This is a genomic window from Streptomyces sp. YJ-C3, from assembly GCF_053891275.1.
Window position 1 is genome coordinate 8,559,391 of the sequence record NZ_CM132685.1, and the last position, 223,668, is coordinate 8,783,058.

Annotated in this window: 212 protein-coding genes, 11 tRNA genes, 3 rRNA genes, 1 other RNA gene and 1 riboswitch (1 of these 228 only partly in view); of the genes, 98 read left to right on the forward strand and 129 right to left on the reverse strand. The window is 71.3% G+C overall.

The genetic code is table 11. From position 1 onward, the window contains the following. Together ACVHNB_RS38760 and ACVHNB_RS38765 are read left to right on the forward strand one after the other, a co-directional pair. A protein-coding gene (locus tag ACVHNB_RS38760) for an NAD(P)/FAD-dependent oxidoreductase (protein WP_428953904.1) crosses the window boundary here: on the forward strand, positions 1-611 show its 3' end. It extends 811 nt beyond the left edge of the window; only the last 611 of its 1,422 coding nucleotides appear in the window; its start codon lies off the left edge, out of view; its stop codon occupies positions 609-611. A 92-nt stretch (positions 612-703) separates the two neighbouring features. Next, positions 704-1,120: a nuclear transport factor 2 family protein gene (locus tag ACVHNB_RS38765; RefSeq protein WP_456226975.1), complete on the forward strand. Its 417-nt coding sequence runs from the start codon at positions 704-706 to the stop codon at positions 1,118-1,120. Between the two features lie 23 nt (positions 1,121-1,143). On the opposite strand, the gene ACVHNB_RS38770 is transcribed toward ACVHNB_RS38765, so the two are convergent. Continuing rightward, positions 1,144-1,217 (reverse strand) — tRNA-Thr (locus ACVHNB_RS38770). Between the two features lie 225 nt (positions 1,218-1,442). Here ACVHNB_RS38770 and ACVHNB_RS38775 point away from each other — a divergent pair. The 3 genes from ACVHNB_RS38775 to ACVHNB_RS38785 all read left to right on the forward strand — a co-directional run bounded on the left by ACVHNB_RS38775 (position 1,443) and on the right by ACVHNB_RS38785 (position 4,046). Continuing rightward, entirely contained in the window at positions 1,443-2,579 is a 1,137-nt protein-coding gene (locus tag ACVHNB_RS38775; protein ID WP_428953902.1) for an ABC transporter ATP-binding protein, read from the forward strand. 197 nt (positions 2,580-2,776) lie between these two features. Then, a complete protein-coding gene (locus ACVHNB_RS38780; RefSeq protein WP_428953901.1) occupies positions 2,777-3,235 on the forward strand; it encodes a hypothetical protein in 459 nt (152 codons plus the stop codon). A 55-nt stretch (positions 3,236-3,290) separates the two neighbouring features. Continuing rightward, a complete protein-coding gene (locus tag ACVHNB_RS38785) occupies positions 3,291-4,046 on the forward strand; it encodes a nucleotidyltransferase family protein (RefSeq protein ID WP_428953900.1) in 756 nt (251 codons plus the stop codon). Between the two features lie 74 nt (positions 4,047-4,120). Here ACVHNB_RS38785 and ACVHNB_RS38790 read toward each other — a convergent pair whose 3' ends face one another. The 11 genes from ACVHNB_RS38790 to ACVHNB_RS38840 form a co-directional block, all read right to left on the reverse strand. Then, positions 4,121-5,770 carry a DoxX family protein gene (locus ACVHNB_RS38790; RefSeq protein ID WP_456226976.1) on the reverse strand — a complete coding sequence of 550 codons (1,650 nt, stop codon included), beginning with the start codon at positions 5,768-5,770 and terminating at the stop codon, positions 4,121-4,123. Between the two features lie 93 nt (positions 5,771-5,863). Then, on the reverse strand, positions 5,864-6,814 hold the full coding sequence (gene rlmB, locus ACVHNB_RS38795) for a 23S rRNA (guanosine(2251)-2'-O)-methyltransferase RlmB (RefSeq protein ID WP_428953899.1): 951 nt from the start codon (positions 6,812-6,814) through the stop codon (positions 5,864-5,866). Between the two features lie 85 nt (positions 6,815-6,899). Continuing rightward, a complete protein-coding gene (cysS, locus tag ACVHNB_RS38800) occupies positions 6,900-8,300 on the reverse strand; it encodes a cysteine--tRNA ligase (protein WP_428953898.1) in 1,401 nt (466 codons plus the stop codon). A 46-nt stretch (positions 8,301-8,346) separates the two neighbouring features. Beyond that, entirely contained in the window at positions 8,347-8,751 is a 405-nt protein-coding gene (locus ACVHNB_RS38805; RefSeq protein ID WP_428953897.1) for a PPOX class F420-dependent oxidoreductase, read from the reverse strand. 4 nt (positions 8,752-8,755) lie between these two features. Further along, on the reverse strand, positions 8,756-10,015 hold the full coding sequence (locus ACVHNB_RS38810) for an MFS transporter (protein ID WP_428957626.1): 1,260 nt from the start codon (positions 10,013-10,015) through the stop codon (positions 8,756-8,758). A 53-nt stretch (positions 10,016-10,068) separates the two neighbouring features. Then, on the reverse strand, positions 10,069-11,829 hold the full coding sequence (locus ACVHNB_RS38815) for an ABC transporter permease subunit (RefSeq protein ID WP_456226977.1): 1,761 nt from the start codon (positions 11,827-11,829) through the stop codon (positions 10,069-10,071). Beyond that, positions 11,826-13,292: an ABC transporter substrate-binding protein gene (locus ACVHNB_RS38820; protein ID WP_456226978.1), complete on the reverse strand. Its 1,467-nt coding sequence runs from the start codon at positions 13,290-13,292 to the stop codon at positions 11,826-11,828. The genes ACVHNB_RS38815 and ACVHNB_RS38820 overlap by 4 nt, the downstream gene beginning before the upstream one ends. After that, positions 13,292-13,849, reverse strand: a complete 558-nt coding sequence (locus tag ACVHNB_RS38825) for a GNAT family N-acetyltransferase (RefSeq protein ID WP_428953894.1) — start codon at positions 13,847-13,849, stop codon at positions 13,292-13,294. Before ACVHNB_RS38825 ends, ACVHNB_RS38820 begins: the two co-directional genes overlap by 1 nt. A 76-nt stretch (positions 13,850-13,925) precedes the next feature. Next, the gene (ispF, locus tag ACVHNB_RS38830) at positions 13,926-14,414 is read right to left on the reverse strand and encodes a 2-C-methyl-D-erythritol 2,4-cyclodiphosphate synthase (protein WP_428953893.1); all 489 of its coding nucleotides are present in this window, start codon (positions 14,412-14,414) and stop codon (positions 13,926-13,928) included. 13 nt (positions 14,415-14,427) lie between these two features. Beyond that, positions 14,428-15,177 carry a 2-C-methyl-D-erythritol 4-phosphate cytidylyltransferase gene (gene ispD, locus ACVHNB_RS38835; RefSeq protein ID WP_428953892.1) on the reverse strand — a complete coding sequence of 250 codons (750 nt, stop codon included), beginning with the start codon at positions 15,175-15,177 and terminating at the stop codon, positions 14,428-14,430. 258 nt (positions 15,178-15,435) lie between these two features. Then, entirely contained in the window at positions 15,436-15,918 is a 483-nt protein-coding gene (locus ACVHNB_RS38840) for a CarD family transcriptional regulator (RefSeq protein ID WP_003953493.1), read from the reverse strand. 625 nt (positions 15,919-16,543) lie between these two features. On the opposite strand from ACVHNB_RS38840, the gene ACVHNB_RS38845 reads away from it, so the two are divergent. Further along, positions 16,544-17,209, forward strand: a complete 666-nt coding sequence (locus ACVHNB_RS38845; protein WP_456226979.1) for a DUF461 domain-containing protein — start codon at positions 16,544-16,546, stop codon at positions 17,207-17,209. 90 nt (positions 17,210-17,299) lie between these two features. Here ACVHNB_RS38845 and ACVHNB_RS38850 read toward each other — a convergent pair whose 3' ends face one another. Both ACVHNB_RS38850 and ACVHNB_RS38855 read right to left on the reverse strand, forming a co-directional pair. Continuing rightward, on the reverse strand, positions 17,300-17,980 hold the full coding sequence (locus ACVHNB_RS38850; RefSeq protein WP_018527980.1) for a response regulator transcription factor: 681 nt from the start codon (positions 17,978-17,980) through the stop codon (positions 17,300-17,302). After that, complete coding sequence (locus ACVHNB_RS38855) at positions 17,977-19,254, reverse strand: sensor histidine kinase (protein ID WP_428953889.1); 1,278 nt, start codon at positions 19,252-19,254, stop codon at positions 17,977-17,979. Before ACVHNB_RS38855 ends, ACVHNB_RS38850 begins: the two co-directional genes overlap by 4 nt. A gap of 187 nt (positions 19,255-19,441) precedes the next feature. Between ACVHNB_RS38855 and phoU the strand changes: the two genes are divergently transcribed. Further along, positions 19,442-20,122 carry a phosphate signaling complex protein PhoU gene (gene phoU / locus ACVHNB_RS38860; protein ID WP_428953888.1) on the forward strand — a complete coding sequence of 227 codons (681 nt, stop codon included), beginning with the start codon at positions 19,442-19,444 and terminating at the stop codon, positions 20,120-20,122. A 74-nt stretch (positions 20,123-20,196) separates the two neighbouring features. On the opposite strand, the gene ACVHNB_RS38865 is transcribed toward phoU, so the two are convergent. Next, positions 20,197-20,370 (reverse strand): hypothetical protein, encoded by a 174-nt coding sequence (locus tag ACVHNB_RS38865; RefSeq protein ID WP_428953887.1) that lies wholly within the window; start codon positions 20,368-20,370, stop codon positions 20,197-20,199. 219 nt (positions 20,371-20,589) lie between these two features. Here ACVHNB_RS38865 and cpt point away from each other — a divergent pair, with 219 nt between their 5' ends. Continuing rightward, positions 20,590-21,099: a chloramphenicol phosphotransferase CPT gene (gene cpt, locus ACVHNB_RS38870; protein WP_428957625.1), complete on the forward strand. Its 510-nt coding sequence runs from the start codon at positions 20,590-20,592 to the stop codon at positions 21,097-21,099. A 58-nt stretch (positions 21,100-21,157) separates the two neighbouring features. On the opposite strand, the gene ACVHNB_RS38875 is transcribed toward cpt, so the two are convergent. From ACVHNB_RS38875 to ACVHNB_RS38885, 3 genes are all read right to left on the reverse strand, one after another. Then, entirely contained in the window at positions 21,158-22,072 is a 915-nt protein-coding gene (locus ACVHNB_RS38875; protein ID WP_456226980.1) for a calcium-binding protein, read from the reverse strand. 232 nt (positions 22,073-22,304) lie between these two features. Continuing rightward, positions 22,305-22,658 carry a VOC family protein gene (locus ACVHNB_RS38880; protein WP_456226981.1) on the reverse strand — a complete coding sequence of 118 codons (354 nt, stop codon included), beginning with the start codon at positions 22,656-22,658 and terminating at the stop codon, positions 22,305-22,307. Then, positions 22,658-23,266 (reverse strand): TetR/AcrR family transcriptional regulator, encoded by a 609-nt coding sequence (locus ACVHNB_RS38885; protein ID WP_428953884.1) that lies wholly within the window; start codon positions 23,264-23,266, stop codon positions 22,658-22,660. The genes ACVHNB_RS38880 and ACVHNB_RS38885 overlap by 1 nt, the downstream gene beginning before the upstream one ends. Positions 23,267-23,338: 72 nt before the next feature. On the opposite strand from ACVHNB_RS38885, the gene ACVHNB_RS38890 reads away from it, so the two are divergent. Beyond that, complete coding sequence (locus ACVHNB_RS38890; protein WP_456226982.1) at positions 23,339-23,845, forward strand: GNAT family N-acetyltransferase; 507 nt, start codon at positions 23,339-23,341, stop codon at positions 23,843-23,845. Positions 23,846-24,060: 215 nt separating this feature from the next. Here ACVHNB_RS38890 and ACVHNB_RS38895 read toward each other — a convergent pair whose 3' ends face one another. Next, the gene (locus ACVHNB_RS38895; protein WP_428953881.1) at positions 24,061-24,261 is read right to left on the reverse strand and encodes an SCO3870 family protein; all 201 of its coding nucleotides are present in this window, start codon (positions 24,259-24,261) and stop codon (positions 24,061-24,063) included. A 124-nt stretch (positions 24,262-24,385) separates the two neighbouring features. Continuing rightward, on the reverse strand, positions 24,386-25,147 hold the full coding sequence (locus ACVHNB_RS38900) for a phosphoglyceromutase (RefSeq protein ID WP_428953875.1): 762 nt from the start codon (positions 25,145-25,147) through the stop codon (positions 24,386-24,388). 135 nt (positions 25,148-25,282) lie between these two features. Here ACVHNB_RS38900 and ACVHNB_RS38905 point away from each other — a divergent pair, with 135 nt between their 5' ends. The 3 genes from ACVHNB_RS38905 to ACVHNB_RS38915 all read left to right on the forward strand — a co-directional run bounded on the left by ACVHNB_RS38905 (position 25,283) and on the right by ACVHNB_RS38915 (position 27,096). Continuing rightward, the gene (locus tag ACVHNB_RS38905; RefSeq protein WP_428953874.1) at positions 25,283-26,539 is read left to right on the forward strand and encodes an MDR family MFS transporter; all 1,257 of its coding nucleotides are present in this window, start codon (positions 25,283-25,285) and stop codon (positions 26,537-26,539) included. A 30-nt stretch (positions 26,540-26,569) separates the two neighbouring features. Next, a complete protein-coding gene (locus tag ACVHNB_RS38910) occupies positions 26,570-26,836 on the forward strand; it encodes a hypothetical protein (RefSeq protein ID WP_428953873.1) in 267 nt (88 codons plus the stop codon). Positions 26,837-26,904: 68 nt separating this feature from the next. After that, positions 26,905-27,096 carry a hypothetical protein gene (locus tag ACVHNB_RS38915; protein WP_428953872.1) on the forward strand — a complete coding sequence of 64 codons (192 nt, stop codon included), beginning with the start codon at positions 26,905-26,907 and terminating at the stop codon, positions 27,094-27,096. Here the strand turns inward: ACVHNB_RS38915 and ACVHNB_RS38920 are convergent. The 3 genes from ACVHNB_RS38920 to mshA all read right to left on the reverse strand — a co-directional run bounded on the left by ACVHNB_RS38920 (position 27,093) and on the right by mshA (position 30,748). After that, entirely contained in the window at positions 27,093-28,748 is a 1,656-nt protein-coding gene (locus tag ACVHNB_RS38920; RefSeq protein WP_456226983.1) for a glycosyl hydrolase family 28-related protein, read from the reverse strand. The genes ACVHNB_RS38915 and ACVHNB_RS38920 overlap by 4 nt on opposite strands. A 151-nt stretch (positions 28,749-28,899) precedes the next feature. Further along, positions 28,900-29,412, reverse strand: coding sequence for a type III secretion system chaperone family protein (locus tag ACVHNB_RS38925; protein ID WP_428953870.1), 513 nt, complete (start codon positions 29,410-29,412; stop codon positions 28,900-28,902). Further along, the gene (gene mshA / locus ACVHNB_RS38930; RefSeq protein ID WP_428953869.1) at positions 29,405-30,748 is read right to left on the reverse strand and encodes a D-inositol-3-phosphate glycosyltransferase; all 1,344 of its coding nucleotides are present in this window, start codon (positions 30,746-30,748) and stop codon (positions 29,405-29,407) included. Before mshA ends, ACVHNB_RS38925 begins: the two co-directional genes overlap by 8 nt. A 180-nt stretch (positions 30,749-30,928) precedes the next feature. On the opposite strand from mshA, the gene ACVHNB_RS38935 reads away from it, so the two are divergent. The 3 genes from ACVHNB_RS38935 to ACVHNB_RS38945 all read left to right on the forward strand — a co-directional run bounded on the left by ACVHNB_RS38935 (position 30,929) and on the right by ACVHNB_RS38945 (position 34,561). Further along, positions 30,929-31,723, forward strand: a complete 795-nt coding sequence (locus ACVHNB_RS38935) for a methyltransferase domain-containing protein (RefSeq protein WP_428953868.1) — start codon at positions 30,929-30,931, stop codon at positions 31,721-31,723. A gap of 170 nt (positions 31,724-31,893) precedes the next feature. Beyond that, on the forward strand, positions 31,894-32,979 hold the full coding sequence (locus ACVHNB_RS38940; RefSeq protein WP_428953867.1) for a C40 family peptidase: 1,086 nt from the start codon (positions 31,894-31,896) through the stop codon (positions 32,977-32,979). Positions 32,980-33,253: 274 nt separating this feature from the next. Continuing rightward, entirely contained in the window at positions 33,254-34,561 is a 1,308-nt protein-coding gene (locus ACVHNB_RS38945) for a PP2C family protein-serine/threonine phosphatase (protein WP_428953866.1), read from the forward strand. A gap of 17 nt (positions 34,562-34,578) precedes the next feature. Here the strand turns inward: ACVHNB_RS38945 and ACVHNB_RS38950 are convergent, their stop codons facing one another. From ACVHNB_RS38950 to ACVHNB_RS38975, 6 genes are all read right to left on the reverse strand, one after another. Continuing rightward, the gene (locus ACVHNB_RS38950; protein WP_456226984.1) at positions 34,579-34,914 is read right to left on the reverse strand and encodes a DUF2516 family protein; all 336 of its coding nucleotides are present in this window, start codon (positions 34,912-34,914) and stop codon (positions 34,579-34,581) included. 114 nt (positions 34,915-35,028) lie between these two features. Further along, entirely contained in the window at positions 35,029-35,613 is a 585-nt protein-coding gene (locus ACVHNB_RS38955) for a hypothetical protein (RefSeq protein ID WP_428953864.1), read from the reverse strand. A gap of 23 nt (positions 35,614-35,636) precedes the next feature. Continuing rightward, entirely contained in the window at positions 35,637-36,035 is a 399-nt protein-coding gene (locus ACVHNB_RS38960; RefSeq protein WP_428953863.1) for a helix-turn-helix domain-containing protein, read from the reverse strand. 80 nt (positions 36,036-36,115) lie between these two features. After that, positions 36,116-36,745: a class I SAM-dependent methyltransferase gene (locus ACVHNB_RS38965; protein ID WP_428953862.1), complete on the reverse strand. Its 630-nt coding sequence runs from the start codon at positions 36,743-36,745 to the stop codon at positions 36,116-36,118. 223 nt (positions 36,746-36,968) lie between these two features. Then, entirely contained in the window at positions 36,969-37,418 is a 450-nt protein-coding gene (locus ACVHNB_RS38970) for a TIGR03618 family F420-dependent PPOX class oxidoreductase (RefSeq protein ID WP_428953861.1), read from the reverse strand. A gap of 55 nt (positions 37,419-37,473) precedes the next feature. Then, a complete protein-coding gene (locus tag ACVHNB_RS38975; RefSeq protein ID WP_456226985.1) occupies positions 37,474-38,955 on the reverse strand; it encodes an MFS transporter in 1,482 nt (493 codons plus the stop codon). A gap of 122 nt (positions 38,956-39,077) precedes the next feature. Between ACVHNB_RS38975 and ACVHNB_RS38980 the strand changes: the two genes are divergently transcribed. Further along, positions 39,078-39,569: a MarR family winged helix-turn-helix transcriptional regulator gene (locus ACVHNB_RS38980; RefSeq protein WP_456226986.1), complete on the forward strand. Its 492-nt coding sequence runs from the start codon at positions 39,078-39,080 to the stop codon at positions 39,567-39,569. Positions 39,570-39,609: 40 nt separating this feature from the next. Here ACVHNB_RS38980 and ACVHNB_RS38985 read toward each other — a convergent pair whose 3' ends face one another. From ACVHNB_RS38985 to ACVHNB_RS39015, 7 genes are all read right to left on the reverse strand, one after another. Then, the gene (locus ACVHNB_RS38985) at positions 39,610-41,673 is read right to left on the reverse strand and encodes a HelD family protein (protein ID WP_456226987.1); all 2,064 of its coding nucleotides are present in this window, start codon (positions 41,671-41,673) and stop codon (positions 39,610-39,612) included. Between the two features lie 66 nt (positions 41,674-41,739). Then, on the reverse strand, positions 41,740-42,372 hold the full coding sequence (locus tag ACVHNB_RS38990; RefSeq protein WP_428953857.1) for a TetR/AcrR family transcriptional regulator: 633 nt from the start codon (positions 42,370-42,372) through the stop codon (positions 41,740-41,742). Further along, a complete protein-coding gene (locus ACVHNB_RS38995) occupies positions 42,369-43,463 on the reverse strand; it encodes a phosphotransferase (RefSeq protein WP_428953856.1) in 1,095 nt (364 codons plus the stop codon). Before ACVHNB_RS38995 ends, ACVHNB_RS38990 begins: the two co-directional genes overlap by 4 nt. A 50-nt stretch (positions 43,464-43,513) precedes the next feature. Continuing rightward, the gene (locus tag ACVHNB_RS39000; RefSeq protein ID WP_428953855.1) at positions 43,514-44,647 is read right to left on the reverse strand and encodes a phosphotransferase; all 1,134 of its coding nucleotides are present in this window, start codon (positions 44,645-44,647) and stop codon (positions 43,514-43,516) included. Between the two features lie 132 nt (positions 44,648-44,779). After that, on the reverse strand, positions 44,780-45,664 hold the full coding sequence (locus ACVHNB_RS39005) for a winged helix-turn-helix domain-containing protein (protein WP_428953854.1): 885 nt from the start codon (positions 45,662-45,664) through the stop codon (positions 44,780-44,782). A 99-nt stretch (positions 45,665-45,763) separates the two neighbouring features. Continuing rightward, the gene (locus ACVHNB_RS39010) at positions 45,764-46,576 is read right to left on the reverse strand and encodes an HAD family hydrolase (RefSeq protein WP_428953853.1); all 813 of its coding nucleotides are present in this window, start codon (positions 46,574-46,576) and stop codon (positions 45,764-45,766) included. Beyond that, positions 46,525-47,418: a winged helix-turn-helix domain-containing protein gene (locus tag ACVHNB_RS39015; protein WP_428953852.1), complete on the reverse strand. Its 894-nt coding sequence runs from the start codon at positions 47,416-47,418 to the stop codon at positions 46,525-46,527. The genes ACVHNB_RS39010 and ACVHNB_RS39015 overlap by 52 nt, the downstream gene beginning before the upstream one ends. A gap of 230 nt (positions 47,419-47,648) precedes the next feature. On the opposite strand from ACVHNB_RS39015, the gene ACVHNB_RS39020 reads away from it, so the two are divergent. Then, positions 47,649-47,840: a hypothetical protein gene (locus ACVHNB_RS39020; RefSeq protein ID WP_428953851.1), complete on the forward strand. Its 192-nt coding sequence runs from the start codon at positions 47,649-47,651 to the stop codon at positions 47,838-47,840. 16 nt (positions 47,841-47,856) lie between these two features. Here the strand turns inward: ACVHNB_RS39020 and ACVHNB_RS39025 are convergent, their stop codons facing one another. After that, a complete protein-coding gene (locus tag ACVHNB_RS39025; RefSeq protein WP_428953850.1) occupies positions 47,857-48,783 on the reverse strand; it encodes a winged helix-turn-helix domain-containing protein in 927 nt (308 codons plus the stop codon). Positions 48,784-48,993: 210 nt separating this feature from the next. Between ACVHNB_RS39025 and ACVHNB_RS39030 the strand changes: the two genes are divergently transcribed. Continuing rightward, on the forward strand, positions 48,994-49,179 hold the full coding sequence (locus ACVHNB_RS39030; RefSeq protein WP_428953849.1) for a hypothetical protein: 186 nt from the start codon (positions 48,994-48,996) through the stop codon (positions 49,177-49,179). 55 nt (positions 49,180-49,234) lie between these two features. Here the strand turns inward: ACVHNB_RS39030 and ACVHNB_RS39035 are convergent, their stop codons facing one another. Both ACVHNB_RS39035 and ACVHNB_RS39040 read right to left on the reverse strand, forming a co-directional pair. Then, positions 49,235-50,515, reverse strand: coding sequence for a GNAT family N-acetyltransferase (locus ACVHNB_RS39035; RefSeq protein WP_456226988.1), 1,281 nt, complete (start codon positions 50,513-50,515; stop codon positions 49,235-49,237). A gap of 128 nt (positions 50,516-50,643) precedes the next feature. Beyond that, on the reverse strand, positions 50,644-51,177 hold the full coding sequence (locus tag ACVHNB_RS39040; protein WP_456229000.1) for an RsiG family protein: 534 nt from the start codon (positions 51,175-51,177) through the stop codon (positions 50,644-50,646). Positions 51,178-51,414: 237 nt separating this feature from the next. On the opposite strand from ACVHNB_RS39040, the gene dtd reads away from it, so the two are divergent. Beyond that, positions 51,415-51,840 carry a D-aminoacyl-tRNA deacylase gene (dtd, locus tag ACVHNB_RS39045; RefSeq protein WP_456226989.1) on the forward strand — a complete coding sequence of 142 codons (426 nt, stop codon included), beginning with the start codon at positions 51,415-51,417 and terminating at the stop codon, positions 51,838-51,840. 12 nt (positions 51,841-51,852) lie between these two features. Here dtd and ygfZ read toward each other — a convergent pair whose 3' ends face one another. The 18 genes from ygfZ to ACVHNB_RS39135 form a co-directional block, all read right to left on the reverse strand. Beyond that, on the reverse strand, positions 51,853-52,818 hold the full coding sequence (gene ygfZ / locus ACVHNB_RS39050) for a CAF17-like 4Fe-4S cluster assembly/insertion protein YgfZ (protein ID WP_428953845.1): 966 nt from the start codon (positions 52,816-52,818) through the stop codon (positions 51,853-51,855). 34 nt (positions 52,819-52,852) lie between these two features. Beyond that, the gene (locus ACVHNB_RS39055) at positions 52,853-53,326 is read right to left on the reverse strand and encodes a Fur family transcriptional regulator (protein WP_428953844.1); all 474 of its coding nucleotides are present in this window, start codon (positions 53,324-53,326) and stop codon (positions 52,853-52,855) included. 41 nt (positions 53,327-53,367) lie between these two features. Next, positions 53,368-53,940 (reverse strand): FABP family protein, encoded by a 573-nt coding sequence (locus tag ACVHNB_RS39060; RefSeq protein ID WP_428953843.1) that lies wholly within the window; start codon positions 53,938-53,940, stop codon positions 53,368-53,370. Between the two features lie 227 nt (positions 53,941-54,167). Then, positions 54,168-55,061, reverse strand: a complete 894-nt coding sequence (locus ACVHNB_RS39065; protein WP_456226990.1) for a hypothetical protein — start codon at positions 55,059-55,061, stop codon at positions 54,168-54,170. Then, positions 55,058-55,858 (reverse strand): hypothetical protein, encoded by an 801-nt coding sequence (locus ACVHNB_RS39070; RefSeq protein ID WP_456226991.1) that lies wholly within the window; start codon positions 55,856-55,858, stop codon positions 55,058-55,060. Before ACVHNB_RS39070 ends, ACVHNB_RS39065 begins: the two co-directional genes overlap by 4 nt. Next, complete coding sequence (locus ACVHNB_RS39075; RefSeq protein WP_428953840.1) at positions 55,855-56,577, reverse strand: hypothetical protein; 723 nt, start codon at positions 56,575-56,577, stop codon at positions 55,855-55,857. The genes ACVHNB_RS39070 and ACVHNB_RS39075 overlap by 4 nt, the downstream gene beginning before the upstream one ends. A 172-nt stretch (positions 56,578-56,749) precedes the next feature. After that, positions 56,750-57,130 carry a hypothetical protein gene (locus ACVHNB_RS39080; protein WP_428953839.1) on the reverse strand — a complete coding sequence of 127 codons (381 nt, stop codon included), beginning with the start codon at positions 57,128-57,130 and terminating at the stop codon, positions 56,750-56,752. A 52-nt stretch (positions 57,131-57,182) separates the two neighbouring features. Next, positions 57,183-57,647 carry a protease inhibitor I42 family protein gene (locus tag ACVHNB_RS39085; RefSeq protein WP_456226992.1) on the reverse strand — a complete coding sequence of 155 codons (465 nt, stop codon included), beginning with the start codon at positions 57,645-57,647 and terminating at the stop codon, positions 57,183-57,185. Positions 57,648-57,671: 24 nt separating this feature from the next. Next, positions 57,672-59,243, reverse strand: coding sequence for a peptidoglycan-binding protein (locus ACVHNB_RS39090; RefSeq protein ID WP_456226993.1), 1,572 nt, complete (start codon positions 59,241-59,243; stop codon positions 57,672-57,674). A gap of 17 nt (positions 59,244-59,260) precedes the next feature. Next, positions 59,261-59,635 (reverse strand): type VII secretion target, encoded by a 375-nt coding sequence (locus tag ACVHNB_RS39095; RefSeq protein WP_428953836.1) that lies wholly within the window; start codon positions 59,633-59,635, stop codon positions 59,261-59,263. Positions 59,636-59,772: 137 nt separating this feature from the next. Continuing rightward, positions 59,773-60,036: a DUF3099 domain-containing protein gene (locus tag ACVHNB_RS39100; RefSeq protein ID WP_428953835.1), complete on the reverse strand. Its 264-nt coding sequence runs from the start codon at positions 60,034-60,036 to the stop codon at positions 59,773-59,775. A 123-nt stretch (positions 60,037-60,159) separates the two neighbouring features. After that, entirely contained in the window at positions 60,160-60,447 is a 288-nt protein-coding gene (locus tag ACVHNB_RS39105) for a DUF1416 domain-containing protein (RefSeq protein ID WP_127832476.1), read from the reverse strand. A gap of 53 nt (positions 60,448-60,500) precedes the next feature. Then, complete coding sequence (locus ACVHNB_RS39110; protein WP_428953834.1) at positions 60,501-61,346, reverse strand: sulfurtransferase; 846 nt, start codon at positions 61,344-61,346, stop codon at positions 60,501-60,503. A gap of 147 nt (positions 61,347-61,493) precedes the next feature. Next, positions 61,494-61,574: a putative leader peptide gene (locus tag ACVHNB_RS39115; RefSeq protein WP_350203226.1), complete on the reverse strand. Its 81-nt coding sequence runs from the start codon at positions 61,572-61,574 to the stop codon at positions 61,494-61,496. A 192-nt stretch (positions 61,575-61,766) separates the two neighbouring features. After that, on the reverse strand, positions 61,767-62,495 hold the full coding sequence (locus tag ACVHNB_RS39120; protein WP_456226994.1) for an LmeA family phospholipid-binding protein: 729 nt from the start codon (positions 62,493-62,495) through the stop codon (positions 61,767-61,769). Between the two features lie 240 nt (positions 62,496-62,735). Then, positions 62,736-63,953 (reverse strand): hypothetical protein, encoded by a 1,218-nt coding sequence (locus tag ACVHNB_RS39125; RefSeq protein ID WP_456226995.1) that lies wholly within the window; start codon positions 63,951-63,953, stop codon positions 62,736-62,738. Between the two features lie 5 nt (positions 63,954-63,958). Continuing rightward, entirely contained in the window at positions 63,959-64,213 is a 255-nt protein-coding gene (locus ACVHNB_RS39130; RefSeq protein ID WP_428953831.1) for a MoaD/ThiS family protein, read from the reverse strand. A gap of 33 nt (positions 64,214-64,246) precedes the next feature. Next, complete coding sequence (locus ACVHNB_RS39135; RefSeq protein WP_456226996.1) at positions 64,247-65,083, reverse strand: alpha/beta hydrolase; 837 nt, start codon at positions 65,081-65,083, stop codon at positions 64,247-64,249. Positions 65,084-65,315: 232 nt separating this feature from the next. Between ACVHNB_RS39135 and ACVHNB_RS39140 the strand changes: the two genes are divergently transcribed. Both ACVHNB_RS39140 and ACVHNB_RS39145 read left to right on the forward strand, forming a co-directional pair. After that, positions 65,316-66,110, forward strand: coding sequence for a winged helix-turn-helix transcriptional regulator (locus ACVHNB_RS39140; protein ID WP_456226997.1), 795 nt, complete (start codon positions 65,316-65,318; stop codon positions 66,108-66,110). 53 nt (positions 66,111-66,163) lie between these two features. Then, positions 66,164-67,186 carry a LacI family DNA-binding transcriptional regulator gene (locus ACVHNB_RS39145; protein ID WP_428953828.1) on the forward strand — a complete coding sequence of 341 codons (1,023 nt, stop codon included), beginning with the start codon at positions 66,164-66,166 and terminating at the stop codon, positions 67,184-67,186. 42 nt (positions 67,187-67,228) lie between these two features. On the opposite strand, the gene ACVHNB_RS39150 is transcribed toward ACVHNB_RS39145, so the two are convergent. Next, positions 67,229-68,983 carry a trypsin-like serine protease gene (locus tag ACVHNB_RS39150; RefSeq protein WP_428953827.1) on the reverse strand — a complete coding sequence of 585 codons (1,755 nt, stop codon included), beginning with the start codon at positions 68,981-68,983 and terminating at the stop codon, positions 67,229-67,231. Between the two features lie 234 nt (positions 68,984-69,217). Between ACVHNB_RS39150 and ACVHNB_RS39155 the strand changes: the two genes are divergently transcribed. The 4 genes from ACVHNB_RS39155 to ACVHNB_RS39170 are packed head-to-tail and all read left to right on the forward strand — an operon-like array spanning position 69,218 to position 72,819. Then, entirely contained in the window at positions 69,218-70,390 is a 1,173-nt protein-coding gene (locus ACVHNB_RS39155; RefSeq protein ID WP_428953826.1) for a S1C family serine protease, read from the forward strand. Between the two features lie 26 nt (positions 70,391-70,416). Next, positions 70,417-70,602: a hypothetical protein gene (locus ACVHNB_RS39160; RefSeq protein WP_428953825.1), complete on the forward strand. Its 186-nt coding sequence runs from the start codon at positions 70,417-70,419 to the stop codon at positions 70,600-70,602. A 40-nt stretch (positions 70,603-70,642) separates the two neighbouring features. Then, on the forward strand, positions 70,643-71,380 hold the full coding sequence (locus ACVHNB_RS39165) for a response regulator transcription factor (RefSeq protein WP_428953824.1): 738 nt from the start codon (positions 70,643-70,645) through the stop codon (positions 71,378-71,380). Next, complete coding sequence (locus ACVHNB_RS39170) at positions 71,377-72,819, forward strand: HAMP domain-containing sensor histidine kinase (protein ID WP_456226998.1); 1,443 nt, start codon at positions 71,377-71,379, stop codon at positions 72,817-72,819. Before ACVHNB_RS39165 ends, ACVHNB_RS39170 begins: the two co-directional genes overlap by 4 nt. A gap of 9 nt (positions 72,820-72,828) precedes the next feature. Here the strand turns inward: ACVHNB_RS39170 and ACVHNB_RS39175 are convergent, their stop codons facing one another. Beyond that, positions 72,829-74,082 carry an LmeA family phospholipid-binding protein gene (locus tag ACVHNB_RS39175; RefSeq protein WP_428953822.1) on the reverse strand — a complete coding sequence of 418 codons (1,254 nt, stop codon included), beginning with the start codon at positions 74,080-74,082 and terminating at the stop codon, positions 72,829-72,831. A gap of 105 nt (positions 74,083-74,187) precedes the next feature. Between ACVHNB_RS39175 and ACVHNB_RS39180 the strand changes: the two genes are divergently transcribed. After that, complete coding sequence (locus tag ACVHNB_RS39180; protein WP_456226999.1) at positions 74,188-74,655, forward strand: hypothetical protein; 468 nt, start codon at positions 74,188-74,190, stop codon at positions 74,653-74,655. Here the strand turns inward: ACVHNB_RS39180 and ACVHNB_RS39185 are convergent. After that, entirely contained in the window at positions 74,580-76,391 is a 1,812-nt protein-coding gene (locus ACVHNB_RS39185; protein ID WP_456227000.1) for a bifunctional metallophosphatase/5'-nucleotidase, read from the reverse strand. The two genes, ACVHNB_RS39180 and ACVHNB_RS39185, sit on opposite strands and share 76 nt — an antisense overlap. Before the next feature lie 185 nt (positions 76,392-76,576). Between ACVHNB_RS39185 and mshD the strand changes: the two genes are divergently transcribed. The 14 genes from mshD (at position 76,577) to pstB (ending at position 90,266) form a co-directional block, all read left to right on the forward strand. Beyond that, complete coding sequence (mshD, locus tag ACVHNB_RS39190; RefSeq protein ID WP_456227001.1) at positions 76,577-77,512, forward strand: mycothiol synthase; 936 nt, start codon at positions 76,577-76,579, stop codon at positions 77,510-77,512. Positions 77,513-77,660: 148 nt separating this feature from the next. Next, positions 77,661-78,056 (forward strand): GntR family transcriptional regulator, encoded by a 396-nt coding sequence (locus ACVHNB_RS39195; RefSeq protein WP_428957624.1) that lies wholly within the window; start codon positions 77,661-77,663, stop codon positions 78,054-78,056. Beyond that, on the forward strand, positions 78,053-78,949 hold the full coding sequence (locus tag ACVHNB_RS39200; RefSeq protein WP_456227002.1) for an ABC transporter ATP-binding protein: 897 nt from the start codon (positions 78,053-78,055) through the stop codon (positions 78,947-78,949). The genes ACVHNB_RS39195 and ACVHNB_RS39200 overlap by 4 nt, the downstream gene beginning before the upstream one ends. Continuing rightward, positions 78,946-79,929 (forward strand): hypothetical protein, encoded by a 984-nt coding sequence (locus ACVHNB_RS39205; protein ID WP_456227003.1) that lies wholly within the window; start codon positions 78,946-78,948, stop codon positions 79,927-79,929. The genes ACVHNB_RS39200 and ACVHNB_RS39205 overlap by 4 nt, the downstream gene beginning before the upstream one ends. Next, positions 79,926-80,870, forward strand: a complete 945-nt coding sequence (locus tag ACVHNB_RS39210; RefSeq protein WP_456227004.1) for an ABC transporter permease — start codon at positions 79,926-79,928, stop codon at positions 80,868-80,870. The genes ACVHNB_RS39205 and ACVHNB_RS39210 overlap by 4 nt, the downstream gene beginning before the upstream one ends. Next, positions 80,867-81,031: a hypothetical protein gene (locus ACVHNB_RS39215; protein WP_456227005.1), complete on the forward strand. Its 165-nt coding sequence runs from the start codon at positions 80,867-80,869 to the stop codon at positions 81,029-81,031. Before ACVHNB_RS39210 ends, ACVHNB_RS39215 begins: the two co-directional genes overlap by 4 nt. Then, positions 81,028-82,002: a hypothetical protein gene (locus tag ACVHNB_RS39220; RefSeq protein WP_456227006.1), complete on the forward strand. Its 975-nt coding sequence runs from the start codon at positions 81,028-81,030 to the stop codon at positions 82,000-82,002. The genes ACVHNB_RS39215 and ACVHNB_RS39220 overlap by 4 nt, the downstream gene beginning before the upstream one ends. A 99-nt stretch (positions 82,003-82,101) precedes the next feature. Then, complete coding sequence (locus tag ACVHNB_RS39225) at positions 82,102-84,513, forward strand: RNA degradosome polyphosphate kinase (protein WP_428953812.1); 2,412 nt, start codon at positions 82,102-82,104, stop codon at positions 84,511-84,513. Next, positions 84,494-85,441 carry a CHAD domain-containing protein gene (locus ACVHNB_RS39230; protein WP_428953811.1) on the forward strand — a complete coding sequence of 316 codons (948 nt, stop codon included), beginning with the start codon at positions 84,494-84,496 and terminating at the stop codon, positions 85,439-85,441. Before ACVHNB_RS39225 ends, ACVHNB_RS39230 begins: the two co-directional genes overlap by 20 nt. After that, the gene (locus ACVHNB_RS39235; RefSeq protein WP_428953810.1) at positions 85,438-85,869 is read left to right on the forward strand and encodes an NUDIX hydrolase; all 432 of its coding nucleotides are present in this window, start codon (positions 85,438-85,440) and stop codon (positions 85,867-85,869) included. Before ACVHNB_RS39230 ends, ACVHNB_RS39235 begins: the two co-directional genes overlap by 4 nt. A gap of 257 nt (positions 85,870-86,126) precedes the next feature. Beyond that, a complete protein-coding gene (gene pstS, locus ACVHNB_RS39240) occupies positions 86,127-87,257 on the forward strand; it encodes a phosphate ABC transporter substrate-binding protein PstS (protein ID WP_428953809.1) in 1,131 nt (376 codons plus the stop codon). A gap of 118 nt (positions 87,258-87,375) precedes the next feature. After that, positions 87,376-88,383, forward strand: coding sequence for a phosphate ABC transporter permease subunit PstC (gene pstC / locus ACVHNB_RS39245; RefSeq protein WP_428953808.1), 1,008 nt, complete (start codon positions 87,376-87,378; stop codon positions 88,381-88,383). After that, positions 88,380-89,450, forward strand: coding sequence for a phosphate ABC transporter permease PstA (gene pstA / locus ACVHNB_RS39250; RefSeq protein WP_428953807.1), 1,071 nt, complete (start codon positions 88,380-88,382; stop codon positions 89,448-89,450). The genes pstC and pstA overlap by 4 nt, the downstream gene beginning before the upstream one ends. A gap of 39 nt (positions 89,451-89,489) precedes the next feature. Next, positions 89,490-90,266: a phosphate ABC transporter ATP-binding protein PstB gene (pstB, locus tag ACVHNB_RS39255; protein ID WP_428953806.1), complete on the forward strand. Its 777-nt coding sequence runs from the start codon at positions 89,490-89,492 to the stop codon at positions 90,264-90,266. A 172-nt stretch (positions 90,267-90,438) separates the two neighbouring features. Here the strand turns inward: pstB and ACVHNB_RS39260 are convergent, their stop codons facing one another. Together ACVHNB_RS39260 and ACVHNB_RS39265 are read right to left on the reverse strand one after the other, a co-directional pair. After that, the gene (locus ACVHNB_RS39260) at positions 90,439-91,437 is read right to left on the reverse strand and encodes an inorganic phosphate transporter (protein ID WP_428953805.1); all 999 of its coding nucleotides are present in this window, start codon (positions 91,435-91,437) and stop codon (positions 90,439-90,441) included. 9 nt (positions 91,438-91,446) lie between these two features. Then, positions 91,447-92,067, reverse strand: a complete 621-nt coding sequence (locus tag ACVHNB_RS39265; protein ID WP_111665497.1) for a DUF47 domain-containing protein — start codon at positions 92,065-92,067, stop codon at positions 91,447-91,449. A 199-nt stretch (positions 92,068-92,266) separates the two neighbouring features. Here ACVHNB_RS39265 and ACVHNB_RS39270 point away from each other — a divergent pair, with 199 nt between their 5' ends. After that, on the forward strand, positions 92,267-92,611 hold the full coding sequence (locus ACVHNB_RS39270) for a metal-sensitive transcriptional regulator (protein WP_428953804.1): 345 nt from the start codon (positions 92,267-92,269) through the stop codon (positions 92,609-92,611). Positions 92,612-92,657: 46 nt separating this feature from the next. Here the strand turns inward: ACVHNB_RS39270 and ACVHNB_RS39275 are convergent, their stop codons facing one another. Together ACVHNB_RS39275 and ACVHNB_RS39280 are read right to left on the reverse strand one after the other, a co-directional pair. Further along, a complete protein-coding gene (locus tag ACVHNB_RS39275; RefSeq protein WP_428953803.1) occupies positions 92,658-92,843 on the reverse strand; it encodes a hypothetical protein in 186 nt (61 codons plus the stop codon). Positions 92,844-92,943: 100 nt separating this feature from the next. Beyond that, positions 92,944-93,750, reverse strand: a complete 807-nt coding sequence (locus ACVHNB_RS39280) for a hypothetical protein (protein WP_456227007.1) — start codon at positions 93,748-93,750, stop codon at positions 92,944-92,946. A 373-nt stretch (positions 93,751-94,123) separates the two neighbouring features. Between ACVHNB_RS39280 and ACVHNB_RS39285 the strand changes: the two genes are divergently transcribed. Next, on the forward strand, positions 94,124-95,692 hold the full coding sequence (locus tag ACVHNB_RS39285) for an FAD-binding oxidoreductase (protein ID WP_456227008.1): 1,569 nt from the start codon (positions 94,124-94,126) through the stop codon (positions 95,690-95,692). 293 nt (positions 95,693-95,985) lie between these two features. Here the strand turns inward: ACVHNB_RS39285 and ACVHNB_RS39290 are convergent, their stop codons facing one another. Both ACVHNB_RS39290 and ACVHNB_RS39295 read right to left on the reverse strand, forming a co-directional pair. Beyond that, entirely contained in the window at positions 95,986-96,705 is a 720-nt protein-coding gene (locus ACVHNB_RS39290) for a phosphatase PAP2 family protein (protein WP_428953800.1), read from the reverse strand. A 177-nt stretch (positions 96,706-96,882) separates the two neighbouring features. After that, positions 96,883-97,893 carry a C40 family peptidase gene (locus ACVHNB_RS39295; RefSeq protein ID WP_428953799.1) on the reverse strand — a complete coding sequence of 337 codons (1,011 nt, stop codon included), beginning with the start codon at positions 97,891-97,893 and terminating at the stop codon, positions 96,883-96,885. Between the two features lie 333 nt (positions 97,894-98,226). Here ACVHNB_RS39295 and ACVHNB_RS39300 point away from each other — a divergent pair, with 333 nt between their 5' ends. The 6 genes from ACVHNB_RS39300 to ACVHNB_RS39325 all read left to right on the forward strand — a co-directional run bounded on the left by ACVHNB_RS39300 (position 98,227) and on the right by ACVHNB_RS39325 (position 105,476). Continuing rightward, positions 98,227-98,535: a hypothetical protein gene (locus ACVHNB_RS39300; RefSeq protein ID WP_188337772.1), complete on the forward strand. Its 309-nt coding sequence runs from the start codon at positions 98,227-98,229 to the stop codon at positions 98,533-98,535. Positions 98,536-98,777: 242 nt separating this feature from the next. Continuing rightward, on the forward strand, positions 98,778-99,593 hold the full coding sequence (locus ACVHNB_RS39305) for a hypothetical protein (RefSeq protein ID WP_428957623.1): 816 nt from the start codon (positions 98,778-98,780) through the stop codon (positions 99,591-99,593). After that, the gene (locus ACVHNB_RS39310; RefSeq protein WP_428953798.1) at positions 99,583-100,944 is read left to right on the forward strand and encodes a hypothetical protein; all 1,362 of its coding nucleotides are present in this window, start codon (positions 99,583-99,585) and stop codon (positions 100,942-100,944) included. Before ACVHNB_RS39305 ends, ACVHNB_RS39310 begins: the two co-directional genes overlap by 11 nt. Beyond that, a complete protein-coding gene (locus ACVHNB_RS39315; RefSeq protein ID WP_428953797.1) occupies positions 100,941-102,500 on the forward strand; it encodes an SCO6880 family protein in 1,560 nt (519 codons plus the stop codon). The genes ACVHNB_RS39310 and ACVHNB_RS39315 overlap by 4 nt, the downstream gene beginning before the upstream one ends. A 37-nt stretch (positions 102,501-102,537) precedes the next feature. Next, positions 102,538-103,953: an ATP-binding protein gene (locus tag ACVHNB_RS39320; protein ID WP_428953796.1), complete on the forward strand. Its 1,416-nt coding sequence runs from the start codon at positions 102,538-102,540 to the stop codon at positions 103,951-103,953. A gap of 2 nt (positions 103,954-103,955) precedes the next feature. Continuing rightward, the gene (locus tag ACVHNB_RS39325) at positions 103,956-105,476 is read left to right on the forward strand and encodes a type IV secretory system conjugative DNA transfer family protein (RefSeq protein ID WP_428957622.1); all 1,521 of its coding nucleotides are present in this window, start codon (positions 103,956-103,958) and stop codon (positions 105,474-105,476) included. Here ACVHNB_RS39325 and ACVHNB_RS39330 read toward each other — a convergent pair. Next, positions 105,473-106,132 carry a TetR/AcrR family transcriptional regulator gene (locus ACVHNB_RS39330; RefSeq protein WP_456227009.1) on the reverse strand — a complete coding sequence of 220 codons (660 nt, stop codon included), beginning with the start codon at positions 106,130-106,132 and terminating at the stop codon, positions 105,473-105,475. The genes ACVHNB_RS39325 and ACVHNB_RS39330 overlap by 4 nt on opposite strands. An 89-nt stretch (positions 106,133-106,221) precedes the next feature. Here ACVHNB_RS39330 and ACVHNB_RS39335 point away from each other — a divergent pair, with 89 nt between their 5' ends. Beyond that, complete coding sequence (locus ACVHNB_RS39335; RefSeq protein ID WP_456227010.1) at positions 106,222-107,742, forward strand: MFS transporter; 1,521 nt, start codon at positions 106,222-106,224, stop codon at positions 107,740-107,742. Positions 107,743-107,837: 95 nt separating this feature from the next. Further along, positions 107,838-108,425 (forward strand): NADPH-dependent FMN reductase, encoded by a 588-nt coding sequence (locus ACVHNB_RS39340; protein ID WP_428953793.1) that lies wholly within the window; start codon positions 107,838-107,840, stop codon positions 108,423-108,425. Here the strand turns inward: ACVHNB_RS39340 and ACVHNB_RS39345 are convergent. Then, on the reverse strand, positions 108,416-108,982 hold the full coding sequence (locus ACVHNB_RS39345) for a GNAT family N-acetyltransferase (protein WP_456227011.1): 567 nt from the start codon (positions 108,980-108,982) through the stop codon (positions 108,416-108,418). The genes ACVHNB_RS39340 and ACVHNB_RS39345 overlap by 10 nt on opposite strands. Before the next feature lie 106 nt (positions 108,983-109,088). Between ACVHNB_RS39345 and ACVHNB_RS39350 the strand changes: the two genes are divergently transcribed. The 4 genes from ACVHNB_RS39350 (at position 109,089) to ACVHNB_RS39365 (ending at position 112,744) form a co-directional block, all read left to right on the forward strand. Next, a complete protein-coding gene (locus ACVHNB_RS39350; protein ID WP_428953791.1) occupies positions 109,089-110,012 on the forward strand; it encodes an ATP-binding cassette domain-containing protein in 924 nt (307 codons plus the stop codon). Beyond that, entirely contained in the window at positions 110,009-110,782 is a 774-nt protein-coding gene (locus ACVHNB_RS39355) for an ABC transporter permease (protein WP_428953790.1), read from the forward strand. Before ACVHNB_RS39350 ends, ACVHNB_RS39355 begins: the two co-directional genes overlap by 4 nt. Before the next feature lie 13 nt (positions 110,783-110,795). Further along, on the forward strand, positions 110,796-112,034 hold the full coding sequence (locus tag ACVHNB_RS39360) for a sensor histidine kinase (protein ID WP_456227012.1): 1,239 nt from the start codon (positions 110,796-110,798) through the stop codon (positions 112,032-112,034). A 71-nt stretch (positions 112,035-112,105) separates the two neighbouring features. After that, a complete protein-coding gene (locus ACVHNB_RS39365) occupies positions 112,106-112,744 on the forward strand; it encodes a response regulator (RefSeq protein WP_456229001.1) in 639 nt (212 codons plus the stop codon). A gap of 51 nt (positions 112,745-112,795) precedes the next feature. Here ACVHNB_RS39365 and rrf read toward each other — a convergent pair. The 4 genes from rrf to ACVHNB_RS39385 form a co-directional block, all read right to left on the reverse strand. Further along, a 5S ribosomal RNA gene (gene rrf / locus ACVHNB_RS39370) occupies positions 112,796-112,912 on the reverse strand. An 89-nt stretch (positions 112,913-113,001) separates the two neighbouring features. After that, a 23S ribosomal RNA gene (locus ACVHNB_RS39375) occupies positions 113,002-116,122 on the reverse strand. 314 nt (positions 116,123-116,436) lie between these two features. Continuing rightward, positions 116,437-117,962 (reverse strand): 16S ribosomal RNA (locus ACVHNB_RS39380). Together the 16S, 23S and 5S rRNA genes form the textbook arrangement of a ribosomal RNA operon. Positions 117,963-118,637: 675 nt before the next feature. Continuing rightward, positions 118,638-119,192 (reverse strand): MarR family winged helix-turn-helix transcriptional regulator, encoded by a 555-nt coding sequence (locus ACVHNB_RS39385; protein ID WP_428953787.1) that lies wholly within the window; start codon positions 119,190-119,192, stop codon positions 118,638-118,640. Between the two features lie 177 nt (positions 119,193-119,369). On the opposite strand from ACVHNB_RS39385, the gene ACVHNB_RS39390 reads away from it, so the two are divergent. After that, a complete protein-coding gene (locus ACVHNB_RS39390) occupies positions 119,370-120,641 on the forward strand; it encodes an MFS transporter (RefSeq protein ID WP_428957621.1) in 1,272 nt (423 codons plus the stop codon). Between the two features lie 73 nt (positions 120,642-120,714). Here ACVHNB_RS39390 and ACVHNB_RS39395 read toward each other — a convergent pair whose 3' ends face one another. The 3 genes from ACVHNB_RS39395 to ACVHNB_RS39405 form a co-directional block, all read right to left on the reverse strand. After that, a complete protein-coding gene (locus ACVHNB_RS39395; RefSeq protein WP_456227013.1) occupies positions 120,715-121,548 on the reverse strand; it encodes a class I SAM-dependent methyltransferase in 834 nt (277 codons plus the stop codon). A 70-nt stretch (positions 121,549-121,618) separates the two neighbouring features. Beyond that, positions 121,619-123,265: an ATP-binding SpoIIE family protein phosphatase gene (locus ACVHNB_RS39400; RefSeq protein ID WP_456227014.1), complete on the reverse strand. Its 1,647-nt coding sequence runs from the start codon at positions 123,263-123,265 to the stop codon at positions 121,619-121,621. A 180-nt stretch (positions 123,266-123,445) separates the two neighbouring features. Continuing rightward, a complete protein-coding gene (locus ACVHNB_RS39405; RefSeq protein WP_428953784.1) occupies positions 123,446-124,849 on the reverse strand; it encodes an NAD(P)/FAD-dependent oxidoreductase in 1,404 nt (467 codons plus the stop codon). Positions 124,850-125,211: 362 nt separating this feature from the next. Between ACVHNB_RS39405 and ACVHNB_RS39410 the strand changes: the two genes are divergently transcribed. Continuing rightward, entirely contained in the window at positions 125,212-125,976 is a 765-nt protein-coding gene (locus tag ACVHNB_RS39410; RefSeq protein ID WP_428953783.1) for a TetR/AcrR family transcriptional regulator, read from the forward strand. A 259-nt stretch (positions 125,977-126,235) separates the two neighbouring features. After that, a complete protein-coding gene (locus ACVHNB_RS39415) occupies positions 126,236-128,173 on the forward strand; it encodes a sigma-70 family RNA polymerase sigma factor (protein ID WP_456227015.1) in 1,938 nt (645 codons plus the stop codon). Positions 128,174-128,193: 20 nt separating this feature from the next. Here ACVHNB_RS39415 and ACVHNB_RS39420 read toward each other — a convergent pair whose 3' ends face one another. Beyond that, complete coding sequence (locus ACVHNB_RS39420) at positions 128,194-131,511, reverse strand: ATP-binding protein (RefSeq protein WP_456227016.1); 3,318 nt, start codon at positions 131,509-131,511, stop codon at positions 128,194-128,196. A 1,119-nt stretch (positions 131,512-132,630) separates the two neighbouring features. Further along, a complete protein-coding gene (locus ACVHNB_RS39425; protein ID WP_428953780.1) occupies positions 132,631-134,727 on the reverse strand; it encodes an asparagine synthase-related protein in 2,097 nt (698 codons plus the stop codon). Positions 134,728-135,335: 608 nt separating this feature from the next. Between ACVHNB_RS39425 and ACVHNB_RS39430 the strand changes: the two genes are divergently transcribed. The 4 genes from ACVHNB_RS39430 (at position 135,336) to ACVHNB_RS39445 (ending at position 140,296) form a co-directional block, all read left to right on the forward strand. After that, positions 135,336-136,757, forward strand: a complete 1,422-nt coding sequence (locus tag ACVHNB_RS39430; RefSeq protein ID WP_428953779.1) for an MFS transporter — start codon at positions 135,336-135,338, stop codon at positions 136,755-136,757. 53 nt (positions 136,758-136,810) lie between these two features. Next, positions 136,811-138,034: an L-2-hydroxyglutarate oxidase gene (gene lhgO / locus ACVHNB_RS39435; protein WP_428953778.1), complete on the forward strand. Its 1,224-nt coding sequence runs from the start codon at positions 136,811-136,813 to the stop codon at positions 138,032-138,034. A 68-nt stretch (positions 138,035-138,102) separates the two neighbouring features. Continuing rightward, positions 138,103-138,876, forward strand: a complete 774-nt coding sequence (gene trmB, locus ACVHNB_RS39440; protein WP_428953777.1) for a tRNA (guanosine(46)-N7)-methyltransferase TrmB — start codon at positions 138,103-138,105, stop codon at positions 138,874-138,876. An 85-nt stretch (positions 138,877-138,961) separates the two neighbouring features. Further along, positions 138,962-140,296: a PrsW family intramembrane metalloprotease gene (locus tag ACVHNB_RS39445; protein ID WP_428953776.1), complete on the forward strand. Its 1,335-nt coding sequence runs from the start codon at positions 138,962-138,964 to the stop codon at positions 140,294-140,296. 13 nt (positions 140,297-140,309) lie between these two features. Here ACVHNB_RS39445 and ACVHNB_RS39450 read toward each other — a convergent pair whose 3' ends face one another. The 8 genes from ACVHNB_RS39450 to ACVHNB_RS39485 all read right to left on the reverse strand — a co-directional run bounded on the left by ACVHNB_RS39450 (position 140,310) and on the right by ACVHNB_RS39485 (position 148,274). Continuing rightward, positions 140,310-141,266, reverse strand: coding sequence for an aldo/keto reductase (locus tag ACVHNB_RS39450; protein ID WP_428953775.1), 957 nt, complete (start codon positions 141,264-141,266; stop codon positions 140,310-140,312). Between the two features lie 183 nt (positions 141,267-141,449). Further along, positions 141,450-142,490, reverse strand: a complete 1,041-nt coding sequence (locus tag ACVHNB_RS39455) for a M23 family metallopeptidase (RefSeq protein ID WP_428953774.1) — start codon at positions 142,488-142,490, stop codon at positions 141,450-141,452. Positions 142,491-142,501: 11 nt separating this feature from the next. Continuing rightward, positions 142,502-142,660, reverse strand: a riboswitch (cyclic di-AMP (ydaO/yuaA leader). A 244-nt stretch (positions 142,661-142,904) separates the two neighbouring features. Continuing rightward, positions 142,905-144,008 carry a PP2C family protein-serine/threonine phosphatase gene (locus tag ACVHNB_RS39460; protein ID WP_428953773.1) on the reverse strand — a complete coding sequence of 368 codons (1,104 nt, stop codon included), beginning with the start codon at positions 144,006-144,008 and terminating at the stop codon, positions 142,905-142,907. A 167-nt stretch (positions 144,009-144,175) separates the two neighbouring features. Further along, positions 144,176-145,414 carry an MFS transporter gene (locus ACVHNB_RS39465; RefSeq protein WP_428953772.1) on the reverse strand — a complete coding sequence of 413 codons (1,239 nt, stop codon included), beginning with the start codon at positions 145,412-145,414 and terminating at the stop codon, positions 144,176-144,178. Further along, a complete protein-coding gene (locus ACVHNB_RS39470) occupies positions 145,414-146,469 on the reverse strand; it encodes a PLP-dependent cysteine synthase family protein (RefSeq protein ID WP_428953771.1) in 1,056 nt (351 codons plus the stop codon). Before ACVHNB_RS39470 ends, ACVHNB_RS39465 begins: the two co-directional genes overlap by 1 nt. A gap of 55 nt (positions 146,470-146,524) precedes the next feature. Further along, positions 146,525-146,869, reverse strand: coding sequence for a hypothetical protein (locus tag ACVHNB_RS39475; protein ID WP_428953770.1), 345 nt, complete (start codon positions 146,867-146,869; stop codon positions 146,525-146,527). Positions 146,870-146,957: 88 nt separating this feature from the next. Next, positions 146,958-147,031: transfer RNA gene (locus tag ACVHNB_RS39480), tRNA-Met, on the reverse strand. Between the two features lie 73 nt (positions 147,032-147,104). After that, the gene (locus tag ACVHNB_RS39485; RefSeq protein ID WP_456227017.1) at positions 147,105-148,274 is read right to left on the reverse strand and encodes an alginate lyase family protein; all 1,170 of its coding nucleotides are present in this window, start codon (positions 148,272-148,274) and stop codon (positions 147,105-147,107) included. A 297-nt stretch (positions 148,275-148,571) separates the two neighbouring features. Between ACVHNB_RS39485 and ACVHNB_RS39490 the strand changes: the two genes are divergently transcribed. Then, on the forward strand, positions 148,572-148,862 hold the full coding sequence (locus ACVHNB_RS39490; protein WP_428953768.1) for a hypothetical protein: 291 nt from the start codon (positions 148,572-148,574) through the stop codon (positions 148,860-148,862). A 133-nt stretch (positions 148,863-148,995) separates the two neighbouring features. On the opposite strand, the gene ACVHNB_RS39495 is transcribed toward ACVHNB_RS39490, so the two are convergent. Both ACVHNB_RS39495 and ACVHNB_RS39500 read right to left on the reverse strand, forming a co-directional pair. Further along, on the reverse strand, positions 148,996-149,403 hold the full coding sequence (locus ACVHNB_RS39495) for a rodlin (protein ID WP_428953767.1): 408 nt from the start codon (positions 149,401-149,403) through the stop codon (positions 148,996-148,998). Between the two features lie 108 nt (positions 149,404-149,511). After that, positions 149,512-150,513: an LCP family protein gene (locus tag ACVHNB_RS39500; RefSeq protein WP_428953766.1), complete on the reverse strand. Its 1,002-nt coding sequence runs from the start codon at positions 150,511-150,513 to the stop codon at positions 149,512-149,514. Between the two features lie 264 nt (positions 150,514-150,777). Here ACVHNB_RS39500 and ACVHNB_RS39505 point away from each other — a divergent pair, with 264 nt between their 5' ends. Then, the gene (locus tag ACVHNB_RS39505) at positions 150,778-150,972 is read left to right on the forward strand and encodes a hypothetical protein (RefSeq protein ID WP_428953765.1); all 195 of its coding nucleotides are present in this window, start codon (positions 150,778-150,780) and stop codon (positions 150,970-150,972) included. A 53-nt stretch (positions 150,973-151,025) separates the two neighbouring features. Here the strand turns inward: ACVHNB_RS39505 and ACVHNB_RS39510 are convergent, their stop codons facing one another. Beyond that, positions 151,026-151,436: a rodlin gene (locus ACVHNB_RS39510; protein WP_456227018.1), complete on the reverse strand. Its 411-nt coding sequence runs from the start codon at positions 151,434-151,436 to the stop codon at positions 151,026-151,028. 283 nt (positions 151,437-151,719) lie between these two features. Between ACVHNB_RS39510 and ACVHNB_RS39515 the strand changes: the two genes are divergently transcribed. From ACVHNB_RS39515 to ACVHNB_RS39525, 3 genes are all read left to right on the forward strand, one after another. After that, entirely contained in the window at positions 151,720-152,130 is a 411-nt protein-coding gene (locus tag ACVHNB_RS39515) for a rodlin (protein ID WP_428953763.1), read from the forward strand. A gap of 271 nt (positions 152,131-152,401) precedes the next feature. Continuing rightward, positions 152,402-152,635 carry a chaplin gene (locus tag ACVHNB_RS39520; RefSeq protein ID WP_428953762.1) on the forward strand — a complete coding sequence of 78 codons (234 nt, stop codon included), beginning with the start codon at positions 152,402-152,404 and terminating at the stop codon, positions 152,633-152,635. 118 nt (positions 152,636-152,753) lie between these two features. After that, the gene (locus ACVHNB_RS39525; RefSeq protein WP_428953761.1) at positions 152,754-153,518 is read left to right on the forward strand and encodes a chaplin; all 765 of its coding nucleotides are present in this window, start codon (positions 152,754-152,756) and stop codon (positions 153,516-153,518) included. A gap of 229 nt (positions 153,519-153,747) precedes the next feature. On the opposite strand, the gene ACVHNB_RS39530 is transcribed toward ACVHNB_RS39525, so the two are convergent. Next, the gene (locus ACVHNB_RS39530) at positions 153,748-155,022 is read right to left on the reverse strand and encodes an NAD(P)-binding domain-containing protein (protein ID WP_428953760.1); all 1,275 of its coding nucleotides are present in this window, start codon (positions 155,020-155,022) and stop codon (positions 153,748-153,750) included. Next, positions 155,022-156,302 carry a carboxylate--amine ligase gene (locus ACVHNB_RS39535; protein WP_456227019.1) on the reverse strand — a complete coding sequence of 427 codons (1,281 nt, stop codon included), beginning with the start codon at positions 156,300-156,302 and terminating at the stop codon, positions 155,022-155,024. The genes ACVHNB_RS39530 and ACVHNB_RS39535 overlap by 1 nt, the downstream gene beginning before the upstream one ends. A gap of 132 nt (positions 156,303-156,434) precedes the next feature. Here ACVHNB_RS39535 and ACVHNB_RS39540 point away from each other — a divergent pair, with 132 nt between their 5' ends. Next, on the forward strand, positions 156,435-157,805 hold the full coding sequence (locus tag ACVHNB_RS39540) for a glycosyl hydrolase (RefSeq protein WP_456227020.1): 1,371 nt from the start codon (positions 156,435-156,437) through the stop codon (positions 157,803-157,805). Positions 157,806-157,842: 37 nt separating this feature from the next. Here the strand turns inward: ACVHNB_RS39540 and ACVHNB_RS39545 are convergent, their stop codons facing one another. From ACVHNB_RS39545 to ACVHNB_RS39585, 9 genes are all read right to left on the reverse strand, one after another. Next, positions 157,843-158,967 (reverse strand): GNAT family N-acetyltransferase, encoded by a 1,125-nt coding sequence (locus ACVHNB_RS39545; RefSeq protein ID WP_456227021.1) that lies wholly within the window; start codon positions 158,965-158,967, stop codon positions 157,843-157,845. After that, positions 158,967-159,629: a YveK family protein gene (locus ACVHNB_RS39550; protein ID WP_428953756.1), complete on the reverse strand. Its 663-nt coding sequence runs from the start codon at positions 159,627-159,629 to the stop codon at positions 158,967-158,969. The genes ACVHNB_RS39545 and ACVHNB_RS39550 overlap by 1 nt, the downstream gene beginning before the upstream one ends. Then, complete coding sequence (locus ACVHNB_RS39555) at positions 159,629-160,771, reverse strand: glycosyltransferase (protein WP_428953755.1); 1,143 nt, start codon at positions 160,769-160,771, stop codon at positions 159,629-159,631. Before ACVHNB_RS39555 ends, ACVHNB_RS39550 begins: the two co-directional genes overlap by 1 nt. After that, a complete protein-coding gene (locus ACVHNB_RS39560) occupies positions 160,768-161,469 on the reverse strand; it encodes a polysaccharide deacetylase family protein (RefSeq protein ID WP_428953754.1) in 702 nt (233 codons plus the stop codon). The genes ACVHNB_RS39555 and ACVHNB_RS39560 overlap by 4 nt, the downstream gene beginning before the upstream one ends. Before the next feature lie 70 nt (positions 161,470-161,539). Further along, the gene (gene murJ, locus ACVHNB_RS39565) at positions 161,540-163,201 is read right to left on the reverse strand and encodes a murein biosynthesis integral membrane protein MurJ (protein WP_428953753.1); all 1,662 of its coding nucleotides are present in this window, start codon (positions 163,199-163,201) and stop codon (positions 161,540-161,542) included. Further along, positions 163,198-164,553 carry an O-antigen ligase family protein gene (locus tag ACVHNB_RS39570; protein WP_456227022.1) on the reverse strand — a complete coding sequence of 452 codons (1,356 nt, stop codon included), beginning with the start codon at positions 164,551-164,553 and terminating at the stop codon, positions 163,198-163,200. The genes murJ and ACVHNB_RS39570 overlap by 4 nt, the downstream gene beginning before the upstream one ends. Before the next feature lie 4 nt (positions 164,554-164,557). Further along, a complete protein-coding gene (locus ACVHNB_RS39575) occupies positions 164,558-166,024 on the reverse strand; it encodes a sugar transferase (protein ID WP_428953751.1) in 1,467 nt (488 codons plus the stop codon). Then, a complete protein-coding gene (locus tag ACVHNB_RS39580; protein WP_428953750.1) occupies positions 166,021-167,181 on the reverse strand; it encodes a glycosyltransferase family 4 protein in 1,161 nt (386 codons plus the stop codon). Before ACVHNB_RS39580 ends, ACVHNB_RS39575 begins: the two co-directional genes overlap by 4 nt. 20 nt (positions 167,182-167,201) lie before the next feature. Then, positions 167,202-168,299, reverse strand: coding sequence for a DUF3344 domain-containing protein (locus ACVHNB_RS39585; RefSeq protein WP_456227023.1), 1,098 nt, complete (start codon positions 168,297-168,299; stop codon positions 167,202-167,204). Positions 168,300-168,630: 331 nt separating this feature from the next. Between ACVHNB_RS39585 and ACVHNB_RS39590 the strand changes: the two genes are divergently transcribed. From ACVHNB_RS39590 to ACVHNB_RS39610, 5 genes are all read left to right on the forward strand, one after another. Continuing rightward, a complete protein-coding gene (locus tag ACVHNB_RS39590; protein ID WP_428953748.1) occupies positions 168,631-168,870 on the forward strand; it encodes a chaplin in 240 nt (79 codons plus the stop codon). A gap of 241 nt (positions 168,871-169,111) precedes the next feature. Beyond that, complete coding sequence (locus tag ACVHNB_RS39595; protein WP_428953747.1) at positions 169,112-169,807, forward strand: hypothetical protein; 696 nt, start codon at positions 169,112-169,114, stop codon at positions 169,805-169,807. 293 nt (positions 169,808-170,100) lie between these two features. Continuing rightward, positions 170,101-170,385, forward strand: a complete 285-nt coding sequence (locus ACVHNB_RS39600; protein WP_428953746.1) for a hypothetical protein — start codon at positions 170,101-170,103, stop codon at positions 170,383-170,385. 117 nt (positions 170,386-170,502) lie between these two features. Further along, positions 170,503-170,748, forward strand: coding sequence for a chaplin (locus tag ACVHNB_RS39605; protein WP_428953745.1), 246 nt, complete (start codon positions 170,503-170,505; stop codon positions 170,746-170,748). Positions 170,749-170,962: 214 nt separating this feature from the next. Next, positions 170,963-171,466: a DUF5949 family protein gene (locus ACVHNB_RS39610; protein ID WP_428953744.1), complete on the forward strand. Its 504-nt coding sequence runs from the start codon at positions 170,963-170,965 to the stop codon at positions 171,464-171,466. Positions 171,467-171,558: 92 nt separating this feature from the next. Here the strand turns inward: ACVHNB_RS39610 and ACVHNB_RS39615 are convergent, their stop codons facing one another. Beyond that, on the reverse strand, positions 171,559-171,768 hold the full coding sequence (locus ACVHNB_RS39615) for a hypothetical protein (protein ID WP_428953743.1): 210 nt from the start codon (positions 171,766-171,768) through the stop codon (positions 171,559-171,561). 100 nt (positions 171,769-171,868) lie between these two features. On the opposite strand from ACVHNB_RS39615, the gene ACVHNB_RS39620 reads away from it, so the two are divergent. Beyond that, positions 171,869-172,558 (forward strand): vitamin K epoxide reductase family protein, encoded by a 690-nt coding sequence (locus tag ACVHNB_RS39620; RefSeq protein ID WP_456227024.1) that lies wholly within the window; start codon positions 171,869-171,871, stop codon positions 172,556-172,558. Positions 172,559-172,565: 7 nt separating this feature from the next. Here the strand turns inward: ACVHNB_RS39620 and ACVHNB_RS39625 are convergent, their stop codons facing one another. Continuing rightward, positions 172,566-172,973 (reverse strand): response regulator, encoded by a 408-nt coding sequence (locus ACVHNB_RS39625; RefSeq protein ID WP_428953741.1) that lies wholly within the window; start codon positions 172,971-172,973, stop codon positions 172,566-172,568. 224 nt (positions 172,974-173,197) lie between these two features. Here ACVHNB_RS39625 and ACVHNB_RS39630 point away from each other — a divergent pair, with 224 nt between their 5' ends. The 3 genes from ACVHNB_RS39630 to ACVHNB_RS39640 all read left to right on the forward strand — a co-directional run bounded on the left by ACVHNB_RS39630 (position 173,198) and on the right by ACVHNB_RS39640 (position 175,118). After that, a complete protein-coding gene (locus ACVHNB_RS39630) occupies positions 173,198-173,710 on the forward strand; it encodes a hypothetical protein (protein WP_428953740.1) in 513 nt (170 codons plus the stop codon). Positions 173,711-173,792: 82 nt separating this feature from the next. Continuing rightward, positions 173,793-174,242: a tyrosinase cofactor gene (locus ACVHNB_RS39635; protein WP_428953739.1), complete on the forward strand. Its 450-nt coding sequence runs from the start codon at positions 173,793-173,795 to the stop codon at positions 174,240-174,242. 6 nt (positions 174,243-174,248) lie between these two features. Continuing rightward, positions 174,249-175,118, forward strand: coding sequence for a tyrosinase family protein (locus ACVHNB_RS39640; RefSeq protein ID WP_428953738.1), 870 nt, complete (start codon positions 174,249-174,251; stop codon positions 175,116-175,118). 116 nt (positions 175,119-175,234) lie between these two features. Here ACVHNB_RS39640 and ACVHNB_RS39645 read toward each other — a convergent pair whose 3' ends face one another. Next, on the reverse strand, positions 175,235-175,501 hold the full coding sequence (locus tag ACVHNB_RS39645) for a chaplin (RefSeq protein ID WP_428953737.1): 267 nt from the start codon (positions 175,499-175,501) through the stop codon (positions 175,235-175,237). 217 nt (positions 175,502-175,718) lie between these two features. Further along, complete coding sequence (locus tag ACVHNB_RS39650; protein ID WP_428953736.1) at positions 175,719-176,114, reverse strand: hypothetical protein; 396 nt, start codon at positions 176,112-176,114, stop codon at positions 175,719-175,721. 264 nt (positions 176,115-176,378) lie between these two features. Here ACVHNB_RS39650 and ACVHNB_RS39655 point away from each other — a divergent pair, with 264 nt between their 5' ends. Together ACVHNB_RS39655 and ACVHNB_RS39660 are read left to right on the forward strand one after the other, a co-directional pair. After that, positions 176,379-177,581, forward strand: a complete 1,203-nt coding sequence (locus tag ACVHNB_RS39655) for an FAD-dependent monooxygenase (protein ID WP_428953735.1) — start codon at positions 176,379-176,381, stop codon at positions 177,579-177,581. A gap of 415 nt (positions 177,582-177,996) precedes the next feature. After that, a complete protein-coding gene (locus ACVHNB_RS39660; RefSeq protein ID WP_428953734.1) occupies positions 177,997-178,248 on the forward strand; it encodes a chaplin in 252 nt (83 codons plus the stop codon). A 99-nt stretch (positions 178,249-178,347) separates the two neighbouring features. Here ACVHNB_RS39660 and ACVHNB_RS39665 read toward each other — a convergent pair. From ACVHNB_RS39665 to ACVHNB_RS39680, 4 genes are all read right to left on the reverse strand, one after another. After that, positions 178,348-178,420 (reverse strand) — tRNA-Lys (locus ACVHNB_RS39665). Positions 178,421-178,826: 406 nt separating this feature from the next. After that, positions 178,827-180,974, reverse strand: a complete 2,148-nt coding sequence (locus ACVHNB_RS39670; RefSeq protein WP_428953733.1) for a DEAD/DEAH box helicase — start codon at positions 180,972-180,974, stop codon at positions 178,827-178,829. Positions 180,975-181,215: 241 nt separating this feature from the next. Continuing rightward, positions 181,216-181,731: a hypothetical protein gene (locus ACVHNB_RS39675; RefSeq protein ID WP_428953732.1), complete on the reverse strand. Its 516-nt coding sequence runs from the start codon at positions 181,729-181,731 to the stop codon at positions 181,216-181,218. Between the two features lie 118 nt (positions 181,732-181,849). Beyond that, positions 181,850-182,200, reverse strand: a complete 351-nt coding sequence (locus ACVHNB_RS39680; protein ID WP_428953731.1) for a metallopeptidase family protein — start codon at positions 182,198-182,200, stop codon at positions 181,850-181,852. Positions 182,201-182,260: 60 nt separating this feature from the next. Between ACVHNB_RS39680 and ACVHNB_RS39685 the strand changes: the two genes are divergently transcribed. The 4 genes from ACVHNB_RS39685 to ACVHNB_RS39700 all read left to right on the forward strand — a co-directional run bounded on the left by ACVHNB_RS39685 (position 182,261) and on the right by ACVHNB_RS39700 (position 184,218). After that, positions 182,261-183,856, forward strand: a complete 1,596-nt coding sequence (locus ACVHNB_RS39685) for a metallophosphoesterase family protein (RefSeq protein WP_428953730.1) — start codon at positions 182,261-182,263, stop codon at positions 183,854-183,856. Positions 183,857-183,936: 80 nt separating this feature from the next. After that, a tRNA-Glu gene (locus ACVHNB_RS39690) sits at positions 183,937-184,009 on the forward strand. 37 nt (positions 184,010-184,046) lie between these two features. Next, positions 184,047-184,121, forward strand: a tRNA-Asp gene (locus ACVHNB_RS39695). 23 nt (positions 184,122-184,144) lie between these two features. Then, positions 184,145-184,218 (forward strand) — tRNA-Phe (locus ACVHNB_RS39700). A gap of 99 nt (positions 184,219-184,317) precedes the next feature. Here the strand turns inward: ACVHNB_RS39700 and ACVHNB_RS39705 are convergent. Next, positions 184,318-185,412: an ABC transporter permease gene (locus ACVHNB_RS39705; protein ID WP_428953725.1), complete on the reverse strand. Its 1,095-nt coding sequence runs from the start codon at positions 185,410-185,412 to the stop codon at positions 184,318-184,320. Between the two features lie 115 nt (positions 185,413-185,527). On the opposite strand from ACVHNB_RS39705, the gene hrpA reads away from it, so the two are divergent. The 3 genes from hrpA to ACVHNB_RS39720 all read left to right on the forward strand — a co-directional run bounded on the left by hrpA (position 185,528) and on the right by ACVHNB_RS39720 (position 190,027). Continuing rightward, complete coding sequence (hrpA, locus tag ACVHNB_RS39710) at positions 185,528-189,532, forward strand: ATP-dependent RNA helicase HrpA (protein WP_456227025.1); 4,005 nt, start codon at positions 185,528-185,530, stop codon at positions 189,530-189,532. Positions 189,533-189,627: 95 nt separating this feature from the next. Next, positions 189,628-189,702: transfer RNA gene (locus ACVHNB_RS39715), tRNA-Asp, on the forward strand. A gap of 121 nt (positions 189,703-189,823) precedes the next feature. Continuing rightward, on the forward strand, positions 189,824-190,027 hold the full coding sequence (locus ACVHNB_RS39720; protein WP_456227026.1) for a DUF6274 family protein: 204 nt from the start codon (positions 189,824-189,826) through the stop codon (positions 190,025-190,027). A 503-nt stretch (positions 190,028-190,530) separates the two neighbouring features. On the opposite strand, the gene bldC is transcribed toward ACVHNB_RS39720, so the two are convergent. Next, positions 190,531-190,737 (reverse strand): developmental transcriptional regulator BldC, encoded by a 207-nt coding sequence (gene bldC / locus ACVHNB_RS39725; RefSeq protein WP_003949541.1) that lies wholly within the window; start codon positions 190,735-190,737, stop codon positions 190,531-190,533. Positions 190,738-191,213: 476 nt separating this feature from the next. Next, complete coding sequence (locus ACVHNB_RS39730) at positions 191,214-192,062, reverse strand: hypothetical protein (protein WP_456227027.1); 849 nt, start codon at positions 192,060-192,062, stop codon at positions 191,214-191,216. Between the two features lie 240 nt (positions 192,063-192,302). On the opposite strand from ACVHNB_RS39730, the gene ACVHNB_RS39735 reads away from it, so the two are divergent. Together ACVHNB_RS39735 and ACVHNB_RS39740 are read left to right on the forward strand one after the other, a co-directional pair. Then, positions 192,303-193,424 (forward strand): Leu/Phe/Val dehydrogenase, encoded by a 1,122-nt coding sequence (locus tag ACVHNB_RS39735; RefSeq protein ID WP_428953721.1) that lies wholly within the window; start codon positions 192,303-192,305, stop codon positions 193,422-193,424. A 263-nt stretch (positions 193,425-193,687) separates the two neighbouring features. After that, entirely contained in the window at positions 193,688-193,954 is a 267-nt protein-coding gene (locus tag ACVHNB_RS39740) for a DUF3073 domain-containing protein (RefSeq protein WP_428953720.1), read from the forward strand. 128 nt (positions 193,955-194,082) lie between these two features. Here ACVHNB_RS39740 and purM read toward each other — a convergent pair whose 3' ends face one another. Continuing rightward, complete coding sequence (purM, locus tag ACVHNB_RS39745) at positions 194,083-195,150, reverse strand: phosphoribosylformylglycinamidine cyclo-ligase (RefSeq protein WP_428953719.1); 1,068 nt, start codon at positions 195,148-195,150, stop codon at positions 194,083-194,085. Between the two features lie 45 nt (positions 195,151-195,195). Continuing rightward, the gene (purF, locus tag ACVHNB_RS39750) at positions 195,196-196,722 is read right to left on the reverse strand and encodes an amidophosphoribosyltransferase (protein WP_428953718.1); all 1,527 of its coding nucleotides are present in this window, start codon (positions 196,720-196,722) and stop codon (positions 195,196-195,198) included. Positions 196,723-197,134: 412 nt separating this feature from the next. Here purF and ACVHNB_RS39755 point away from each other — a divergent pair, with 412 nt between their 5' ends. Next, positions 197,135-197,227: a putative leader peptide gene (locus ACVHNB_RS39755; protein ID WP_456227028.1), complete on the forward strand. Its 93-nt coding sequence runs from the start codon at positions 197,135-197,137 to the stop codon at positions 197,225-197,227. A 181-nt stretch (positions 197,228-197,408) separates the two neighbouring features. Beyond that, entirely contained in the window at positions 197,409-198,857 is a 1,449-nt protein-coding gene (locus ACVHNB_RS39760) for a sulfatase family protein (RefSeq protein WP_456227029.1), read from the forward strand. A 25-nt stretch (positions 198,858-198,882) separates the two neighbouring features. Here ACVHNB_RS39760 and ACVHNB_RS39765 read toward each other — a convergent pair whose 3' ends face one another. The 7 genes from ACVHNB_RS39765 to purS all read right to left on the reverse strand — a co-directional run bounded on the left by ACVHNB_RS39765 (position 198,883) and on the right by purS (position 205,438). Continuing rightward, the gene (locus ACVHNB_RS39765) at positions 198,883-199,698 is read right to left on the reverse strand and encodes an META domain-containing protein (RefSeq protein ID WP_456227030.1); all 816 of its coding nucleotides are present in this window, start codon (positions 199,696-199,698) and stop codon (positions 198,883-198,885) included. Between the two features lie 50 nt (positions 199,699-199,748). After that, positions 199,749-200,555 (reverse strand): sterol carrier family protein, encoded by an 807-nt coding sequence (locus ACVHNB_RS39770; protein WP_456227031.1) that lies wholly within the window; start codon positions 200,553-200,555, stop codon positions 199,749-199,751. A 151-nt stretch (positions 200,556-200,706) separates the two neighbouring features. Next, positions 200,707-201,561: a M23 family metallopeptidase gene (locus tag ACVHNB_RS39775; protein WP_428953713.1), complete on the reverse strand. Its 855-nt coding sequence runs from the start codon at positions 201,559-201,561 to the stop codon at positions 200,707-200,709. Positions 201,562-201,613: 52 nt separating this feature from the next. Next, positions 201,614-202,111 (reverse strand): ArsR family transcriptional regulator, encoded by a 498-nt coding sequence (locus ACVHNB_RS39780; RefSeq protein ID WP_428953712.1) that lies wholly within the window; start codon positions 202,109-202,111, stop codon positions 201,614-201,616. Between the two features lie 113 nt (positions 202,112-202,224). Continuing rightward, positions 202,225-204,486 (reverse strand): phosphoribosylformylglycinamidine synthase subunit PurL, encoded by a 2,262-nt coding sequence (gene purL / locus ACVHNB_RS39785; protein ID WP_456227032.1) that lies wholly within the window; start codon positions 204,484-204,486, stop codon positions 202,225-202,227. Next, on the reverse strand, positions 204,483-205,166 hold the full coding sequence (gene purQ / locus ACVHNB_RS39790) for a phosphoribosylformylglycinamidine synthase subunit PurQ (RefSeq protein WP_428953710.1): 684 nt from the start codon (positions 205,164-205,166) through the stop codon (positions 204,483-204,485). Before purQ ends, purL begins: the two co-directional genes overlap by 4 nt. Continuing rightward, entirely contained in the window at positions 205,163-205,438 is a 276-nt protein-coding gene (purS, locus tag ACVHNB_RS39795; RefSeq protein WP_428953709.1) for a phosphoribosylformylglycinamidine synthase subunit PurS, read from the reverse strand. Before purS ends, purQ begins: the two co-directional genes overlap by 4 nt. 348 nt (positions 205,439-205,786) lie before the next feature. On the opposite strand from purS, the gene ACVHNB_RS39800 reads away from it, so the two are divergent. The 8 genes from ACVHNB_RS39800 to ACVHNB_RS39835 all read left to right on the forward strand — a co-directional run bounded on the left by ACVHNB_RS39800 (position 205,787) and on the right by ACVHNB_RS39835 (position 210,327). Continuing rightward, positions 205,787-206,107 carry a histone-like nucleoid-structuring protein Lsr2 gene (locus ACVHNB_RS39800; RefSeq protein WP_428953708.1) on the forward strand — a complete coding sequence of 107 codons (321 nt, stop codon included), beginning with the start codon at positions 205,787-205,789 and terminating at the stop codon, positions 206,105-206,107. A 125-nt stretch (positions 206,108-206,232) separates the two neighbouring features. Continuing rightward, a tRNA-Gly gene (locus ACVHNB_RS39805) sits at positions 206,233-206,304 on the forward strand. A 79-nt stretch (positions 206,305-206,383) separates the two neighbouring features. Continuing rightward, positions 206,384-206,459 (forward strand) — tRNA-Gly (locus tag ACVHNB_RS39810). 128 nt (positions 206,460-206,587) lie between these two features. Continuing rightward, a complete protein-coding gene (locus ACVHNB_RS39815; protein ID WP_456227033.1) occupies positions 206,588-207,559 on the forward strand; it encodes an ABC transporter ATP-binding protein in 972 nt (323 codons plus the stop codon). Continuing rightward, positions 207,556-208,338: an ABC transporter permease gene (locus ACVHNB_RS39820; protein WP_428953706.1), complete on the forward strand. Its 783-nt coding sequence runs from the start codon at positions 207,556-207,558 to the stop codon at positions 208,336-208,338. The genes ACVHNB_RS39815 and ACVHNB_RS39820 overlap by 4 nt, the downstream gene beginning before the upstream one ends. A 14-nt stretch (positions 208,339-208,352) precedes the next feature. Continuing rightward, a complete protein-coding gene (locus ACVHNB_RS39825) occupies positions 208,353-209,603 on the forward strand; it encodes a sensor histidine kinase (protein ID WP_456227034.1) in 1,251 nt (416 codons plus the stop codon). Next, positions 209,600-210,208 carry a response regulator gene (locus tag ACVHNB_RS39830; protein ID WP_428953704.1) on the forward strand — a complete coding sequence of 203 codons (609 nt, stop codon included), beginning with the start codon at positions 209,600-209,602 and terminating at the stop codon, positions 210,206-210,208. Before ACVHNB_RS39825 ends, ACVHNB_RS39830 begins: the two co-directional genes overlap by 4 nt. A 46-nt stretch (positions 210,209-210,254) precedes the next feature. After that, positions 210,255-210,327, forward strand: a tRNA-Gly gene (locus ACVHNB_RS39835). Between the two features lie 40 nt (positions 210,328-210,367). Here ACVHNB_RS39835 and ACVHNB_RS39840 read toward each other — a convergent pair. The 6 genes from ACVHNB_RS39840 to ffs all read right to left on the reverse strand — a co-directional run bounded on the left by ACVHNB_RS39840 (position 210,368) and on the right by ffs (position 218,938). After that, positions 210,368-211,270: a phosphoribosylaminoimidazolesuccinocarboxamide synthase gene (locus tag ACVHNB_RS39840; RefSeq protein ID WP_428953703.1), complete on the reverse strand. Its 903-nt coding sequence runs from the start codon at positions 211,268-211,270 to the stop codon at positions 210,368-210,370. 102 nt (positions 211,271-211,372) lie between these two features. Beyond that, positions 211,373-212,815 (reverse strand): N,N-dimethylformamidase beta subunit family domain-containing protein, encoded by a 1,443-nt coding sequence (locus tag ACVHNB_RS39845; protein ID WP_428957620.1) that lies wholly within the window; start codon positions 212,813-212,815, stop codon positions 211,373-211,375. A 255-nt stretch (positions 212,816-213,070) separates the two neighbouring features. Then, on the reverse strand, positions 213,071-214,813 hold the full coding sequence (locus ACVHNB_RS39850) for a hypothetical protein (protein ID WP_456227035.1): 1,743 nt from the start codon (positions 214,811-214,813) through the stop codon (positions 213,071-213,073). A gap of 414 nt (positions 214,814-215,227) precedes the next feature. After that, positions 215,228-216,487, reverse strand: a complete 1,260-nt coding sequence (gene purD, locus ACVHNB_RS39855; RefSeq protein WP_456227036.1) for a phosphoribosylamine--glycine ligase — start codon at positions 216,485-216,487, stop codon at positions 215,228-215,230. Positions 216,488-216,585: 98 nt separating this feature from the next. After that, positions 216,586-218,790, reverse strand: a complete 2,205-nt coding sequence (locus tag ACVHNB_RS39860) for a DNA polymerase III subunit gamma and tau (RefSeq protein ID WP_456227037.1) — start codon at positions 218,788-218,790, stop codon at positions 216,586-216,588. Between the two features lie 53 nt (positions 218,791-218,843). Beyond that, an RNA gene (gene ffs, locus ACVHNB_RS39865) (signal recognition particle sRNA small type) lies at positions 218,844-218,938 on the reverse strand. 131 nt (positions 218,939-219,069) lie between these two features. On the opposite strand from ffs, the gene ACVHNB_RS39870 reads away from it, so the two are divergent. Further along, positions 219,070-219,154, forward strand: a tRNA-Ser gene (locus ACVHNB_RS39870). 63 nt (positions 219,155-219,217) lie between these two features. Here the strand turns inward: ACVHNB_RS39870 and ACVHNB_RS39875 are convergent. The 4 genes from ACVHNB_RS39875 to ACVHNB_RS39890 all read right to left on the reverse strand — a co-directional run bounded on the left by ACVHNB_RS39875 (position 219,218) and on the right by ACVHNB_RS39890 (position 223,619). Beyond that, complete coding sequence (locus ACVHNB_RS39875; protein ID WP_456227038.1) at positions 219,218-220,501, reverse strand: tyrosine-type recombinase/integrase; 1,284 nt, start codon at positions 220,499-220,501, stop codon at positions 219,218-219,220. Continuing rightward, positions 220,498-220,758 carry an excisionase family DNA-binding protein gene (locus tag ACVHNB_RS39880; RefSeq protein ID WP_456227039.1) on the reverse strand — a complete coding sequence of 87 codons (261 nt, stop codon included), beginning with the start codon at positions 220,756-220,758 and terminating at the stop codon, positions 220,498-220,500. Before ACVHNB_RS39880 ends, ACVHNB_RS39875 begins: the two co-directional genes overlap by 4 nt. Positions 220,759-221,280: 522 nt before the next feature. Then, positions 221,281-222,756 (reverse strand): ATP-binding protein, encoded by a 1,476-nt coding sequence (locus tag ACVHNB_RS39885; protein ID WP_456227040.1) that lies wholly within the window; start codon positions 222,754-222,756, stop codon positions 221,281-221,283. Positions 222,757-222,758: 2 nt separating this feature from the next. After that, complete coding sequence (locus tag ACVHNB_RS39890; protein WP_456227041.1) at positions 222,759-223,619, reverse strand: bifunctional DNA primase/polymerase; 861 nt, start codon at positions 223,617-223,619, stop codon at positions 222,759-222,761. Positions 223,620-223,668: the final 49 nt, after the last annotated feature.

The following is a 223,668-nucleotide window of genomic DNA, read 5'->3' on the forward strand; positions in this document are numbered from 1 at the left end:
CGCTGACGGCGGCCCAGTGGGAGTCGATCGGCTGGGAGGGCCGGGAGACCCTGGGCGACATGGCCCACGCCTACATGTACGCGCAGCGCACCGCGGACGACCGCATCGCGCTCGGCGGCCGCGGCTTCCCCTACCGCTTCGCCTCCCGCACGGACAGCGACGGCCGCACCCAGCCCCAGACGATCGAGGCCCTCACCGAGATCCTGACCCGCTTCTTCCCGCAGCTCACCGGGGTCGGGATCGCCCACGCCTGGTCCGGCGTCCTGGGCGTCCCGCGCGACTGGTGCGCCACGGTCACCCTGGACCGCTCGACGGGCCTCGGCTGGGCGGGCGGCTACGTCGGCTCGGGCGTCGCCACCACGAACCTGGCCGCCCGCACCCTGCGCGACCTGGTCCAGCAGGACTCCGGCCAGTCGGGCTCCACGGACCTCACCACCCTGCCCTGGGTCAACCACAAGGTCCGCAAGTGGGAGCCGGAGCCCTTCCGCTGGCTCGGCGTCCACGGCATGTACGCCACGTACTACGCGGCCGACCGCCGCGAACTCACCACGCACACCGCGGACTCCTCCCGCCTCGCGAAGGTCGCGGACCGGATCGCGGGACGCCACTGAAACCGCCTGCCACCTCCCGCGACAACCCCAAGTTGTCGCGGGGGTACGGCAGTTGTTGGCCGCCCCGCCCCCGCGGGCGCTTGACTGCGGGCATGAACACAGACCTCACCCCCAAGGCCGTCGTCATCCGCTACGTCGAAGCCGTCGCCGCCGGCGACCTGGCCGTCATCACCGACTCGTTCGCCGAGGACGCCGTCTGGATCTACCCCGGCCACGACCTGCCGCTCACCGGCACCTGGAAGGGCCGCGACACGATCATCGAGGACTTCCTCGGCAAGGCCACCGGCACCCTCTTCGCCCCCGGCTCCACCCCCACCGTCACCCTCACCGGCGTCATCGCCGAGGGCGACAAGGTCGTCGCCGAATGGCACGCCGAGGGCGACGCGGCCACCGGCAGGCGCTACGACAACCGCTGCCTCGGCGTCTACACCGTGCGCGACGGAAAGATCACCGAGGTACGGGAGTACGCGGACACCCGGCACGTGGGAGAGGTCCTGTTCGGCCTGTGACCGCCCGGGCGGGGAAGAAAGAGAGCCCCCTGTCGGATTCGAACCGACGACCTACGCATTACAAGTGCGTTGCTCTGGCCATCTGAGCTAAGGAGGCAGCCCGAGCAGTGTAACCAACCCGGAACCCTGCCCCTCGAAAATTTCGGCGAATCTCACAGGTCCCGACCTACTGACAGACCGGCCACCCCCCGGGTACGGTCCGATCAGTTCACCCGCGTGGACTAAACCAGTGCTTCACGCCGCTGCGGCAGCAGCCGTGGCGGCCCCACCTTTACAACGGATCGTCCGGCACGTTCCTGCCGGTGAAGGGGGCTTCACAGCCATGGCTTCTGTCACGTTCGACAAGGCGACCCGCGTCTACCCGGGTTCCACCAAGCCCGCGGTCGACGGCCTGGACATCGAGATCGAGGACGGCGAGTTCCTCGTCCTCGTCGGTCCCTCCGGCTGCGGAAAGTCGACCTCCCTGCGCATGCTCGCGGGTCTCGAGGACGTCAACGGCGGAGCGATCCGCATCGGTGACCGCGACGTCACGCACCTGCCGCCGAAGGACCGGGACATCGCCATGGTGTTCCAGAACTACGCGCTCTACCCGCACATGTCCGTCGCCGACAACATGGGCTTCGCGCTCAAGATCGCCGGTGTGAACAAGGCGGAGATCCGGCAGAAGGTCGAGGAGGCCGCGAAGATCCTCGACCTCACCGAGTACCTGGACCGCAAGCCGAAGGCCCTCTCCGGCGGTCAGCGCCAGCGTGTGGCGATGGGCCGCGCCATCGTGCGTGAGCCGCAGGTGTTCCTCATGGACGAGCCGCTGTCGAACCTCGACGCCAAGCTCCGTGTGTCCACCCGTACGCAGATCGCGTCGCTGCAGCGCCGCCTCGGCATCACCACCGTCTACGTCACCCACGACCAGGTCGAGGCCATGACGATGGGCGACCGCGTGGCGGTCCTCAAGGACGGTCTGCTCCAGCAGGTCGACTCGCCGCGCAACATGTACGACCGCCCGGCCAACCTCTTCGTCGCCGGCTTCATCGGCTCTCCCGCCATGAACCTGGTCGAGGTCCCGATCACCGACGGCGGCGTGAAGTTCGGCAACTCGGTCGTCCCGGTCAGCCGTGAGGCCCTCAAGGCCGCCTCCGACAAGGGCGACACGACCGTCACGGTCGGCGTCCGCCCGGAGCACTTCGACATCGTCGAGCACGGTGGCGAGGCCGCGAAGACCCTCACCAAGGACGCCAGCGACGCCCCGGCGGGCCTCGCGGTCTCCGTGAACGTGGTGGAGGAGCTCGGCGCCGACGGCTACGTCTACGGTGCCGCGCAGGTCGGCGGCGAGCACAAGGACCTGGTCGTCCGGGTCAACGGCCGCCAGGTGCCGGAGAAGGGCGCCCAGCTGCACGTCGTGCCGCGTCCGGGCGAGACCCACGTGTTCTCGACGTCGACGGGCGAGCGCCTCTCCGACTGACACCTCCGAAGTCGCCCGCAGGGCCCCGCGCTTCGGCGCGGGGCCCTGTGCGTACGCCCACGTTGTCGACAAATACCCCGGCAAATAAGACATTTAGGCCAGTGGCGTCAACGCCTAGGCAAAGAAACGTAGTTGTCCGTCGCTCGGTCGAGTGACTAAATGTCGCCAAATCATCACCGACCGCTACGCTCACTCGCGTGACGCACTCCGCTAACTACACCCAGAAGCCGCGCCGAGCCCGGGGCCGGGGCCCCGCCCGCCGCGCCGCCCGCACGCTCGCGTTCGTCCTGCCGGTGATGCTGGTGCTCTCCGGGACGCTCGCGGTCACCCGAGTCAACTGGTCCGGGAGCTCCTCGGACTCCATCCTCACGGCTTCCTCACAAGATGTCTCCGCGCGCGCCAAGTCGCGCGCCCCCCAGGACATCCTGCGCGACCGTCTCCTCCAGGAACTCCAGGAGGAGAACCCCGGCGTCGCGCTGACCCATCTCCAGCAGGAGATCGACCGCCGTCCCTCGCTCGCCAAGCACTGCATGTCGATCGCGAAGGCCCTGGGCCGCGCCGCCGTGCAGGCGTACGGACCGGCCCGCGCGCAGGGGTACGCCCGCCCGGTGTGCGACACCTCCTTCGCCTCGGGGGTGGCCGGCTTCCGCGCCTGAGCGCCCATGAGCTCGCGACAGCCCCGGCGGGCCGTGCGCACGTACAGTTCCGGTCATGACGACCGCTGAACCGGCCGCGCACGGCCCGCACTCGTATCCGCACCGCCCCACGCAGGCCGTCGTCCTGGCGGGCGGCCAGGGCTCGCGCCTGCGCCCGTACACCGACGACCGGCCGAAGCCCATGGTGGAGATCCCCGGCACGGGGACGCCGATCATCGGCCACCAGCTGACCTGGCTCGCCGAGGAGGGCGTCACCGACGCGGTCGTCTCCTGCGGCCATCTCGCCGAGGTCCTCCAGGAGTGGCTGGAGGAGGCCGAGCTGCCGCTGCGCGTCACGACGGTCGTCGAGAAGGAGCCGCTGGGCCGCGGCGGCGGCCTGAAGTTCGCGGCCGCGCACCTCCCCCACCAGGACCGCCCCTGGTACGCGACGAACGGTGACATCTGGACCCGGTTCTCGCTGCGCGAGATGGCCGACTTCCACCACGAGCGCGAGGCCACCGCGACCCTGGCACTGGCCCGGCCGCGCATCCCCTGGGGAGCCGTCGAGACGGACGCGTTCGGCCACATCACCGACTTCGTCGAGGCCCCGCCGTCGCCGTTCCTCATCAACGCCGGCCTGTACGTCTTCTCCCCCGAGTTCGCGTCCCTGCTCCCGGACCTCGGCGACCACGAACGCACCACGTTCCCCCGCCTGGCCCGCGCCAAGAGCCTGGCCGGCTTCCCGATCCCGCAGGGCGCGTACTGGCGGGCGATCGACACGGCGAAGGACCTCAGAGAGGCCGCCAAGGAGCTGTCCGCGCTGGGGCGTTGACCTCCGAGACGCATACGGCGACGGGGCCCGCACAAGAATCGTGCGGGCCCCGTCGCCGTACGGGAGGAACCGGATCAGCCGAGGATGCCGCCCACCAGGCCCGGCTTCTTGTCGGCGCCACCGTCGGAACCGCCGGACGACGAGCCGCCGTCCGAGGTGCCGCCGGTGCCCGTACCGCCGGACGTCGGCGCGCCACCGGTGCTGGCCGGGGGCTGCTGCGGCGTCGTCTGCTGCGGCGGGGCCTGACCGGCCGTGGTGCCCTGCGTCTGGCTGGGCGTGGTGCCCGCGCCGGTGGTGCCGGCGGTCTCCCGGGCGGCACCGCCGGGCGCACTCGGCGCGCCGGACGGGCTCGCCGTGGTGCCCTGCGTCGGGGACGACTCGGCCGCCGACGGGCTCGTGGACTGGCGCTGCTTCTTGCCGGGCTCCGAGGGAAGCGGGGAGCCGGGCAGCTCGTTGCGCGGGGCGTCGCCGGGGCCGGGCGCGGTGACCCGGTCGGCGTCGCGGACGGCACCGCCGAGCAGCGAGCCGATGAGCAGCGTGCCACCGATGACGAGCGTCGCGATGACCGTGCCGCGGCGCAGCACGTAACGGCGCAGGTCCCACAGGGCGGTGCGCGGTCCGAGCCGCCGCCAGGCACCGCCCGCGAGCCGTCCGTCGATCGAGTAGACCGGGGCACCGGCGATGATCAGCGGCGACCAGGCGGCGAGGTAGATGATGTCGGGCGCGTCGTAGACGGGGACGGTCTTCCAGCTGACGGTGAGCAGCAGCGCGGCCGAGAGCAGCGCGCCGAACACGGCGGCGACCCGCTGCCACAGGCCCAGGACGGTGAGCACACCGACGATGACCTGCAGGAACGCGATGACGAGTCCGGCGCCGACCGGGTGCTGGAGCGCCCAGTCGCGCATCGGCTCGGCGAGCGCCCACGGGTGCAGCGAATTGAGCCACTTGACCATGGAGCCGCGCTCGCCGCCGTCGAAGTAGACGGGGTCGCAGAGCTTGCCCATGCCCGCGTAGATGGAGATGAATCCGAGGAAGACGCGCAGCGGAAGGAGGACGACGCCGAGGTTCATCCGGCGTCCGGGGTAGTAGGCGTGCCGGACGGGGCCGTAGCGCCGGGCGGCGGTGGTCTCCTGCTCCGACTCGTCGTCGGGTCCGTCGAACTCCTCGTCGTCGTAGGGGAGCCGGTCGAGCTCGCCGGTCTCCTCGAAAGCGCTGCCCGCCTGCCGCATCTGCTGCGGCAGGATCCGGGGGCCGTCGCCGCCCTGCCCGACGACGGGCGTCTGCGCGGTGGGCTCACCGTCGTACAGATCGAGGTCGTCGGCGAGGTCGCGGTCGAGGTCGACGCGCGGGATGACCTGCGTGGCACCGCCGTCGTCCGGCTCGCCCGCGCGCCGCGCGGACTGCAGGAGGCCGCTGGCGGCGAGGTCCCCGCCGCTCATGACGACGCGGCGCCGCCGGGCACCCGGGGTGCCCGCGGCCGTGATGACAGGGACGCGCGTGGTCGCCGCGTCGGCTCCGGAAACGCGCAGGGCGTTCATGTGCCGTGCGATGCGCGGGAGTTGCGTCTGCTGCGCCCTGGGAAGCTGCACGCGGAAACTCGCGTGGTTGACGATGACCTGCGCCGGGTCGCACGGAACCTTCACCATGCTCAGCGCGGGAGCGTCGTCGAATCCCGACGAGCGGTCCCCCGAGGGTGTGCGGGGCGTTCTGGTGTCCACACTCATCTAACCGAGTGATGTGTGTTTAGGACACTGCCTTGACCGCACCGAAATGTCCGGGCCCCGTCAAGGTCATGGGGCCCGGACCGGACGGAGGGCTCAGGCGCGGCGGCGCGCCGCCTCGTACAGCACGACTCCCGCCGCGACACCGGCGTTCAGCGACTCGGCGCCGCCCGGCATCGGAATGCGGACCCGGAAGTCGCACGTCTCGCCGACCAGGCGGGACAGGCCCTTGCCCTCGCTGCCGACCACGATGACGACCGGGCCGCTGAGTGCCTCCAGGTCACCGATCTCGTGGTCGCCGTCCGCGGCCAGGCCCACGATGGCGACGCCGGCCTTCTTGTACTGCTCCAGGGCGCGCGTCAGGTTCGTCGCGCGCGCCACCGGAGTGCGCGCGGCGGTGCCCGCCGACGTCTTCCAGGCGCCCGCGGTCATCCCGGCCGCGCGGCGCTCGGGCACGACGACCCCGTGCCCGCCGAACGCGGAGACGGAACGGACGACCGCGCCGAGGTTGCGCGGGTCGGTGACCCCGTCGAGCGCGACGATCAGCGGGTCCTGGCCCTCGTCGTAGGCGGCGGCGACCAGGTCCTCCGGGTGCGCGTACTCGTACGGCGGGACCTGGAGGACGAGGCCCTGGTGGTTGAGCCCGTTGGTCATGCGGTCGAGCTCGGGGCGGGGGGCCTCCATCAGGTGGATGCCGCCGCGCTCACCGGCGAGCTGCAGCGCCTCGCGCACGCGCTCGTCGTTGTCGATGAACTGCTGCACGTACAGGGTGCTCGCGGGCACGCCCTCGCGCAGCGCCTCGACGACCGGGTTGCGGCCCACGACCATCTCGGAGGCCGACTTGCCGCGCGGGCCGCCGGTGCGGCTGGAGGGGCGGCGGGCGGCCTGCTTGGCCTGGGCATTGGCGATGCGGTTCTTCTTGTGGCCCTTGCGTGCCTCGGCGGGCGGGGTCGGGCCCTTGCCCTCCAGGCCCTTGCGCCGCTGGCCGCCACTGCCGACCTGCGCGCCCTTCTTGCCGGACATGCGGCGGTTGTTGTTGGCGGCCATGACCTACCTGTCTCTTACGTGAATGTGTCGGTGTACGTCTATGAAGTGTGCCGCCCGATCGCGCGGGCGGCACATTCACCGGATGTCAGCGCGGTCCGAGGGACCAGCGCGGCCCCGACGGGCTGTCCTCGATGACCAGGCCGGACTGGCCGAGCTGGTCGCGGATGGCGTCGGCGGTGGCCCAGTCCTTGCGGGCGCGGGCCGACTCGCGCTGGTCGAGCACGAGCCGGACGAGCGTGTCGACGACGCCGTGCAGGTCCTCGCCGCGGTCGCCCTCGCCGGCCCAGTGCGGGTCGAGCGGGTCGAGGCCGAGGACGCCGAGCATGGCGCGCACCTCGGCGAGGCGGGCGACGGCGGCTTCCTTGTCGTCGGCCGCGAGCGCCGAGTTCCCCTGCCGGACCGTGGTGTGCACGATGGCCAGGGCCTGCGGGACACCCAGGTCGTCGTCCATCGCCTCGGCGAACGCGGGCGGCACCTCGTCGGCCGGGTCGACGACCCCGCCGGCCTTCTCCGCCACGCGCTGGATGAAGCCCTCGATGCGCGCGAACGCCGACTCGGCCTCGCGCAGCGCTTCCTCGCTGTACTCGATGGTGGAGCGGTAGTGCGGGGTGCCCAGGTAGTACCGGAGCACGATGGGCCGCCAGTGCTTGACCATCTCGGAGACGAGCACCGAGTTGCCCAGCGACTTGGACATCTTCTCGCCGGACATCGTGACCCACGAGTTGTGCACCCAGTACTTCGCGAACTCGTCGCCGAAGGCCTTGGCCTGCGCGATCTCGTTGTCGTGGTGCGGGAAGATCAGGTCGATGCCGCCGCCGTGGATGTCGAAGGCGGAGCCCAGGTACTTGTGGGCCATCGCCGAGCACTCCAGGTGCCAGCCGGGCCGGCCCCGGCCCCACGGCGTCTCCCAGCTCGGCTCGCCCGGCTTCGCGGACTTCCACATGGCGAAGTCGCGCGGGTCGCGCTTGCCGGTCTCGCCCTCGCTCTCGGGCTGCAGCAGGTTGTCCAGCTCCTGGTTCGACAGCTCCAGGTAGCCGGGGAAGGACCGCACGTCGAAGTAGACGTTCCCGTCGGCCTCGTACGCGTGGCCGCGCTCGATGAGGCCGCGCATCATCTCGACCATCTCGGTGACGTGGCCGGTGGCGCGCGGCTCGTACGTCGGCGGCAGGCAACCGAGCGCCGTGTAGGCGTCGTTGAACGCCCGCTCGTTCTCGTACCCGATCGACCACCACGGCCGGTTCTGCTCGGCCGCCTTCTTGATGATCTTGTCGTCGATGTCCGTCACGTTGCGCACGAACGTCACGTCGTAGCCGCGGTACGTGAACCAGCGGCGCATGATGTCGAAGTTCAGTCCCGACCGGATGTGCCCGATGTGCGGGGCCGCCTGGACGGTAGCGCCACACAGGTAGATCGAGACACAGCCCGGCGTGAGCGGGGTGAAGTCACGGATCTGCCGGGCGCTGGTGTCGTACAGGCGAATAGTCACCCCTCCAGGGTAGTGGGCCCGGAGGGGTGCCATGGGCCCGCCGGTGTCACAGCCTGCCGACGACCTTGCGTGCCCTCACCCGTACGACGACCCGCTGGGCGTCGTCGGCGGACGTCGGGTTGAACTCGGCGTACTTCTTGCCGGTGTACTTGAGGGACAGCTCGTCGATGAGCTCCTGGCCGCCTTCGGTGGTGATGTCGGCGGTGCCGCGGATCTCGGCGTACGTGTACGGGTTGTCGGCGGGCTGCACCAGGACCGTCACGCGCGGGTCGCGGCGCAGGTTCTTCTCCTTGCGGCGGTCGACGGTCGTGGAGAACAGGACGTCGTCGCCGTCGCGCTTGACCCACACCGGGGAGACCTGGGGGCTTCCGTCGGGCTGGATGGTGGCGACGTTGATGAAGACCTTGCTGTCGAGCAGTGCCTTGAGCTCGTCGGACAGCTGGGCGGACATGTGCTCACTCCTTCTCGGAGGACTTCTCGGGGGTCGGTTGACGCGTACCCGATCCTGCGGGAACACCCCGGGGCGCCGCGGCATTTCGCCGCCGATTGCGCGCGGGTGTCACCCACCGGGACAGGACCGCCGAGGCCAGCGGAACCGCCGCGAGCGCCGACCAGAGCGCGGGCGCGGGCAGGGTGAGCAGCGCGCCCGTGGCGGCGCTGCCGGCGAGCACGGCGAGCCCGGAGACGGAGGAGAGCGCGCCGGTGGCGAGGCCGAGGTGCCGTTCGTCGACGAGGTCGGGGACGAGGCCGCGGGCCGCGGGGACCAGGAGCATCTGGCCGAGCGTGAGCAGGACGACCAGGGCGCAGGCGGGCGCCAGGGCGTACGCGCCGTGCCGCGGGAGCCAGGCGGCGCTCGCCGCGACCGCCGCGAATCCGGCGGCGACGAGGACGAGTCCCCGGGTCAGCGCGGTGCGCGGGGCGAGGCGGCCCGCCGACCAGCGGGTGACGGGCAGCTGGGCGCCGACCACGAGCAGGGAGGAGAGGGCGAACAGCGGGCCCACCGCGTCCTGCGAGCCGGTGGTGCGGGTGAGCTCGACGGGCAGGGCCAGGTAGAGCTGGTTGTAGGCGATGAGGTAGCCGCTGTACGCGAGGCAGAGCGCGAGGAAGCGGGGGCGCGTGAAGAGGCCGCGGACGGCCCCGGCAGCGGCGGCGGGCCGGGCGCGTTCGGGCTGCCGGCGCGGCATGAGGCGGGCGTGCCCGGCCAGGACGGCGACGAAGACCAGGGCGCCCGCCAGGCACGCGGCGCGGAACCCGGCGAACAGCAGGGCCGTGCCGAGCAGCGGTCCGAGGAACGCGCCGGCCTGCCCGGCGGCCGAGAAGACACCGAGGACGTGGGCGCGCGGGAGGCCGGTGGCGCGCTCGTGGCGGACGGCCTCGCGGGCCGTCTCCGACTCGACGGCCGGGGAGAACAGGGCGGCGGCGAACCCGACGAGGACGACCGCCGCGACCACGGTGGCCGTGGTCGCGGCGAACGCGAGCCAGACGAATCCGGCGATGCGCAGGGCGCAGCCCGCGAGCACCACCGGGCGCGGGCCGAACCGGTCGGTGAGCGCGCCGCCCACGACGAAGAGGCCCTGCTGGCTGAAGGTCCGCAGGCCCAGGACCAGGCCGACCGCCCAGCCCGCGAGCCCGATGCCGTCGGTGAGGTGGGTGGCGAGGTAGGGCAGGACGGCGTAGAAGCCGAGGTTGAAGCAGAGTTGGGTGACGGTCAGCATCAACAGGTAGGCGTTCAGGTCGCCGATGCGCAGCCGTCTCGAGTGGGCCCGGTTCACGGGCGGTTCGCCGTGGCGGGTCCGGTCGTCCGCCGGGTGCGGCGCCGTCGTGGCCTGCCGCGCCGGTCCCCGCGCCCCTGGGGAGCCGATGCCAGCGCCACCATCGCGCCGACGCACGCCAGCGCCGCCGCAGGGGCCAGGACCGACCACGGCGCCCGTTCCGCGTACGGCAGGTTCTCCATCAGGAGGCGGCCCCATTCGGGGGCGGGCGGCTGGGTGCCGAGGCCGAGGAAGCTGAGGGAGGCGAGGGCCAGGGTCGTGGGGGCCAGGCGCAGTGCCGCGTGCCGGGCGACCGGCGGCAGCACCCCGGTCAGGACGTGGTGGCGCAGGATGTGCCACGGCCCGGCGCCGTGCACGAGGGCGGCCTCGACGTGGCCGGAGGCCCGCTCCGTCTCGGCGAGGGCCGCGGTGTGCGCGGCGAGCGGCGCCCAGCCGACCGCGGCGACGGCGACGGCCGCCCCGGTCATGCCCGCGCCGAAGAGACCGGTGACCAGGAGCCCGGCGAGGATCGCGGGCAGCGCGTTGGCGACCTCGGTGAGACCCGCGGTCCAGCGGGCCAGGCCCAGGGCCACCCCGGCGACGAAGCACGCCGCGCACACCGCCGCCGCGACGGCGAGGGTGCGCAGGGCGCCGTGCCCGAGCCGGGCGAGCACGTCCCGGCCGAGCGCGTCCGTGCCGAAGGGGTGCGCGCCGGACGGCGGGGCGAGCCGCGCGGCCAGGTCGACCTGGAGCGGGTCGCGGGTCAGCCCCCACACGATCACCGCGAGGAGCGCGACGGCCAGGGCCCCGGCCGCGTACCGCCGTGCGGGCCCGCCGCCGCGCTGCGGGGCCAGGCCGGGCAGCGCCCCCGCCTTCAGGGCCGGGCCGAGCAGGCGCCGCCGGACGAGCCCGACGACGACGGCGGCCGTCACCCCGAGCGCGAGGAGGACGATCAGGCAGCCCTGCAGGAGCGGCAGGTCCAGGTCGAGGGCCGCGGCGACGGCGGTGCCGCCGAGCCCCGGGATCGCGTAGACGGCCTCGACGGCGGCCGCGGCGCCGGTCAGGCCGACCACGGTGAGGCCCGCCTGCGGCAGCACCGCGGGCAGGGCGCGGCGCGCCGCGTGCCGGGCGATGCGCGCGCGGGGCATGCCGTTCGCCCGCCAGGTCCGCACCCAGGGTTCGGCGAACGCGGCGGGCAGCGCGTCCTGCCCGAGCCTCCCGAGGACGGCGCCCGCGGGGATGCCGAGGGCGAGCGCCGGCAGCACGGCCGAGGCGGGCGACTGCCAGCCCTGCGCGGGGAACCAGCCGAGCCGTACGGCGAAGAGCGTCGCGAGGACGGAGGCGAGCAGGAACTCGGGGAGCGCGGCGAGGATCCCGGCGCCCACCCCGTTCGGCGGCCGGGTGGCGCCGCGGCGCAGCGCCGGCAGGCACAGGGCGACGGCCACGACGACGGCGACCACCATCGCGTACGCCATCAGCGACACCGACACCCCGAAGGCGGCGGACACGTCGGCGCCGACGTCGGCGCCGGTCACCCAGGAGGCGCCGAGGTCGCCGTGCGCCAGGCCGCGCAGCCACTGCCCGAGGAAGGTGAACGGGCCCTCCCCCAGGCCCAGCTGATCGCGCACCTCGGCGAGCTGCCGCGGGGTCGTGGGCGCGTCGCCGTAGCGCGCGTGCAGCACGGTCAGCGCCGGGTCGGTGCGGGTCAGCCAGGGCAGCAGCGCGGTGACGGCGAGGAGTCCGCCCGCGGCGAGGACCCGTCCGATCGCGGTCTTCATGCGGAGCGCGTCTCCAGACCGACGAACTGTCGCTCGTAGGGGTCGAGGACGACTCCGCGCACCCCGGCGCCGACGCCCTGCAGATGTTCCTCGTGGACGACCGGCACGGCCGCGTCGGTGCGCAGGATCGCGGCCTCGGCGGCGAGCACGGCCCGCTGCCGTTCGGTCCCGGCGAGCCCGGCGGCCGCGCGCACGGCGGTGTCCACGGCCGGATCGCGCAGCTGGGAGATGTTGAAGCTGCCGCCGCTCGTGAAGTCGGAGGCGAGGTACGAGACCGGGTCGCCGGTGTCGAGCGCGGTGGAGCGCGACATCAGGAACGCGTCGTAGTCCCCGTCGAGCGCCCCGGCCTCCAGGCGCGCGTAGTCCTTGACGACGAGCCGCACCCGGAACCCGGCCCGCTCCAGCTGCTGCTGGAGCGCGGCGGCGACCTCGGGCAGCTCGGCCCGGTTGGTGTACGTGGCGAGGGTGAGGCGCTGCCCGCGCGGCGTCGCCGCCTTCGCGCGGCCGGTGACCGGGAGCTGCTTGCCGTCGGCCCAGGCGAACCCGGGGCCGAGCAGGCCGGTGGCGCGCTCGGCGTACCCCTCGTAGACGCTGCGCGCGAGCGCCGAGGTGTCCATGGCCTCGCGCACGGCGGCCCGCAGCCCGGCGTCGGCGAGCGGCCCGGTCCGCGTGTTCAGGTACAGGGTGGTGGTGCGCACGGTGGCGACCTTGCGGGCCCGGTCGCCGAGGACCAGGGCCTGCGCGGCGGGCACGAACTCGGCGAGCTCGATCTGGCCCGAACGCAGCGCGTTGGCGCGGGCGTTGTTGTCGGCGACGAAGGTGACGTCGACGCCGCGCGCCGCCGCCTTCCCGGCCCAGTGCCCGTCGAACCGGTCGAGCGTCGCGGACACCGCGCCGTTCAGCCGCGTCAGCGCGAACGGGCCGGTGGCGTGGCCGACGGGGTCGACCGCGCCGTCCTTCCCGTACGCGGCCGGGGAGAAGACGGCGAGGGACGGGTTGGCGAGCCGTGCGGGCAGCAGCGGATCGGCGGCGCCGGTGCTGATCCGCACGGTCCGCTCCCCCACCGCGCTCGCGGTCAGCTCCACGTCGCTGAGCACGCGCGGCCGCACCTCGGCCCGCCCGGCGGCCCGCAGCGCGCCGACGACGGCCGGCGCGGTGACGTCCCGGCCGTCCTGGAACCGCGCGCGGCGCAGCGTGAACTCCCAGGTCCTGGAGCCCGTACGGGTCCACTTCGCGGCCAGCGCCGGATGGATCACCCCGTCGGTGTCCATGCGGGTGAGCCCGTCGACGACGGCGAGCCGGCTGAGCAGTAGCCCGTCGTCGCCGTACGGGGACAGGCCCTGGGTGGGCGCGAAGGCGAGGTCGACGGCGATCCGGCCGCCGCGCGCGGTGCCGGTGAACGAACCGCAGGCACTGGTGAGCCCGATCCCGGCCGCCGCCAGCAGAAAGCCGCGGCGGCGCATCAGGCGACGGGCACGGGGACCGGCGCGGGCAGCGGCAGTTCGAAGTGGACGATGCCCTGGCCGCCGCCGGGCAGCTCGCGCTCGTCGCAGACCTCGTGGGCGAGGGCCCGCCAGAACGGTTCGGCGCCGGTCACGGCCGGGTCGGTGTGCAGGTAGAGCCGCTCGTATCCGCCGACGGCCGCGGCGAAGTCGGTCAGCTCGCGCACGAGGGCGCGGGCCAGTCCGTGCCGCCGGTGCTCGGGGCGTACGTAGATGCGGCACAGCTGGGCGGTGCTGCCGGACGGGAAGCGGTCGGCGACCCACTGCGGGTTGGGCGGCGCGGCCGGGCCGCGGTCGCGCACCCCGCCGGTGGCGACGATCTCCCCGCTCGGCACGTGCTCGGCGACGAGCAGGGTGCACCGCTCGGGGCGCAGATAGGCGGTGGCCGGGTCGATGATGTCGGCGTGCCAGCGCGGCACGTACCCGGACCTCAGATCGCGGTACACGGTGTCCAGCATGACGGCCCGGGCCCCGTCCACATCGCCGTCACCGGCCACGCGGATCACGTATTCACCCATTGCCTGACACTGCCTCACCACGACCGGACACCTGCCCAGCCATGCTAACTGCAACCGATGTGCAGCAAGCCGCCGGTCAGGAGCCGGCCGGGGTCCGCACCACCAGCGCGGTCGCGATCGCCATCAGGCCCTCGTCCCGGCCGGGGAAGCCGAGCCCGTCGGTGGTCGCGCCGGACACGGAGACCGGCGCCCCGGCCGCCTCCGACAGCACCTTCTGCGCCTCGTCGCGCCGCTTGCCGATCTTGGGGCGGGGGCCGACGACCTGCACCGCGACATTGCCGACGGTGAACCCGGCCTCGCGCACGATGCGCGCGGCCTCGGCCAGCAGGGTCAGCCCGCCGGCGCCGGCCCACTCGGGCCGTCCGGTCCCGAAGTGCTGCCCGAGGTCACCGAGCCCGGCGGCCGAGAACAGGGCGTTGCAGGCGGCGTGCGCGACGACGTCGGCGTCGGAGTGCCCGGCGAGCCCGGGCCCCTGGCCCTCCCACTTCAGCCCGGCGCACCACAGCTCACGGCCTTCCTCGAAGGCGTGGATGTCGGTCCCGATGCCGACCTGCGGAAGGACCATGTGGCCAGAGTGGTCAGAACCCATCGTTGGCCCTCCTGCGGGCGAGTACGGCCTCGGCGAGGACCAGGTCGAGCGGTCGCGTCACCTTGAACGCCTCCTCGTGCCCAGGTACGAGCACGACCTGCAGCCCGAGCCGCTCGACCATGCTGGCGTCGTCGGTGACGTCGTCGGTGACGGTCTCGTGGGCGCGCACGAGCGTGGCGTGGTCGAAGCCCTGGGGCGTCTGCACGGCGCGCAGCCGGGCCCGCACGGGCGTCGCGACGACGGGCTCGGGCGAGCCGTCGGCCGTCGGCACGACCTCCTTGACGGTGTCCGCGAGCGGCAGCGCGGGCACGACGGCCGGTGCCCCGTCGCGGACGGCCTCGATGACCGCGTCGACCGTGTCGACCGGGACCAGCGGCCGGGCCGCGTCGTGCACGAGCACGATGTCGATGCCGGGCGGCAGCGCGTCGAGCCCGAGCTTCACGGACTCCTGGCGCGACTCGCCGCCCGGTACGACGGCGAAGTCGGTCCGCTCGGGCAGGGCGTGGTCGGCGAGCAGGCTCTTGACCTCGGCGGCGCCGTCCGGCGGCGCGACGACCACGACGAGGGAGACGGAGCGGGACGCCGCCATGGCGCGGACGGCGTGGATCAGCATCGGGGTGCCATTGAGCGCGCGGAGCGCTTTGGGGGCGCCCGGACCGAGGCGTACGCCCCGTCCGGCGGCCGGAATCACGACCGCGGTGCGGGCGCCACCGGCAACGGGACGCGTTTCGTCAGACATCGCTTCCGTTCAGGTTTGTACGCTCGGGGGTGGTGGGTATGGCCACATCGTGTCGGGCGCGACTTCTTGACCGGACCCTTCCGTGACACTGGTCGAGCCAGCTGCCCGGGCCCGGCACACCCAAAGCGGGCGTTCCCGCCAGGGATATCCGGCAGGAATATGCGGGGGATGTGCGGGTACGAACATGCCGCAGCGCCCGGCGACACGATCAGCGTCAGCGGGCACCACGGCATTGTTCCTACGCGGCGGCAGCGCGTATCAGGACGCGAGAACCTCGTCGAGCAGGGCCTCGGCCTTGTCCTCGTTCGTGTTCTCCGCGAGAGCGAGCTCGCTCACCAGGATCTGGCGAGCCTTGGCGAGCATGCGCTTCTCACCCGCGGACAGTCCGCGCTCGCGCTCGCGACGCCACAGGTCACGCACGACTTCCGCGACCTTGATGACATCGCCCGAAGCGAGCTTCTCCAGGTTTGCCTTGTAACGGCGCGACCAGTTCGTGGGCTCCTCGGCGTACGGCGCGCGCAGTACCTCGAAGACCCGGTCGAGCCCGTCCTGACCGACCACATCACGCACGCCGACGAACTCCGCATTGTCCGCTGGCACACGTACCGTCAGGTCGCCCTGGGCGACCTTCAGCACCAAGTAGGTCTTGTCCACGCCTTTGATCTGGCGAGTTTCGATAGCCTCGATCAGCGCGGCCCCGTGATGGGGATAGACCACGGTGTCGCCAACCTTGAACGTCATGTGACAGGTACCCCTTCCGTGGCTATCCAGGGTAACACGGAAACGGCGGGTTCTGAATGGCGTTTTCGCAGGTCAGGGCATATCTCGGGGCTTGACAACAACAACAGGAACGTGCTGCGGAGGGGTAGCGGAGCACGGTATTCGCAGGTCGGAGCGGCTCTCCGGCGGAGCCGAAACACGTACGTTACGGCTGGCCGAACAGGGCCTCAAGGGGTCGAACGTCCCGGTTTGCGTAGTTCGAAGCGATGAACTTCCGCTACTCCGTTCGTGGACCCGGAGGTCCGTTCGAGACGAATCCGGAATTGATCACCGCGATTCCCGGCTCCGAGTGATCGTTTTTCCGGACCGTCATGCATTCCTCACCGGAAATCCGCACGAGCCGCTGGACTGCGGTTATGTGAATGATGAACAGGGTGCCAATGGTGACCGTGGGGAGTGCGGGGAGCACGGGGTGTTCCGCTGCCGTCCGGCGGTGCTCCGCACGCCGTGAAGGGGTCTTGGGGCGGGTCGGGTGCGATGACCTCGGAACGGCTCGGTAGCCTAAGGCCGCTGACAGTCCCTTAGGACGGCTTTACACACCTTGGATGCCGTCCGCTCCGCCCACGTTCAAGGAGATGCCGCCGCCGTGAGCAGCAGCCTTCGACGCGGCGCCCTCGCCGCCGCCGCCATCGCGTTCTCGATCGCCTCGCTCGCTGCGTGCGGTGCCGGCAGCAACGCCCAGACGCTCGAGGTCAAGCCGGACAACGCCGCGACCTCGGTCGGTGACATCAAGATCCAGAACGCCACCGTCATCACGCAGCCGGACCGTACGTCCAAGGGCCCGGCCGTGATCACCGCGACGCTCTTCAACAACGGCACCACGAACCAGACCCTCGACTCGGTCACGGTCGACGGTGTCGGCAAGACCGCGAAGCTGACGGGCGCCAAGGGTGGCTCGACCATCACGGTCCCGGCCGGCGGTTCGGTCGTCCTCGGCGGCAAGGGCAACGCCTCCGCCGAGCTGCCCAACAGCCGGACCGCGGTCCTCGACGGGAACGCCCAGGCGATCACGTTCGGGTTCAGCAAGACCGGTGACGTGAAGATGAAGGCGTTCGTGGTCCCGGCCGAGAGCTACTTCGAGAAGTGGGGGCCGAGCGAGATGCCGGCGACGCCGAGCACCTCGGCCTCGCCGTCCACCTCCGCCTCCGAGTCCGCGTCGGGCTCGCCGTCCCCGTCGGGCTCGGCTTCGGACACCGCGTCGCCGAACGCGGGCGCCACGGCGTCGGCCTCGCACAGCACCGCGGGCCACTGAGCCGGTAGCCACGCGTACAACGCCTGAGGGCGGACCCCGAGCGATCGGGGTCCGCCCTCAGGCGTTGTACGGGGCCGCGCAGGCGGCGGCCTACGGCTCGAACTTGTAGCCCAGGCCGCGCACCGTCACGAGGTAGCGCGGGGCCCCCGGGTCCGGCTCGATCTTGGCGCGCAGGCGCTTCACGTGGACGTCCAGGGTCTTGGTGTCGCCGACGTAGTCCGCGCCCCAGACCCGGTCGATGAGCTGCATACGGGTCAGGACGCGGCCCGCGTTGCGCAGCAGCATCTCCAGGAGGTCGAACTCCTTCAGCGGGAGGTCGACCTTGGAGCCGGAGACCGTGACGACGTGGCGGTCCACGTCCATCCGGACCGGGCCCGCCTCCAGGGCCTGCGGGGCGACCTCCTCGGGCTCGCCGCGGCGGCGCAGGACGGCCCGGATGCGGGCGACCAGTTCGCGGGAGGAGAAGGGCTTGGTGACGTAGTCGTCGGCTCCTATTTCGAGACCGACGACCTTGTCGATCTCGCTGTCCTTGGCGGTCACCATGATGACCGGGACGTTCGAGCGGCCGCGCAGCTGGCGGCAGACCTCCGTGCCGGGCAGGCCGGGCAGCATCAGGTCGAGCAGGACGAGGTCGGCGCCGTTGCGCTCGAACTCGTCGAGGCCGTCGGGCCCGGTGGCCGCGATGGCGACCTCGAAACCCTCCTTGCGGAGCATGTACGACAGGGCGTCGGAGAAGGACTCCTCGTCCTCTACGACGAGCACTCGGGTCACGGAAGGACCTCCGGGGCGGCAGGAATGGATTCGTATGCGGTTGTGTGGTCGGGCCCGTGTGCGTCGTCTTCGTCGCGTACGTCTCCGGGGCCTGTGGCTCGAAGGGTCTTCTGGGGACCGCGGGTGGCGGCCGCCTCGGGCAGCCGCAGCGTGAAGGTGGAGCCCTGTCCCTCGGAGCTCCACACCGTGACCTCGCCGCCGTGCGAGGCGGCCACGTGCTTGACGATGGCGAGGCCGAGGCCGGTGCCGCCGGTGGCCCGGGAGCGGGCCGGGTCGACGCGGTAGAAGCGCTCGAAGATGCGCTCCTTGTCCTTGTCGGAGATGCCGATGCCCTGGTCGGTGACGGCCACCTCTATGAGGTCCCCGCCGGGTGCGGTCACCCGGCGCGCGGCTATGCCCACGCGCGTGCGGGCCGGCGAGTAGTTGACCGCGTTCTCCACCAGGTTCCCGAGGGCGGCGGCGAGCTGGCCGCGGTTGCCCCAGATCTGCAGGTCGGCGGTGCCTCCCGCGGCCATGGTGATCTGTTTGGTGGCGGCGGGCTGGCGGCAGCGGTCGATGGCCTCGGCGACGAGCTCGTCGACGCGGACCGGTTCGGCGTCCTCCAGCGGGTCGTCGTTCTGCACCCGGGAGAGGTCGATGAGCTCCTGGACCAGGCTGGTCAGGCGGGTCGCCTCGATCTGCATGCGGCCGGCGAAGCGCTCGACGGCCTCGGGGTCGTCGGAGGCGTCCATGACCGCCTCGGAGAGCAGGGAGAGGGCGCCGACCGGGGTCTTCAGCTCATGGCTCACGTTGGCGACGAAGTCGCGCCGTACGGCCTCGATGCGCCGGGCCTCGGTGAGGTCCTCGACCAGCAGCAGCACGAGCCGGGAGCCGAGCGGGGCGACGCGGGCCGACACGGCCAGGGCGTCGCCGCGGCCCGTGCCGCGCCGGGGCAGGTCCAGCTCGACCTGGCGTATCTCGCCGTCGCGCCGGGTGTCGCGGGCCATCTGCAGCATCGGCTCGACCGCGAGCTTCCCGCCGCGGACGAGCCCGAGGGCATACGCCGCCGAGCTGGCCTTGACCACGCTGTCGCCCTCGTCGAGGACGACGGCGGAGGAGCGCAGGACCGAGAGGACCGTGTCGACACCGGGCGGAAGGACCGGGTCCGTGTGCAGGGAGGTGCGGGTGGGGCGCTTCTGGTCGCGTTCGCTCCAGCGGAACGCCAGCATGGCGATGACACCGGTGCACACTCCGGCGATCGCTGCTGCTGCGGCGACCGCCGCGTTCACGTCCATGTCTTCAGGTTATGCGGGGTGAGCCGGTCCTCCACAGCCGTCCGGGTGGTAGCTCGAACACTCGTCGCCCAGAGTTCACCTTGGATACGGGGTTGGTTCACTTGGGGTGCCGGATTCGGACGCGTACAGGGCCGAACGTGGGACCGTGGGGCTGATCCGGCCGCACGGAGAGAGAGGGAACGTTCGTATGCGTGACGCGTACCACGAGGAACTTGACTCGATCGGCGAGGGCCTGGTCGAGATGGCCCGCCTTGTCGGGTCGGCGATCGGGCGCGCCACCACGGCCATGCTCGACGCCGACCTGAAGCTCGCCGAGAGCGTGATCGCCGCCGATCAGAAGGTCGACGATCTGCAGCACGACCTGGAGGCGCGGGCCATAGCCCTGCTGGCGCGGCAGCAGCCGGTGGCGACCGATCTGCGGATCGTGGTCACCTCGCTGCGGATGAGCGCCGATCTGGAGCGGAGCGGGGACCTGGCGCAGCACGTCGCCAAGCTGGCGCGGCTGCGGTTCCCCGAGCGGGCCGTGCCGCACGACCTGCACGCGACCATCCTGGAGATGGGCCAGCTCGCGCAGCGTCTGATGGCGAAGGCCGCCGAGGTGATCATCACCAAGGACGTCGATCTGGCGATGCAGCTGGAGCAGGACGACGACGAGATGGACCAGCTGCACCGCACGCTCTTCCAGCACCTGATGGACGAGAAGTGGAAGCACGGCATCGAGACGGCCGTGGACGTGACGCTGCTGGGCCGCTACTACGAGCGGTTCGCCGACCACGCGGTCTCGGTCGCCAAGCGCGTCGTGTACCTGGTGACGGGTGAGCACGCGGACGAGGTGCAGGCGTCGGCCGCGGCCGTCGAGACCGCCTGACGGCACCTTCCGGTCCGTACGCCGGGGCCCCGCACCCCTGCCGGGTGCGGGGCCCCGCGGTGTCCGCCGGCGGGTCAGCCGCAGCAGCCGCCGCACTGGCACGGCGATCCCGACTGGCAGCCGCAGCCGCAGCCCGAGCCGCAGCCGCAGGCCCCGAGCAGCACCAACTGCGGGACGGGACGGCTCACTTGGACGGCGGCGACCGGCGCTTCGGGTGTCCGGTCGGGCCTGGGGGACTCGGCAGCCATGGGTTCCCTCCTCGGTGGCCTCCGCGGTGGAGTACCTCCCCCATTGCATGCCCAGCCGGACGGGCGCATCAACGGCGCATACGAGCGCGGCAGTTGACCACTGTGTGTCCAGCGGTGCCGATGGGGAGCAGGACGAGCACCGTTGCGGGTGCGAGTGCTTCGGCCGTCTTGGGCTGGCCGTCCGTTCGTCGCGGGCCCTACGGTGCGACGGTGACCCATGTGATCGTCCTCAACGGTGGCTCCAGCTCCGGCAAGTCGGGCATCGCCCGCTGCCTCCAGTCCCTGCTCCCCGGGCCCTGGCTCACGCTCGGCACCGACACTCTCGTCGACGCGCTGCCGTCGTCCGGCGCGGGCATCGACTTCGGGGCCGACGGCTCGGTGACCGTCGGGCCCGCGTTCCGCGAGGTGGAGGCCGCGTGGATCGCCGGGGTCGCCGCGATGGCGGCGGCCGGGGCGCGGGTCGTCGTGGACGAGGTGTTCCTGGGCGGCCCCGCCTCCCAGGACCGCTGGCGGACGGCCCTGCGGGGCCTGGACGTGCTGTGGGTCGGAGTGCGCTGCGACGCCGGGGTCGCGGCGGGCCGGGAGGTGGCCCGGGGCGACCGGGTCGCCGGGATGGCGGCGGCGCAGGCGGAGCTGGTGCACGAGGGCGTGACGTACGACGTCGTCGTCGACACGACGCGGACCGAGGCGCTGGAGTGTGCGCGGGAGATCGCGCGTCGCGTCGGCTGACGGCGACGGTCCCGGTACCGGTACCGGGACCAGGATTTCGGTACCGGTGGGGCCGGGGTCAGTCCTGGTGGACGACGTTCGTCCCCGGGCCGCCGGAGAGCGTGTCCCTGCCGGGGCCGCCGTACAGCCTGTCGTTGCCGCTGTTCCCGTACAGGGTGTCGTCGCCGCTGTTGCCGTACAGGACGTCGGCGCCCTTGCCGCCGTACAGGAAGTCGTTGCCGGTTCCGCCGTGGATCAGGTCGTCGCCGTCGTCGCCGGACAGGTTCTGGTCGGCCGCGCCCCCGTGGATGACGTCGTCGCCCGCGTCGCCGTGCACGGAGCTCGCGTCGCCGTCGGCGGTGAGCGCGTCGTCGCCCGCGCCGCCCTGCACGACGGCCCCGCCGCCGGCGGCGTGCACCGTGTCGGCGCCGTCGCCGCCGAGGACCACCGCGGCGGCGCCCACCGTGATGTCGTCGTCGCCCGCGCCGCCGAGCACGGCGTTGCCGTCGACGGTGCCGGTGTCGGTCAGCCGGTCGGCGCCTTCGCCGAGGCTGATCGAGGCGAAGTTGTAGGTCTGGCCGGTGGCGTTGTCGTAGCTGACGACGTCGTCGCCGTCGCCGAGGTCCAACTTCAGGGTGGCGTACGGGTCCTGGCTCTCCAGCGTGGTGACCGTGCAGGAGACCTTGGTGCGGTCCGCGCCGTCCGGGTACGCGCAGCCGGTCCCGGCGTCGACGGGGACGACGTCGTCGATCACATAGGTGATGTCCGCGGAGCCCTCGGTCCTGGAAGCCGTGACGGCCGCCTGGTTGGTCTGCCCGGCGGCGGCGGTGTAGACGGCGAAGTGGCCGCTGGAGTCGAGCGCGGCGGTGGCCGACGGGGTCGCGGCGGCGGCCGGGCCGCCGAGGACGGCCGGGGCGGCGAGCCCCGCGCCGAGAGCGAGGGTCAGCGTGGACGCGGCACGTAACGTCCGGCGGCCGATGAGGTGAGCGAGCATGACGAGCCTCCGTGGGGAGTGTGTGTCTCCGACGACCACAAGTGACTCGCCGAGGCGCCCCTTGGTTGCACCCCGCACATACGCCGCCGCGAGCTGCCCGCGCATGCTCTGACCTGTGCCGATGGGTGAATCTATGGCGGCAGTACATCTACTGGCCGGGCATGCTTCGACGGAAGTTCACGGGGCGTCGTGCTGCTCGGCCTACGCCCATGACGACTGCCCCGCCGGGTGCTTACTGGGAGCGGCGGCCGAGCACACAGAACTCGTTGCCCTCGGGGTCCGCCATGACCACCCACGGCTGCTCCCCCTGGCCGATGTCCACACGCCGGGCGCCGAGACCTTCGAGGCGGGCCACCTCGGCGTCCTGGTCGTCGGGCACGAAGTCGAGGTGCAGCCGGCTCTTGGACTTCTTGCTCTCCTCCAGCAGGACGAACTCCAGCCCCGGCCGGCGATCCTGCTCCGGGCGGATCGCGAACTCCACGTCAGAGGTGTGGACGACAACCCAACCCAGCGCGTCGGCCCACCACTTGCCCAGGGCCTCCGGGTCCTCGGCGTGAACGATCACGTTGTGCCATTCCAAGGTCATCAGCCGAGCCTAGGCTCACCGGGGCCGTCCGCGCAGCGCAGTATTGCCAGTTGATGCCGGACCGCGGCGGTCACCCTGCGTTCGTCGTCGGTGGCGAGCAGGTCGAGCAGGGCCCCGCGCAGGACCGCCAGCGTCAGGGTGCGGCGGGCGGCACCGTCCTCTCCCCCGCGTTCCGGCTGCGGTTGGCAGGCGGCCAGCACGTCGAGCCAGTCGTCCACGGTGGCCTTGGCGAACCCGGCCCAGGGGCCGTCGGGCTCGACGAGGGAGCGGGCGTACGCCTCGGCCCACAGCCGCAGCAGCGGGCGGTGCTCCTCGGCACTGAGCCATCCCCACACCTGCTCGGCCGCGGGAACCAGGCCGACCGGGCCGTCGGCCGGGCGCAGGCTCGCGAGGAGCGCCAGTTCGTCGGTGCGGGCCCGCTCCAGCAGCGCTCGCACGAGTCCGTCCTTGTTGCCGAAGAGGAACATCAGCACGCGGGTGCTGGAGCCGATGGCCTCGGCCAGCGGGCGCAGCGACAGATCGGCCAGGCCGTGCGCGAGCGCGTACTCGTAGGCGGCTTCGAGCAACTGGGTCTGGCGTGCGGACGGGTTTGCCGTCTTCGGGGGCATGGTCCTAGCCTAAGCCAACTGACACAGTCGTGTCAGTAATGTAGAGCAACACATGGTTCCGGAGAGTGCGCAATGCCCAAGGAAGCCCCTCAGCGGCAGGCCGTGATCCGCCGCGCCGACCGTCCTGGCGACCTGGGCTGGGTGGTGATGGCCCACGGCGAGCTGTACGCGCGGCAGTTCGGCTTCAGCACCGATTTCGAGGCTCTGGTGGCCAAGATCGTCGGCGACTACGCGGCCAAGCACTCCCCGGCCGGCGAGGCGGCCTGGATCGCCGAGGTCGACGGCGAACGCGCGGGCTGCGTCTTCCTGGTCGCCGACGACCGGCCGCGAGTGGCCAAGCTGCGCGTCCTGCTCGTCACCCCGGCCGCCCGGGGACTCGGCCTCGGCACCCGCCTCGTCGAACAGTCCCTCGCCTTCGCCCGCGAGGCCGGCTACCGGCAGGTGACCCTGTGGACCACCGACAACCTGGTCTCGGCCCGCCGGATCTACGAGCACTTCGGCTTCACCCTCACGACCGAGGAACCCCACGCCGGTTTCGGCCGCGCTCTCGTGGGCCAGCACTGGGATCTCGACCTCTGAGGCGACCCTGGGAGCTGCTCCTGCTGAGGGCTTGCCGGATGCGCGCGCCACCGCGGCATCACATCCCCTCCCCACCACGCATGTCGAAGGCCCCTGACCGATGGTGCTGGTCAGGGGCCTTCAACACGCGCGGTGCCCGTCGATGGCGGCCGTTCCCCGCCGGGCCCTGGTCTACCGGGCACGGATGCGGCACGGTCGCCCCTCGCGGGCGCAGCTCAATTCGTGTGAGTCCGACCGTCGCGGACCCACGTCACCATGGTCAGGGCCGCGGTGACGAACATGAGAACGCTGAAGGTGGCGACGGATTGGACGTACTGCTCATAGCCGTTTGCACGGAGCTGGAGCGCGAGGGAACCGAGTGCGGTTCCGAGCATGGCGGTCACGGCGGCCATGGCGACGAACGGGCCCTTCGTCATTGGTACTTCCCCCAAGCCAAGAGACGACTGATCACCCTTGAGGCTACCTGTCCCCATGCCGGGAGTACCTGCCAAAGCCCCCGCCCCGCGAAGAACTCGCAGGTCGGGGGCTTTGGGTGTCGGGCTACTTCTTCTTGCCCTGATTCTTGACCGCCTCGATCGCCGCCGCGGCCGCGTCCGGGTCCAGGTACGTGCCGCCCGGCTTCACCGGCTTGAAGTCGGCGTCGAGCTCGTAGGAGAGCGGGATGCCCGTCGGGATGTTCAGGCCGGCGATGTCCGCGTCGGAGATGCCGTCGAGGTGCTTGACCAGGGCGCGGAGCGAGTTGCCGTGGGCCGCGACCAGGACCGTCTTGCCGGTGAGGAGGTCGGGGACGATGCCGTCGAACCAGTACGGGAGCATGCGGACGACGACGTCCTTGAGGCACTCCGTCTGCGGGCGCAGCTCCGGCGGGAGGGTCGCGTAGCGCGGGTCCTCGAACTGGGAGTACTCGGCGTCGCGGTCGAGCGGCGGCGGCGGGGTGTCGTAGGAGCGGCGCCACAGCATGAACTGCTCCTCGCCGAACTCGGCGAGGGTCTGCGCCTTGTCCTTGCCCTGCAGGGCGCCGTAGTGGCGCTCGTTCAGGCGCCAGCTGCGGTGGACGGGGATCCAGTGGCGGTCGGCGGACTCCAGCGCCAGCTGGGCCGTGCGGATCGCGCGCTTCTGGAGCGAGGTGTGGACCACGTCGGGGAGCAGGCCGGCGTCCTTGAGCAGCTCACCGCCGCGGACCGCCTCCTTCTCGCCCTTCTCGTTCAGGTTGACGTCCACCCAGCCGGTGAACAGGTTCTTCGCGTTCCATTCGCTCTCGCCGTGGCGGAGGAGGATCAGCTTGTACGGTGCGTCGGCCATGGTGCCGAGCCTAATCGACCGCCCTCGTCGCCGCCGATTGACGGTGGTCGTCAATTGAGTGGCCCCCTCACATACCCCGGTCGTAAGTTACGTATGCCTGCCACACCGCTTACATAGACCCCGGGGGATGCACCCATGTCAGTCGCCGCGCTCAGACGTGCCGCCAAGGACTCTGTCGCCGGGCTCCCCCGCGAGTTCTGGTGGCTGTGGACCAGCACGCTGGTCAACCGGCTCGGCGGCTTCGTCCTGACCTTCCTCGCGCTGTACCTGACCGCGCAGCGCGGCTTCTCGGCGGCGTACGCGGGGCTCGTCGCCTCGCTCATCGGGCTCGGCGGCGTCATCGCCTCGATGCTGGGCGGGGTGCTCGCCGACCGGCTCGGGCGGCGGCCGACCCTGCTCGGCGCCCAGCTCGCCACCGCCGTGACCGTCGCCGTCCTGGCCTTCGTGCGCGACCCGGTCGGCATCGCCGTCACGGGCTTCGTGCTCGGTCTCGCCTCGAACGCGTCGCGGCCCGCGATCCAGGCGATGATGGCCGACATCGTGCGTCCCGAGGACCGGGTGCGGGCGTTCTCCCTGAACTACTGGGCGATCAACCTCGGGTTCGCGGTCTCCTCGGTCTACGCCGGTTTCCTCGTCGCCCAGAGCTACACCTTCGGGTTCCTCGTCGAGGCCGGGATGACCCTCGCGTGCGCCTGCGTCGTCTTCGCGAAGGTCAAGGAGTCGCGGCCGGAGCGCACCGCGGTGTCCGGCGTTCCCGCGCCGCCCGTCACCATGGGCACGGTGCTGCGCGACGGCCGCTTCATGCTGATGGTCGGCCTGTCCTTCCTCGTCGCCGTCGTCTTCACGCAGAGCTCGGTGGGGCTGCCGATCGTCATGGGCGAGACCGGGTTCTCCAGTGCGGACGTGGGGCTCGTCGCCGCGGTCAACGGCGTCGTGATCGTCGCCCTGCAGATCCCGCTCACCCGGTTCATCGAGCGGCGCGACCCCGGCCGGCTGCTCGCCGTCTCCTCGCTCCTCATCGGCTACGGCTTCGCCCTCACCGCCTTCGCCGGGTCGCTGGCCGCGTACGCGCTGACCGTCGTGGTGTGGACCCTGGGCGAGATGATCAACGCGCCGACCCAGTCCGGCCTCGTCGCCCGGCTCGCGCCCGCCGAGGGCCGGGGCCGCTACCAGGGCGTCTACACGATGTCGTGGTCGGCGGCCGCGCTGGTCGCCCCGCTGGCCGGCGGCTGGGTGCTCGACTCCGCCGGGGCCGGCTGGCTGTGGGCGGGGTGCGCGGCGCTCGGCACGGTGACCGCGTTCGGGTACTGGATGCTGATGCGGGGCCTGCCCGCGCAGGAGTCCGCGCAGGTCGCGGCGGTGCCCCGGATCGTGGAGAACGCCCCGGCTTGACGCGGCAGTCGGGCGGGTACGGAACCGTACATGTCCGAAGTCTCCAGGACCGACGAAGCGCCCAGAACCCTCGTGGGCGGCGTCGAAGTCGACGTGCCCAACAGCATTCCCGCGATCCGTGCGGCGCTCCCCACGCGGCGCCGCACGGAGTTCGACAAGGCCATCAACGCGGCCGGGGTCGACGAGATCCACGCCGTCATGCGGCACTGGATGCTGGAGGCCGTGCCCGACCCCGAGGCCGACGCGATCCTGGCCCGGCTCGCCCGCGACGAGGCGGAGAGGCGGGGCCCGGCTTGAGCCGTCGCCGCAGGCGCAGTGCCTGCCGAATCGCGTACGCCCCGCCCGCCGACGACACGCTGGCCAAGATGAGAGACGCCGACGCGTTCCGCACCGAGATGGCCCGCACCCTCGCCCACGACCCGTACGGGCACGGCTCCAGCTCGGTGGCCGGTGAGCGCGACCGCCGCGAGGCGACGATCGGCGGGGCGATCGTCCTGTACTACGTCTCGGGGACCGTGCTCACCGTGACCGTCGTGCGGATGGTCGCGCTCGGCTAGCCCAGCGGGAGCTCGCGTTGGGCCTCGTACAGGTTGCGCGGGCGGACCACGTCCGTCGTCCCGTACAGCTCCAGGCGGGAGCCCAGGTCACCCGTGAAGTCGGGGACGTCGGTCTGGTCGAACTCGCGGACCGTGTTGATGCCGACCGTCGCGCTCCACGGCGCGAGTTCGTCGATCCGCATCAGTCCCGCCCGCTCATTGGTGACCCTGATGTTCCAGTGGGTGAAGCGCGCCCCGAACAGCGGACCGGCGGACGCGTCGCCGCCGTGCCGGCCGTTGTTGTTCACGGTGATGTCCGTGCGGACGCATCCGAACGGCATGCCGCGGTGCGAGTCGAAGGTCCCCATCTCCATCACGCCGCGCGACCAGACGTTGTACGAGGACAGGCCCTCCACGTTGATGCCGTGCAGCTGTGTGCCGGAGGGGGCCGGGACCGTGCGGTCGGCGACGGTGAAGTCCTCGATCAGGTTGTCGTGCGCGCCCTCGCGGCAGAAGTACGGGTGGTGCGCGCCGCGTCCGCCGACCTTCGTGCGGCGCAGGGTCGAGGCCGAGGCGGCGACGAGGCCGAAGCCGTTGTCGACGTTCCACACCGTGACGTCGTCGACCCAGCAGTCGTACGTGCACTGGAGCGTGACGCCGTTGTAGCCCTTGTCGAGCAGGTGCGGCGCCTGCGGGGTCTCGACGGCTTCGAGGGTCAGGCCTTCAACTCCCGCGCCGGTCAGGGCCGTTACGTGGGTGGTGATCCGCGGGTCCCACTCGGGGCGTACGTCGAGGGGCAGCGGGCGCTCGAAGGTGACCCGGCTCCCCCGCACCGAGGCGATCCGCACCGGCCACTCGTAGGGGACGTACGAGGTCAGCTTGGTCTTGTCGTCCCAGTAGTAGGCCTCGGGGCCCGGGCCGCCGCCCGCCATGTGCTCCAGGAGCGTGTGGTCCGCGTCGTCGGCGAGCCGGAGCAGGACCAGGTCGCCCTTGCGCAGTTCCCCGGCGTCCGCGACCGTCACCGACCAGGAGCCGCGCCGGGCCGGTGCGACGGTCGTCAGGGTCCGCCACTCGTCGCGCTTGTTGCCGGTCCAGCCCTCGAAGGGCCAGGCCTTCGCCCTGATGGCGTCCGTGAGCGTACGGAACCGGTCCTCGGGGCAGAGCCAGACCAGGCCGCCCGCCCAGGACCAGGAGGACTTGTCGCCGCCGTAGCGGGAACCGTAGACGCCGATGAGTTCGGTGAGGTTCCTGGTCGCGTGGAGCTTCGTGCGGTCGCTGCACGCGCCCTTGAGGACCACGTCGTCGTGGCCGATGTGGATCAGGCCGTCGATGCGGTACGTGCCCGGACTCAGGAGCACCGTGCCCCCGCCGGCCCTTCCGGCAGCGGCGAGGGCACGGTTGATCGCGGGGGCGCAGTCGGTCGTGCCGTCGGCGACCGCGCCGTAGGACTCGGCCCGCAGGACGCGGCCCGGGCGTGCGAGGCGGCGGCCCGTGCGGTGTCCGGCGCGGCCGACGTACGGGATCTGCGGGTGGGTGAAGGGAGCCTTGGTGAACTCGCGCCAGATGGGCGGGACGTGGCCCTGGCCGGCGGTGCCGCCCGCGCTCGCGGCGGAGGGGCCGGCTCCGATTCCGGTGACGGCGGTGGCCGCCACCGCGATCGCCCCGCCCAGCACGCCGCGTCTCCTGAGGTCCCGCACCGCTGCCACCCTTCACCGACGTACAGATATATGAACGACGTTCACGTGAGTGCCGGGCGCGAGCATGCCACGTGGGCCGCGGGCGCGGAAGAGGTCGGACGGCAGTCGATCGGGGTGGCGGGTCGGGCTACTTGGAAGGGCGCTCGATCAGATGCGTGAACGCGTCCAGGTTGCGCGTGGATTCGCCGCGCGAGACCCGCCACGCGTACTCCCTGCGGATCGCGGTCGCGAAACCGAGCTCCAGGAGGGTGTTGAACGCGCCGTCGGCCGCTTCGAGTACCGAGCCGAGCAGCCGGTCGAGCTCGTCGGGCGTGACGGCGGCGAGCGGGAGCTTGCCGGTCAAGTAGACGTCGCCGAGCTGGTCGACCGCGTAACTCACGCCGTACAGGCGGAGGTTGCGCTCCAGGAGCCAGCGGTGGACGCCGGCCTCGTTCTCGTCCGGGTGGCGGATCACGAAGGCGTTCAGGGACAGGCTGTGACGGCCCAGGCGCAGCGAGAGCGTCGTGGAGAGCTTGCGGGTGCCGGGCAGCTTGACGACGTACGAGCCCTGCTCCGGGCTCTCCCACTCCAGCTCGGCGTCCTTGAGCGTGGCCTCGACGATCTCGGCGGCGGTGGGGTGGTCAGCCAGGTGGTCAGCCATGGTGCGAGGGTACGTGACGGCGGTGTTCCTGCATGGCGGCGGTGTACACGTCGGCCGTCGCGGACGCGGCCGTGTCCCAGCCGAAGGACTGGGCGTGCCGGGCGGCCGCGGCCCCCATGCTGTCCACCAGGTGGGGGTGGTCGGCGAACTCGCGCAGCACGCGCGCGTAGCGGGCAGGTTCGTGGCCGTCGACCAGGAAGCCGGTCGTCTCGTGCCGCACGGCTACGGGCAGACCGCCCACGGACGCGGCCAGGACGGGCGTCCCGGCGGCCTGCGCCTCGATCGCGACGAGCCCGAACGACTCGTTGTAGGACGGCATCACCAGGAGGGAGGCGGCGCGGAACCAGTCCGCGAGCTGGTCCTGGCCGACCGGCGGGTGGAAGCGGACGACGTCCGCGATGCCGAGCCGGGCGGCGAGCTTCTGCAGGGCGGCGGGCTTGGCGAGGCCGCTGCCGCTGGGGCCGCCGACCACCGGGACGACGATCCGCGAGCGCAGCTCGGGCCGCTCGTCGAGCAGGACGGCGACGGCCTTGAGCAGGATGTCGGGAGCCTTGAGCGGCTGGATGCGGCCCGCGAAGAGGGGCACGAGCGCGTCCTGGGGCAGGCCGAGGCGGGCCCGGGCGGCGGCCCGTCCGTCGCCGATCCTGAACCGCTCCAGGTTCACGCCGGGGTGGACGACCGCGACCTTGCCGGGGTCGGCCTCGTAGTGGCGGACGAGCTCGTCGGCCTCTTCGGCGGTGTTCGCGATGAGCCGGTCGGCGGCGCGCACGATCTGGGTCTCGCCGATCACGCGGGCGGCGGGCTCGGGGGTGTCGCCCTCGGCCAGCGCCGCGTTCTTGACCTTGGCCATGGTGTGCATGGCGTGCACGAGCGGCACGCCCCAGCGCTCGGCGGCCAGCCAGCCGACGTGCCCGGACAGCCAGTAGTGCGAGTGCACGAGGTCGTAGTGCCCGGGGCGGTGGCCCGCCCACGCCTGCATCACGCCATGGGTGAAGGCGCACAGCTGGGCCGGCAGCTCCTCCTTGGCGAGGCCCTCGTAGGGGCCCGCGTCCACGTGGCGGACCAGGACGCCGGGGGCGAGCTCGACCTCGGGAGGCAGCCCGCCCGTGGTGGCGCGCGTGAAGATCTCGACTTCCACGTTGATCGCGGCGAGGCGCTTGGCCAGCTCCACGATGTAGACGTTCATCCCGCCCGCGTCGCCCGTGCCGGGCTGGTGCAGCGGTGAGGTGTGCACGCTGAGCATGGCGATCCGGCGGGGGCGCCGGTGGCCACCGGGAAACCTCAGCCGGGCCGGAGCCGCCCCGGAGCGGCGGAACCTGGTCACGTACTGGCTCACGTGGCGGGCCCTCCTTGGTAGGGCGAACAAGCGGTACAGCGGGCACGGCTCGAAGAGGGCGCAGGCCCTCTTCCAAGGGCGGCAACGCCGGAGGACGCCCCTCCATTTCCAGTTTGCCGAATCATTACCGTTCGGGCCTCAACCAAAGTCGCTCCCCGCGCAGCGCATACCCTCGTATCCATGGCCCCGCGTACCCCCTCTCGCCCCGTGGGAACAGTGACGCGAGGCACCACCAACCCCAACCGGCTCCGCCGCATGGACCGCTGGATCGCGGCCGTGCACGGGGCCGCGCTGCGGCGCGCGGACGACCCGGTGGCGGTCGACCTCGGCTACGGGGCGGCGCCCTGGACGGCCGTGGAGCTGCTGGCCCGGCTGCGCGGGGCCGCGCCCCGCACCCGCGTGGTCGGCATCGAGATCGAACCGGCCCGGGTCGCGGCCGCGAAGCCGTACGAGAGGGAGGGGCTCACCTTCCGGCACGGCGGCTTCGAGCTGCCCCTGGCGGCGCCGCCGGTGCTGATCCGCGCCGCGAACGTGCTGCGCCAGTACGACGAGGAGCAGGTCGCCGGGGTCTGGGAGCGGCTGTGCGGGCGGCTCGCGCCGGACGGCCTGCTGGTGGAGGGCACCTGCGACGAGATCGGGCGGCGGCACGTGTGGGTGGCGCTGGGTCCGCGGGGTCCGCGCACGGTGACGTTCGCGACCCGCCTCGGCTCCCTGCACACCCCGTCCGATCTGGCCGAGCGCCTGCCGAAGGCGCTGATCCACCGCAATGTCCCCGGCGAGCCGGTGCACGCGTTCCTGCGGGACTTCGACCGCGCGTGGGCGGCGGCCGCGCCCTACGCCTCCTACGGGGCACGGCAGCGCTGGATCCGTACGGCACGGGCTCTGACGGCCGACTGGCCGGTGGTGGACGGCCCCGCGCGGTGGCGCCAGGGCGAACTGACGCTGACCTGGGACGCGTTGGCGCCCCGCGCGTAGTTCACCCACCGATGGGCAGTCGGTAACCGCTCGCCGGGAACGATCACAGGGCGCCGTTCGTCACATCGTGCGGGGTCTGTCGTATTCGGCGCGCACGTGGCACCATCCCGGAAGCGCACGCATGTTACTGACGGTAAATCAGGTTTGTCTCGGCTGTGGGGGCGGAGCGGATGAGCAAGCGGAGCACGACGACGATGGCGGCCGTGGCGCTGGTGTGTGCCGTGACCGTGCTGACGGCGCCGGCCGTGGCCTACGCGGCACCGTCTCCCGAGCCGTCCCCTTCGGGCTCCCCCTCGGCCACCGCGTCAAGTGCGCCCGAGAACAAGGATCTTGAGGCTGTCCGCAAGAAGATCGAGAAGCTGTACCACGACGCGGCGGTCGCCACCGACGAGTACAACGCGGCGGAGGAGAAGGCCGACAAGCAGTCCGTCGAGATCGTGAAGCTGGCCCAGCGGATCGCGGCGGGGCAGAAGAAGCTGGAGCGCCTGCAGAGCAGCGCGGGCGCGGCGGCCCGCGAGCAGTACCGCACGGGCGGGATCCCGCGCGAGGCGCAGTTCATGCTCTCCGGCGACCCGCAGCAGTTCCTCGACAACGCGGGCCGGGCGTACCAGGGCCAGCAGGCCACGAAGAACCTGCTGGCCGAGCTGAAGCAGACGCAGGAGGATCTCGCGCAGTACGCCGAGGACGCCTCCGCCAAGTGGAAGGACCTGGAGGCGGGCCGCAAGAAGAAGGCCGCCGCCAAGAAGAAGATCGAGAAGCAGATCAAGGAAGCGCAGGCGCTGGAGAGCACGCTCGAGAAGAAGGAGCGCGAGCGGCTGCGCAAGCTGGAGGAGGAGGCCGAGCAGAAGGCGCAGACGGCCTGGCTCTCCTCCGGCGTCCTGAAGGAGATCAACGGGCGGGCGACGAAGGCGGGCAAGGCGGCCGTGGAGTTCGCCACCGCCCAGCTGGGCAAGCCGTACGTATGGGGCGCCGAGGGCCCGAAGTCGTACGACTGTTCGGGGCTGACCTCGCAGGCGTGGGCGGCGGCCGGGCAGCCGATCCCGCGCACGTCGCAGGAGCAGTGGAAGCAGCTCAAGCACATCGACATCCAGGACATGCGCCCGGGCGACCTGATCATTTATCACGACGACGCCAGCCATGTCGGGATGTACATCGGCGATGGCGCGATCATCCACGCGCCCCGCCCCGGGCGGACCGTGACGGTCGCCGGAGCCGGTTCGATGGCGATACTCGGAGTCGTCCGGCCGGACGCCTGAGGCCCGCTCCCCGGCCCGGGGGCGGTGACCTGCGACACGTGACCCAGGGCACTCGTGCGACTGCGGTTCCGCCGCTCCGGCGTGATGTTCGTCATCCCTCGACGGACCGCACCCGGCCCGAACCTGCCCAATTCCGGTGCCGCTTGCGGCATATGACTCTGGCCGTTCGCCGTTCACCATTCCGTTGAAGCGCCGGGTACCGCTAAGGTCCCCGTCTGGTGGACGAGGACCTTCGTCCCACCGCGCCCTCGGGGGGAGGGAAGGAAACCAAGCGATGCCCGTACCCGTACCGCGGCAGAGAGCGATCCCGGCCGTGGAAGGTGGTCAGGCTCACGCTGCGCCGACTACAGCGACCACGCAGGCCGCGGAACTGCCCCGGCAGACGACCGACCACACCGCGCCGGCACCCGGCCCGTCCGGACTGACGCTCCTGGTCATCGAGGACGACCCGGCCGGGTCCCTCAGCATCCCGGAGATGCCCGACGCCGCGGGCAAGCCGATCCGGGTGCGCACCGCCCGCAACCTCACCGAGGCCGAGCGGCTGCTCACCCATGACGTCAACTGCATCCTGCTCGACCTCGCGCTGCCCGGCGCGAAGGGGGACGACCCCGACGCCGACGAACTGGCGACCCTGCGGCACGTGCTGCGCCTCGCGCCCCGGCACGCCGTCCTGGTGCTGACCGCGTCCGGCGACGCCGAGCGCGGCGCCGAGGCGGTGCGCGTGGGCGCCCAGGACTACCTGTTCCGCGACGAACTGGACGCGCGCCTGCTGGGCCGGGCCGTCCGCTACGCCGTCGAGCGCAAGCGCGCCGACACCGCCCAGCGCAAGCTCACCGAGTCCCGTATCCGCGCCCAGGAGAACGCCCGCCTGGAGCGCGGCCTGCTGCCGACGCCGCTGCTCGACGGCTCCTCGCTGCGCTTCGCGGCGCGCTACCGCCCGGGGCGCTCCCGGGCGCTGCTCGGCGGCGACTTCTACGACACGGTGCGCACGTCCGACGGCACGGTCCACGCGATGATCGGCGACGTCTGCGGGCACGGCCCCGACGAGGCCGCCCTCGGCGTCGAACTGCGCATCGCCTGGCGGGCGCTGACCTTCGCGGGTCTGTGCGGCGACGAACTGCTCTCGACCCTCCAGCAGGTCCTGGAGCACGAGCGGGAGAGCGACGAGATCTTCGCGACCCTGTGCACGGTGGACATAGCGCCCGACGGCCGGCGCGCGGGCCTGTGCCTGGCCGGCCACCCTTCGCCGCTGATCGCGAGCCCGGGGCGCCCGGCGACCCTGCTCCCGTACGAGAACAGCGGCCCGGCCCTCGGGCTGCTGCCGAAGGCCCGCTGGCCGCGGATGCAGGTGGAGCTGGGGGCGTCCTGGAGCCTGATGCTCTACACGGACGGTCTGATCGAGGGCCGGATCGGCGAGGGCAACCAGCGCCTCGGCCAGGAGGGCATGGTGGAGATGATCCGCCGCCGCCGGGCCGACGGCCTGCGCGGCGAGGAACTCCTCGAAGCGTCCATGAACGAGGTCCGTGACCTCAACGGCGGCGACCTGACGGACGACGTGGCGGTGCTGCTGCTGGACCGCTGACGGCTCGCGGAACGGGGTCAGCGACCGCCGTTGTACGGACCGTACGGGCCGTCGCTGCTGGAGCCCCCGCCGCGACGGCCGCCACCGGTGACCTGCTTGAGCGCGGGCCGCACGTCCACGAAGAACACGATCGACGCGACGAGCCCCGCCAGCTGCAGGAACAGCATCGGCACCAGCAGGTTCACCGCGACGGCGATCCCGAGGATGATCATCCAGAACGGCTTGGTCTGCTTGCTCGCGGCGCGGTAGGCGTCCTCGCGGGCCAGGGCGGCCAGCACGAAGGCCGCGACGGCGATCACCAGCATGGCGAGGTACAGCAGTCCGATCAGGCTGTTGAATCCTGACATCAGCACAACGCCTCACCACCCAATCCCGTCGTCCGGTCGCCCGGCACGTCCCGTATGCGGGCCACCGTACCCGCACAACGAGCCGGGCACGCGCTACGTGCCCGGCTCGTGATGCACGCCTTACTTGCCGGGCGGCGTCGACCCCGTGCTCTTCTTCGCGGGCGCCGTCTTCTTGGCGGCCGGCGCCTTCTTCGCGGCGGGCTTCTTCGCGGGCGCGGGCTTCTCGGCGACCGGGGTCTCCTTGACCTCGGGCTCCGGCTCGACGGCCACGGCGATCTCGGTGATCTCCTCGGCGGCCTCGCCGCGCCAGGCCTTCACGGCCTCCTCGCCGTGCTCGGCGACCTTCTCGTACGTCTCACGCGCCTTGACGGCGGCCTCGGCGGCGAGGCCGACACCGCGCAGCGCGAGGTCCTGAGCGGTCTCGCCGAACTTCTTCAGGTCGGTGTCGAGGGCGGCGACGAACTCGTTCACTTTCGTCGTGACGGTCGCCTGGGCCTCCTTCGCCCGGGCGGCCGCCTTGTCCTGCACGTCCTTGGGGTCGGTGTTGCGCACGGCCTCGAAGCGCGCGGGCGCCTCGGTCCGCAGCTGCTCGACCAGCCCCGGCACCTTCTTGGCCTGCTGGTACGCCAACTCGGCTGTACCGGCGGCGAAGTAGAGCGGGGTCGGGTCGGAGAAGGTCTTGCGCAGGTCGTCCTTGATGGCCATGGCGTGGTCCTCCCGGATCACATCTACTGCTTGCTCGAGGGCTCGGCATCGCCTCCGGCGCTGCCGCTGTCGCCGGTCCCGTTCTCGTTCCTGAAGGACTCGTAGATCTGCAACAGGACTTGCTTCTGGCGCTCGTTGAGGGAGGGGTCGGCGAGGATCACCGCACGTGTCTCCACCTCGTCCCGCTCCCGCTCCGCGTCGAGGATGCCGGCGCGCACGTACAGCGTCTCCGCAGAGATCCGCAGCGCCTTGGCGACCTGCTGCAGCACCTCCGCGCTCGGCTTGCGCAGCCCGCGCTCGATCTGGCTGAGGTACGGGTTGGACACCCCGGCGGCATCGGCGAGCTGACGGAGCGACAGCTGCGCGTTGCGACGCTGCTCGCGCAGGTACTCGCCGAGACTTCCGACGTTGAGCGATGCCATGCCCCGATACTGCCGCACCGGCGCTAACTATTGCAAGCGACTGCTTGCAAAAGTGTTCCATGCCACCGCCGGGCTCGCCGCTAACGCAAGCGGGCCAGCACATGGGCGTCGAGGAAGCCCCGTTCGGAGGCCGGATCGTGGAGCAGCCGGGCGAACGGGTCCAGCCCGGCCGCGGTCAGCAGTTCGGCGAGGCGGTCCACGGGCCAGCTGTAGGCAGGCGCCACCTTGTGGTCGAAGCGGACCGGCTCGGGCCCCTCGGTCCCGAAGAACGAGACCAGGAGCAGGCCTCCCGGCGCCAGGACGCGGACCTGCTCGGCGAGCAGCGCGGGCAGTCCTTCGGGCGGGGTGTGGATCATCGAGTAGTGGGCCAGCACACCGCCGAGGGCGTGGTCCTCGACCGGCAGCGCCTCCATGCGCGCCTCGTCGAACTTCAGCGCCGGATGCGCCCGCCCGGCGTGCTCGACCATGCCGGGCGAGAGGTCGAACCCGACGGCGTCGAGACCCAGTTCGTGCAGCATGGCCGTCAGATGTCCGGGCCCGCAGCCGACGTCGGCCGCCCGCGGATTCCCCGTCGCGCGCACCAGCTCGGCGAAGGTGCCGATCATGGCCCGCGCGAAAGGCTGCGTCTCCAGCCGGTCGGCGAACATCGACGCGTACAGGTCGACGACCCCGTCGTAGGCCGCCCTGGTCTCACCGTGATGCTCCGCCACGGGCCGACGCTAACACTCGCGCAGGCACGCAGTCGTTCCCGGATCAGGGCCGGCCGAGAACCCGCCGCTGCCGGCCGCCACCGCCTCGTGCGCACGGATCCTCTCCCCCTCCGCGAGGACCGTGACGTCGTGCGCCGCGGGCGCGCCGAGCCGCCGGGCCCCTACCTCCCGGCGGTCGGCGACCACGTCGCCGTCGAGGGACGCGTCGGCGCAGGCGCCCCCGCTACGCCACGTCGAGCGCCGTGCCGTACAGCCGCGTCACCCTGATCCGGATGACGACGCGGCGCTCGGCGACCATCTCCGCCAGGAACGCCTCCTCGCCGTCGGCGTCGACGAAGTTCCGTGCCACGGAGAGGAGTTCGCGTCCGACCGCGTCCCCGGGGCGCTCGCTCGGCCCGGTGACCTCGGCGTCCCCCTCGGCGACGGCGAAGGCGAAGTCGTCCCGACGGACGTGCAGCGCGGCATGCGGATCGGCGCGGAAGTGGCGGGGTTTGAGGCGCCCCTCGGTCGTGGAGACGCGCAGCAGGTTCTCGTCCGGGCTCCAGTCGTACAGGACCGTGGACAGGTGCGGGTGGCCCGTGCCGCGGACGCTGGCGAGGGTGCCGAAGCGCCCTTCCTGGAGGATCTGCCGGAGCTCGGGCTCGGTGAGGGGACGAGGGGCGGGGCCGGACATGGAGGTTCTCCTTCTGTTCGTACGCGGGGAAGGGCGAAGGGGCGGGGCCGGCCGGTCAGGCCGCTGCCGCCGGGGCGGCGGCCGTCGAGGCGGGTCCGGGTGTCCCCGGCACGGGGCGCCGAAGCATCAGCAGCGCGACCACGAACGCCGCCGCGATCAGCCCGGCCCCGACGGCGAACGCGAGGCGGTAGCCGCCGGTGAGTGCCGCCGCCCGTGCAGCGCCGTCCGCGATCAGGGAGTCGGTGCGGGTCGCGGCGAGCGTGGACAGGGCGGCGACGCCGAGGGCCATGCCGATCTGCTGGGTGGTGTTGAACAGGCCGGAGGCGAGCCCGGCGTCCTCCTCGTCCGCGGCGGACATGCCGAGCCCGGCGAGCATCGGCAGGACGAGCCCGCCGCCGGAGACCAGCAGCATCACGGGCAGCAGATCGGGGACGTACGCCCCCTGCACGGGCACCCGGGCGAGATACCCGAGGGCGCCCGCGAGCAGCACGAGCCCGGCGAGGAGCACCCGCCGCTCCCCGAACCGGGCCGCGAGCCGCGCCGAGACGCCGAGCGAGACCGCCCCGATCATGACGGCGGCGGGCAGCATGGCGAGGCCGGTCCCCAGTGCCCCGTACCCGAGCACCTGCTGCATGTAGAGCGCGGCGAGCACCTGAAAGGCGAACATCGCGGCGAGCGTGAGGACCTGCGTGACGTTGGCGGCGACGACGGTGCGCGAGCGCAGGACGCGCAGCGGCATGAGCGGGGTACGCGCCCGGGCCTGCCGCACGACGAACGCGGCGACCAGGACGAACGAGCCGCCGATCAGCCCGACGGTCCGGCCCGAGCCCACCCCGTACTCCTCGATCTGGACGACGCCGTAGATCCCGAGCATCAGCCCGCCGGTGATCAGCAGCGCGCCCCACGCGTCGGCCCCGGCGCGCAGTCCGAGTCCTCGGTCGGCGGGGAGCGCGGGCACGGCGAGGGCGAGGACGGCGGCGCCGACGGGCAGGTTGATGAAGAAGATCCAGTGCCAGTCGAGGACATCGGTCAGGACGCCGCCGAGCACCTGCCCGATCGAGGCCCCGGCGGCCCCGGTGAAGCTGAACACCCCTATGGCACGGGCCCGTTCGTGCGGGTCGGTGAAGAGGGTGACGAGGATGCCGAGGCCGACCGCGGCGGCCATCGCGCTGCCGACGCCCTGCAGGAAACGGGCGGCGAGGAGCACGCCGGAGCTGGTGGCGAGCCCCGCGAGGAGGGAGGCGGCGGTGAACACGGCGGTGCCCGCAAGGAACATCCGCTTGCGGCCGAGGAGGTCGCCGAGCCGCCCGGCGAGCAGCAGCAGGCTGCCGAAGGCGATGAGGTAGGCGTTCACCACCCAACTCAGCTGTGTGGGGCTGAAGTCGAGATCGTCCTGGATGGCCGGCAGGGCGACGGTGACGATCGATCCGTCGAGGATGATCATCAGGGCCCCGGTGGCGATGACACCGAGGGCGAGCCAGCGCGAGCGGCTCCGGGGAGCGACGGGTACGGCAGAGGCGTCGGATACGGCGGACACGGCAGCGGTCCTCCCGAGTCGGGCCACCACCCCCACCGGGCGGCGACGACAGCACGACCGTAACAGATAGTTCCGTTGCAGACTATCTATCTCGGGATCAGCTGTGGACTACCCTGGACGCCATGACCGCCATGACGCCCGCGCCGACCCGGACCAGGCCGGACCTCTCCTACCTCCTGGACCACACCAGCCATGTGCTGCGCACCCGGATGGCCGCGGCGCTCGCCGAGATCGGTCTGACGGCGCGGATGCACTGCGTGCTCGTGCACGCGCTGGAGGAGGAGCGCACCCAGAACCAGCTGGCCGAGATCGGCGACATGGACAAGACGACGATGGTGGTGACCGTCGACGCCCTGGAGAAAGCGGGCCTCGCCGAGCGCCGCCCGTCCAGCACGGACCGGCGGGCGCGGATCATCGCGGTGACGCAGGAGGGCGCGCGGACGGCGGCGCGCAGCCAGGAGATCGTGGACCGCGTCCACGAGGAGGCGCTGGCGGCGTTCCCGCCGGGCGACCGGGAGACGTTCCTGCGCCTGATGCATCACCTGGCGGACGGCCACCTGAGCACGCCGGCTCCGAGTCCGGCCCCGGCGCGGCGGCCCCGGCAGCGGAGCTAGCGCACCGACGGCTCCGGCCAGGGCGACGGGGTCCCGCCGCTCAACCGCCGCGGGTGCTCGATGCGCCCGGCCCGAACGGCAGCGGCCGGCTGTGCACCACGTCCAGCCGGGACACGGCCCGGGTCAGGACGACGTACAGCCGCTCCATGCCGCGCGCCTCGGCCTCCGTGATGGCGGCCGGCTCGACGGCGACCACGTGGTCGTACTCCAGCCCCTTCGCGACGGTCGCGGCGAGCACGGCGACCCGGGCCCCGAGCTCCTCCGGACCGGCCGCCTCGACACCCTCGGCAGCCAGCGCCTCGCGCAGCCGCGGCACGTCCGGCTCGGCGGCGATCACCCCCACCGACCCCTCGTGCGCGAGGGCCCGCCGCACGGCCGCGACCGCACCCCGCACCGCGTCGTCGACCCGCTCCACCCTCAACTCCCCGTCCCCGCGCAGGGAACGAGCGGCGGGGACGTCCACGTCGATCCGCTCCAGCACCTGGTTGGCCAGCGCGACGACGGCGGCCGGCACCCGGAACCCGGTCGTCAGCGGCACCACCGGCGTCTCCGGCTTCCCCAGGTGCCCGAGCAGTTCACCCCAACTGCGGGCCGCCCACGGCGTGGTGCCCTGCGCCAGGTCACCGAGCACGGTCAGCGAACCGAAGGCCGCCCGCCGCGCGACGGCCCGCGCCTGCATCGGCGACAGGTCCTGCGCCTCGTCGACGACGATGTGCCCGTACCCCTCGGGGTGGTCGAGCAGCCCGGCGATCTCGTCGAGCAGCACGAGGTCGGCGGCGGACCACTTCGCGGACTTGTACGAGCGCGGGGGCCGGGCCCAGAGCACGGCCCGCCGCTCGTCGGCATCCAGCACCCCGTCGGCGGCCCGCGCCAACTCCGCGCTGTCGGACAGCAGTCGGCACAGCACTTCCTCCGGCCGCACCCGGGGCCAGACGCCGTCCACGTACGCGCTCATCGCCCGTGACCGCCCGATCCTCTGCAGCCAGAGCCTGGTCGCCGTCACGCCCCGCCGCTCGGCCCGCTCCTGGACGTACCGCACGGCCCGGCTGCGCACGCGCTCGCGCCCGACGGCGTAGGGCGGGTCCTCGTCGCGTACGGTCTCCACGATCCGGCGCAGCTCGCCGAGCGGCACCCGCCACCGGTACGAGCCGTCCGGCACGGCGAGGGCGTCGGTGACCCCGTCCGCCGAGACCCGCGCGTACAGCGCGCGCCGCACCACCCGGGCCATCCGGACGTCGTGCTTGACGACGGCCGCGGCCTCCTCGTCGTGGCCCCGCACCTCGCCGTGCGCGACGAGTTCCTCGACGGTCGACCGGCGCACCCCGGTCTCGCCGAGCGCGGGCAGCACGGCGGAGATGTAGGAGAGGAAGGTCCGGTTGGGTCCGAGGACCAGCAGGCCGCCCCGCTGGATGCGCTGCGGGAACGTATAGAGCAGGTACGCGGCCCGGTGCAGGCCCACCGCGGTCTTCCCGGTGCCGGGCGCGCCCTGCACGCACAGGGAGGTGGCGAGCCCCGCGCGCACCAGGTCGTCCTGCTCGGGCTGGATGGTGGCGGCGATGTCGCGCATCGGCCCGACCCGGGGCCGCTCGATCTCCCCGGCGAGGATCCGGCTGCCGGCGCCGTCCTCCCCGGCGGCCAGCCGCTCGTCCTCCAGGCTGGTCAGATCCGCGGACTCGCCGAGGCTCCCCGGCGCCCATCCGAACCGCCGCCGTACGTCCACACCCTGTGGATCCTTGGCGCCGGCCTGGTAGAACGCCCGCGAGACCGGTGCCCGCCAGTCGACCACGAGGGGCGGTGCGGCCGGGTGCTCCGTGATGCGCAGCCGCCCCACGTGATAGCTCTGCCCGGCGTGCTCGCCGAAGGCCCCGAAGTCGAGCCGGCCGAAGAAGAGGGGCGCCTGCGGCAGTTCCCGGAGCCCCTTGGCGTGACTGCGCAGCTGGTACCCGAGGACCTCGGCGTCGGCACCGGAGGCGGAGGCGTTCTCACCGATCACGACCTGCTCGTCGGCGCCCTCGACCATGGCGGCGAGGGCGGCGCGGCAGGTGTCGTGGAAGCGGCGTTCGGCGTCGAGGGCAGGGGCGGGCGCGGGCTCGGCGGAGGTCATCCACCCAAGATAACGCAACCGAGTAACATTTCTTACTGAGTAAAAATCTCAGTGTCCCCGCCCGCGCTACGCGTACCGCGCCCCGATCCCCTCCTCCAGCTGCCGGAACCCCAGCCCGGCGGCGCGCACCGCGTCCGCCTCGACCTCGTCGGCGGACTCACCGGCCGCGATCCGCCGCCCGTTCTCCTGCGCCAGGATCCGCTGCACCGCCACGATCTGCCCGGCCGCGAGCCGCGCCTCGCCCGCCGGCCCGCCCAGCGCGTCGGCCAGCGCCCGCTCCGACCGCTCCTGGTACCCGTACAGCCGTGCCACCAGCGAGGGCGTGCCGTACAGCAGCCGCTGGTACGCGAGCACCGCCGGGTGGTCGCACAGCCCGGTCACCGGGTCCCGCCGCTCCAGCCCCGCCAGGAAGTGCCGCCGCAGCGCCCCGAGCGCCGGCTCCCCGTCCGCCCGCCCCGCCACGACCCGGGCCGCCTCGTCCTCGTGGTCGGCGAACCGGTCCAGGACGAGGTCCTCCTTGGCCGGGAAGTACCGGAACAGGGTCGGCTTGGACACCTCCGCCGCGGCGGCGACCTCCGCGACGGACACCTTGTCGTACCCCTTCTCCAGAAAGAGCCGGATGGCGGTCTCGGAGAGGGTCTGCCGGGTGCGCTGCTTCTTGCGTTCGCGGAGGCCGGGGGTGGAGGCGGGGGTGGTCATGGTTGTGCAGGGTAGCCGCGGTACCAGTCCGTGAGCGCGGCGCGGACGGCCCGCACGGACGGCACGCCCTCAAGGGCCAGCGGTACGGCGCCGCGCGCCAGCACCCCGTGCAGCCCGGCCGCCGTACGCCACAGCCCGGCCGCGTCGGGCACACCGTCCGCCCGCAGCGCGAATCCGCACCGGATCACGTCGGTGAACACCGACTGCGCGCGCTTGAAGCCGAGCAGCAGCGGCAGGTCGCGGCGCCAGCCGGCCGAGGTGCCCGGCCTGACCGCCTCCACGGCCTCGCACCACAGCCGGGTCACCTCGCGCTCCTGCGGCACCGGGTACCGCATCAGGTGCAGATGGGTGGCCAGGTCGTACAACGGATCGCCGAACATGGCCAACTCCCAGTCGATGACCCAGAGTTCGCCCCCTGAGTCGACGATCAGGTTCTCCCGGTGCAGGTCCCCGTGCACCAGGCAGAACGGCCGCTCGCACAGCCCCGCCACGAAGCGCCGCAGCCGGCGGAAGGCGTCCTCGTCGACACCGAGGGCACGGAACAGCCCGCCGAACTCGTCGGTGTGGGCCGCGTAGACGCTCTCCTCCACGAAAGTGATGAGGCCGTCCAGACAGGCCGCCGTGTCCTCCTCGGCCCCCCGGCCGACCGGAGTGTGGCCGCGCTCGATGCGCACGGCGCGGTCGTGGATCGCGACCAGTTCCCGGAACACGTCGACGATCTGCTCCACCAGGCGCCCGGGCACGGGCTCCCCCGCCGGACGCAGCCGGGCCAGGGTCTCCCCCTCGATGAAGCGCTGCAGTCCCGCGCCGCCGACCTCGATGAACTCCGGGACCCGGGGCACGCGCGGGCTCACCGCACGCACGACGTCCGCCTCCGAGGCGAAGCACCGGCGGTCGAACCGGACGAGACCCCCGCGGGCCGCCCGGCTCTTCCAGCGGACCGGCCGGGCCCCCTGGCCCGTGCCCAGCGGAAAGACATAGGTCTCGTGGTGCGAGCCCGTCAGCGGACCCTCGACCGCCGAGGCGTCACCGCAGAGTTCCACCGCCGACCGCCAGGCCGCACTCGTGCTGCCGTTCGAGAAGACCCGCATGAGAGCTCAGCATCAACGGCGCACCGGGCCGCCGCAACGGTGAACCCCTCTCACGGCTCATCCGTTGCGCGAGTGGGCCGGTTTTCGTGCCAGCGGCGCAGCGCCTCGACGGCCGCCGCCGGGTCCGGGCCCTCGCCCTCCAGGCTCAGCGGCTTCCAGGCCCGCTCCATCGCGCGGCACACCCGGCGCCCGGCCGCGGCGAAGTCGGACTCCGTCGGCGTCTCCCCCAGCGCGAGGGCCGCCCGCATCACGTCCGGGAACACCGACTGCACGTACTCGAAGTCCAGATAGTGGGAGAGGTCGGTCTCCATGCCGCGCGTCATCTTCTCGAGCCCGGCGTCGCGCATGGCCCCGGCCCAGAAATCGATCATGGCGCGGCGCTCGGCGTCGTCGTAGTCCATCCGCACCAGATGGGTCGCCAGGTCGTGCAACGGATCGCCGTACGAGGCGAGTTCCCAGTCGATGACGCACAGCCGCTCCAGCCCGTCGGGGGCCGGCGCGACGAGCACGTTGCCCCGGTGGATGTCGGTGTGCAGCAAGGCGAAAGGGCGGTCCGTCAGACCGTCCGTCAGACGTTCCATGAACGACTCGATCGCGTCGTCCGGCACCCCGACGGCGCGGAAGAGATCCCCGAAGCGCTCCTCGTTGACCCGGTGCACCTTGTCGTCGGCGAACTTGGCCAGCCAGCCCAGGAACTGGCGGCTGCTGCCCCGCTCGGGCCAGAAGCTCTCGGGCAGCTCCGGCAGCGCCTCGACCGGTACGGACGCCAGCCGCGCGAAGAAGCCCGCGAGAGCCTTCAGCCGCTCCTCGCCCACGGGGCCGTCGGGCCGGACGGCCGAGAGCGGCTCTCCCACCACGTACGAGTGCAGGGACCATTCTCCGAAGTCGGCCAGGCACCGCGGGACCTGGGGAACCCAGCCGGTCACCGCGCGCAGCACGTCCGATTCGCGGCGCCACAGCCGCGGCACCACTTCCACGGTCTTCACCGGGGTGCGGAACTTGCCCCGCACCCCGAACGCCCAGAGCCCCACGCCGAGCAGTACGGCCAGCGGAAATCCCAACGGCACGATCACATTGATGTTGTGATGGCCCGTCACCACCTCGCCGCCCTCGGCGCGACGCCGTGCCTCTGCGAGCCTGCGGATCAGCGCCTGGAGCGCTCTGCGGTGCAGGGGTGACGACATGAGCGCACAGAGTAGCGTCTGAGGCGCTCGATCTCACAGCGTGTCACTATCTGGACGGCATCGTTTCTTGCCGCCTGACGCCTTCGCTTCCTGCCTGACGCGATGCCGCATCCCGCCCGTTCCGGCACCGGTTCAGTCCAGCGGCCGGGCCACGTACTCCCAGACCCGGTCGAACATCAGCTGTTCGGCGTCCACCAGAGCCTGCCCCTGGCCGCCCCTGGCCGACTCGAAGGCGAACATCTCGGTCTCCGCGCCCTCCACGTCGCGCAGCCACAGCGTCTCCCTGAAGTCGCCCACTTCGACGTCCCGCAGGTACCGGCCGGGGACGTAGTGCCCCATCAGGAGTTCCTGCCGGTTCAGCAGGTACACCTTGCGCGTCGGCGTTCCGCGCAGCGTCCGGAACTCCACGCTCACGTCGACACCGGCGTCCTTGCGCAGCTTCTTGAGCACCCCTTGGAGGATGGTGCGGTGGGAACGGCCCTGCAGTCGGTTGCGCTGGTCGATGACCGCGTCGAGTTCGGCGTCGTGGCCCCAGCCCTTCTCCGGGGCCGGGTAGTCGAGGCGCTCGTCGGCGCGGGGCAGCATCACGCGCACCCGCACCGACCGCGGCACGACGGCCTGCTCGTAGATCTCGCGCAGCGGCTGCCCCAGACAGAGCACCAGCGTCTCCGCGGTCAGGCTCACCACGTCCAGGCGGACGTCCTTCGCGCCGAAGGCCCGCACGAGACGGGGCCCCAGAATGCTGCGCGCCGACTGCGCGGTGTGGGTCGAGGGGATGGTGCCCGCCGCCACCAGCGGCGGACTTCCCTTGGTCACGTTCGACAGCAGGCCGTCCGCCTGCAGCCGCTGCAGCGCCTGACGCACCACGCCGCGCTCCACGCCGAACTCCTCGGCGAGCGCGGCCTGCGTGGGCAGCCGGTCCCCCGCCTTGAGCTCACCGGAGCGGATCCGGCGGCGCAGGATGTCGGCGATCTCTTCGGAGGTGGTTCTGGGAGCGGGTCCGGTCTTGTCGTTCATCACGACCTCCTCCCCTTGCGCCGTGCCAAGTTCCCTCAACTCTACGTCGGTTGGCAGCCAACTCCTCCGGGCTTTCCGGCCGACGCGGGAACGAGCAGGTCAGGGGTGCTGACGCAGAAGCTTCAGGATCGGCTCCAGGTCGTACACGACATGCCCGGCCCCCGCCTTCCGCAACCGCTTCTCCTTCTCCTCATTGCGCGCGTAGCCAAGAAACGCGACACCGGCGGCCGCCGCCGCGGCGCAGTCCGAGGAGGCGTCGCCGATCATCAGGGCCTGGCCGGGGGCGGCCCCCATGGCGCTCAGGGCCCGGTTCAGGCAGTACGGGTCGGGCTTGAGGAGGTTCAGGTCCTGCGTCCGACCGTAGATGTGCGGCTCGAAGCACACGGAGAGCTCACGGCCGGCGAGGTACCGCCGGACCGCCTCGGGCGAGTTGTTGGTCGTGATGGCCAGCCGGGCGCCCACGGCGGACCAGGTCCGGACGAGCGGATCCGCCCACGGTGTGGGCCACGCCGTGGGGACCGCCGCCAGCTCCTGCTCGGTGAGACGTTTCTCCATCTCCTGCACAAGGTCGCTGCCCGGCTGCTGCCGCGCCAGCCGGGCGAGGACGGCGTGCGGGTCCTGGACCGACCGGTCCTCCTCCGTCAGCAGCTCTCCCAGCCCGTGCGCCTCCAGCCACTCCTCCTGCCCCTGCGCGATCTCCGTCGCCGGGCGCCCCGCGAACAGCCGGCAGATCGGCCCGTCGAAGTCGAAGAGCACATACCGCGCTCCCCGGACGAGGCCGGCCACCGCGTCGCTCAATTCCCGGTGGGGTTCGCTCTCTTCGGCCACCGGAACAGTCTCCTTGGTCGCATCTGAAGTCACTAGGAGAGTGTCAGGTCGGACGTGATGGTTTCCCAGAGGGCGGTGAACCACTTCTGCGACTCCTCCACGAACGCGCGGTCCCGGTGGCCCGCGCGCTTCTCGAAGGAGAACAGCAGGGCCTGGGTGCCCGTGGCGGCGTACATCTCCAGCTTGGTGCCGCTGTCGATCTCCTCCTCGCGGCGCGTGACCATGTAGTACGAGAGGAGTGCCTCCGCGTCGTTGAGCAGGTAGAGCTTGACCGGGGGCGTGAACGGCAGGGCGCGGAAGGTGACCTGGACGTCGATGCCGTGGGAGGAGCGCAGGGAGCGGAGGTTGTGCCGCAGGACCTGGCCCTGGGCGTTGCGGGTGGCGAGCCAGCGCCGGTGGACCGCCTCGTCGTCGCTCCCGTGGGTTCCGCTCGCGGCGTCGGGGTCCGGGACCGGCACCGGGAAGGCCAGGTCGATGTCGCGGCTGGGCAGCAGGATGCGTACGTCGATGGACTCGGGGCGCATCCGGCCCTCGTGGATGAGGCGCAGCGGCTCGCCGAGGGCCAGCATCAGCGTCTCGGAGGTCATGCAGACGGCGTCGATGTGCACCTTGGGCGAGGTGAAGGCCTCCACCAGGCGGGGGGCCAGCGCGACCATGCTGGGCTGCGGTTCGTCGCGGCCGGGTGACGCCGTGGCGATGCGCGGCGGGCTGCCCTTGCTGACATTGCTCAACAGGCCGTCGGTCTGCAGGAGTTGGAGCGCCTGACGGACGGTGCCGCGCTCCACGCCGAACTCCTCGGCGAGCGTGGCCTGGGTGGGCAGCCGGTCGCCCGCCTTCAGGCGGCCGGACCTGATCCGTTCCCGCAGGTCGTCAGCGATCTCCTGGGGCGAGAGCTTTCTGCTGCCGTTCAGTGTCGCGTCTGCCATGTCTGCCACGCTCTCCTGGGTCACAACCAAACGCTACAACTTCCGTTTATTTGGCGGGAGTTGTTGATGGCTTGTTTATTACTGGCGACCAAGTGGGGACAACCATAATGCAGTTGGTTGCCAACTTGGCGCAAGGTGGCCAGGGGTGGCAGCCGGTCGGACCAGCCGATCAGCAGTATCTGGCTTCATCCAGCTCCACCGATGCCGTAGCCGATGAAGGAGGAAACGTCATGCCTTTCCTGAGCCTCCTCTCCGCGGTGTTCGTGATCACCTTCGAGCAGCTCGTCCAGTGGCACTACGGGCCGGCCGGGATCGCCGGTCTGCTCCTGCTGACCGTCGGCGTCAAGACCAGGAACGCCACGTGCAGTTCCGTGGGCGCCGTCCTGCTCGCGATCATGGTGGCCGGCCCCGCGCTCCACTGAACCACCTGTCAGGCCTTCAGGAACTGAGCGTCAGCTCCGAACTGATCGTGTTCCAGAGGCTGTTGAACCAGAGGTGGGACTGCTCCACGAACGTCGTGTCGCGCAGTCCCGTCCCCTGTTCGAACGCGAAGAGCATCTGCTGGGTTCCCTGCGCGTCGTAGACGTCCACCCGCTCGTGGTCGAGTTGCTCGCCGCGCCGGGTCAGCGTGTAGTACGCGAGCAAGGCCTGGGTGTTGTTGAGCAGATACAGCTTGACCGGCGGCGTGAACGGCAGCGCCCGGAACGAGACCTGGACGTCGATGCCGTGCGTGGCGCGCAGGGCCAGCAGATGGTGCCGCAGCACCTGGCCCTGCGCGTTGCGCTGCTCCAGCCAGTTGCGCCGCAGCAGGCCGCCCGTCACTCCATCGGCTTCCACCGCGGCGTCGGCGGGCGCGGGGAAGGCGATCTCGATGTTCCGGCTGGGCATGAGCACGCGCACGCGGACCTTGGCCGGTTTTATACGGCCCGCGTGGATCTGGCGCAACGGCTCTCCCAGCGCGAGCGTCAGCGAGACCGACGTCAGGCACAGGGCGTCGATCTCCACGTCCTGCTGCCGGAACGCGGCCCCGACCCGCTGGGACAGCGCGACCATCGTCGGCTGCGGGGCCGCGCCGGGACCGCCGAACGCGGCCTGCGGGTTCTCCGCGACGGTGGCCGGACTGCCCTTCGACACGTTGGCCAGCAGATGTTCGGACTGGAGGATGCGCAGCGCCTGACGTACGGCGGAGCGCTCCACCCCGAAGTCGTCCGCCAACTGAGCCTGTGTGGGCATCCGTTGGCCGGGACGAAGAAGCCCGTTGCGAATCCGGGCGCGCAGCTCATCAGCCACGTCGCGGTACGTCCACTGCGTCCGCTGCGGCTGGGACCGTCCATTGACGGCGGCATAGTCCCCACTCACAACCAAACACTACAACTTCCCGCCATCTTCGGGGAGTTGAGAAGAAGGTGGTTATGAGACGGACTGAAGCGGAGATAAGTATCAGTGAGTTGGTGACCAACTTCAGCGACATGGTCGGACAATCTCGGGGGTTGGCGTCGATCAGTCAGGTTGGTCTACGTCACCGCGATGCCGCGGGAGTTGGTCACCACTCGGACCCGAAGGAGGTACGTCCCCATGCCGGTCCTCGCCATCCTCGTCGCCGCTCTCGCCATCGGATTCGAGCAGCTCATCCAGTGGAAGTACGGCCCGATGGGCATCATCGCCTTCGTCGTGCTGTCCATCGGGCTCAAGGCCAAGAACACCATGATCAGCAGTATCGGGGCCGTCGTCCTCGTCATGCTGCTGGCCCAGAACGGCTGACCGGGCTTCCTTCCGGAGGGGAGCCGGGAGCCCGGTCGGTCTTCGACCACGTACGTCAGAACACGTCGGGGCACCACGGTCGCCGCGGCGTACGCAACAGGGCGTCGGCCACCGCGGCGGCGCCCGCCTCCTCCTCCGTCAACCGGCCCAGGGCGGCCAGCCGCACCGCGGACGCGTCGCCCAGCCACAGCGCCCCCAGCTCACCGATGTCGAGCGTGAGGTGGGGAGCCGCGGCGCTCGGCTCACAGACCGCTCCGTCGGGCGCCGCCACCAGCCGGAACCGTCCGCCGGCGAGCCCGGCCCGGTCCCGCACCTCCAGGACGAGCTCCCCGCTCGCCTCGTACGACCGTGCCTCCAGGGCCCGTACGACATCCAGGATCCGCACCCACAGGAAGTCGGCCTGCGTCACGACGCGGGCCGCGCGCGGGTCGGGCAGCAGGTGCGGGACCAGGTCGTCGGGGGCCCGGCCGCCGGTCCTGACCGCGGTGACCCAGTCGATCGAGCAGACGTGGTGCCACAGCGCCCGCTCGGCGGCCGGCGTGACGCCCGTCAGCTTCAGCACGGTCGCCGTGTTCCCCGGCATCTTGGCGTCGCCCCAGTGCCCGTCGGCCTTGAAGACGACCAGCCCGTCCACCTCACCGCGCGCGTTGCGGTACACGGCGTGGAACGGCTCGGTCCAGGTGTCCTCCGGCGTCGGCCACAGGCCGGTCTCGTACTGCCACCAGAAGTCGTCGCGGGAGACGACACCGGCGACCCGGGCGGACAGCCGCTCGTGCAGCTCGGGCCCGATCTTGCGCACCTCGTCGGCGTCGGCCGGGTCGATCCGGCCGCCGTCGTCCGGACCCGACCAGCGCGGGTCGAGACCGGCCCGCGGCACATCGATCTCCCACTCCGTGGTGGTGGTCGCGGGCCCGAACCCGTACCGCCCGTAGATCCGGTACTCGGCGGCGATCAGCGTCGCCGCGACGTCGCCGCGCTCCTTGGCCTCGGCGAGGTCGGCGGCCATCATGCGGCTGAGCAGGCCACGACGGCGGTGGGTCGGGCTGACCGTGACGTTCGTGACCGCATCGGTGGGGACCGTGGCCCCGCCGGGGACGCTGAGGCGCTGCGCGAAGGAGCGGAACGTGGCGACCTGCCGGATGCCGTCACCGCCGCCCGCCGGGGCGAAGGCGGCGCGGGTGCGGGCGAGGTCGAAGTGGGCGCGGCGCTTGGCGACCGTCTCCGGGGACGTGGCCGGCGAGCGCAGGAATCCGGTGTTGAGGGCGCGGCACCAGGCGGGCAGCTCGTCCTCGGTGAGGGGGCGTACGTCGATGTCTTCGGCGGCGCGGGTGGTCATGGGAGCCACGTTAGGCGGGGCCGGCGCCGTGCGTCGCGGGGATTTCCGCCGTGGCTGCGCCGGTCCGGCGGCAGGGGGCGGGCAGGCGGTGGCCCACCGGCCGGCTCCGCCCGCACCCGCCCGGCCCGTCAGCCGTCCAGCAGGTCGTCGACCTGGGCCTCGCCGTCCCGGTAGCGGCGCGCGATCTCCGCGCTGCAGTCGTCCGCGGTGCGCTGCAGGTGCTGCCGGCGCCGCGAGACCTGCTGCTCGTAGCGGACGAGCCGGCCCATCGCCGCGTGCAGCTCGTCGTCGGTGCGGGCCGCGAGGTCGGACAGCTCGACCTCGGAGAGCATCTCGGCGGCCAGCCGCCGGAACTCCTCGCTGTGCGGCGTGCCGAGCGTGACGTGCCGGGCCGACGAGCGGTGCTGGGTCGGCTGGTCGCGCAGGATCTCCGAGAGCCGGTCCAGGACCGGTGACTCGGGGTCGCGGCGGCCGGCCAGCTCGGCCCGCAGGATGTCGATGCGGCCCTGCAGCAGCCGGCGCACGTAACTGAGGTCCGCCTCGTCCTGCTGGGACTCACGGCGCACTCGGCGCAGCTCGGGCAGGCGCAGGCCCGGCAGATCGTGCTCCGGAACGGCCGGCAGCTCCGGGCTGTCGGTGCGCTGCACGGGCGGCCGGGCCATCGGGGCGGCCCGCCCGGTGTGGGCCGGGGAGACGGGCTCCCCGGGCAGGCCCGTACTCGGTGTGTGGCTCACTGCCTGAGCATCCATGGTTCGCTAACCGTCCCCTCGACCGGACTGACGCCGCACGCCACCGGCGCACCACGTGTGAGCATCGTGCCACTCCCGGTGCCCGCTCTGTGCGCGAGTACCCCATATCCGCCCCGGATGGGCGGTTCGGGAGCACGGCATGATGGCCGTATGCGTGCAGTAGTACAAAGAGTGGACGGCGCGAGCGTCGTCGTGGACGAAGAAGTGGTCGGCGAGATCAAGGGCGAGGGCCTGTGCGTCCTCGTCGGGGTCACGCACGAGGACACGAAGGAGAAGGCGGCCCAACTGGCCCGCAAACTCTGGTCGGTGCGGATGCTCGCCGACGAGAAGTCGTGCAGCGACATCGACGCGCCGCTGCTCGTGATCAGCCAGTTCACGCTCTACGGCGACGCGCGCAAGGGCCGCCGCCCCACCTGGAACGCGGCGGCGCCCGGTGACGTCGCCGAGCCGCTGGTCGACGAGGTCGTGGCGCAGCTGCGGGCGCTCGGCGCGACCGTGGCCACGGGCCGGTTCGGGGCGCAGATGCGGGTGTCCCTGACGAACGACGGCCCGTTCACGGTGCTGCTGGAGATGTAGCCCCGGAAGGAATCAGGGCTCTACGACGACCTCCTGCGCCGCCGCCGTGGTCTGTGCCATCAGCTCGGCGTCCACCGGCACGTTCCGCTTCACCAGCGCGAGCGCGATCGGGCCGAGCTCGTGGTGGCGCACGGACGTCGTCACGAAGCCGATCTTCCGGCCCTCGGGGCCGTCCGCCGCGAGCCGCACCTCGGCGCCCTGCGGGGGCAGGTGCACCTCGCTGCCGTCCAGGTGCAGGAAGACGAGCCGCCGCGGCGGCTTGCCCAGGTTCTGCACCCGGGCGACGGTCTCCTGCCCGCGGTAGCAGCCCTTCTGCAGGTGGACGGCCGAGCCGATCCAGCCCAGCTCGTGCGGGATCGTGCGGTGGTCGGTCTCGAAGCCGAGCCGCGGCCGGTGCTGCTCGACGCGCAGCGCCTCGTACGCGAGCAGCCCGACCGCCGGGCCGTGCTCCGTCACGTACGACTCCAGGTCACCGCGCGGCAGGAACAGGTCCCGCCCGTACGCGGTCTCGCGCACGGCCGCTCCGTCCGGCACCGGCGCGATGGATCCGGCGGGCAGGTGCACGACGGCGAACTCGCCGGTGACGTCGGCCACGTCGACCCGGTAGAAGAACTTCATCGACTCCAGGTACGCGAGGAGCGCCTCCTGCGTGCCCGGCTCGACGTGCGCCCACGTCGTCGTGCCGTCGTCGACGAGGTACAGGGCGTGCTCGATGTGGCCGTTGGCGGAGAGGATCAGCGCCTCGGTCGCCTGCCCCGGCGGCAGGTCGGTGACGTGCTGGGTCAGCAGCAGGTGCAGCCAGCTCAGCCGGTCGTCGCCGGTGACCGTGAGCACGCCGCGGTGCGAGAGGTCGACGACGCCCGCCCCGTCGGCGAGGGAGCGCTGCTCGCGGAACAGGTCGCCGTAGTGCGCGGCGACGCCTTCGTCCACGCCTTCACCGGGGACGGCACCGGGCAGGGTCAGCAGGGGGCTCTTCATGTTCACAGAGACTACGACGAGCGGGCGGACGCGCTTATTCCTGCGCGGCTGTTCCTGCCGGCTGTTCCTGACCGGCCGCACGGTCCTCGGCGCAGTTCTCGCAGCGGCCGAAGATCGCGAAGTGCTTGAGGTCGGTGTCGAAGCCGAACTGCGAGCGCAGCTTCGCGGTGAACTCCCCGGCCACGTCGACATCGGCCTCGATGACGTTCGTGCAGTCCCGGCACACCATGTGGATGTGGTGGTGCCGGTCGGCGAGGTGGTACGTGGGCGCCCCGTGCCCCAGGTGCGCGTGGCTGACGAGCCCGAGCTCCTCCAGGAGCTCCAGGGTCCGGTACACCGTGGAAATGTTGATCCCCGACGCCGTCCTGCGCACTTCGCACAGGATGTCGTCGGGGGTCGCGTGCTCCAGGGCGTCCACGGCCTCGAGAACAAGCTGACGCTGGGGCGTCAGCCGGTAGCCGCGCCGCCGCAGATCACTCTTCCAGTCGGTTCCCTCGGTGCTCACCACACCGTCGAGTCTAGAACCACCCGGAGGGAGCGCGGCTTCGGCTACTTGAAGAAGGCGATGCCGTCGTCGGGCATGTCCGGGAGGTTGCGCGCCATCTCGGCGACCTCCTCCGGCGAGACGACCTTCTTGAGCTGGGCCGACATGTAGGGGCGCAGCGGGACCTCGGGGGTCTGCTTCTCGCCGACCCACATGAGGTCGCTCTTCACATAGCCGTAGAGGCGCTTGCCGCCGCTGTACGGGCCGGAGGCCGCGGTCCGGGCGACCGCGTCGGTGGCCAGGTCGATCTGCGGCTTCTTGTCGGCCAGCTCGCCGTACCAGACCTCGACGACGCCGTCGTCGCGGACCATGACGACCTCGACCTTGCGGTCCTTGCCGACCCGCCAGTAGCCGGCCTCGGACTCCAGCGGCTTGACCTTGTTGCCGTCGCTGTCGAGGACCCAGCTGTGCGAGTGGTACTCCAGGAAGTCCCGCCCGTCGTGGGTGAAGGAGACCTCCTGGCCGAAGTTGGCCTTCTCGGCGCCCGGGAAGTCGGTGACGCCGGCGCCCGCCCAGTTGCCCAGGAGGAACGCGAGCGGGACGAGATCGGGGTGCAGGTCGGACGGGATCTGGATCATGATCTGGGATTCCTAGAGGGAGGTCAGCGCTGGCCCTGGTACAGCTTCTTCACGGTCAGACCGGCGAAGGCGAGCACGCCGACGCAGACCAGGACAAGGAGGGCGGAGAAGAAGGCCTCAAGCACGGGTGCTCCTCGGTGAGCGGCACTAGCGGAGCTAGCGGAACGTATGCGGACACAGAGCCGGACCCCACTGTAGTCGCGTGGGGTCCGGCGCTCTCGGTGAGGTCAGCCGAGCAGCTGATTCTGCAGGACGACGGTCTGCTGGAAGGGGATCTTCGGGGCACCGCCCTTGCGGGACTGCACGACGAGGGCGAGCACGTCACCGGACTGGATGTAGGCCTGGCGGACCTGCTCCTCGCCGTAGGGGCGGGTCTCCTCGTAGAGGTTCAGCTTCGTGTACCGCACGAAGGTGCCGATGTCCCCGGTCCAGGAGAAGTCCTCCTCGGTGGTATCGGCGCCGATCACCGCGTCGGTGCTGCCCGTGGCGTTCGCGGTGTACTCGCGCGCGAAGGCGCCCGTGTTGAAGCGCAGCAGGTAGATGCGGGTGCGTGTGCCGTCGGGCATGGTCCAGCCACGGGCGGCGACATGCCGCAGGCCGCCGTCCTTCAGCGCCTGCGCGAGATCACCGCGGGCGTCCTTCTCGTAGGCCTTCAGGTACGTCGCCGTGGGCAGCCAGCCCTTCTTGCCGGCCAGCGCCTTGTCCTCGGTAGCGCCCGCGGGCGCGGGCAGGACCAGGTCGCGCAGGTCCGCGAAGTGCTCCTCGCGGGCGTTCCGGTCGGCGAAGGCGGCCGGGGCGCCCGAGGGCAGCGGCGGCTTCTCGATCACCGGGTAGTCCCAGCGGCCGTCGCTCTCGGTGGCCAGGCCCGGCAGATCGCCGCGGGTCTGCTGCGTGACGCCGTACGCGGCCCCCGCGCCGACCGCCGCGAACACGACGACGGCCGCGGTCCAGCGCAGGGCGGCACGCAGCACGCGGCGGTCCTTCTGCACCGGGGCCGGAGCCTGATCCGCATCCGGAGCCGGAGCCGGAGCCGGAGCCGGGATCAGGGCCTGCGGCGGTTCGGCCGTGAGCTGCGTCGTCGGCTCGGGCACCGACCGGGGCGGCTGTGGTGGCTGGGTCATACGAGCTCCCCCCGCGACGAGATGTGGTCGAGCTGCTGCGCCAGAAGCGTGGCGACCGCCTTGCTGTCGATCGACTTGGGGCCGTACGCGGTGGCGGTGACCAGGAGGTCGTCCTCGTACGCGCTGCACAGCAGCAGATCGAGTTTGGTGTCCTTGTCGCGGGGCGCCCGGAAGCAGTCCGCCGTGCGGTGACCCTTGATCTTCGGACCCTTGGTGAAGCCGCCGAACGAGCGCAGGAACTCCGACCGGAACGACGTGAGGTCGCGGCCCGCCTGCCGGTTCTGCAGCTGGGCGAGCTGGATCTCGACGACGTAGTTCTCGTCGTAGTCGGCGTAGGGGCTGGTGTTGTCGGAGGCGTAGCTGCGCATCGCCAGGCCCTTGAGCTTCAGCTTGTCGATGGACCTGCGCTGGGCGTCGCGCTGGCGGGCGGGCAGGTCGTCCGCGCTCTTCTTGAAACGGGCCACGGCTTCCGGCCCGGTGATCGCCTTGTCGTTGCCGAACTCGTCGATGTCGGGTCCGGGGACGTAGCCCTCGGGCATCGGCAGCAGGCGCGCGATGAGGTCGCCCTTGGCGCCGGACTCACCGCCGGCCCGCTGCTTCTGCTGCTGCGGATCGCCCCACACCTTGGTGGAAACGGTGCGGTCGGCGTCGTTCACCTTCATCACGGTGAAGCCGGTGCCGCCCGCGACGGCGAGCAGGACGGCGCAGGCGATCACGGCGGCGGGCCAGCGGCGCCCGCGGACCGGCGCGGAAGCGGGGTCCGGGGCGGGGGCAGGGGCCGGGAACTGGTCGCTCACAGGCGCTCCAACTGCCGCTCGGCGAGGTTCATCGCGGTCTTCTTCGGGATCGGCTTGGTGTCGTAGAACCAGATGTCCATGACGATGTCGCCGCGCGAGGCGAGCGCTCTGGCCCGGTACCAGGGCAGATAGCCGGGCTTGGTCTGCGGGCGGTCGAAGACGTAGACGCGGCCGTCGGTGCTGCCGGGGATCGGCTCACCGTCGTTGCCCGCCCATTCCCGCTCGCCCATGTAGCTCTGCTGGCTGCTGAGGAACTCGCGGGAGCCGAGCTGCTCCGCGTCGCGGAACTGGACGAGGTGGACCTCGGTCGCGGACCGGCCCTTCTCCCAGGCGATCAGGGCGGCCCGGCGGAAGGAGCCGTCGGACAGCTCGCTGAACATGTAGTCCGGCTCCTCGAAGTCGTTCGCGTAGCCGTACTGGTTGCGCCAGCCCTGCACGGAGTCCGACTTCTGGGTGCCCGCGGGCCGCGCGACGAGCAGTTTGCGCAGGTCGCCGTCGGTGCGGACGCGGTGGTCACCGGTGGCGGCGAACACCTGCCGCGCCGTGCCCCCGGCCTGCGTGACCTTCTTCTGGGCGAGCGGCGGCAGCGGGTCGGGCGCGCGGCCGGCCTGCACGACGAAGCCGGTGCACACTCCCGCGACGGCACCGAGCACGGCGGCGCAGGCGATCAGCAGGGTGGTCCGGCCGCGTCTGCGCGCCGGACGCGGTGCCTCGGGCACCGGCTGCGGCTCCGCGGGCTGCGCCTCCGGCACCGTTTGCGGAGCTTGTACGTAATCCAACGGGTCCCCCCACGGAACTCGAAACGCGGATTCCGTATCCGCGCGCACAGGAGACCCACAAGGACCCGTGCTGGTTGCACGGATGTTGATAACGAAAGCGCTTCGGGCGGTCCTACCGGCCGCGCCGCAGCCGCAGCAGTCGTGCGACGGCGTCCAGCCAGCGGGCCGCGTCCGCCTCGGCCACGGGCGTGGCCGAGGTCTGCGCCGCGCTCTCCAGCCAGGCGCGCAGGAGCGCGGACGCCTCCGGGGACGGCAGGGGTTCGGGCAGCGCGGCCGCGTACCCGAGGCCGCCCGCGCGGACGATCTTCGCGATGTACTCCACGGAACGCGGCCGCACACCGAGCCGCCCGAGGGTGACGGCGGCGGCGACCGCACCGTCGCCGAAGAGGGCGGTGCGGAAGGCGTCCTGGGTGAGCCCGTAGCGGAGCAGGGCGGACACGTCGGTGGCGGCGAGCACCTCGTCGTCGGTGCGCGGCGCGCGGTCGTCGGGCATGGTCGCTTCCGTTTCCGTTCCTGTTCCGTTCCTGCTCTGTCCGGGGTCCGGGTCAGCGGACGGTGATCGTGTACTCGTAGTAGGCGGCTTCCTGGTCGGACGTGTCCGGGGCGGCGGTGGCCGTCGGCACCGGGCTCGCGCTCACGTCCGCGGCGCTGTGGCACCGGCCGTAGGGGCAGAACAGCAGCTTCACCGTGGTCCTGCCGGTCCCGGCCGCCTCGAAGTCGAAGAACTGGGCCCCGTCACCGCTGCCGATGAGGTCCTCGTCGCCGCCGTCCTCGTCCTCGCGTCTGCCCCGGTACGTGACGACGCCGCTGTCCGGGCGCGGGTGGGCCAGGTACCAGTTCTGGCCGAGGGCGGGGCTGGCCGGGACTTCCAGGGAGAACGTCTCGCCGCTGTCGACGGTGATGCTCCGCTCCCCCGGGCCATGGGCGGCGGGCCCGGCGGAACCGCCGCACCCGGCGAGGGCGAGGAGGGCCGCGGCCACGGCGGGCGTCGCGCGTACTGCGTTTGTCATCTGCACGATCGGTCTCAGTCCTGCTCAGTCCTGCTGGATGTAGACGCGGTTCACGTCGCCCTTGTTGGCCTTGGAGTAGCGGTCGTCGGTGGCCGCCTCCAGATCACCGTTGACGAAGTCGTCCTCGCTGATCCAGGTGGTGGTGCCCCACGGGTTGTAGACCTGGAGCATGCCGTCCTCCTGCCCGATGATCATCAGGCTGTGACCGTGGCGGTTGCCGTCGGAGTCCTCGCGCGTGATGTTGATCGGCACGGGCTTGCCGTCGGCGACGGACCTCTCGATGTCGGGGAGCAGGTCGCGGCGGTCGTCGGCGCTGCCCGTCTCCTGGGTGTCGTACGTGTCGCCGGTGCGCGGGCCGAGCTCCTTGTCGGAGATCTCCTCCTGCCCGTCGGCGTCCATGCCGGCCGGATGGCGGTCCCACCACCAGCCCGAGTAGTCGCCGTCGCCCTCGTCGTTCATCCGGAACTGCTCGTCGTGCAGGCGCTCGCGGAAGCGGTCGGGGTCGTCGTCCGTGCCGTCGGGCCCGCCGGTGAGCTCCAGGGCGTACACCGGGTCGACGAGGGCGCGGGCGGTGACCGTCGAGGACGGGACGCAGGTCTCGTCGTCCTGCGACCAGTGCTCGTCGCCGTACTTCTGGTCCTCCTGGCCGGAGTCGGAGGTGGTGGCGATCGGCGTCAGGTGCGTCTGGAGCCAGGCCGGGTCCTTGCCGTGGATCTTCCCGCCGAAGTCCTCGACCTCGTCGACGCCGTACCCGGCCGCGAGGGCCTTCATCAGGTACGCCTTCTCCTGCGGCGACGTGGCGTCCGCCAACAGCCGCTCCATGCGCGCCCGTTCGGCCGGTGACATGTTCTCCATGGCGCGGCCGGAGCGTTCGAGGTCGTTGGCGGTGAGGATCTCGTTCAGCTCGGGGTCGCCGGTGGCGTTGCTCGTGTCGGCGAGGACCAGGCGGTCGGCGGCGGACAGCTCGTCGGTGGCCATGTGCCCCGCCCGCGCCTCGGCCGCGTACTTGTCGAGGTCACGGGCCGCCTTGCGGGCGGCGTCGTCGGCCTTGGCGGCGGCCGCCTGCAGGTCCTCGACGCCCTCGGTGGCCAGTGCGCGGGCCCGCTTGCGCGCCGACTCCTCACCGTCGTCCTCGTGCAGGTCGTCGAACCAGCCGTCCTTGTCGCCGAGCATGCCGCGCGCCCGGTGCAGCTTGCCGCGGCCCTGGGCGTCGCGCCTCTGGGCGACGGTCAGCGCGTCGGAGAGCGTGCTCAGGGCGCGGCCGCCGGCCCGGAACGCCTCGATCATCTGCTGGGCGTCGCGCGCGGCGGCGGTCACCACCTGGGCGGCGGTCACGCTCGTGTCGCCGAGCCACACCTGCGGCAGGCCCTTGCGGGCGACGGCGTCGATCCGGTCGTGCGCCTTGTCGGCCTCGTCGGTCTGCCCGCTGTACCGGCGGCCGAGCGCGTCGAGAACGGCCGGGTCGCCGACCGGCGCGAGCACGCCGAGCGCGTCGTCGACGGCGTCGATCAGATCGTTCTTGCTGTCCGCGGAGGAGACCTTGGAGTGCAGCTCCGCGAGGCGGCTGCGCCGGTCGGTGGTGGATTCCGTCGTCATGCGTGCGGCCCGCCCCGTCAGTAGTCGCTCAGCGCGGAGGGCCGCGCGGCGTGGGCCGGCTGCGTGGAGAGGCGGCTGTCCCCGGCGGGCACGGCCCGCGCCTTGTCCCGTACGTCGATGTCGGAGCCCCGGTACGCGCGGCTGGACAGCCGCACCTTGTCGGCCAGTTCGTGCAGCGCCGCCTCCAGGACCTCGGTCTCGGCCTGCCAGGCCGCGGCGAACGCGTTGAAGGCGGGCCCCGAGTCGGCCCCGCCGAGGGTGTCCTGCGGGTAGCACATCGTGCTCTCGACGGCCCGGCCTATCGCGCCGACGTCGTCACCCGCCCCGTCCAACTCCTTGGCCTGCCCGGCCATTGCGCCGTGCTGAACCTGATAGCCCTCCGCAGAGGTCACCGGCCCTCCCCCGTGTCCGTGCCTCAACAGCCGTGCGGCGACGCGCTGTTACCGCATGTCGCTGACGTCCCGGAAGCTAGCACAGGCGTACGCACCCGCCCCTCGGACAGCACAGAGCCCACACATCAGCGGCCCGCTCAGGGGCCCCGCCGCTTCTTCCCGTCCAGCTCGTCCCACCACTCGTCGGACTTCTGGTCGCCGGAGGGGTCGTCCCACCAGCGGTCCTCGGGGCCGCGCCGGTTCGCGACGACGGCGGCGACGGGCGGGATGACCATGGCGACGACGCACATGGCGACGGCGGCGGGCACGGACCAGAGCCGTACGACGCCCCACGCCAGGACGAAGAGGGCGATGCAGACGCCCATCATGGCGAAGTAGACGTGCTTTCGCCGCGCGTACATGTCTCCAGCGTAATCCCGTGAGAAGGGCTCACGGCAAGCCGAAGGACCGCACCCCGTACCAGTGGCGTCCAACCCCCGGGGGTGCGGCCCTTCAGCCGTTCGGTGCGCGTCGCGGCGCCGCCGTCACACGGCGATCGCGACCTCCGCGAGCCCGCCTGTCTGGGCGACGACCGTACGGTCCGCCGTGCCGCCCGGCACCAGCGCACGCAGCGTCCACGTGCCCTCGGCCGCGTAGAAACGGAACTGGCCCGTGGCCGAGGTCGGGACCTCGGCGGTGAACTCGCCGGTCGAGTCCAGCAGACGGACGTAGCCCGTCACCGGCTCGCCGTCGCGGGTCACCTGACCCTGGATCGTGGTCTCACCGGGCTTGATCGTCGAGGCGTCGGGGCCGCCGGCCTTCGCTCCACACATACGTAACTCCTAGGAAGGAAAGGTCAGTTGACCTTGAAGACTGGACTCTTGGCTTACTTGTTGGCGCCGAGCTCGATCGGCACGCCGACGAGGGAGCCGTACTCGGTCCACGAACCGTCGTAGTTCTTGACGTTCTCGACACCGAGCAGCTCGTGCAGCACGAACCAGGTCAGCGCGGAACGCTCACCGATGCGGCAGTACGCGATGGAGTCCTTGGCCAGGTCGACCTGCTCCTCGGCGTACAGCGCCTTGAGGTCGTCGTCCGACTTGAAGGTGCCGTCGTCGTTGGCGTTCTTCGACCACGGGATGTTGCGCGCGGACGGGACGTGGCCCGGGCGCTGCGACTGCTCCTGCGGGAGGTGGGCCGGGGCGAGCAGCTTGCCGGAGAACTCGTCGGGCGAGCGCACGTCGACCAGGTTCTGCGAGCCGATCGCGTTCACGACGTCGTCGCGGAAGGCGCGGATCGAGGTGTCCTGGGCCTTGGCCTTGTACTGCGTGGCCGGGCGGCTGGGGACCTGCGAGCCGTCGACCAGGTCGCGGGAGTCGAGCTCCCACTTCTTGCGGCCGCCGTCGAGGAGCTTGACGTCGCTGTGGCCGTAGAGCTTGAAGTACCAGTAGGCGTAGGAAGCGAACCAGTTGTTGTTGCCGCCGTAGAGGACGACGGTCGTGTCGTTGCCGATGCCCTTCTTCGACAGCAGCTCCTCGAAGCCGGCCTGGTCGATGAAGTCACGGCGGACCGGGTCCTGGAGGTCCTTGGTCCAGTCGATGCGGATCGCGTTCTTGATGTGGTTCTTGTCGTACGCCGACGTGTCCTCGTCGACCTCGACGATCGCCACGTTCTCGTTGTCGAGGTTGGCCTCGACCCAGTCGGCGTCTACCAGGACGTCACTGCGGCTCATGCTGTCTTCCTCCGGGGCAGTTGCGGCGGTTGCGGCAGGCATGCGGGATGCCATGAGGGGTGCGCGGATCTGGCGCGCGGGTGACCCCGAGTGGCCTCGAGGGGTCGGCGGAAAGCGGGAGTCGCCTCGCGGCGGAGACCGTCCCGCTCAGACGGTGCGACAGAGCATGGCGGCGACGCGGCACAGGTCTACTGCCCGCCGCTTCGTGAGATCCGCCTGTCGCTTCATGCGTCCGATCGTAAGGACGCATCGGCGGCCGTGTCACCGGCATGTCGAATACTGAGACGCAATCATCCGGATTATGAGAATGATCGCGCCCCGGAGCCGCTCCCGCCGGGCCCCGGGGCCGCCGCGGCTCCGCCGATCTCTACTGTGCGGACAGTGCCGTCTCGCAGTGCGGACGGGCCGTCCTCCGAGTCCCTACCCGACGAGGTCGAGGTTCGAACCCTTCACCGTGATCTCGACGCCGTCCTTGACGGCCTGGACGTTGTCCAGCTCGATGCCCGCGGGCAGGTTGTCGATCGCCTGCTGGAAGTCGGTGACGGCGCGGATCCGGCCCTCCGCCAGTTCGAGGGCGCCGGTCTTGGGCAGGCTGTCGGCGCGGGCCGAGACCTTGCCGTCGGTGACCTTGATCGAGCTGATGACGGTCGGGTGCAGCGTGAGCACCGGCGTCTTCACGGTGACCGCCACCTTGACCTTGTCGCCGCCGCCGTAGGAGAGGCCGTCGATCTCGGCGGTGACGCCCGGCGCGACCTGGGCCGCCTCCTGCTTCTTCACGGCCTTCAGAAGCTCGTCGTAGGAGATCCGGGCGGTGCCGGTGGCCGACTCGGCGGTGGCGGAGCTGTAGCTGCTGTCGAACTTCACGCCGTGCATCTCGGCGTCCAGGTCGGCGATGCGGATGCTGTCGCCGCCGCTCTTCGCGTCGTAGTCCTTGATGCCGATCTCGACGTCGTCCAAGGTGCCGTCGGCGACCTGGGTCAGGAACGGGAAGCCCTTGATGGACACGTCGGGCGTACTGGCCAGGCCCTCGCTGGTGCGCAGCTTGTCGGCGGCCTTGTCCTCGGCGAAGTTGACCGCGACCCGGTCGGCGATCACGAACAGGCCGCCCACGATGACGACGAAGATCAGCAGTATTCGCAGTGCGCGCATGGCGTCGAGGCTCCCCCACGTCCGTTGTCCCCCGGCGCCCTGTGTCCCCCCGCCGGAGATGATTCGCTGCGGCGAGCGTACGTGGCCGCGTCCGCGGAGGGCGGGGACGGGCGGGGTTGTTCCCAAGTTGTCGATCAGTGCGGCGCCGTCGTGGCTGCTCGCGCAGTTCCCCGCGCCCCTGAGAGGCGCACCGCGCGACCAGCCCCCACGCACCCGCAGCCGAACAGGAACAGGCCCGGGTCAGCCCAGGGCCCGGCCCAGCAGATAGACAGCCGGTGCCGCCGCGGCGAGCGGAAGCGCGACGCCCGCCGTCATGTGCACGAACCGCGACGGATAGTCGTACGACGCGACCCGGTGCCCGATCAGCGCGCAGACACCCGCCCCGAGACCGAGCAGCGCCCCGCCCGGACCGAGATCCGTGAGGCCGCCGAAGGCGATGCCCGCCCCGGCGGCCGCGAGCAGCGCGACCACGACGGACGCGGGGGTCGGCAGCGGCAGCGCGCGGGCCAGGACCGCGACGGCCACGGCGGCCGCGCCGACGGTGACCGCGTCCGGCTCGGCCGCCAGATGGCCGGTCGCCACGATGGCCAGCGCGGCCGAGGTGACGGTCGCCATCAGCCCGTACATCCGCTCGTCCGGGTCGGCGTGCGAACGCAGCTGGAGGACGAGGGTGAGCAGGACCCAGACGCCGAGCGTGCCCAGGATCGCGGCGGGCCCGTGCTCGCGGCCGGCCGCGAGCAGGGCGATGTCGGCGACGACGCCGCCGAGGAAGGCGAGCGCGATGCCCTGCCGGGCGGGCCACATGCCGTTGAGCCGGAACCAGCCCGCGGCCGTGACCGCCTGCAGGAGCAGCAGCGGGACGAGCAGCCCGTACGGGCCGATCGCGGCGCCGCCCGCGAGCAGCAGGCCGAGCGCGGCGGTGAGCGCGGCCGGCTGGATGCCCGGCTCGATGATCGGGGAGCGGCCCTCGGCGCGGGCGCGCTGGGCGTCGGTGACACGGGAGTTGCCGGTGGTGGTGGCCGGACCGTACGAGGGGCCGTCGGAGCCCGCTGCGCCCTCGGAGCCCGCGGCCTCGGCCGTCACCGGCCGGGGCGCCGGTTCCGGGGCGGGCGTCGTGTCGTACGCCGCCCACTCCTGCTGCTGGGGCGGCAGCGGCCGGCCCTCGGAGCCGTGCTCGTACTCATGGCTCTGCGGCGGCAGATACGGCTGCGGCGCGGGCTGCACCTGCGTGTCCCACGTCTGCGCCTGCCACTGCTGCGTCAGCGGGGCCTCGTCGTACTGCTGTTGCTGCCCGTACTGCTGCTGTCCGTACTGCTGCTGTTGCCCGTACTGCTGCTGTTGCCCGTACTGCTGCCGGCCGTAGGCGTCCTGGCCCTGGCCCTGCTGCCCGTACGGCTGTCCGTACTGGTCGTACTGGTCGTACGAGGGCTGCTGCGGATACTGCTGGTCGTTGCTCATCGGGGTCACCCTCCTGCGAACGGCGGGAGCACCTCGACCGTGCCGCCCTCGGCAAGCCGTACCGTCTCATGACCGCGGGTGCCCACGGGGTTCCCGTCGATCAGGAACGAGGAACGCTGCAGCACCCGCACCAGGTCCCCCGGGTGCCGGGTGCGGGCCGCCGCGAGGGCCGCGGCCAGGGTGTCGGCGTCGTACGGTTCCTCCGCGACGCCGGCGGCCGCCTTGGCCGCCGCCCAGTAGCGGATCGTGCCGTTGGCCATGGTGCGGCTCCTCTCTGAGATCCGGTCGGCGTCCTATTGTGCGGCACCCGCCGCCGCGGCCCACGTCCCGATCCGGTCCAGCAGCGCGTCGCTCGCCGCGTGCTCCGCGTGCCCCATGCCGGGCTCCAGCCACAACTCGGCGCCGGCACCGCCCTGTGAACGGGCCGCTTCGGCCAGCATCCGGGGATGGTCGACGGGAAAGTACGGGTCCCGGTCGCCGTGCACCACGAGCAGCGGCGTCGGCGCGATCAGCGGGACCGACTCGACCGGCGACAGCGGGACCGGGTCCCAGTCGTACGGGTGGATGCGCGTGCGCAGCCCGAGCCGGCCGACCATCCGGCCCGTCGGCCGGGTCACCACCCAGTGCAGCCGCCGCATCGGGGCCGTCCCGCGGTAGAACCACCGCGCCGGAGCACTGACGGCGACGACGGCGTCCGTGCGCGCTTCCGTGCGCCCCCTGTGCGACGCCGCGTGCCGCAGCACCACGGAACCACCCATCGAAAATCCGACCGTCACCACGCGCGCGTGCCCGAGCGAACGCGCCCACTCCACGGCCGCCGCGAGATCGAGCACCTCCCGGTCGCCGACCGTCGAGCGTCCGCCGGACCATCCGTGCCCCCGGAAGGAGAACGTGACCACCGCCGCATGCTGGGCGAACACCGCTGCCGCGCGCCGCACGTGGGGCCGCTCCAGATCGCCGGTGAAGCCGTGCGCGAGCACGATCGCCACGTTGCCGCCGGGCGTCCGGCCCGGGTCGTACGCCGCGTCGATCGCGACCCCGTCCTGTGCCCGCAGCGTCGCGCGCAGTGTTCGTTCAGTGATCGGCCGCACAGAAGATCCGCTCTCTTCACCTGCCGGATCCCAACTCATGTGGGCTATTCTGCTGGGCAGAGGACTCGGGCAATGCAGCCCCCGGGTCCTTTTGTGCTTTCAAGAGCGTTGTATACGAAGGCACCAGGGCCCAGGGCGCGGGCCCGCACAACGCAACAACCGCAGTACGAAGCAGTGCCGCAAACGTCCTCGCAGGGACCGAGGAGGAACCAGACGTTATGGGCGAGCGAAACGTGCACGAACGTATGACGACCCTGGCAGGTGGGGCGCGATGAGTTCTCTGCTGCTCCTGACCAATGCCCTTCAGCCGTCGACGGAGGTGCTCCCCGCCCTCGGCCTGCTCCTGCACAACGTGCGGGTGGCCCCCGCGGAGGGCCCGGCCCTCGTCGACACCCCGGGCGCCGATGTCATCCTCATCGACGGCCGCCGCGACCTCCCGCAGGTCCGCAGCCTCTGTCAGCTGCTCCGCTCCACCGGGCCCGGCTGTCCGCTGGTGCTCGTCGTGACCGAGGGCGGCCTCGCCGCCGTCACCGCCGACTGGGGCATCGACGACGTCCTCCTCGACACGGCCGGACCGGCCGAGGTCGAGGCCCGGCTGCGGCTCGCGATGGGCCGCCAGCAGATCGTCGCCGACGACTCCCCCATGGAGATCCGCAACGGCGACCTGTCGGTCGACGAGGCAACGTACAGCGCGAAGCTCAAGGGCCGGGTCCTCGACCTGACCTTCAAGGAGTTCGAACTCCTCAAGTACCTGGCACAGCACCCGGGCCGCGTCTTCACCCGCGCCCAGCTGCTCCAGGAGGTCTGGGGCTACGACTACTTCGGCGGCACCCGGACCGTGGACGTGCACGTCCGACGGCTGCGCGCCAAGCTCGGCCCCGAGCACGAGTCGCTCATCGGCACCGTGCGCAACGTCGGCTACCGCTTCGTCACCCCGGAGAAGCCGGAGAAGAGCGCCGAGAAGAGCGCCCGGCCGGGCGATAAGGCACCGCAGTCCGACACCAAGACGGACGAAGCGGACACCCCCGCGCCGGTGCGTGCGGAGGCGGTCACGGCGGAGCCCTAGGAAGGGCCTTTACGCCCTGCCCACAAGCAGGTCCATCCGCGTAGACTCCGCGCGTGGCCAAGGTGACTCGGGACGACGTTGCGCGACTGGCGGGTACTTCTACCGCCGTCGTGTCCTACGTGATCAACAACGGACCCCGGCCGGTCGCCCCGGCCACGCGCGAGCGCGTTCTCGCCGCGATCAAGGAGCTGGGGTACCGGCCCGACCGTGTCGCCCAGGCGATGGCCTCGCGCCGCACGGACCTCATAGGAATGATCGTCCCGGACTCGCGCCAGCCGTTCTTCGCGGAGATGGCGCACGCCGTGGAACAGGCCGCGTCCGAGCGCGGGAAGATGGTCCTCGTCGGCAACTCCGACTACGTGAGCGACCGCGAGGTCCACTATCTGCGCGCGTTCCTCGGCATGCGGGTCTCCGGTCTGATCCTGGTCAGTCACGGGCTCAACGACCTGGCGGCGACCGAGATCGAGGCCTGGGACGCGCGCGTCGTGCTGCTGCACGAGCGGCCCGAGGCGATCGACGACGTCGCGGTGGTGACGGACGACCTCGGCGGCGCCCAGCTCGCCACCCGGCACCTGCTGGAGCACGGCTACGCGTACGTCGCCTGCCTCGGCGGCACCGCCGACACCCCGTCCGTCGGCGACCCGGTCTCCGACCACGTCGAGGGCTGGCGCCGCGCGATGCAGGAAGCGGGCCGCGACACCGAGGGCCGGCTGTTCGAGGCGCCCTACAACCGCTACGACGCGTACAAGGTGGCGCTCGACCTGCTGGCCGGGCCGCACCGGCCGCCCGCGATCTTCTGCTCCACCGACGACCAGGCCATCGGTGTGCTGCGGGCCGCGCGCGAGCTGCGCATCGACGTGCCGGGCGAGCTGGCCGTGGCCGGGTTCGACGACGTGAAGGAGGCGGGTCTCACCGATCCGCCGCTGACCACCGTCGCCTCGGACCGCTCGGCGATGGCGCGGGCCGCGGTCGACCTGGTGCTCGACGACTCGCTGCGGGTCGCGGGGTCGCGGCGCGAGCGGATGAAGCTGTTCCCGTCCCGGCTGGTCGTCCGCCAGTCCTGCGGCTGCGCGTGAGCCCGCGGGCCGGCACGCGCCGGCCCGCGGACCCCGGGGAGATCAGAACAGCAGGTTGTACTGGTTGAAGCCGGTGCCCAGGCTCCTGCGGGATGCGAAGAGGTCGCTGGACGCCTTGTTGGTGCCGGCGTACAGCCAGAGCGTGCCGCCCGAGTCGCGGGCCATGACGTCGGCGATGCCGTCGCCGGTCACGTCGCCGTCGGTCACGTACGACGTGAAGTTCCAGCCGGTACGGGCCTGGATGCGGGCCGCGAACGGGGTGTGCTCGACCTGCGTGCCCCGGTACAGGTACAGGACGCCGGAGCCGTTGCGGACCAGCAGGTCGGCCTTGCCGTCGCCGGTCAGGTCGCCGCGGCCGAAGACCTTGACGCCCTTCCATGCCTTGTCGACGACCTTGACCTTGCCGTAGAACTCCCCGTTGCCCTTGCCCGGGTAGAGGTACGTCGAGCCGTCGGTGTCGACCGCGACGAGGTCGGGGCGGGAGTCACCGGTCAGGTCGCCGGGGATGGCGTACGACGTGTAGCCGCCCCACACCGAGGTGACCGGCATCCACGCGAAGTCGCCCGCCGCGTGGTCGAAGTAGCTGCGGTACAGCTTGCCGTCGGCCTTGTCGCGGACGATCAGGTCCTGGTAGAAGTCCCGGTCCAGGTCGGCCTGGAGGATCCAGCTCGCCGTCTGCCAGCCGTTGCCCTGGTAGGCACGCGTCGCCAGCGAGGTGCCCTTGCTGTCCTGCTGGAAGAGGCCGCCGGAGGGCGTGCGGGCGAGCAGGTCGGCGCGGCCGTCGAAGCTCAGGTCCGTGTCGTCGATGCGCGGCTGGGCCGCCCACACGTACGAGGACACCTTGGTGAACACCGGGTAGGCGCCCCGCGCGGTGCAGCCGGCCACACCCCACGAGACGATGCCGACGACCCGGCCGCCGACGATCACCGGGCCGCCGGAGTCGCCGTTGCAGGGACTCGTGGTGCCCTCGTCGGTGCCGGTCGCGGGGGTGCCCGCGCAGAACATCGAGCCCTCGGCGAAGTCGTCCTCGCCGAGCACCGTCTTCATCGCGCTGTCGCAGGTGGCGTCGGCGACCAGCGGCAGGCTCGCCTTGCGCAGGGTCGCCGACAGCTCGGCGCCGTCGGCACCCGAGGTCAGGCCCCAGCCGTAGACGGTGGCCTGGGTACCGGCCTTGTAGGACGCGCTGTCGTTGCTCTGGACGAGCTTCGTCCACTGCTGTTCCAGCGGCCGGTCCAGGGTGAGGACGGCGATGTCGTTCCGGGTCGTCGCGGCGTCGTACTTCGGGTGGTTCCACTGGCGCCAGACACCCGCGACGGTGCCGTTGGTGTCGTCGAGCAGGCCGGTGGCGCCGGCCACGACCGCGCCCTTGGCCGTCCAGTCCAGACCGGCGACGCAGTGGGCGGCGGTGAGGACCTTGTTCGGGGCGACGAGGGTGCCGCCGCAGAAGTAGCCGTCGCCGGTCGCGCTGTCGTAGTACGAGAGCTGGACCATCCACGGCGCCGACGCGATCGACGTCTCGCTGCCGCCGATGACGAACGGCGTCTTCTTCGGCCGGGTCGCGGGGACGGCCTGCGTCCTGGCGGCCTCGACGGCACGGTGGCGCAGTTGGGCGTCGGAGGCGGTGGGCGCCGGGTTCACGGTCCGGGCCACGCTCGCGTCGGGCAGTCCGGGAGGGGTGTCGGCCGCGGTGGCGGGGTGCGCCGCGAAGGCGCCGGCGCCGGTCAGCGCCAGCGCGAGAGCGGCCGTGGGCAGCGCGGTGACGGTGCGTCTCCAGCGGCCGCGTGGGGCAGGTATCACTCAGGGCTCCTGGTGTGGTGATGGTCTCGGAGGCGGGGATCGTAGGCCCCGCGCGGCCCCGCGCACCCGGTGTTCGCACCGGCCCGGAGAGTGTTGGCCCGGCCCCCTCCGCAGCATCACTCGCCCGCAACCCGCCGTTTCCCCGGGCGTCTTTATTTCGGGCAAACAGGGTTCTGCCGGGACTCTCAGGGCACACTCAGGTGACTCTCATGTCCGCGCCACACGCTGGTCCACATGACCGAGACCTTCCGCCGCAGCGGCGAGTACCCCCAGGGCAGCACCTTCGACCAGCCGTCCCACCCGTACTCCGAGAACGCCTCCGCGCAGGGCGCCTACCCGCCCCCGCCGGCCCACGAGCCGGCGCAGCCGCTGAGCGTCGCCCCGGGCACCACGGTGTGGCCGGGCAGCGGCGACGGCGGCCACGGCGACGGCCACACCGCGCAGTTCGCGGCCTACGGCGCCGAGCCGCCGGCCGGCGGCGGGGGCCCGGGGCTCGCCGTGGCCGAGCCCGCGCCGCGCAAGAAGCGGCTGCGCGGCCCGGTCGGGCTGCTCGCGGCCGTGGCGATCGCGGCGGCGGCCGTCGGCGGCGGCACCGCGTACGCCTTCCAGGAGCTGACCGGCTCGGACACCACCGCCTCCAGCGCCACCAGCACCAACGTCGTGCCCAGCAGCCAGAAGGGCACCGTCTCCGGGGTCGCCACGGCGGTCAGCCCGTCGATCGTCGAGGTCAACGCGTCGCTGAGCTCGGGCTCCTCCACCGGCTCCGGCGTGATCCTCACCAGCGACGGCGAGATCCTCACCAACAACCACGTCATCTCCGGCGCCTCCTCGATCAAGGTGCGGACGAGCGACGGCACGTCGTACACCGCCGAGGTCGTCGGCACCGACGCCAAGAAGGACCTGGCGCTCATCAAGTTGCGGAACGCCTCGGGCCTGAAGGCCGCCACGCTCGGCGACTCCTCCGGCGTCAAGGTCGGCGACCAGGTCGTCGCCATCGGCTCCCCCGAGGGCCTGACCGGCACCGTCACCAGCGGCATCGTCTCCGCCCTGAACCGTGACGTCACCGTCTCCACCGACGAGGGCCAGCAGCAACAGCAGCAGGGCGGCGGCAGCGGCCAGTGGCCGTTCGAGTTCGGCGGCCAGGAGTTCAACGGCGACACCGGCTCGTCCACCACGACGTACAAGGCCCTCCAGACCGACGCGTCCCTCAACCCCGGCAACTCCGGCGGCGCCCTCATCGACATGAACGGCAACGTCATCGGCATCAACTCGGCTATGTACTCGGCCGGTTCGGACTCCTCGTCGTCCTCGTCGAGCGCGGGCAGCGTCGGCCTCGGCTTCGCCATCCCGATCAACACCGTCAAGGCCGACCTCGACACGCTGCGCGCCGGCGGCGCCGACAGCTGACCGTCCCCGACCCGGGAGGACCCGTCATGACCACCGTGACCAGCACGAACAGCACCGTTCACCGTCACTCCGAGGCCGCCGGCCCGGCCGACCTCGGCCTCGCCCTCACCGTCGCCTCGGCGCTGCACCCGCCCGTCACGCGCGCGCCCGAAGTGGTGCCGACGGCGAAGCGCCGCGCCGCACGCGGCCGCCGCGCGGCCGTGCGAGGCTGAGAACCGCCCGCCCGTACCGATCCGTTAGGAAGCGCAGCCCATGAGCCCCGCCGAAGGCGACCGCGACGCCCAGCACCGCATCCTCATCGTGGACGACGAGCCCGCGGTGCGCGAGGCCCTCCAGCGCTCCCTCGCCTTCGAGGGCTACGCCACCGAGGTCGCCGTCGACGGCGCCGACGCGCTGGAGAAGGCCGCCGCGTACCAGCCTGACCTGGTCGTCCTCGACATCCAGATGCCCCGCATGGACGGCCTGACCGCCGCCCGCCGGCTCCGCGCCACCGGCTCCACGACCCCGATCCTGATGCTCACCGCGCGCGACACCGTCGGGGACCGGGTCACCGGGCTCGACGCGGGCGCCGACGACTACCTGGTCAAGCCGTTCGAACTGGACGAGCTGTTCGCGCGGGTCCGGGCGCTGCTGCGGCGCAGCTCCTACGCTGCCGCCGCCGGCTCCGCCGTGGACGACTCCGATGTGCTGTCCTTCGCCGACCTGCGCATGGATCTGGCGACCCGTGAGGTGACCCGGGGCGACCGTACGGTCGAGCTGACCCGTACCGAGTTCACGCTCCTCGAGATGTTCCTGGCCCACCCGCGCCAGGTCCTCACCCGCGAACAGATCCTGAAGGCCGTGTGGGGCTTCGACTTCGAGCCGTCGTCCAACTCCCTGGACGTGTACGTGATGTACCTCCGGCGGAAGACCGAGAGCGGGGGCGAGCCGCGGCTCGTTCATACGGTGCGGGGTGTGGGGTACGTGCTGCGGTCCGGCGGCGCGGAGTGAGCGCAGTGCTTCGCCGGTTGCGGGGGTTGCCGTTGCGGTCGCGGCTGGCCGTACTGACCGCGGCTGCCGTGGCGTTCGCCGTCGCGGCGGTGGCGGTGACCTGCTGGTTCATCGTGCGGGGCCAGCTGTACCGGCAGGTCGACGATGACCTGCGCGACTCCGTCAGCAACATCTCGCCCTCGGACTACGCCACGGTCGTCGCCACCTGTTCGCCGTCGCCCTCGACGGACAACCGGCCGCGCCCGGCCCAGATCTACTACGTCCAGGTCGTCAAGAGCGACGGCACCGTGTGCGTGTGGCCCAACTCCGTCGGCAGCGTGAAGACGACCGACGGGGACCAGGAGATCGCCGCCAGCAGCGACCCCACCCCGCGGTTCCGCAACGGCACGGCGGGCGACGGCACTTCCGTGCGCGTGATGACCCGGGCAGCCGTCACCGCCGGACCCGTACGCGGCGTGGTCCGGGATCTCGCCATCACCAGCGCGGTGCCGCTCGACGACACCACCCACACCCTCAACCGGCTCGCCCTCGTACTGCTCCTGATCGGCGGCATCGGCGTGATCGGCTCGGGCGCCGCCGGCCTCTGGATCGCCCGTACCGGCCTGCGCCCCGTCGACCAGCTCACCGAGACCGTCGAGCACGTGGCCCGCACCGAGGACCTCACCGTCCGCATCCCTGTCGAGGGCGACGACGAGATCGCCCGGCTGTCCGCCTCGTTCAACTCGATGACGGCCTCGCTGGCGTCGTCCCGCGAGCTCCAGCAGCAGCTGATCGCCGACGCGGGGCACGAGCTGCGCACCCCGCTGACCTCGATGCGGACGAACATCGAACTGCTCACCCGCAGCGAGGAGACGGGCCGCGCCATCCCCCCGGACGACCGCAAGGCGCTGATGGCCTCCGTGAAGGCGCAGATGACCGAACTGGCCGCGCTGATCGGGGACCTGCAGGAGCTGTCGCGCACCGGGCTGGCCGGGAGCGACGGCCCCCTCAAGGTCGTCTCGCTGCACGAGACCGTCCGCACCGCCGTCGAACGCGTCCGGCTGCGCGGCCCCGAGCTGACCCTCGACGCCGAGCTGGCCCCCTGGTACGTACGGGCCGAGCCGGCGGCGCTGGAACGGGCGGTGGTGAACCTGCTCGACAACGCCGTGAAGTTCAGCCCGCCGAAGGGGACCGTCGAGGTCCGGCTGATGCGCGGCACGCTCACCGTGCGGGACCACGGCCCCGGCATCCCCGCCGATGAACTCCCGTACGTCTTCGACCGGTTCTGGCGCTCGCCCACGGCCCGCGCGCTGCCGGGGTCGGGGCTCGGCCTGTCGATCGTGGCCCGCACGGTCGAGGCGAGCGGCGGCGAGGTCGCGCTCGCGGCGGCGGACGGCGGCGGCACGGTCGCCACGCTGAAACTGCCGGGCGCGCCGACCCCGCCGCCGGAGATCCCCTGAGCCGGGGCGTCAGCCGCCGACCTGGAGCCCGGCGCCCGACAGGTCCACGCGGATACCCTCCTTCTCCACGGTCACGTCGCGCAGCCGTACGTACCCGTGGTCGCCCGGCAGCTTCGGCAGCCGGAAGGCGAGGGAGAGCTGGTCGGCGAGCTGCGGCCGGGTGAGCTGGGAGAGGCCGTTGAGCAGCGACGGGTCCAGGCCCAGCTTCTCCAGGAGCCAGGGGTGGTCGATCGCGATGTCGATCAGGTTCATCCCCATCAGACTCTTCACGAAGCGGGGCGTGCCGGTCAGCTCGCTCACCTTCTTGTCGCCGCGCAGCGCCTGGCGGACGGCCGAGTCGGGGACCCCGGCGCGGTGCACGATGGCGGGGATCGACAGCAGCCGCTTGGCCTTGTCGGTCTCCTCGGTGATCCGCCGCACCGACTTGGCGGTCAGGTGCAGGCCCTCGTCGGCGCCCGTGCCGGGCCGGTAGGTGGCGAGGTCGCCGATGTCCAGGCGCATGCCGTCGATGTCGGTGGAGATGCCGGTTCCGCCGAGCCGCCGGATCGTGGCGTCGGCCCGCACCTTCACCTCGTGCCCGGCGACCGGCAGGGTGCCGCGGGCCAGCACCCCGTCGTGGCCGTGGCCGGTGAAGGTGACCTGGGAGGCACCCAGCTCCCGGTTCATGTCGGCGAAGCTGAGCAGCACCTCGCCGTGCATCGCGTCGACGTACGCGCCGCTGACGTCGGTGAGGCCGGAGCCCTCGATGCGTACGTCCTTCGCGGTCGCCTCGACCTTGGCGAGGGTGACGCGGTCCGCGGCGACGTCGGGGACGGTGACCTTCATCTCGTCGACGCGGCGGTCGGCGAGCTGGGTGAGGAAGGGGAAACCGCCGATCTCGACCTCGGGGGCCGCCGTCAGCTTCAGCTCCTTCTTGAGCTGCTGGGCGGCGCGGTGCTCCGTGTAGAGGACGGCCCAGCGGTCGGCGAGGGTGAGGAACGCGGCGAGGACGAGGACCCCGACGACGCCCTTGACCACGAGCGGCAGTCCGGCGAAGCGGTTGCGGCGGCGGCTGCCGCGCCGGTGGTTGGGCGGCAGCCAGTCGTCGTCAACGTGGTCGGGCCCGTGCGGGTCCTCGTGCAGGAACTCGTCGAGCGGGTTGTCCGCGAGCGCGGCCAGCTCCTCGTACGGGTTGGCCGTCCGCACGGGCTCCGGTGGAACCGCTGCGTCCGGCCAACCATCGGACGAGGTACGGGCGTTGGATATGCGGTGGGGGGTGCGCATCGGGAGATTCCACCACATACCCCGACCTGTCCCGCAAGCCTTACTCCCAGTAGGCGGGTAAACGTGCTGTTTCGCACGCCTCAGCGTCGCCGCAGCCGCCAGGCCGTGAGCGCCGCGCCCGCCGCCACCAGGAGCGCGGCCGCGAGCGCCGGCCAGGCCACCGAACCGAACCCGGCACCGGTCTGTGCCAGTTCACCGTCCCCGGGCGGGGCCGGCGGCACGGACGGCTGCGGCACACCCGGCGTGGCCGTCGGAGCAGGCGGCGTGACGGTCGGCGTCGGCGGTGTGACCGTCGGCGTCGGAGTCGGTGTCGGAGTCGTGACCGCCCGGTCCGTGTTCACGACCGTACAGGTCACCGCCGCCCCGGCCGCAACCGCCACCTTCCCGTCGGTCACCGGCACCGCGCCGCTGGAGGACTCGCATGCCCAGTCCCCCGCGTCATATGCCCCCGGCTCTTCCGGGCCGCCCGACTCGACGACGAGCGTGCCCGCGGACGGTCACTTCACGATCGTGATCCGGTCCGCCTTCGGCGGCTCGATCGGGTCCGCCGCCGACGAATTGGCGGTCAGGTAGTCGTTGAACGCCTTCAGGTCGTCCGCGCCGACCAGCGGGTTCTTGCCCTGCCCGAGCGCCGTGAAGCCGTCGCCGCCGCCCGCGAGGAAGGAGTTCATCGCGACGCGGTAGGTGGCGGCCGGGTCGATCGCGGCCCCGTCCAGCCTGATCGAGTCGACGACGACCCGGGCCGCGCCCGCCTTCGTCATGTCGAGCGTGTACGTGAGCCCGGCCGACGGCTGCAGGATCTTCGGCGAGGCCTCGTTCGGACCGCTGACCTGCTGCTGCAGCGCCTGGATCAGCTGCGCGCCGGTGAGGTCGACGAGATTGACCGTGTTGCTGAACGGCTGCACGGTGAACGCCTCGCCGTACGTCACGACCCCGTCGCCCTCGCTGCCGCTCGCCTTGAACACCAGGTCGGAGCGGACCCCGCCCGGGTTCATCAGAGCCAGACCCGCCTTGGGGTCGAGGGACTTGGCGTGCGCGAGCTGCGCGTCCGCGATCAGGTCGCCGAGCGGCTCCTCGGGCGTACCGGCGCCACGGCCCGGGATGTCCGCGGAGATGTGACCGACGGCCTGGTTCGCGACGGGCGCGGCGAGCTTGTTCCACCGGCCGATCAGCTCGGTCATGTCGGGCGCCTTGGCCTGGGTGCGGGCCACCACGTGGTTCGCGGACTTCACCGACGTACGGACGATGTCCTTGGTGCGGCGGTCGTAGGTGAGCGTGGTGTCCGTGTAGAGCTTCCCGTACGAGGACGCCGACGTGACCATGCGCGGCTTGCCGGACGGATCGGGGATCGTGCACACGTACGCGTTGTGCGTGTGGCCGGTGACCAGGGCGTCGACCTTCGGCGTGATGCCCTTGGCGATGTCGACGATCGGGCCGGAGACGCCGGCGCCCGCGCCCGGGGAGTCGCAGTCGTAGTTGTACGCGGACGAGGCCGGGGCGCCGCCCTCGTGGATGAGGGCGACGATCGACTTCACGCCCTGCTTGTCGAGGATCTTCGCGTACTTGTTGACCGTCTCGATCTCGTCGTGGAACTTCAGGCCCTTGACGCCGTCGGCGGACACGATGTTCGGCGTGCCCTCCAGCGTGACGCCGATGAAGCCGACCTTCACGCCCTTGTTCTTCCACACCCAGTACGGCTTGAGGACCGGCTTGCCGGTCTTCTCGTCCGTCACGTTGGCCGCGAGGTAGGGGTAGTCCGCGCCCTTGAACGTGCGGCCCTTCTCGTAGCAGCCGTCCTCGGGATGGCAGCCGCCGTTCTGGATGCGCGCCAACTCCGCCGCGCCCTCGTCGAATTCGTGGTTGCCGACGCTGGTGACGTCCAGGTCCAGCTTGTTCATGGCCTCGACGGTCGGCTCGTCGTGGAAGAGGCCGGACAGCAGCGGGCTCGCGCCGATCAGGTCGCCGGCGGCCGCCGTGACGCTGTACGGGTGCCCCTTGCGGGCCGTGCGCAAGGACGTGGCCAGGTACTCGGCGCCGCCCGCGTCGACCTGCTTCGTGGTGCCGTCGGCCTGCTTCTCGGTGACCTGCCCGGACGACCCGGCCGGCGGCTCCAGGTTCCCGTGGAAATCGTTGAACGACAGCAGCTGTACGTCCTGGTAGCGGCCCTGGCCGTGGTGTCCGCCTCCGTGCCGGTCCTGGGCGGCGCCCGCGGGCAGCGCGGCGATCAGCGCACCGGCGGTGGTGAGGGTCGCGACGGCGCCGAGCGCCGCTCTCAGACGGCGACCTGGCCGACGGGTCGTTCCGGGCATGCAATCCCCCCTGGGGTGATCTGCGATGACTTCGACTGCGGCGAAAGCCTAGGGTCAACGCGCGTAGCACAACAGAGGTTTGCGGGTTACGAGCAGGTTGCCGTCCGTCGCCCGGGGCCGCGCCCGGACCGTGCCCCGACCCCGCCGGCCGCTCCCCGCCGGGGTCGCGCCGTACCCTCGTACCCATGACCACCGACCCCGCCTCCGCCAGCGATCCGGCCGCCTCTGGGCGCCAGATCGACACCCTCTCCGCCCTGTCCGACGCGCAGTCCGCCGCCGTGCTCGCGCTGCTGACCGACGCCGCCCGCACCGACGGGCAGCAGGCCGTGTCGGAGCAGGGGCGGCTGCAGCTGCGGGGCGGGGAGCGGGAGGGCGTCCGGCATCTTCTGCTCACCGTCGGCGGCGAGCTGATCGGGTACGCGCAGCTGGAGGACACCGACCCGGTCGAGGCACCGGCCGCCGAGCTGGTCGTGCACCCGGCGCGCCGCGGGCGCGGGCACGGGCGGGCGCTCGGCGCGGCGCTGCTGGCCGCCTCCGGGAAGCGGCTGCGGGTGTGGGCGCACGGCGGGCACGGCGCGGCCCGGCATCTCGCGCAGGTGCTCGGCCTGACCCTGTTCCGTGAACTGCGCCAGATGCGGCGGTCGTTGACCGATCTGGAGCTGCCCGAGCCGGCGCTGCCCGCGGGGGTCCGCATCCGTACGTTCGTCCCCGGCCAGGACGACGCGGCCTGGCTCGCGGTGAACGCGGCGGCGTTCGCGCACCACCCCGAGCAGGGCGCCCTCACCCAGCGCGACCTGGACGACCGCAAGGCCGAGCCGTGGTTCGACCCGGCGGGCTTCTTCCTCGCGTTCAGGAACGACGAGCTGGTCGGCTTCCACTGGACGAAGGTGCACGCCGAGGAGGGGCTCGGCGAGGTGTACGTGGTGGGCGTCGCGCCCGGCAACCAGGGCGGCGGCCTCGGCAAGGCGCTGACCACGACGGGCCTGCGCCACCTGGCCGCGGCCGGGCTGCCGACGGCGATGCTGTACGTCGACGCCGACAACAAGGCGGCGGTGAGCGTGTACGAGCGCCTCGGGTTCAGCACGTTCGAAACGGACCTGATGTATCGCACCGAGTCCTGACCTGCGCTTTTCGCGGGTTCGAGCGGGTCACAGGGGACTTCGGGGACTTCGAGGGGGCGGCGTCGCTTGACGCCGCCCCCTCTCTTGCATCACCCTTTCACTACTTGATTAGTGAAAGGGGGGTACGCCAGTGGGCGAGCGCGAGTACGTGATCGAGTTCCGGATCGACCGCCACAGCGGCGTCGCCACCTACCTCCAGATCGTCCACCAGACCGAGCAGGCCCTGCGCATGGGCATGCTCGAGCCGGGCGACAAGCTGCCCACGGCCCGCGAGGTCGTCGAGGCGACGGCCATCAACCCGAACACCGTGCTCAAGGCGTACCGCGAGCTGGAGCGGGCCGGGCTCGTCGAGGCCCGCCGGGGTCTGGGCACGTTCGTCCGCAGATCCCTCGGATCCGCCCCGGCCGACTCGCCGCTCAAGGCGGAGCTCGACGACTGGACGAGACGGGCGACGGAGGCGGGGCTCGACCGCGAGGACGTGGCGGCCCTGTTCGGCAACGCGTTGGAAGCACACTTCAGCACCACCACCAGGGGGACCCCATGAGCACGGCCATCGAGGCCACCGGCCTCGTCAAGCGGTACGGCCGGCACGGCGCCGCGGCGCTCGACGACTGCTCCTTCCGACTGCCCGAGGGCCGGATCAGCGCCCTCGTCGGGCCCAACGGAGCGGGCAAGTCCACCCTGTTGGCGATCGCCGCGGGCCTGCTGCGGCAGACCTCGGGCCGGATCGACGTCCTGGGCGGCGCGCCCGGCGAGACCCGCGCCAAGGTCGCCTACCTCTCGCAGGACAAGCCCCTGCACCCCCAGCTGTCCGTCGCGGACACGCTGCGCCTGGGCGCCGAGCTGAACCCAGGCCGGTGGGACGCGGCGTACGCGGCGAAGATCGTCGAGCAGGGGGACCTCTCCCCCACGGCGCGGGTCCGCTCGCTCTCCGGCGGCCAGCGCACCCGCGTCGCCCTCGCCCTGGCCCTCGGCAAGCGGCCCGAGCTGATGCTCCTGGACGAGCCGATGGCCGACCTGGACCCGCTCGCCCGGCACGAGCTGATGGGCACCCTGATGGCGGACGCCGCCGAGCACGGCACGACCGTGCTGATGTCCTCGCACATCGTGGCCGAGCTCGCCGACGCCTGCGACCACCTGCTGCTCCTGGGCGGCGGCCGGATCCGGCTCGGCGGCGGCATCGACGACCTGCTCGGCGCGCACAGCCTGGTCACCGGCCGCGGCGATCTGTCCGGCCACACGGTCGTCGAGTCCCGCGCCTCGGGCCGCGGCACCACCGCCCTGATCCGCCGCGACGGCCCGCTCGACGACGGCTGGCAGGTCCAGGAGCCCTCCCTGGAGGAGCTGCTGCTGGCCCATCTGCGCGCCCCCGATGCCCCGGCCCTCGTCACCCCGGGCACCTCCGCCCGCACGTCCGGCACGGCGGTGTCCGCATGAGCGCCCCGACCCTCGACCGGCCCGCCCCGCAGGCCCCGGTGCGGCGCACCCTGCCGGGCGCCGACGGCCTGGTGTGGACCGTGCTGCGGCTGCACCGCACCGCTCTGTGGGTGTGGGTGGCCTACGTCGCGATCAGCCTGGCCCTGCTGCTGTGGCTGTGGGGACCGGGCTCGTCCGCCGCGCAGCAGGCGTTCGACGCGTTCGGGTACGCGGGAGCGCAGGACGACGCCTGGAAGGGCCTGACCGCGGGCATCCCCTTCGTCGGCTCCTTCGACTCCCTCTTCTACGAGCCCGCCTCGCTGATCCGGATCGCCATGGTCGCGATCGCGGTCTTCGCCGCGGGCCCGCTGATCGGGCGTGAACTGGAGTCCGGCACCGCACAGTTGGCGTGGACGCAGTCCGTGTCGCCGGCCCGCTGGCTCGCCGCCAAGCTGGCCGTGCCCGCGGTGTTCCTCACCGTCGGCACCGCTCTGATCGTCGCCCTGTACTGGGTGGTGTGGGACGCGCACAACCATCTGCTCGTCGCCGGCATCGGGCCGCGCTCCTTCGTCTTCTCGACCGGCCCGGCGACCGTCGCGAACGCCCTGTTCGGGCTCGCGCTCGGCGTGCTCGCCGCGCTGGTGCTGCGCCGCACCCTGCCCGCGATCGCGGTGGCCGGGATCGCACAGTTCCTGGCCGGCGCGCTGCGCCTCAACTCCTGGCCGTTCCAGGGGAATCGTCAGCAGCCCGAGCTCCCCGTGCACAGCAAGGCCCTCACGTCCACCGGCGCCGAGGTCCGCGACCCCGGCTGCTATCTGGACCAGAACTGCCTCGACCAGCACCACATCACCGGCTTCACCCGGCACTACCTGCCCTCCCCCGACTTCTGGCCCCGCCAGCTCGCGGAGACCGGCATCCTGCTCGGCCTCACCGCGCTCGCCGTGGTCGCGGCTTTCCTGGTGCTGCGCCGGTTCCAGCCCAAGAAGGGGGCGACCGCATGAGCCTGGCACTGACCCGGCCGACCGGCCTGACCTGGACGGTGCTGCGCCTGCACCGCATCGCCCTGTGGCTGTGGGTCGCCTACGTCGTCGTCGCGGCGGGCGTCCTGGTGTGGCTGTGGGGGCCGGGCACCGCGGGGCTCGACATCACCGGGCACTGCGTGGCGGGCATCGGCAACTCCTGCTCCGCGCACGGCCCGACCGAGAACATGTACTTCCACGCGCTCGACGCCGTCCAGGCGTCCGTGGGCGTCGTCCCCCTGGTCGTCGCGGTGTTCACCGGCGGCGTGCTCATCGGCCGCGAACTGGAGAGCGGCACCGCCCAGTTGGCCTGGACGCAGTCCGTGTCGCCGGCCCGCTGGTTCACCGCGAAGCTGGCGCTGCCCGCCCTGTTCCTCACCGTCGGCACCGGCCTCCTGGTGGTGCTGCGCCACGCGGTCGCCGCGCAGGCCCCGATGCTCCCCGCGAACCAGTGGTACGCGTCGGGCACCTTCGATGTCCTCGGCACGACGGCCGTGGCGCTGCCCCTGCTCGGCCTGGCGTGCGGAGCCCTCGGCGCCTTCTGGCAGCGCAAGGCCCTGTCCGCGGCGGTCTTCTCCGGCGTGCTCCTGCTCCTGATGATCCTGCTCGCGCAGGTGGTGCGCCCGTATCTGTGGCCCGCCGTCACCCGGACAGGCAGCCTCGACAAGGGCTATCCCGGCTTCACCGGCGACGTCCTGGACGAGGGCGCGATCACCGGCTCGGGCGCCCATGTCAAGGACCCCCTGTGCATCGACGACCGCGCCTGCCTCACCGACCACGACATCACCGGCTTCTACACCAAGGGCCACCCGCCGTCGCACTTCTGGCCGCTGCAGCTCATGGAGACGGCCCTGCTGCTCGCCCTGTCCGCTCTCATGGCGGCGGCCGCGTACCGCATCCTGAAGAAGAGAGTCGCCGCATGAACCCGTCGTCCCCCACCCGGCTGCTCGCGAGGCCGCTCGTCCGGCTGACGTCCGCGGCCCTCGCCGCCTCCACGGCACTCCAGTTCTGGACGCAGGGGACGACAGAGCCGACCCCGTCCCCCCGCCCGGAGCAGACCCACGGGAAGAGATCCGGCTCATGACGTACACCCTCCCGGCCCCCGCGCGCGGCCTGCGCCCGGCCGGCACTGTGTGGACGGCGCTGCGCCTGCACCGCACGGCGCTGCGGATCTGGGTGGCGTTCGTGCTCCTCACCGGCATCACCCTGGTGTGGATGTGCGGGCCCGGGGTGGGCGCCGCCCGGCGGTACTACGAGGCGCACTGCACGGGCACGGACGTGTGCGACTCCGCCGGAGCGCTGGGGCGGTACACCCTGCTGACGGATCTCGTCGGCGGGGCGCTCACGGTCGTCCCCTTCGCCGTCGCCGCGTACGCCGCCGCCGTGCTGGTCGGTCGGGAGCTGGAGCGGGGCACGGCCGCCGTGCTGTGGACGCAGTCGGTCACCCCGGCGCGCTGGCTGGCCACGACGCTGGCCGCCCCCGCGGCGCTGATCGTCGCGGGCCTGACCCCGCTCACGGTCCTCAGCCGTTCGGCGTGGGCCGGCTCCCGCGACTTCCTGAACACCGAGTGGTACGAGGACGGTGTCTTCGCCTCCACCGGACTGCTCCCGGTCGCGTACGCCTTCCTCGGCCTCGCCCTGGGCGCGCTCGCGGCCCTGCTGACCCGAAGCTCCCTCAAGGGCACGGCGGGCGCGGTCGCCGCGCTGTTCGCGGTGTCCACCGTCGTCGGGCGCTACCGCGTCAGCCTGTGGCCGACGGTCACCGACACCGGCACCAAGGCACTCAATGTGCCTCCTCAAGCACAGGAGTTGACACACGGCGCGGTCACGTCGGACGGCGCGCGCATCGCGAACGACTGGGCGTGCGTCGACTCCGACCACCCCGCCGACATACGGCGCTGCATGGACCGCTCCGGCCTGAGCGACTTCTGGGCCACGTACCACCCCGCGTCCCACTACTGGCCCCTCCAACTTGCGGAATCGTTCACCGTCCTTACGATGGCCGCGGCCGCCACCGCCGCCGCCTTCTGGCTGTTGAAACGCCGTACCGCCTGACACGGGCCGGGCCCGTGGACGCCGGGGGGCCGCCCGCCCATAGCCCGCACGTCATGTCTCCGTAACCAGCGATTCAGACGGGCTTGCGACCCTCACGGAATGCAGCCCCCCGCGCCCGACCCCTCGAAGGCCCCGCCGGAGCCCGCCCCTCAGGGCAGGCTCCGTCTCGCGCCCGCGCCCTCCGACGTCGTCGACGCGCCCGAGACGCCCTCCGCGCGGAAGAATGGGGCCATGAGCCAGCCGAACGCCGCACAGGACCCGACCGCCCCGGCCCCCTCGGCCCCGCAGCCCCAGCCGTCCGTGGGCTCCCTCGCCGCGCACCGCCCGCATCCCGTGGCGGCCGGCGACTTCGACAGCAAGCTCGCCGGGATCGTCGCCGACATCGACGCGGATCCCGACGACTACGAGGACGAGTACGCGGGACGGGACGGCGCGGAGCTCCCGCAGGGCCGCTTCCTGGACCGCGAGCGCAGCTGGCTGGCGTTCAACGAGCGGGTCCTGGAACTGGCCGAGGACCCGAACACCCCCCTCCTGGAGCGCGCGAACTTCCTGGCGATCTTCGCCTCGAACCTCGACGAGTTCTTCATGGTCCGCGTGGCCGGCCTCAAGCGGCGCATCGCGACCGGCGTCGCCACCCGTTCGGCCTCGGGACTGCAGCCCCGCGAGGTCCTGGAGCTGATCTGGAACCGCTCCCGCGAGCTCATGGCCCGGCACGCCGCCTGCTACCAGGAGGAGGTCGCCCCGGCCCTGGCCGACGAGGGCATCCACGTCGTGCGCTGGAACGAGCTCACGGAGAAGGAACAGGCCCGGCTCTACACGCTGTTCATGCACCAGATCTTCCCGGTCCTGACCCCGCTGGCCGTCGACCCCGCGCACCCGTTCCCGTACATCTCGGGCCTCTCCCTCAACCTCGCGGTCGTGGTGTCGAACCCGGTCTCCGGCCACCGCCACTTCGCCCGCGTCAAGGTGCCGCCGCTGCTGTCCCGCTTCCTGGAGGCCGCCCCGCAGCGCTACGTCCCCATCGAGGACGTCATCGCCGCGCCCCGGCACCTGAGCGAGCTGTTCCCCGGCATGACGATCGAGGAGCACCACATGTTCCGCGTCACGCGGAACGAGGACCTGGAGGTCGAGGAGGACGACGCCGAGAACCTCCTCAAGGCGCTGGAGAAGGAGCTCATGCGGCGCCGCTTCGGTCCGCCGGTGCGCCTGGAGGTCGAGGAGAGCATCGACTCCGAGGTACTCAGCCTGCTGGTACGGGAGTTGAAGATCAGCGAGGCCGAGGTGTACCCGCTGCCCGGCCCCCTCGACCTCACGGGCCTGTTCTCCATAGCGGGCCTGGACCGGCCCGAGCTGAAGTACCCGAAGTTCGTCGCGGGCACCCACCGCGACCTCGCCGAGGTCGAGTCGTCCTCCGCGCCCGACATCTTCGCCGCCCTGCGCAGCCACGACGTGCTGCTGCACCACCCGTACGACAGCTTCTCCACCTCCGTACAGGCCTTCCTGGAACAGGCGGCCAACGACCCGGACGTGCTGGCCATCAAGCAGACGCTGTACCGGACGTCGGGCGACTCGCCGATCGTGGACGCGCTGATAGACGCCGCGGAGTCCGGCAAGCAGGTCCTCGTCCTGGTGGAGATCAAGGCGCGCTTCGACGAGCAGGCCAACATCAAGTGGGCGCGGAAGCTGGAGGAGGCCGGCTGCCATGTCGTCTACGGTCTCGTCGGCCTGAAGACGCACTGCAAGCTGTCGCTCGTCGTCCGGCAGGAGGGCGACCAGCTCGTCCGCTACTCGCACGTCGGCACCGGCAACTACCACCCCAAGACGGCCCGCCTGTACGAGGACCTGGGGCTCCTGACGGCCAACCAGGAAGTCGGGGCCGACCTCTCCGACCTCTTCAACCGGCTGTCCGGGTACTCGCGCCGCGAGACCTACCGCCGTCTCCTCGTCGCCCCCAAGTCCCTGCGCACGGGCCTGGTCACGCGGATCGAGAAGGAGGTCCAGCACCACCGTGCGGGCCGCCCCGCACACGTCCGCATCAAGGTGAACTCGATGGTCGACGAGGCCGTCATCGACGCCCTGTACCGGGCGTCGCAGGCCGGTGTGCCGGTGGACGTGTGGGTGCGCGGCATCTGCGCGGTGCGGCCCGGGGTCGCCGGCCTGTCCGAGAACATCCAGGTCCGCTCGGTGCTCGGCCGCTTCCTGGAGCACTCCCGCGTCTTCGCCTTCGGCAACGGCGGGGAGCCCGAGGTGTGGATCGGCAGCGCCGACATGATGCACCGCAACCTCGACCGCCGCATCGAGGCCCTGGTCCGCGTCGAGGACCCGGCCCACCGCGCGGCCCTCAGCCGGCTGCTCGAAACGGGGATGTCCGACGCCACCGCCTCCTGGCACCTGGGCCCGGACGGCAACTGGACACGGCACGCGCTCGACGCGGACGGACGCCCCCTGCGGAACGTACAGGAGATGCTCATAGACGCCCGGAGGCGCCGGCGTGGCACAGCAACACCTTGAGTCCGGCACGGCGAACGACGTACTGGCGTCCTATCTGCGGGCCCAGGCGACGGAGTTCCTGCGCGCACTGCGCCAGCACCGCGAGAGCGGCGCGGCCGGGGACACGGCGGGCGCGGCCCGCGCCCTGCGCCGCGCCGCCCGCCGCATCAGCGGCACGCTGCACACGTTCCGCCCGCTCCTGGACGCCGAGTGGTCCGACGCCCTGCGCCCCGAACTGGCCTGGCTGTCGGGCACGCTGGCGCAGGAGCACGCGTACGGGGACCGGCTGATCCGCCTGAACGAGGCCCTGCACCGGCTGACCACGTCCGGTACCACACCCGGCGCCGGCCGGCTGCCCCAACAGGCGGGCGGCGGAACCACGTTGACGCTCGGCGCGGCCAAGGCCGCGGCCCTGCTCGACCGCCAGCTGACGCTCGCCAAGACCCGGGCCCACAGCACGGCCCTGCAGAGCCTCGGCTCGTCCCGGTTCCACGCGGTGGCGGACAACGTCGCCGTGCTGGCCAGCGAGGTGCCGCTGTGCGGCGCGGAGACGGAGCTGAAGAAGCTCGCCGTGGCCGCCGAGACCCGGCTCACCGAGGCGGTCGCCGCCCTGCACCACACCGGCCACCCCTACAACGCGGACGCCGACACCCCCTGGCACCACGTACGGCTGCTGCTGCGCCTGCACCGCTACGCCCAGGAGGTCGCCGCGGACCTGCCCTCCACCGACGTACGCCGCCGGGAGGGCGAGGCGGCGCACGCCCTGAACGCGCACCGCGACGCGGCCGAGGCGGCCGGCGCGGCCGCGCACGCGGCCCGCACCCCGCGCATCGCCCCGGCGACGGCCTACGCCCTGGGCGTGCTCCACGCCGACCAGCGCCACCAGGTGGAGGCCGCAAGGATCGCGTTCGGAAAGGCTTGGCAACGAGAGGCGGTGGGAACCCCGTGACCGTGCACGACAACGACGACACGAACACCATCCGCGCGGCGGGCTGCGTCCTGTGGCGCCGCTCCCCCTTCGACGGCGGCCTGGAGATCTGCCTCGTCCACCGCCCCAAGTACGACGACTGGTCGCACCCCAAGGGCAAGCTGAAGCGCGGCGAGGACCCGCTCGTCGGCGCGCTGCGCGAGGTGCGGGAGGAGACCGGGCACGCGTGCGCCCCCGGCGCCACGCTGCCCACGGTCCGCTACGTCGCGAACGGCCGCCCCAAGACGGTCGACTACTGGGCGGCGGAGGTCGGCTCCGGCGGTTTCACGCCGAACCGCGAGGTCGACCGCATCGTCTGGCTGTCGCCGGCCGCGGCCCGCAACCGCCTGACCCAGCCCCGCGACCGCCGGCTCGTGGACGCACTCCTCGACGCGCTGCACCTGGCCTGAGCGGAACCGCGCCCACCGAATGACGTCGGTCGACGACCCGATGTGACCGCGCCGTGACCTAACCACACCGCCCGCTTAGGTTCACCCTCCGTTCACTCACGGCCGTCTGCCGCTTCACCTGATCTGCCTAATTTCAGCCGTGGACGGTGAGCCCCCGAGACGGGGATCAGCCTCATCGTTCACCTGAAACATCCGCAGACTTCGCACGCCGCCACAGAAGACAAGAGGCCGGCGGCTCCTGGAAGGAACATCCGAAGGTGAAGCTTCAGCGCAAGAACCGGCTCCGCGCCCTCTCCCTCGGCGCTCTCGCCGTCTCCGGCGCCCTGGCCCTCACGGCGTGCGGCTCCGACGACACCAACTCCACCGGCGGTGGCGGCGCCAGCTCGTCCGCCAAGGCCGGCAACATCAAGTGCGACGACGCCAAGGGCCAGCTCCTGGGCATCGGCTCCTCGGCCCAGGCCAACGCGATCGACGCCTGGCGCCAGGCCTACTCGCAGGCCTGCTCGGGTGTGCAGATCAACTACAAGCCCGACGGTTCCGGCGCCGGTGTCACCGCGTTCAACCAGGGCCAGGTCGCCTTCGCCGGTTCGGACTCGGCGCTGAAGCCCGAAGAGGTCACCGCCTCCAAGAAGGTCTGCTCCGGCGGCCAGGGCATCGACCTGCCGATGGTCGGCGGCCCGATCGCCGTGGCGTACAACGTCTCGGGCGTCGACAACCTCGTCCTGGACGCGCCGACCCTCGCCAAGATCTTCGACTCGAAGATCACGACGTGGAACGACCCGGCCATCAAGAAGCTGAACCCGGACGCGAAGCTGCCGTCCACGAAGATCCAGGCGTACCACCGCTCGGACGAGTCCGGCACCACGGACAACTTCACCAAGTACCTGAAGGCCACCGCCCCGAGCGACTGGAAGTACGAGGGCGGCAAGGCCTGGCAGGCCAAGGGCGGCCAGTCCGCGCAGGGCTCCTCCGGCCTGGCCCAGCAGGTCAAGCAGACCGACGGCGCCATCTCCTACTTCGAGCTGTCCTACGCCAAGGACGGCGTGAAGACCGTCGACATCGACACGGGCGCCTCGGCCCCGGTGAAGGCCACGACGGACAACGCCTCCAAGGCGATCGCCGACGCCAAGATCATCGGCTCCGGCAAGGACCTCGCCCTGGAGCTGAACTACGCGACCAAGGCCGACGGCGCCTACCCGATCACCCTGGTCACGTACGAGATCGTCTGCGACAAGGGCAACAAGGCGGACACCCTGGCCGCCACCAAGTCCTTCCTGACCTACACGGCCTCCGACGAGGGCCAGGCCGCCCTCGCCGACCTGGGCTACGCCCCGATCCCGGCCGAGATCAACGCGAAGGTCCGCGAGGCCGTCGCGAGCATCAGCTAGCCAAGCGTGCGGGCCACCCGACCGAACCCGGGTGGCCCGCACCGTCCGGTGCACCGCCGCCAGAAGTCCCGTACGCAACCCCCGTACACCCAAGGGACTTCGCAGACCGGAGAACCCCATGGACATAACCACGCAAGCACCCGCGCCACCGGCGCCCGCCGATCGCCCGAACCCAGCCCAGCAGAAGCGCGCCGCCCGCGGCGCCACCCGCCCCGGTGACCGCATCTTCCTCGGTCTCTCGCGCGGCTCGGGCATCCTGCTGCTGGTGATCATGGCCGCGATCGCGGTCTTCCTGACCTACCGCGCCTCGCTGGTCCTCTCGAAGAACGAGGGCAACTTCCTCACCACCTTCGAGTGGAACGCGACCGCGACCCCGCCCGTCTTCGGCATCGCTGTCCTCGCCTTCGGCACGATCGTCACCTCGATCATCGCCATGCTGATCGCGGTCCCCGTGGCCGTCGGCATCGCCCTCTTCATCACGCACTACGCGCCGAAGAAGCTGGGCGGCCCCATCGCCTACGTCATCGACCTGCTGGCCGCCGTGCCGTCCATCGTGTACGGCCTGTGGGGCGCCCTCTTCCTGGTGCCGCACATGCAGGGCCTGTTCGGCTGGCTCGACGACTACTTCGGCTGGACCGGGATCTTCGCCTGGCAGGGCGGCGCCCCGCGCACCCTGCTCACCGTCGGCATCCTGCTGGCGATCATGATCCTGCCGATCATCACGAACGTCTCCCGCGAGGTCTTCCGACAGGCCCCCCTGATGCACCAGGAGGCGGCCCTCGCGCTCGGCGCGACCCGCTGGGAAGTCATCCGCATGTCGGTCATCCCGTTCGGCCGCTCCGGTGTGATCTCCGCGTCGATGCTCGGCCTCGGCCGCGCGCTCGGCGAGACGATGGCCGTCGCCACGGTCCTCTCCCCCGACTTCCTGATCCACGCCAGCCTGCTCGACCCGGGCGGCGGCACCTTCGCGCAGAACATCGCCGCGAAGTTCTCCGAGGCCAACGACCAGGGCCGCGACGCCCTGATCGCCTCGGGTCTGGTCCTCTTCGTCATCACCCTGCTGGTCAACGGCGCCGCCCGGCTGATCATCGCCCGCCGCAAGGAGTACTCGGGGGCCAACGCATGAGCCACGCGACCGCACCTGCACCCGTGAAGCGCCCCTCGTCCCTGAGCGCCGCCCGCCTGCCCCGCTGGTCCCCCTGGGCCATCGCGGTCGGCTCGGTCGCCGCCGGCTGCGCGATCGGCCTCGGCGCCGGACTCGACAGCAAGATCCAGTGGGGCCTGCTCGCGGCGCTCCTGTTCGTCCTCGCCACCTACGCGCTCGGCGCCAAGGTCGAGGGCCGGCGCCAGGCCAAGGACCGGGTCGCGACCAGCATCGTCTGGGTCGCCTTCGTCCTGGCCGTGATCCCGCTCGCCTCCCTCGTCTACGAGACGGTCAAGCGCGGCATCAAGGTCCTCGACCCGTACTTCCTGACCCACTCGATGGGCTTCGTCACCGCGTACCAGCCCGGCGGCGGCATCTACCACGCGATCCTCGGCACCCTGGAGCAGGTCGGCCTCGCCACCCTGATCTCGGTCCCGATCGGCCTGCTCACGGCGATCTACCTGGTGGAGTACGGCCGCGGCAAGCTCGCGAAGGCGGTGACCTTCTTCGTCGACGTCATGACGGGCATCCCGTCGATCGTCGCGGGCCTGTTCATCCTCAGCTTCTGGATCCTGATCCTCGGCTTCGGCTTCTCCGGCTTCGCCGGCTCGATGGCCCTGTCGATCCTGATGATCCCGGTCGTGGTCCGCTCCACCGAGGAGATGCTCAAGCTCGTCCCGAACGAGCTGCGCGAGGCGTCCCTGGCCCTCGGCGTCCCGAAGTGGCGCACCATCCTCAAGGTCGTCCTGCCGACGTCGATCGGCGGCATCACGACCGGCGTGATGCTGGCGGTCGCCCGTATCGCGGGCGAGACAGCCCCGGTGCTGCTGCTGGTCTTCGGCAACCCGCTGATCAACGGCAACCCCTTCGACGGCCCGCAGGCCTCGCTGCCGCTGTACATCTACCAGCAGTACGCGAGCAGCGGCGGCAGCCAGGCGGCGTACGACCGCGCCTGGGCCGCGGCCCTGGTCCTCATCGCCTTCATCATGATCCTCAATCTCGTGGCCCGCGGCATCGCCCGCTGGAAGGCCCCGAAGTCCGGTCGCTGACGCGGCCATACGTAGCGACGTATCGGAAGTGAACTAGTTATGGCCAAGCGAATCGACGTCAGTGGGCTCACCGCCTACTACGGCTCCCACAAGGCGATCGAAGACATCTCGATGACGGTCGAGCCCCGCTCGGTGACGGCCTTCATCGGCCCGTCGGGCTGCGGCAAGTCGACGTTCCTGCGCACCCTCAACCGGATGCACGAGGTCACCCCCGGCGGCCGCGTCGAGGGCAAGGTCCTGCTGGACGACGAGGACCTGTACGGCAGCCACATCGACCCGGTCGCCGTGCGCCGCACGGTCGGCATGGTCTTCCAGCGCCCGAACCCCTTCCCCACGATGTCGATCTTCGACAACGTGGCGGCGGGCCTGAAGCTCAACGGCAAGTACAAGAAGTCCGAGCTGAACGACGTGGTGGAGAAGTCGCTCAAGGGCGCCAACCTCTGGAACGAGGTCAAGGACCGTCTGAACAAGCCCGGCTCGGGCCTGTCCGGCGGTCAGCAGCAGCGGCTGTGCATCGCCCGCGCCATCGCGGTCGAGCCCGACGTCCTGCTGATGGACGAGCCCTGCTCGGCCCTCGACCCGATCTCCACGCTCGCCATCGAGGACCTGATCGGCGAGCTCAAGGAGCGCTTCACGATCGTCATCGTGACGCACAACATGCAGCAGGCGGCCCGCGTCTCGGACCGCACCGCGTTCTTCAACCTCGCGGCGGTCGGCCAGCCCGGCAAGCTCATCGAGATCGACGAGACGGAACGCATCTTCTCCAACCCGTCGGTCCAGGCCACCGAGGACTACATCTCGGGCCGCTTCGGCTAGCCCGACACCCCCACCGACCCCTCGTGGCGCTGCATGGCGGTGCCGCCACGAGGCAAGAGAAAAGGCCCGCCCCCGAGAGGGGGCGGGCCTTTTCAGTGCCTGGGCCGGGTGGGCCTGTCTTTCAGGGGCGCGGGGAACTGCGCGACCAGCCCCACCGGCGGTGAGCCGAAACTCAGCCGAAGGCCAGATAGACGATGCCGTAGCTCGCCGCGGCGACCAGCGCCGCCGCCGGCATCGTGATGAACCATCCGATGACGATGTTCTTGGCGACACCCCAGCGCACGGCGTTCACCCGCTTCGTCGCACCGACACCCATGATCGCCGAGGTGATGACGTGCGTCGTGGAGATCGGCGCGTGGAACAGGAACGCCGAGCCGAACATGATCGAGGCGCCCGTGGTCTCCGCGGCGAACCCCTGCGGCGGGTCCAGCTCGATGATCTTGCGACCCAGGGTCCGCATGATCCGCCAGCCACCGGCGTACGTACCGGCCGACAGCATCACGGCACACACGATCTTGACCCAGACCGGAATCGGGTCCTCGAACGTCTCGTGGCCGCCGATGACGAGCGCCATGACCACGATGCCCATGGTCTTCTGCGCGTCCTGCAGACCGTGCCCGAGCGCCATGCCGGCCGCCGAGACGGTCTGCGCGATACGGAATCCGCGCTTCGCCTTGTGCGGGTTGGAGCGCCGGAACAGCCACATGATGAGCGTCATCACCAGGTAACCGGCGACGAGACCGATCACCGGCGACGTGAACATCGGGATGACGATCTTCTCGAGCACGCCGGACCAGTACACGGTGGTCCCACCGGCCAGGGCCGCGCCGACCATGCCGCCGAACAGCGCGTGCGACGACGACGAGGGCAGCCCGAAGTACCAGGTGATGAGGTTCCACACGATCGCGCCCGCGAGGGCGGCGAACAGGATGCCCATGCCCTTCTGGCCCTCGGGCGTCGCGATGATGCCCTCACTGACCGTCTTGGCGACACCGCTGCCGAGGAAGGCACCGGCCAGGTTCATCACCGCGGCCATGGCCAGTGCCGCACGAGGCGTCAGCGCACGGGTGGATACGGATGTGGCGATCGCGTTCGCGGAGTCGTGGAAGCCGTTCGTGTACGTGAATCCGAGCGCGACGCCGATCGTCACGATCAGTGTGAAGGTGTCCATGAGCCGGCCTCAGGACTCCTTCACGGCGATGGTCTCCACCGTGTTGGCCACGTGCTCGAAGGCGTCAGCGGCCTCTTCCAGCACATCGACGATCTGCTTGAGCTTCAGCACCTCGATGGCGTCGTACTTGCCGTTGAAGAGCGTCGCGAGCAGCTTGCGGTGGATCTGGTCGGCCTGGTTCTCCAGACGGTTGACCTCGATCCAGTACTCGGTGAGGTTGTCCATGGTGCGCAGGTTCGGCATGGCCTCGGCGGTCAGCTCGGCCGCCCGCGCCAGCACCTCGATCTGCTGCTCCACACCCTTGGGGAGCTCCTCGACCTGGTACAGGACGACCAGGTCGACGGCCTCCTCCATGAAGTCCATGATGTCGTCGAGGGACGACGCGAGGTTGTAGATGTCCTCGCGGTCGAACGGCGTGATGAAGGAGGAGTTCAGCTGGTGGAAGATCGCGTGGGTGGCGTCGTCACCGGCGTGTTCGGCTGCCCGCATCCGCTCCGCGATCTCGGCCCGGGCGGAGGAATCCGCCCCGAGCAGTTCCATCAGGAGCTTCGAGCCCGTGACGATGTTGTCCGCGGACGCGGCAAACATGTCGTAGAAGCTCGTCTCCCTGGGGGTCAGACGAAAGCGCACGTGGGGTCCTCGGGGTGCTCTGGATTCGGTCAGGCTGATGCTAGGCGCATCATCCGGCCACGGCTAACCGGCGTTCCCCCAGTGTCGCCCATCAGGCACAGTGATCAGCACTGGGTCCCGTGAACGGCCCGGACCCTGGGAAAATTCGGTACCATATACCCACCGGGGGTATATGGATCACAACGGGAGGTCGGACACGATGACCACGGACGCGACAGAAGCGGAACCCACGGCCGAGATCGTGACCGACCACGACCGCGGCATCCACGGGTACCACCATCAGAAGGACGAACACCTCAAGCGCCTGCGCCGGATCGAGGGCCAGATCCGCGGGCTGCAGCGGATGGTCGACGAGGACGTCTACTGCATCGACATACTCACCCAGGTCTCGGCCTCCACGAAGGCCCTGCAGTCCTTCGCGCTCCAGCTCCTGGAGGAGCACCTGCGGCACTGCGTGGCCGACGCCGCGGTCAAGGGCGGCGACGAGATCGACGCCAAGGTCGAGGAGGCCACGAAGGCGATCGCGCGACTGCTGCGCACCTGATGAGTTCCCAGGCGGGGGCCTGGCCCGGGACTCTTGTTCTGCGGGTTCAGTCCTCGCCGTCCGAGCCGCCGGGCAACGCCTCGGCGACCTGCAGCACCTCGTCGATCCGGTCCGCGCTGAGCCGCCCCTCGGCGACCGCGGACGCCGCGATGATCAATTCACCGCACAGCTCGATCTCGGCGAGGGCGACGTGGTCCTGAACCGCTGTACCACCAACGGGAGCCACGTTCATCACCTCTTCCAGCCATCGGGGGTCGACTTCCCAGAGTAGGGAGCGCTCTACTCACCGCGCATGGCACGGAAGAACCATTTACGGCCCCCCACAGGACCCCCTACTTCTCGGCGACCTCACCCGCGAAGATGTCCCCCTTCTGAGGCAGCCGGACGCTCGCGGGCTTCCCGAACCCGTACAACAGGGTCGTCGACGCCACCGCGACGTCCTTCTTCTGCTGCGTGTTGGCGAAGCTGAAGCGGTGCCGGACCTTGCGGATCAGACCGTCGTCGTCGAGGTACACGTCGAACGGCACCGGCCCCTTGCCGAACCCTTTCGCCGCCGCGGCGAGCGCCCCCTTGTTCCCCGCGGACGCGGCCTTCGCGGCGGCGCCGAGATCGAGAGTCCCCTTGTAGTGCCGCGTCGGCACCCCGGCCACGTCGGTCTCCCCCTCGTACGTCGCCCTGCGCACGCCCCGCAGCAGTTCCACCGCGGCGAGCGGATCGGTGGCGCCGCCCGTGACGAGATTGCCGTCGGTCAGCGACGCGGTGTCGACCCGCACCCACTTGTCGGCGGGCACACCCGCGCCCCGGTTCTTCATGAAGAGGGCGCCGGGGGCGAGGAGTTCGGTGATCGGCCGGTGCTCCTGGGCGCCGGCCGCGTCCTGCGGCAGCTGCACCTTCAGCTCGCCCAGGCCCTTGCGGTAGTCGTAGACGCCCGAGCCCCGGATGGTGATCCGGGTGCCGCCGCTGGCCATCTCCATCGACGTACGCGCCTGGGAACTGCCCTCGCGCACCAGCCGGTCGGCGGCCTGGCGCACGGCCTGGGCCGGATCGGCGGTCCGGTCCCCCGCCTCGGCGCCACCGCCGCATCCGCCGGCACCGGCCACGATCCCCGCCGCGGCGACGGCCGCCGCCGCTCTTCTCATCGGGCGCCCGTGCTGCTGCACCACCATCGCTTGTCTACCCCCAAGCCTGTCCGTGCGTCTGCGGCCCCGCTGTTGCCCGGGTTAACGACGAGTAGGGTCGACCGTCACGCGAACGGGGGGTTTACATGAGCCCGCTACCGTGGCCGGGTGGCACAACAGCAGCAGGATCATGCGACGACGGTCGTGGAGCAGGGCCGGTTCTGCCTGGCCCGGTGCACCTGCGGCTGGCGCGGCCCCGCGAGACGCGCGCGCAGCAAGGCCCGTTCGGATGCGGAGGAGCACGCCCGGGCCGCATAGCAGCCGGCGGGAACCCACGGCTCCCGGATCTCGTCTCGTACCCCGGGAAGCAACGGGTGGCCGAGGGAGACACGGCATGCAGCGGCGTACGTTCATAGCGGCCTCGGCGGCCGCACTCACCGCGGGCGCGACCGCCGCCTGCGACGCGGGCGACAGCCCCGCGCCGGCGTCCTCGTCGTCCTCGGCGTCGGCCCCGGTGCGCTCCACGAGCGCGAGCGCCACGGTCCGCGCCGCGGCCGACCTGGACGCGCTGGCCAAGGACCTCGACGGCTCCCTGGTCCGCCCCGGCCAGTCGGCGTGGGCGGCGGCCCGTCAGCTCTACAACACCCGCTACGACACGCTGAAGCCCAGCGCGGTGGCGTACGCCGCCGGGCCCGACGACCTCCGTACGGCCCTCGCGTACGCCCGCGCCCGCAAGGTCCCGGTCGCCATCCGCAACGGCGGCCACTCGTACGCGGGCTGGTCCTCGGGCGACGGCCGGCTGATCCTCGACGTGTCCCGCATGAAGAGCGTCCGCGTCACCGGCGGCGAGGCGGTCGTCGGCGCGGGCGCGAAACTCATCGACGTCTACCGGGCGTTGGCCGCGAAGGGCGTCACCATCCCGGCGGGCTCGTGCCCCACGGTCGGCGTCTCGGGCCTCACCCTCGGCGGCGGCCACGGAGTGGTGTCCCGGGCGTACGGCCTGACCTGCGACAGCCTCACGCGGGCCACTCTGATCACGGCGGACGGCAAGGAGCTGACCGCGGACTCCTCGACGAACAAGGACCTGTTCTGGGCGCTCCGCGGCGCGGGCAACGGCCAGTTCGGCGTCGTCACGGAGCTCCGCTTCAAGACGCACCCCGCGCCGCAGGGCGTGTCCGCGTACATGACGTGGCCCTGGTCGAAGGCGGCGACGGTCCTCAAGGCCTGGCAGAAGTGGGGCCCGGACCAGCCCGACGAGATCTGGTCGTCGCTGCACGTGGCGAACGCGGCGGGCGGCCGCCCCACCATCTCCGTGTCGGCGTTCTCGCTCGGCACGTACACCGAGCTCCAGAACGCCGTCGACCGGCTCGCCGACGGCCCCGGCGGCCCGGGGCCGGCCACCTCGGTCTCGCTCAAGCGCCGCTCGTACGAGGAGTCGATGGAGGTCTACGCGGGCTGCTCCGCCTTCTCCTCCGACGCCCAGTGCCACCTCCCCGGCGCCACTCCCGGCCGCTCCCCGCAGGGCGCGCTGCAGCGCGAGACGTACGCGGCGCACTCGGACTTCTTCGACGCCTCGCTGTCGGACGCGGGGGTGCGCGCCCTGCTCAGGCAGCTGGAGACGGTGTCGGCGGGCGCGGGCTCGGTCGCGCTGACGGCGCTCGGCGGCGCGATCAACCGGGTCGACCCGACCGCCACGGCGTTCGTCCACCGCCGCTCGCGGATGCTCGCGCAGTACATCGTGTCGTGGCGCCCCGGCACGTCCGGCACGACGGCCCGGGGCTGGCTGAAAAAGGCGCACGACGCGATGCGCCCGTACGCGTCCGGGGCGGCGTACCAGAACTACACGGACGCGACCCTGACGGACTGGAAGAAGGCCTACTACGGCGACGCGGCCGGCCGGCTGACGAAGGTGAAGCGCAGGTACGACCCGTCGGGGTTCTTCAGCTTCCCGCAGGCGCTGTAGTCACGCCCGGTCCCGGAGGGGCCGGACCGGGGAACCCCCACCCCGTATGGAGCACGCGACACGCCCTCGGGTGGCCCAGACCCCCGGGCGGGGTTGCGCTGAATTCATGAACACTCCCCGAATAGTCGCCGCCACCGCGGCCACCGCCGCCGTCCTCACCCTGGGTGCCGCCACGGCGGCCGCTCTTGACGGCGGATCAGCCCACCCGGAGGCGGGTCCGCTCGCGGCGGCGTCCGCCACGGTCGCCCTGGCGGCCGGCGCCACCGGACTCGCCCTCGGCCGCGGCGAGACCGCTACGCGGCCAGGTCCCGCTCCTCGGCGGAGCCGGACGACCCTCGCGCCTCAGGAAGCTCCACCGCTCCCCGAGCCGGTGTCGCAGCCCTAGGCGACCAGACCAGCCACGCGGCACGGGACCGCCCGATCGCCCTGGCCAGCGGCGTCAGCAGCGCCGAGGCGAGCGGCGAGAGCAGCAGCGCGACGGCGGTGCCGAGCGCGAACCCGCCGACGACATCGGTCGGGTAGTGCACGCCCATGAAGACCCGGCAGAACCCTTCGAGGACGGCGAGCCCGATCCCGGCCAGGCCGAGCTTGCGGTGGGCGACGAAGAGCGCGGCGCCCATGGCCATGGCGAGGGTGGCGTGGTCGCTGACGAACGAGAAGTCGTTCTTCCCGTGGACCAGGAGCGTGAGCCCTTCGTGGTCCTTGAAGGGCCGCGGCCGCTCGACGAATGACCGGATCGGCACGTTCACCAGAACGGCGACGGCCGCGGCGAGCGGCGCCCACACGACGGCGGCGACGGACGAGGCGGCGTCCTCGAGCGCGTTCCGCTTGCGCGCGCCCCACCAGCACCACAGGACCACGAGCACCAGCCCGAGCAGGATCCCGTACTCGCCGACGAACGCCATGGCGCGGTCGAACCAGCCCGGAGTGTCGTCCGTCAGCCCGTTGATGTCGTAGAGCAGGGAGACGTCAGGGTTCGACCCGGAACTCTCGATCGCCTCGAGTCCAGCCATGATTCAGCGGCCCCTTCGTCTTCAGCCACCCCCGTGGTCGTTTTCCGGTTCAGCAAGAGGAACGCACGGTCCCACCGCCTACGTTCCACACTCCACCGAATGATCACGCAGACGTTATCGAAGAGAGACAGAAACCCGCAGCTCAGGGCCAGGCCTTAACGGAGAGTTCCAGCCACGTCACACTTCGGGCGACTTGCTCGGCAGCGCCTTGGCACCGTCCTCGGTGACCCGCGTCGCCCCGAAGTAGTCCGGGGTGTCGACCGGGTCGAAGCGGATGACCGCCCCGGTCCGCGGCGCGTCGATCATGTACCCGCCCCCCACATAGATCCCCACGTGCCGGATGGCCCGGCTGTTGGTGAGGTCGTCGGAGAAGAAGACCAGGTCCCCCGGCAGCAACTCGTCCCGCTTCGGGTGCGGCCCGGCGTTGTACTGGTCATTGGCGACACGCGGCAGCGTGACGCCCACGCTCTCGTACGCGGCCTTCGTCAGCCCGGAGCAGTCGAACCGCCCGCCCTGGTCGGCCGTCCCGTTCCCGCCCCACAGATAAGGGGTCCCCAGCTTCTTCTGCGCGTAGTAGATGGCGCTCGCGGCCTGCTGCGAGGGCTGCACCCGCCCCACGGGCCGCGCGAAGCTCTTCTCCAGGGTCGTGATGGTCTTCACGTAGTTCTGCGTCTCGCGGTACGGCGGCACGCCCTTGTACTTGATGACGGCGTACGCCCCCGCGTTGTACGCGGCCAGCATGTTCTTCGTCGGGTCGCCGGGCGCGTCCTTCACGTACGAGGCGAGCTTGCAGTCGTAACTGGCGGCCGACGGGATCGCGTCGTTCGGGTCCCAGATGTCGCGGTCCCCGTCCCCGTCCCCGTCGACGCCGTGCGCGGCCCAGGTCCCGGAGATGAACTGCGCGATGCCGTACGCCTTCGCCGGCGACGTGGCCTTCGGGTTGAAGCCGCTCTCCTGGTAGAGCTGCGCGGCGAGCAGCGCCGGGTTGATCGCGGGGCACAGATTGCCCCACTTCTGCACGAGCGACTGGTAGGCGACCGGCACGGCCCCCTTGGCGAGGCCTACGGCGCCCTGCCCGACCCCGTTCGTCAGGCTCCCGGCGGCCATATAGGTGCCGACGACGAGCAGCGTCACGAACCCGGTTCCCCCCGCGACGGCCGACCCTGCGACGATCCACGCCTTACGCACCGTCAACCGCCCTTCGCCGCACGGGAGTCCACCGACGTCACAGTCTAGAGGGGCTCCGGCCGCCCGGCCGGGAGTTCCCCGGGCGACCCTCGGAGAGGGACACCACGAACCGTCATTGCCCGGCGTGACCAGGCGTGATACACAGAGTGACCATACGTTCCCTCGTATACGGAACCGCCCGTGAGGCGGCCCGGCGACCGCGGGACCGTAGGAACTCGGCCAACGAATGGCGCCAAGTGTGCAGGCATCCGCGCCAATCTGAGCAAGAATGGGCCTGACCTCTGCGCTGCGGCGGGGGCGACAGAACTACCCACATGGGGCGGTGAGTTACACATGCTGCTGGCAGCCGAAAAGGGCGACATCACGACCATCATCGGCGGGATCGCCCCCGACTGGGGCCCGTTCGGAACTCTGGGCAACGAGGCACGCGTGATGATCGAGGTGGTGATGGCGGTAGCCATCCTGCTCTGCCTCGGCATCGCGATCTGGGGCGCGGCCAAGCAACGGATCGGGGCCACGGCCCTGCGCGACACCTTCAGCGCCGAGCAGGGCAAGGGCCTGATCATCGCGGGCCTGACCGGGGTCTTCATCATCGGCTCGCTCGGGACGCTCTTCACGATCGTGTACGGCATGGCCGTCTAGCCCGGCGACGCCCGGTCCCTTCGCCGTACGTCCTGCGGCGAACGTACCGTCAGTTTCGGTCCGGTCCCACCCGGTTACCTGTCCTAGGCCTTCTACCCCACCTGTCCTGTCGTGCCCACCGGCTGAGGTTACGTCTCCCTGATGTCGAGTCACCACACCGCGCCCGCGCGGGAACCAGCACGGCTACCGTCGTATCCGGTGGATGCGGCGGTTCAGCAAGAGGTTGAGGGGGCGTGCCCGCGATGAGTCTCGACGACCGGCACGACGACACCTACGGCGGCACCGGGCAGACCCGGACCCGGCTGCCCGAGGGGTCGGGCGGCGACGTGTACGGAGGCGCGCGCAGACCCGGCCGCTCCTCGTCCCGTTCCCTGGTCACGGTGGTCGGCGTCGTGGTGCTCCTGATCGCGGCGATCGCCTTCGCGAACAGGGGCGGCGACGACGACGATGCCTCCGGCGGGAGCGGAAGTACGGGCTCCGGCGCGAAGTCCTCCCCCACGTCCCCGACCGGCACGAAGCCGGTGGGGTCGGGGTTCGCACACGATGAGCAGGGGGTTCAGTCGGCGGCGGCGAATTATGCGGTTCAGTTGGGCGGGGACGGCATGTTCAGCGCGGACCGACGGCACGCCATCGTGGACGGCATCTACACGCCCGCAGCGGCGGCGAAGCTCAAGGGCCCCATGGACAAGGCCTACTCCGCCGAGTTCCTGAACAAGCTCGGCCTCGACGCGAACGGCAACCCGCCCCAGGGCAGCACGTTCGTCTCCCGGACCGTCCCGGTGGGCACCAAGACGCTGCAGTACAGCGACGGCACCGCCAAGGTGTCGGTCTGGTACATGGGGCTCCTCGGCATCTCCGGGACCGGCTCGACCAACCCCGTCACCACGTCCTGGCAGACCTGGACCTTCACCCTCCAATGGTCCGGTGACGACTGGAAGATCACCTCGGACTCCCAGAAGAGCGGCCCGACGCCCGTCCCCGGCGACGAACGTGCCTCCAACTCCGACGACATCAGCAAGGCGATCGAGGAGTACGGAGGGTTCTCCTATGCCCGGTAGTCCACGCCTGGCGCTCAGGCTCACCGCGACGGTCGCTGCCGTACAGGCCGTGGCCGTGCTGACGGCCACCCGCGTCTTCGCGGCGCCGGACCCCGACCCGTCGAGCGACCCCTGCGACCTTCTGATCGGCCCCGCCAAGAAGTACTGCTCGCGCGACGACAGCGGCAGCGGGAGCACCGGAGGCGGCGGCGACATGCCGCCGGGCACCACCAACCCCCTCGACCCCCTCTCCAGCCTCGCCAAGGGCTGTGCCGACGCCGCGTCCTGGACCGTCGACAAGCTCAGTGAAGCCGTGCAGAAGACGGCCACGGTCGACTTCACCAATCAGAAGTTCCTGCAGCAGTACGCCGTCGTGTTCGCCGCGTCGACCATCCTCACGCTCCTGCTGTGGCTGCTCGCCGTCGCGAAGCGGGCCGTGCGCGGCGTGCCGCTGAGCACGGCGATCTCGGAGGCCATCGGGTTCCTCTGGCTGACCGTCCTCGCCTCGGCCTTCACGCCGCTCATCCTGTACACCGTCGTGTCCGCGGCGGACGGCGTCACCGACGTCCTGGCGAAGGCGACGGGGAATCAGACGGACACGTTCTTCGGGACGTTCTCCGAGGCCCTGAAGAAGGGCGACGACATCGGCGGCGGCCCGATCATGCTGATCGTCGTGTCGCTGGTGTCCATCGTCGCGGCCGGCGTGCTCTACCTGGAGCTGTATCTGCGTGCCGTGCTGCTGTACGTCGGCGCCCTGCTCGGCGTCGTCGTGTACTCGGGGCTCGTCGACAAGAACCTGTGGGGCCATGTCCGCCGCTGGGTCGGGATCATGGTCGCCGTCATCCTCGTCAAACCGGTCATCGTGATCGTGCTGGGCCTCGCGGGCGCCCTGTCCAGCAGCGGCGACGGGCCCGACTCGCTGGCCGCGGTCGTCTCCGGCCTCGCCATCGTGCTGCTCGCCATCTTCGCGAGCGGCATGATCTACCGCTTCGTCCCGGGCTTCGGCGACGAGATGGCCAACGTACGGAAGAACCGCATCATGCAGGGCGCCGAGGGCAAGGCAGCCGCCGCGTTCACCTCGCCCGCCGCACTCGTCTCGCAGGGCATCAAGACCCACAGCGCCCGCGCGGACAGCGGAGGTCAGGGCGGCGGTGCCAGCCAGGCCCGGCCCGCCAACCCCGCGTCCGGCGGCGTGGCCGCGCACAGCACGCGCCCGGCCGCCTCAGGGAGCGGCGGCGGAACTGTCCCCTCCGCCGCACCTCCGCCCCGTACGAGCCCCACGAACACTCCGCACGCGGGCAGCCGCGGTAGCGGTGGTGGCAATTCCGGCATCAACAGCAACGGCAAACCGCAAGGAGGTGCAGGGCGTTGACGACCCAGTCCCATGTGTCCCCTCCGGTCACGCCCCGCCGTACATATCTGATCGGCCGCGCCCGGCCGAACGCGATCGTCGGCAGGAACCGCGAGTCCGGCGAGATCGCCCTGATCATCGGCGGGGCGTTCCTCGGCATGATGTGCGGGCTGCTCGTCCCTGTTCTGTCCCTGCGGATCGTGCTGCTGATGGGTTTCCCGCTCGTCGCGCTCGCCGCGGTCTACGTGCCGTACAAGAACCGCACCTTCTACAAGTGGTTCGAGATCAACCGGAGCTACAAGCGTTCGCTGAAGCGCGGCACCGCCTACCGCTCGCGGGCGATGGAGGCCGGGGTCCGGTTCGACGGGCGTGAGGTCGAGGTCGGGCCGCCGCCGGGCATCGGCCGGCTGACGTGGCTCGCCGCGCCGTTCGGCCCGGACGAGATCGCCGTGCTCCTGCACGCCGACCGGCGTACCGTCACCGCCGCCATCGAGATCGAGGGCCCGGGCGTCGGGCTGCGCGACTCGGAGGACCAGGAGGCGCTGGTCGACCGGTTCGGCACCCTGCTGAAGCACGTGGCCAACGGCGACGGGTTCGTGACCCGCCTGCAGATGCTGGCCCGCACCCTGCCCGCCGACCCGGACGCGCACGCCAAGGACGTGGCCGTTCGCGGCGACGGCCGTTCCCTGGGCTGGCTGCAGGAGTCGTACGACCAGCTGCAGTCCATGGTGTCGACCAGCAGCGAGCAGCACCGCGCCTACCTCGTGGCCTGCATGCACTACACGCGCGAGCTGGCCGCCGAGGCGAACGCGATGGCGCGGGCCACCCGCCCGAAGGCCGGCAAGAAGGTCGACCGGGACGCGGGCCTCGCCGTCGTCATGGCGCGCGAGCTGACCGACATCTGCTCGCGCCTCCAGGAGGCCGACATCCGCGTTCGGCAGCCGCTGGGACAGGGGCGGCTCGCCTCGCTCATCCACTCCATGTACGACCCGGACCACCCCATCGACCACATCCAGGCGATGACGAAGCGCAACGCCTGGCCCGCCGAGCTCGACGCGATGGAGCCGACGTACCTGCAGGCGAAGACCCGGGAGTCGTCGACGCGCGCGCCCTGGTGCCACGCCACCGCCTGGGTCAAGGAGTGGCCGATGACGCCGGTCGGCGTCAACTTCCTCGCGCCGCTGCTCGTCCACACCCCGGACGTCATCCGGACCGTCGCCGTCACGATGGACCTGGAGCCGACGGAGGTCGCGATCGAGCGCATGCTGACCGAGAAGACGAACGACGAGGCGGACGCGTCCCGCGCCGCCAAGATGAACCGGACCGTCGACCCCCGCGACATCGCCGCCCACGGCCGCCTCGACCAGCGCGGCGAGGACCTGGCCAGCGGCGCGGCGGGGGTCAACCTCGTCGGCTACATCACGGTCTCGTCCCGCAACCCGGACGCGCTCGCCCGCGACAAGCGCACTATCCGGGCTTCGGCCGGGAAGTCGTACCTGAAGCTGGAGTGGTGCGACCGGGAGCACCACCGGGCATTCGTGAACACCTTGCCGTTCGCCACCGGCATCCGACGGTAGTCCCGTACTCCCCCAAGGCCAGAAGGTAGGCACGCTCATGCGGGATCCGTTGTCGCTCCTCACGGACGCCTTCACCTCCTTCCTGTTCGGGAAGGTGGAGACGACCCGGCTGCCGGTGCGTACGTCGACGGGGCAGGCGCAGGCCGTCTACCTGCCGACCGCCGCGCCCGGCCTCGGCGACTCGGGCGTGATCATCGGCCGCGAGGTGTACTCCGGCAAGGGCTACATCTACGACCCCTTCCAGCTGTACGGGCAGCAGCTGCCGGCCCCGCACTGGCTGGTCCTCGGCGAGTCCGGCAACGGCAAGTCGGCCCTGGAGAAGACGTACGTCCTGCGGCAGTTGAGGTTCCGGGACCGGCAGGTCGTCGTCCTCGACGCGCAGGGCGAGGACGGGGTCGGCGAATGGAACCTGATCGCGCAGGAGCTGGGGATAACTCCCATCCGGCTCGACCCGACGGCCGCGCTCGACATGGGCATCCGGCTGAACCCGCTGGACCCGGCGATCACCACGACGGGGCAGCTCGCGCTGCTCCGCACGATCATCGAGGTCGCGATGGGGCACGGCCTCGACGAGCGGTCCGGGTTCGCGCTCAAGGTCGCGCACGCGTACGTGAACGAGACGATCGTCGAGCGCCAGCCGGTGCTGACCGACATCGTCGAGCAGCTCCGGCACCCGGAGCCGGAGTCGGCCGAGGCCATGAACGTGGCCATAGAGGACGTACGGGCGTGGGGTCTCGATGTCGCGCTGGTGATCGACCGGCTCGTCGACGGTGACCTGCGGGGCATGTTCGACGGCCCGACGACCGTGGGCATCGACCTGGACGCCCCGCTGATCGTCTTCGACCTCTCGCACATCGACCGGAACTCGATCGCGATGCCGATCCTGATGGCGATCGTCGGCGTGTGGCTGGAGCACACCTGGATCCGGCCCGACCGGAAGAAGCGCATCTTCCTGGTCGAGGAGGCCTGGCACATCATCAACTCGCCTTTCGTGGCGCAGCTGTTCCAGCGTCTGCTGAAGTTCGGGCGGCGGCTCGGCCTGTCCTTCGTGGCGGTCGTGCACCACCTGAGCGACGTGGTCGACGGGGCGGCGGCCAAGGAGGCGGCGGCGATCCTCAAGATGGCGTCGACACGGACCATTTATGCGCAGAAGGCAGACGAGGCCAGAGCCACCGGCCGGGTCCTCGGTCTGCCGCGCTGGGCGGTCGAGATCATCCCGACCCTCACCCCCGGCATCGCGGTCTGGGACGTCAACGGCAATGTCCAGGTGGTCAAACACCTGGTCACCGAGACGGAACGCCCGTTGGTCTTCACCGACCGCGCCATGACCGAGTCGTCCAGCGACACGACCGGCGACGACGCCCTGTACGCCGCCGAGCTGGAGGCCGAGGAGCGGGCGGCGGCCTTCGTCGAGCAGCGCCTCAGCGACTCCTCCGAGTCCACGGTGGCGTGACGATGCGGGACGAGCGGCGGTACCGCGACGAGCGCGGCCGGGGCATCCCCGACGGTCTCCTGCTCGGCGTCCTGGCGTTCCTGCTGGGCATGACGATCATGGTGTGGTCGGCGACGGGCCTGGCGGGTCTGTTCGCCAAGGGCGCCTGGCCGTCGCAGGTGACGTTCGGTCATACGCCGCTGGCCATGCGCTACTTGATCGCCAAGCCTCATGACATGCCGGGCGCCTGGCCGAACACCCCGAAGGCGGAGCTCTCCGGGTACGGCCTCTTCTGGGGGCTGTTCATCGGGCAGTTGATGATCCTGGTGGTGCTGACGATCTTCGTGGCGGGCACGGTGGCCCGGTGGCGGGCGGTGCGGGCGAACCGCACCGCGGCCGCCGAGCGGGCCCCGGCGCCCCGCCAGGAGCGCGAGGCGGTGGCCACCGGCGCCGCCGCCGAGCCCGTACCGGCGCCGCCGGCCGTCACGCCCGTGCCGCCGCCGGCCCTGACGAAGGAGACGCCCCCGGCCGCGCCGGCACCCGCGCCCCTGCCCGTCGAGCAGGCACCGTCGGAGCCTCTCGTCGAACCGGCGGTCCCCGCCGCCCTGCCCGCTCCCCGCGGCCCCGTCCTCCTGGGCCCCCCGGCCGACCGCCACCCCTTGGCCGTCCAGGCGATCCGCGACGCCGAGGGCCCGGCCCTGGTCATCACCTCCGCTCCCGAGGTGTGGGCGGAGACGAAGGACGCCCGGGCCAAGCTCGGTCCGGTCCTCCTGTACGACCCGACGCACCGCTGCGACACCCCGGCCCGCATGCACTGGAACCCCGCGTCGGGCTGCGCGGACAAGGCCACGGCGGCCGGCCGCGCGACGGCGCTCCTCGCCCCGATAAGACCGACGGCCAGACTCGACTCGGCGGTGGCCGAGACCGCCGACACGCTGCTGCGCAGCTACCTGCACGCGGCCGCGGTCGACGGCAAGCCGTTCCGGCTCGTCCACCGCTGGGCGCAGGGCAGCCAGGTCCAGGACGCCGTACGCATCCTGCGCACGAACCCGAAGGCGGCCGCGGGCTCCGCGGGTGAGCTGGAGGCGGCGCTCACCTCGCATCCCGAACGCCGCGACATGGCACAGGAGTTGACGGCCCGCGCACTGTCCTCCCTCTTCTCGGTCCACATCCGCGAGGCGTGCAACCCCAACCGAACTGATGCGCTCACCCTGGATTCCTTCGTCGACGAAGGGGGCACCCTTTATGTGGTGGGTGAAGCAATCGAGGACCCCAAGGGGAATCCCGGCGCGATGCCCCTGTTGACGGCCCTCGCCTCCAGCGTGGTCGAGCACGGCCGCCGCATGGCCGAAAGGTCACCTGCCGGCCGGCTCGACCCACCAATGACGCTCGTCCTGGACGACGTCGCGGCGGTGGCTCCACTTCCCCAGCTACCGGAGCTGCTGGCCACCGGAGCGGACCGGGGGTTGCCGACCCTGGCCCTGCTCCGGTCCCGGGAACAGGGCCGAAGCCGCTGGCCGGACGCCGAACTCCCGACCTTCTAGGCCGCTTTCGGGTTCGCGTACAGCCGCAGGAAGACATCCACACCGCGCTCCACCCGCGCGTCGACCTCCGCGTCGGACATCGGCACGACCCCGAAGAACGTGTCCACGGTGACCGATCCGGCGGTCAGGAGCAGGAAGTACCGCGCCGCTTCAAGGGAGTTGGCCGCGTCGACGGCCAACAGGCCCTGCGCGCCGAGCTCGGCGAACCGCTCGCGCACCGCCTCCGCGACCGCCCGCGGCCCGATCCGCTGCCACTCCTCGACGACATCGGTGGGCAGGTGCGAGCCCTCCGAGATGATCTGCCGGACGAGCAGCATGTGCGGGCCGTGCTCACCGCGCCGCCCCAGCCATTCCCGCGCGAGCGAGCGGACGTCCTTCTCGACGTCCGTCACCTTGCCCAAGTGCCGCTCGATGAGCGCGACATGGGCCGCCGTGACGCTGGCGGCGCTGTCCATCAGCACCTCGCGGAACAGGTTCTCCTTGCCGCCGAAGTGGTTGTAGAGGGTGCGCGTCGAGACCCCGGCCTCGGCCGCGATCTCGTCGATGCCCGCGCGGGTGTACCCCTCTCGCCCGAACACCGTGCGCGCGCCGCGCAGCAGCGCCTGCCGCTTCTCGACCGTGCCCTTGCGCGGGCCCTGCCCGTGCTGATCCGCCATCCCGTACCTCCGTCCCGTCCAGCCTAGGCACAGCGACCTAGGTACAACGACCGTTGCACTTACTACAACCACGGTTGTACTTTATCGCCATGGCAACCGACCCCCAGGCATCGGCGGCCCCCGCGTCCGGCGGCCGCCGCCCCACCTTCACCCTGATCGTCGTCCTCCTCGGCATGCTCACGCTCCCGATGGCCATGTCCGGGACCACGGTGGCCCTGCCCCGTATCGGCGCCGACCTCGACGCATCGGGCGCCGCCCTGCAGTGGGTGGTCGTCGGCTACTTCCTCGCCGCGTCCTCGTTCATGCTGGTCGCGGGGTCACTCGGCGACCTCTACGGCCGCCGCCGGATCCTCACGCTCGGCGCCGCGCTCTACACGGCCGGCACCCTGGCCTCGGCGCTCGTCCAGCACATCCTGCTCCTGGACGCGGCCCGCCTGGTCTCCGGCATCGGCGCCGCGGGCGTCATGGCCAGCGGCGGCTCGCTGCTCGCCGCGACCTTCACCGGCCCCGCCCGCACCCGCGTCTTCGCCTCGCTCGGCACCACGTCGGGCCTCGGCCTCGCTTTCGGCCCGACCTTCTCCGGCTGGCTCGTCGACGCGCTCGGCTGGCGCGCCACCTTCCTGTCCTACGTCGCCGTGGGCCTCGTCGTCCTCGTCGGCACCCGCCTGATGAGCGAGTCCCGGGCCGCGACCCGGCCGCGCGTGGACAAGGCGGGCGCGGCGGCGTTCATCGCGGGCCTCGCGCTCGCCCTCTTCGCGGTCACCCAGGGCGCCAAGTCCGGCTGGACATCGGCCGCGACGCTGCTCCCGGCCGCCCTCGCCCCGGCCCTCCTCCTCATCTTCGTACGCGTCGAACAGCGCATCGTCCGCACCGGCTCGGGCCGCCCGATCCTCGATCTGCGGCTCACCCGCAACCCGGCGTTCCTCGGCTGGGCCGTCGGCTCCTTCGGCCTCGGCGCGGGCACCACCGGCGCCCTCACCTTCCTGCCCACCTACCTCCAGGGCGCGAGCGGCACGACGGCCCGCGCGGCCGGCCTGACGCTCCTGCTGATGACGGTGCCGATCCTCGCCCTGCCCCCGCTCGGCGCCCGGCTCGTCAACCGGGGCGTCCCCGCCCGCCACCTGCTGGTGCTGTCCCTGCTGCTGATCGCCGCGGGCAACGCCTGGCTCACCACCCTGCACCCCGGCATCACCGCCGGCGCACTCGCGGGCCCGCTGCTCACCATCGGCGCAGGCCAGGGCCTGTCCATCGGCATCATCGACGCCCAGGCCCTGTCGATGGTCGCCCCGTCCGAGGTCGGCATGGCCTCCGGCTTCCTCAACACGGTCCGCGGCGGCATCGGCGCCGTCATGCTCACGGTCTTCGGCGCGCTGCTGCTCGCCGCCGTCACATCACGGGTCGGGTCGGGCCCGCTCGCCGCCCATGTGACCGCGGGCTCCGGCGGCCACGCCCAGGAGTTCACGGCCGCGTGGCGCGTGACGCTGTGGACCGTGACGGGCCTGATGGCGGCGCTGGCGGCCGTCACGTACACCCTGCTGCGCCCCGGACGCCGGGGCGCACAGCCTCAGACACCGAGCACGGACAAGGCCCTCACCACGACAGCTGCGTAGATCCACCAGGGCCTCGGTGACCCGCCAGGCCTCTCGTGGACCCGCCAGGTCCTCTCTTGCCCACCACCATCCACCGCCCCCAAGGAGAACCCGCCATGTCCGTCAACAGCCCCCTCCGCGTCGCCGTCGTCGTCGGCTCCACCCGCGACGGCCGCCTGGCCCCCACCGTCGGCACCTGGTTCACCGGCCAGGCCAGGACCCACGCCCCCGACACCCACTTCGACGTCATCGACCTGGCCGACCTGACGCTGCCCGACACCCACCCGGCCTGGGGCCACCCGCACACCCCGGAGCAGGCCGAGCTGGCCGCACGGGTGGACGCCGCCGACGCCTACGTGATCGTCACGCCCGAGTACAACCACAGCTTCCCGGCCCACCTGAAGCACTTCATCGACCTGCACCACCAGGAGTGGAAGGCCAAGCCGGTCGGCTTCGTCTCGTACGGCGGCGTCGGCGGCGGCCTGCGCGCGGTGGAACAACTCCGTCTGGTCTTCGCCGAGTTGCACGCCGTCACGGTCCGCGACGGCGTCAGCTTCCACCGCGCGACCCCCGGCCACTTCACCGAGGACGGCACGGCCCACGATCCGCAGGGCGCGGGCCAGGCCGCCAAGGTCCTGCTCGACCAGCTGGACTGGTGGGCCCACGCCCTGCGCACGGCCCGCGCCGAACGCCCCTACGCCTGACCCGCGCCGGCCGCGTCCGCGCCGAACACCATCTCGTGATCCACCTTGCAGGGGTCGGACGGATTCCGGACGGCCCCTCCGGTGCGGACGAACCCGAACCTCCGGTAGAACCTCTCGGCCCGCGCATTGTCCTGGTGGACGTGCAGCCGCACCCGCGTCACCCCGTCCTGCCCCAGCGCCCAGTCGACCGCCGCCGAGAACAGCTCCTCCGTCAGCCCGCGCCCCCGGTCCTCGGGCCGTACGAACACCCCGACGAGCTGCGCCTGCCGCTGCTCGACGACCTGCCCGAAGAAGTCCTCGGCGCCCGCCTCCTCGACGAGCACCACCACGGTCCCGGCCCACACGCCGTCCCGTCCCACCGCCACGAACTGCCGGGCCGACGTGCCGTGCGACGCCCCCGACGCCCGGTCCTGCCAGAAGCTGTCGGGCCGCGCCGCCGCCTGCTCGTACGTCTCCAGGAACGCCAGCGCGGCCACCGGGTCCCGCAGCGCGGCGAGCCGCAGCTCCTTCACGGCCCGCCACTCGTCGGCGCGCACGGCGCGGATCTCGTGGTCCATGCGCCGCACCCTACGGGCCCGTAGTACCTGGGTACTACAGCATGTTCCGTGGCCGGGTGCCCGGGGCGGACGCGGCCCAGGGCCACCTCACGGCACCTTCATAGCCATGACGATCCAAGCCCTCGGCCTCACCAAACGGTACGGCGACAAGACCGTCGTCGACGATCTGACCTTCACCGTCGAACCCGGCACGATCACCGGCTTCCTCGGCCCGAACGGCGCCGGCAAGTCCACCACCCTGCGCATGCTGCTCGGCCTCGACGCCCCCACCTCCGGCCGCGCCACCATCGGCGGCCGCTCCTACGCCACCCACCACGCGCCCCTGTGCGAGGTCGGCGCGCTCCTGGAGGCGAAGGCCGTCCACCCGGGCCGCACCGCCTTCCACCACCTCATGGGGCTCGCCCACACCCACGGCATCCCGCGCTCCCGCGTCGAGCACGTCCTCGGCCTCACCGGCCTCACGGACGTCGCAGGAAAGCGGGTCAAGGGCTTCTCCCTCGGCATGGGCCAGCGTCTCGGCATCGCCGCCGCCCTGATCGGCGACCCGGCCACGGTCGTCCTCGACGAACCCGTCAACGGCCTCGACCCCGAGGGCGTCCTGTGGATCCGCAACCTCCTCAAATCCCTTGCCCAGCAAGGCCGTACGGTCCTGATCTCCTCGCACCTGATGAGCGAGATGGCGCTGACCGCCGACCACCTGATCGTCATCGGCCGCGGCCGCCTCCTCGCGGACACCACGGTCGCCGACCTCGTCCGTGAATCCGGCGCCGCCTACGTCAAGGTCGTCACGCCCGAGGCCGCCCGCCTGCGCGACCTCCTGACCGGCGCCGACACCACCACCGAGGCACCCGACACCCTGCACGTCCGCGGCCTCGAAGCCCCCGACATCGGCAGGATCGCGGCCGCCCACACCATCCCCCTCTTCGAACTCAGCCCCCGGACGGCCTCGTTGGAACAGGCCTTCATGAACCTCACCCACGACGCGGTCGAGTACCAGGCGACCACGGCCCTGACAGGAGCCACCCGATGACGACCCCCACCGCCTACGCCGTGACCCCGCGCCGTGTCCTCACCTCGGAATGGCACAAGTTCCGTACGCTGCGCTCCACTTGGTGGACGCTGGGCCTGGCCGCCGCCCTGGTCGTCACGGTCGGCCTCGTCATGGGCTCCACGTACGACGGCGACGACGCGAACATCGACACCGTCGTCTTCACTCTCTTCGGCACCCAGCTCTCCCAGATCTGCGTCGCCGTCCTCGGCATCCTGATCACGGCGAGCGAGTACTCGACGGGCCTGGTCCGCGCCACCATGGCGGCGGTTCCGCGCCGCCTGCCCGTCCTGTGGTCGAAGGCCGCCGTCTTCACCGCGTGCGCCTTCACCTTCACCTTCGTGACGAACACCGTGACGTTCCTGCTGGCCCAGATCTGGCTCTCCGACACCGACAAGGCACTGTCCCTGACGGACTCCGGAGTCCTCGGCGCCCTCGCGGGCAACGCCGCGGGCGTCACCCTGCTCAGCCTGACCGCCCTGGGCCTCGGCGCCCTGTGCCGCTCGGTCCCGGCCGCCATCGGCGCGTTCGTCGGTGCCGTCATGATCCTGCCCGAGGTCCTCCAGATGATCAGCTACGACGCCGTGCAGAGCGCCCTGAAGTTCTTCCCGGCGAAGTCGGCGGAGTCCCTCGGCTCGATCGCCCCGGTGGCCGACCACAACGCCCCGCTCACCGCGCTCGTCTCCCTCGTCCTGTGGGCGGCCGCCGTGCTGGCCGCAGCCGGACTCCTTCTCAAGCGGCGCGACGTATGACCAGGATGAGCGCGTGACACCGACCGCCGGCGGGCCCGAGCCCCGCACCAGCCAGTTCCTGCACCGCGCCGCCCGGCGGGTGCGCGCCTACGACCGGCGCCGCCCGCTGCCGTGGGACCTGCTCGTGACGGGGTTCGGTGTCATCGCGGCCCTGGTCGACTGGGCGGGCGACGGCTGGAAGAACACCGCCGGGAACACCGAGGTGCCCGGCGGGCTCGTGCTCCTCCTCAGCCTCGCCCTGTCCGTGCCGCTGCTGTGGCGCCGCACCCGCCCCTTGGCCGCGCTGACGGTCATGGTGGCGGCCGGCGTCGTGAACAGCGCGACCGGCGCCCTCCTCCAGGCTGCCCTGCTCCAGCTCTTCGTCGTCTTCAACGTGGCGCTGCGGGCCCGCATGCGCGCCCTGCTGCTGGCCTGCGCCCTGACCCTGATCCCGGCCGTGGTCGCCGTCGTCCGCTTCCCGAGGGGCAGCTGGGACGCCCAGGTCGTGCCCCAGGTCTGGTCGCTCGCCCTGGTCGCCGCGCTGGCCATCGCCGTCCGCAGCCGCCAGGACTACACGAACTCCCTCGTCGAACGGGCCCGCCAGCTCGAAGTGGAGCGCGACCAGCAGGCCCAGCTCGCGGCCGCCGCGGAACGCGCCCGGATCGCCCGCGAGATGCACGACATCATCGGCCACAACCTCTCCGTCATCACCGGCCTCGCCGACGGCGGCTCCTACGCGGCCGCCCGCAACCCGGAACGCGCCGGCCAGGCCCTCACCGCGATCGCCACCACCAGCCGCCAGGCCCTCACCGAACTCCGCCGCCTCCTGGACGTACTGCGCGAGGAAACCCCGCCCACCGGACCGGAGTTCGCCCCGCAGCCCGCCCTCGCGGACATCGACGCCCTCATCGACGGCGTACGCACCGCGGGCCTGCCGGTGCACCTGTCGCCCATCGGCGAACCGCCCTCCCCGCTCCCGCCCGGCACCCAACTCGCCCTGTACCGCATCCTCCAGGAGGCCCTGACCAACACCCTCAAGCACGCGGGCCCGAAGGTCACGGCCACCGTCGACCTCTCCTACGCCGCCGACGCCGTCACGCTCACGGTCACGGACACGGGCCGCGGCGGCACCCCGGTCCCGGGCGGCCGCGGTCTGACGGGAATGCGCGAGCGAACGTCCCTCTACAACGGCACACTTGAGGCCGGCCCGCGGCCCACCGGCGGATGGCGGGTCACGGCCCATCTCCCTGTCCCCAAGGAATCGACCACGTGAACCCCACGCCCCTTCCCCCGCATCCGCCTTCGTCGCCGGCCACCTCGGTCCTCATCGTCGACGACCAGCCCATGCAGCGCTTCGGCTTCCGCATGCTCCTGGAGAGCCAGGACGATCTGCGGGTCGCGGGAGAGGCGGGCACCGGCAGCGAGGCCGTCCGCCTCGCGTCACAACTGCGCCCGGACGTCGTCCTGATGGACATCCGCATGCCGGGCATGGACGGCATCGAGGCCACACGCCGCATCGTGTCGACCGACGCGGAGAACGCCCCGCGCATCCTCATCCTCACCACGTTCGACATGGACGAGTACGCGTACGCGGGACTGCGCGCCGGCGCTTCCGGCTTCCTCATCAAGGACGCACTCCCGGAGGAGCTCCTCGCGGGCGTCCGTGCGGTGGCGGCCGGCGACGCGATCGTGGCCCCCGCCCTGACCCGCCGTCTCCTCGACGCCTACGTCCACCATCTCCCGGCCGCACCGGGCTCCCCCGCGCCGCCCGATCCTCGCGTCGCTTCCCTGACGGACCGCGAACGGGAGATCCTCACGGTCATCGCCCAGGGCTGGACCAATACGGAGATCGCCGCCCGCCTCCATCTCGCGGAGTCGACGGTGAAGACGCATGTCTCCCGCATTCTGGCGAAGACAGGGGCACGGGACCGGGTCCAGGCGGTGATAGTGGCGTACGACGCCAAATTGGTGGAGCCCGCCTAAACGCAGAAAAGCCCCGGACCGTATCCCGGTCCGGGGCTTTTCTCAACAATAGTTCGGCGGCGTCCTACTCTCCCACAGGGTCCCCCCTGCAGTACCATCGGCGCTGTAAGGCTTAGCTTCCGGGTTCGGAATGTAACCGGGCGTTTCCCTCACGCTATGACCACCGAAACACTATGAAACTGTCAACCGGAGCCGTAGCCAATCGGCTTCGACGGTTGTTCGTGGTTTCAGAACCAACACAGTGGACGCGAGCAACTGAGGACAAGCCCTCGGCCTATTAGTACCAGTCACCTCCACACCTTACGGTGCTTCCAGATCTGGCCTATCAACCCAGTCGTCTACTGGGAGCCTTAACCCCTCAAAGGGGGTGGGAGTCCTCATCTTGAAGCAGGCTTCCCGCTTAGATGCTTTCAGCGGTTATCCTTTCCGAACGTAGCCAACCAGCCATGCCCTTGGCAGGACAACTGGCACACCAGAGGTTCGTCCGTCCCGGTCCTCTCGTACTAGGGACAGCCCTTCTCAAGACTCCTACGCGCACAGCGGATAGGGACCGAACTGTCTCACGACGTTCTAAACCCAGCTCGCGTACCGCTTTAATGGGCGAACAGCCCAACCCTTGGGACCGACTCCAGCCCCAGGATGCGACGAGCCGACATCGAGGTGCCAAACCATCCCGTCGATATGGACTCTTGGGGAAGATCAGCCTGTTATCCCCGGGGTACCTTTTATCCGTTGAGCGACGGCGCTTCCACAAGCCACCGCCGGATCACTAGTCCCGACTTTCGTCCCTGCTCGACCCGTCGGTCTCACAGTCAAGCTCCCTTGTGCACTTACACTCAACACCTGATTACCAACCAGGCTGAGGGAACCTTTGGGCGCCTCCGTTACCCTTTGGGAGGCAACCGCCCCAGTTAAACTACCCATCAGACACTGTCCCTGATCCGGATCACGGACCCAGGTTAGACATCCAGCACGACCAGAGTGGTATTTCAACGACGACTCCCCCTGAACTGGCGTCCAGAGTTCACAGTCTCCCACCTATCCTACACAAGCCGAACCGAACACCAATATCAAACTGTAGTAAAGGTCCCGGGGTCTTTCCGTCCTGCTGCGCGAAACGAGCATCTTTACTCGTAGTGCAATTTCACCGGGCCTATGGTTGAGACAGTCGAGAAGTCGTTACGCCATTCGTGCAGGTCGGAACTTACCCGACAAGGAATTTCGCTACCTTAGGATGGTTATAGTTACCACCGCCGTTTACTGGCGCTTAAGTTCTCAGCTTCGCCAAGACGAATCTTGACTAACCGGTCCCCTTAACGTTCCAGCACCGGGCAGGCGTCAGTCCGTATACATCGCCTTACGGCTTCGCACGGACCTGTGTTTTTAGTAAACAGTCGCTTCTCGCTGGTCTCTGCGGCCACCCCCAGCTCAGAGTGCAAGACTCATCACCAGGAATGGCCCCCCTTCTCCCGAAGTTACGGGGGCATTTTGCCGAGTTCCTTAACCATAGTTCACCCGAACGCCTCGGTATTCTCTACCTGACCACCTGAGTCGGTTTAGGGTACGGGCCGCCATGAAACTCGCTAGAGGCTTTTCTCGACAGCATAGGATCATCCACTTCACCACAATCGGCTCGGCATCAGGTCTCAGCCACAAGTACGACGGATTTACCTATCGCACGGCCTACACCCTTACCCCGGGACAACCACCGCCCGGGCTGGACTACCTTCCTGCGTCACCCCATCACTCACCTACTACCAACTTGGGCCGGCGGCTCCACCACTTTCCATTCCCCGAAGGGTCCGGAACGGCTTCACGGCCTTAGCATCACTGGATTCGATGTTTGACGCTTCACAGCGGGTACCGGAATATCAACCGGTTATCCATCGACTACGCCTGTCGGCCTCGCCTTAGGTCCCGACTTACCCTGGGCAGATCAGCTTGACCCAGGAACCCTTAGTCAATCGGCGCACACGTTTCTCACGTGTGTATCGCTACTCATGCCTGCATTCTCACTCGTGAACCGTCCACCACTAGCTTCCGCTGCAGCTTCACCCGGCACACGACGCTCCCCTACCCATCACAGCAGGCGTTGGCCCTCTTGCTGCAATGACACGACTTCGGCGGTACGCTTGAGCCCCGCTACATTGTCGGCGCGGAATCACTAGACCAGTGAGCTATTACGCACTCTTTCAAGGGTGGCTGCTTCTAAGCCAACCTCCTGGTTGTCTCTGCGACTCCACATCCTTTCCCACTTAGCGTACGCTTAGGGGCCTTAGTCGATGCTCTGGGCTGTTTCCCTCTCGACCATGGAGCTTATCCCCCACAGTCTCACTGCCGCGCTCTCACTTACCGGCATTCGGAGTTTGGCTAAGGTCAGTAACCCGGTAGGGCCCATCGCCTATCCAGTGCTCTACCTCCGGCAAGAAACACACGACGCTGCACCTAAATGCATTTCGGGGAGAACCAGCTATCACGGAGTTTGATTGGCCTTTCACCCCTAACCACAGGTCATCCCCCAGGTTTTCAACCCTGGTGGGTTCGGTCCTCCACGAAGTCTTACCTCCGCTTCAACCTGCCCATGGCTAGATCACTCCGCTTCGGGTCTTGAGCGCGCTACTGAATCGCCCTATTCGGACTCGCTTTCGCTACGGCTTCCCCACACGGGTTAACCTCGCAACACACCGCAAACTCGCAGGCTCATTCTTCAAAAGGCACGCAGTCACGAGATATGTGCAAGCACATATCCGACGCTCCCACGGCTTGTAGGCACACGGTTTCAGGTACTATTTCACTCCGCTCCCGCGGTACTTTTCACCATTCCCTCACGGTACTATCCGCTATCGGTCACCAGGGAATATTTAGGCTTAACGGGTGGTCCCGCCAGATTCACACGGGATTTCTCGGGCCCCGTGCTACTTGGGTGTCTCTTAAACGAGCCGCTGACGTTTCGACTACGGGGGTCTTACCCTCTACGCCGGACCTTTCGCATGTCCTTCGCCTACATCAACGGTTTCTGACTCGTCCCACGGCCGGCAGACCGTAGAAAAGAGATCCCACAACCCCCACGACGCAACCCCTGCCGGGTCTCACACGTCGTAGGTTTGGCCTCATCCAGTTTCGCTCGCCACTACTCCCGGAATCACGGTTGTTTTCTCTTCCTGCGGGTACTGAGATGTTTCACTTCCCCGCGTTCCCTCCACACTGCCTATGTGTTCAGCAGCGGGTGACAGCCCATGACGACTGCCGGGTTTCCCCATTCGGAAACCCCCGGATCAAAGCCTGGTTGACGACTCCCCGGGGACTATCGTGGCCTCCCACGTCCTTCATCGGTTCCTGGTGCCAAGGCATCCACCGTGCGCCCTTAAAAACTTGGCCACAGATGCTCGCGTCCACTGTGCAGTTCTCAAACAACGACCAACCACCCGTCACACACCAAGAACCTTGGCGCTTCACCGGGGCCGGCATTGAGGTCGGGAACAAGTCCGTACCCTCAGATACCCAACAGCGTGCCCGACACCCTCGCCCCTCGTGGTCTGCGTTCCACGCTCCGAAGAGCAGTACTTGCAGCCCGAGTTGACTGACGGTGCCGAATAATCAACGTTCCACCCATGAGCAACCACCGTCGAACGTTTGCCGACGTAGTGGCCTCTGACCTCGTCCCGAAGGACTCGGTAAGAAGTGCTCCTTAGAAAGGAGGTGATCCAGCCGCACCTTCCGGTACGGCTACCTTGTTACGACTTCGTCCCAATCGCCAGTCCCACCTTCGACAGCTCCCTCCCACAAGGGGTTGGGCCACCGGCTTCGGGTGTTACCGACTTTCGTGACGTGACGGGCGGTGTGTACAAGGCCCGGGAACGTATTCACCGCAGCAATGCTGATCTGCGATTACTAGCAACTCCAACTTCATGGGGTCGAGTTGCAGACCCCAATCCGAACTGAGACAGGCTTTTTGAGATTCGCTCCACCTCGCGGTATCGCAGCTCATTGTACCTGCCATTGTAGCACGTGTGCAGCCCAAGACATAAGGGGCATGATGACTTGACGTCGTCCCCACCTTCCTCCGAGTTGACCCCGGCGGTCTCCTGTGAGTCCCCATCACCCCGAAGGGCATGCTGGCAACACAGAACAAGGGTTGCGCTCGTTGCGGGACTTAACCCAACATCTCACGACACGAGCTGACGACAGCCATGCACCACCTGTACACCGACCACAAGGGGGGCACTATCTCTAATGCTTTCCGGTGTATGTCAAGCCTTGGTAAGGTTCTTCGCGTTGCGTCGAATTAAGCCACATGCTCCGCTGCTTGTGCGGGCCCCCGTCAATTCCTTTGAGTTTTAGCCTTGCGGCCGTACTCCCCAGGCGGGGCACTTAATGCGTTAGCTGCGGCACGGACAACGTGGAATGTTGCCCACACCTAGTGCCCACCGTTTACGGCGTGGACTACCAGGGTATCTAATCCTGTTCGCTCCCCACGCTTTCGCTCCTCAGCGTCAGTATCGGCCCAGAGATCCGCCTTCGCCACCGGTGTTCCTCCTGATATCTGCGCATTTCACCGCTACACCAGGAATTCCGATCTCCCCTACCGAACTCTAGCCTGCCCGTATCGACTGCAGACCCGGGGTTAAGCCCCGGGCTTTCACAACCGACGCGACAAGCCGCCTACGAGCTCTTTACGCCCAATAATTCCGGACAACGCTTGCGCCCTACGTATTACCGCGGCTGCTGGCACGTAGTTAGCCGGCGCTTCTTCTGCAGGTACCGTCACTTTCGCTTCTTCCCTGCTGAAAGAGGTTTACAACCCGAAGGCCGTCATCCCTCACGCGGCGTCGCTGCATCAGGCTTTCGCCCATTGTGCAATATTCCCCACTGCTGCCTCCCGTAGGAGTCTGGGCCGTGTCTCAGTCCCAGTGTGGCCGGTCGCCCTCTCAGGCCGGCTACCCGTCGTCGCCTTGGTGAGCCACTACCTCACCAACAAGCTGATAGGCCGCGGGCTCATCCTGCACCGCCGGAGCTTTCAACCCCCTCAGATGCCTGAAGGAGTGTCATCCGGTATTAGACCCCGTTTCCAGGGCTTGTCCCAGAGTGCAGGGCAGATTGCCCACGTGTTACTCACCCGTTCGCCACTAATCCACCCCGAAGGGCTTCATCGTTCGACTTGCATGTGTTAAGCACGCCGCCAGCGTTCGTCCTGAGCCAGGATCAAACTCTCCGTGAATGTTTCCCCGTGATCGGGGTGACACCACGAGAGCGGAACAAGGAGAGGAATAATCCCCTTGTTCACAGCGTCCTCGCTGTGCGCCTACCGGTCAGTGACCGGCAGGACTTTTTCAAAGGAACCTCAACTCACCGAAGTGAGTCGGGGTATCAACATATCTGGCGTTGATTTTTGGCACGCTGTTGAGTTCTCAAGGAACGGACGCTTCCTTTGTACTCACCCTCTCGGGCTTTCCTCCGGGCGCTTCCCTTCGGTACTTCTTTTTAATGTTACTGCGTGTTTCCGACTCTATCAGACCGTTTCACCGGCCGATTTCCTCGGGGTCGTGCTCCGCTTTCCGGCCTTTCGGCCTTCCGGCGGTGTTGACTCTATCAGATCCTTTCGGGCCTGATTCCCTGTCAACCGGGTTTGTCTTCGCGGCTGTTGGGCCGTTCCGACGTCCCAGACTTTAGCGGATCCTCGCGGCGGTTCCTAATCGGGTCGATCAGGTCGGACGCGCCCCGAAATCGAATTGAATTCGGGCAAGCCGAAATCAATCCCAGGGGGAGATCGTGCTGGTGGTTTGGGTGCCGCTTCAGCGGCGGAGGTGCTGTCGCAGAACCGTTACGGCCCCGTGGCAACCCGAAGAACTTTACGGATCGGGCAGGGCAGTGTCAACCCCCGCCTGGAAGGACCTCAGTCGAGGTCGGTGAGGCGTCCGCCGGCGTCCGGCTGGGCGTCCTCGACGCGGCGCAGGAGGCGGGTGAGGACCTCGCCCAGGACGCCGCGCTCGACCGAGGTGAGGTCCTGGAGGAGGTCCTCCTCGAAGACGGAGGCGAGGCGCATGGCCTCCAGCCACTTCTCGCGGCCCTGCGGAGTCAGCTCCACGATCACGCGGACCCGGTTGTTCTCGTCGCGGTCCCGGGTGACCAGGCCCTCCTGGACCATGCGGTCGATGCGGTGAGTCATCGCGGCCGGCGTCAGACCGAGGCGCTTGGCGAGGTCCCCGGGGCCCATCCGGTACGGCGAGCCGGAGAGGACGAGGGCCTTGAGGACCTCCCACTCGGCGTTGCTGATCCCGATCTCCGAGGTCTGGCGCCCGTACGCCACGTTCATCCGGCGGTTGAGCCTGCCGAGCGCCGAGACGATCTGCTCGACCTGAGGGTCGAGGCCCTGGAACTCGCGCTGGTACGCGGCGATCTGCTCATCGAGGGTCGGCTCGGCTGTCGGCCCGCCGGTGGTGTCCGCCATGCCGCGCAGTATGGCACGCAAGTGGTTGGCGTTGAAGTCCTTCTCTGTGTATTGTTTAGCTTCTAACTTTAGCTTCGAAGTCTTCAGGGTTAACCGCTTGACGGCTCGTTGACGGCATCCATCGGCCCCCAGCTGGGGGCCGCGACTGCGAAAGGGCAGGTGAAAGTGACCAGGGCGATGGGCGCGGCGATGCGCCGGATTCAGATGGGCAGCGCGCTGAGCGCGTTCGGCATCGGCTTCACGGTTCCGTTCCTCTACGTGTACGTGGCGGAGGTCCGAGATCTTGGTGCCGGTGCGGCCGGCATCGTGCTGGCCGCGTTCGCCATGGCCGCTCTGGTCGTCCTTCCCTTCACCGGTCGCGCCATCGACCGGCGGGGGCCGCTGCCCGTGCTGCTGGTGGCGTCGGTCGTGGCCTCCGTGGGCGCGATCAGCCTCGGGCTCGCGAGCAGTGAGCCGGCCGCCATCGCTGCCGCCGCCGTCCTGGGTGCGGGCACCGCGGTGCTGCAGCCCGCCCTCGCGACCATGATCGTGTGGTGCTCGTCGCCCGAGACGCGGACCCGTTCCTTCGCCATGCAGTTCTTCCTGCAGAACCTGGGGCTCGGCATAGGCGGCCTCATCGGTGGCCAGATCGTCGACGAGAACCGGCCGGACAGCTTCCTGCTGCTCTTCGGCATCGAGGCCGTGATGTTCCTGGTGCTCGGCGCGATCGTGCTGAGCGTGCGGATGCCGCACGCCCCCTCCCTCGGCGAGGTCCGGCCCAAGGGCGACACCGGTGGCGGGCTGCGGGCACTGCTCGGGCACCGGGCCATGGTGCAGCTGTGCGTGCTGGGCTTCGTGCTGTTCTTCGCCTGCTACGGGCAGTTCGAGTCGGGTCTGAGCGCCTACGGTGTCGAGGCCGCCGGCATCTCGCCGTCGACGCTCGGGATCGCGCTGGCCGCCAACACCGCGATGATCGTCGTCGCGCAGTTCGCCGTGCTGAAGTTCGTCGAGCGGCGCAAGCGGTCGCGGGTCATCGCCGCGGTGGGGCTCATCTGGGCCGTCGCGTGGATCGCCGCGGGGTACGCGGGGCTCGGGCACGGCAGCCAGGCCATGGCCACCGCCGCGTTCATCTCCACGTACGCGCTCTTCGGGCTCGGCGAGGCGATGCTGTCGCCGACCGTGGCGCCGCTGGTCGCCGATCTGGCGCCGGCCGGCATGGTCGGTTCGTACAACTCGGCCTTCGCGCTGGTGAAGCAGCTCGCCCTCGCGGTCGGGCCCGCCGTGGGCGGGCCGATGGGGGCCGCGCTGCACGGGCCGTACATCGTGACGTTCCTGCTGTTCTCGCTGGGCATCACGGTCCTGGGGCTGCGGCTCGGCAAGCGGCTCACGCCGCTGCAGGACCAGCCGTCGCTGGCCGGGAGCCGTGTGGTGATGCAGAGCTCGCCGGAGCCCGCCACCGCGGAGGCGTGAGCGGGTGACGTGCGCAAGGGCGGTCGGTGCCTTCGGGCGCCGGCCGCCCTTGTCGTGCGTACGGCCCTCCTGGTCAGCGGATCGCCGTGGTCAGGGTCGCCGTGAAGGGCAGCGTCACCGTGCCGTCGGGGGCGGCGCGGTCGGCGAAGCGTTCCGCGAGGGTGCGGCCGGCCTCGCGCAGCGCCTGCTCCCCGTGTGCCGCCACGAGTTGTCGGCCCCAGGGCAGCGCCGACAGATGGCCCGCGGCGAACGCGGCGAGCGGGGGCAGGGTCACGTCGAGCGTGAGCACGCGGGCCGTCGCGTCGTGGAAGCCGGCCTTGCGCAGCGCCGCGGAGAGCACGTCGCCGGTGCAGGCGAACGCCTCGAGGTAGTCGGCGCCGGTCGCGGGTCCCGCGTGCTGTCGGAGCGTCTCGTGCTGGGCGGCGAGGTAGGGCGAGCGGTCCAGGTGCGTCCAGGTCGTCGCCGCGAAGCGCCCTCCGGGGCGGGTGACGCGGGCGGTCTCCGTGAGCGCGGCGACGAGGTCCGGGAAGAACTGGGCGCCCTGCTGGCACAGGACCACGTCGAACAGGGCGTCGTCGTGGGGCAGCCGGTCGGCGGGGGCCGCGGTGAACTCGATGTCGGGGTACAGGTGGGGGCGCAGAGCGGTCGCGAGCCGGAGCATCTCCTCGTTCGGGTCGGCGCCGTGCACCCGGCCGGTGGGGCCGACGCGGGCCGCGGCGATCCGGGCGGCGAACCCGGTGCCGCACGCGAGGTCGAGGACGGTGTCACCGGGCTCCAGGCCGGCGCTGTCCACGAGGGCGTCGACGAAGGGCGCCATGACCGGCGCGACGTACTGCTCGTAGCGGTCGGGGGCGCCGCCGGTGAGGTGGAAGCCCGAGGGGCCCGAGAGGTCTGCCGAGGGAGTCATAGGGAGCTGATAGCACCGCTGGGCGCGCTCGCCCAGGGGGCGCGGGCCGCCCCGCGTCAGCGCGCCCGGCTCACCCCGTCCCGTCCGGCAGAACGAACTCGCACCACACCGCCTTGCCGCCGCCCGGCGTGCGCCGCGAGCCCCAGTTCGAGGCGATCGTGGCGACGATGGAGATGCCGCGGCCCGTCTCGTCGCCGGGTTCCGCACGGCGGCGGCGCGGAAGGTGGTCGTCCCCGTCGGTGACCTCGATGATCAGGCGGCGGTCCGTGCGCCGCAGTCGCAGGCGCATCGGCGGGGTGCCGTGCTGCAGGGAGTTGGCGACGAGCTCGCTCGCGGCCAGGACGCCCAGGTCGTGCAGCTCGGGGGCGAACCGCCAGCTGGTCAGGACGCCGGAGGCGAAGGCGCGGGCCCGGGGCGCCGCCTCGACGCCGCCGAGCAGTTCCAGCGCCGCATTGCGGAAGCGCTCGCCGTCGGGGCCCTTGCGCGCCGGGTGCTGGAGGACCAGGACCGCCACGTCGTCGTCGTGGTCGGCCGTGACCCCGGCCGCGCGGATCAGGCGGTCGCAGATCACCTGCGGGGTGCCGGTCGCGCCCGCCAGCGCGTGTTCGAGCGCCGCCACTCCCTCGTCGATGTCCTCGTCCCTGCGCTCCACCAGGCCGTCGGTGTACATGACCGCCGTGGAACCGGGGCCGAGCGGGACGGAACCCGACGTGTGCAGCCAGCCGCCCGTGCCGAGCGGCGGGCCCGTGGGCTCCTCGGCGCGGTGGATCGTGCCGTTCTCGTCGCGTACGAGGATGGGGAGGTGGCCCGCCGAGGCGTACACGAGGCGGCCCTCGTTCGGGTCGTGGACCGCGTAGACGCAGGTGGCGATCTGCTGCGGGTCGATCTCGATGGCCAGCCCGTCGAGGAGCTGCAGCACCTCGTGCGGCGGCAGGTCGAGTCTCGCGTAGGCGCGTACGGCGGTGCGGAGCTGGCCCATCACGGCCGCGGCGCGCACGCCCCGGCCCATCACGTCGCCGATGACCAGGGCGGTGCGGCCGCCGCCGAGGGTGATGACGTCGTACCAGTCGCCGCCGACCGCGGCCTCGGTGCCGCCGGGCTGGTACGTGGCCGCGATGCGCAGGTCGTCGGGCTCCTCCAGCTCCTGGGGCAGCAGGGATCTCTGGAGGGTGACCGCCGTCTCGCGCTGGCGGCGCTCGCTGGTGCGCAGCCGCTCCGCCGCCTCCGCGTGGTCCGTGACGTCCGCCGCGAAGATCAGTACGCCGGGGCCCTCGGCCGTCTCCAGCGGGGTGCAGGTGACCGTGTACGAGCGGCCGCCCGCGGTCCTGCGGGACTTGACCGTGCGGGGCTTCGCGCTGCGCAGCACCTGGTCGAGGAGGGGGAGCAGGCTGAGCTCGTCGAGCTCGGGCAGGGCCGTGGCGGCCGGTTCGCCGACGGGGCGGTCGCCGAACGCCGCGACGTACGCGTCGTTGACGTACGCGATGCGGTGCTCGGGCCCGTGCACCAGGGCGACGAGGGCGGGGATGCGGTCGAGGACCTCGCGGACGGGCAGTTCGTCGACGCCGATGCCGCCGCCCGGCTCGGGTTCGTCGGGCAGGTGCTCGGCGCGGGCCGCGGGCACGGCGCTCTCGCCTCGCTGGGGTACGCCGTGGTCGGCCCGCGCTGCGGCGCGGCGCTGCGTTCCGGGGAGCCGGGCGCTCCAGCGCGTGAAGTTCACTGTGGGACAAGCCTCGTGTGGTCGAGGGCGGGCGCAGGGCCCGCCCAGGGTCGTGGACCAGTCTGGCCGACCGTACTGACAAACGTCAGACGCCGGTCCGGGAGCGGGAGTTCCGCGCTCCGGTCGGACGGCGGCCGGAACTCCGGTCGTCAGGTCGTCACCGGAGTGGCGGGGAGACGGTCAGGGCGACCCCTTCGGGCTGCCGGACGGCGGTGGAGAAGGGTCCTCAGGAGGGACGGTTCCGGCCGCGAGTTCGAACTCGGCGCGCGGCTGTTCCAGGGACCCCAGCGAGACGATCTCCCTCTTGAACAGGCCGGAGAGGGTCCATTCGGTCAGGACGCGGGCCTTCCGGTTGACGGTGGGCACCCTGCTGAGGTGGTAGACGCGGTGCATGAACCAGGCAGGGTAGCCCTTCAGCTTGCGTCCGTAGACGTGTGCGACGCCTTTGTGCAGACCGAGGGAGGCCACGGAACCCACGTACGCGTGCTCGTAGTCGGTGAGCGGCTGATCGCGCAGGGACGCCGCGATGTTGTCGGCGAGTGTCCTGGCCTGGCGCACCGCGTGCTGGGCGTTGGGCGCGCACTCCTTGCCGGGCTCCTCGGCCGTGACGTCGGGGACGGCGGCCGCGTCGCCCGCGCCCCAGGCGTGCGGGGCGCCGTCGACCGCGAGGGCGGCGGTGCACCTGAGCCGGCCGCGGTCGGTCAGCGGCAGGTCGGTGGCGGCGAGCAGGGGGCTCGGTTTGACGCCGGCCGTCCACACGACCGTACGGGTGGGGAAGCGGGAGCCGTCGCTGAGCACCGCGACCCGGTTCTCGCAGGACTCGAGGCGTGTTTCGAGTCGTACGTCGATGTTGCGGCCGCGCAGTTCACGGATCGTGTACTGGCCCATTTCCGGGCCGACTTCGGGCAGGATCCGGTCACTCGCCTCCACGAGGATCCACTTCAGGTCCTCGGGTGTGACGTTGTGGTAGTACTTCGCCGCGTACCGGGCCATGTCCTCCAGTTCGCCGAGCGCCTCGACGCCCGCGTAGCCGCCGCCCACGAAGACGAAGGTGAGGGCCGCGTCGCGGATCGCCGGGTCGCGCGTGGAGGAGGCGATGTCCAGCTGCTCGATGACGTGGTTGCGCAGGCCGACGGCCTCCTCGACCGTCTTGAACCCGATGCCGTACTCGGCGAGGCCGGGGACCGGGAGCGTACGGGAGATCGAGCCGGGGGCCAGGACCAGTTCGTCGTAGGTGAGCGGGGTCGGGCCCGTGCCCTCCTCCGCGCTGGCGAGCGTCGTGTACGTGGCCGTGCGCTTGGCGTGGTCGACGGAGACCACCTCGCCGACGATGACGGTGCAGTGCTCCAGGACGCCGCGCAGCGAGACGACGACATGGCGCGGGGAGATGGAGCCCGCGGCGGCCTCCGGCAGGAACGGCTGGTACGTCATGTACGGGTCGGGGGTGACGACAACGATCTCCACAGCGCCGCTCCGAAGCTCGGTTTTGAGCTTCTTCTGGAGGCGCAGGGCGGTGTACATCCCGACGTAGCCGCCGCCGACAACGAGAATGCGCGCAGGTTCCCTCACCCTCCCATGACGCATCGGACCCTTGCGTTTGTCCACAGCCCCGGCAATTTGTGTGACGGAGCGGAGGCGCTCGTACCGGTCGGGCGGACGGCTGTGGCACGGGACAGGTGCGCAGGTCAGCGGGTAGAGCGGGGGTACGTGACAGGGGGGCAATCGGGGCGGAATCGCCGCGTACTCCGTTCGGGGGGCGCTCCGTGCGGAACCTGCCCCTTCTGAATTGACTCCGGCTCAACTATGTTCGTGTGCTGTCGGGGTGTCGGGGGACGCACTGGCGGGGCCGCAGAGCGGGTCCGGAAATCGCTGTCTGTTCCTCACGCTCCGGCTGACAATGACGGGGAGTGTCTCCGGGGGGAGACGTCATTACCGGGGGAACACATATGCGCATTCAGGAATCTCAATGGACCTCAGCGTCTTCCGTCGCGCCCACGGGCGTCTCGGGGGGCGCCAACGGGCGGGGTGCGGGCGACAGTTCGCGCTCGACGCCGCTGCGGGTGGACGCCCAGCGCAATCTGGAGCACGTGCTGCGCGCGGCCCGGGAGGTCTTCGGTGAGCTGGGGTACGGGGCGCCCATGGAGGACGTGGCGCGCCGCGCCCGCGTCGGTGTGGGCACGGTGTACCGGCGCTTCCCCAGCAAGGACGTACTGGTGCGACGGATAGCCGAAGAGGAGACGGCCCGGCTGACCGACCAGGCGCGCACCGCGCTCGGCCAGGAGGACGAACCGTGGTCGGCGCTCTCGCGCTTCCTGCGGACGTCGGTGGCCTCGGGCGCGGGCCGGCTGCTTCCTCCGCAGGTGCTGCGGGTGGGCGTGGCCGACGAGCGGTCGGACGGCGGCCGGGACGAGGCGCGTGTCCCGGAGCAGCGCAGTGCGGCGCCCGAGCTGCGGCTCGTGGAGCAGCGCCACGCTCCGCTCGACGAGGGCGTGCCCGCGGACGACACGGGTGCGACGGAGCTGCTCGAGGTCGTGGGGCGGCTCGTGGACCGGGCCCGGGAAGCCGGTGAGCTCCGTGCCGACGTGACCGTGTCCGACGTCCTGCTGGTCATCGCGACGGCGGCGCCCTCGCTGCCGGACGCCGCCCAGCAGGCGGCCGCGTCGGCCCGACTGCTCGACATCCTTCTGGAGGGGCTGCGCTCGCGGCCCTAGGGTGGCGACAGGCCCTTCAGTGACCGGTTGAGTGAGCGGTGCGGTGCGATGACCGCGGGCGGCCGATATGTGCCGTTCGCGGTCAACTACTGTCCGGGGTACGCCCGTTGAGCCTTCCCCGGATGAGTGAACCGTAGTGCTCAGGTGCGGGAAATCTCCACGGATGAGTGGTTGCCGTGCACGAACCGGCCCGGTGGGGGGCGGGTGTGACACTCTTTCCCGGTGGTCGGGTCAGAGTGTGCGGTCGGGGGCTTCCGCGATGAGCGTTGACGGGCGGGACGAGCAGCAGCCCGACGGTGGGGTGACGGGCGCCGAGGATCTTCCCCCGCAGCAGGTGCCGAGCCAGGGCGGGCCCGGGCGGACCTCCGCCGAGCCGCCGAGCGCGGCGCCGGACCCGGATGTGTCCGTACCGGCCCAGCGGGAGGGCCTCGCCGGTGCGTCGGGACCGTCCGGTGCATCGGGTGCGTCCAGTGCCGGACTGCCGCCGTCCGACGCCGACTTGATCGGGCGGATGCGCAGCGGGGACGACAGCGCGTACGAGGAGCTGTACCGCCGGCACGCCGCCGCCGTACGCCGCTACGCCCGCACCTGCTGCCGCGACGCGCACACCGCGGACGATCTGACGGCCGAGGTGTTCGCCCGCATGCTGGGCGCCGTCCGCGGCGGCAGCGGGCCCGAGCACGCGGTGCGCGCCTATCTGCTGACCACGGTGCGCCGCGTCGCCGCGAACTGGACGAAGTCGGCCAAAAGAGAACAACTAGTCGATGACTTCGCCGTGTTCGCCGCGCAGGCCGGCCGCTCCAACGAGGTCTCCGACGACGACACCCTCGAACTCGGTGCCGATGTCCGCGCCATGCACGAGGCCGAGCAGTCGATGGCCATGCAGGCCTTCCGCTCCCTGCCCGAGCGCTGGCAGGCCGTGCTCTGGCACACCGAGGTCGAGGACGAGTCGCCGAGCGACGTGGCCACGCTCTTCGGGCTCGACGCCAACGGCACGCGCGTGCTCGCCAAGCGGGCCCGCGAGGGCCTGAAGGAGGCCTACCTCCAGGCGCACGTCTCCACCACGCTCACCGAGTCCGAGGAGTGCTCCCGCTACGCGGACCGGCTCGGCGCCTACGCGCGCGGCAGCCTCCGTACGCGGGCCGAGCGCGGTCTGCGCAAGCACCTGGAGGAGTGCGCCAAGTGCCGGCTGGCCGCGGGCCAGATCAAGGAGGTCGCCAGCGGCATCCCGGGTGTCGTGCCGATCGCGGTCATCGGCTGGTTCGGTGCCGCCGGGTACGCGAAGGTGGCCGCGCTCATCGGCGGCGGCGCCGCGGGTGCGGCGGGCGCCGGGGCCGGTGCGGCCGCGGCGTCGGGCGGCTCGTCCGGCGGCGGTGCGGCCGGCGGGGCCGCGTCCGAGGGGCTCGGGGCGCCCGCGAAGGCCGGTATCGCGGCCGGTGTGGTGGCGGCCGGGGTCGCCGTCGCGGTGGCCATGGCGCTCGCCGGTGACCCGAAGCCGCAGCCCGAGGCGAAGTCGGAGAAGCCGCCGGTGTCCCAGCCGGTCCCGCCGGAGCCGTCCCCCGAACCACCGACGCCCGCGCCCGAACCCCCGGCGCCGAAGCCCGACCCGACGCCTCCGAAGCCCACACCGACCCCCACGCCGAAGCCGAAGCCGACGCCTGAGAAGCCGACGCCCACGCCCACCCCCGAGCCGACACCTCCGAAGCCGAAGCCGAAGCCCACGCCCAAGCCGACGCCCCCGAAGCCGACTCCCCCGCCGGCCCCGGCCGTCTACCAGCTGAACCGGCTCGACTACGGCGTCGTCGGCGACGGCTCCAAGCCCGAGATCCGGCTCGGCGCGAGCAGCTGGGTGTGGCAGCGCTACGGCATGTCGACCGGCGGCAAGCAGTACGCCAACGGCGTCTCGGTGCACGCCCCGTCGTCCGTCACCATCGACCTGAACCGCACGTGCACCGCCTACGACGCGTCCGCCGGTGTCGACGACATGACGCTGGGGCTCGGCGCCGTCCGGTTCTCCGTCTACGTCGACGGCGCCCGGGCCTGGCGCTCCCCGGTGATGCGCGGCAACGACCCGGCCGTGCCGGTCCATGTCGATCTGACCGGGCACAAGACGATCCGGCTCGTGGTCGATCCGCACACGCCGTTCGGCGCGGTGGCGCTCGCGGACTGGGCCGAGTCCCGCTTCACCTGCAGCTGAGCCGGTGAACGGGCCGCCGGTCAGCGCGCGTCGGCGCCCGTGCCCAGCTCGGCCAGGATCTCCCCGGGCGTGAGGCCCCGGCCCGCCGTCTGCTCCGCCGCGTACCGGGCGGCGCCCAGCTCGGCCCGGGCCCGGGACTCCACCGCCGCCTGCTCGGCCTGCTCCGGCATCGGCCGGGGCCGGCCGCCGCGCAGCCCGTCGGCGGCCCCGAACAGGCGCGCCGCGCGCACCAGATCGTCGCGGCGGGCCAGCAGTTCGGCGCCGATGTCGACCAGGCCGGCGATGACCGTCTCGGAGCACCGGCCCCGCACCGCCTCGCCCAGCACGCCGCCGAGGAGCGCGAGGCCGGCCGCGGGACCCTCCTCGGCGGCCCTGATCCGGACGTCGACGATGCCGAGCGCCGCCACGAACTGCGGCGGCGGCGTACCCGTCGCGGCCACCGAGCGGGACAGGTCGCACAGCTCGCGCGCGCGGGCCACCTCACCGTCGTCCAGCGCGAGATGGGCCCGCAGCAGCGCCACGAAGGCCGTGGTGTCCACGGTGCCGTGCTGCTCCGCCTCCGCGCTCGCCACGTCCAGGGTCTTCTCCGCGGTCTCGCGGTCCCCCTCCCGGTAGGCGATCTCGGCGAGGCGGGCCATCAGGAACGGCGTCTCCGCGAACGCCCCCACCTCATGGGCGAGGCGCAGCGCCTCCTCGTAGTGCTCCTTCGCCTCACCGAAGCGACCGCGTCCCATGGCGGCCTCGCCCGCGGCACTCGCCACCTGGGCCCGCATCCAGCGATCGCCCACCCGGCGGCCGATGTCCCGCAGCTCGACGAGGTCCTCGTCCACGCCCTGCATGTTGCCCTGCGTGTCGACGGCCGTGTGCGTACGGAACATCAGCGTGACGCCGAGATCCCAATCGCCGCCGAACCGGCGGCAGTTGATGACAGCCTGGTCGAGGGCGGCGCGGACGTCGCGGGTGCTGTCGACGATGAACAGCGAGAACGGCCAGACGATGCCGGGGAAGCGGGCGCCCTGCGGACCGGGCGGCTCGAAAGCCGCGAGCACCCGCTCCACATGCGCCCGGCCCTGCTCGTCGGCGACGGCCTCATGGGGCCGGGACTCGGCGGCCAGGAAGAGGGACAGCAGCCGCAGATTCATCCGCGGCCAGTACAGCGGGTCCGCCGGGTCGTCCGGGACCGTGCGGTCCGGCAGGAGCCGCTCGATCCCGTCGATCCAACCCGAGCCCTCCGGCCGGTAGTTGCGCAGCCACCAGAACCAGCCCATGTGCAGCGCCAGAGCGATCGCCGTCTCCTCGTCGACCAGTCCGGGCGCGCTCGTGACACGGCTCAGCGCCGCGCGGATGTTGTCGAGCTCCGTCTCCAGGCGCTGGATCCACGGAAGTTGCTCCGCCGAGCGGATCTTGGGGTCGGCCTCCTCGACCAGCGCGCGCACGTACGCGATGTGGCGGCGCTGCGCGGCCAGACGCAGCCCCGGGGTCTCCTCGGCGCGCTCCGTCGCGTACTCGTGGATGGTCTCCAGCATCCGGTAGCGCATACCGGTGCTCTCCGGGACGTCCGAGCCCTGGTGGGGTGTGGCGATCAGCAGGGACTTGTCCACGAGGGAGCCGATGGTGTCGGCGACGGTCACGGCGTCGCCGGCGCACACCGCCTCGGCCGCCGCCAGGTCCCAGCCGCCGGCGAACACCGACAGCTCGCGCAGGGCGGCGCGCTCCCGGTCGTCGAGCAGGTCCCAGGACCAGTCGACCACCGCGCGCAGGGTCTGCTGGCGGGGCAGGACCGTGCGGCTCCCGCTGGTCAGGAGGCGGAAGCGGTCGTCCAGGCGGTCCGCGATCTGGCGGGGCGTGAGCAGTCTGAGGCGGGCCGCGGCCAGCTCGATGGCGAGCGGCAGTCCGTCGAGCCGGCGGCAGATCTCGGTGACGGCCGCCGGATCGCGGGCCGGGTCGAATCCGGGGCTCACGGCCTGCGCCCGCTCGGTGAACAGCCGGTGCGCGGGGTCCGGGGGCAGTGGCTCGACCGGGCGCACCGACTCCCCCGGGACGCCGAGGGGTTCGCGGCTGGTGGCGAGGATCGTGAGGCCCGGGCAGTGGGTGAGGAGGGTCTCGGCGAGCTCCGCCGCCGCGTCGATGACGTGCTCGCAGTTGTCAAGGATCAGGAGCAGGCTGCGCTGGGCGCAGTACTCGATGAGAAGCGTGGTCGGGTTGTCGTGCGGGCCCGACAACTCGTGCGTCATCAGGACCGTCTCGCGCAGGCCGAGTGCGCTGACGACCGCGCCCGGGACCGCCCGTGGATCGTCGAGCGGCGCCAGCTCGACCAGCCAGGCCTGGGGGACCGGGGCGGCGGTCTCTTCTGCCAGGCGGGTCTTGCCGGAGCCGCCCGGGCCCGTGAGCGTGACCAGGCGTGCTCCTCGTAGATCGGAACGGACGGCGGCGAGTTCGGGTTCCCGGCCGACGAACGAATTCAGGCGGGGGCGGAGGTTGCCTGTGCGGGTCGGGGGGCGGGGGGTGGGTGCGGGCTGGGTGAATGTGGCTCGGGTCGGTGTGGCTTGGGTCGGTGTGGCTTGGGTCGGTGTGGCTTGGGTCGGTGTGGCTTGCGTGGACTGCGTGGGCTGAGGTGCGGTTGGTTCCGTCAGCAACTCCCGGTGCAGGGTCGCCAGTTCCGGGCCCGGGTCCGTGCCGAGTCCGTCCGCGAGGGTGCGGCGGGCCTCCTCGTACGCGGCCAGTGCGTCCGCGCCCCGGCCGGTCGCGCGCAGGGCGCGGATCAGGAGGGCGCGCAGGGGCTCGTCGTACGGGTGCGCCGTGGTGAGTTCCCGTAGTTCCGGTACGAGCTCCGGGGCGCGGCCCAGCCGCAGATCCGCCGCCACGCGTGCGCGGGTCGCCTCCAGGCGCTGGGCCTCGGGGCGGGTGGCCGCCGTGTGGTCGGGCAGGTCGGCGAGGGCCGGGCCGTGCCACAGGGCGAGGGCCTCGCGCAGGATGCGGGCCGCGGTCGCCGGGTCGTCCGCGGTCAGCGCCGCGATGCCCTCGCGGACCAGGCGCTCGAAGACGTACAGGTCGATGTCCGCGCGGGTCGCCGCGAGCCGGTAGCCGCCGGCCTCCGAGCTGATCGCTTCCTTGCCGAGCGCTCTGCGCAGGCGGCCCACCAGGGCCTGGAGTGCGGCGGGGGCGTCGGCGGGCGGGGTGTCCGCCCAGACGTCGTCGATGAGGGCGTCGGTGGGAGCGGTGTGGGGGGTGTGCAGGGCCAGGGACGCGAGGAGGGCGCGGAGACGGGGGCCGCCCACGGGGACGGCGGTGCCCTTGTCGTCGTAGGCCTGTGTCGTGCCCAGAATTGTGTACTGCACCTAGGCATTGTCGCCGGTTCGGTGCGAGGCGGGGGTGGATATTTCCGCTGGGCGGATACGGCTGCGGCTGCGGCGGGGCGGGTGGCTTCCGGGGGGCGATGGACTGAGGCAGGCCCGGGCTGGGCGGGGCTGGGTTGATGCGGTTGTGACTGGGCGGGGCTGGGTGCGCCGTCCGTTGTGGGGTGGGGCGGGGCCGCGTCGGCGTACCTCCTCGGCCGGATGGGTCTCGTCGCCTCCGTACGCCGTAGGCGCGTCATCCGGCGCTGAGTTCCCGCGGTGTCCTGCGGGGGCACCCCGACACGTCCCCTCCCGCCGGCTTGCGGCCTCCGCCCGGTGGGGCTTCCGACGCCGCTGGCTCATGTCCTCGCCGCTCGTACGCGGCTGACCGCCGGTGGGGCTTTCGACGCCGCTGGCTCATGTCCTCGCCGCTCGTACGCGGCTGACCGCCGGTGGGGCTTTCGACGCCGCTGGCTCATGTCCTCGCCGCTCGTACGCGACTGAACACCGGTGGGGCTTCCGACGCCGCTGGCTCATGTCCTCGCCGCTCGTACGCGACTGAACACCGGTGGGGCTTCCGACGCCGATGACTCATGCCCTCGCCGCTCGTACGCGGCTGACCGCCGGTGGGGCTTTCGACGCCGATGACTCATGCCCTCGCCGCTCGTACGCGACTGAACACCGGTGGGGCTTCCGACGCCGATGACTCATGCCCTCGCCGCTCGTACGCGACTGAACACCGGTGGGGCTTCCGACGCCGATGACTCATGCCCTCGCCGCTCGTACGCGACTGAACACCGGTGGGGCTTCCGACGCCGATGACTCATGCCCTCGCCGCTCGTACGCGACTGAACACCGGTGGGGCTTCCGACGCCGATGACTCATGCCCTCGCCGCTCGTACGCGACTGAACACCGGTGGGGCTTCCGACGCCACCGCCTGGGCAGTCTGCCGCCTGGGGCGGCAGGGTGGGCAAGGCGGCACCCCCGCGCCGGGTGACTGTTCGAGCGGGCCCGAGGGCGAGGAAAGCACCCCGCGGCGGGCGAGCGTGAGAGCAGGCCCGCGCGCAAAGTAAGCCCAGCGCCGGGCGGCCGTGAGAGCTGGGGCGGGGGAGAGCGCGCTGCTAGCGGAGCGGACCCGCTCCTAGGGCGCGTTCGGGGACGACGCTGCCCGTCGGGACGGCACGCGCGCGTGCGGGGGTGCCCGTCCAGCACGTGCCTCTTCGGGCCAGCAGACGGCGCAGCCACAGTTCCAGGGCGACGAGGTCGGCGAGGCCGTCGAGGGGCAGGGGTTCGCCGTCGGCCGCCGCGCGCAGCGCCTTGCGGACCACACGGGCCTCGACCAGGCCCGTCTGCGCCAGCAGCGGGGTGTCGAAGAGGGCGATCAGCTGGTCCGCGGCCACCCGCAGCCCCGTGCGGGCCGCCGCCGCGGAGGACGCGTGCGAGGGCGCCCCCCAGCCCGGGGGCAGGTCGGCGACGCCCGCGCCCTCCAGGACCGTGCGCAGGATCGTCGCGCGGGCCCCCGGCTGGACGCGCAGGGACTCGGGAAGCGCGCGGCAGGCGCGGACCACCTGGTTGTCGAGGAACGGGGCGTGCAGGCGCTGGAAGCGGATCTCCGCGGCCTGTTCGAGGATGCGCAGGTCCGCCGCGTGGCGGGCCAGGGCCGCGCGGGCCCGGAAGTCGCCGGGGCGCTGGCCGGGGCCGGGTCCGGGACGCGTCGTCCCCTGATGCAGGCGAACCGATACTTCAGCGAGAGCCTCACCGGTCAGCCAGCGCGCGGCGGGCCCCGGTCTGGCCCAGGTGAGCGCGGCCAGGGACGCACCGACGGCGCCGCCCGGCTCGTCGAAACTGCGGTGCAGCAGGCGGTCCGAGAGATGCTCCAGGCCCGCCTTGTAGGGCGTACGGGCCAGCTTGCGGGCCGCGCCGTACACGCGCGCGGGCACCGTGAAAGAACCGTCCGCCTTGGTGAGCGCCGCGACCGGGCGCACCATGCTGCGGCGGCGTCTGTCCATGAGGAGGTCCGTGAGACGCGCCGGATGGGCGTCCAGGACCTGGCGTGCGCCGTAGCCGGTGAAGTGGTCCGCGCTCCCGGAGGCGAGGCGCGCACGGTGCCGGGCCGCCGCGACGAGGCTGGCGCTGGGCTCGTCGGTGAGCGGGCCGTCCAGGTCGGCGTAGGGCAGGGCCTCTTCGCCCGCGGCCACGACGACGTGGTGCAGGCGCGGGTTCGCGGCCAGCGCCCCCGCACGTTCAAGTTCCGCCTCGTGATTGGTCGTTGTGCTGGAGATGTCGTTGAAAGTGACCGCGAGCAGGCGTTCACCCGCTCCCGTGCCGTGGCCCAGGACCGTGCCGGGCAGGCCGGGCAGACCCGCCGCGAGGAGCGCGAGGGTGCCGGAGGCGGGCCCGCCCGAGAGGTCCGCGCCGATACCGGGCACGGGCATGCCGCGGGCGGCGCGCCGCTCGGCGGGCCCCATGCCGGGCACGGGTCCGGGGTCGAGGTCGGTGCCGGGCACGTGCCGGGGCGCGGTGAGCCGGGCCCGTACGGCGTCCACCAGGGCGTCCCGTACGGCGTCCACGGCGCTGCCGGGGTCGACGGGCGCGGCACCCACCGCGAGGGACGCCACCGCCTCGTAGCCGGCGATCTCGCGGGCCCCGGCGCGCAGGATCAGCGCGTGCCCGGGCGGGATGCGGCGCACGCCCTGGTACGGCGTCGAGTCGTGCAGCGCCTCCGGGACGTCGGGGGTGGCGAGCAGCGCGGCGAGGTGGCCGACGTCGAGGTTCGCCTCGATGAGGTCCGCGAGGGGCAGGGCCGCGGTGGCGTAGGCCGTGCCGCCCGCCCAGGGGGTGTAGAACACCGGGCGCGCGCCCGCCAGGTCGCCGAGCACCATGACGCGGCGGCCCACCTGGACCACGGCGGTGTAGCTGCCCGGCCAGTTGGTGAGGTGGCGCAGGGCGCCGCCGCGCGCGGCGAAGAGCCCGACGCGCAGTTGTTCGTCGGTGGCGCCGCACACGCCGAGGACCGCGATCCGCGTCTGGTCGTCGACCCGCACGATGCGCACCTCGTCGGGGCGCCAGTCACCGACCGCCCACAGCGGATCCGGGTCGCCCCACAGGAGTTGGGAACCGACCGGGTGTACCGTTTCGCCGTCCGATCCCGTGGCTCCTGCGGACTCGAAGGCGACAGGTCCAGCGGCGGTGCTGCTCCATCCCACCAACCACCGCATTGCCGCCTCCACAACCTGTGGACAACCAAGGGGTCCCCATGCTGCCACGAAGGAGGCGCCCGAGAGGGGCCAAGTAGGGAGCGGGACACGGCGTGCGCTCCCCTTAATGCGCCCCTTTTGAGCCGTAGTTGAACCGTGGCACCACCACGGCGAGGTAGGACGACGGGGGCGACTTTCGGCCAAATCGGCTTCCGTTGGCCGGAGCTGAACACCCCGCTTCGGCCACAGCGCGCAACGCACAGTCCGGGAGGCGCACATCGCCTCCCGGACCGGTCCGCCGCCCGCGGGGATGTAGGCGGCGGTGTCCCCCAGCCCACTGGATCCAGTACAGCGGGCCGACCCACGCAGGTTCCATGGAAGCCGCGACCCCGCCTCGGAGTAAGAGCGCACGCACGGGCGCACGGCACCACACCCGGAGCACACAGTGACGGCGCGTGGCCTGCGCCGTACTTCCGTACGGACAACAATCTCGCCATCCGGAACTACGCCACTTAACGCTTGGGATCCGGCGAACTACGCTGGGTGTACGAATGCCGCGCGGTTATGCCAGGCCAAAAGACGGTCTGTGGAGTGCCGGCGCGGCAGCCGTCTGTGTCGAGGGGTGGCGCATGTCCAGGGAGCTACGCGGACCGAACGAGAAGCTCGGCGCCGTTCTCGCCCTCGCGGGAATCAGTAACGCGGGCCTGGCGCGCCGCGTCAACGACCTTGGCGCACAACGCGGGTTGACACTTCGCTACGACAAGACGTCGGTGGCGCGGTGGGTGTCGAAGGGCATGGTGCCGCAGGGCGCCGCGCCGCACCTCATCGCCGCCGCGATCGGCCAGAAGCTCGGCCGGCCCGTGCCGCTGCACGAGATCGGCCTGGCCGACGCGGATCCCGCGCCCGAAGTGGGCCTCGCCTTCCCGCGCGACGTCCGGGCGGCGGTGAAGTCGGCCACGGAGCTGTACCGGCTCGACCTCGCCGGGCGCCGGGCGGGCAGTGGCGGCATCTGGCAGTCCCTGGCCGGTTCGTTCGCGGTGAGCGCGTACGCGACGCCCGCCTCACGGTGGCTGATAACCCCGGCCGACTCGTCTGTCGCGAGAGAAGCGCACACGACGGACGAGGGGGCGCCCCAGAAGGTCGGCCACAGCGACGTGGTGAAGCTGCGCGAGGCCGCGGAGGACGCGCGGCGCTGGGACTCCAAGTACGGCGGCGGCGACTGGCGTTCGTCGATGGTGCCCGAGTGCCTGCGGGTCGAGGCGGCGCCGCTGCTGCTCGGCTCGTACTCCGACGACGTGGGCCGCTCCTTGTTCGGCGCCTCGGCCGAACTGACCAGGCTGGCCGGGTGGATGGCGTTCGACACCGGGCAGCAGGAGGCCGCGCAGCGGTACTACATCCAGGCCCTGCGGCTCGCGCGGGCGGCCGCGGACGTCCCCCTGGGCGGCTATGTGCTCGCCACCATGTCGCTCCAGGCCACCTACCGCGGGTTCGGGGACGAGGGCGTCGACCTCGCGCAGGCCGCTCTGGAGCGCAACAGAGGACTCGCGACCGCCCGCACCATGAGCTTCTTCCGCCTCGTCGAGGCACGCGCGCACGCACGCGCCGGTGACGCGCAGGCGGCGGGGGCCGCGCTGCGGGCCGCCGAGGGATGGCTGGAGAGGTCCAGGGACGGCGACAGCGACCCCTCCTGGCTCGGCTTCTACTCCTACGACCGGTTCGCCGCGGACGCCGCCGAGTGCTACCGCGACCTGAAGGCGCCGCGGCAGGTGCGCAGGTTCACCGAGCAGGCGCTGTCCAAGCCCACCGAGGAGTTCGTGCGCTCGCACGGCTTACGCCTCGTGGTGTCGGCGGTGGCCGAGCTGGAGTCGGGGAACCTGGACGCCGCGTGCGAGCAGGGGACCCGCGCCCTGGAGGTCGCGGGACGGATCTCGTCCGCGCGGACCACGGAGTACGTGAAGGACCTGCTGCACCGCCTGGAGCCCTACGGCGACGAGCCGCGCGTGGTCGAGCTGCGCGAGCGGGCCAGGCCTCTTCTGATGGCCCCGGCATAGTCGTGCCCCCTGTCCCGCATGGATTGTCAGTGGTGTCGGGCAAGATGCAGGGCATGGAGGTGAGGCCGGTGGGGACGGCTGCGTATGACGGGGACGTACTGGTGATCGGCGGCGGGATCGTCGGTCTCGCCACCGCGTATGCCGTCTCGCGTGCCGCACCGGGCACGCGCGTCGTCGTCCTGGAGAAGGAGGCCGGCCCGGCCCGGCACCAGACGGGACGCAACAGCGGAGTGATCCACAGCGGGATCTACTACCGCCCGGACTCGCTCAAGGCCCGGTTCGCGGTGCGCGGCGCCGCCGAGATGGTCAAGTTCTGCGCGGAGTACGGGATCGCGCACGCGGTCACCGGAAAGCTGATCGTCGCCACGGAGCGGGACGAGCTGCCCCGGCTGCACGCCCTCGCCCAGCGCGGCAGGGAGAACGGGATCGCGGTGCGCGAGCTCGGCCCCGCCCAGATCCAGGAGTACGAGCCCGAGGTGCGCGGCCTGGCCGCCATCCACGTCGCGAGCACCGGCATCGCCGACTACCGCGCGGTCGCCGGGCACCTCGCCGAGCTCTCCGGCGCCGACATCCGGTACGGGGCGGACGTCGTCCGGATCGACCGGCGGGCCGGCCTGGGCGTCGCCGTGCGGACCGCCGCCGGGGACATCGTGCGCGGCAAGGTCCTGGTCAACTGCGCGGGGCTGCAGTGCGACCGCATCGCCCGGCTCGCCGGGGACGATCCGGGGATGCGCATCGTGCCGTTCCGCGGCGAGTACTTCGACCTGGCCCGGCCCGAGCTGGTGCGCGGGCTCGTGTACCCGGTGCCGGACCCGGCGTTCCCGTTCCTCGGGGTGCACCTGACGCGCGGCATCGAAGGCAGTGTCCACGTGGGTCCCAACGCGGTGCCCGCGCTGGCCCGCGAGGGCTACGACTGGGGGGTCGTCCGGCCCCGTGAGCTGGCCGGGACGCTGGCCTGGCCCGGGTCGTGGCGGATCGCCCGGCGCCACTGGCGGTACGGGGCGGGCGAGTTGCGGCGCTCCGCGTCGAAGCGCGCGTTCACCGACGCGGTGCGCCGGCTGGTGCCCGCGGTCGACCCGCAGGACCTGGTGCCTTCGCCGGCCGGGGTGCGGGCGCAGGCCGTGCTGCGCGACGGGACGCTGGTCGACGACTTCCTGATACGGGAGGGCGCCCGCACGGTCCATGTGCTGAACGCGCCGTCGCCCGCCGCGACGGCGTCCCTGCCCATCGGCCGGGAGGTGGCCCGACGCGCCCTCGATGTGCTCGGCTCGGCGTAGGCCCGGGACCGGCGCCGGCCGTCCCTGGCGAGCGACGGCCGCCCCGGAGCCCGTAAAATCGCCCCACTGTGTCTGAGTCCGAATCGCCCAAGCACCCCGCCCCGCCCGAGCGCCCGAACGAGCCGCGCTTCCCGGACGGGCCCCGGCCCGATCCCGCCGGATCGCACTTCGAGCGGCGCATCCGCAGCTTCCAGCCGCGCCGCAGCCGGGTCACCACCTCGCAGGCCGAGGCGTTGCAGCGGCTGTGGCCGCAGTGGGGCCTGGACATCGACGGGCAGCGCGTCCTCGATCTCGCCGAGCTGTTCCCGGGCCTGGACCGGGTCGTCCTGGAGATCGGCTTCGGCATGGGCGAGGCCACGGCGCAGATGGCGGCCGACGATCCGTCGACCGGGATCCTCGCGGTGGACGTCCACACCCCGGGCCAGGGCAATCTGCTGAACCTGGCCGAGCGCGGCGGCATGACGAACGTACGGGTGGCCAACGGCGACGCGATCATCCTGCTGCGCGCGATGCTCCCCGACGACAGCCTCGACGGTCTGCGCGTCTACTTCCCCGACCCCTGGCCGAAGAAGCGGCATCACAAGCGCCGCCTGATCCAGCCGGAGTTCCTGTCCCTGGTGGCCGGCCCGCTCAGGCCCGGGGCCCTGGTGCACTGCGCCACGGACTGGGAGGAGTACGCGGAGCAGATGCTCGAGGAGCTCACGGCCCACCCCGACTACGTGAACACCCAGGCGGACGGCGGCTACGCGCCACGCCCCGCGTTCCGACCGCTGACCCGCTTCGAGGGCCAGGGCCTGGACAAGGGGCACGTGGTGCACGACCTGCTGTTCCGGCGCAGGTAGAACCGGTAACGCCCGCACCGGCCGTCCCGGCACCTTGGCCCGAGGCCCCGTCGCGGCGCTCCGCATCCCTCGTTAGGGTCAATGCGTGGCTTCGTACCCCGGCTGCCCGCCCCACCAGGACCCCGCCCCCGGCGCCCGGCCGGACGGCGCGGTCCCGCATCCGCGCTGGTGGCAGCGGAAGGGCGTGCGGGCCACGGCGCTGGCCACGCTGCTCGCGCTGTCCGGCGCGGTGATCGCCGCGCTGGTGCGGGAGCAGACCGGCACCGAGGGATTCCTGGTCGGGCTCGGCCTGGCCGTGCTGCCCGTACCGCTGCTGATATCCGCGTTCCGCTGGCTGGACCGGGTGCAGCCCGGGCCCTGGCGGAACATGGTCTTCTCCTTCGCCTGGGGCGCCTGCGCGGCCGCCCTGATAGCGATCGTCGCGAACAGTTTCGCGACCCGGTGGATCGAGACGGCCACCGCCGACCCGACCGGCGCCGATACCCTCGGCGCCACCGTCATAGCGCCCGTGGTGGAGGAGTCCGCGAAGGCCGCGGCCGTGCTGCTGGTCTTCCTGTTCCGCAGACGGGACTTCACCGGCGTCGTCGACGGGGTCGTCATCGCCGGTGTCACGGCGACCGGCTTCGCGTTCACCGAGAACATCCTCTACCTCGGGAACGCCTTCGGCACCGACCAGCTGACCGGCACCGGCCCCGGCCTCACCTCGGTGACGGCCGCGACGTTCTTCGTGCGCATCGTGATGTCACCGTTCGCGCATCCGCTGTTCACGGTGCTCACCGGCATCGGTTTCGGGCTCGCCGCGGTCATGGCGCCCGACCGGGCCCGCACCCGCCGTGCGTTGCTGCCGCTCGCCGGGCTGCTCGCCGCGATGGGCATGCACGCGTTCTGGAACGGCTCGTCGTCCTTCGGCGAGTACGGGTTCTTCGCGGTGTACGCGGTGTTCATGGTGCCGGTGTTCGGCCTGATCACCTGGCTCGTGGTCCATCTGCGCCACCGCGAACTGCGCACCGTCAGGAACGAGTTGCCCGCGTATGTCGCCGCGGGCTGGCTCGCCCCGCCCGAGCCGTTCGCCCTCGGCTCGCTCAAGGCCCGCCGCCTGGCCCGGGAGTACGCCGCGCACTACGGCGGCAGGGACGCGGCCGCGGCGGTCGCCGCGTACGAGGAGTACGCGACGACGCTCGCCCTGCTCCGGCACCGCGGCCGCAAGGGCCGGGCCGGCGCCGATTTCGTCGTACGGGAGCGGGAACTGCTCGACGCGCTGTGGGAGCGGCGCGGCTACGCGCGGGCCGCGCTCGCGTACGGCTCCCGGATCGCGGCCCCGATGTGGCGGCCGCCGGTGTACGCGGGCCCGCCGATGGCGCCGGGCCCCGCGTACCACCCGTACAGCGCGTACCCCCCGTACCACTCGTACCGCTCCTGACGGGCCGGGGCCGTCAGGCGGACGCGTTCGTGAGGCGGGTGAGGTCCGCGTCCGTCAGTTCCAGGTCCGCGACCGCGAGCAGCGCCGGGAGCTGCTCGACCGTGCGGGCGGACGCGATCGGCGCCGTCACGGTGGGCTGCGCGGCGAGCCAGGCCAGGGCGACCGTGGCGATCTCGGCTTCGTGGGCCTGCGCGATCTCGTCGAGGACGGTCAGCACCTTGCGGCCGCGCTCGCTCTCCAGGTGCTTGCCCGCGCCCGCGGCCCGCGCGCTGTCGACGGTGACCCCCGGGCGGTACTTGCCGGTCAGGAAGCCGGCGGCGAGCCCCCAGTACGGGACGACGCCGAGCCCGGCACGGGAGGCGATGTCCTGCCGCTCGCCCTCGTACGTGTCGCGCGAGACCAGGTTGTAGTGCGGCTGGAGGGCGACGTAGCGGGCCAGTCCCTCGCGGTCGGAGAGGTCGAGGGACTCCTGCAGGCGGGCGGGCGAGATGTTCGAGGCGGCGATGTTGCGCACCTTGCCCGCCTTCACCAGCTCGTCGAGCGCGCCGATGATCTCCTCGACCGGGATGGTCTCGTCGTCGTCGAAGTGCGTGTAGTACAGGTCGATGTGATCGGTGCCCAGGCGCTTCAGCGAGGCGTCGGCGGCGGCCTTGATGTTGTCGCCGCGCAGGCCCTTGAAGTCGGGGTGGCGGGCGACCTTGGTGGCGATGACGACGTCGTCGCGGTTGCCGCGGGCCTTGACCCACTTGCCGATGATCGTCTCGGACTCGCCGCCGTGGTTCCCCTCGGCCCAGGACGAGTACGAGTCCGCGGTGTCGATGAAGTTGCCGCCCCCGGCGGTGTAGGCGTCGAGGACCGCGAAGGAGGTGGCCTCGTCGGCTGTCCAGCCGAACACGTTCCCCCCGAGGGAGAGCGGGAAGACCTCGAGGTCGGAGGAGCCGAGCTTGCGCAGAGCAGGGGAAGAAGTCATGCCCTGCTTCAACGCCTTTGCGGAAGACGGTATTCCATGGGCATGCGAAACCGGCAGCCCTGACGTCGGGGGGTTGCCGCCAGGACCGCCGGAACTCGGAGGAGACACGCCTCGGAGGGAGGCATGACTCAGGGAGAGGCCCGCCTCGGAGAAGAGACGGGGCTCAGAGGGAGGGGACGCGGCTCAGGGAGTGAGGCCCTTGTCGCGCAGCCACGCCGCCGGGTCGACGCCGGTGGCGTCCCCGCCGGGGTGGACCTCCAGGTGGAGGTGGGCACCGGTGACATTGCCGGTGGCGCCCACGCGGCCGATGACGTCGCCGGTGCTGACCTTCTGGCCGACGCTGACGTTCATCGACGACTGGTGGCAGAACCACAGCTCGGTGCCGTCGTCGAGGGTGAGGACCGTGCGGTAGCCGTACGCGCCCGCCCAGCCGGCCTCGGTGACGGTGCCGCCGTGGATGGCGTAGATCGGCGTACCGGTGGAGGCCGCGAAGTCGAGGCCCGTGTGGTAGCCGGAGGACCACATGGATCCGGGCTGCCCGAAGGTGCCGGTGAGGGTGTACGAGGCGACCGGGAGCTTGTAGCTCTTGGCCAGCTTGGCGAGGCGCTCGGCCTCGGCCTTCGCCTTGGCCTCCGCCTCCGCCTTCTTCTTCTCGGCGGCTTCCTTCTTCTCGGCCGCGGCCTGCTTCTCGGCGGCCTCCTGGGCGGCCTGCTTGGCAGCGGCCTCCTCGGCCGCGGCCTGCGCCGCGGTGTCGGCCGCGTTCTGCTGCGTCTCGGCCTGCTGCATGATGCGGGCCCGCAGTGCCTCGCCCGCGTCCGACTGCCCGTTGCCCACCGTGGTGAGCGGGGCGGCCGAGGCGGCACCGGACGAGGAGTCGGAGTCGTCGGATATGAGCGCGCCCACTCCGGGCAGCGACTTGGCCGCGGGCAGCGAGTCCTTGACCGCCGACAGGTCGGGCATGGAGATCTGGACGGCGGGCTTGCCGCCCTGCGCGGTGGCGATGCCGCCCGCGCCGACGGCGGCGATCACGCCGACACCGAGGACGGTGGAGCTGCGCGCGAGTCCGCCGCGCTGACGGGCCACGCGGTGCCTGCCGCGGACGGGACGGACGGATTCCTCGGTGGGATTCCACTCCTCCCAGGTCTCCTGCTCGACGCCGAACTCGCCGGGGGCGGAGTCGGCGGAGAATCCGGAGAACTCGGGGGCAGGCCGGTTCGACGCCACGGGGGCGCTCTCCTTTCCTTCCTTCTCGCCTACCGGGTTAGCTGACGGGTTCGGAGCAGGAAGGTCTCCTACGAGCACGGCCCGACGCCCGAAAAGCGACGGAACGATGCCTGATTCACCCCAAGTTGGTGGTTCCCCGGCTCCCTTGCGGGATTAAGCGTGTGCGCACGGAGCCGTCGCTTGTGACGGCTGGGACGACCGCGCTGCGTTATCGAACGTTAATAGACAGCCGACAGTATTTCCAAGCCGTTCCCACTGATCGTTCACGTCTTTGGCCTGGACTTAACGGGGCACGACCGGGCGGAATCGGGCGAGTTGACCGACGATTTTGACGCACGGGAAACATGCCTTTTCCTGACGGTGCGTCAATTGTTATGCGCAGGGGGGTCGCTCGATCACCGCTCGTGACAATGATCAAGGGCGGTGCACGGCGAGCAGCGCCATGTCGTCCTTGGTGCCGCCTCCGGTGTGCCGGCGTACTTCTTCGGCCAGTGCCGCGAGGAGTTCCTCGGGGCCGGGGAAGATGCGCCCGGAGAGCCGGTCCGCGGGGTCGTAGAAGGCGCCCTTCGTGTCCCGCGCCTCGGAGAGCCCGTCGGTGTACAGCAGCAGCGTCGCCGCGGCCGGGAACTCCGCCTCGGTGGCCCGGTCCGGCCAGGCACCGAGCTCGCCGAGGCCCAGCGGCAGCGCCGCCTCCTCGGGCCTGACCACCCGGACCGTGCCGTCGCCGAGCAGCACGATCGGCTCGGGGTGACCGCGGTTGAGGACGCGCAGGAGGTCGCCGCCGTGCGGGATCTCGGCGAGCACGGCGGTGGTGAAGCCCTCGAAGTCGTCGATGCCGCGACGCCGGGTGCCCTCCCGGGCCAGCGCCCGCTCCAGGCGCTGGGCGACCGCCTCCAGGCTGCCCTCCTGCTCGGCGGCCTCCCGGAAGGCGCCGATGACGACGGCCACCGCGGCGACCGCGCCCATGCCCTTGCCCCGCACGTCCCCGACGACGAGCCGCACCCCGTGCGGTGTGTCCTGCACCGCGTACAGGTCGCCGCCGATGAACGCGCCGGCCTGCGCCGCCTCGTACCGCGCCGCGATGGCCAGGCCGCCGATCCGCCCGGCCGGTTCCGGCAGCACCGCGAACTGGGCCGCCTCGGCGATCTGCCGCGCCGAGGCCAGCTGTTCGTCGCTGCGGCGCACGATCCGGTTGATGAAGCAGGCCAGCAGGCACACGGTGGCCACGGTCACCATCTCGGTGACGATCGGGGAGCCGAACTCCCGCGTGTATCTGACGTGCACGGCGGCTATGGCGCCGATCGAGCCGACCCCGGCCAGGATCGTCCCGGACAGCGAGAAGAACGGGGCGGCGACCAGAGGCGCCGCGCTGAACAAAGGAGCCCCGGAGAACCCGGACGGGGTGCAGTACTCGTAGACCGCGCCGCCGATGATCAGCAGCGCCGGCAGCAGCCGCAGGAAGACGTGGGTGACGCTGGCGTCCGCCACCTGTCTGTGCCGCCCTCCGCGCTGCCCCACCAGTTGTCTCCTGCCGCGTCCGCGCCCCGGTTTCCGGCGTCTCACCAAGGGTTCCCGGGGAGGGGGCGCGGGGCGACCAGTACGGGTCCGTCCGGGTGAGGCGTCCCGGGAGCCCGCGGGGTGCGGCGCCGCGAGAGCCCCGCACCCGATCTCGGCTCACGGGGCCCCTACGGCGCGAGGGCCCCCGCCTTCACCTCCGCCAGCCGCCCACCCCGCCCGAGCCGGTGCAGCGCCACGGCCCCGACCGCCCCGACAGCGGCCAGCGCCCACCACACCCCGGCCGGGGAGCGCGCGATCAGCGCCCCGGTGCCGAGGTTCCCCACGGTGATCCCGATCCCGCACACCGTGTTGTAGAGCCCGTAGTGCGTGGCGACCCAGCGCCCCCGCGCCAGCGACACCACCGTGTCCATCTCGAAGGGGTAGAGCACGGCCGTCGCCGCCGCGAGCCCCGCCGCGCACAGCAGCAGCCCGGCCACCCCGGTCAGGCCCGCGCCGCCCGCCGCGGGCACCAGGAACGAGGCGCCCATCAGCCCGAGCCCGGCGACCAGGCACTGCTCACGGCTCCACGTGCGCCGGCACCAGTCGGTGATCCGCAGCTGCCCGGCCAGCGCCACGAGCCCCGACACCACGAACAGGGCGCCGGTCGCGACCTGCCCGGCCCGGCCCCCGCCGAGCAGCCGCTCCACGGCGAGCGGCAGGGCCAGATAGACCTGGAACGACAGCACGTACGACCCGGTCATCGCGAGCGAGAACAGCCAGAAGGAACGGTTGCCGAGCACCGTCCGCCACTGGCCCCCCTCGTCACCGGAGCCCGCCGCCGCCCGCCGCCGCACGGGCAGCCGCAGCGCCTGCACGACCGAGAGCACCGCGAACAGCACCGCCGACACCGCGCACGTCAGCCGGAAGTCGACGCCGGTCAGGGCGAGCCCGACGAGCGGCCCGAGCAGGATGCCCGCCTGGTAGTAGACGTTGAACAGCGCGAACGCCTCCACGCGGCGCTCCTCACCGGCCTCGGCGGCGACGTACGCCCGCACCGCCGGATTGAACAGCGCGCCGGCGAGTCCGGTCGCGACCGACGCCGCGATCAGGACCGGCAGGGTGTCCGCGAAGGCGAGCGCGCCGAAGCCGACCGTCCGCAGCGCGCACCCGGCGATGATCATCGGCTTGAAGCCGAGCCGGTCCGCGAGCGCGCCCCCGGCCAGGAACATGCCCTGCTGCGACAGGTTCCGCACCCCGAGCACGAGCCCGACCGCCCAGGCGGCGAGCGACAGTTCCCCCGACAGATGCGCGGCCAGGTACGGCATCAGCATGTAGAAGCCGAGGTTGATGGTGAACTGGTTGACGTACAGGAGCTGGACAGCGGGCTCGAACCGGCGGGTACGGACCAGGAGTTGAGGCGCGGGCATCAGCGGGCCCCCTCCGTCGCGCAGCGGGCGCCACGGGCCGCGGGGCCCGGCACGTACGACCAGCTCTCGATGCCGGGGCCCGGCCCGGCCACCGCCCGCGGGGCCTCGGCCACCGCGCCCGCCAGCAGCCCGTGCGCGGCGCAGAACTCGTCGCTGAAGACCGTGTCGAAGTACCGGTGCGGCCCGTCGGGGAAGACGGCGACGATCCGCGTCCCGGCGGGCCGGGTCCGCGCCAGCCACCCGGCCACGAGCGCCACCGCCCCCACGCTCCACCCGCCGGTCGCGAACTGCCGCTCGGCGAGCCGCCGCGCGCTGCGCACCGCCTCCGCCGGGGCGATCCAGTGGATCTCGTCGAACGCGGCCCGGTCGACGTTGCCCGGGTGGATGGACGAGCCGAGCCCGCGCATCAGCCGCGGCCCGGCCGGCAGACCGAACACGGTGGAGGCGACGGAGTCGACGCCGACGAGTTCGAGCGCGGGCATCCGGTGCCGCCCGCGCAGCGCCCGGGCGAGCCCCGCCGAATGACCACCGGTCCCCACCGCGCACACCAGCACGTCGAACTCACCGACCTGCTCGGCGAGTTCGGCGGCCAGTGGGGCGTACGCGGCCGGGTTGTCGGGGTTGTGGTACTGGTTCGGGCACCAGGCGCCCGGCAGTTCGGCCAGCAGCGCGGCGACCCGGTCCACCCGGGCCTGCTGCCAGCCGCCGACCGGGCTCGGCTCGTGCACCCGGTGCACCCGGGCGCCGTGCGCGGCGAGCATCCGCGCCACGATGGGTTCGAGACCGGGGTCGGTGACGACGTGCACGGGGTGTCCGTAGTGCACCCCGGCGAGCGCGAGCCCGAGGCCGAGCGTGCCGGACGTCGACTCGACGATGGCGCCGCCGGGCCGCAGCTCGCCGCGCTCCCGGGCCCGTTCGACCATGTACAGGGCGGCCCGGTCCTTGATGCCGCCGAAATTGAAGCCTTCGAGTTTGGCCCAGTAGCCGTCGATCCACAGCACGGGGGTGTTGCCCACGGCGGCCGGGGCGGCCGGGGGCTGAAGCTTGCCGATCATGGGGTGAGCAGGTGTCCTTCGAGTGGTCGGATCCGGACGCGGAGGCGGACCCGCCTCAGTTCCGGTCGACCCCGAGGGCGATGAGGAGCCGGTGCCCCGCGACCGGCGGGACCTCCCCGGGGTGGGCGGCCCCGGCACACGGGGCCGGGACCCGGGGCGCGGCCGGACGCCGGGTCACCGGGCCGCCGCCCGGCCCGTCCGGGTGCGCGCGGTCGGCCGGCTGGGCAGCGAGGTGCGGTTCGGCGGGGGTGCAGCGGTGATGGTCGTGACGGGCGGCGGCCGCGGTGTCGTACCCGTCGGGGCAGCTGCCGGAGAGGAACAGCGCGCACAGCGCGAGCAGCAGCGCGAGGGCCGCTGCCCGCCGCGTCGACCGACTCGACCCCTGCCGTACGTCACTCATCGTGCGGCTGAGACTACGACGCGTAGCCGTCCGCGATCAAAAAAGAACCGAGGCCGGAATCTCGAAGGATTCCGGCCTCGGTCTTCAGTAGCGGGGACAGGATTTGAACCTGCGACCTCTGGGTTATGAGCCCAGCGAGCTACCGAGCTGCTCCACCCCGCGTCGGTGAAACCAACAGTACGCCATCAGGAGCGACGAACGCGAATCGGTTCTGCGGGGGCCCTCCGCGCCGCTCTCAGACCGACTGCGCGTGGGTGAGCGTCTCCCAGGCCACGAACAGATCGTCCGTGCCCTCGGGCCGCTGCTGCCGGGTGAGCTTCTCCGTCTCGGGGAGGTGCATCTTCAGCCGGCCCTGGAGGTGGCTGAGCCCCACTTCCGTGTCGGGCCCCATGTCGCGCTGCACCTTGCCGCCGCACAGCCAGGACGGGGCGGTGGCGCCGAGCTGGTACTTGGAGTGGAACTCCAGCGCGGCCGCGAGCCGGTCCTTCACCTCTCCGTACAGGTCGAGGCCCTGGTGCCAGGCGGTCTCGGCGATGTGGGAGGTCGCGGCGAGGGAGTAGCTGGCGTGCTTGAAGTTGCGGCAGGTCTCCTGGGCGAGCCCGTCCTTGAAGGTCTTCTGCCCGAACCAGTACGTCTGCAGCTTGGCCGGGGTGTCGATGTCGCTGCCCGCGGGCTTCACCGGCAGCGGCCCGTCGGAGGAGAGGTAGAAGTACGCGGGGACGCGGGTCCGGAAGTGCGCCACGGCCTTGTCGAAGGCGGCCCGGTCGTTCAGGTACACCGCCATGCTCATGGTGGCGTCGGCCATGACCAGGTCCCAGTTGCCGTTGAAGTCGGCGGAGCCGGTCTGCACCACGGGCAGGTACGCGTCGCGCAGCATCCGCTGGAACTTCAGCTCCTGCCCGTCCGGCCAGCCGTCGTACGTGTACTGCATCAGCTCGGCGGCCTTCGCCCAGGACGTGGCGGCCCAGGCGGTCTGCAGCCCGGCGTTGCCCTCGGTGTGCTCCTTCACCTCGGCGGACCAGGCGTCCATGATCTGCACGGCCTTCTCGGCGTGGGCCTTGTCACCGGTGATGTTCCACAGCAGCGCCTGCGTGTACGCGGCGATGGCGTCCTCGCGCTCCTCGACACAGCCCTGGCCGGGGCGCGTGTCGGGCGGACACTCCACGGTGGCGTACGGCTTGGCCTTGTAGTCGAGGGCGGCGTACTTGCTCCCGCTCATCTCCTTGTACGCCGACAGCCAGGGCTCCTCCTTGCGCGCCACGTGGTCGTGAACGGCCGTCAGCTGCGCCTTGCCGACCAGCACACCGGGGTGCGCGAAGGCCTGCCCCGCGGGGCGGGTGTCGGGGTGCGCCGCGACGTCCGCGGTGGTCCCCGCGGACGTGCCGCACGCCGTGACGGCGCCCATCAGGACTGGGACGAGGAGCCCCAGAAGAACGCCTCGCGCCCGCGTGCCCGCTGCCATGCCATACCTCGCCATGCCTCCGGTACCTCCGGTTCGGTCACTGGCAGCCTGACCCGTGCGGGCGAGCGGCGCAGGATCTGTTGCGCCGGTCGGGAGCGCACGCTTCGTCAAGATTGGTCAAAGCACCCGCAGTACGGCCTTCAGACCCGGCCCGAACAGAGCTTCCCGCCGTCTTAGACCTGACGGGTGGGTGCCCTCCCTCCCCCGTGTCCGCCCGGACTTCCCCGCCGTTGGTGGGACATGACCTCAACTCGACGAGCCATCACCGCTGTCCTGCTCGCGGTCGGAGCCACCGCGATCGCCGTCCCGACGGCGGGAGCCGCTCCGCTTCCGCTGGGCGGTGGGAGCGGCGAAGCCATCTCCCCGACCGCGACGCTCGACTCGGTGTCGACCATGGCGATCCCGGCCGAGCACCGCGCCGAGCTGCCCAGCACGGCCGGCCAGCTCTCCGGTCTCGACCGGCTGAACGAACTGCACCAGCTCACCGACCTGGTGGCCCCGGTCACCAACGTGGTGCCCTCGGTCCAGTAGGTCCACGACGCGACGATGGCGGCGGATCGCACGCGATCCGCCGCCATCGTCGTGTCCGGGCCCGGCGACGGGGCCGGAGCACGGCGGAGGGGCAGCCGCACCGGGCGACTGCCCCTCGGGTACTTCAGTTACTTCAGTGGTTCTCGGCGCCGTTGCCGGAGAGGACCGGGATGTCGTCCAGGATGTGCGACAGCGGCTCGTCGCCCTTGGCCTGGGTCGAGTTCTCGACGCACTGCTGGTTCTGCGGAGCCGACAGGATCGGGATGTCCTGGACGGCGACCGGGACGACACCGACGAGGGAGCCGGCGTTGACCTTGGCCGGCAGACCGACACACGGCTTGTTCAGCGAACCCTGGACGAGACCGAGCTGCGGGCTCATGTCGCCGTGGGTCGCGGAGTTGCCGTACGCCTGCATCGCACCGTTGCCGCTGGCGGACGTCGTGCCGCCGTCGTCACCGATGGCCAGGGCCTGGGGAGCGGCCACCGCCGACAGGCCCGCGACGGATGCGGCGATCGTTGCGGTTGCCCACAGCTTCTTCATGAGTTTTCCCTTCACTGAACGAACTCCGATTGGGGAGTTACGTTTGATCAACTGGTCAGCATTCGGACGGTTGCGGAGCGCGACCCGTTCGGCCCAGTGCCGTCCGCCTCACTTGCAGGCCAGCTTGTCCCCGTGCACGACGGTCTGGACGGTCAGGCGCGGCGGGTCCAGGGGTTCGGTCCGGGAGCCGGGCGGGGCCGCGGGGCGGTCCTCCTGGAGGCTCGCGAAGAGACGCCCGGCGCGCTCCTGGTCCCAGCGCAGCGTGGACCCCACGTTCTCGATCAGCGGGTTGAACCCGTCGATGGGCACCGTCCCGAACTCCGTCTTCGCCAGCGGGATCTTGCGGAGGTCCCGCGCCAGGGACACCAGGTCGCCCACGCTGAATCCCTGGTCGACCGAGGCGGATCCGAGGACCGTCCTCGCCAGCCCCGAGGCCTTGGCCGGGTCGGCGAGGATCTTCCCCAGCCGGTCGCCCCGCATCGCGTTGACCAGGAAGCGCTGCTGGCGCTGTACGCGTCCGAGGTCGGCGCTCGCGTCCAGGTGGCGGGAGCGCACGTACTGCAGGGAGGGGCCTCCGGCGAGGCGGTGGCCGCCGGGGGCGAGGTTCAGCTTGGTGGCCGAGTCCGACAGCCGGCGGGGCGTGCAGACCTTCACCCCGTTCACGGCGTCGACGCTGTCGATGAACCGGCGGAAGTCGATCTGCAGGAAGTGGTCGACGCGCACACCCGTCATCGACTCGACCGTCTGCACCGCGAGCGCCGGTCCGCCTTCCGCGTACGCGGCATTGATCTTGGCCGGGTGCTTCTCCCGCACGGTGCCGTCGGCGTCCGTGTGCTCCGGGATCTCCGCGTAGGAGTCCCGCGGCAGGCTCACCACGCTGACCCGGTCGTGCTTCTGCGACAGATGGATGAGCATCATCGCGTCGCTGCAGTTGCAGGCGACCCCGCCGGCGTGGAACTTCTCCTTCTCCGCGCGGGTGATGGTGTCACGGCCGTCCGTGCCCATCAGGAGGATGTTGGTCCCTTTTCCGTTCTCCGGGCGGTCCTGGTCCCGCAGCCCGCCGAAGACGTCCACCTGGGCCGGCAGGGCGCCGGCCACCTGCCCGGCCACGGCGCTCGAAAATGCCAGGAAACCGAGAGCGAGGGCTCCGAGCGCAATCCCTCTACGGCCACCTCGAAGAACACTTTTCCGCATCGTGACACTCCACTGGGAAGGGGTAGGTGCACGAGGAGGATAGGCAGATCTTCTTTTTCTCCAGGGGAGCCCGCGTCGCGCTCGGCGAAAGTAACCCTTTCGCCTCACAAGGCGATTGGCGCCGTGCGCTCCAGAGGTATGGGAGACCCATCGAACCGCTGGACAGCAAGAGGTGATGACATGGGAGTACCTCACGAGCGCTGGCACCGACAGGCGCTGATTCCAACCAGCAGGACGTCACCCGACACCCCGAGCTCGACCCCCACCTACGCGTCCTTGGTGGACGAATGGCGCGCCCTGGGGAAAACGCTTCCGGACCAGTTCGACGCGGAGTGGAGCGACATCGTTTCCCGCGACTTCTGGAACAACCCCTGAACAAAAAAGTTGGGCCGCCATAAATGGCGGCCCAACGTGCACTGCGTGCTCCGTCAGTGGTTTCCGGCACCGTTGCCGGAGAGCACCGGGATGTCGTCCAGGACGTGCGACAGCGGCTCGTCGCCCTTGGCCTGGGTCGAGTTCTCGACGCACTGCTGGTTCTGCGGGGCGGACAGGACGGGGATGTCCTGGACCGACACCGGCACGACGCCGACGAGCGAGCCGAGGTTGGCCTTGGCCGGCAGACCGACACAGGGCTTGTTCAGCGAGCCCTGGATGAGCGCCATCTGCGGGCTCATGTTGCCGTACGTGGCGGAGTTGCCGTACGCCTGCTGAGCGTTGTTGCCGCTCTCGGAGGTCGTGCCGCCGTCGTTGCCGACCGCCAGGGCCTGCGGAGCCGCCGCCGCCGCAATGCTGACGAGGGACGCGGTGACAGCCGCGGCAGCCACAGCCTTCTTCATCATGGGAGGTTCCCCTTCATTTGCCTTTTGGGAGCACCCGGATCAACTCCGAAACACTGGATCGGTTGCCCAGGTTCACCCGGACGGGGATCGCCGCCGCTATCCGTTGGGCCCCTTGCCGCACACCCCACGGACCCGTGCGGATAATCCGACCCGTATGACAAGCATGCCCGTCACACCAAGCGCCCGGGACCTGGCCAATCGAGTGAATCCGCAGAACTATTCACCCGTTCCCGGAGTTGTTTCATTCGCAGTAACCGGTGCCTGTCAGAAAAGGAACAGATCAATGCTCAAGAAGGCTATGGCTGCAGCTGCAGTCGCCGTTTCCGTCGTCGGTGTCTCGGCCGCGGCCGCCCCGCAGGCGCTCGCCATCGGCGACGACACGGGTACCACGTCGGCCAGCGGCAACGGTGCCGAGCAGGCCTTCGGCAACTCCGTGACCGAGGGCGACATGAGCCCGCAGCTCGGCCTGGTCCAGGGTTCGCTGAACAAGCCCTGCATCGGCCTGCCGGCCAAGGCCAACGCCGGCTCGCTCGTCGGTGTCGTGCCGGTGTCGGTCCAGGACATCCCCGTCCTGTCCGCCCCGCAGAACCAGCAGTGCGTCGAGAACTCGACCCAGGCCAAGGGCGACGAGCCGCTGTCGCACATCCTGAACGACATCCCGGTCCTGGCCGGCAACGGCGTGCAGAACGGCTGATCCAGCCGCCGCACGGACAGCCCGGGCCGCCCGCTCCTTCCGGAGCGGGCGGCCCGGGCTTTTTTCATCGCGTTTTCTTCTTGCCGGATCAAATTCCATCCATCACGCATGGAACTTCGTCGGGGTGAATCTGGCCGCCGCGCGAGGCAATGCAGTTTCCAACTCGGACGCTGACTCGTTCGCATTTCAGAGGGGCCGGCCGCCCGGAATAAGTAATCCCATTCCGGCGGTCAGGCATCTCGGTCATTTTTCTGAGCAAATGGAGAGAAACATGTCTCTGAAGAAGAGCGCTGTCATCGTGGCCGGTGCGGTCATGGCCCTCGGCATGGCGGCCCCCGCGTTCGCCGACTCCGGCGCCGAGGCCGCGGCCGTGGGCTCCCCGGGCGTCCTGTCCGGCAACGTCCTGCAGGTCCCGGTCCACGTGCCGGTCAACTTCTGCGGCAACAGCATCGACGTCATCGCGCTGCTGAACCCCACGTTCGGCAACACCTGCGCCAACAGCTGACGCAGCGACTGCGGTCACGCCTCCCGGCCGACCCTGGATGCCCTCGGGAACCAGGGTCGGCTTCCACTTTTCGAGCAGGAAGGGAAACGCATTGAGGCAGGCACTGAGAATGGGCATCATGGCGGCCGCGGCGGCGACCGGCATTCTGTCCATGCCCGGCACCAGCGCGTCCGCCATGACCGGCGACCAGGAGCAGTCGGGCGGTTCGCCCGGCGTGCTGTCGGGCAATTCGGTCGCGGCTCCGTTGTCGGTTCCCGTGAACCTCTGCGGCAACAGCGTCGACGGAGTGGCCGCGGCGAACCCCGCCTCGGGCAACCACTGCGCCGGCCGGTCCGACGCCACCGCCGCCGCTGAGCACGATGCGGACGGGTACGGCGACGAAGCGGCCGGGAGCCACGCCGACGAGGCGCAGACGTCCCAGGCGAGCAGCACGGCGCAGTCCGCGCAGTCCGGGGGTGTCCTGTCCGGGAACTCGGTGCAGGCACCCGTGGACATCGGCCTGGATCTCTGCGGCAACACCGTCGACGTGGTGGGCGCCCTCAACCCGGTGACGGGCAACGCGTGCGCGAACTCCGGCGACGCGTCGGCGACTCCGCCGCCCGCCGAGGCCGAGCTTCCTCCCGCGGGCCCCGGCACCCCCGCGACGCCCGCCACCGACCGGGCCGTTCCGGCGCCGGGCCCGGTCCGTGCGGCCCGGCCGGTCGTGCGGCAGGAGGCGCTGTCCGCGGCGCAGGTGCCCGTCGTGCGTCAGGCGTCCGTCGCGCGGGAGCAACTCGCCGACACCGGAGCCGATCAGAACCTTCTGGCGGCCGCGGCCGCCAGCGCCGGGCTGCTGGTCGGGGGCGGGGTCCTGTACCGCAGGGCGCGTGCCGCAGGGCGATGAGCGCCGGGTCGGGAAGAGCTACCCACACGCTCTTCCCGACCCACGGAGGCCACGGAGACGCCGCGGATACAGGCTGCCTCCACACGGCGTGGAGCCGACGGCTGGGAGGAAGGCAGCGCGGCCGTTCTCATGACGCGTGCCAGTGGACCACCGGCCCGCCCGCCCAGAAGAACCGGTTCACCCATTCGCCCGCGAACTCACCCCAACGGGTCCTGAGGGCCCGCGACTCTCAGCCGTCGGACGCGACGGTGACGGGGTCCGGCAGCTGCCTGCGGCCCGGCGGGACCACCGGGCCGCCCCGCCAGGGCTGCCGCGCCAGATGGCGTACGACCCCGTCGACCAGGGCCGGCGCCGTGTACGACGCCCCGTGGACGAACCGCATGGCCGGCCCGAAGTCCGCCGCGGTGACCAGCCCCGCGAGAAAGAGCCCCGGGTAGGCGGACGCGAAGCCGCGCCCCACGCCCGGTGCGGATTCGGGGTCCCGGGCGAGCAGGTTCCGTACCCGGGGCGCCAGCACGGTCATCCGCGCGCGGCTCGCCCGGAAGCCCGTGGCCGCGATGACGTGATCGGTCTCGAAGTCCTCCGCGCCCGCCGCCGGACCGGCCGTGCGGAGGTGGATCCGCCCCGACGACAGGTTCGCGTCCACCACCGTGCGCCCCATCCGGAGGTCGACGGCCCCCTCCGTCACCCGGTCCCGCACCCACCAGGCGCCCGCGGGCCCCAGCGCCGTCGCGGTGACCTCGGCGCGGGTGCGCTCGGGCAGCCGCCGGAAGGCTCCTGGCCGCTCCGCGTAGAACCAGTTGCGCCAGCCGCAGCCCAGGCCGCTGTGGGGTGCGCGCAGACTCTTCCACCAGGGCCGCACCCAGGGCGGCGGGACACTGTTCCAGGCCAGCCCGGGGGCGCGGGCCACGATGCGCACCCGGGTCCCCTGTTCGGCGAGGAGCGCCGCGGTCTCCAGTGCCGCCTGGCCCGCGCCGACGACCGTGACGTCCGCCCCACGGAACCGGCCGAGGTCGCTGTGCATGCTGCTGTGCGTCACGTGATCCTCCGTCAGCCCCCGCAGGGCCTGCGGGATGTGCAGGTACGGCAGCACCCCGGTGGCCAGCGCGACGGCCCTGCTGCGCAGGATCTGACCGTCCTCGGTCTCGGCCGTGAATCCGTGAGGTGCCGCGTCGACGCGGACGATCATCCGCTCGTCCGGGGGCGTCACCGCGTGGCGGGCGAACCACTGCCCGTACGACGCGAACGTGTCCACGGGGATGGGGTGCCCGTGCCGTGCGTCCACGCCGCGGTCGGCGCAGTACTGCTGGAGGCGGTATCCGGGCCGGGGCGCGGAGAGGTCGGAGGCCCACGGTTCCGACTTGAGGAACATGCCGCGGGGCATGTGGTCCCGCCACGACTCCATCGGCCTCCCGAAGACCCGCGTACCGAGTCCGCGGGCTTCGGCGTGCGCGGCGATGGACAAGCCGTAAGGGCCGGCCCCCACGATCAGCAGGTCGTACATCAGCAGTTCGCCTTTCTTTCGGCTGTGGTGGTCCGGACGGCGGCAGGGGGGTGCGTGGCGTCGGGGCGGGCGTCGGCGGCCGTCGGCCTGGCCCGGCGCAGCAGTCGGCGTGCCGCGTGCTGCGGCCACTCGGTGGCCATGCCCCACGCGGGCGAGGGGTCGTCCCGGGCGTGCCAGGCGAACTCCCTTGCTTCGGAGCCTCGTTGGGCGGGGAGGGCGGAGGTCACCAGGGACTTGAGCGCGGTCAGCGGCGCGTAGTTCTCCACGACGAAGGTGCGGCCCGGCAGCGCGCGCCCGGCGGGGAGCGGCTGATGGGTCAGGTCGAGGTACTGGGCCCGTACGACGTCCAGGCCGTTGCCGTCCGCGAACAGCCTGAACTGCGCTCCGGGCCGGGGGTTGAAGTCCAGCAGGCAGTACCGGCCCGTCTCCGCGTCGACCCGGAAGTCGATGTCGAAGATGCCCCGGTACTCCAGCCCCTCGACCAGGCGCTCGACCATGGCCTGCAGTTCCGGGAGAGGGGCCCAGCGGCCGACGGCGGTCAGCCCGGCGCCACGGGGCCACGCCTGACGCTTGCTGCCGGCTCCCCCTGCGTGCAGGCGCCCGGCCCGGTCGACGTAGCCGTGGAAGAACCAGTCGCTGTCCCGCCCCGCCGCCAGGTACTTCTGGAGCAGGAGCTCGCCGCCGGTGCCGAGGCCGCGCCGGTAGAGGTCGCGCGCCTCCTCCGCGGAGCCGATCAGGCAGGTGCTGCGCAGGCCGGAGCCCTGCGGGAGCAGCCACGGGCGGCTCCACTTCGCGACGGCGGGCAGGCCCAGCTCCGCGACCGCGCGGTACGCCTCGTGCTCGTCGCGCGGCTGCACCGTGACGGGGTGTCCGATGCCGGCGGCCCGGCACAGTTCGGGCAGCCGTGCCTTGTCGGCGACCCGCTCGGCGAGGTGCCGGGGCTGCTCCGGCAGCAGGAACGTCCCGGTCAGCTCCTCGCGCAGTTCGCTCACCGCGATGGCCCCGGCGTCATCCATCGGGATCAACACCGCCGGTCGGGCGACCCGCGCCGCGGTCCGCCACAGGACCCTGCCCACCTCGCCGGGCGTCGCGCCCGGGGCCGGCGGGGTATGCATCTGGCTGACGAAACGGGAGCGGGCCACCGGGCTTCCCCCGGCCTCGGCCGCCACGTGCACCTCCGCACCGCAGCGTCCCAGGGATCTGACGGCGCCCAGCGTTCCGTGGTGGAAGGGGTTGGGATCGATCCGCAGCAGCACGACCGGGACACAGGGGTCGAGCATGTGTCGATTCCTTTCCAGGAATTAACCCGTGAGGGTGACGAAGGGCGGCCATCGGCTGTTCCACGATTGGCGCCATAAGCATTCATATGACTGAGTGTCAGGAATGGAGCGAGTACGGCACGAGGAGCAGGCATGGACGGAAAACGCCGAGGGATGAAGCGCAGGCGACTCCCGCTGATCGCGGCAGGGGTCCTGATCCCCCTGGTGGTCGCGTCAGGATCCGTGTCCATCGAGCGCGCGGACGCGAGCCCGCGCGGCGAGCCGACTCCACCCGGCACCTCGTCGACCGTCCCGTGGTGGCCGACGGAGACGCCCGGCACACCCGTCCCGGCCGCGGCGAGCACCCCGCCCGCTCCGGAGCCGAGCACCGTCCCGAGCCCCGATCCGACGACGGCCGTCCCGCCGTCCGCGGAGACGTCCCCGAGCCCGGAACCGAGCACCGGGGCGAGCGCCGAGCCGAGTACGGAGCCGAGTGCCGACCCGTCCACGAAGCCCGACAAGTTCCCGGCGTTCGGGGCCTATCTGGACTTCGGGCCGCGCGGCGTGACGCGGATGACCAAGCTGTCGAAGTGGCTCGGCGGCGCCGACCTGCGCGTGGGGCACACCTATCTGCCCGGCGACCGGTGGACCAACATCGAGGGCACCCCCTCGTTCCTCGACAGCTGGGCGAAGTGGCGCCGGGAGCGTGACGACCGGCTGTTCGTCCTCAACGTGCCCATGCTGGAGCGCAACGAGGAAGGCGTGTCGGACACCGAGGTACGCGGCCTGCTCCGGCAGGGCGCGGCGGGCGACTTCGACGAGCACTTCCGGGCCCTGGCCGAGCGCCTGGTCGACCTGGACGTGCCGGACACCGTCGTGGTGCTCGGCTGGGAGATGAACGGCACCACGTACACGCACCGCTGTGGTCCCGACCCGGCGGCGTGGAAGAAGTACTGGACCCGGATCGTGACGGTGATGCGGTCCGTGCCGGGGCAGAAGTTCCGCTTCGACTTCACGCCCAGCCGGGGCCGGGACGCCGTGCCGTGGACCGAGTGCTACCCCGGCGACGACGTGGTGGACATCGTCGGCATGGACTCGTACGACCAGCCGGAGGGCAAGTCCTTCGACGAGCAGGTGTCCGAGCCGTACGGGCTGCAGCAGCAGGTCGACTTCGCGGCGCAGCACGGCAAGCCGATCTCCTACCCGGAGTGGGGGCTCTTCCGTAACGGCGACAACTCCGAGTACATGAGCCGGATGCTCGCCTGGATGGACGAGCACAAGCCGCTCTACAACACGCTCACGGACTACTGCCCGCACGGTGTGTGGCAGTGCGACGACAACCCGAAGGCCTCGGAGGTCTACCGGAACGCGTTGACCGGACGCGACAAGCCGACCGAGCCCACGCAGCCGACCGACCCGACCGAGCCCCCGAAGTGTTCGCCGATCGATCTGGGTGACTGGGTCGAGCACTGGCTCGGCGGCAAGCTGTGCCTGCGGTTCGACTGGTGGGAGCGCAATTCCTGAACCGGCGTGACCACAGGACGCGGTGGCGGCCCGGGCTCTAGGCCCGGCCGCCACCGCGCTCCTTCCAGGCCCGTCGCGCCTGCTTGGCCAGGGACCGCGCGCGGCGGTCGGCGAGGAGTGCGGCCAGCTGGGGGGCGGAGCCGCGGCGGGCCAGGAGGAACCGCTGGTTGACCACCCGCTCGGGGCGCCAGTGCAGCTTGTAGGGCTCGGTGCCCCGCAGCAGGCTCAGCACCCCGGCCGGGGAACCGTCCTGCAGATGCTGGGCGCAGGAGCGCAGCAGCATCGTGGCGACGTCGATCTTGCGTTCCCTCAGCTCCGGGTGCGCGCCGTAGAGGTAGCCGCCCGCGAGCCGGGGGGACACGAAGGTCAGATCGGCGGCCACCACGGCGCCGTCCAGGGAGAACTCCGTGACGACGGCGTCCCCCGTCTCGGCCATCAGGGCGACCGAGCGGCTCAGGTGCTCGGCGAAGCGCGGCTTGACGTGCTCCGTCGTCACCTTCCGCTCCTGCCACTGCAGCCGGTGGAGGTCCAGGAGACGGCGTACCGACGAACCGGCCTCGGCCGGGGGGACGACACGGCGCTCGATCCCCATCGCGTCCAGCTTGCGCATCTTGGCCCGGGCGCGCTGGGCCCTGGGCCGGGGCAGCCGCTGCACCAGGTCGTCCATCGGCAGGGCGGGCAGTTCCAGGCACGCCGAGTCGTCGAGCCGGCGGCGCGGTCCCGGCCACCTGTCGTGCAGGGCCTCGACCGCGCTGCCCGGCCGCACCTCGCGGAAGTCGATCACGGCGCCCCTGGCCAGCCGCCACAGTCCGGCGCCCAGGGCGTCGAGGGCACGGTCGGCCGAACCGGCCGGATCCGCCTCGACGAGGACATCGCTGAAGTCGGAGATGTCCGTCCCGAGCGGCGTCAGCGTCGGGAAGGGGCGCGGCCGCCGCATCAGCGGGGCGGCGGCCACGAGCCGGCCGCCCTGGCGTACGAGCACGACGCACAGCCGGCTGCCGCCGCCGTAGGACAGCCACCAGGAATGCAGCCAGGCGTGGCTCTGGAACGGTGTCGCGGTGCCGCAGGCCCGGTGCAGCCGGTTCCACTCCTCGCGCAGCGCCCCGAACTCGGCCGCATCGCCGCACACCGTGACCACGGGCCCGGACGCGCCTTCCGGCATCAGGCGCCGCCCCGCACGCCGGCCGCGGCGGCGGGGGCCGGGACGGTGGGCGTGGCCGGTTCGGTCGTCCGGCGCGGACGCAGCAGCAGCGCCAGCCCGCCGAGCAGTCCGCCGGCGCAGGCGCCGACGAGGGTCGTCAGGCCGCCGGAGGCCGACGAGGGCTCGGTCGGCTTCACCGCCCGCGTGAAGCGCAGCAGTTCGACGTGGGTGTCGTCCTTGGTGTGGCTGGCGTTCGTGGTGAGCGCGCGGGCGACGGCGTTGGCCATCGCCATGGCCTGGGCGGGCTTCTCCGACGACGCCGAGATCGCGACCATGGGCGCGTCCGGCGACGTCTGCGCGCGGACGTCCGACTGCAGCGTCCGGACCGGCACGCCCGCCGCGACCTGCGCGTCGCTCAGCACCGCGACCTCCGTGGCCACGCGGCTGTACGCCTGCGCGAAGCCGAGCGCGGACATGGGGTCGGACTTCTCCGTCGGCACGGCGATCACGTAACTCGTCGCCGTGTACTGCGGCGTACTGGCCACCGCGTACGTGCCGCCGGCGAGGGCGCCGACCACGATGCCCAGCGGCAGCGGCCACCATCGCGGCAGTTTCCTCGTGCGCGCCCCGGTCCGGGCGCGCAGCGTGCGGGAGATGTCCCTGTCCTGAGCGGCTTCGGTCATCACGTACTCACTCCTGAGGTCGGTGCGCCCACGGCCGTCGCGTACACCTCGTGGTGCAGTGCGGCACTGCGGGCGATGCTGTAGTGGAGGGCGGCCTCCGACGGCGGCCTGGCGCCGGCCGGCTCGGTGCGGATTCTTCGGATTTCACGGACGAACGAGGCGGGGTCGCACGGGACACGGACGGCTCGGGCGGCCGTTCCCGGCGGCAGGTCGTCGACCGCGGGGCAGGTCACGTAGAGGACGGGCAGCCCCGCGGCCAGCGCCTCCACCACGGCCAGGCCGAACGCCTCGTCGACGGACGGCGAGGCGAGCACGTCCGTCGCGGACATCAGCGCGGGCAGGTCGACGGCGGCGCCGGGGAGGTCCGGGGCCGTGTGCGGGCGCTCCCCCGCGAAGACGACCCGGTCGAGCACTCCGGCGCGCAGCGCCGCCTGCCCGAGGAGCTCCTGCTCCGGTCCCGTGCCGACCAGCAGGAGCCGCACGTCGTCGGGGAGTTCGCGCAGCGCGGCGATCAGGACGTCGAACCGCTTGCCCGGCACCAGCCGCCCCACCCCGCCGATGACGAAGGCGTCGGGCGGCAGGCCGAGGGCGGCCCGGGTCCTGGCCCGGGCGGCGGGGTCGTAGGCGAAGCGCGCGACGTCGACACCGTTCGGGACGACGCGCACGCGCTGCGGGGCGACTCCCCACAGGTGCAGCCGCTCGGCCACGGCCGGGGACACGGCGATGGTCGTGCGGCCCAGCTTCTCGCCCGCCAGATAGAGGGCCCGTACGCCGCGGGTCAGCGGGCGCCCCTCGATCTGGCCGTCGCCCAGGGAGTGTTCCGTGGCGACGACCGCCCGCACCCCGGCCACGCGGGCCGCGATCCGGCCGTACAGGCAGGCGCGGTAGAGGTGCGTGTGGACGATGTCGTAGCGCCCGGCGCGGATGAGCCGGACGAGGCGGGGCAGGGCGCGCTGGTCCCGGTTCCCGGCCATGTCGAGATGGGCGACGCGGACGCCGTCCCGGCGCAGGCCCTCGGCGACCTGGCCCGGGTTGGTCAGGGTCACGACGTCGTGCGAGTCCGGCATGTGGCGCAGGAGGAGCCGCAGTTGCTGTTCCGCGCCGCCGGCGCCCAGGCCGGTGATGACGTGGAGGACCTTCACCGCGCGCCCTCCCCGACGTGCCAGGCGCGTCTTCGTACCCGGTGGATACGGCGCTTGACCTCGAGCCGCCAGGGGCTGTCCCGCTGCCCGACGTACACCCGGGGCAGCGCGTGCACGCTGGTCAGGGAGCCCGGGGAGATGGCGCAGCCGTAGCGGTAGCCGGCCCGGCGGACGGCGTCCACCGTCGGGGTGTCGACGTATCCGTACGGGTAGCAGAAGCCGTGCACCTCGCCGCCGGTGAGCTCTTCGATCTGCGCCTTGCTCCGCTGGATCTCGGCCCGGCGCTGCTCCTCGTCCGCGCGGGTGAGGTCGACATGCGTCAGCCCGTGCGAACCGATCTCCATGCCGGCCGCCGCGGCCGCCCGGATGCCCTGCGCGGTCAGCAGCGGCTTGCGCGGGCCCTCGGCGTCCCAGCCGTTCTCCCCGCCGAGCCGGCCCGGCAGGACGAAGACCGTGGCGGAGCACTGGTAGTGCTTGAGCAGCGGCAGGGCGTTCTCGACGAAGTCCCCGTACCCGTCGTCGAAGGTGAGGCCGACCAGGCCTCGGCCCGCGCCGCGGGTCCGGGCGTCGAGGAGTTCCGCCATGCTGACGCCGCGCAGCCCGCGCGAGCGCAGCCAGCCCAGCTGTTGCCGCAGACGGTCGGGGGTGACGGTGACGTTGTACGGGTCGTCGGTGCAGTCGTCCACGGAGTGGTACATCGCCACCCACGGAGAACGCCCGGGCAGACGTTCCCTGGTCCTGGGGCCGGGTGGTTCCTGGAGCACTGTTTCAACGGGCATTGCGGAGCTTTCTGGTCGCGATGCGGACGGCGGGCAGAAACGCCTGGACGTTCAGGGCCCACAGAAGGAAGCCGAAGACGGCCCCGATGGCCAGGCAACCGACGGCGAGTGCCCCCAGCGGCTGCTCGATCCGGGCCGTGCACAGCAGCCCGGCGGCCGTGGCGGCCACGGCCGCGAGCAGCGTCTTGGCGAGTTCGAGCAGCACCACGGGCAGCCGCACGGGGACGCTGCGCTTGTCCATCGCCGTCAGCAGCAGCACGGCGGTGAACGTGATGCCCAGGGCGTTGGCCGCGGCGATGCCGCCGACCCCCCAGATCGCGACGGCCCAGGTTCCCGTGCCGGCCGTGAGCGTCATGCCCGCGGCCATCGAGGCCACCGGGTACCAGGTGGGCCGGCCGGCGGAGAAGTAGGAGCGGACCAGCGCGCCGACGAGGCAGTGCCCCAGCAGGCCCAGCGAGTAGACGCGCATGATGGACGCGGTGGCCGCGGTGTCGGCGTCCGTGAACGCGCCGCGCTGGAACAGCAGCTGGATGATCTGCGGGGCGCAGGCGAACACCACGGCCGCGCCGCTCAGGACGATGCAGGCGGCGAGCGCCACATCGCGCTCGACCCGGTCCCGCGCCCGCTCGGTGTCCCCGCGGGCCAGCGCCTTCGCCACCACGGGGAAGGTGACCGTGCACAGCATCAGCGAGAGCACCATCGGCAACTGCGCGACCTTCTGCGCGTAGTTGAGGTGCGAGATGGCCCCTGACGGCAGGGAGGAGGCGAGGAAGCGCTCGATGAAGACCTGCGACTGGCGGCACAGCGCGAAGAGCAGCACGGTCGCGATCAGCGCCATGTTCATCGACTGCTTCTTCGCCGCCTCCTTGCCGTCCGCGGCGGCCCGGTACGCGGCGCTCTTCAGCCTGCGGCGCAGTGACGGCGCCTGGACCAGCACCATCAGACAGCCGCCCACCGCCACACCCGCGGCGGCGGCGCGCACGCCCCAGCGGTCGGCCAGCACCAGCAGCGTGACGATGATGCCGACGTTGTACGCGACGTAGATGGCGGCCGGGGCGAGATAGTCGCTGTGGGCGCGCAGCGCGGCGCTGCAGTACCCGGTGAGCCCGAAGGTCAGTACGCAGGTCGCGGTCAACCGCGTGCAGTCCACGGCCAGTTGGGGGTCGGGAAGGCCCGGCGCGAGCAGCTCGACGAGCTGGGGCGCGCCGATCATCAGGAGCACGGCGGAGGCCACGAAGGCCAGCGTGAGCCGGGGCAGCGAGGTGGCCACCAGGGCCCGCACCGGGTCCTGGCCCTTCGGCGCCGCGGCGCGCGCGGCGATCGCGGCACTGAAGGCGGGCACGAGCATGAACGCGAGCCCGTCCTCGATGAGCAGCGTCGAGGCGACCTCGGGCACGGTCCACGCCACCAGGAAGGCGTCCGTCTCGCTGCCGGCTCCGAAGAGGTGCGCCAGCGCCTGGTCCCGTACGAGGCCGAGCAGCGACCCGGCGGCGGAGAGCACGGCCGTCAGCAGCGCGGCCCGGGCCAGGAAGGTGTTCGAGGCGCCGTGGGCGTCGCGGCCCTTGTCGACGACGGGCGGGGCCGGCTGCTGCGGCGGCACCGCGGGGGAGCGCAGTGCCTCGTCGCCGTCGGGGGGAAGCGTGGGTTTCATCGCTCGGCTGCCGCCTCGGAGACCGCCGCCGGGGCCAGCGCCCACCAGGCGACCAGGCCGAACACGACGGCGGTGAGCACCGTCGAGGGCCCGCCGATGTCCGCGTACGCGAAGTCGATCATCTGCCAGACGAGCAGTCCGCACGCGATGAGCCCGCAGTCGAGGCCGCTTCCCCGGCGGTGCGCCCCGGCCAGCCGCCGCGCGCCGCACACCAGCATCGCGGCCCAGGCCCCCACGATGGCGCACAGGCTCAGCAGCCCCTGCTCGCTGAGCACCAGCAGGTACATGTTGTGCGGCGACAGCAGCGGCTGGCGGCGGAAGTCCGATCCCGCGCCGGCCACGTCGCTGCCCGCGGACAGCGCGATCGACGCGTGGCTGTCGCGGTAGGCGGGGAAGTTCTTGAGCCCCACGCCGGTGGCGGGGTGCTCCTCCCACATGTCGATCGCCGCCGCCCACATGGTGTACCGGTCCGTCACGGACTGGTCCGGCGCGGCCGTGACCTGCGTGATGCTGCTCAGCCGCTCCTGGAGCATCGACGTGCCCACGCCGAACCCGCCGACCAGGACGACCGCCACGGCGACGCCCACGGTGAACAGGCGGGCGGCGCGGCGCAGTCCGGTGAGGGCGATCTGGAGCACGCAGACCACGGCCGTGGCGATCCAGGCACCGCGGCTGAAGGAGAGCGCCAGCGGCACCACGAGCCCCAGCGCGCAGCCCAGCGCGACGAGCCGCGTGCGCGGCGTCCCGCCCCCGAGGGCCAGGGCCACCGCGCAGATCAGCCCGTACGCGACCACGGTGGACATGCCCATCACATCGGTGGCGCCGAACGTGCCGACGGCCCGGATGTCCTCGCCCGCGTACGAGGCGCCCGTACCGGTCAGGTACTGGTAGACGCCGATCGAGCCCTGCCACAGCCCCAGCGCCACCAGCGCCCAGCCGACGAGCCGGAAGTCGCGCCGGTCCCGTACGAGGAGCAGCACGGCGGCGGGGACGAGCACGAGGATCTGGTAGTAACGCACCAGTCCCTGAAGGGCGTTCGGCAGCGAGTCGGCGCCGAGGGCGGCCACCGCGACGGCGATGACGGGCAGCCCGAGCACGACGTACGCGGTGCGCGTCAGGGGGCGCAGCCCGTGCCGCACGGCACGGACGACACAGAAGATCACGACGAGCCCGGAGACGGCGTCGGCGGGCGTGCCCCCGCTGCCCGCGTCGTGGCTCCCCTCCCCCAGGGGCAGAGCCAGCATGCTGATCAGCAGCAGGACCGGGAGCACGGGCCCGGCCCGGCGCACGGCCCGCCGGACCACGGCGGCGGGACCGGGGCGGAGCCCGCCGACGGCGGGGAGGACTGTCACTTCGTCAACTTCCCGTCGGGCGGAAGAATTCGGTCGCCGTGCGCACCAGGATGCTGATGTCCCGCCAGAGCGACCAGTTGTCGATGTAGGCGTTGTCGAACCGGCAGCGGTCCTCGATGGACGTGTCGCCGCGCAGCCCGTTGATCTGGGCGAGCCCGGTGATCCCCGTCGGCATCCGGTGCCGTTCGCTGTAGCCGGGATGCGTCTCGCTGAACTGCACGACGAAGTACGGGCGTTCGGGCCGCGGGCCGACCAGGCTCATGTCGCCGCGGAAGACGTTCCACAGCTGGAGGAGTTCGTCCAGCGAGGTGCGGCGCAGGAACCGGCAGAACCAGGGCATCTGGTGCTCGTTGGCGACACTCCAGCGCGTCGCGGACTCGATCGGGTCGGCGGGCCGGTGGGTGCGGAACTTCAGCAGGGTGAACGGCCGGCCGTCCTTCCCGATGCGCTCCTGCCGGAACACCACACCGGGCCCCTCACTGAGACGCAGCCAGACGGCGCAGGTCAGGAGCACCGGGGAGGCCAGCACCAGCAGCACGGAGGAGACCGCCAGGTCCAGGGCGCGCTTGCCGGGGTGCAGCGGGAGGACCGGCCCCACGACCGGCCGGCAGCGGAACCCCGCGAGATACCGTCCGGCCGTCCGGTCCGCCGGGACGTACGCCGAGGTGTCCGGCTCCAACTCCCAGATCTCGCAGTGCAGTTCGGACAGGCTGCGCAGCCAGTTCCGGTACTCCGGGGCGCTGGAGCTGCCCAGCAGGATCGCCCGCCGGACCCCGTTCTGGATCACCGCGCGGCGCATGTCGCCCGCGGTCGTCAGCACCGGCAGCGCCGGTGCCGCGTCGCTCGCGCGCTGCTCCGCCGCACCGTCGCTGACGATGCCCACGAGGCGGACCCCGCTGCGCGGGTGGCGCTGCAGGGCGGCGGCGACGCGCGCGGCCGTCGGCTCCGGGCCCACCAGGAGGGTGGTGCAGGGCCGCCGGACCAGGGCCGCCCGGCGCCGCCAGTAGACGAGCGCCCGCCCCGCGAGAGTGAGCACGGCATGGGCGGCGCCGCCGGTGAGCAGCGCCCGGGAGCCGATCTCGTGCAGCGGCGGCAGACCCGCCGAGACGGCCGCCAGCACGCACCAGGCGATCGCGACGCGTCCGGCGACGGCGGGGCAGTCGTCGAGCATCAGCCGCTCGTCGACGCGGCGGTACAGACCGGCGTTCCGGAGCAGTGCGAGGACGAGGAGGACGAACCCCGCCAGCAGCAGCGGATGGCGCTGGAGCGGGGTGAGGGCGACCGTGCCGAGCAGGGCCGCCGTACTGTCCGTCGCGAGCAGCAGCGCGCGGGAGGAGTGGTCCTGGACGGGGCTGCCGACCAGGGTGATCCGGCTGCCGGCGGCGGCTCTCTGCGCGATGACCGTGGCGGGGGCGCCGGCCTCTTCGGCGGGCTGCCGGGCGACGGCGGAGGCGGTTCGTTCCGGGGTCACGTGGTGATCGGCTCTCTGCACTCGATGGTCTCCAGACCCAGAAGTTCGCCGTACACATCCGCGACCGCCGCGGCGGTGCGCCGGACGTCGTGGTGCGCGTGCACATGGCGGCAGGCGTCCCGGCCCCGTGCGCGAAGGCCTTCGGCGTCGCGCAGCAGATCGACGAGGGCCCGGGTCACAGCGGCGGGGTCGTCCGGCGGGACCAGGCACGAAGGTGCCGGGTGGGGCGGCAGACTCTCGCGGGCCCCGTCCACATCCGTGACGAGCACCGGGCTCCCGCAGGCCATGGCCTCCAGCGGGGCGAGAGCTATGCCCTCCCACCGCGAGGGCAGGACGACCAGATCCGCCGCCCGGTACCAGGGGGCCGGGTCGTCGACCGCCCCGGCGAAGTGGACCGAGGGGGGTGCCGAGGCCCGCAGCCGCGCCAGGTCGGGGCCGTCGCCCACCAGGGCCAGGCGGGCCTGTGGCACCTCGCGCAGGACGCCGTCCCACGCCTCGACGAGGACGTCCTGGCCCTTCTGGCGGCACAGGCGTCCCACGCACACGACGAGCGGGCCCGGGGATCCGTCGGCCGGCCCCGGCTCGGCGGGCCCCTCCGGATGGAAGCGCTCCAGGTCCACCCCGTTCGGGACGAGCCGCCACTGCGCGTCGATCCCGTGGCTCTCGCCCGTCTCCCGCTCGGCCCGGCTGACGCAGACCACCCGGGACGCCCAGCGCGCTCCGCGCCGTTCCCAGGTCAGGGCCATGCGCGCGCCGAGCCCGCCGACCGCTTCGAAGGACCAGGCGTGCGGCTGGAAGACGGTGGGCACGCGGCCCCGGACGACGAGCCGGGTGATCAGGCCCGCCTTGGCGCTGTGGGCGTGGATCACGTCGGGGCGGGTCCGGGCCACCACGTCGGCCAGCCGGCGCGCCTCCCGCACCACGCCCCGGTGCGGCGACCGCACGGCCGGCCATTCCAGGACCTCGCAGCCGAGGGCGGCCACGTCGTCGGGGAGCCCGCCGGACGGCGGGCAGGCCACCGAGACCTTCATCCCGGCGGCGAGCTGCCCGCGCACGAGGTCGGCCACCACGCGCGCCACTCCGCCATCGACCGGTTGCGTCACATGAAGCACGCGCGGCGGCAAGGGTGCAGACGTCACAGGTATCGCCTTTTCCATGGCTGAACTGAGGAACGCGGCTAGGCCCGGGCGTCGACGGCGCCGAAGAGCACCCCGACCCACGCCGTGTCCCTGGTGGAGACCAGCCGGAAGTCCAACGCCCTGCCGCCCCGGCCGACGGCCTTGTCGAGGGAGAACACGTCGGAGTCGTAGCCGAGGGTGTTGTCATGAGCGGGAGTCCGCTGCAGCGGCCGCTCGCCCGGCTGGCTGATGGTCGAGTTGAGGACATCGCCCGCGGGGTTGGCCCGGTCGGACAGCGCCACCGGGGCGCCCCGGCCGGTCGAGACCGTCAACGAGTCGCCGGTCCGGCCGCGGTCACCGTTGTAGGCGACCAGCCCCGCGTAGCCGCCCACCCCTTCGGCGAGCGGCGCCTTCACGTGGAAGGACTTGCCGGCGTGCTGCCCGGCGAAGGTGTCGAACCCGTCCCGCACGAACAGATGCCGCAGCGGCTCGGACTCGTTCTCGTACGCGGCCACGAGCGTCCATCCGCCCCAGGCGCCCGCGACGGTGCGCCCCATGGCGACGTTCAGCTGCGCGACGGTGTACATGCCGGACCCGCTGGACCGCACCAGGTCGGTGACGTCCGCGGAGGCCTGGTAGGCGTCCGCTCCGCCCGCGACCCGGTGTCCGACCACGGTGTCGGCGAGCACCTGCTTGTACTCGCCGCCGGGCTCCGCGACCAGCACGCGCCCGTTGTCACGCGGCGGCTTCTGCTCTCCGACCCGGAGGTTCCCGCCCCAGTACAGACGTGCGTAGGTCACGCGCGATCCGGCCGGTACACGGACCTCCGCGGCGGACGAGTTGTACGTGTTCGGGTCGCGGTCGATGTCCGTGTAGAACATGTCGAAATCGCCGTTGCCCGCCGTCGCGCCCGCTCGCGCCTCGGCGCACCCGACCTTCTCGGTCGAGGCGGCGCCCCGGCAGGTGATGGCCGCGTTGGCGGCGCGGACGATCCCGCCGTGCAGCACGGCGTCGTACCGCTCGGTGAACGGGATACGGGGCTTCTCGGCGACCGGCTCCGTCGGCGTCGCCGTCGCCTGACAGGGCAGGGACACCGCCGCCAGGGACAGCAGACCCACCGTCACGCGGCGCAGGAAACAGCCTTTCGAATTACGCACGGCCGGCTTCCCTTCCAGGAATGAACAGACGTTCTGCAGCACCAGACAGGTGAATAGGAAAATCACACTTATCTGTTGACCCCTTGCAGCGCATACCGCCCGAACGGGGAGCCGCCAACAGTAGCGGCAAGAAAGTGAGTTTCACTTGATACACGATGTGTGTTGGAGTTGTGAAATTGCCGCTCCGGTCATGTCGACACCCTGCGACGCACTTCAATGACCCAACGGACATTCACCCGTTCGGGGCCGCAACTCCGTACGGGGGCTCCCCGTTGCACCACGAGCCGGGCACCTGTCCCGGCCGAACAGAATGACCTCAAGGAGCATGTTCATGTCGCGTACCGCGAAGGCAGTCGTTTTCTCCGCCGTGGCCGCCGCCGCCATGGCCGGCACCGCCGGCATCGCCGCCGCCGACAGCGGCGCGCAGGGTGCGGCCACCGGCTCCCCCGGCGTGATCTCGGGCAACGTCGTGCAGGTCCCCGTGCACGTGCCGGTCAACGTCTGCGGGAACACCGTCAACGTCATCGGTCTGCTGAACCCGGCCTTCGGCAACAGCTGCGTCAACAGCTGACGCGCGCAGCCCGGCTCTTCCACAGCCGCCCCTCTTCCCAAGGGGCGGCTGTTTCTTTTCGCCCACCCCCGTGCCCCGTATGGAGGTGGGTGCCCGACAGTCGGCCACAGGGCCTCTCACCAGGAAGAACGACAGGGACGCGAGCACGGGACGAACACGGAGAGCGGCGGTTCGGTTGCAGGTCGTAGTGGGTCATTCCACGGTGATCTCAAGCACCAACACACCCTCGAAGGGGAAAAACATGCCCGCTTTGCCCGTACGGCGCCTTGCGACCTCCGCTCTCTGCGCGTCCCTCCTGATCGGCGCGGCCGCTCCGGTCTTCGCCGCGGACTCCGCCAGTGAGCGCGTCAGCCGCACGGTTGTGTCATCCGCCCCGGTGCCCGGAGCCGATGCCCTGCTGAGTCAGACCAAGAGCCTGCACGACACCGGTGGGGTCCTCACTCCGGTCACCGACCTGCTCGACGCCATCCTCAAGACGAAGGACGGCAAGCTGCCGGCCGACGAGGCCCAGAAGCACGCCGACGCGGTCAAGACCGCCATCGACACGGCCAAGGAGCAGGCCGCGTCCGCCCCGGTTCCGAAGGCTCCCGAGGGGACGGTGCCCGACGACGCGAAGGCGCCGCTCGACGTCAAGGGCGACGCCCTGACCGCACTGCAGTCCGCGGTGGACGCTCTCGTGAAGGCGGCGACGGCGGGCGACGTCACTGCCATCGCCACGCAGGCGCCGGTCGTCGTGACCGGGCTGGTCAACTTCGTCGCGGCCACGCTGCTGAGCGGCGGGCTGCCCGCCCCGAACCTGCCCGGCCTCCCGGAGCTGCCCAAGCTGCCGGCCGCCGAGCTGCCGTCCACCCCGGCGCTCCCCGAGACGCCGGCCCTGCCGCAGACCCCGGCCCTGCCGCAGGCCCCGGCTCTCCCGCAGACGCCGCTCTCCTCCTAGCCGGATCCAGCCGGCGCCAGCCGGAACGCGCCTGTGGCGAAGCAGGCGCCTGAGCCCGTCGGGGCGGCCGAGTCGGCCCGCCCCGACGGGCTCTCGGCATGCCACGAAACTTCATATTTACGCCCGCAGAACCGTTCTTTCGAGTGGGGAATCAATAAACATGGGCACCACGGGGTTTCCGTCGGCGAAGACGGTCGTTGGGTAAAGAGAAGCGAGACATCGGGCATTCAGAATGCCTCGGACAGTGAATATTCCATGCCGATGACGAATTGTCATCGAGGAAAGGATAAACAATGAAGGCTATGAAGGCCGCTGCTGTTGTCGCCGGTTCCATGGTGATTGCCGGTGCCGCTGCCCCCGCCTTTGCCTCCGACCTCACTCCGACGAGCCTGAACGGTGCCCTGGACACGGTCACCAGCCAGCCGACGCTCGATGTCGCGCCGGTGGACAGCAACCTTCTCGACCCGAAGAACGACGACGGTCTCGTCGGCACCGTCTCGGGTGCCGCGGACGGTCTGAACCCGGGTGGCGCCGCCGCCCCCGGCAGCCTGCTCGGTGGTCTCCCCGTCGGCCAGTAACCCTTCTTCACCCATTGATCCGAATGGGCGAAGGGTTTATGAGGGTGTGTCTTTGCGGCAGACCGCGCAGACGGCCCTAATACGATCCAGGAAACCCCCTGTAGGAAGGCTCGTGAAATGAACACTGCCAAGAAGGCCGCCCTCGTCCTCGCCACCGCCGGCCTCGCCGCGGGTGCCGCTTCGGGCGCCGCTTTCGCCGACGGTGGCGCTCACGCCGAGGGTGCCGCGGTGCAGTCCCCGGGTGTCCTCTCCGGCAACCTCGGCCAGGTCCCGGTGCACGTTCCGGTGAACGTCTCCGGCAACACGGTCAACGGCATCGCCGGCCTCAACCCGGCCTTCGGCAACACCGCCGTCAACGACTGACACAGCGCAGCGTTCATTCGCACGCTGGGCCACGCATCGAAGGCTGGTTCGGAACCTCCGGGGTTCCCGAACCAGCCTTCGGCGTTACCGCCCTCAATTCATCGCGAGCGAAAGTCAAACCGCTGTGCGTGAATTCCTCGATCGAGTGTGCTTCGTTCCGCCGATCGAGTGACAGCGCGGCGGCGGACAGAAGCTGTCTCGCTAGGCTTCCTCGGTGACTTCAACGCCGAGCATTGACACCACGTTTCGAGCCGCCGATCTCGGAACTCTCGCCGTCATCGCCTGGAGTGGGGAACACGTCGAAGAGGAAAGCGATATGCCTTTCCTCCTCGCCTACTCCCTGGGTGATTCCCCGGCGGGTCCCGAGGCCGCGGAAGCGGCCGTGGCGGCCCACCTGCACAACAACGGGCTGACCGTGGGCACGACCGTCCACGACGGTGCGCGGCATCCGAGCTTCCCCGTCTCGCTGCTGGTCGAGGCGGGCCAGGCCGTCGTCTCCATGCCGCTGTTGAACGCCCAGTGCCCGGTGCCGCCCGAGTGGCTCGCGGCCGCGGAGGCACGCGGGAGCGCGTACTTCATCTTCACCACCCGGCCCTGGCCCACCGCGGCCCCCGGCCGGCCGGTACCCGAGGGCGAGCTGGAGAAGTTCGCGGGCGCCGAGGAGACCCTGACCGCGGCCGCGCACTGCATCCTGCCCATCCGCCGTATCCGCTCATAACCGCCCCCACATGCGTCCGTGGTGCAGCGGCGGATCGGCGGGCTGCCGACCGACACCTCTGCACCACGGCGGATGACTCCTGGTGGGCCTGCTCAGCCGAGGCCGACGCCCAGGCCCAGACCGAGGTCGAGGCCATGGTGGTGCCAGTGGTGCCAGCACTCCCAGTCGTCGCCGCACGGGTGGGCTGCCGTGGAGCGGACGGGCGTCTGGGGCGTGGCCGCCTGGGCCGTACCGGCCAGCGGCAGGAAGACGGCGACGGCGAGCAGGGCGGCCACAGAGGTCCGCCGGGCGATCTGCTTCACGAGAGAAGTCCTCTCTGTCTGTGTTGGGGACACGAATGACGCTAATGCCGCCGTCCGCGCTTGTCGCGCTGAGCGTCACCACTGAGGACTCTCCGTAATCATGCCTGTTCGTAGCCAGTTGGAGGATGCGGTGAGCACGGACCAGCAGAGGGCCGCAGCGCCCGCCCGGCCTCAGGTCGGCCGCCAGTACACGCGGGCCGAGGACGCGGCGCCCCACGCCGAGCGGGCCAGGGGTGCGGCGCTGCTCATCGTCCTGACCGGGGTGGCCGGACTGCTCGCCTCCTGGGTCATCACCCTCGACAAGTTCAAGCTGCTCGAGGACCCGAACTTCACCCCCGGGTGCAGCCTGAACCCGGTGGTCTCCTGCGGGAACATCATGAAGAGCGCGCAGGCGTCCGTGTTCGGGTTCCCCAACCCGATGCTCGGGCTCGTCGCGTACGGCATGGTGATCTGCGTGGGGGCGAGCCTGCTCGCCGGCGCGCGCCTGCCCCGCTGGTACTGGCTGGGCTTCAACGCCGGCTGCCTCTTCGGCGTCGGCTTCGTGACCTGGCTGCAGATCCAGTCCCTCTACCGGATCAACTCGCTGTGCCTGTGGTGCTGTCTGGCCTGGGCAGCCACCATCGTCCTGTTCTGGTACGTGACTTCGTTCAACGTCCGCACCGGTCACCTGCCGGCGCCTTCCGGGGCGCGCGTCTTCTTCGCCGAGTTCTCCTGGGTGCTGCCCACGCTGCACATCGGCGCCGTCGGCATGCTGGTCCTGACGCGCTGGTGGGACTTCTGGACCAGCTGACTTCGCGTCAGCAGTTCGGGTCCGACGCGCACCCGGCCGCGAACCGCCCGTAGATCGTGAGCAGATAGCGGGCCTTGAAGCGGAGCGCCTGCGGATCCAATGGCGTGGTCAGGACATCCGCGACCTCCAACTGGGCCGCCTCGACCACGAATCCGGGCAGGTGCCGACGATCGGACAGCGTGATGACGGGAATGCAGCGCATGGGCGCGAGCCTGCGCATGTACCGGACGACCTCGAGCCGGTCCGCGGCGGGCGGCCCCACCGACAGCACGACCAGCCCCACGCCACCCCGTATCAGGGCCTTGAGGGCTTCGTCGTTGGAGGAGGCGTCGACGATCGGGACGCTCAGCGGGGTGAGCGCGGCCTCCAACGCCCGGACACCCCAGGCGCATTCATCGATCAGCAGAATCTTCACGCGGGGAGACCTCGACCTTCCTCCGGCCGCCTCGGTCGTGGGCGCAACAGAAAGCAGCGCGCGATCTCGGCTGCGCCGACAGAGGGATTGTCCTGCACATCGGCAGCACAGAAGGCCCACTGTCCACGAATTAGTCCCGCCGAGGGAATTCTGCACTGATGTCGCAGGAAGGATCGTTACCCCTGATGCGTCATCATCCTGAGATGAAGGGGATCAAACCCGAAATGAGCATCAAAGTAAGAGGAACGATCGCGGTACTGGCCGGCTGTATCGCCGCCGCCGCGGGCGCCACCCCTGCCGTCGCGTCGGGGCAGGTGCCCGTCGAGGTACCGCTCGGCGGCGTGGAGAGAGCGCTGCACATGGACGTTCCCCGGCTGAGCACCGCGGCGCCCATCCCGATCCCCGGCACTCCCGAAGGCCCCCGGTACGAGAAGGACCACGTACTGCCGCAGGGCACGGTGCCGCGGCTGCCCCTCAGCAGCGAACTGCCCGCCACCGAGGCCGAGGTGCCGCTGCCTCGGCTGCTGGGCCCGGAGGACGCCGAGCACACCGACCGGCTGGGCCTGGACACCGAGGCGTCCCCCGTGCGGACCCTGACGCCGGGTGCTTCCGTGAATCCGCCGCTGACCGGCCCCCGGCCGCACCGGTTCGGGCTGCCGGAGGTCTCGGCTCCGCAGGCCGCTCTCGGTACCCCTGACGTGCAGGCGCAGCCCGGGGCGGACCTGGCGCTGGGCTGACATCCCGAGGTGGGCCCGGCCCACCCGCCGGCCCGCGCTCGTGACCACAGGCGGGCCCCCACACCTGCAGGAGGAGATGGTCGTGAATCCCCATGTGTCGCTGACCGGCGCGCGGGCGGCGAAGAGCGTCACGGTGCCGGCGGACACCGGCCGGACACCGGGCGCGCAACCGCTCCTGACCCGGCGCAGCGCGGGCCTGATCCTGCTGGGCGTGGCCGCCACCGCGACCGCCGTGGTCCAGGTCCGTCCGTTCCGCTCGCCGGAGCCGGCCGCCACGCCCGAGACGTTCGACGAGACGTATCGCGGGCGGCGGATCACCGGCGTCCGGGTGCCCGGCTCGGGGGCGGGCGCGGCCCCCGAGTGGCAGGTCGCCGTCGACGGGCGCCCGCTGCACCTGATGCGCCGGGCCGACGGTTCCTACCTGAGCATGGTCGACCACTACGAGTCGTACGCGACCCCGCTGGCCGCGGCGCGCGGGGCCGTGGCGGAGCTCGGCGACCAGGCACTGCGGACTCCCGAGCGAGAGGTGTGAGGACCGGTGGCCCACGTTCGGCAGAACCAGAGCACGCTCACCAAGGCGCAGAAGAGGCGTTTCGTGGACGCCGTGCTCACCCTCAAACGCAAAGGCCGCTACGACGAGTTCGTGCGGACGCACATCGATTTCTATATGGGCGACGGTGACGGCGGTTTACGGGTGGCCCATATGACCCCGTCGTTCTTTCCCTGGCACCGGAAATTCCTGCTGGAGTTCGAGAGGGCCTTGCAGAAGGTGGACGCGGGCGTCACGGTTCCGTACTGGGACTGGACCGTGGACCGTACTCCGGCCGCCTCTCTGTGGGGTGAGGACTTCCTCGGGGGCAACGGCCGCGGCTCCGACCGGCAGGTGACGACCGGGCCGTTCGCGCGCCGGCTCGGCCACTGGACCGTCACGGAGGCCGTGACGGACGGCGACTTCCTCATGCGGGACTTCGGTCGGCCGCAGGCCCCGGTCGATCTGCCGAGCAAGGACGAGCTCGCCTGGGCGATGAGCGAGTCCGAGTACGACGCGAAGCCGTGGAACTCGCTCGCGCCCAGCGGGTTCCGCAACCGGCTGGAGGGCTGGCCCACCCGCCGCGGCGATCGCACCTGGTTCAACCACAACCGGGTGCACCGGTGGGTGAGCGGCCACATGCTGGGGGCCGCCTCGGTCAACGACCCGGTCTTCTGGCTGCACCACGCCTTCGTCGACCTGTGCTGGTCGCGGTGGCGGCAGCGCCATCCGAAGGCGGCTCCCTATCTTCCGGTGGAGCAGCCCGGGCTCGGCGACGCGCAGCACGGCCGCGTCCTGGTCGCCGGCGACACCATGCCGCCGTGGAACACGCCCCTGCGCGACATGCTCGACCACACGTCGCTGTACCGGTACGAATGACCGCCCGTACACACGTGACGGCCCCCGGCACCGTCGGTGCCGGGGGCCGTCATCAGGGCGCTGCGCGGGGAACCACCGGTCGTGTCAGCCGGAGTTCACCCGTACTCCCTGGAGAGTCAGCCGCCGTAGCCGGCGTCGCCACCGTCGCTGTTGACGCACGTGTTGCCGAACGCCGGGTTCAGCAGGCCGATGACGTCGACGGTGTTGCCGCAGGCGTTGACCGGGACGTGGACGGGGGCCTGGAGCAGGTTGCCCGACAGGACACCCGGCGAGTTGGTGGCTTCGCCCTGGGCGCCCGCGTCGGCCATGGCCAGACCGGCGCCGCTGAGCACCACAGCACCCGTGCCGAAAGCGACAGCGGCTGCCTTCGCGATGCGAGACATCACGTTCTCCTTTTGCTTGGCAGGTGCGGCCGCGTGGTCGCAGCCGTCGCCTGTTCAACGGGCAGGGCCCACAGGCAGTAACGGCTGATAGCGGGATACATCCTGAAAACGACAGGAATCCGGTCCGCGTGATCGACCGTCATCCCGTCGTTCCCGTTGTTCCCGTTGTTCCGTTGTTCCCGTTGTTCCGTCGTTCCCGTCGTCCCCGTCATCCCGGTCAGAAGACGGGGACCACTGTCTTCCCCGCGTAGACGCCTCCCCGGCACACCTGAGATCCGCCGCCGGCGTCGCCTCCCTCTTCCCAGCGAATGACGCCACCGCCGACCTGGCACTCGGCGGGCGACAGATAGTCCAGGTCGAAATGCGGCCGGCGCACGAAGGCGAACCCCGGGTCGGATCCCTCCGCGGCGGGACCGGCGCCCTTCACCTTCTTGACGCACCGATAGGCGTCACCGCCGCCGTAGACCCGGAACACGGGAGCGCCCCCTTGCGCCCGGCACTCCCGCGCGGTCAACAGCACCGGGGGGTCCTGGGTGTCGGCCGTCGCCGGGGACGAGGGAAGCCAGGCGAGCGCCACGGCACCGAGCAGGAACGCACATCGCGTGAAGAACATTCTTGGGTACGCCTTTCCGTCACCGCCCGCCACCGGAGCGGCCGGGCAATTCCAGACTGATCTCGTCCGCGGCCCTGCGCAGTCGGAGAGGACTGAACGGGGCGTCCCGCTGCCGGGAGAAGAGAACAGCTCAAGAACCACCGGGCCGCCCTGTCGTTTCCTGAGTAGTACCCAATCGGTACTTTCCGGGCTCGCGCGTGTCGTGCCGCGCGGGTCCGGCCGCATTTTTCGAGCAGCGCCATCACCTGAAGCGGAGGAGCTCATATGAAGGTGGTCTGCGCCGGCGGGGGGCCCGCGTCCCTGTACCTGGCCATTCTTCTGAAACTGCAGGACCGCGACCGGGACATCACGGTCCACGAGCGCAATCCCGAGGGATCGACGTACGGGTGGGGTGTCACGTACTGGCCGGACATGCTCGACACCCTCAGGGCGCACGATCAGGTCTCCGCGCGCGCCATCGAGGAGCATTCGGTGCGGTGGAGCGACGGCGTGGCGCACGTCGGCGGGCGCACCACGGTCCACCACGGTGACGAGGGTTTCGCGATCGGCCGCCACCAGTTGCTGAGGATCCTCGCCGAGCGGGCGTCCTCCCTGGGGGTCGAGGTGCGCTTCGGTCATCCGGTCGCGCCCGGCGACCCGGCCCTGGACGGCGATCTGGTCGTGGCCGGGGACGGGGCGCGGAGCGTGCTGCGTGACCAGCACGCGGAACACTTCGGCACCCGGGTCGTGTCGGGGCGCAACCGGTTCATCTGGCTCGGGACGACGAAGGTCTTCCGCTCCTTCACGTTCGCCTTCGTGGAGACCGGCCACGGCTGGCTCTGGTGCTACGCGTACGGCTTCGACGGCGAGCACAGCACCTGCATCGTCGAGTGCTCGCCGGGCACCTGGACGGGTCTGGGCCTCGACACCATGGACCGGGACGCCGCCCTGCGGCTGCTGGAGAAGCTCCTGGCCGAACCGCTGCAGGGGCACGAGCTCATCGGCCGTACGGACGTCGACGGACCGTCGCAGTGGCAGCAGTTCCGCACCGTCACCAACCGCGTCTGGTCGCACGGCAATCTGGTCCTGCTCGGCGACGCCGCCCACACCACCCACTACTCCATCGGCGCGGGCACCACCCTGGCAATGCAGGACGCCATGGCGCTGGCCCGGGCCCTGGAGGGCTCCGCACCGCTCGCATCGGCCCTCGGGCACTACGAGCAGGTCCGCAGGCGCGAGTTGCTGCCCCTGCAGAGCGCGGCACGGCACAGCGCCGGCTGGTACGAGAACCTGACCCGGTACATCCATCTGGAACCGCATCAGATGTTCGCCCTGCTCGGGCAGCGCCACTCCCCGTTGCTGCCCTACGTGCCGCCCCAGCTGTACTACCGGGTGGACCGGGCGGTCGACCGGACGCAGGCGCTGCGGTCACTGAAGCGCTGGCTCGGTCACCGGGTCGCGCGCATCTTTCAGAATCAGAACAAGTGACCCGCCATCAGGTGCCCCGACAAGGATGCGCGGAGATTGCGTCGGGATAACGTCCCGTCCCTCCGGCCGGTGCACTTCGTTGAGCACACCATGGAGCAGAAGAGAATCGATCCGACAGACATGTCGAGTCCTCCATCGGACACTCCGATCTACGAAACCGTGGTGCGCCTGTGGCAGGCCCATGGGAGGACGGTGCCGGGGCGGCCCCGGCCGGCGCGGCCGGCCCGTGGCTGGGTGCGGGTCGACGCGGCGACGAAGCCGCGGTTCTGACCGCCGATACGGCCGCCCGCGTACGGGAATTCGACCGATCCCCCGCCTTTCGGGACACGCCCGCCGACGGCTCAATTCGCCGGGCCGGGCGGCGAGCGGCGGTGTGATGGGAAAGTCATATTCCCGCATCTATCAGGGAGATTCGATGCGTCTTCGCGTATTCGCCGCCGCCACGGTGCTGGCCGGGACCTCCGTTCTGGGTTCCGCGGCCGTAGCCTCCGCGCTGGACGGCCCCGACGGGGCCAGCGCCGCCGCGGTCGCCGAGCACAGCCCCGGCGTGCTGTCCGGGAACGTCGTCCAGATCCCGGTCGATGTCCCGGTCAACGCGTGCGGCAACTCGCTCAACGTGATCGGCCTGCTCAACCCGGCGTTCGGCAACGCCTGCGTGAACGGCTAGGTTCCGGGCTCCACGCGAACGAAACAGCGCTCGGGCCGACCTCGGTCGGCCCGAGCGCTGCTCGGCGATTCAGAGGGGCGAACCCCTCTCCCTCACTCGTAGACCCTGTGGGACTCGAACCCACAACCAATGGATTAAAAGTCCACTGCTCTGCCAATTGAGCTAAGGGTCCACGCACCGGCTCGCGCCGACGCACCCCCGAGCATAGCCCGACGGCGCCGCGACGCCGATCGGGTATCGGCATCCCGGGGTGTCCGGGCCCGAACCACCCCCAGGAAGCTCGAACTGGAAATCGCCCTCGTAGACGTTCCAGCCCGTCGCGATCCTCGTCCGCGACGTGGACGAGCCGTTCCCCTTGCCGTCGTTGCGGTACAGGTTCCCGGAGGTGTCCCGCACGACGAAGTCCGGTGGGCCCGCAGATCCGTACAGCCAACGCCCGGTCGCCTGAAGCTCCTTGACCGTGTGCCCGGCGCCCCGGTGGACACAGAAGTGATGGCGCGTTGCACGGGCTCCCGGACGACAAAGCGGGCCCACCCGTAGAGGGGTGGGCCCGCTTCAGCGATCAGTGCTGACCAAGATCAGCCGTTGCGCTTCCAGCGCGGCTTGTCGTCACGGCGGCCGAACGACGAACCCGAGCCGGAGCCGGCGCGGTCGTCACGACGGCCGTAGGGACGGTGGCCGCCGGTGGAGGGGCGGTCGTCACGGCGGTCACGGTTGAACGGACGGTCGCTGCCGCGGTGGCCGCCGGACGGACGGTCGTCACGGCGGAAGCCGCCACGGTCGTTGTCACGACGCTCGAAGCCACGGCCGCCACGGTCGCGGTCGAAGCCGCCCCGCTCGCGGTTGTCACGGTTGAAGCCGCCACGGTCGTTGTCGCGACGGTCGTCACGGCGGAAGCCGCCACGGTCGTCACGGCGCTCGAAGGAACGGCCACCGCGGTCGTTGTCGCGACGGTCGTCACGGCGGAAGCCGCCACGGTCGTTGTCACGACGCTCGAAGCCACGGCCGCCACGGTCGTCACGGCGCTCGAAGGAACGGCCACCGCGGTCGTTGTCGCGACGGTCGTCACGGCGGAAGCCGCCACGGTCGTTGTCACGACGCTCGAAGCCACGGCCACCACGGTCGTCACGGCGGTCACGACGCTCGTAGTTGCCCCGCTCGTCGCGGCGCTGACGCGGCTCGTACGAGGACGAGCGCTCGGAGCGCTCCGGCTGCTGCGGCACCTCGGCGGCGACGGCCGCGGCGACCTGCTCGGCGGCGGCCTCCGCGGCGGCGGCGACGGCCGCGGCCACGCCCTCCTCGTCCTCGCCGCGCTCACGGGCGGCGCGGGCGGTGAGGCGGTCGGCCTCCTCGCGCAGCTCGCCGGCGCGACGGGTGGCGCGCTCGAGCTGCTTGGTCAGGTCGGTGACCTCACGCTCGGCCTGCTGCGCCGCGTTGCCCGCGGACTCGGCCTGCACCTCGGTCATGGACCGGGCGCCGGTGATCTCGGCGACCTCCGGGTCGAAGGCGGCGCCGCCCTGGATGATGTGACGCCCGGCGTCGACGCCCGCGTCCTCCATCAGGCGGAAGATCTGGCGGCGCTGGTGCGGCAGGGACAGGGAGACGACCGTGCCCGTGCGGCCGGCGCGCGCCGTACGGCCCGCGCGGTGCAGGTAGTCCTTGTGGTCGCCGGCCGGGTCCACGTTCAGGACCAGGTCGATGCCGTCGACGTGGATGCCGCGGGCGGCGACGTCGGTCGCGACGAGCGCGTTGACGTAGCCGTCCTTGAAGTCGGCGAGGGTGCGGGTACGCGCGCCCTGCGTCATGCCGCCGTGCAGCGCGTCGGCCTTCACACCGGCCTCGCGCAGCTGCTCGGCGATGCGGTCGGCGCCCAGCTGGGTGCGGACGAAGATGATCGTGCGGCCCTTGCGGGAGGCGATGGCCGCGGTGACCGGCGCCTTGTCCTTGGGCTTCACGATGAGGATGTGGTGCGACATGGTCGTGACGGCGCCCTGGGCGGCGTCGACCTCGTGGCTGACCGGGTTGTTCAGGTAGCGCGAGACCAGGGTCTGGATCTCGTTCTCCATCGTGGCGGAGAACAGCATGCGCTGGCCGCCGGCCGGGACCTGGTCGAGCAGCTCGGTGACCTCGGGCAGGAAGCCCAGGTCGGACATCTGGTCGGCCTCGTCGAGGACGGCGACCTCGACGTTCTCCAGGGAGCAGGCGCCGCGGTTGATGATGTCGCGCAGTCGGCCCGGGGTGGCGACGAGGATGTCGACGCCGCGCTCCAGGGCGTAGATCTGGTTGCCCATGGACGTACCGCCGCAGACGACCTTCATCTTGAGGCCGACCTGGTCGCCGTAGGGCTGCAGCGCGTCCGCGACCTGCATCGCGAGCTCACGGGTCGGGGTGAGGATGACGGCGCGCGGCTTGTGCTTCTCGGTGCGGCCGCCGGACAGGCGGGCCAGCGTCGGGAGGCCGAACGAGAGGGTCTTGCCGGAGCCGGTGCGGCCACGGCCGAGGATGTCCTTGCCGGCCAGGGCGTCCGGGATGGTCGCGGCCTGGATCGGGAACGGGGTGGTCACACCGTTCTGCGCGAGCTTGCGCACGACGCCCTCGGGCAGGCCGAGGTCGGCGAAGGTGATGGTGGGCTCGTCGTTCTCGATCACGTCGTTCTCGACGATCTCGGTGTTCTCGACGGCGGCGTCGATGTTCTCGACGGGGGTCTGGTCAGCAGAAATGGACATGCGAAATGCGAAACCTTCCGGAGTCTCGGCACGCGCCCGTCAACTCCGTGTATTCGCAAATTCGCAAATCGACCGCCTCAATGCGGTCCAGCCACGGCAAGGGAGAGTACGCGCCACGCGGCGCTCCTGTGCGGCGCCGGGCAAATGGGATCAAACGATCTACCACCATACGCACCCCCCACCCCCGAAGGCAAACCGCACCCTTGAGACCCCGCTCACACCGGAGGCCGAGGCACGGGGTCTACGCCGGTTCCCCGGCCCGGGGCGCGGGCTCTCCCACCATCTGCGGAGCGGTCTGCTGCTCGTGCGCGGACGACGACGGCTCCGCGGTCGACGGGGACGGCGGCGGCGTGGGCGTCGGCGTCTCCTTCGGCGGCTCCGGCGGCGTCGGCGTGGCGCGCGGGGTGCTCGGCCGGGTCGACGGAGTGCTTCGCGAGGGCGACGCCGGCTTCGAGGGCGCGGCGCTGCGCGACGCGGACACGGCGGGCGACGCGGACCCCGAGGCCGAGGCGGAGGCGTCCGGGCCCGCCGACTCCTCGCCGGCCGCCCGCGCGCCGACCCGGCCCCCGCCGCCGGAGACCACCGTGCCGCCGTCGGGCGCGGCGTCGCCGCCGCGGTGCGCCGTGGAGTGCGAGGGCGCCGGCGGCCGCCCGTCGTCGGCCACGCTCATGCACCCGGCGGCCGCGGCGACGGCCACGGTGGTCGCGGCCAGACGGCCCAGTCGAAGGGCACTAAGCGATACGGACAGCTGGCGCACGGGACGCACCTCCGGGCACGTGACGGGGTCACCGTTCCCAACTCCCGCGCCCCACAAGAGGACACGCGCCACGACGGCACGGCACAAAGCCCGCACAAACGGCGCCCGGCCGAGCCCCTCAGCCGTACCCGAGAGCGTGCAGCCGCGCGTCGTCGATCCCGAAGTGGTGCGCGATCTCGTGCACCACGGTGATCTCGGTCTCCGCGACGACGTCCTCCCTGGACTCGCACATCCGCAGCGTCGGCCCGCGGTAGACGGTGATCCGGTCCGGCAGCACGCCCGCGTACCACTCGCCGCGGTCGGTCAGCGGGGTCCCTTCGTAGAGCCCGAGCAGCTCGGGATCGTCGGCGGGCGGCTCGTCCTCGACGAACACCGCGACGTTGTCCATCAGCCGCGTCAACTCGGGCGGAATCCGGTCGAGCGCCTCGGCCACCAGTTCCTCGAACTCCTCGCGCGTCATCTCCAGCACACGGCCCATTGTCCGGTACGACCCCGCATATCCACCCGTCCACTTGGGCATACGGGAGCAATGGCCCGCTCCCCCGCTGCCGCCATACGCCGAGCCCTGCGCCGTACACGGGGCGCGCGCACCGCCCCGTCGGCTCTCCTGCGCCGCTTCAGAACCAGGGAAAAACCCCGGCCCCCGGTCCAGGTCCTGGAACCGGTCCACCAACCCCACCCCTACAGGCGAGCGGTCGGCCTGGTCGCGGTCGTCCTGCTGGGCGCCTGGCTCGGGCTCCTCGTCGTCGGCAGCATCCGCGCCCCGGTGGGCCCGATGGACACCCGGATGACCCTGCGCCCGTCCCTCTCCGGCGGCACGAAGATCAATGTGTCCCCGCTCGGCGCCCTGGAGCTGAAGTCCCACACCGCGCCCATCCGCCTCGACGTCGACGTGGACCGCCTGGACCCCGTCCGCTCCCGGGCCCTCGTCGACCACCCGGAACGCATCTCGGGGCTCCAGGACGAGGTGGCCCGCGACGTCGAGCACGGCACGCTCGACCTGGCCGTCCGCTCCTGCGTGGCCGTGGTCTCCGGCGCGACGGCGCTCGGCCTCGCGGTCTACCGGCGCCCGCGCCGCGCGCTGGCGGCCGGCGGACTGGCCCTCGCGCTCCTCGCGGCGTCGGGCGGCACCGCGTACGCGACCTGGAACCCGAAGTCGGTCCTGGAGCCCAAGTTCTCCGGGCTGCTCTCCTCGGCCCCCTCCGTGGTCGGCAACGCCCGCTCGATCGTCACCGAATTCGATGTCTACCAGGAGGAGTTGGCCCGCCTGGTCACCAACGTCACCAAGCTCTACGACGTGACGTCCACGCTTCCCACGTACCGCCCCGACCCCTCCACCATCCGCGTCCTGCACGTCTCCGACATCCACCTCAACCCGGCCGCCTGGAAGATCATCGCGTCGCTCGTGGACCAGTACCGGATCTCGGTGATCGTCGACACCGGCGACACGATGGACCACGGCTCGGCCGCCGAGAACGCCTTCCTGGACCCGATCAAGGACCTCGGCGCCCCCTACGTCTGGATCCGCGGCAACCACGACTCGAAGACGGCGACACAGCGGTACCTCTCCGACCGGAAGCGGTTCAGGAACGTCCACGTCCTCGACGACGGGAAGGCCGTCACGGTCGCGGGCCTGCGCTTCGCCGGCACCGGCGACCCGCAGTACACCCCGGACCGCTCCACCGAGGCCCAGGGCGACCCGGCCGAGAGGATGGCGGGCATTCGGCTCGCCTCGGCGCTGCGCGACCAGAAGGCGGCCGGCACCCCGGTCGACATCGCCCTCGCCCATGAGCCGGCCGCGGCCCGCGAGACGGACGGCGCGGTGCCGCTGGTCCTGGCCGGGCACATCCACCGGCAGCAGACGGAGCTGCTCCCCCTCGGCACCCGGCTGCGCATCGAGGGCTCGACCGGCGGCAGCGGCCTGCGCGCGGTCGACGACAAGTACCCCGATCCCGTCGAGGCCTCCGTGCTCTATCTGGACAGCACGACCAAGCGTCTGCAGGCCTGGGACGAGATCAGGCTCGGGGGTCTGGGCCTGACGAAGGCCGAGGTCAGCCGCCATCTGCCGAAGGAGAACCAACCAGGTGCGACCCCGTCGCCGCGCACCCCGAGCGGTGCCCCGTAAACCGTTTTGGCGATAGGTCCCCGCATCCCATATGCTTCTCACGTCCCCGACGCGCTGCGAAGCGCCCAGGCGGGCCGATAGCCCTCATCGTCTAGCGGCCTAGGACGCCGCCCTTTCAAGGCGGTAGCACGGGTTCGAATCCCGTTGGGGGCACGCAAGTCCGTGTGCGACACTGTTGCACGCAAAGCTTGGTCCTGTGGAGCAGTTTGGAGTGCTCGCCACCCTGTCAAGGTGGAGGCCGCGGGTTCAAATCCCGTCAGGACCGCTGAAGTTCCTCGTGAACTTCGTGGCTGGGTAGCTCAGTTGGTACGAGCGATCGCCTGAAAAGCGATAGGTCGCCGGTTCGATCCCGGCCCCAGCCACAGACAGCAGGCCCCGTCTCCGGACGGGGCCTGTGGCGTTTCCGGACCCCGCCCCTCGAACCGCGGCCCCTCAGACCCCATCCCTCAAGCTGCGGCCCCTCAGACTGCGGCCGCGTGCAGCGGCTGTGTCCCGCGCCCGCCCGGATGCCGGTGCCGCCAGAACCAGAACAGCCCGCTCGACACCAGCGCCCAGCCGGCCAGCACCAGGAACGGGAACAGGTGCTGGTTGCCCTGGAAGTACACCGCCGTGTGCTGCGCGTTGTACGAGGCGCCCGGCGGCAGCCACTGGCCGATGCGGCCGATCACCGTCGGCAGCAGCGGCGGCGCCACGGCACCGCCCGAGGCCGGGTTGCCGAGCAGCACCAGCAGGCCCCAGGTCGGGATCATCGCCCAGCGGTGGAAGAACGTGTTGAACATCGTGAAGACCATGCCGCACGTGAACATCGTCAGCGCGAGGATCAGCCAGGACTGGACGAAGGGCAGATCGACCGCCCCGAGCCCCCAGTCCGCGACCGCCGCCACCGCGAAGCCGCCGAGCAGCGCGTAGGCGACCGTGAACGCGATCCGCTCGGCCGGGTTCAGACCCCGCGCGTGCACGCTCAGCTGGATCGCGCCGACGAAGCCGATGATGACCGCCGCGAGCGTGATGTAGAAGATCGTCAGGCCGCGCGGGTCACCGCTCTGCAGCGGGTGCAGGTCCTTCACCGTCACGGGTACGCCCGTCGCCTTGCTGACCGGGGGCGCCGCCTCCGTGAAGACCTGGGCGACCGTGACGCCGGAGGCGCCGGACACGTCCAGGTCGACCCGCGCACCGCCGTCGCGCACATCGAGGACGGCGTAGATCCGCTGCCGGTCGATGGCCTGCCGGGCCGCCTCCCGCGAGTCGTACGGCTTCAGGTCCAGTTGCGCGTCGAGCGCCTTCTCCATCGCGCCGAGGAACTCCTTGCCGCGCGCCTGCTCGTACTCTCCGGTGACGCCCGTCGGGATGTGGTGCGGCGTCGGGTTCGCCATGGAGTACGTGTACGAGGCCGCGAACAGCGCCGCCGCGGCGGCCAGGATGAACAGGAGCACGGTCGCCGGCAGGAACGGCGACTTCTTGAAGTTGCTCCAGCGGTCGGCCCGCGTCGGCGGCCGCCCGTGCTCGCCGTGCGGCGGGTGCGGACGTGGCTGTTCCTCATCGGGCAAGGGCGACATACCTGCACGCTAAAACACGCATAAGCCGCATACATCCCGAGAAGGGCCACCTGTCCGGCCGCCGTGGCAAAACCGTTCGCCACGAATTTCCCCGAGGTGAGATCCTGGAGGACGTATGTCTACGCAGCCTGCCCCCGCCGCCGACCGGATCGCCGCCGTAGCGCGGCGCCTGTCCGAGCTGTCCCTCCGTGACGCGCACCGCCTGGGCCGCAGGCTCGAAGGGGCGCGGAAGATCCGCAAGCCGGAGGCCCGTGCCGCCGTGGTCGCCGAGATCGACGCGGAGGCCGAGAAGGCCGAGGTCCGTTCGGCCACCCGGCGTGAGCGCCGCGCCGCGCTCGACGTCACGTATCCCGAGCAGCTCCCCGTCAGCCAGAAGAAGGACGAGATCGCCGACGCGATCCGCGACCACCAGGTCGTGATCGTGGCGGGCGAGACCGGCTCCGGCAAGACGACGCAGATCCCGAAGATCTGTCTCGACCTCGGCCGGGGCGTGCGCGGCATGATCGGCCACACGCAGCCCCGCCGGATCGCGGCCCGCACGGTCGCCGAGCGCGTCGCCGACGAGCTGCACACGCCGCTCGGCGAGGCGGTCGGCTGGAAGGTGCGCTTCACCGACCAGGTCGACCAGGACGGCACGTTCGTCAAGCTGATGACGGACGGCATCCTGCTCGCCGAGATCCAGACGGACCGCGAGCTGCGCGCTTACGACACGATCATCATCGACGAGGCCCACGAGCGGTCCCTCAACATCGACTTCCTGCTGGGCTACCTGGCCCAGCTGCTGCCCCGGCGCCCGGACCTCAAGGTCGTCATCACCTCCGCGACGATCGACCCGGAGCGGTTCGCGCGGCACTTCGGCGACGCCCCGATCGTCGAGGTCAGCGGCCGGACGTACCCGGTGGAGGTGCGCTACCGGCCTCTCCTGGAGGAGGAGTCGGACGACTCCGACCGCGACCAGATCACCGCGATCACGGACGCCGTCGAGGAGCTCCAGCGCGAGGGCCAGGGCGACATCCTGGTCTTCCTCTCCGGAGAGCGCGAGATCCGCGACACCGCGGACGCCCTGGAGAAGAAGAAGTACCGGTTCACGGAAGTACTCCCCTTGTACGCGCGGCTCTCGCACGCCGAGCAGCACCGCGTCTTCCAGCAGCACACGGGCAGACGGATCGTCCTCGCGACGAACGTGGCGGAGACGTCGCTGACCGTCCCGGGCATCAAGTACGTCATCGACCCGGGCACCGCCCGCATCTCCCGCTACAGCCACCGCACGAAGGTGCAGCGGCTGCCCATCGAGGCGATCAGCCAGGCCAGCGCCAACCAGCGCAAGGGCCGCTGCGGCCGTACCTCGGACGGCATCTGCATCCGCCTCTACAGCGAGGACGACTTCCTCGCGCGGCCCGAGTTCACGGACGCGGAGATCCTCCGGACGAACCTCGCCTCCGTCATCCTCCAGATGACCGCGGCCGGCCTCGGCGACATCGAGAAGTTCCCCTTCATCGACCCGCCGGACCACCGCAACATCCGCGACGGCGTCCAACTCCTCCAGGAACTGGGCGCGTTGGACCCCAGCGAGAAGGACGTACGCAAGCGCCTCACGCAGCAGGGCCGCAAGCTCGCCCAGCTGCCGGTCGACCCGCGCCTGGCCCGCATGGTCCTGGAGGCCGACAAGAACGGCTGTGTGCGCGAGGTCATGGTGATCGCCGCCGCGCTCTCCATCCAGGACCCGCGCGAGCGTCCCTCCGACAAGCAGGCGCAGGCCGACCAGCAGCACGCCCGCTTCAAGGACGAGACCAGCGACTTCCTGGCCTTCCTCAACCTGTGGCGCTACGTCCGTGAACAGCAGAAGGAGCTGGGCTCCTCCGCGTTCCGCCGGATGTGCAAGCGCGAGTTCCTGAACTTCCTGCGCATCCGCGAATGGCAGGACATCTACACACAGCTGCGCACGGTCGCCAAGCAGATGGGCATCCATCTGAACGAGGACGACGCCCCCGGCGACTCCATCCACGTGTCCCTGCTGTCCGGTCTGCTCTCGCACATCGGCATGAAGGACGTGAAGGAGTCCAAGGAGTCCACGCAGAAGGACCCCAAGCAGGCCGGCCGCGATCGCGGTCGCAACGAGTACATCGGCGCGCGCAACGCCAAGTTCGCGATCTTCCCCGGCTCGGCCCTCTTCAAGAAGCCGCCGCGCTTCGTGATGTCGGCGGAGCTGGTGGAGACGTCGCGCCTGTGGGCGCGGGTGAACGCGAAGATCGAGCCCGAGTGGGTCGAGCCGCTCGCCGAGCACCTGCTCAAGCGCACGTACAGCGAGCCGCACTGGGAGAAGGACCAGGCGGCCGTGATGGCGTACGAGAAGGTCACGCTGTACGGCGTCCCGCTCGTCGCCCAGCGGAAGATCAACTACGGCCGGATCGACCCCGAGGTCAGCCGCGAGCTGTTCATCCGGAACGCGCTGGTGGAGGGCGACTGGCGCACCCACCACAAGTTCTTCGCCGACAACCGCAGGCTCCTGACCGAGGTCGAGGAGCTGGAGCACCGGGCCCGGCGCCGCGACATCGTCGTGGACGACGACACCCTCTACGACTTCTACGACCAGCGGGTCCCCGAGCACGTCGTCTCGGGCGCCCATTTCGACTCCTGGTGGAAGCGCAAGCACAAGGAGGAGCCCGAGCTCCTCGACTTCGAGCGCTCGATGCTGATCCGCGAGTCCGCGGAGGCGGTCACCAAGGCCGACTACCCGGACGCCTGGCACCAGCGGAACCTGAAGTTCCGGGTGACGTACCAGTTCGAGCCGGGCGCGGACGCGGACGGCGTGACCGTCCACATCCCGCTCCAGGTGCTCAACCAGGTCACTGACGAGGGCTTCGACTGGCAGATCCCGGGCCTGCGCGAGGACGTCGTCATCGAGCTGATCCGGTCGCTGCCGAAGCCGATCCGCCGGAACTACGTGCCCGCTCCGAACTTCGCGAAGGCCTTCCTGGAGCGGGCCGTGCCCCTGCAGGAGCCGCTGCCCACCACGCTGGCGCGCGAGCTCCAGCGGATGGTCGGTGTCCCGGTGAGCGCGGACGACTTCGATCTCACGCGCGTCCCGGACCACCTGAAGATCACTTTCCGGATCGTCGACGAGCGGCGCCGCAATCTCGCCGAGGACAAGGACCTGGAGGCGCTGAAGCTCAGGCTGAAGCCCAAGGCCCGCCAGGCGATCTCCAAGGCGGCCGCGGCGACGGCCGAGCGCTCCGGCGGCGAGTCCGTGGAGCGCAAGGGCCTGACCGACTGGACGATCGGCACCCTGTCCCGCGTCTTCGAGACCCGGCGCGCGGGCCAGCCGGTCAAGGCGTACCCGGCGCTCGTCGACGACGGCGACACCGTGTCCGTACGCCTCTTCGACACCGAGGCCGAGCAGGCGCAGGCCATGTGGAAGGGCACGCGCCGGCTCATCCTGCGCAACATCCCGGTCAACCCCGGCAAGTTCGCCTCGGACAAGCTGAGCAACGCCCAGAAGCTCGCCCTGTCGGCGAACCCGCACGGCTCCGTCCAGGCCCTCTTCGACGACTGCGCGATGGCGGCCGCGGACAAGCTCGTCGCGGACTTCGGCGGCCCCGCCTGGGACGAGGAGTCGTACCGCAAGCTCTACGACAAGGTGCGCGCCGAGATCGTCGACGCGACGGTGCACACCGTCGGCCAGGTACAGCAGGTCCTCGCGGCCTGGCAGGCCTGTGAGCGCCGTCTGAAGTCCACGAACAGCCCGGTGCTGCTCGCCAACCTGCAGGACGTGCGCACCCAGTTGAACGCCCTGGTGAAGCCCGGCTTCGTGACCGCCACCGGCCTGCGCCGCCTCGGCGACCTGATGCGCTACCTGGTCGCGGCCGACCGCCGGCTCCAGCAGATGCCGACCAACGTCCAGCGGGACACCACCCGCATGGAGAAGGTCCACGAGATGCAGGACGAGTACGCCTGGCTGCTGGAGCAGCTGCCGCAGGGACGGCCCGTGCCGCAGGAGGTCCTGGACATCCGCTGGATGATCGAGGAGCTGCGGGTCAGCTATTTCGCGCACGCGCTGGGCACCGCGTACCCCGTCTCGGACAAGCGGATCGTGAAGGCGATCGACGCCGCGGCGCCGTGACGGAGCAGGCACGTTAAGTGAGTTCGACCGGCGGGCCTGCACTGCTGTACAGTCCTGTCTCGCAGCGCAACGAAGAAACAAGCGCCGCGAAACCTGGTCCTGTGGAGCAGTTTGGAGTGCTCGCCACCCTGTCAAGGTGGAGGCCGCGGGTTCAAATCCCGTCAGGACCGCAGTAGATGAGAAGCCCGCACCGTTCCGGTGCGGGCTTCTTCGTGTGCCCCGGCAGCCGCCCTTGACTCCTGGACGTCCCCTCGGTACGCCAGAACCAGGGCCCTGGTGGGAGGCGAGCGCATGGCGACACCGATACGACGACGCGAGACCCGCGCTCTCCTGCGCGCCCATCTCTCCGCCGCCTCCGGATACCGCCACGTGACCCGTCACTGCCCGATCTGCCACCGACTCCTGCGGCTCGCCATGGACCCCGCCACAGAGGCCCAGGAGGACCACGAGAGCGCCTGGGAGGGCGGCGAGGACGAAAGTCCCCCGAACGGGTGACGAAAGCCGACCCACAGGGCCCTCGACCGATGGGAGCCTGGAGACAGTCGGAGTCTGGTCGAGGACGCCCAGACGCGCGGATCCCCTCTAGCGCACGGGTGTCACCAGCAACAAGCTCCGCGCTGTGTGACGGGTGTCACCGAAATAGTTTTGGAAACACCGTTTCTTACACCCTCCCTACAACTGCTCAATTTAATATGTGCAATTGCACCACCCTCACAGGCGCCCGCGAGGCGCCGGCCAGAGACCGACCAAGGTCCGACAAGGGCGCGCACAGACCCCCGTCGACCACCGCTTCCTGCCGCTTCCGGCTCACAAAAAAGATCGCGCTGGACCCGGCGGAGTCCAGCGCGATCGACGACGTACCCGTGATGCAGTTGAGATGACGCTTCAGTAGGTGTGGGTCCCGTTGGGGCAGGACCCGCGTCGTGTGGAGCTAAGGGGTGGGTGCGATACGGGTTGGGGGACCCGGAACACCCGGTATTGCTGCGTTATGCGGTGCCTCAGGCCTCGCTGCGCTGCTGCGGGATACCCGCAAGCAGTGCGCGGACCTCGGCCTCGCGGTAACGCCGGTGCCCGCCGAGCGTGCGGATCGACGTGAGCTTGCCAGCCTTCGCCCAGCGCGTGACCGTCTTCGGGTCCACGCGGAACATCGTGGCGACCTCGGCGGGGGTCAGCAGCGGCTCGGCATCAGGGGTGCGAGCGGTCATGAGCGGCCTCCTCGGGAGAACCGAACCTTCTCGGTTCTTTCCTTTAAATTCTGCACCTTGACCCGCGTTGCCCGAAATGGCGGACACGGGTCGAGTCGGTTATAGGACGAACGGCTTGTCCTCGGCACTACAACTACACCATCCGTCCAGCCTCGTCGGCCAAACCGATGGAATTGCCCTCCCAGGTGTTCATCAGCGACGGAAGCCGATGGACCATGCCATAGCGGACAGTCACGCCACAGTGACGATCAGTCACAGAGCGATCAGGAGTCGTCAGACCCCCCAGCGACAGTGCAATGCTGAGTAATCCGTCCATGGTTGGACTTAGTTGGACGGATGGAGCCCTCCCCGGACTCCTTGTCCTATTTTGGCACGAGGAGGGGCGATGGACGCAAGGGCGAAGTTAGTGCAGTCCGTCACGCTTGACACAAAAGCCCGGATCGGGACGTAGGTCCCGAAGAAGCCGGTGAGTGCCGTCAGTTGGCGTTCTGCCGGTCCCGCACCGCTCGCCAGCGTGCCACGAGCCGCGCGTACGCCTCGCCCGCGCCGGCCCCGTCACCGGAGCGCAGCGCCTCGATGCCCTCGGCGACATCCGCCGCCGAGTGGTCCTCGTCCAGGAGGTCCGGCGGCAGGGTGTGCACGAGACCGCCGTAGTCGAGTTCGACGTACGAGCGGGGGTGGAACTCCTCGAGCCAGCGCCCCACATCTACCAGGCCCTCGATCAGGGGCCCCTCGTCGATCGCGTCCTTCAGCGCCTTCAGACCGCGCGCGACCCGTCGCCGGGCCTGCACCATCGGGGTGCGGTAGCGCAGCAGCGGGCCGCTGCCGTCCCCGGCCGTCTCCGGCTCGTACTCGCGCTCCTCGTCGGACACGAGCACGAACCAGTTGAGCGGCACCTGCCACGTCGACGTACGGATCCAGGGCCGCGCGTCCGGATTGCGCTCCAGCCAGCGCTCGTAGTCGTCGGACGCCTGCCGGCGCACCACCGCCGGGAGCACCGCGTCCAGGACCGGGGCCGGCAGCTGCCCCGGCAGCTCGTCCAGCGCCTGCCAGCCGCGCAGCCGGGTGCGCCACGGGCACACGCACAGCACGCCCTCGATCTCGATCACGAACGCGTCGTCGCTCTCGTGCACCGGCACCGGAACGGGCGGGGTGGGCAGCAAGTCGGCCAGGGAGCGACGCAGTTCGTCCTGGTAGGAGGGGTGGCGCTCGCGCTTCGCGTAGCGCTCCCAGTGGCCCCGCTCCGGCTCCGGAAAGGCCGCGAGGGGTTCGTACACACGCAGATACGACGCGTACGGGACGGTCACCGACGACACCTTGGGCACGGCTGCTCCCTCCCCCGCCCACCGGCTGGAAAACACTGCAAATCGTCCCACGGCGGGATGCCGCGCGACGCGGCGGGATTCGACCGTACTTGCGCCACCCCTCGACGCGAGAGAGTGATCCTCGGCACTGCGGCCGTGGCGGGCCTGTACACGCTCTACTCTCTTGCCCACGAACGACGGAAGGCCCGCCACCCGCACGGGATTCCGCCCACCGCCGCTACGTACTTGGGAGTCACCACAGTGACCGATGTGACCGGCGACGCTGTCACCACCTCCGGCACCCCTGCCGCACCGGACGTCCTGCACACCCTCTTCCACTCGGACCAGGGCGGACACGAGCAGGTCGTGCTCTGCCAGGACCGCGCGAGCGGCCTCAAGGCCGTCATCGCCCTCCACAACACCGCCCTGGGCCCGGCCCTCGGCGGCACCCGTTTCTACCCCTACGTCTCCGAGGCCGAGGCCGTCGCCGACGCGCTGAACCTCGCGCGCGGCATGTCGTACAAGAACGCCATGGCCGGCCTCGACCACGGCGGCGGCAAGGCCGTGATCATCGGCGACCCGCACGTCGTCAAGAGCGAGCAACTGCTGCTCGCCTACGGCCGGTTCGTCGCCTCGCTGGGCGGCCGGTACGTGACGGCCTGCGACGTCGGCACCTACGTCGCCGACATGGACGTGGTCGCGCGCGAGTGCCGCTGGACCACGGGCCGCTCCCCCGAGAACGGCGGCGCGGGCGACTCCTCCGTGCTCACCGCCTTCGGCGTCTTCCAGGGCATGCGGGCCAGCGCCCAGCACCTGTGGGGCGACCCGACGCTGCGCGGCCGCACGGTCGGCATCGCGGGCGTCGGGAAGGTCGGCCACCACCTGGTCGAGCACCTGCTGGCGGACGGTGCCCGGGTCGTGGTCACGGATGTGCGCGCGGAGTCCGTGCGCGGCATCACCGACCGGCACCCCGAGGTCGCGGTCGTCGCCGACACGGACGAGCTGATCCGGGTGCCGGACCTCGACATCTACGCCCCGTGCGCGCTGGGCGGCGCCCTGAACGACGAGACCGTCCCGGTGCTCACCGCGAAGGTGGTGTGCGGCGCGGCCAACAACCAGCTCGCGCACCCGGGCGTCGAGAAGGACCTCGCCGACCGCGGGATCCTCTACGCCCCGGACTACGTCGTGAACGCGGGCGGGGTCATCCAGGTGGCCGACGAACTCCACGGTTTCGACTTCGACCGGTGCAAAGCGAAGGCCTCGAAGATCTTCGACACCACGCTTTCGATCTTCGCTCGCGCAAAGACTGACGGGATTCCGCCAGCCGCCGCGGCCGACCGGATCGCCGAGCAGAGGATGGCGGAGGCGCGTTCGCGGCACTGATCGCGGGGCCTACGTAACGAGAGTCACGCCGATCGGCGGGTCGTCCGCCAAGAAGAGGTTAAAATCGCAGCTGACCAGCGAGGACAGGGCTCCTTGCTGGTCCTGTGCACAGGCGCGTCCTGCGGGCGACGTACCGTATGGGCGTGGGCTCAGGTACCGTGGAAGCCCTACGGACCGGTCTCCTCATGGGGAGTCCGTTCCAGATCATGAACGCGTGTCAAGACTCTGGGGCCACCGAGCCCCGTATCCGAGGGGGTCGAGCCATGGGGCGCGGCCGGGCAAAGGCCAAGCAGACGAAGGTCGCCCGCCAGCTGAAGTACAGCAGCGGCGGGACTGACCTGTCGCGTCTGGCCAATGAGCTGGGCGCATCGACGTCGAATCCAGTATCGAATCAGCCGCCGAACGGTGAGCCTTTCGAGGACGACGACGAGGAAGACGACCCGTACGCCCGCTATGCGGATCTGTACGACGAGGACGAGGACGAGGACTCCGACGAGTCCGGCCCGTCGTCTCAGCGCCGCGGCGCTTGACCTCGTAGCACTTCCAGCACGTAGCTGATCTCTACTGCCTGATTTCTGCTTACTGCTGCACTCACCCGGTCCGGGGTGGTCACACGCCGGACCGGGTTTTGTGCTGTCCGCACAGCGCCCGCGGGGGCCTACTGCGCGTAGTCCCCGGTGAGCTCGGCGCCCGTGGTGCGGTCGCCGCGGTCGGTGATCTCGCCGGCCACCCAGGAGTCCACGCCGCGGTCGGCGAGGGTCGCGAGGGCGACGTCCACCGACTCCTGCGGGACGATCGCCATCATGCCGACGCCCATGTTCAGCGTCTTCTCCAGCTCCAGGCGCTCGACAGAGCCGGCCTTGCCGACGAGGTCGAAGATCGCGCCCGGGGCCCAGGTGGAGCGGTCCACGGTGGCGTGCAGGCCGTCCGGGATGACCCGGGCCAGGTTCGCCGCGAGGCCGCCGCCGGTGATGTGGCTGTAGGCGTGGACCTGGGTCGTGCTGGTGAGCGAGAGGCAGTCCAGGGAGTAGATCTTCGTCGGCTCCAGGAGCTCCTCGCCCAGCGTCCGGCCGAGCTCGTCGACCTGCTGGTCGAGCGTCATGCCCGCCCGGTCGAAGAGGACGTGCCGGACCAGCGAGTACCCGTTCGAGTGAAGACCGGAGGACGCCATGGCGATCACCGCGTCCCCCGTACGGATACGGTCCGGGCCCAGCAGGTTGTCGTACTCCACGACGCCCGTACCGGCGCCGGCGACGTCGAAGTCGTCCGGGCCGAGCAGGCCCGGGTGCTCCGCCGTCTCGCCGCCGACGAGGGCGCAGCCGGCGAGGACACAGCCCTCGGCGATGCCCTTCACGATGGCGGCGACGCGCTCGGGGTGGACCTTGCCGACGCAGATGTAGTCGGTCATGAAGAGGGGCTCGGCACCGCAGACGACGATGTCGTCCATGACCATCGCGACGAGGTCGTGGCCGATCGTGTCGTACACGCCCAGCTGGCGGGCGATGTCGACCTTCGTGCCGACGCCGTCGGTGGCGGAGGCCAGCAGGGGCCGCTCGTACTTCTTGAGGGCGGAGGCGTCGAAGAGGCCGGCGAAGCCGCCGAGGCCGCCGAGGACCTCGGGCCGCCGCGTCTTCTTGACCCATTCCTTCATGAGTTCTACGGCGCGGTCGCCCGCTTCGATGTCCACGCCCGCGGAGGCGTAGCTGGCACCGGTGGTCTCAGTCATGGTGAATTGAGAGCTTTCGTGTCGTTACTACGGGGGTCTGCGGACCTACGGACGACGGATCGCGTCGCTCGCGGCCGTGGACGCCGGACCTGCGGCCAGTTCCGTCTCCAGGAGCTGCTTGCCGAGCAGCTCGGGGTCGGGAAGATCCATCGGGTACTCGCCGTCGAAGCAGGCGCGGCAGAGGTTCGGCTTGGCGATGGTGGTCGCCTCGATCATGCCGTCGATGGAGATGTACGAGAGCGAGTCGGCGCCCAGCGAGGTGCCGATCTCCTCGACCGTCATGCCGTTGGCGATCAGCTCCGCGCGCGTCGCGAAGTCGATGCCGAAGAAGCACGGCCACTTCACAGGCGGGGAGGAGATCCGGATGTGGACCTCCGCCGCGCCCGCCTCGCGGAGCATGCGGACCAGGGCGCGCTGCGTGTTGCCGCGGACGATCGAGTCGTCGACGACCACGAGCCTCTTGCCCTTGATGACTTCCTTGAGGGGGTTCAGCTTCAGACGGATGCCGAGCTGGCGGATCGTCTGCGAGGGCTGGATGAAGGTACGGCCCACATAGGCGTTCTTCACGAGACCGGCACCGAAGGGGATTCCGCTGGCCTCGGCGTAGCCGATCGCGGCGGGAGTGCCCGATTCCGGAGTCGCTATGACGAGGTCGGCCTCGACCGGCGCTTCCTTGGCGAGCTTGCGGCCCATCTCCACACGGGAGAGGTACACGTTCCGGCCCGCGATGTCCGTGTCGGGACGGGCCAGATAGACGTACTCGAAGACACAACCCTTGGGCTTTGCTTCGGCGAAGCGGGACGTTCGCAGGCCGTTCTCGTCGATGGCGACGAACTCGCCCGGCTCGATCTCACGCACGTAAGCGGCGCCGCAGATGTCGAGGGCGGCGGACTCGGAGGCGACGACCCAGCCACGCTCCAGGCGTCCCAGGACCAGCGGGCGGATGCCCTGCGGGTCACGGGCCGCGTACAGCGTGCCCTCGTCCATGAAGACGAGGGAGAAGGCGCCCTGGACCTGCGGCAGGACCTTGGCGGACGCCTCTTCGATGGTCAGCGGCTTGCCGTCGTCGTCGACCTGGCCCGCGAGGAGCGCGGTGACGAGGTCGGTGTCGTTCGTGGCGGCGACCTGGGTGGCCCGCCCGTTCTCCTTGGGGAGATCGGCGACCATCTCGGCGAGCTGCGCCGTGTTGACCAGGTTGCCGTTGTGACCGAGCGCGATCGAGCCGTGCGCGGTGGCGCGGAACGTCGGCTGGGCGTTCTCCCATACGGAGGCCCCGGTGGTCGAGTAGCGGGCGTGACCGACCGCGATATGACCTTGCAGGGACCCTAGGGAGGTTTCGTCGAAGACCTGGGAGACAAGTCCCATGTCCTTGAAGACGAGGATCTGGGAGCCGTTGCTGACCGCGATTCCCGCGGATTCCTGACCCCGATGCTGGAGGGCGTAGAGCCCGAAGTACGTGAGCTTTGCGACCTCTTCGCCCGGAGCCCAGACACCGAAGACGCCACACGCGTCCTGGGGGCCTTTCTCGCCGGGGAGCAGATCGTGATTGAGTCGACCGTCACCACGTGGCACGGCACCGAGTGTAGGCGAGATCGACCACTGGTCCGAATTGGGGATACGGGCTTCTGACGTTGACAGGCTCCGTCCGTACGCGCCCGGGGCGGCCGGACGCGCGTAGCTTCCGGGGCGCCGCCGGCCGGGCGGACGGGTCGTGAGTACGCCGGGACCAGGGCGCACGGCCGGCCGGATGCCACCCCGCCGCACCGCGCTGACCTGCGACGACGCACCGCCAACAGGGTGCCGACCGGAGTCCGCGGCGGGCCTGCCGGTGCCTGCGCCGGGGGCGGAGGCGGCCGCGTCGGCCGCGCTCCGGGGGAGCCGCGCGCCGAGTGTGACGGAACTCGCGCCACCGCGCTCCCGCGGACGTCCGCAGTGCGGACCGGCCGTTGACAGGCACACGTCGTCGTCGGCATGGTCCTGGATCATGCAGCCCCGTTGTGACCGCACGGTCACCCTTGTGGAGCGCCGCCACGTCGACCTGGTCCGTGTCGCGAGCGCCATCTGTCGCTGCGCCTGACGCACTGCATCGCTTGATCCGCTGATCCGCGGCCTCGGGGGCCTCCGCACCGCGGGCCTCGGATCCTTCTGTCGCCGCTTCTGTTCCCGCCGGACCCCTCGTGCCCGGCGGCGGCCATCCCGCTCCTTCGCGCCGGAGGAGCGTGACCTGCTTCTCTCCCGCTCTCCCTGGAGTGCTCTCCGTGTCCTCGCACGCCTCAGAACCCTCGAAGCTGTCCCGGCGCGCCTTCGGCGGGGTGGTGAGCGCCTCGGCGACCGCCGCCGCGCTCGGCGCTTCGGCCGCTCCCGCCGAAGCCGCGCCCCACCAGCCCCGGGAATCCCAGGAACGCCCGTTCCGCGCCGCCGCCGGCCGGCACACCAAGCGGCCCAACATCCTCTTCATCCTGGGCGACGACCTGGGCTGGGCCGACCTCTCCTCCTACGGGGCGCCGCACATCAAGACCCCGAACCTGGACAAGCTGGCCCGGCAGGGCGTCCGCTTCACCGACGCGTACAGCGGCTCCGCGACCTGCTCGCCGACCCGCTTCAGCCTCTACACGGGCCGCTATCCGGGACGTACGAAGGGCGGGCTCGCCGAGCCGATCGCCGACCGGTCCGTCGGACTCGACCCGAACCACCCCACGCTCGCCTCGCTGCTGCGCGGCGCGGGCTACTCGACCGCGCTGATCGGCAAGTGGCACTGCGGCTATCTGCCGGACTACTCGCCGACCAAGTCGGGCTGGGACGAGTTCTTCGGGAACTTCGGCGGGGCCCTGGAGTACTACTCGAAGCTCGGGCTCGGCGGTGAGTACGACCTGTACGAGGGCGACGTGCGGGAGGGCGACGCCGAGTACAAGGACCTGCGGTACTACACGCGGATCCTGACCGAGCGGGCCGGCGAGTACGTGCGGCGCGACCACGGCGGCAAGCCGTGGCTGCTCAACCTGAACTTCACCACCCCGCACTGGCCGTGGATCGCCGACGGGGACGAGGCGGAGAGCGCCGAGGTCGTACGGAAGATCAAGGCCGGGGACGCGCGGGCCCTGTTCCACACCGACGGCGGGTCCGTGGAGAAGTACACGGAGATGGTCGAGGACCTGGACCGCTCCATCGGGCAGGTGCTGACGGCGCTCAAGGAGACCGGGCAGGAGAAGGACACCCTCGTCTTCTTCGCCTCGGACAACGGCGGCGAACGCTTCTCCTACAACTGGCCGCTGTCCGGGAACAAGGCGTCCCTCCAGGAGGGCGGCATCCGGGTGCCGACGATCGTGCGCTGGCCGGCCCGGCTCGATGGCGGACAGGTCAGCCACGAGCCCGTCTTCACGCCCGACTGGACGGCGACGCTGCTCGAAATCGGCGGGGCGCGGCCCGACAAGGCGTTCCCACTGGACGGCACCAGCCTCGCCGGATACCTCCTGCGCGGTGAACGGCTCCAGGAGCGCGACCTGTTCTGGCGGGTGCGCGGGGAGCGGGCCGTGCGCCGCGGCGACTGGAAGTACTACCGCGGCAAGGGCGGCACGGACCAGCTGTTCGACCTCTCCGCCGACCGGCGTGAGCAGGCCGACCGGGCCGCGGACGAGCCGAAGCTGCTGGCCGAGCTGAAGGCGGTGTGGGAGAAGAAGGACAAGGAGCTTCTCCCGTACCCGTCCTGACGGACCGCCGTCGCGCGGCGGCGCGTCACTTGGCGGTGGCCCGCAGGCCGATGCCCTGCCCGTCGGGCCCCGTCAGGGTGAGGCCGTCGCCCCGGATCTCGTACCGCGCCTTGCCCTCCAGGACGCCGCGCATCGCCTTCTCGAGGCTCGCCGCCTCGCCGACGCAGCCCATCTTCGTGCTGATCAGCGGGCCGAAGCTGATGTGGCCGTCCTTGACGGTGGCCTTGGCGCTGCCGCTGTTGCAGCCGAGACGCACGCTGACCTGGCCGTCCTTCTCGAAGACGAGCCGGGCCCGGTCCTTGGCCGCCTTCGGCAGGGACTGGGCCGTCTCGCCGCTGTAGAGGGTGTCGACCGTCCACCGGGTGCCGACGAGCTTCGCGTCGCGCTGCTTGGCGAGGGAGACGGTGTCGCCGTTGGCGCGGGTGAGGGTGAGGCGGTCGGAGCCGTGGGCCTTGACGGTGTTCTTGTCGGCCAGGGCGCGGGCGAGACGGTCGTCGAAGGCGCTCTGCTTCTTGTCGAGGCAGGCCTCGGTGGTCACGTCGGCCTGTCCCAGGTCGACGCTGTCGTCGGTGACCCGGGCGTCGGCGTCGAAGGTGTGGCAGCCGTAGTTGCCGCGCACTCGATCGTCGGAGACGAACTGCAGGTACGCGCCGCTCGGTGCCTTCGTCGTCGCCCCGTCCACCGTCATGCTCTGCACGGTCCAGGTGACGCCGGCGACGGGGGCACCGGCGACCTTCACCGTGCCGGGCGCCTTCTCGTTCCCGCAGGCCGCGACCGTGGTGAGGGCGACCAGGGGCAGCGCGGCGGCGAACAGGGTGCGGGTGCTGCGTTGCGTGAACATGCCGATGGGACGGGACGGCCCCCTCGATCGGTTCCGTCCCGCCGAAAGCTTCACGCCATGATCGGCAACAGAGCCGACAGGTCGGCCCGTTCACCACTTGCGCTGACGCGTGCTTCGTCGATCGCGGCCGCCCACTCCGTACGCCCCGTGGCGAGGCGGATCCAGGTGAGCGGGTCGGTCTCCACCACGTTCGGCGGAGTGCCGCGGGTGTGCCGGGGACCCTCGACGCACTGGACGACGGCGAACGGCGGGATCCGCACCTCAGTCGAGGCGCCCGGCGCCTTCACGGCGAGCGCGTCGGCGAGGAAGCGCGTCGCCGCGGCCAGCAGCTGCCGCTCGACGGGCAGTCCGAGCCCGGGCAGCGCGTCGTTCAAGTCGTCGGTGTGCACGGCGAGCTCGACAGCGCGGGTGACGAGGACGCCGGTGAGGGTCATCGTCCCGACCCGGTGCGCGACGGGCCGCTCGCCGTCGACCCCCGCGGTCAGATACGTGTCGAGCCCGGCGGCGACCTGCGCGTACAGCTCGCTCAGCGGTGCGCTCCGCGCCAGCTCCTGCACGCCGACGGCAACGGCGGGGGCGGCGGGCGCGGTCAGCGCCGGGTAGTCCAGGAGCGCCAGGTCGGCCTGGGGCGGCGCGGGCTGGGCGAGGCCCCGCGGCAGCATGCCGACGGCCATGGTGAAGTGCGCGGCGAGCTCCCGCACCGTCCAGTCGCCGAGCCGGGTCGGCGCGGCGAGCTGCTCGGGCGTGAGGCCCTCGACGGCCTCGCGTACGGCGGCGAACTGGGCCAGGACGGCAGTCCGGAGCTTCTCGGAATCGTAGGAACGCGGGCGCTTCCTGGATGTCTTGGGCGAGACCATGTCCGTGACCCTACGCCCGCACCGCGACGTCGCTCAGGCCCCTTTCGACCAGGGCGACAGCCCCCGGCGGTGAGCAGGGCGTCCCCGGGCTCCTCGGCGATGCTGCTCGGCACGCTGCCGGCCACGCGACTCCCGCGACGGCACCCCCGGGCTAGCGCCGAGCCGGCGCCCGGCCGCCCGGCGCCGGATCGGCCTGCTCTCGATCGACCGTGAACGTCTCACCGCCCGCGGGTATCCCGACCCCGCGCCACCGGAACGGTAGGCCCGACGCCGAGTCGAGGTCGGGGCCGTCCATCAGCTGGAAGTGGACGTGCGGCTCGGTCGAGTTCCCCGAGTTCCCGCAGCGGGCTAGCCGCTGGCCCGCCCGCACCCGGTCGCCGGGGCGCACGGAGAGAGAGCCGCGCTGCAGGTGCGCGTACATCGCGTACACGCCGTCGCCCAGGTCGAGGACGATGTGGTTGCCGACGATCCAGCCCGCCCCGAACATCTCCCGTATCGCACCCTCCAGCAGCATCAAGTAGGCCAGTGCGGGCGTGGAGTTGCGGCTGAGATGGTCGCGGCGCCAGTCGGTGGCGTGGACGACCTCGGCGTCGGCGACGGCGTGGAGCGGCTCGCCGAAGGCGGGGAAGGCCCGGGGCCGGCGCACCACGGGCCACACCGCGGCGAACTTCGGGCGGGGCCGGTGCTCGGCGCCCTCCGCCACTATGTCGATCGCGTACGTCTGCCCGTACGCGTGCGTCCCGTGGCTGGGCACCTTGTCCGCGGGGCTGTTGAGCGCGGACCAGTGCCCGCGCACCGGTGGGTCCACCTCGACCGGCTCGCGTGGCGCGCGGTCCCGCCGCCCGGCCCGGCTCCTGGCCAGCACGATGACCACGGACAGCCCGGCCGGTATGAACGCCCACCACGTGGGAAACGGCCAGCCGTCGAAGAGGCCGCCGATGACCATGACCAGAAAGGCCAGTTGAAACACTCGGTACAGCACCATCGCCGTCTTGCGCACGAACACGATCGATCCCCCATCGCTCTGTCGTCGTCCTGTCGCTCTGCTCTCGCCCGGGTCAGGCGGGGCGGGCCGCCGTCAGCGCCACAAGGAGCGGCACGACCCGGCCCGCGGGCACCTCGTAACGTCCCCGGCCCGCCGACCGCAGCCACCCTGCAGCGGTCAACTGCCGCAGGTGGTGGTAGATCTGACCGCTCGTCCCCACGTCGTCGAGCTCGGCCAGCTCCGTGGCCGACGCACGCCCGCCGAGGACCTCTCTCAGCAGCCTCAGCCGCAATCCGTTCCCCAACGCCGCGAAGGCGTCGGCCACGTCCGTCCAGTCGGACGCGAGCAACTCATCGGTGACCGCCGCGTACTGCCACTCGTACTCCTTGTCTCCCGGCAGGCGCACCGCGCCGGTGAACAGCACACCGCCGCTCGCGACGTCGGCCAGCTGCTCCTTCAGTCCGTCGAGGGCCCAGAACGTGCCTCCGGCGACCGTCGGCGCCGCGGCACCCGACTCCAGCGCGTCGAGACGCCGCTCCAGCTCGGCGACCCGCCGCTCAAGATCCGTCATGCATCGAGATTACGTAATTACGTAAAGCTCGACAACCCCTCGTTCGAGTGGTGCCCGCCCCGGACACGACGAAGCCCCCCGCCCTGCTCGGGCGGGGGGCTTCGCGGCCGGACTCAGGCCAGCAGCGCCGGAATCGTGTTCTCGTGCGCCTCGCGCAGCTCGGCCAGCGGCAGTGCGAACTCGCCCTGCACGTCGACCGCGGCGTCCTCGCCGGAACCGTCCACGACACCGATGCGGGTGACGGGCAGACCCCGCGCACCGCACATGTCGTTGAACCGCAGCTCCTCGCTCCGCGGCACGGCCACGACCGCACGGCCCGCCGACTCGGAGAAGAGGAAGGTGAACGCGTCGAGACCGTCCGGGACGACCAGGCGCGCGCCCTTCTGCCCGAGCAGCGCCGACTCGACCACGGCCTGGATCAGACCGCCGTCGGAGAGGTCGTGCGCGGCGTCGATCATGCCGTCGCGCGACGCGGAGATCAGGATCTCGCCGAGCAGCCGCTCGCGCTCCAGGTCGACCTTCGGCGGCAGCCCGCCGAGGTGGTCGTGGACGACCTGCGACCAGGCCGAACCGCCGAACTCCTCGCGGGTGTCGCCCAGCAGGTAGAGGAGCTGGCCCTCTTCCTGGAAGGCGACCGGGGTGCGCCGCGCCACGTCGTCGATGACGCCGAGGACCGCGACGACCGGCGTCGGGTGGATCGCCGCCTCGCCCGTCTGGTTGTAGAGCGAGACGTTGCCGCCGGTCACCGGGGTGCCCAGCTGCAGACAGCCGTCGGCCAGACCGCGGATGGCCTCCGCGAACTGCCACATGACGGCCGGGTCCTCGGGCGAGCCGAAGTTCAGGCAGTCGGAGACGGCGAGCGGCTTGGCACCGGTCGTCGCCACGTTCCGGTACGCCTCCGCGAGGGCGAGCTGCGCGCCCGTGTACGGGTCGAGCTTCGCGTACCGGCCGTTGCCGTCGGTCGCGATGGCGACGCCGAGGCCGGACTCCTCGTCGATGCGGATCATGCCCGAGTCCTCGGGCTGCGCGAGGACGGTGTTGCCCTGCACGAAGTGGTCGTACTGCTGGGTGATCCACTTCTTCGACGCCTGGTTCGGCGAGGAGACCAGCTGGAGGACCTGCGCCTTCAGCTCGTCGCCCGAAGCGGGCCGCGGCAGCTTGCCCGCGTCGTCGGCCTGCAGCGCGTCCTGCCACTCCGGGCGGGCGTAGGGGCGCTCGTAGACCGGGCCGTCGTGCGCGACCGTGCGCGGGTCGACGTCGACGATCTTCTCGCCGTGCCAGAAGATCTCCAGCCGGTCGCCGTCGGTCACCTCACCGATGACGGTGGCGATGACGTCCCACTTCTCGCAGATCTCCAGGAAGCGGGCGACCTTCTCGGGCTCCACGACGGCGCACATGCGCTCCTGCGACTCGCTCATGAGGATCTCCTCAGGAGAGAGCGTGGAGTCGCGCAGCGGTACGTCGTCCAGCTCGACGCGCATACCGCCCGAGCCGTTCGACGCCAGCTCGCTGGTGGCGCAGGAGATGCCGGCGGCGCCGAGGTCCTGGATGCCGACGACGAGCTTCTCGGCGAAGGCTTCCAGGGTGCACTCGATGAGGAGCTTCTCCTGGAAGGGGTCGCCGACCTGGACGGCGGGGCGCTTCGACGGCTTGGCGTCGTCGAAGGTCTCGGAGGCCAGGATCGAGGCGCCACCGATGCCGTCGCCGCCCGTCCGGGCGCCGTACATGATGACCTTGTTGCCCGCGCCGGACGCCTTCGCGAGGTGGATGTCCTCGTGCCGCATGACGCCGATGGCGCCGGCGTTGACCAGCGGGTTGCCCTGGTAGCAGGCGTCGAAGACGACCTCGCCGCCGATGTTCGGCAGGCCCAGGCAGTTGCCGTAGCCGCCGATGCCGGCGACGACGCCGGGCAGCACGCGCTTGGTGTCGGGGTGGTCGGCCGCGCCCATCCGCAGCGGGTCGACCACGGCCACCGGGCGGGCGCCCATGGCGATGATGTCGCGCACGATGCCGCCCACTCCTGTAGCCGCACCCTGATAGGGCTCTACATAAGAGGGGTGGTTGTGCGACTCCACCTTGAAGGTGACGGCATAACCCTGGCCGACGTCCACGACACCGGCGTTCTCACCGATGCCGACGAGCATGGCGTCCGACTGCGGGGCCTTCTCGCCGAACTGGCGCAGGTGCACCTTGGACGACTTGTAGGAGCAGTGCTCGGACCACATGACCGAGTACATGGCGAGCTCGGCGCCGGTCGGGCGGCGGCCGAGGATCTCCACGACCCGCTCGTACTCGTCCTTCTTCAGGCCGAGTTCGGCCCAGGGCAGCTCGACGTCGGGGGTCTGTGCGGCGTTGTCGACGGTGTCGAGGCTCATGAGGCGGCGACCAGCTTCTTGAGGATCGAGGTGAAGAAGGGCAGACCGTCGGTGCGGCCGGACCCGACGAGGGGCTCCACGGCGTGCTCCGGGTGCGGCATCAGACCGACGACGTTGCCCGCCTCGTTCGTGATGCCGGCGATGTCGCGCAGCGAGCCGTTCGGGTTGACGTCGAGGTAGCGGAAGACGACCCGGCCCTCGGCCTCCAGCATGTCGAGCGTGCGCTCGTCGGCGACGTACCGCCCGTCCATGTTCTTCAGCGGGATGTGGATCTCCTGGCCCGCCTCGTAGTCGGACGTCCAGGCGGTGCCGGTGTTCTCCACGCGCAGCTTCTGGTCACGGCAGATGAAGTGCAGGTGGTCGTTGCCGAGCATCGCGCCGGGGAGCAGGTGGGCCTCGGTGAGCACCTGGAATCCGTTGCAGATACCGAGGACGGGCAGGCCCGCCTTCGCCTGGTCGATCAGCGTCTCCATGACCGGCGAGAAACGCGAGATGGCACCCGCGCGCAGGTAATCGCCGTAACTGAATCCGCCCGGCAGGACGACCGCGTCGACCTGCTTCAGATCCTTGTCCTTGTGCCAGAGGGCAACCGGCTCGGCGCCGGCCAGACGGATCGCGCGCTGGGTGTCCCGGTCGTCGAGGGAACCCGGAAAGGTGACGACGCCAATACGAGCGGTCACTTTTCGGCCCCCACCACGGGCTCCGCAGCTTCTTCGACCTTGACGGTGAAGTTCTCGATCACGGTGTTGGCGAGGAAGCTTTCCGCGAGCTCGTGGATACGGGCGAGGGCGGCGTCATCCACCGGCCCGTCCACTTCGAGCTCGAATCGCTTTCCCTGGCGAACGTCGGAGATGCCGTCGAAACCGAGGCGCGGCAGCGCACGCTGCACCGCCTGGCCCTGGGGGTCGAGGATCTCCGGCTTGAGCATGACGTCGACTACGACGCGTGCCACTGGCACTCCCGGTGTGTGGTGCTGAGCAGGTCCGTTCAGCGTACCTGCCCAAATCTTCTACTCGCGTAGACAGTAGGAAGCTACGAGAGCCGGATCACGTTACGGCAACGACATCAGATCCGCACGGAAAATTAAGGGAAAGACTCCGGATAAGAGACCCGGCGGACACGCGGAGGTTTTTAACTGGTCTTCCCAGCACAATGCCGGGCAGGGTAAAAAGGAATTGGCAGATACAGGCAACCGGCCTGAACTCGGGCCGGGACAATGCCCGACCTTTGCCCGACAACAGCTGGACAGTCGGCATCACCGCACGTCAAAGCGGGGTGCTGGACGAAGGGACCGATATTCGTGGCGCAGCGTGTCGTGGTCACCCTCTTCGACGACATCGACGGCGGAGAAGCGGCGGAAACGGTCGTCTTCGGTCTCGACGGCAGGTCGTACGAGATCGACCTCAATCCAGCCAATGCGAAAAAGCTCCGCAAGGCCCTGGCCCCGTACCTGCAGGCGGGCCGCAAGCGGTCCAGCCGGACCGGCAAGGCCTTCAAGCACACCGACCTCAGCCCGGACCCGGCGGCCGTGCGCGCCTGGGCCCGCTCGAACGACTTCGACGTGCCGCCGCGCGGCCGGATCCCGAAGCGGGTCTACGAGGCGTTCGCCGAGGCCAACTGAGTCCGCGGCACCCTCCGTCAGGAGCCCCTCGGGAGAACCGACTTGCGTTGCACCCCCAGCGGTCGGCTAGAGTCTGGAGCACGCCGAGGGGCAAGGCCGAAAGAGCCGCACCTCACGGAGTACATGCGGGTGTAGTTCAGTAGTAGAACATCCCCCTTCCAGGGGGAAGGCGCAGTGTGCAATTCCTGTCACCCGCTCCGCATCGCGTACCGATCACCCATCCGGGTGCGGTAGGCTGATGCTCGCGCCGATCAGTGAGAGCTGGTCGGAGGCAATGCGAACGTAGCTCAGTTGGTAGAGCGCAACCTTGCCAAGGTTGAGGTCGCGAGTTCGAACCTCGTCGTTCGCTCCAGTTCGGGAAGCCCCGGATCCACCAGGATCCGGGGCTTCCCGCGTGTCGGGCCGCCTTCTGACATTTGTCATGTACGTCGATGACAGCGCGCACTGCCGACCGGGCCGCGCGGCCGGAAGGCTTGAGGCATGACCAACAACGAGCGCGTGATCGACGTCACTGATCTGCGCCGCGTGTACGGGGACGGGACAAGGGGTTCCTTCGAGGCGGTGCGCGGAGTCTCCTTCTCCGTGGACCGCGGCGAACTCTTCGCACTCCTCGGCACCAACGGCGCCGGAAAGACCTCCACCGTCGAGCTCCTCGAAGGACTCGCCGCACCTGCCGGGGGGCAGGTGCGGGTGCTCGGACACGACCCGTACACCGAGCGGGACCGGGTGCGGCCGCGGATCGGCGTGATGCTCCAGGAGGGCGGCTTCCCCTCGGAGCTGACCGTCGCCGAGACCGCGCGGATGTGGGCCGGCTGCACCAGCGGCGCACGGCCCCTGGACGAGGCGCTGGAGATGGTCGGGCTCGCCGCCCGCGGGAAGGTGCGCGTCAAGCAACTGTCCGGCGGCGAGAAGCGCAGGCTCGACCTCGCGCTCGCGCTGCTCGGCCGGCCCGAGGTGCTGTTCCTCGACGAGCCGACCACCGGTCTCGACGCCGAAGGACGCCAGGCCACCTGGGAGTTGGTGCGGCGGCTGCGTGCCGAGGGCACGACCGTGCTGCTGACCACGCACTACCTCGAAGAGGCCGAAGGGCTCGCCGACCGGCTCGCGATCATGCACGAGGGACGGATCGCCGCCGAGGGCCGCGTCGCCGACGTCGTCGCCGCGCAGCCCTCGCACATCTCCTTCGAACTCCCCGAGGGCTACTTCGTGGGCGATCTGCCGCCGCTCGACGCGCTCGGCGTCACCGGGCACGAGGTCACCGGGCGCACCGTCAAGCTGCGCACCGACGCCCTCCAGCAGGCGGCGACCGGGCTCCTGGTCTGGGCGCGGGACGCGGGCGTGGAACTGCGCCGGCTCGACGTACGAGGGGCCTCCCTGGAGGAGGCGTTCCTGCGCATCGCACGGGACGCCAAGGGCACGGCCGACCAGCGGGAGAAGGAGATGGCGGTATGAGCACCGTGACGATGACGACCACCCCCGCCGGGCGGCTGACGTCGCTCGCCCGGGCCGAGCTGACGCTGCTCGGGCGCAGCAAGGGCGTGCTGTTCACGGCCCTGTTCGTGCCGCTCGTGCTGCCGTTCAGCCTCAGCGCGTCCATGAAGCAGGTCGACCTGAAGGAGCAGGGGCTGAGCCTCGGCCCCGTCGTGCTGTCGTCGGCGATCTGCTTCTCGCTGCTGTTCGCCGTGTACAGCGCCCTGGTCAGCGTCTACGCGTCGCGGCGCGAGGAACTGGTCCTCAAGCGGCTGCGCACCGGCGAGCTGCGCGACGGCGAGATCCTCGCGGGGGCCGCGCTGCCGTCCGTCGCGATCGGGCTGCTGCAGTGCGTCGTACTGGCCGTCGCGGTCACGTTCGTGCTGGACACCGGGGCCCCGCAGGCGCCCCAGCTGGCCGTGCTCGGCGTCCTCCTCGGCATCCCGCTGTGCGTGGCGCTGGCCGCGGTCACCACGGTCTTCAGCCGCAGCGTGGAGAGCGCGCAGGTCGCCGCGATGCCGATGCTGATCGTCTCGATGCTCGGCTCGGGCGCCGTCGTCCCGCTGCAGTCCATGCCGGACGCGCTGGCCACCGTGTGCAAGGCGCTGCCGCTGACGTCGACGCTCACCCTGGTCCGCGGCGGATGGGACGGGAGTCTGTCCGCCGGGGACACGGTGCAGGCGCTGGTCATCGCGGTGGCCTGGATCGCGGTCGCGGTGTTTGCTGTACGGCGATGGTTCCGGTGGGAACCGCGGCGCTGACAGGAGGGCTTCCGGTGGGCCGGGTGCGGTGGCGGGATCGCAGCAAGATCGAGCGGGTCGAGTGGCAGACCGTGTTCTCGCTGCGCGCGGTCAACTGGCTGTTCTTCGTGGCCTGGTCGGGCACGGGGCTCGCGGGGAGCCTGCGCGGCGACCGGACCGCGTACCTCCTCGGCCTCGCGCTCGTCGTCGTGAACGTGGCGCAGTGCCTGGTCGCCGACCGGCACATGCGCGCCGCCCTCGACCAGTACCTGGGGCGGGGGACGGTGCCCCGGTGGATGACGGTCACGGCCGGTGCGCTGGCCGTCGCCGCCCTCGGCCTCATCGCCGCCCTGGCGGTCACCGACAGCGTGAAGGACGGCCTCGTCGCCATGCCGCTGTTGTTCGCGCCGATGCCGTTCGCCGGTGCGTACACGCTGATGGTGCCGGTGCGGACGTTCGTGCGGCGCGCGGCCGTCGGTGTCGTGGCCGGCGTCGCCGTCGCGGCGGCCGTCCGGCCCACGAGCGCCGCGCTCGTGGCGGTCGGCCTGCTGCTGGTCCTGGCCGCCGCGATCAGCCTGGGGTCCTACCGGTGCAGCGGCTGGAACCTCTCCGTCATGTGGGAGTCCGAGCGGGCCCGCGAGGTCGAGTCCCGGCTCGCCGTCGCCGAGGAGCGGCTGCGGTTCGGACGGGACCTGCACGACGTCATGGGCCGCAATCTGTCCGTCGTCGCCCTCAAGAGCGAGCTGGCGGTGCAGCTGGCCCGGCGCGGCCGCACCGAGGACGCCGTGACGCAGATGATCGAGGTGCAGCGCATCGCGCAGCAGTCGCAGAAGGAGGTCCGGGAGGTCGTACGCGGATACCGCGAGGCCGACCTGGGCGCCGAACTCGCGGGTGCACGCGGCGTGTTGAGCGCCGCCGGGATCGACTGCACGGTGACCGGTTCGGCGGCCGGGCTGCCGGCCGAGGTGCAGTCGGCGCTCGGCTGGGTGGTGCGTGAGGCCACGACGAACGTGCTGCGGCACGGGAACGCCGAGGCGTGTTCGGTACGGCTGGTCCAGGATGCGGAGGGCGTGGTGCTGACGGTGGAGAACGACGGGGTCGCGGCCGGCGCGGGACCGGTGAGCGGGCGCGGCTCGGGGCTCGCCGGGCTGCGGGAGCGGCTGGACGCGGTGGGCGGGACCCTGGAGGCGGCGGCGGAAGGCAGCCGGTTCCGCGTCGTGGCGGCCGTGCCGCTGAACGCCACGGCGTCAGGGAAAGCCGCCCCGGCCGCGGAGGCCGTCCGATGACCCTGCGCGTCCTGCTCGCCGACGACGAGCACCTCATCCGCGGCGCCCTCGCCGCCCTGCTCGCGCTGGAGGACGACCTGGTCGTCGTCGCCGAGGCCGCGAGCGGGCCCGAGGCGCTCGCCATGGCGCGGGCGCACCGCCCCGACGTCGCCGTGCTCGATCTGCAGATGCCGGGCGCCGACGGTGTGAGCGTGGCCACAACGCTGCGCGCGGAACTGCCCGGCTGCCGGACCATGATCGTGACCAGCCACGGCCGCCCGGGACATCTGAAGCGGGCCCTCGCCGCCGGGGTGCGCGGCTTCGTGCCGAAGACCGTGAGCGCGCAGCGGCTCGCCGAGATCATCCGGACCGTCCATGCCGGAAACCGTTATGTGGACCCGGAGTTGGCGGCCGACGCGATCTCCTCGGGGGACTCGCCGCTGACCGCGCGCGAGGCCGAGGTGCTCGAACTCGCCGCCGACGGGGCGCCCGTCACGGAGATCGCCGAGCGGGCCGCGCTCTCCCAGGGGACCGTGCGGAACTACCTGTCGTCGGCCGTCTCGAAGCTCGGTGCCGAGAACCGTCACGCCGCGGTGCGGATCGCACGCGAGCGAGGTTGGGTATAGTAGGCGTCGCGCTTCGGCGCACGGAGCACCACTCAGGTGATGCTTTGCGAACGTAGCTCAGTTGGTAGAGCGCAACCTTGCCAAGGTTGAGGTCGCGAGTTCGAACCTCGTCGTTCGCTCGGTGAAGAAGGCCCCCGGTCACTGACCGGGGGCCTTCTCTCATGACCAGCTCTGGCCGGTCAGCAGCTCGTACGCCTCGATGTACTTGGCGCGCGTCGCGGCGACGACCTCGTCGGGCAGGGCCGGCGGCGGCTGCTCGCTCGCACGGTCCCAGCCGGAGGCCGGCGAGGTCAGCCAGTTCCGCACGAACTGCTTGTCGTAGCTGGGCTGCGCGCGGCCCGGCTGCCACTGGTCGGCCGGCCAGAAGCGCGAGGAGTCCGGGGTGAGCACCTCGTCGGCGAGGACCAGCGTGCCGTCCTTGTCGAAGCCGAACTCGAACTTGGTGTCCGCCAGGATGATGCCGCGCTCCCGCGCGATGTCCCGGGCCCGGCTGTAGACGGCGAGGGTCGCCTGGCGCAGCTGCGTGGCCGTCTCCGCGCCGACCTGGCGGGCCACCTCCTCGTAGCTGACGTTCTCGTCGTGCTCGCCGACCGCGGCCTTCGTGGCGGGCGTGAAGATCGGCGCGGGGAGCTCCGAGCCGTCCTCCAGGCCCTCGGGCAGGGCGAGGCCGCAGACCGTCCGCGAGTCGTTGTACTCGAGCAGACCGGAGCCGGTGAGGTAGCCGCGGGCCACGCACTCGACCGGCACCATCTCCAGGGACTTGCAGACGAGGGTGCGGCCCGCCCAGTCGGCGGGGGCGCCCGCCGGCAGGTCCGTGGACACGACATGGTTCGGCATGAGGTCGGCGAGCTGCTCGAACCACCACAGCGAGAGCTGGGTGAGGACCCGGCCCTTGTCCGTGATGGGCGTGGGCAGGACCCAGTCGTACGCCGACATGCGGTCACTGGCGACCATGATCAGGTCGCCGGCGTCGTTCTGGTACAGCTCCCGCACCTTGCCGGTGTGGAGATGCACCAGGCCCGGGACCTGTACTGGCTCGGGCTTTTCGACGAATCCGGACACGGTTCCTCCCCGTGGTTCTGTACGAGTGCCTCTGATTCTCCCGTACATGGGGACGCGTTCCGGCCACGGGTCCCACCGGGGGCTCGGGGGCGGGCCGTGGCCTCAGTCTCGTTTGCAGATGCGGTCGAGGAGATTGGCCGTCGCCCGCTGGATACGGGGGTCGACGTGGCCCGGCCGGTCCAGGGCCGGGGACCATGCGAACGTTCCGGACGCGAAGACCAGCGCGCCCGACGGTGCCCGGTACAGGGACGTCTCCTGGTGGCGGCGGGTCCTGTCGCTGTCGTGGTACGGCGAATGGGCCAGCAGGATGCGGTCCTGGTGCTCGGGCAGCGCGGTACGCGGGAAGTAGCGGTCGGCCTCGCCCGCGACCAGGCCCTCGATCTCGTCGCCCTCGTGCGCGCCGGTCGCCTCCCACAGCCAGTGGTCCGCGTTCCGCACGACCAGCGGGTGCGGCTCGGGGACGCGGCCCGCGTACTGGATGCCCATGAGCTGCTGCTCCGGCTTGTCGATCTCCCGCCACAGGGCCGCCCGGCCAGGGCCTCTGCGCTTGCGGCAGGTGAGGAGCCGGTCCGGGACACCGGACGGCGACGGGCCCAACTCCACCTGCCAGTACATGGTGTTGGCGGAGAGGAAGACGAGGGACGTGCCGTGCTCGCGGGCCGCCTCGGCGGTCCGGCGCATGTTCGCCGACCAGTACTCGTCGTGGCCCGGGAAGACGAGGCCCCGGTAACGCGTCGGGTCGATGCGGCCCGCGTGCAGGTCACGGGTGTCGGCGTACGCGATGTCGTAGCCGTAGCGCTCGGCCCAGCGGATGAAGTCGTACGCGTGACCGACGTGCAGGGGCAGGCCCGCGCCCGCGTACGGACGGTCGAAGGACACCGTGATCGCGGCCTCGCTCTCGCCGAGCAGCCGGCCCTCCTCGTCCCAGGCGTGGTAGAGGCTGGCGCCGGTGCGGCCGTCCTCCGGGTAGAGGTTGTACGCCTGCCAGGTGATGTCCGGGAGCAGCAGGAGCAGGTCGGCGGGCTGGGTGTCGCGGACCGTGAAGGGGACGTGCGAGCGGTAGCCGTCGAGGGTGGTGAGGACGGCCACGTACGCGCCCGTGCTCCAGTGCGACGGGATCTGCAGGCGCCATGACAACCACCAGTGGTGGCAGGAGACCGTGCGGTCGGCGGTCAGCGGGGCGGGCTGCACGATGCCGGACAGGCGCGGGCTCGTGGTGATCTTGCGGGCGCCGTCGCCGCCGTAGTGGCCGATGCGGTAGACGTCCACGGTGAACTGCTGCGGCGGGTCGACCGTGACGTGGAAGTCGATCGCCTCGCCGGGCGCGGCCGCGCCGGTCGAGGTGAAGCCCTTGATCTGGCGGTGCACGTCGTCGGCGGTCCGCGGGCCGCTGGTGCGGGGCGCCGGAATGTTGCTGGCGCCGGGCTGCGGGGCGTGGTCCACGTACCAGGGGACGACCTGGCCGGTGTCGTCGAAGTAGTGCTCGCTGCCGCGCAGCCAGGGCAGCGGGCCCTGCCCGAACGGATCGGACACCGCGTGGGCCATCGCGCCGGACTCCCAGCGGGGGGTGCGCGCGCGAGGTGGCGACGCGGCGCTCTGCCGTGCCGCTTCGTCCGGGTGCCCCGCCCTGTCCGGCCCCATGGCTGCTCCCCTCCCTCGCTCCCCCGAGCCCTCGTGCGCGGAGTTGCTCCGCGACCGGTCCCAGCACATCACATTACGCACGCACTCCGTCACCGTTCGTCGCGAATTGACGAGACTGGAACAACTCCCTCCGGTGCGCGCGCATCGCGCGCCGACGGGTCACACGAGGCGTACGGGCTTCTCGGGGCGGATGCCGAGACGGGCCAGCCAGCCCTTGAGGGGCTCCGGGTCACCGTCCTCGACCAGGCTCAGCACGCGCGGCGCGAGGTCCCCGGCGCGCTCCCCGTCGACGAGCAGCGCGGGCCCGTCGAGCCAGTCGAGACCCGGGGTCGCACCGGCCGTGTCCACGGCGGCGCAGCACACCATCGCGGTGACGTGATCGGCCAGCAACTCCCTTCCGCTGCGAGGCGGTTGCAGCGGAAAGAGGGGCAGCGCGCCCTCGTCCCACAGCGCGCCGTCCGGGCTCTGGCCGGTGGGCGCGGGCGCCTCGGGGCGCGCGCTCTCCTCGCGGGCCAGCTCGGTGCTGAGACCGGCGGAGAGGGAGTCGACCTCGGGGCGCGGCGTGGGCGCGAGCAGGGCGTCGAGCTCGGCGTCGGTGTACGTCTCCGGGGAGACCTCGGTGAGGGCCGGCGCGGGCTCCTCCGGCAGCGTCCCGGGGTCCGCCGCGAGGTGGTCGAGGACCCGCGCCAGGGTCGGGCCCTCCGGTGCGGAGGCGGCGGGGCGGGTGCTGTGCACGCCCAGGGTGTCCAGGACCCGGTGCAGACGGGCGGCGTCGATGCGCCATTTGCGGTCCACGACCTCGTCCGGGTACTCCTGCCAGTCCACCGGCGCCCAGTCGGGGCCCGGTTCGGCGGGGCCGCCGTGGAAGAGGCGGGCGGCGAGCAGGGAGGCGGCCTCGTCCACGGTGCCGGGCTCTTCGAGGAGGTCGCAGGCGGGGCGCTCGCCGAGCCGGGAGGCGAAGCCCTCCGCGAGCCGGTCGCGGCGGGACAGCTCGGTGAGGGCGGCGACCACGCCCGCGTCCAGGCGGGACGGCCAGCGGCCCATGCGCCAGGCGGGCAGCGCGACCCGGGTGAGCAGCCGGTCCCAGCCCGCGTACGCGAGTCCGACCTGCTCCTGGGCGACGATCCGCAGGCCGTAGTCCACAGCCTGTGCGCGCTCGGCGCCGGCGGCGGCGACGCCGCGCTCCATCTCGGCGGCGTGCACCCGGCAGCCGCTCAGCATCAGCCGCGCGACCCGGCCGACGCCGCTGAGGACGATCCGGGCCAGCGGGCCGCGCCCGGGTGCCGCGGCGACCGCGACGGCCGCGTCCAGGCCCCGCACGAAGCGCCGGGCCGCGGCTATGTCGGGGTGGGCGGAGGGGCCCGTACCGGCGACGACCGGGGCGAGGACGGCCCGCAGCTCGGCGACCCGCATCCACCACAGGAACGGGGAGCCGATGACCAGGACCGGTGCGACCGGGGCCTTCGCGCTGTCGTCCTTCGGCGGACGCGGCGGGCCGTGGGCCGGATGCGTACGGTCCTCGAGCCAGCTGTCGCAGTCCGGCGTGAGGGCTATCGCCGAGGGCGCCGGGACCTCGAGGCGGTCGGCCAGGTCACGCACCAGGCGGTACAGATCGGGGGCGGTGTGCTCGGCGATCGGGACGGTCGGGCTGACGGCGGGCCTGGCCCGCGCCACGACCAGCGCGACGGCCACCGCGGCGAGCAGCACGAGCACCGCGAGGACGGACACGGCCACCCGCGCGATGTCCCAGCCCCGGCCCGTCAGCCGGCCGGTGGCGCCGCCCGCGAGCAGGATCACCGACGCGGCCGCGGGCAGCAGCGCCAGCGCCGTCGCCCTGCCGCGGATGCGCAGCACGGCGACGGCCCGGGAGCGCGCTGCCTGCGCACCCGCTTCCGCACCCATACCGGACACGATCGATGTCACCCCCTGCTGCCTGTGCCTCTTGTCCGGCCACGGGCCGGAACCCGCGGCAGAACACTGGTGGCGTTGCTCACTCCCCCACTGTGGCACCCGCCACCGACATCGCAATGCCGGTGGTCCGTCTGGTTCTTTCCGGTCCCGACGGGCGGTGGTTCCGCTTCGCGAGTGCCGGAACTCCGTGCGCCGCACCCTAGTTGGGAGTCGGGGCATCGTCAGCCGGATGGGCCATCGGTCACTCGATGGAATGGCTTTGGGCAAAGGTGGCTGACATCAGGGGCCGGACGGGAGAGGGTGTCATCCGTCCGGCCCCTTGTCCGAGCCTGGTGCGTCCGGGCCTGTCCCGGCGGCCGCGACCGTCCGTGGCGGTCGGAGATCATCAGCGACCGTCCGTGGCGGTCAGCTTTCGGCGGCGGCCTTCGCGGCGATGTCCGTGCGGTGCTGGGATCCGTCGAGGCCGATGCGGGCCAGCGCGGTGTACGCGCGCTCGCGGGCCTGCGCGAGACCGGCGCCGGTCGCCGTGACGGACAGCACCCGGCCGCCCGCGCTGAGGACCGGCCCGTTGTCGCCGTCCCGCTTCGTCCCGGCGTGCAGGACGTACGCGTTCGGGGCATCCTGTGCGGCCACCGCGTCGAGCCCGGTGATCGGGTCACCGGTGCGCGGGGTGTCCGGGTAGTTGTGGGAGGCGATGACGACGGTGACGGCCGCGTCGTCGCTCCAGCGCAGCGGCTCCAGGTCGGCGAGCGTGCCGTTCGCGGAGGCGAGCAGGACACCGGCCAGCGGGGTGCGCAGCCGGGCGAGCACGACCTGGGTCTCGGGGTCGCCGAAGCGGGCGTTGAACTCGATGACGCGGACGCCGCGGCTGGTGATCGCGAGACCGGCGTAGAGCAGGCCGGAGAAGGGGGTGCCGCGCTTCTTCATCTCGTCGACGGTCGGCTGCAGGACCGTGTCGAGGACTTCCTGGACCAGCTTCGGGTCGGCCCACGGCAGCGGCGAATAGGCGCCCATGCCACCGGTGTTGGGGCCCTCGTCGTTGTCGAGCGCGCGCTTGAAGTCCTGGGCGGGCTGGAGCGGGACGACCGTCGTGCCGTCGGTGATCGCGAAGAGCGAGACCTCGGGGCCGTCGAGGAACTCCTCGATGACGACGCGCTCGCAGGCGTTCGCGTGGGCGCGGGCCTTCTCGATGTCGTCGGTGACGACGACGCCCTTGCCGGCGGCGAGGCCGTCGTCCTTGACGACGTACGGTGCGCCGAACGCGTCGAGCGCCTCGTCGACCTCCGCCGGGGTCGTGCACACGTAGGACCGGGCGGTCGGCACCCCGGCTCCCGCCATCACGTCCTTGGCGAACGCCTTCGAGCCCTCCAGCTGCGCGGCCTCGCCGGACGGGCCGAACACGGGGATGCCCTCGCCGCGGACGGCGTCGGCGACACCGGCGACCAGGGGAGCCTCGGGGCCCAAGACGACGAGGTCGGCCTCCAGCTTCTGGGCGAGGGTGGTGACCGCGGTGCCGTCGAGGGCGTCGACGGCGTGCAGCTCGGCGACCTCGGCGATGCCTGCGTTGCCAGGAGCGCAGTGCAGGGCGGAGACGGCGGGGTCGAGGGACAGAGAGCGGCACAGGGCGTGTTCGCGGGCGCCGCCGCCGATGACGAGGACCTTCACGCCCGTCAGCCTATCCGTCCGGGCGGTGTGCTCTTGTACGGGCTTCCCAACGGGGAGCGGACCGTGGTTTGTGGGTTTCTCCAGGGCGGGGTGCGCCACTACTCGTTGATGAATTCCTCGACCACGGTCGCGCCCAGTTCGCGGACGAACAGGTCCTGTCCGGACAGCGCGTTCTCGTCGAGGTCCGGGTCGTCGTCCTCCGGGACGTCGTCCTCGGCGGAGACCGGCTGACGGGCGGGGGCGGGCGCCGGGGCCGGAGTGGGCGCGGGGGCGGGGGCGGGCGCCGGGGCGGATGCCGCCGCGGGAGGCGCGGGTGCCGGGGTCGGAGCCGGAGCCGGGGCCGGGGGCGGGGTGTAGCCGCCGCCGTAGCCGCCGGGCGCGGGCGGTGCCGGGGGGCCGCCCCCGGCGTCGACCACCGCGTCGACCTTCCACTGCACGCCGAACTGCTCGGTCAGGGCCGCCTTCAGTACGTCCTCGCTGCCGCTGCTCACGAAGTTGTCCCGGGCGCCCGCGTTCACGAAACCGAGCTGGAGGGTCGTGCCGTCGAAGCCCGTCACCTGCGCGTTCTGACTGAGCAGGATCCAGGTGAAGCGGCGCTTGTTCTTGACCGCCTCCAGGATGTTCGGCCAGAGCATGCGGGGGTCCGGGCCGCCGGCGGGCGCCGCGGCCGGAGCCGGGGCGGCGGGAGCGGGCTGCGACGGAGCCGGGGCGGTGGGCGCGGGGGCCGCCGCCGGGGCGGGCGGCTGGCCGGAACCGGCGGCCGCGGCGGTGGGCCAGCCGCCGGGCCGGCGCGCGCCGCCTCCGCCGCCCGCGGGGGCGGCGGTGGGCCAGGCGCCGGGGGCCGCGGCGGGAGGTGCGGCAGCGGGGGGTGCGGCAGCCGGGGGTGCGACCGGGGCGGGCGGGGCCGGTGGTGCGGCTTCCGAGGTCGGGGCGGGTGCGGGGGCCGCGGGTGCGGGAGCCGGGGCCGGGGCGTCGGGAGCGGTACCGCGCACTGCCGCACGGGCCGCCGCCGGTCCGCCGCCGGGCGGGACCGGGGCCACGGGTGCGGACGGTGCGGACGGTGCGGGCGGCATGGGCGCGTGGGCATCGGGCCCGGGAACGTAGGCCATCGCGGGACCGGGGCCCTGACCGCCCGGGGTGAAGACGCCGCCGCGCTCGATGCGGTCGAGGCGGGCCATCACGGAACGCGCGTCGTCGTACGCGGCGGGCAGCAGCACGCGCGCGCAGATCAGCTCGAGCTGGAGCCGCGGCGCGTTGGCCCCGCGCATCTCGGTCAGGCCTTCGTTGACGAGGTCGGCGGCGCGGCTGAGCTCGGCGGCGCCGAACGTGCTCGCCTGCGCCTGCATCCGCTCGACGACATCGGCGGGGGCGTCGATGAGCCCCTTCTCCGCCGCGTCCGGAACCGCGGCCAGGATCACCAGGTCCCGCAGCCGCTCCAGCAGGTCGGCGACGAACCGACGCGGGTCGTTGCCCCCCTCGATGACCCGCTCCACGACCTCGAAGGCGGCGGCCCCGTCGCCGGTGGCGAAGGCCTCGGTCATGGAGTCCAGCAGCGAACCGTCCGTGTATCCGAGCAGCCCCGTCGCCATGGCGTACGTCACACCGTCCTCGGCGGCGCCCGCGAGGAGCTGGTCCATGACGGACATGGAGTCACGCACGGAGCCCGCGCCGGCCCGCACGACGAGCGGCAGCACCCCGTCCTCGACGGGGATCTCCTCCTTGCCGCACACCTCGCCCAGGTAGTCGCGCAGGGTGCCCGGCGGCACGAGCCGGAACGGATAGTGATGCGTACGCGACCGGATCGTCCCGATGACCTTCTCGGGCTCGGTGGTCGCGAAGATGAACTTGAGGTGCTCCGGCGGTTCCTCGACGACCTTCAGCAGCGCGTTGAACCCCGCCGGCGTGACCATGTGGGCCTCGTCGATGATGTAGATCTTGTACCGGCTGCTCGCCGGGCCGAAGAAGGCCTTCTCCCGCAGATCACGGGCGTCGTCCACACCACCGTGCGAAGCGGCGTCGATCTCGATGACGTCGATCGAACCCGGCCCGTTGCGCGCGAGGTCCAGGCAGGACTGACAGGTGCCGCACGGCGTCGGCGTGGGGCCCTGCTCGCAGTTCAGACAACGGGCGAGGATGCGCGCGCTGGTCGTCTTGCCGCAGCCGCGCGGACCACTGAACAGGTACGCGTGATTGACCCGGTTGTTCCGCAGCGCCTGCTGCAACGGGTCGGTTACATGCTCCTGCCCGATGACCTCGGCGAACGACTCCGGGCGATAACGGCGGTACAGCGCGAGAGACGACACATGTACGAGGTTATAGGCGCCCACTGACAACCGGCCCCGACCGCCCCGGGAACGCAGACGCCCCCCACGCACCCGCCAGAGCCAACCTACCCTTGCTGCCTTCCGGCCCTGGGGGAGTTCAGTCAGATAGCGCCACGTGAGGGGCTGCGCCCAGAGTACATGCTCCGGCCGGGTGGCAGCGACGGGTCCGGACGACGGAGGGGGCGACGGGAGGGCGACGGGGGCGACCGGCGGGAACGGGTTCGCGAGCACTCCTCAACGTCTTGTATTGTTTGCCGCGGAGGATTCGCCTAGAGGCCTAGGGCGCACGCTTGGAAAGCGTGTTGGGGGCAACCCCTCACGAGTTCGAATCTCGTATCCTCCGCACTGCCTGAACAGGCAAAACGAAGGGCCCCACCGGATGCCGGTGGGGCCCTTCGTTGTTCACTCAGCCCTCGTTGTCCTGGTCTTTGTCCACAGGGCCCGTTTCCGGGGCTCCCCAGATCGCTGCCCCGATCTTCCGGGCGACCTCCTTGAGAAGGTGGTCAGGCACGTGGAGGTACCGGGCCCTCATCCGCGCGGCACCACCCGGCTCCCACCCCATGATCTGATCGATAACCCGGTCCGGAACCCCGAGCAGCATGAGCACCGTGCCCGCTGTGTGCCGGGCGTCATGAAGTCGCCCGTCCCGGACCCCTGCGTCTTCCAGCAGCCGCTTCCAGTCGTGATAGTCCGTGTTCGGGCTCAGGGGCCCACCCAGCAGCTTGGTGAACACGTACTCCGACTCGGTCCACAAGTTGCCGGCCTCTTTGCGCTCCCGCGCCTGCTCTTCGCCATGCGAGCGCAACATCACGACCAGCGGGCCCGGCAGCGGCACCGCGCGACGCCCCGCCTTGGACTTGGTGTTCTTGGTCTCACGCCGCACCTGAACGCGGTCAGGGCAGTACCCCGCTTTCCGGCCGCACGGCGCTGCCTCGCCACACCCGTGTTCGTACTTCGGGCGGAGACGGTTCCGTCGCAGCTTCAGGTACTCGTTCTCCAAATCAACGTCCGACCAGCGCAGGCCGAGTGTCTCCCCTTGGCGCAGACCGAGAGCGAGCGCAAGCATCCAACGAGCGCTGTTCCGACGCTTGTTGACTTCCAATAGCAGGCTCTGGACCTCTTCCACGGAGTAGGGCTCAACCTCCTCTTCTTCCTCCTCCATCCGTGGCGGCTTGGCGAGAGCAGCCGCGTTCTTGGTCGCGTGACCGCGCCGCACCGCCTCACCGAGCGCAGTCCGCGCCGTCCGGTGAGCCTGGTGGGCCGTGCCCGCCTTACTCCCGCTCTTCTGCATCCGTCGGTAGAGAGCCTCCAGGTGCTCGGGCTCCAACCGGTCGATGCGGTGCTTGCCGATCCCGGGAACGAGGTGCACGCGAACCGCCACCTCGTAACCGTCGTACGTGTTCTCGCTGACGACTGGCTTGGCGATGTTCTCGACCCAGTGCTGAAGCCACTTCTCGACGGTCCACGGCTTCCCGGGCTGCCGAGCCGATCCTTCGTCGCGCTGCTTTTCCAAGCGCCGCACCTCTTCGACCAGTTCCTTGCGGGTCGGGCGCGTCAGGTGCCTGCGGTACGGCTCCCCGTTGTCCTTGTAGCCCATCGGCACCCGGGCGTGCCAACGGCCGTCCTTGCCTAGGTAGATGGCCGATTCGCCGTTGGCGCGTCGCGTGCCCCTCTTCTTGTCATCAGTCACGCGGCGAGGCCCTTCGGCTCAGAGGTCGCGGCACCGCAGCACTGCCTTGCCCGCAGCTTGTGCGCGAACTCGACTACGGCGTCCGCGGGCACGCGCCTCGCCCGACCGAGCGTGACCGAGTCCAGCTCCCCCATGGCGAGCAGTCGGAAGCAGTACGTACGGCCGATGCTCAGTCGCCTCGCAGCTTCCTCAACGGTGAGCAGGATCAGTGTCGGGTCGTCGATGTCCTCCGTTGCGGTGCTGGGGGCGTCGTTCATAGCTCGCTCCTCCGTCTCGGTCAGGTACGGCAGAACTGTGATGCTGGGGGTCTGGCGGCGTGCCACGGTCGGCTCCTTCGAGACTTCGGGCGTGTGGCTGCGTGTGTCCGAGGTTGGGATTTCTGCGTCACTGCGTCATCCGCGTCACGCATGCCTGTTGGCCTGCGTCTTTGCGTGACGCAGAGGGTGCGGGGGTACGTCACCGGTGACGCAGGCCCGCGTCATCCGTGACGCAGGTGACGCGGGGTGACGCAGCCTTTCGCCGTCTGCGTCACCGCTGTTGCCGCAGGTCACCGGCCGTTTTCAGGGTCCGGGTGACGCAGGTGACGCAGGATCTCTTTCCTTAGGAAAAAAAGAGGTGGGGGTGTCTGTTGTGGTGCGCGGTTCCTTAGAACGTGAAGAAGGAGCCGCTGCGCGGCGCGACCATCACGCGGCGGTGAGCCGCCGAACTGCAAGAGGAGCACCGCCCGCGTGGCGCGTGGTGCTCCTCTTGCAGTTGCGTTCGGTCGCGTGGCCCGCAGGTCAGAGCAACTGCCCTTGCTGAACCTCGGGCGGTGCTGCCTGGCGGGCCATCTCGATGTAGCGGGCCGCGTTGGTGCGCCCCCAGTCGATGAGGACGCCGCGGGCCCCGAGGGTCGGCTGAAGTCGCTTCAGGCGGTCGGAGAGGACCTTGCCGGTGGTCGGCCAGCCCTTGGGCAGGGGACGGCAGTCCTCGCCGCTGTAGAGCCGTGTGAGGGCGTACAGCCACTCGGCAGAGGACATCCGTTCCTCCGTGCCTGGGGCGATGTTCGCAGCGTGCTGAAGGACGGTCTGCGCGAGCAGGTCGCCCTCGATCACGTCGTCGTTCAGGTCGTCCAGGCTGGCACGGTAGGCCGTGAGTGCACCCAAGCCAGTGGCCGCATCGAGCTGCGCGCACAGGTGCGCGAAGTCGGCCATGCGCAGATCGGTCGGGATCTCGGCATCGGCGGCGCGGACCTGCACCGTGAGGTCCAGGAGCGAGCCGAGCACGACCGGCAGGATCTCCTCGTACTCCGTCCACAGCTCCGCCTCGGTGCGCCGCACCTTGGGCCGCTCCAAGCGCAGCGGAAGGAGCCGTTCGGCAAGGTCGGGCCGGATGACACCCACGTCGATACCTGTCATCAGCAACGGGCGCCGGTAGCGGGCACGGACCACGTCGCCGTCGGTGTAGAGGGCACGCTTGATGTTCTCGGCGCCGGTGACGATGCAACACATCGCGTCCGACAGATCCGGGGTGAGGTGGGAGAGGTTGTCCAGCGCGGTGACCCATCCCGCGGCGACGGCCGCGATCAGGTTCTCTTCGTCCTTCGGAGCTCGGCGCAGGTCGCCGCTCATGCCCTCGATGATCCGCACCAGCATGCGCCCGCCGGTGGACTTGCCGGCGCCCTGGGGGCCGGTGAGGAACGGGGCGGGGACGGGCACGGACGGTCCGAGGCATCCGATCAGCCAGGCGAGGGCCAGGCACTCGGTCTCTGCGTTGGCGAAGTTGCACAGCCGAAGGAGCAGGTCGATGCCCTTGCCGTCGGTGTTCTTCACGGGAAGGGGCAGTTCCCCGGTGAGTTGGGTGCGGCGCCAGCACACTTCCTGAGGGTCGGGGGTGACGATGTCCCAGCCGGTGGCGTGGATACGTACTGACTGGCCGTCGTTGCGGCCCAGGTCCAGCCAGGTCGCGCCGTCGAAGCCGGGGGCGACGCGGATGTGCACGTTCTGGGTGTCCTCGGTGAGGGCGAGTGCTTCGATCAAGTCCAGCGCCTCCTTCAGGGCGGTGCCGTTGAACACGCCGAGCCCGTCGTTGAACAGCCCGACCATGAGTTCTTGCCGGTGGCTCCCGGAGGTGCCCTGGGAGCGGATCGGGCGGGCGACGGGGTGACCGTTCTTCTGCGCGTAGACGGTGCCGTCGGCGGTGCGGAAGTAGCGGAAGTGCTCTTGCGCGTAGTCGGCGATGACCTCTCGTGCGGGGGTCTTGTCGTCGTCGGACATGGCTACATCCCCAAGCGGTTGCGGGCGTTGTTCCACGCGTCGGCGCAGTGCCGCGGCGTCTCGCCCTTGGCCTGCGCGGCGGCGAACAGCCGCGCTGTGTGGTTCTCGGTGAGGCAGCCGCACCGACCGTGGACGGAGAGCACGGCCAAGAACGTGGCGTACACGGCCGCGTGGATGCCGCTGGACGCCCCGTTGATGCGCTCCACGGCCATCGCGATGCCGCGTTCCAGGAACGCGGGTGAACGGTGCCTGCACGCACCCTCAGCGCCCCGCACGGAGCCAGTGAAGGCGTGCGCGACTGGCTGAACGGGCGCGGGCTCCTTGACCGTCAGCGCGCGCACCACGGGCGGCAGGGCGGTGAGGGTGCCGGTGCCGTGGCTGCGCCATCGGGCGTAGGACATCATCGACTTGATGTCGACGCCGTCGCGGACGGCGTTCGAGGACGGCATGGTGCCCTGGTAGATCCAGTGCTGTCCGCGGGTGGTGCGCACGGTCCGGGTGGCCGGCAGTGTGTCGCGGGCCCAGGCGACAGCGTCGTCATGGTCGAGGTCGACGACGGTAAGGCCCGCGCCGCCCGGGTAGTACGCGACTCCAGCAGCCTCCCGCCACGCAGCAGCCCAGAGTGGGGAGTTGAGGGTCCAGGGGTCGGTGGTGGCGGCGGCCCAGCCGTGGCACGGCGCGAGGCAGGTGCAGGGGCCGGGGGTCTTCATGTGGGGGCGTCCGCCGCACGAGGTGTACAGGCAGGCGGGGCAGTTGGCGAAGGGCACCTTGCCCTTGCGTAGCGGCAGGACGGGCAGGCCGTCGGCCGCGAGGCGCAGGGCAGTACTGAGGTGGTCTCGCCGGATCAGGGCGGGATGGGTCATGCTGGGGTTTCTCCTGCTCTCTTGGAGGGATGGGAGACCCCGGGGCGGG

Excerpts from the sequence above, each read along its gene's own strand:
- ACVHNB_RS38765 (WP_456226975.1), top strand. The coding sequence starts at position 704 with ATGAACACAGACCTCACCCCCAAGGCCGTCGTCATCCGCTACGTCGAA.
- ACVHNB_RS38775 (WP_428953902.1), top strand. The coding sequence starts at position 1,443 with ATGGCTTCTGTCACGTTCGACAAGGCGACCCGCGTCTACCCGGGTTCC.
- ACVHNB_RS38785 (WP_428953900.1), top strand. The coding sequence starts at position 3,291 with ATGACGACCGCTGAACCGGCCGCGCACGGCCCGCACTCGTATCCGCAC.
- ACVHNB_RS38790 (WP_456226976.1), bottom strand. The coding sequence starts at position 5,770 with ATGAGTGTGGACACCAGAACGCCCCGCACACCCTCGGGGGACCGCTCG.
- rlmB (WP_428953899.1), bottom strand. The coding sequence starts at position 6,814 with ATGGCCGCCAACAACAACCGCCGCATGTCCGGCAAGAAGGGCGCGCAG.
- ACVHNB_RS38805 (WP_428953897.1), bottom strand. The coding sequence starts at position 8,751 with ATGTCCGCCCAGCTGTCCGACGAGCTCAAGGCACTGCTCGACAGCAAG.
- ACVHNB_RS38810 (WP_428957626.1), bottom strand. The coding sequence starts at position 10,015 with ATGCTGACCGTCACCCAACTCTGCTTCAACCTCGGCTTCTACGCCGTC.
- ACVHNB_RS38815 (WP_456226977.1), bottom strand. The coding sequence starts at position 11,829 with ATGAAGACCGCGATCGGACGGGTCCTCGCCGCGGGCGGACTCCTCGCC.
- ACVHNB_RS38820 (WP_456226978.1), bottom strand. The coding sequence starts at position 13,292 with ATGCGCCGCCGCGGCTTTCTGCTGGCGGCGGCCGGGATCGGGCTCACC.
- ACVHNB_RS38825 (WP_428953894.1), bottom strand. The coding sequence starts at position 13,849 with ATGGGTGAATACGTGATCCGCGTGGCCGGTGACGGCGATGTGGACGGG.
- ispF (WP_428953893.1), bottom strand. The coding sequence starts at position 14,414 with ATGGTCCTTCCGCAGGTCGGCATCGGGACCGACATCCACGCCTTCGAG.
- ispD (WP_428953892.1), bottom strand. The coding sequence starts at position 15,177 with ATGTCTGACGAAACGCGTCCCGTTGCCGGTGGCGCCCGCACCGCGGTC.
- ACVHNB_RS38840 (WP_003953493.1), bottom strand. The coding sequence starts at position 15,918 with ATGACGTTCAAGGTTGGCGACACCGTGGTCTATCCCCATCACGGGGCC.
- ACVHNB_RS38855 (WP_428953889.1), bottom strand. The coding sequence starts at position 19,254 with ATGGACGTGAACGCGGCGGTCGCCGCAGCAGCAGCGATCGCCGGAGTG.
- phoU (WP_428953888.1), top strand. The coding sequence starts at position 19,442 with ATGCGTGACGCGTACCACGAGGAACTTGACTCGATCGGCGAGGGCCTG.
- ACVHNB_RS38865 (WP_428953887.1), bottom strand. The coding sequence starts at position 20,370 with ATGGCTGCCGAGTCCCCCAGGCCCGACCGGACACCCGAAGCGCCGGTC.
- ACVHNB_RS38875 (WP_456226980.1), bottom strand. The coding sequence starts at position 22,072 with ATGCTCGCTCACCTCATCGGCCGCCGGACGTTACGTGCCGCGTCCACG.
- ACVHNB_RS38880 (WP_456226981.1), bottom strand. The coding sequence starts at position 22,658 with ATGACCTTGGAATGGCACAACGTGATCGTTCACGCCGAGGACCCGGAG.
- ACVHNB_RS38885 (WP_428953884.1), bottom strand. The coding sequence starts at position 23,266 with ATGCCCCCGAAGACGGCAAACCCGTCCGCACGCCAGACCCAGTTGCTC.
- ACVHNB_RS38890 (WP_456226982.1), top strand. The coding sequence starts at position 23,339 with ATGCCCAAGGAAGCCCCTCAGCGGCAGGCCGTGATCCGCCGCGCCGAC.
- ACVHNB_RS38895 (WP_428953881.1), bottom strand. The coding sequence starts at position 24,261 with ATGACGAAGGGCCCGTTCGTCGCCATGGCCGCCGTGACCGCCATGCTC.
- ACVHNB_RS38900 (WP_428953875.1), bottom strand. The coding sequence starts at position 25,147 with ATGGCCGACGCACCGTACAAGCTGATCCTCCTCCGCCACGGCGAGAGC.
- ACVHNB_RS38905 (WP_428953874.1), top strand. The coding sequence starts at position 25,283 with ATGTCAGTCGCCGCGCTCAGACGTGCCGCCAAGGACTCTGTCGCCGGG.
- ACVHNB_RS38910 (WP_428953873.1), top strand. The coding sequence starts at position 26,570 with ATGTCCGAAGTCTCCAGGACCGACGAAGCGCCCAGAACCCTCGTGGGC.
- ACVHNB_RS38915 (WP_428953872.1), top strand. The coding sequence starts at position 26,905 with ATGAGAGACGCCGACGCGTTCCGCACCGAGATGGCCCGCACCCTCGCC.
- ACVHNB_RS38925 (WP_428953870.1), bottom strand. The coding sequence starts at position 29,412 with ATGGCTGACCACCTGGCTGACCACCCCACCGCCGCCGAGATCGTCGAG.
- ACVHNB_RS38935 (WP_428953868.1), top strand. The coding sequence starts at position 30,929 with ATGGCCCCGCGTACCCCCTCTCGCCCCGTGGGAACAGTGACGCGAGGC.
- ACVHNB_RS38940 (WP_428953867.1), top strand. The coding sequence starts at position 31,894 with ATGAGCAAGCGGAGCACGACGACGATGGCGGCCGTGGCGCTGGTGTGT.
- ACVHNB_RS38945 (WP_428953866.1), top strand. The coding sequence starts at position 33,254 with ATGCCCGTACCCGTACCGCGGCAGAGAGCGATCCCGGCCGTGGAAGGT.
- ACVHNB_RS38955 (WP_428953864.1), bottom strand. The coding sequence starts at position 35,613 with ATGGCCATCAAGGACGACCTGCGCAAGACCTTCTCCGACCCGACCCCG.
- ACVHNB_RS38960 (WP_428953863.1), bottom strand. The coding sequence starts at position 36,035 with ATGGCATCGCTCAACGTCGGAAGTCTCGGCGAGTACCTGCGCGAGCAG.
- ACVHNB_RS38970 (WP_428953861.1), bottom strand. The coding sequence starts at position 37,418 with ATGTCCGGCCCCGCCCCTCGTCCCCTCACCGAGCCCGAGCTCCGGCAG.
- ACVHNB_RS38980 (WP_456226986.1), top strand. The coding sequence starts at position 39,078 with ATGACCGCCATGACGCCCGCGCCGACCCGGACCAGGCCGGACCTCTCC.
- ACVHNB_RS38985 (WP_456226987.1), bottom strand. The coding sequence starts at position 41,673 with ATGACCTCCGCCGAGCCCGCGCCCGCCCCTGCCCTCGACGCCGAACGC.
- ACVHNB_RS38990 (WP_428953857.1), bottom strand. The coding sequence starts at position 42,372 with ATGACCACCCCCGCCTCCACCCCCGGCCTCCGCGAACGCAAGAAGCAG.
- ACVHNB_RS38995 (WP_428953856.1), bottom strand. The coding sequence starts at position 43,463 with ATGCGGGTCTTCTCGAACGGCAGCACGAGTGCGGCCTGGCGGTCGGCG.
- ACVHNB_RS39000 (WP_428953855.1), bottom strand. The coding sequence starts at position 44,647 with ATGTCGTCACCCCTGCACCGCAGAGCGCTCCAGGCGCTGATCCGCAGG.
- ACVHNB_RS39005 (WP_428953854.1), bottom strand. The coding sequence starts at position 45,664 with ATGAACGACAAGACCGGACCCGCTCCCAGAACCACCTCCGAAGAGATC.
- ACVHNB_RS39015 (WP_428953852.1), bottom strand. The coding sequence starts at position 47,418 with ATGGCAGACGCGACACTGAACGGCAGCAGAAAGCTCTCGCCCCAGGAG.
- ACVHNB_RS39020 (WP_428953851.1), top strand. The coding sequence starts at position 47,649 with ATGCCTTTCCTGAGCCTCCTCTCCGCGGTGTTCGTGATCACCTTCGAG.
- ACVHNB_RS39030 (WP_428953849.1), top strand. The coding sequence starts at position 48,994 with ATGCCGGTCCTCGCCATCCTCGTCGCCGCTCTCGCCATCGGATTCGAG.
- ACVHNB_RS39035 (WP_456226988.1), bottom strand. The coding sequence starts at position 50,515 with ATGACCACCCGCGCCGCCGAAGACATCGACGTACGCCCCCTCACCGAG.
- ACVHNB_RS39040 (WP_456229000.1), bottom strand. The coding sequence starts at position 51,177 with ATGGCCCGGCCGCCCGTGCAGCGCACCGACAGCCCGGAGCTGCCGGCC.
- dtd (WP_456226989.1), top strand. The coding sequence starts at position 51,415 with ATGCGTGCAGTAGTACAAAGAGTGGACGGCGCGAGCGTCGTCGTGGAC.
- ygfZ (WP_428953845.1), bottom strand. The coding sequence starts at position 52,818 with ATGAAGAGCCCCCTGCTGACCCTGCCCGGTGCCGTCCCCGGTGAAGGC.
- ACVHNB_RS39060 (WP_428953843.1), bottom strand. The coding sequence starts at position 53,940 with ATGATCCAGATCCCGTCCGACCTGCACCCCGATCTCGTCCCGCTCGCG.
- ACVHNB_RS39065 (WP_456226990.1), bottom strand. The coding sequence starts at position 55,061 with ATGACCCAGCCACCACAGCCGCCCCGGTCGGTGCCCGAGCCGACGACG.
- ACVHNB_RS39080 (WP_428953839.1), bottom strand. The coding sequence starts at position 57,130 with ATGCCCGACGACCGCGCGCCGCGCACCGACGACGAGGTGCTCGCCGCC.
- ACVHNB_RS39085 (WP_456226992.1), bottom strand. The coding sequence starts at position 57,647 with ATGACAAACGCAGTACGCGCGACGCCCGCCGTGGCCGCGGCCCTCCTC.
- ACVHNB_RS39090 (WP_456226993.1), bottom strand. The coding sequence starts at position 59,243 with ATGACGACGGAATCCACCACCGACCGGCGCAGCCGCCTCGCGGAGCTG.
- ACVHNB_RS39100 (WP_428953835.1), bottom strand. The coding sequence starts at position 60,036 with ATGTACGCGCGGCGAAAGCACGTCTACTTCGCCATGATGGGCGTCTGC.
- ACVHNB_RS39105 (WP_127832476.1), bottom strand. The coding sequence starts at position 60,447 with ATGTGTGGAGCGAAGGCCGGCGGCCCCGACGCCTCGACGATCAAGCCC.
- ACVHNB_RS39110 (WP_428953834.1), bottom strand. The coding sequence starts at position 61,346 with ATGAGCCGCAGTGACGTCCTGGTAGACGCCGACTGGGTCGAGGCCAAC.
- ACVHNB_RS39115 (WP_350203226.1), bottom strand. The coding sequence starts at position 61,574 with ATGAAGCGACAGGCGGATCTCACGAAGCGGCGGGCAGTAGACCTGTGC.
- ACVHNB_RS39120 (WP_456226994.1), bottom strand. The coding sequence starts at position 62,495 with ATGCGCGCACTGCGAATACTGCTGATCTTCGTCGTCATCGTGGGCGGC.
- ACVHNB_RS39125 (WP_456226995.1), bottom strand. The coding sequence starts at position 63,953 with ATGAGCAACGACCAGCAGTATCCGCAGCAGCCCTCGTACGACCAGTAC.
- ACVHNB_RS39130 (WP_428953831.1), bottom strand. The coding sequence starts at position 64,213 with ATGGCCAACGGCACGATCCGCTACTGGGCGGCGGCCAAGGCGGCCGCC.
- ACVHNB_RS39135 (WP_456226996.1), bottom strand. The coding sequence starts at position 65,083 with ATGAGTTGGGATCCGGCAGGTGAAGAGAGCGGATCTTCTGTGCGGCCG.
- ACVHNB_RS39140 (WP_456226997.1), top strand. The coding sequence starts at position 65,316 with ATGAGTTCTCTGCTGCTCCTGACCAATGCCCTTCAGCCGTCGACGGAG.
- ACVHNB_RS39155 (WP_428953826.1), top strand. The coding sequence starts at position 69,218 with ATGACCGAGACCTTCCGCCGCAGCGGCGAGTACCCCCAGGGCAGCACC.
- ACVHNB_RS39160 (WP_428953825.1), top strand. The coding sequence starts at position 70,417 with ATGACCACCGTGACCAGCACGAACAGCACCGTTCACCGTCACTCCGAG.
- ACVHNB_RS39165 (WP_428953824.1), top strand. The coding sequence starts at position 70,643 with ATGAGCCCCGCCGAAGGCGACCGCGACGCCCAGCACCGCATCCTCATC.
- ACVHNB_RS39175 (WP_428953822.1), bottom strand. The coding sequence starts at position 74,082 with ATGCGCACCCCCCACCGCATATCCAACGCCCGTACCTCGTCCGATGGT.
- ACVHNB_RS39185 (WP_456227000.1), bottom strand. The coding sequence starts at position 76,391 with ATGCCCGGAACGACCCGTCGGCCAGGTCGCCGTCTGAGAGCGGCGCTC.
- mshD (WP_456227001.1), top strand. The coding sequence starts at position 76,577 with ATGACCACCGACCCCGCCTCCGCCAGCGATCCGGCCGCCTCTGGGCGC.
- ACVHNB_RS39200 (WP_456227002.1), top strand. The coding sequence starts at position 78,053 with ATGAGCACGGCCATCGAGGCCACCGGCCTCGTCAAGCGGTACGGCCGG.
- ACVHNB_RS39205 (WP_456227003.1), top strand. The coding sequence starts at position 78,946 with ATGAGCGCCCCGACCCTCGACCGGCCCGCCCCGCAGGCCCCGGTGCGG.
- ACVHNB_RS39210 (WP_456227004.1), top strand. The coding sequence starts at position 79,926 with ATGAGCCTGGCACTGACCCGGCCGACCGGCCTGACCTGGACGGTGCTG.
- ACVHNB_RS39215 (WP_456227005.1), top strand. The coding sequence starts at position 80,867 with ATGAACCCGTCGTCCCCCACCCGGCTGCTCGCGAGGCCGCTCGTCCGG.
- ACVHNB_RS39220 (WP_456227006.1), top strand. The coding sequence starts at position 81,028 with ATGACGTACACCCTCCCGGCCCCCGCGCGCGGCCTGCGCCCGGCCGGC.
- ACVHNB_RS39225 (WP_428953812.1), top strand. The coding sequence starts at position 82,102 with ATGCAGCCCCCCGCGCCCGACCCCTCGAAGGCCCCGCCGGAGCCCGCC.
- pstC (WP_428953808.1), top strand. The coding sequence starts at position 87,376 with ATGGACATAACCACGCAAGCACCCGCGCCACCGGCGCCCGCCGATCGC.
- pstA (WP_428953807.1), top strand. The coding sequence starts at position 88,380 with ATGAGCCACGCGACCGCACCTGCACCCGTGAAGCGCCCCTCGTCCCTG.
- pstB (WP_428953806.1), top strand. The coding sequence starts at position 89,490 with ATGGCCAAGCGAATCGACGTCAGTGGGCTCACCGCCTACTACGGCTCC.
- ACVHNB_RS39260 (WP_428953805.1), bottom strand. The coding sequence starts at position 91,437 with ATGGACACCTTCACACTGATCGTGACGATCGGCGTCGCGCTCGGATTC.
- ACVHNB_RS39270 (WP_428953804.1), top strand. The coding sequence starts at position 92,267 with ATGACCACGGACGCGACAGAAGCGGAACCCACGGCCGAGATCGTGACC.
- ACVHNB_RS39275 (WP_428953803.1), bottom strand. The coding sequence starts at position 92,843 with ATGAACGTGGCTCCCGTTGGTGGTACAGCGGTTCAGGACCACGTCGCC.
- ACVHNB_RS39280 (WP_456227007.1), bottom strand. The coding sequence starts at position 93,750 with ATGAGAAGAGCGGCGGCGGCCGTCGCCGCGGCGGGGATCGTGGCCGGT.
- ACVHNB_RS39285 (WP_456227008.1), top strand. The coding sequence starts at position 94,124 with ATGCAGCGGCGTACGTTCATAGCGGCCTCGGCGGCCGCACTCACCGCG.
- ACVHNB_RS39290 (WP_428953800.1), bottom strand. The coding sequence starts at position 96,705 with ATGGCTGGACTCGAGGCGATCGAGAGTTCCGGGTCGAACCCTGACGTC.
- ACVHNB_RS39300 (WP_188337772.1), top strand. The coding sequence starts at position 98,227 with ATGCTGCTGGCAGCCGAAAAGGGCGACATCACGACCATCATCGGCGGG.
- ACVHNB_RS39305 (WP_428957623.1), top strand. The coding sequence starts at position 98,778 with ATGAGTCTCGACGACCGGCACGACGACACCTACGGCGGCACCGGGCAG.
- ACVHNB_RS39310 (WP_428953798.1), top strand. The coding sequence starts at position 99,583 with ATGCCCGGTAGTCCACGCCTGGCGCTCAGGCTCACCGCGACGGTCGCT.
- ACVHNB_RS39320 (WP_428953796.1), top strand. The coding sequence starts at position 102,538 with ATGCGGGATCCGTTGTCGCTCCTCACGGACGCCTTCACCTCCTTCCTG.
- ACVHNB_RS39325 (WP_428957622.1), top strand. The coding sequence starts at position 103,956 with ATGCGGGACGAGCGGCGGTACCGCGACGAGCGCGGCCGGGGCATCCCC.
- ACVHNB_RS39330 (WP_456227009.1), bottom strand. The coding sequence starts at position 106,132 with ATGGCGGATCAGCACGGGCAGGGCCCGCGCAAGGGCACGGTCGAGAAG.
- ACVHNB_RS39335 (WP_456227010.1), top strand. The coding sequence starts at position 106,222 with ATGGCAACCGACCCCCAGGCATCGGCGGCCCCCGCGTCCGGCGGCCGC.
- ACVHNB_RS39340 (WP_428953793.1), top strand. The coding sequence starts at position 107,838 with ATGTCCGTCAACAGCCCCCTCCGCGTCGCCGTCGTCGTCGGCTCCACC.
- ACVHNB_RS39345 (WP_456227011.1), bottom strand. The coding sequence starts at position 108,982 with ATGGACCACGAGATCCGCGCCGTGCGCGCCGACGAGTGGCGGGCCGTG.
- ACVHNB_RS39350 (WP_428953791.1), top strand. The coding sequence starts at position 109,089 with ATGACGATCCAAGCCCTCGGCCTCACCAAACGGTACGGCGACAAGACC.
- ACVHNB_RS39355 (WP_428953790.1), top strand. The coding sequence starts at position 110,009 with ATGACGACCCCCACCGCCTACGCCGTGACCCCGCGCCGTGTCCTCACC.
- ACVHNB_RS39365 (WP_456229001.1), top strand. The coding sequence starts at position 112,106 with ATGCAGCGCTTCGGCTTCCGCATGCTCCTGGAGAGCCAGGACGATCTG.
- ACVHNB_RS39385 (WP_428953787.1), bottom strand. The coding sequence starts at position 119,192 with ATGGCGGACACCACCGGCGGGCCGACAGCCGAGCCGACCCTCGATGAG.
- ACVHNB_RS39390 (WP_428957621.1), top strand. The coding sequence starts at position 119,370 with ATGGGCGCGGCGATGCGCCGGATTCAGATGGGCAGCGCGCTGAGCGCG.
- ACVHNB_RS39395 (WP_456227013.1), bottom strand. The coding sequence starts at position 121,548 with ATGACTCCCTCGGCAGACCTCTCGGGCCCCTCGGGCTTCCACCTCACC.
- ACVHNB_RS39405 (WP_428953784.1), bottom strand. The coding sequence starts at position 124,849 with ATGCGTCATGGGAGGGTGAGGGAACCTGCGCGCATTCTCGTTGTCGGC.
- ACVHNB_RS39410 (WP_428953783.1), top strand. The coding sequence starts at position 125,212 with ATGCGCATTCAGGAATCTCAATGGACCTCAGCGTCTTCCGTCGCGCCC.
- ACVHNB_RS39415 (WP_456227015.1), top strand. The coding sequence starts at position 126,236 with ATGAGCGTTGACGGGCGGGACGAGCAGCAGCCCGACGGTGGGGTGACG.
- ACVHNB_RS39425 (WP_428953780.1), bottom strand. The coding sequence starts at position 134,727 with ATGCGGTGGTTGGTGGGATGGAGCAGCACCGCCGCTGGACCTGTCGCC.
- ACVHNB_RS39430 (WP_428953779.1), top strand. The coding sequence starts at position 135,336 with ATGTCCAGGGAGCTACGCGGACCGAACGAGAAGCTCGGCGCCGTTCTC.
- lhgO (WP_428953778.1), top strand. The coding sequence starts at position 136,811 with ATGGAGGTGAGGCCGGTGGGGACGGCTGCGTATGACGGGGACGTACTG.
- ACVHNB_RS39450 (WP_428953775.1), bottom strand. The coding sequence starts at position 141,266 with ATGACTTCTTCCCCTGCTCTGCGCAAGCTCGGCTCCTCCGACCTCGAG.
- ACVHNB_RS39465 (WP_428953772.1), bottom strand. The coding sequence starts at position 145,414 with ATGCCCGCGCCTCAACTCCTGGTCCGTACCCGCCGGTTCGAGCCCGCT.
- ACVHNB_RS39470 (WP_428953771.1), bottom strand. The coding sequence starts at position 146,469 with ATGATCGGCAAGCTTCAGCCCCCGGCCGCCCCGGCCGCCGTGGGCAAC.
- ACVHNB_RS39475 (WP_428953770.1), bottom strand. The coding sequence starts at position 146,869 with ATGAGTGACGTACGGCAGGGGTCGAGTCGGTCGACGCGGCGGGCAGCG.
- ACVHNB_RS39485 (WP_456227017.1), bottom strand. The coding sequence starts at position 148,274 with ATGGGCGCCGTCACGGCGTGCGGCACGTCCGCGGGGACCACCGCGGAC.
- ACVHNB_RS39490 (WP_428953768.1), top strand. The coding sequence starts at position 148,572 with ATGACCTCAACTCGACGAGCCATCACCGCTGTCCTGCTCGCGGTCGGA.
- ACVHNB_RS39495 (WP_428953767.1), bottom strand. The coding sequence starts at position 149,403 with ATGAAGAAGCTGTGGGCAACCGCAACGATCGCCGCATCCGTCGCGGGC.
- ACVHNB_RS39505 (WP_428953765.1), top strand. The coding sequence starts at position 150,778 with ATGGGAGTACCTCACGAGCGCTGGCACCGACAGGCGCTGATTCCAACC.
- ACVHNB_RS39510 (WP_456227018.1), bottom strand. The coding sequence starts at position 151,436 with ATGATGAAGAAGGCTGTGGCTGCCGCGGCTGTCACCGCGTCCCTCGTC.
- ACVHNB_RS39515 (WP_428953763.1), top strand. The coding sequence starts at position 151,720 with ATGCTCAAGAAGGCTATGGCTGCAGCTGCAGTCGCCGTTTCCGTCGTC.
- ACVHNB_RS39520 (WP_428953762.1), top strand. The coding sequence starts at position 152,402 with ATGTCTCTGAAGAAGAGCGCTGTCATCGTGGCCGGTGCGGTCATGGCC.
- ACVHNB_RS39525 (WP_428953761.1), top strand. The coding sequence starts at position 152,754 with ATGGCGGCCGCGGCGGCGACCGGCATTCTGTCCATGCCCGGCACCAGC.
- ACVHNB_RS39530 (WP_428953760.1), bottom strand. The coding sequence starts at position 155,022 with ATGTACGACCTGCTGATCGTGGGGGCCGGCCCTTACGGCTTGTCCATC.
- ACVHNB_RS39535 (WP_456227019.1), bottom strand. The coding sequence starts at position 156,302 with ATGCTCGACCCCTGTGTCCCGGTCGTGCTGCTGCGGATCGATCCCAAC.
- ACVHNB_RS39540 (WP_456227020.1), top strand. The coding sequence starts at position 156,435 with ATGGACGGAAAACGCCGAGGGATGAAGCGCAGGCGACTCCCGCTGATC.
- ACVHNB_RS39545 (WP_456227021.1), bottom strand. The coding sequence starts at position 158,967 with ATGCCGGAAGGCGCGTCCGGGCCCGTGGTCACGGTGTGCGGCGATGCG.
- ACVHNB_RS39550 (WP_428953756.1), bottom strand. The coding sequence starts at position 159,629 with ATGACCGAAGCCGCTCAGGACAGGGACATCTCCCGCACGCTGCGCGCC.
- ACVHNB_RS39560 (WP_428953754.1), bottom strand. The coding sequence starts at position 161,469 with ATGTACCACTCCGTGGACGACTGCACCGACGACCCGTACAACGTCACC.
- murJ (WP_428953753.1), bottom strand. The coding sequence starts at position 163,201 with ATGAAACCCACGCTTCCCCCCGACGGCGACGAGGCACTGCGCTCCCCC.
- ACVHNB_RS39580 (WP_428953750.1), bottom strand. The coding sequence starts at position 167,181 with ATGGAAAAGGCGATACCTGTGACGTCTGCACCCTTGCCGCCGCGCGTG.
- ACVHNB_RS39590 (WP_428953748.1), top strand. The coding sequence starts at position 168,631 with ATGTCGCGTACCGCGAAGGCAGTCGTTTTCTCCGCCGTGGCCGCCGCC.
- ACVHNB_RS39595 (WP_428953747.1), top strand. The coding sequence starts at position 169,112 with ATGCCCGCTTTGCCCGTACGGCGCCTTGCGACCTCCGCTCTCTGCGCG.
- ACVHNB_RS39600 (WP_428953746.1), top strand. The coding sequence starts at position 170,101 with ATGAAGGCTATGAAGGCCGCTGCTGTTGTCGCCGGTTCCATGGTGATT.
- ACVHNB_RS39605 (WP_428953745.1), top strand. The coding sequence starts at position 170,503 with ATGAACACTGCCAAGAAGGCCGCCCTCGTCCTCGCCACCGCCGGCCTC.
- ACVHNB_RS39620 (WP_456227024.1), top strand. The coding sequence starts at position 171,869 with ATGCCTGTTCGTAGCCAGTTGGAGGATGCGGTGAGCACGGACCAGCAG.
- ACVHNB_RS39630 (WP_428953740.1), top strand. The coding sequence starts at position 173,198 with ATGAGCATCAAAGTAAGAGGAACGATCGCGGTACTGGCCGGCTGTATC.
- ACVHNB_RS39645 (WP_428953737.1), bottom strand. The coding sequence starts at position 175,501 with ATGTCTCGCATCGCGAAGGCAGCCGCTGTCGCTTTCGGCACGGGTGCT.
- ACVHNB_RS39650 (WP_428953736.1), bottom strand. The coding sequence starts at position 176,114 with ATGTTCTTCACGCGATGTGCGTTCCTGCTCGGTGCCGTGGCGCTCGCC.
- ACVHNB_RS39655 (WP_428953735.1), top strand. The coding sequence starts at position 176,379 with ATGAAGGTGGTCTGCGCCGGCGGGGGGCCCGCGTCCCTGTACCTGGCC.
- ACVHNB_RS39660 (WP_428953734.1), top strand. The coding sequence starts at position 177,997 with ATGCGTCTTCGCGTATTCGCCGCCGCCACGGTGCTGGCCGGGACCTCC.
- ACVHNB_RS39670 (WP_428953733.1), bottom strand. The coding sequence starts at position 180,974 with ATGTCCATTTCTGCTGACCAGACCCCCGTCGAGAACATCGACGCCGCC.
- ACVHNB_RS39685 (WP_428953730.1), top strand. The coding sequence starts at position 182,261 with ATGGCCCGCTCCCCCGCTGCCGCCATACGCCGAGCCCTGCGCCGTACA.
- ACVHNB_RS39705 (WP_428953725.1), bottom strand. The coding sequence starts at position 185,412 with ATGTCGCCCTTGCCCGATGAGGAACAGCCACGTCCGCACCCGCCGCAC.
- hrpA (WP_456227025.1), top strand. The coding sequence starts at position 185,528 with ATGTCTACGCAGCCTGCCCCCGCCGCCGACCGGATCGCCGCCGTAGCG.
- ACVHNB_RS39720 (WP_456227026.1), top strand. The coding sequence starts at position 189,824 with ATGGCGACACCGATACGACGACGCGAGACCCGCGCTCTCCTGCGCGCC.
- bldC (WP_003949541.1), bottom strand. The coding sequence starts at position 190,737 with ATGACCGCTCGCACCCCTGATGCCGAGCCGCTGCTGACCCCCGCCGAG.
- ACVHNB_RS39740 (WP_428953720.1), top strand. The coding sequence starts at position 193,688 with ATGGGGCGCGGCCGGGCAAAGGCCAAGCAGACGAAGGTCGCCCGCCAG.
- purM (WP_428953719.1), bottom strand. The coding sequence starts at position 195,150 with ATGACTGAGACCACCGGTGCCAGCTACGCCTCCGCGGGCGTGGACATC.
- ACVHNB_RS39755 (WP_456227028.1), top strand. The coding sequence starts at position 197,135 with ATGCAGCCCCGTTGTGACCGCACGGTCACCCTTGTGGAGCGCCGCCAC.
- ACVHNB_RS39765 (WP_456227030.1), bottom strand. The coding sequence starts at position 199,698 with ATGTTCACGCAACGCAGCACCCGCACCCTGTTCGCCGCCGCGCTGCCC.
- ACVHNB_RS39770 (WP_456227031.1), bottom strand. The coding sequence starts at position 200,555 with ATGGTCTCGCCCAAGACATCCAGGAAGCGCCCGCGTTCCTACGATTCC.
- ACVHNB_RS39780 (WP_428953712.1), bottom strand. The coding sequence starts at position 202,111 with ATGACGGATCTTGAGCGGCGGGTCGCCGAGCTGGAGCGGCGTCTCGAC.
- purL (WP_456227032.1), bottom strand. The coding sequence starts at position 204,486 with ATGAGCCTCGACACCGTCGACAACGCCGCACAGACCCCCGACGTCGAG.
- ACVHNB_RS39815 (WP_456227033.1), top strand. The coding sequence starts at position 206,588 with ATGACCAACAACGAGCGCGTGATCGACGTCACTGATCTGCGCCGCGTG.
- ACVHNB_RS39820 (WP_428953706.1), top strand. The coding sequence starts at position 207,556 with ATGAGCACCGTGACGATGACGACCACCCCCGCCGGGCGGCTGACGTCG.
- ACVHNB_RS39830 (WP_428953704.1), top strand. The coding sequence starts at position 209,600 with ATGACCCTGCGCGTCCTGCTCGCCGACGACGAGCACCTCATCCGCGGC.
- ACVHNB_RS39845 (WP_428957620.1), bottom strand. The coding sequence starts at position 212,815 with ATGGCCCACGCGGTGTCCGATCCGTTCGGGCAGGGCCCGCTGCCCTGG.
- ACVHNB_RS39850 (WP_456227035.1), bottom strand. The coding sequence starts at position 214,813 with ATGGGTGCGGAAGCGGGTGCGCAGGCAGCGCGCTCCCGGGCCGTCGCC.
- ACVHNB_RS39880 (WP_456227039.1), bottom strand. The coding sequence starts at position 220,758 with ATGAACGACGCCCCCAGCACCGCAACGGAGGACATCGACGACCCGACA.
- ACVHNB_RS39885 (WP_456227040.1), bottom strand. The coding sequence starts at position 222,756 with ATGTCCGACGACGACAAGACCCCCGCACGAGAGGTCATCGCCGACTAC.
- ACVHNB_RS39890 (WP_456227041.1), bottom strand. The coding sequence starts at position 223,619 with ATGACCCATCCCGCCCTGATCCGGCGAGACCACCTCAGTACTGCCCTG.